Annotated in this window: 215 protein-coding genes, 5 tRNA genes and 3 pseudogenes; 114 read left to right on the top strand and 109 right to left on the bottom strand. The window is 70.2% G+C overall.

Annotated features, from left to right (window positions below; genetic code table 11):
- Window positions 1–482 precede the first annotated feature (482 nt).
- The 3 genes from QLQ12_RS25940 (at window position 483) to QLQ12_RS25930 (ending at window position 2,250) form a co-directional block, all read left to right on the top strand.
- A complete protein-coding gene (locus tag QLQ12_RS25940; RefSeq protein WP_282763059.1) occupies window positions 483–1,031 on the top strand; it encodes a VHL beta domain-containing protein in 549 nt (182 codons plus the stop codon).
- A 380-nt stretch (window positions 1,032–1,411) separates the two neighbouring features.
- Complete coding sequence (locus tag QLQ12_RS25935) at window positions 1,412–1,747, top strand: ArsR/SmtB family transcription factor (protein WP_282763058.1); 336 nt, start codon at window positions 1,412–1,414, stop codon at window positions 1,745–1,747.
- Complete coding sequence (locus tag QLQ12_RS25930) at window positions 1,744–2,250, top strand: SRPBCC domain-containing protein (RefSeq protein ID WP_282763057.1); 507 nt, start codon at window positions 1,744–1,746, stop codon at window positions 2,248–2,250. The genes QLQ12_RS25935 and QLQ12_RS25930 overlap by 4 nt, the downstream gene beginning before the upstream one ends.
- A gap of 45 nt (window positions 2,251–2,295) precedes the next feature.
- Here the strand turns inward: QLQ12_RS25930 and QLQ12_RS25925 are convergent, their stop codons facing one another.
- Window positions 2,296–3,177, bottom strand: coding sequence for a glycosyltransferase family 2 protein (locus QLQ12_RS25925; RefSeq protein WP_282763056.1), 882 nt, complete (start codon window positions 3,175–3,177; stop codon window positions 2,296–2,298).
- Between the two features lie 97 nt (window positions 3,178–3,274).
- Between QLQ12_RS25925 and QLQ12_RS25920 the strand changes: the two genes are divergently transcribed.
- Entirely contained in the window at window positions 3,275–4,147 is an 873-nt protein-coding gene (locus QLQ12_RS25920; RefSeq protein ID WP_407651569.1) for an SDR family oxidoreductase, read from the top strand.
- 71 nt (window positions 4,148–4,218) lie between these two features.
- Here QLQ12_RS25920 and QLQ12_RS25915 read toward each other — a convergent pair whose 3' ends face one another.
- Window positions 4,219–4,833 carry a DNA-directed RNA polymerase II gene (locus QLQ12_RS25915; protein ID WP_282763055.1) on the bottom strand — a complete coding sequence of 205 codons (615 nt, stop codon included), beginning with the start codon at window positions 4,831–4,833 and terminating at the stop codon, window positions 4,219–4,221.
- Between the two features lie 102 nt (window positions 4,834–4,935).
- Here QLQ12_RS25915 and QLQ12_RS25910 point away from each other — a divergent pair, with 102 nt between their 5' ends.
- Both QLQ12_RS25910 and QLQ12_RS46910 read left to right on the top strand, forming a co-directional pair.
- Window positions 4,936–6,159 carry a GNAT family N-acetyltransferase gene (locus QLQ12_RS25910; protein ID WP_282763054.1) on the top strand — a complete coding sequence of 408 codons (1,224 nt, stop codon included), beginning with the start codon at window positions 4,936–4,938 and terminating at the stop codon, window positions 6,157–6,159.
- Window positions 6,160–6,459: 300 nt separating this feature from the next.
- Window positions 6,460–6,786: a hypothetical protein gene (locus QLQ12_RS46910; RefSeq protein WP_407651573.1), complete on the top strand. Its 327-nt coding sequence runs from the start codon at window positions 6,460–6,462 to the stop codon at window positions 6,784–6,786.
- Window positions 6,787–6,855: 69 nt separating this feature from the next.
- Here the strand turns inward: QLQ12_RS46910 and QLQ12_RS25900 are convergent, their stop codons facing one another.
- The 4 genes from QLQ12_RS25900 to QLQ12_RS25885 all read right to left on the bottom strand — a co-directional run bounded on the left by QLQ12_RS25900 (window position 6,856) and on the right by QLQ12_RS25885 (window position 10,495).
- On the bottom strand, window positions 6,856–7,341 hold the full coding sequence (locus QLQ12_RS25900; RefSeq protein ID WP_282763053.1) for a ribose-5-phosphate isomerase: 486 nt from the start codon (window positions 7,339–7,341) through the stop codon (window positions 6,856–6,858).
- Between the two features lie 12 nt (window positions 7,342–7,353).
- On the bottom strand, window positions 7,354–8,271 hold the full coding sequence (locus QLQ12_RS25895) for an alpha/beta hydrolase (RefSeq protein WP_282763052.1): 918 nt from the start codon (window positions 8,269–8,271) through the stop codon (window positions 7,354–7,356).
- Complete coding sequence (locus QLQ12_RS25890; RefSeq protein ID WP_282763051.1) at window positions 8,271–9,467, bottom strand: DUF1015 family protein; 1,197 nt, start codon at window positions 9,465–9,467, stop codon at window positions 8,271–8,273. Before QLQ12_RS25890 ends, QLQ12_RS25895 begins: the two co-directional genes overlap by 1 nt.
- A gap of 356 nt (window positions 9,468–9,823) precedes the next feature.
- The gene (locus QLQ12_RS25885) at window positions 9,824–10,495 is read right to left on the bottom strand and encodes a mycothiol-dependent nitroreductase Rv2466c family protein (protein ID WP_407651568.1); all 672 of its coding nucleotides are present in this window, start codon (window positions 10,493–10,495) and stop codon (window positions 9,824–9,826) included.
- Window positions 10,496–10,596: 101 nt separating this feature from the next.
- On the opposite strand from QLQ12_RS25885, the gene pepN reads away from it, so the two are divergent.
- Complete coding sequence (gene pepN / locus QLQ12_RS25880; protein WP_282763050.1) at window positions 10,597–13,152, top strand: aminopeptidase N; 2,556 nt, start codon at window positions 10,597–10,599, stop codon at window positions 13,150–13,152.
- 137 nt (window positions 13,153–13,289) lie between these two features.
- Entirely contained in the window at window positions 13,290–13,841 is a 552-nt protein-coding gene (locus tag QLQ12_RS25875) for a Uma2 family endonuclease (RefSeq protein ID WP_282763072.1), read from the top strand.
- A gap of 9 nt (window positions 13,842–13,850) precedes the next feature.
- Here the strand turns inward: QLQ12_RS25875 and QLQ12_RS25870 are convergent, their stop codons facing one another.
- Together QLQ12_RS25870 and ctaJ are read right to left on the bottom strand one after the other, a co-directional pair.
- Window positions 13,851–14,249: a DUF5130 family protein gene (locus QLQ12_RS25870; protein WP_282763049.1), complete on the bottom strand. Its 399-nt coding sequence runs from the start codon at window positions 14,247–14,249 to the stop codon at window positions 13,851–13,853.
- Entirely contained in the window at window positions 14,236–14,508 is a 273-nt protein-coding gene (ctaJ, locus tag QLQ12_RS25865) for an aa3-type cytochrome oxidase subunit CtaJ (RefSeq protein WP_282763048.1), read from the bottom strand. The genes QLQ12_RS25870 and ctaJ overlap by 14 nt, the downstream gene beginning before the upstream one ends.
- A 201-nt stretch (window positions 14,509–14,709) precedes the next feature.
- On the opposite strand from ctaJ, the gene QLQ12_RS25860 reads away from it, so the two are divergent.
- Window positions 14,710–15,186 (top strand): hypothetical protein, encoded by a 477-nt coding sequence (locus QLQ12_RS25860; RefSeq protein ID WP_282763047.1) that lies wholly within the window; start codon window positions 14,710–14,712, stop codon window positions 15,184–15,186.
- A gap of 7 nt (window positions 15,187–15,193) precedes the next feature.
- Window positions 15,194–16,009, top strand: coding sequence for a class F sortase (locus QLQ12_RS25855; RefSeq protein WP_282763046.1), 816 nt, complete (start codon window positions 15,194–15,196; stop codon window positions 16,007–16,009).
- Window positions 16,010–16,034: 25 nt separating this feature from the next.
- Here the strand turns inward: QLQ12_RS25855 and QLQ12_RS25850 are convergent, their stop codons facing one another.
- Window positions 16,035–16,583, bottom strand: coding sequence for an HNH endonuclease (locus QLQ12_RS25850; RefSeq protein ID WP_282763045.1), 549 nt, complete (start codon window positions 16,581–16,583; stop codon window positions 16,035–16,037).
- 190 nt (window positions 16,584–16,773) lie between these two features.
- Between QLQ12_RS25850 and QLQ12_RS25845 the strand changes: the two genes are divergently transcribed.
- The 3 genes from QLQ12_RS25845 to QLQ12_RS25835 all read left to right on the top strand — a co-directional run bounded on the left by QLQ12_RS25845 (window position 16,774) and on the right by QLQ12_RS25835 (window position 19,648).
- Window positions 16,774–17,847, top strand: coding sequence for a mechanosensitive ion channel family protein (locus tag QLQ12_RS25845; RefSeq protein ID WP_407651566.1), 1,074 nt, complete (start codon window positions 16,774–16,776; stop codon window positions 17,845–17,847).
- Between the two features lie 67 nt (window positions 17,848–17,914).
- Window positions 17,915–18,313: a globin gene (locus QLQ12_RS25840; protein ID WP_282763044.1), complete on the top strand. Its 399-nt coding sequence runs from the start codon at window positions 17,915–17,917 to the stop codon at window positions 18,311–18,313.
- Between the two features lie 66 nt (window positions 18,314–18,379).
- Window positions 18,380–19,648 carry a PKD domain containing protein gene (locus QLQ12_RS25835; RefSeq protein WP_282763043.1) on the top strand — a complete coding sequence of 423 codons (1,269 nt, stop codon included), beginning with the start codon at window positions 18,380–18,382 and terminating at the stop codon, window positions 19,646–19,648.
- A gap of 47 nt (window positions 19,649–19,695) precedes the next feature.
- On the opposite strand, the gene QLQ12_RS25830 is transcribed toward QLQ12_RS25835, so the two are convergent.
- The 5 genes from QLQ12_RS25830 to QLQ12_RS25810 form a co-directional block, all read right to left on the bottom strand.
- Entirely contained in the window at window positions 19,696–20,280 is a 585-nt protein-coding gene (locus QLQ12_RS25830; protein WP_282763042.1) for a type III secretion system chaperone family protein, read from the bottom strand.
- 128 nt (window positions 20,281–20,408) lie between these two features.
- A complete protein-coding gene (locus QLQ12_RS25825; RefSeq protein WP_282763041.1) occupies window positions 20,409–21,068 on the bottom strand; it encodes a hypothetical protein in 660 nt (219 codons plus the stop codon).
- Window positions 21,069–21,114: 46 nt separating this feature from the next.
- Window positions 21,115–21,519: an acyl-CoA thioesterase gene (locus tag QLQ12_RS25820; protein ID WP_282763040.1), complete on the bottom strand. Its 405-nt coding sequence runs from the start codon at window positions 21,517–21,519 to the stop codon at window positions 21,115–21,117.
- A 12-nt stretch (window positions 21,520–21,531) separates the two neighbouring features.
- Entirely contained in the window at window positions 21,532–23,208 is a 1,677-nt protein-coding gene (ettA, locus tag QLQ12_RS25815; protein WP_282763039.1) for an energy-dependent translational throttle protein EttA, read from the bottom strand.
- A gap of 96 nt (window positions 23,209–23,304) precedes the next feature.
- On the bottom strand, window positions 23,305–23,814 hold the full coding sequence (locus QLQ12_RS25810; RefSeq protein WP_282763038.1) for a hypothetical protein: 510 nt from the start codon (window positions 23,812–23,814) through the stop codon (window positions 23,305–23,307).
- A 138-nt stretch (window positions 23,815–23,952) separates the two neighbouring features.
- Here QLQ12_RS25810 and QLQ12_RS25805 point away from each other — a divergent pair, with 138 nt between their 5' ends.
- Complete coding sequence (locus tag QLQ12_RS25805; protein WP_282763037.1) at window positions 23,953–25,377, top strand: alpha,alpha-trehalose-phosphate synthase (UDP-forming); 1,425 nt, start codon at window positions 23,953–23,955, stop codon at window positions 25,375–25,377.
- A gap of 60 nt (window positions 25,378–25,437) precedes the next feature.
- Here the strand turns inward: QLQ12_RS25805 and cobA are convergent, their stop codons facing one another.
- Genes cobA through cobC form a run of 3 tightly spaced genes read right to left on the bottom strand, consistent with a single transcriptional unit; the run spans window position 25,438 to window position 28,801 of the window.
- Entirely contained in the window at window positions 25,438–26,646 is a 1,209-nt protein-coding gene (gene cobA / locus QLQ12_RS25800) for a uroporphyrinogen-III C-methyltransferase (protein WP_282763036.1), read from the bottom strand.
- Entirely contained in the window at window positions 26,643–27,695 is a 1,053-nt protein-coding gene (gene cobT, locus QLQ12_RS25795; RefSeq protein ID WP_282763035.1) for a nicotinate-nucleotide--dimethylbenzimidazole phosphoribosyltransferase, read from the bottom strand. The genes cobA and cobT overlap by 4 nt, the downstream gene beginning before the upstream one ends.
- Entirely contained in the window at window positions 27,692–28,801 is a 1,110-nt protein-coding gene (cobC, locus tag QLQ12_RS25790; RefSeq protein WP_282763070.1) for an Rv2231c family pyridoxal phosphate-dependent protein CobC, read from the bottom strand. The genes cobT and cobC overlap by 4 nt, the downstream gene beginning before the upstream one ends.
- Window positions 28,802–28,827: 26 nt before the next feature.
- Between cobC and QLQ12_RS25785 the strand changes: the two genes are divergently transcribed.
- Window positions 28,828–30,972, top strand: coding sequence for a transglycosylase domain-containing protein (locus tag QLQ12_RS25785; RefSeq protein WP_282763034.1), 2,145 nt, complete (start codon window positions 28,828–28,830; stop codon window positions 30,970–30,972).
- A gap of 134 nt (window positions 30,973–31,106) precedes the next feature.
- On the opposite strand, the gene QLQ12_RS25780 is transcribed toward QLQ12_RS25785, so the two are convergent.
- Window positions 31,107–31,751 (bottom strand): TIGR03086 family metal-binding protein, encoded by a 645-nt coding sequence (locus QLQ12_RS25780; protein WP_282763033.1) that lies wholly within the window; start codon window positions 31,749–31,751, stop codon window positions 31,107–31,109.
- Between the two features lie 111 nt (window positions 31,752–31,862).
- Entirely contained in the window at window positions 31,863–34,403 is a 2,541-nt protein-coding gene (locus QLQ12_RS25775; RefSeq protein WP_282763032.1) for a cobyrinate a,c-diamide synthase, read from the bottom strand.
- Window positions 34,404–34,541: 138 nt separating this feature from the next.
- On the opposite strand from QLQ12_RS25775, the pseudogene QLQ12_RS25770 reads away from it, so the two are divergent.
- Together QLQ12_RS25770 and QLQ12_RS25765 are read left to right on the top strand one after the other, a co-directional pair.
- Window positions 34,542–35,324 (top strand): annotated as a pseudogene (locus tag QLQ12_RS25770) (SURF1 family cytochrome oxidase biogenesis protein); the annotation flags it as partial.
- 375 nt (window positions 35,325–35,699) lie between these two features.
- Window positions 35,700–36,137 (top strand): hypothetical protein, encoded by a 438-nt coding sequence (locus QLQ12_RS25765; RefSeq protein WP_282763031.1) that lies wholly within the window; start codon window positions 35,700–35,702, stop codon window positions 36,135–36,137.
- A 395-nt stretch (window positions 36,138–36,532) separates the two neighbouring features.
- On the opposite strand, the gene QLQ12_RS25760 is transcribed toward QLQ12_RS25765, so the two are convergent.
- The 9 genes from QLQ12_RS25760 to QLQ12_RS25720 form a co-directional block, all read right to left on the bottom strand.
- On the bottom strand, window positions 36,533–38,071 hold the full coding sequence (locus tag QLQ12_RS25760; protein ID WP_282763030.1) for an ATP-dependent DNA ligase: 1,539 nt from the start codon (window positions 38,069–38,071) through the stop codon (window positions 36,533–36,535).
- Between the two features lie 96 nt (window positions 38,072–38,167).
- Window positions 38,168–38,419 (bottom strand): hypothetical protein, encoded by a 252-nt coding sequence (locus QLQ12_RS25755; RefSeq protein ID WP_282763029.1) that lies wholly within the window; start codon window positions 38,417–38,419, stop codon window positions 38,168–38,170.
- A gap of 217 nt (window positions 38,420–38,636) precedes the next feature.
- The gene (locus QLQ12_RS25750; protein ID WP_282763027.1) at window positions 38,637–40,115 is read right to left on the bottom strand and encodes an FAD-dependent monooxygenase; all 1,479 of its coding nucleotides are present in this window, start codon (window positions 40,113–40,115) and stop codon (window positions 38,637–38,639) included.
- A gap of 16 nt (window positions 40,116–40,131) precedes the next feature.
- Window positions 40,132–41,484, bottom strand: a complete 1,353-nt coding sequence (locus QLQ12_RS25745; protein ID WP_282763026.1) for a dipeptidase — start codon at window positions 41,482–41,484, stop codon at window positions 40,132–40,134.
- Between the two features lie 51 nt (window positions 41,485–41,535).
- Window positions 41,536–42,615, bottom strand: coding sequence for a M48 family metallopeptidase (locus QLQ12_RS25740; RefSeq protein WP_282763025.1), 1,080 nt, complete (start codon window positions 42,613–42,615; stop codon window positions 41,536–41,538).
- 121 nt (window positions 42,616–42,736) lie between these two features.
- Window positions 42,737–44,269, bottom strand: a complete 1,533-nt coding sequence (locus tag QLQ12_RS25735; RefSeq protein ID WP_282763023.1) for a cobyric acid synthase — start codon at window positions 44,267–44,269, stop codon at window positions 42,737–42,739.
- Entirely contained in the window at window positions 44,266–45,303 is a 1,038-nt protein-coding gene (locus QLQ12_RS25730) for a cobalamin biosynthesis protein (protein ID WP_282763022.1), read from the bottom strand. Before QLQ12_RS25730 ends, QLQ12_RS25735 begins: the two co-directional genes overlap by 4 nt.
- Window positions 45,304–45,322: 19 nt before the next feature.
- Window positions 45,323–45,787 (bottom strand): hypothetical protein, encoded by a 465-nt coding sequence (locus tag QLQ12_RS25725; protein WP_282763021.1) that lies wholly within the window; start codon window positions 45,785–45,787, stop codon window positions 45,323–45,325.
- 320 nt (window positions 45,788–46,107) lie between these two features.
- Complete coding sequence (locus tag QLQ12_RS25720; RefSeq protein WP_282763020.1) at window positions 46,108–46,758, bottom strand: single-stranded DNA-binding protein; 651 nt, start codon at window positions 46,756–46,758, stop codon at window positions 46,108–46,110.
- A gap of 171 nt (window positions 46,759–46,929) precedes the next feature.
- On the opposite strand from QLQ12_RS25720, the gene QLQ12_RS25715 reads away from it, so the two are divergent.
- The gene (locus QLQ12_RS25715; protein ID WP_282763019.1) at window positions 46,930–48,012 is read left to right on the top strand and encodes an alpha/beta hydrolase; all 1,083 of its coding nucleotides are present in this window, start codon (window positions 46,930–46,932) and stop codon (window positions 48,010–48,012) included.
- Window positions 48,013–48,025: 13 nt separating this feature from the next.
- Window positions 48,026–48,101: transfer RNA gene (locus tag QLQ12_RS25710), tRNA-Arg, on the top strand.
- Between the two features lie 90 nt (window positions 48,102–48,191).
- Here QLQ12_RS25710 and QLQ12_RS25705 read toward each other — a convergent pair.
- Window positions 48,192–48,797, bottom strand: a complete 606-nt coding sequence (locus QLQ12_RS25705) for a tyrosine-type recombinase/integrase (protein ID WP_282763018.1) — start codon at window positions 48,795–48,797, stop codon at window positions 48,192–48,194.
- Between the two features lie 188 nt (window positions 48,798–48,985).
- Between QLQ12_RS25705 and QLQ12_RS25700 the strand changes: the two genes are divergently transcribed.
- Both QLQ12_RS25700 and QLQ12_RS25695 read left to right on the top strand, forming a co-directional pair.
- Entirely contained in the window at window positions 48,986–49,813 is an 828-nt protein-coding gene (locus QLQ12_RS25700; protein WP_282763017.1) for an AAA family ATPase, read from the top strand.
- Window positions 49,814–49,852: 39 nt separating this feature from the next.
- Window positions 49,853–50,542, top strand: coding sequence for an ATP-binding domain-containing protein (locus tag QLQ12_RS25695; protein ID WP_282763016.1), 690 nt, complete (start codon window positions 49,853–49,855; stop codon window positions 50,540–50,542).
- A gap of 278 nt (window positions 50,543–50,820) precedes the next feature.
- Here the strand turns inward: QLQ12_RS25695 and QLQ12_RS25690 are convergent, their stop codons facing one another.
- The 4 genes from QLQ12_RS25690 to QLQ12_RS25675 form a co-directional block, all read right to left on the bottom strand.
- The gene (locus QLQ12_RS25690) at window positions 50,821–51,654 is read right to left on the bottom strand and encodes a hypothetical protein (protein ID WP_282763014.1); all 834 of its coding nucleotides are present in this window, start codon (window positions 51,652–51,654) and stop codon (window positions 50,821–50,823) included.
- Between the two features lie 76 nt (window positions 51,655–51,730).
- Complete coding sequence (locus QLQ12_RS25685) at window positions 51,731–51,895, bottom strand: hypothetical protein (protein WP_282763013.1); 165 nt, start codon at window positions 51,893–51,895, stop codon at window positions 51,731–51,733.
- Window positions 51,892–53,016 carry a radical SAM protein gene (locus tag QLQ12_RS25680; RefSeq protein ID WP_282763012.1) on the bottom strand — a complete coding sequence of 375 codons (1,125 nt, stop codon included), beginning with the start codon at window positions 53,014–53,016 and terminating at the stop codon, window positions 51,892–51,894. Before QLQ12_RS25680 ends, QLQ12_RS25685 begins: the two co-directional genes overlap by 4 nt.
- 67 nt (window positions 53,017–53,083) lie before the next feature.
- Window positions 53,084–53,317 carry a hypothetical protein gene (locus tag QLQ12_RS25675; RefSeq protein WP_282763011.1) on the bottom strand — a complete coding sequence of 78 codons (234 nt, stop codon included), beginning with the start codon at window positions 53,315–53,317 and terminating at the stop codon, window positions 53,084–53,086.
- A gap of 415 nt (window positions 53,318–53,732) precedes the next feature.
- Here QLQ12_RS25675 and QLQ12_RS25670 point away from each other — a divergent pair, with 415 nt between their 5' ends.
- Window positions 53,733–54,863, top strand: coding sequence for a hypothetical protein (locus QLQ12_RS25670; protein ID WP_282763009.1), 1,131 nt, complete (start codon window positions 53,733–53,735; stop codon window positions 54,861–54,863).
- Between the two features lie 19 nt (window positions 54,864–54,882).
- A complete protein-coding gene (locus QLQ12_RS25665; protein ID WP_282763008.1) occupies window positions 54,883–55,809 on the top strand; it encodes an inositol monophosphatase family protein in 927 nt (308 codons plus the stop codon).
- A gap of 487 nt (window positions 55,810–56,296) precedes the next feature.
- On the opposite strand, the gene QLQ12_RS25660 is transcribed toward QLQ12_RS25665, so the two are convergent.
- The 4 genes from QLQ12_RS25660 to QLQ12_RS25645 all read right to left on the bottom strand — a co-directional run bounded on the left by QLQ12_RS25660 (window position 56,297) and on the right by QLQ12_RS25645 (window position 58,438).
- Window positions 56,297–56,485: a hypothetical protein gene (locus QLQ12_RS25660; protein ID WP_282763007.1), complete on the bottom strand. Its 189-nt coding sequence runs from the start codon at window positions 56,483–56,485 to the stop codon at window positions 56,297–56,299.
- A 33-nt stretch (window positions 56,486–56,518) separates the two neighbouring features.
- Window positions 56,519–57,154, bottom strand: coding sequence for a hypothetical protein (locus QLQ12_RS25655; RefSeq protein WP_282763006.1), 636 nt, complete (start codon window positions 57,152–57,154; stop codon window positions 56,519–56,521).
- A gap of 132 nt (window positions 57,155–57,286) precedes the next feature.
- Window positions 57,287–58,198: a homocysteine S-methyltransferase gene (mmuM, locus tag QLQ12_RS25650; protein WP_282763005.1), complete on the bottom strand. Its 912-nt coding sequence runs from the start codon at window positions 58,196–58,198 to the stop codon at window positions 57,287–57,289.
- Between the two features lie 93 nt (window positions 58,199–58,291).
- Complete coding sequence (locus QLQ12_RS25645) at window positions 58,292–58,438, bottom strand: hypothetical protein (protein WP_282763004.1); 147 nt, start codon at window positions 58,436–58,438, stop codon at window positions 58,292–58,294.
- Window positions 58,439–58,501: 63 nt separating this feature from the next.
- Here QLQ12_RS25645 and QLQ12_RS25640 point away from each other — a divergent pair, with 63 nt between their 5' ends.
- The gene (locus QLQ12_RS25640; RefSeq protein WP_282763003.1) at window positions 58,502–59,356 is read left to right on the top strand and encodes an SPFH domain-containing protein; all 855 of its coding nucleotides are present in this window, start codon (window positions 58,502–58,504) and stop codon (window positions 59,354–59,356) included.
- 33 nt (window positions 59,357–59,389) lie between these two features.
- Here the strand turns inward: QLQ12_RS25640 and QLQ12_RS25635 are convergent, their stop codons facing one another.
- From QLQ12_RS25635 to QLQ12_RS25615, 5 genes are all read right to left on the bottom strand, one after another.
- Window positions 59,390–60,361 (bottom strand): hypothetical protein, encoded by a 972-nt coding sequence (locus QLQ12_RS25635; RefSeq protein WP_282763002.1) that lies wholly within the window; start codon window positions 60,359–60,361, stop codon window positions 59,390–59,392.
- A 123-nt stretch (window positions 60,362–60,484) separates the two neighbouring features.
- The gene (locus QLQ12_RS25630) at window positions 60,485–61,666 is read right to left on the bottom strand and encodes an ABC transporter permease (protein ID WP_282763001.1); all 1,182 of its coding nucleotides are present in this window, start codon (window positions 61,664–61,666) and stop codon (window positions 60,485–60,487) included.
- A gap of 1 nt (window position 61,667) precedes the next feature.
- Window positions 61,668–62,330 (bottom strand): ABC transporter ATP-binding protein, encoded by a 663-nt coding sequence (locus QLQ12_RS25625; RefSeq protein ID WP_282763000.1) that lies wholly within the window; start codon window positions 62,328–62,330, stop codon window positions 61,668–61,670.
- Window positions 62,327–63,379 (bottom strand): efflux RND transporter periplasmic adaptor subunit, encoded by a 1,053-nt coding sequence (locus tag QLQ12_RS25620; RefSeq protein WP_282762999.1) that lies wholly within the window; start codon window positions 63,377–63,379, stop codon window positions 62,327–62,329. Before QLQ12_RS25620 ends, QLQ12_RS25625 begins: the two co-directional genes overlap by 4 nt.
- A complete protein-coding gene (locus tag QLQ12_RS25615; RefSeq protein WP_282762998.1) occupies window positions 63,376–63,942 on the bottom strand; it encodes a hypothetical protein in 567 nt (188 codons plus the stop codon). The genes QLQ12_RS25620 and QLQ12_RS25615 overlap by 4 nt, the downstream gene beginning before the upstream one ends.
- Window positions 63,943–64,066: 124 nt before the next feature.
- On the opposite strand from QLQ12_RS25615, the gene QLQ12_RS25610 reads away from it, so the two are divergent.
- Both QLQ12_RS25610 and QLQ12_RS25605 read left to right on the top strand, forming a co-directional pair.
- On the top strand, window positions 64,067–64,723 hold the full coding sequence (locus tag QLQ12_RS25610) for a response regulator transcription factor (protein ID WP_282762997.1): 657 nt from the start codon (window positions 64,067–64,069) through the stop codon (window positions 64,721–64,723).
- On the top strand, window positions 64,720–65,835 hold the full coding sequence (locus QLQ12_RS25605) for a sensor histidine kinase (RefSeq protein WP_282762996.1): 1,116 nt from the start codon (window positions 64,720–64,722) through the stop codon (window positions 65,833–65,835). Before QLQ12_RS25610 ends, QLQ12_RS25605 begins: the two co-directional genes overlap by 4 nt.
- 105 nt (window positions 65,836–65,940) lie before the next feature.
- Here the strand turns inward: QLQ12_RS25605 and QLQ12_RS25600 are convergent, their stop codons facing one another.
- Entirely contained in the window at window positions 65,941–66,192 is a 252-nt protein-coding gene (locus QLQ12_RS25600) for a hypothetical protein (protein ID WP_282762995.1), read from the bottom strand.
- Window positions 66,193–66,303: 111 nt separating this feature from the next.
- On the opposite strand from QLQ12_RS25600, the gene QLQ12_RS25595 reads away from it, so the two are divergent.
- Both QLQ12_RS25595 and serA read left to right on the top strand, forming a co-directional pair.
- The gene (locus QLQ12_RS25595; RefSeq protein ID WP_282762994.1) at window positions 66,304–67,227 is read left to right on the top strand and encodes a phosphotransferase; all 924 of its coding nucleotides are present in this window, start codon (window positions 66,304–66,306) and stop codon (window positions 67,225–67,227) included.
- A gap of 190 nt (window positions 67,228–67,417) precedes the next feature.
- Window positions 67,418–68,635: a phosphoglycerate dehydrogenase gene (gene serA / locus QLQ12_RS25590; protein ID WP_282762993.1), complete on the top strand. Its 1,218-nt coding sequence runs from the start codon at window positions 67,418–67,420 to the stop codon at window positions 68,633–68,635.
- Here serA and QLQ12_RS25585 read toward each other — a convergent pair.
- Together QLQ12_RS25585 and QLQ12_RS25580 are read right to left on the bottom strand one after the other, a co-directional pair.
- On the bottom strand, window positions 68,547–70,061 hold the full coding sequence (locus QLQ12_RS25585) for a hypothetical protein (protein ID WP_282762992.1): 1,515 nt from the start codon (window positions 70,059–70,061) through the stop codon (window positions 68,547–68,549). The two genes, serA and QLQ12_RS25585, sit on opposite strands and share 89 nt — an antisense overlap.
- A gap of 234 nt (window positions 70,062–70,295) precedes the next feature.
- Entirely contained in the window at window positions 70,296–70,970 is a 675-nt protein-coding gene (locus QLQ12_RS25580) for a response regulator (protein WP_282762991.1), read from the bottom strand.
- Between the two features lie 209 nt (window positions 70,971–71,179).
- Here QLQ12_RS25580 and QLQ12_RS25575 point away from each other — a divergent pair, with 209 nt between their 5' ends.
- The 5 genes from QLQ12_RS25575 (at window position 71,180) to QLQ12_RS25555 (ending at window position 74,897) form a co-directional block, all read left to right on the top strand.
- Window positions 71,180–71,665, top strand: a complete 486-nt coding sequence (locus QLQ12_RS25575) for an HTH domain-containing protein (RefSeq protein ID WP_282762990.1) — start codon at window positions 71,180–71,182, stop codon at window positions 71,663–71,665.
- Window positions 71,666–71,686: 21 nt separating this feature from the next.
- A complete protein-coding gene (locus QLQ12_RS25570) occupies window positions 71,687–72,295 on the top strand; it encodes a class I SAM-dependent methyltransferase (protein ID WP_407651572.1) in 609 nt (202 codons plus the stop codon).
- A gap of 31 nt (window positions 72,296–72,326) precedes the next feature.
- Window positions 72,327–72,800 (top strand): MarR family winged helix-turn-helix transcriptional regulator, encoded by a 474-nt coding sequence (locus QLQ12_RS25565; RefSeq protein ID WP_282762988.1) that lies wholly within the window; start codon window positions 72,327–72,329, stop codon window positions 72,798–72,800.
- On the top strand, window positions 72,797–74,503 hold the full coding sequence (locus QLQ12_RS25560; RefSeq protein WP_282762987.1) for an MDR family MFS transporter: 1,707 nt from the start codon (window positions 72,797–72,799) through the stop codon (window positions 74,501–74,503). Before QLQ12_RS25565 ends, QLQ12_RS25560 begins: the two co-directional genes overlap by 4 nt.
- A gap of 88 nt (window positions 74,504–74,591) precedes the next feature.
- On the top strand, window positions 74,592–74,897 hold the full coding sequence (locus QLQ12_RS25555; RefSeq protein WP_282762985.1) for an antibiotic biosynthesis monooxygenase family protein: 306 nt from the start codon (window positions 74,592–74,594) through the stop codon (window positions 74,895–74,897).
- A gap of 337 nt (window positions 74,898–75,234) precedes the next feature.
- Here QLQ12_RS25555 and QLQ12_RS25550 read toward each other — a convergent pair whose 3' ends face one another.
- Together QLQ12_RS25550 and QLQ12_RS25545 are read right to left on the bottom strand one after the other, a co-directional pair.
- On the bottom strand, window positions 75,235–76,107 hold the full coding sequence (locus tag QLQ12_RS25550) for a GAF and ANTAR domain-containing protein (RefSeq protein ID WP_282762984.1): 873 nt from the start codon (window positions 76,105–76,107) through the stop codon (window positions 75,235–75,237).
- A 70-nt stretch (window positions 76,108–76,177) separates the two neighbouring features.
- The gene (locus QLQ12_RS25545) at window positions 76,178–76,360 is read right to left on the bottom strand and encodes a hypothetical protein (protein ID WP_282762983.1); all 183 of its coding nucleotides are present in this window, start codon (window positions 76,358–76,360) and stop codon (window positions 76,178–76,180) included.
- Between the two features lie 443 nt (window positions 76,361–76,803).
- Between QLQ12_RS25545 and QLQ12_RS25540 the strand changes: the two genes are divergently transcribed.
- Window positions 76,804–77,004 carry a hypothetical protein gene (locus QLQ12_RS25540; protein WP_282762982.1) on the top strand — a complete coding sequence of 67 codons (201 nt, stop codon included), beginning with the start codon at window positions 76,804–76,806 and terminating at the stop codon, window positions 77,002–77,004.
- Between the two features lie 91 nt (window positions 77,005–77,095).
- Here QLQ12_RS25540 and QLQ12_RS25535 read toward each other — a convergent pair whose 3' ends face one another.
- Window positions 77,096–77,617, bottom strand: a complete 522-nt coding sequence (locus tag QLQ12_RS25535) for a DUF1360 domain-containing protein (RefSeq protein ID WP_282762981.1) — start codon at window positions 77,615–77,617, stop codon at window positions 77,096–77,098.
- On the bottom strand, window positions 77,617–77,865 hold the full coding sequence (locus QLQ12_RS25530) for a DUF6158 family protein (protein WP_282762980.1): 249 nt from the start codon (window positions 77,863–77,865) through the stop codon (window positions 77,617–77,619). The genes QLQ12_RS25535 and QLQ12_RS25530 overlap by 1 nt, the downstream gene beginning before the upstream one ends.
- A gap of 88 nt (window positions 77,866–77,953) precedes the next feature.
- On the opposite strand from QLQ12_RS25530, the gene QLQ12_RS25525 reads away from it, so the two are divergent.
- From QLQ12_RS25525 to QLQ12_RS25515, 3 genes are all read left to right on the top strand, one after another.
- A complete protein-coding gene (locus QLQ12_RS25525) occupies window positions 77,954–78,388 on the top strand; it encodes a hypothetical protein (RefSeq protein WP_282762979.1) in 435 nt (144 codons plus the stop codon).
- A gap of 37 nt (window positions 78,389–78,425) precedes the next feature.
- Window positions 78,426–78,737 (top strand): DUF3817 domain-containing protein, encoded by a 312-nt coding sequence (locus tag QLQ12_RS25520; RefSeq protein WP_282762978.1) that lies wholly within the window; start codon window positions 78,426–78,428, stop codon window positions 78,735–78,737.
- A 348-nt stretch (window positions 78,738–79,085) separates the two neighbouring features.
- Window positions 79,086–80,048 (top strand): C40 family peptidase, encoded by a 963-nt coding sequence (locus tag QLQ12_RS25515; protein WP_282762977.1) that lies wholly within the window; start codon window positions 79,086–79,088, stop codon window positions 80,046–80,048.
- A 146-nt stretch (window positions 80,049–80,194) separates the two neighbouring features.
- On the opposite strand, the gene QLQ12_RS25510 is transcribed toward QLQ12_RS25515, so the two are convergent.
- Window positions 80,195–81,196 (bottom strand): sigma-70 family RNA polymerase sigma factor, encoded by a 1,002-nt coding sequence (locus QLQ12_RS25510; protein ID WP_282762976.1) that lies wholly within the window; start codon window positions 81,194–81,196, stop codon window positions 80,195–80,197.
- Between the two features lie 526 nt (window positions 81,197–81,722).
- On the opposite strand from QLQ12_RS25510, the gene QLQ12_RS25505 reads away from it, so the two are divergent.
- Window positions 81,723–82,412 carry an SDR family NAD(P)-dependent oxidoreductase gene (locus tag QLQ12_RS25505; protein WP_407651564.1) on the top strand — a complete coding sequence of 230 codons (690 nt, stop codon included), beginning with the start codon at window positions 81,723–81,725 and terminating at the stop codon, window positions 82,410–82,412.
- Here QLQ12_RS25505 and QLQ12_RS25500 read toward each other — a convergent pair.
- Window positions 82,403–83,059: a dTMP kinase gene (locus QLQ12_RS25500; RefSeq protein WP_282762975.1), complete on the bottom strand. Its 657-nt coding sequence runs from the start codon at window positions 83,057–83,059 to the stop codon at window positions 82,403–82,405. The genes QLQ12_RS25505 and QLQ12_RS25500 overlap by 10 nt on opposite strands.
- Window positions 83,060–83,199: 140 nt before the next feature.
- Between QLQ12_RS25500 and QLQ12_RS25495 the strand changes: the two genes are divergently transcribed.
- From QLQ12_RS25495 to QLQ12_RS25465, 7 genes are all read left to right on the top strand, one after another.
- Complete coding sequence (locus QLQ12_RS25495) at window positions 83,200–83,787, top strand: nucleotidyltransferase domain-containing protein (protein WP_282762974.1); 588 nt, start codon at window positions 83,200–83,202, stop codon at window positions 83,785–83,787.
- A 1-nt stretch (window position 83,788) separates the two neighbouring features.
- Window positions 83,789–84,037, top strand: a complete 249-nt coding sequence (locus tag QLQ12_RS25490) for a hypothetical protein (RefSeq protein WP_282762973.1) — start codon at window positions 83,789–83,791, stop codon at window positions 84,035–84,037.
- A complete protein-coding gene (locus QLQ12_RS25485; RefSeq protein WP_282762972.1) occupies window positions 84,034–84,777 on the top strand; it encodes a metallophosphoesterase family protein in 744 nt (247 codons plus the stop codon). The genes QLQ12_RS25490 and QLQ12_RS25485 overlap by 4 nt, the downstream gene beginning before the upstream one ends.
- Before the next feature lie 41 nt (window positions 84,778–84,818).
- Window positions 84,819–84,962, top strand: a complete 144-nt coding sequence (locus QLQ12_RS25480) for a GPGG-motif small membrane protein (protein ID WP_170167261.1) — start codon at window positions 84,819–84,821, stop codon at window positions 84,960–84,962.
- Between the two features lie 186 nt (window positions 84,963–85,148).
- The gene (locus QLQ12_RS25475; RefSeq protein ID WP_282762971.1) at window positions 85,149–86,105 is read left to right on the top strand and encodes an MHYT domain-containing protein; all 957 of its coding nucleotides are present in this window, start codon (window positions 85,149–85,151) and stop codon (window positions 86,103–86,105) included.
- A gap of 41 nt (window positions 86,106–86,146) precedes the next feature.
- On the top strand, window positions 86,147–86,866 hold the full coding sequence (locus QLQ12_RS25470) for an HD domain-containing protein (protein WP_282762970.1): 720 nt from the start codon (window positions 86,147–86,149) through the stop codon (window positions 86,864–86,866).
- A gap of 28 nt (window positions 86,867–86,894) precedes the next feature.
- Entirely contained in the window at window positions 86,895–88,502 is a 1,608-nt protein-coding gene (locus tag QLQ12_RS25465; protein WP_282762969.1) for a glycoside hydrolase family 13 protein, read from the top strand.
- Here QLQ12_RS25465 and QLQ12_RS25460 read toward each other — a convergent pair.
- From QLQ12_RS25460 to xylA, 4 genes are all read right to left on the bottom strand, one after another.
- Window positions 88,410–89,915 carry an MFS transporter gene (locus tag QLQ12_RS25460; RefSeq protein WP_282762968.1) on the bottom strand — a complete coding sequence of 502 codons (1,506 nt, stop codon included), beginning with the start codon at window positions 89,913–89,915 and terminating at the stop codon, window positions 88,410–88,412. The two genes, QLQ12_RS25465 and QLQ12_RS25460, sit on opposite strands and share 93 nt — an antisense overlap.
- Before the next feature lie 166 nt (window positions 89,916–90,081).
- A complete protein-coding gene (locus QLQ12_RS25455; protein WP_282762967.1) occupies window positions 90,082–92,538 on the bottom strand; it encodes a pectinesterase family protein in 2,457 nt (818 codons plus the stop codon).
- A gap of 182 nt (window positions 92,539–92,720) precedes the next feature.
- Window positions 92,721–94,121 (bottom strand): xylulokinase, encoded by a 1,401-nt coding sequence (gene xylB, locus QLQ12_RS25450; RefSeq protein ID WP_282762966.1) that lies wholly within the window; start codon window positions 94,119–94,121, stop codon window positions 92,721–92,723.
- A gap of 2 nt (window positions 94,122–94,123) precedes the next feature.
- Window positions 94,124–95,311: a xylose isomerase gene (gene xylA / locus QLQ12_RS25445; protein WP_282762965.1), complete on the bottom strand. Its 1,188-nt coding sequence runs from the start codon at window positions 95,309–95,311 to the stop codon at window positions 94,124–94,126.
- Between the two features lie 88 nt (window positions 95,312–95,399).
- On the opposite strand from xylA, the gene QLQ12_RS25440 reads away from it, so the two are divergent.
- On the top strand, window positions 95,400–96,575 hold the full coding sequence (locus QLQ12_RS25440) for an ROK family transcriptional regulator (protein ID WP_407651571.1): 1,176 nt from the start codon (window positions 95,400–95,402) through the stop codon (window positions 96,573–96,575).
- A gap of 157 nt (window positions 96,576–96,732) precedes the next feature.
- Here QLQ12_RS25440 and QLQ12_RS25435 read toward each other — a convergent pair whose 3' ends face one another.
- The 3 genes from QLQ12_RS25435 to QLQ12_RS25425 all read right to left on the bottom strand — a co-directional run bounded on the left by QLQ12_RS25435 (window position 96,733) and on the right by QLQ12_RS25425 (window position 100,692).
- Entirely contained in the window at window positions 96,733–98,370 is a 1,638-nt protein-coding gene (locus tag QLQ12_RS25435) for a substrate-binding domain-containing protein (protein WP_282762963.1), read from the bottom strand.
- A 323-nt stretch (window positions 98,371–98,693) separates the two neighbouring features.
- Window positions 98,694–99,752 (bottom strand): lactonase family protein, encoded by a 1,059-nt coding sequence (locus tag QLQ12_RS25430; protein WP_282762962.1) that lies wholly within the window; start codon window positions 99,750–99,752, stop codon window positions 98,694–98,696.
- A gap of 112 nt (window positions 99,753–99,864) precedes the next feature.
- The gene (locus QLQ12_RS25425; protein WP_282762961.1) at window positions 99,865–100,692 is read right to left on the bottom strand and encodes a hypothetical protein; all 828 of its coding nucleotides are present in this window, start codon (window positions 100,690–100,692) and stop codon (window positions 99,865–99,867) included.
- A 130-nt stretch (window positions 100,693–100,822) separates the two neighbouring features.
- On the opposite strand from QLQ12_RS25425, the gene QLQ12_RS25420 reads away from it, so the two are divergent.
- Complete coding sequence (locus tag QLQ12_RS25420; protein ID WP_282762960.1) at window positions 100,823–102,505, top strand: BTAD domain-containing putative transcriptional regulator; 1,683 nt, start codon at window positions 100,823–100,825, stop codon at window positions 102,503–102,505.
- Window positions 102,506–102,536: 31 nt separating this feature from the next.
- Here QLQ12_RS25420 and QLQ12_RS25415 read toward each other — a convergent pair whose 3' ends face one another.
- The 4 genes from QLQ12_RS25415 to QLQ12_RS25400 all read right to left on the bottom strand — a co-directional run bounded on the left by QLQ12_RS25415 (window position 102,537) and on the right by QLQ12_RS25400 (window position 106,684).
- Window positions 102,537–103,136: a GTP-binding protein gene (locus QLQ12_RS25415; protein ID WP_282762959.1), complete on the bottom strand. Its 600-nt coding sequence runs from the start codon at window positions 103,134–103,136 to the stop codon at window positions 102,537–102,539.
- Window positions 103,117–103,428 (bottom strand): DUF742 domain-containing protein, encoded by a 312-nt coding sequence (locus QLQ12_RS25410; protein ID WP_282763068.1) that lies wholly within the window; start codon window positions 103,426–103,428, stop codon window positions 103,117–103,119. Before QLQ12_RS25410 ends, QLQ12_RS25415 begins: the two co-directional genes overlap by 20 nt.
- Before the next feature lie 64 nt (window positions 103,429–103,492).
- Entirely contained in the window at window positions 103,493–103,912 is a 420-nt protein-coding gene (locus tag QLQ12_RS25405; protein ID WP_282762958.1) for a roadblock/LC7 domain-containing protein, read from the bottom strand.
- On the bottom strand, window positions 103,913–106,684 hold the full coding sequence (locus QLQ12_RS25400) for a nitrate- and nitrite sensing domain-containing protein (protein WP_282762957.1): 2,772 nt from the start codon (window positions 106,682–106,684) through the stop codon (window positions 103,913–103,915).
- A gap of 332 nt (window positions 106,685–107,016) precedes the next feature.
- On the opposite strand from QLQ12_RS25400, the gene QLQ12_RS25395 reads away from it, so the two are divergent.
- Window positions 107,017–107,673, top strand: coding sequence for a hypothetical protein (locus QLQ12_RS25395; protein ID WP_282762956.1), 657 nt, complete (start codon window positions 107,017–107,019; stop codon window positions 107,671–107,673).
- A gap of 10 nt (window positions 107,674–107,683) precedes the next feature.
- The gene (locus QLQ12_RS25390; RefSeq protein ID WP_282762955.1) at window positions 107,684–108,619 is read left to right on the top strand and encodes a hypothetical protein; all 936 of its coding nucleotides are present in this window, start codon (window positions 107,684–107,686) and stop codon (window positions 108,617–108,619) included.
- 56 nt (window positions 108,620–108,675) lie between these two features.
- On the opposite strand, the gene QLQ12_RS25385 is transcribed toward QLQ12_RS25390, so the two are convergent.
- Both QLQ12_RS25385 and QLQ12_RS25380 read right to left on the bottom strand, forming a co-directional pair.
- A complete protein-coding gene (locus tag QLQ12_RS25385; protein WP_282762954.1) occupies window positions 108,676–109,146 on the bottom strand; it encodes a hypothetical protein in 471 nt (156 codons plus the stop codon).
- A gap of 187 nt (window positions 109,147–109,333) precedes the next feature.
- Window positions 109,334–111,358: a M48 family metallopeptidase gene (locus QLQ12_RS25380; RefSeq protein ID WP_282762953.1), complete on the bottom strand. Its 2,025-nt coding sequence runs from the start codon at window positions 111,356–111,358 to the stop codon at window positions 109,334–109,336.
- Window positions 111,359–111,447: 89 nt separating this feature from the next.
- Here QLQ12_RS25380 and QLQ12_RS25375 point away from each other — a divergent pair, with 89 nt between their 5' ends.
- Window positions 111,448–112,725, top strand: coding sequence for a cytochrome P450 (locus QLQ12_RS25375; protein WP_282762952.1), 1,278 nt, complete (start codon window positions 111,448–111,450; stop codon window positions 112,723–112,725).
- Here the strand turns inward: QLQ12_RS25375 and QLQ12_RS25370 are convergent.
- Complete coding sequence (locus tag QLQ12_RS25370; protein ID WP_282762951.1) at window positions 112,688–114,091, bottom strand: family 20 glycosylhydrolase; 1,404 nt, start codon at window positions 114,089–114,091, stop codon at window positions 112,688–112,690. The two genes, QLQ12_RS25375 and QLQ12_RS25370, sit on opposite strands and share 38 nt — an antisense overlap.
- A 26-nt stretch (window positions 114,092–114,117) precedes the next feature.
- Here QLQ12_RS25370 and QLQ12_RS25365 point away from each other — a divergent pair, with 26 nt between their 5' ends.
- Both QLQ12_RS25365 and QLQ12_RS25360 read left to right on the top strand, forming a co-directional pair.
- A complete protein-coding gene (locus QLQ12_RS25365; protein WP_282762950.1) occupies window positions 114,118–114,681 on the top strand; it encodes a GNAT family N-acetyltransferase in 564 nt (187 codons plus the stop codon).
- Complete coding sequence (locus QLQ12_RS25360) at window positions 114,656–115,162, top strand: GNAT family N-acetyltransferase (protein WP_282762949.1); 507 nt, start codon at window positions 114,656–114,658, stop codon at window positions 115,160–115,162. Before QLQ12_RS25365 ends, QLQ12_RS25360 begins: the two co-directional genes overlap by 26 nt.
- A gap of 172 nt (window positions 115,163–115,334) precedes the next feature.
- Here QLQ12_RS25360 and QLQ12_RS25355 read toward each other — a convergent pair whose 3' ends face one another.
- Window positions 115,335–116,288, bottom strand: a complete 954-nt coding sequence (locus tag QLQ12_RS25355) for a helix-turn-helix transcriptional regulator (protein ID WP_282762948.1) — start codon at window positions 116,286–116,288, stop codon at window positions 115,335–115,337.
- A 62-nt stretch (window positions 116,289–116,350) separates the two neighbouring features.
- Between QLQ12_RS25355 and QLQ12_RS25350 the strand changes: the two genes are divergently transcribed.
- From QLQ12_RS25350 to QLQ12_RS25335, 4 genes are all read left to right on the top strand, one after another.
- Window positions 116,351–117,286, top strand: coding sequence for an ABC transporter ATP-binding protein (locus tag QLQ12_RS25350; protein ID WP_282762947.1), 936 nt, complete (start codon window positions 116,351–116,353; stop codon window positions 117,284–117,286).
- Window position 117,287: 1 nt separating this feature from the next.
- A complete protein-coding gene (locus QLQ12_RS25345) occupies window positions 117,288–118,025 on the top strand; it encodes an ABC transporter permease (RefSeq protein WP_282762946.1) in 738 nt (245 codons plus the stop codon).
- 69 nt (window positions 118,026–118,094) lie between these two features.
- A complete protein-coding gene (locus tag QLQ12_RS25340; protein ID WP_282762945.1) occupies window positions 118,095–119,213 on the top strand; it encodes a magnesium and cobalt transport protein CorA in 1,119 nt (372 codons plus the stop codon).
- 165 nt (window positions 119,214–119,378) lie between these two features.
- Window positions 119,379–121,964 (top strand): lipopolysaccharide biosynthesis protein, encoded by a 2,586-nt coding sequence (locus QLQ12_RS25335; RefSeq protein ID WP_282762944.1) that lies wholly within the window; start codon window positions 119,379–119,381, stop codon window positions 121,962–121,964.
- Between the two features lie 147 nt (window positions 121,965–122,111).
- Here the strand turns inward: QLQ12_RS25335 and QLQ12_RS25330 are convergent, their stop codons facing one another.
- Window positions 122,112–123,020, bottom strand: coding sequence for a hypothetical protein (locus QLQ12_RS25330; protein ID WP_282762943.1), 909 nt, complete (start codon window positions 123,018–123,020; stop codon window positions 122,112–122,114).
- A gap of 208 nt (window positions 123,021–123,228) precedes the next feature.
- Between QLQ12_RS25330 and QLQ12_RS25325 the strand changes: the two genes are divergently transcribed.
- The gene (locus tag QLQ12_RS25325) at window positions 123,229–123,573 is read left to right on the top strand and encodes a PRC-barrel domain-containing protein (RefSeq protein WP_282762942.1); all 345 of its coding nucleotides are present in this window, start codon (window positions 123,229–123,231) and stop codon (window positions 123,571–123,573) included.
- A 50-nt stretch (window positions 123,574–123,623) separates the two neighbouring features.
- Here QLQ12_RS25325 and QLQ12_RS25320 read toward each other — a convergent pair whose 3' ends face one another.
- On the bottom strand, window positions 123,624–124,610 hold the full coding sequence (locus tag QLQ12_RS25320; protein WP_282762941.1) for a 3-oxoacyl-ACP synthase III family protein: 987 nt from the start codon (window positions 124,608–124,610) through the stop codon (window positions 123,624–123,626).
- 141 nt (window positions 124,611–124,751) lie between these two features.
- Window positions 124,752–125,660, bottom strand: a complete 909-nt coding sequence (locus tag QLQ12_RS25315; RefSeq protein WP_282762940.1) for an MHYT domain-containing protein — start codon at window positions 125,658–125,660, stop codon at window positions 124,752–124,754.
- Window positions 125,661–126,029: 369 nt separating this feature from the next.
- On the opposite strand from QLQ12_RS25315, the gene QLQ12_RS25310 reads away from it, so the two are divergent.
- Complete coding sequence (locus tag QLQ12_RS25310; RefSeq protein WP_282762939.1) at window positions 126,030–127,271, top strand: D-arabinono-1,4-lactone oxidase; 1,242 nt, start codon at window positions 126,030–126,032, stop codon at window positions 127,269–127,271.
- A gap of 4 nt (window positions 127,272–127,275) precedes the next feature.
- Here QLQ12_RS25310 and QLQ12_RS25305 read toward each other — a convergent pair whose 3' ends face one another.
- The gene (locus QLQ12_RS25305; RefSeq protein ID WP_282762938.1) at window positions 127,276–127,698 is read right to left on the bottom strand and encodes a rhodanese-like domain-containing protein; all 423 of its coding nucleotides are present in this window, start codon (window positions 127,696–127,698) and stop codon (window positions 127,276–127,278) included.
- A gap of 71 nt (window positions 127,699–127,769) precedes the next feature.
- On the opposite strand from QLQ12_RS25305, the gene ftrA reads away from it, so the two are divergent.
- Window positions 127,770–128,762, top strand: a complete 993-nt coding sequence (gene ftrA, locus QLQ12_RS25300) for a transcriptional regulator FtrA (protein ID WP_282762937.1) — start codon at window positions 127,770–127,772, stop codon at window positions 128,760–128,762.
- A 31-nt stretch (window positions 128,763–128,793) separates the two neighbouring features.
- Here ftrA and QLQ12_RS25295 read toward each other — a convergent pair whose 3' ends face one another.
- Window positions 128,794–130,707 (bottom strand): beta-galactosidase, encoded by a 1,914-nt coding sequence (locus tag QLQ12_RS25295; RefSeq protein WP_282762936.1) that lies wholly within the window; start codon window positions 130,705–130,707, stop codon window positions 128,794–128,796.
- A gap of 64 nt (window positions 130,708–130,771) precedes the next feature.
- Here QLQ12_RS25295 and QLQ12_RS25290 point away from each other — a divergent pair, with 64 nt between their 5' ends.
- Window positions 130,772–132,916, top strand: a complete 2,145-nt coding sequence (locus tag QLQ12_RS25290; RefSeq protein WP_282762935.1) for a glycosyl hydrolase family 95 catalytic domain-containing protein — start codon at window positions 130,772–130,774, stop codon at window positions 132,914–132,916.
- Here QLQ12_RS25290 and QLQ12_RS25285 read toward each other — a convergent pair.
- Genes QLQ12_RS25285 through QLQ12_RS25275 form a run of 3 tightly spaced genes read right to left on the bottom strand, consistent with a single transcriptional unit; the run spans window position 132,913 to window position 136,601 of the window.
- Window positions 132,913–133,848, bottom strand: a complete 936-nt coding sequence (locus tag QLQ12_RS25285) for a carbohydrate ABC transporter permease (RefSeq protein ID WP_282762934.1) — start codon at window positions 133,846–133,848, stop codon at window positions 132,913–132,915. The two genes, QLQ12_RS25290 and QLQ12_RS25285, sit on opposite strands and share 4 nt — an antisense overlap.
- A complete protein-coding gene (locus QLQ12_RS25280) occupies window positions 133,845–134,888 on the bottom strand; it encodes an ABC transporter permease (protein ID WP_282762933.1) in 1,044 nt (347 codons plus the stop codon). The genes QLQ12_RS25285 and QLQ12_RS25280 overlap by 4 nt, the downstream gene beginning before the upstream one ends.
- 39 nt (window positions 134,889–134,927) lie before the next feature.
- On the bottom strand, window positions 134,928–136,601 hold the full coding sequence (locus QLQ12_RS25275; protein WP_282762932.1) for an extracellular solute-binding protein: 1,674 nt from the start codon (window positions 136,599–136,601) through the stop codon (window positions 134,928–134,930).
- A gap of 208 nt (window positions 136,602–136,809) precedes the next feature.
- On the opposite strand from QLQ12_RS25275, the gene QLQ12_RS25270 reads away from it, so the two are divergent.
- The 3 genes from QLQ12_RS25270 (at window position 136,810) to QLQ12_RS25260 (ending at window position 142,890) form a co-directional block, all read left to right on the top strand.
- Window positions 136,810–138,012: an ROK family protein gene (locus tag QLQ12_RS25270; protein ID WP_282762931.1), complete on the top strand. Its 1,203-nt coding sequence runs from the start codon at window positions 136,810–136,812 to the stop codon at window positions 138,010–138,012.
- 328 nt (window positions 138,013–138,340) lie between these two features.
- Window positions 138,341–141,466, top strand: coding sequence for a glycoside hydrolase family 3 protein (locus QLQ12_RS25265; protein ID WP_282762930.1), 3,126 nt, complete (start codon window positions 138,341–138,343; stop codon window positions 141,464–141,466).
- A 788-nt stretch (window positions 141,467–142,254) separates the two neighbouring features.
- Complete coding sequence (locus tag QLQ12_RS25260; RefSeq protein WP_282762929.1) at window positions 142,255–142,890, top strand: LysE family translocator; 636 nt, start codon at window positions 142,255–142,257, stop codon at window positions 142,888–142,890.
- An 861-nt stretch (window positions 142,891–143,751) separates the two neighbouring features.
- Here QLQ12_RS25260 and QLQ12_RS25255 read toward each other — a convergent pair.
- Together QLQ12_RS25255 and QLQ12_RS25250 are read right to left on the bottom strand one after the other, a co-directional pair.
- Window positions 143,752–144,048, bottom strand: coding sequence for a hypothetical protein (locus QLQ12_RS25255; protein WP_282762928.1), 297 nt, complete (start codon window positions 144,046–144,048; stop codon window positions 143,752–143,754).
- A 266-nt stretch (window positions 144,049–144,314) separates the two neighbouring features.
- Window positions 144,315–145,997 carry a cellulase family glycosylhydrolase gene (locus QLQ12_RS25250; protein WP_282762927.1) on the bottom strand — a complete coding sequence of 561 codons (1,683 nt, stop codon included), beginning with the start codon at window positions 145,995–145,997 and terminating at the stop codon, window positions 144,315–144,317.
- 550 nt (window positions 145,998–146,547) lie between these two features.
- On the opposite strand from QLQ12_RS25250, the gene QLQ12_RS25245 reads away from it, so the two are divergent.
- On the top strand, window positions 146,548–147,102 hold the full coding sequence (locus QLQ12_RS25245; RefSeq protein ID WP_282762926.1) for a fibroblast growth factor: 555 nt from the start codon (window positions 146,548–146,550) through the stop codon (window positions 147,100–147,102).
- Between the two features lie 7 nt (window positions 147,103–147,109).
- Here the strand turns inward: QLQ12_RS25245 and QLQ12_RS25240 are convergent, their stop codons facing one another.
- From QLQ12_RS25240 to QLQ12_RS25230, 3 genes are read right to left on the bottom strand one after another with little or no spacing between them, the layout of a single operon-like run.
- Window positions 147,110–147,724, bottom strand: coding sequence for a GNAT family N-acetyltransferase (locus tag QLQ12_RS25240; RefSeq protein ID WP_282762925.1), 615 nt, complete (start codon window positions 147,722–147,724; stop codon window positions 147,110–147,112).
- Entirely contained in the window at window positions 147,721–149,292 is a 1,572-nt protein-coding gene (locus QLQ12_RS25235; RefSeq protein ID WP_282762924.1) for an APC family permease, read from the bottom strand. The genes QLQ12_RS25240 and QLQ12_RS25235 overlap by 4 nt, the downstream gene beginning before the upstream one ends.
- Window positions 149,293–149,348: 56 nt before the next feature.
- Window positions 149,349–149,990, bottom strand: a complete 642-nt coding sequence (locus QLQ12_RS25230) for a GOLPH3/VPS74 family protein (RefSeq protein ID WP_282762923.1) — start codon at window positions 149,988–149,990, stop codon at window positions 149,349–149,351.
- A gap of 249 nt (window positions 149,991–150,239) precedes the next feature.
- Here QLQ12_RS25230 and QLQ12_RS25225 point away from each other — a divergent pair, with 249 nt between their 5' ends.
- On the top strand, window positions 150,240–151,088 hold the full coding sequence (locus tag QLQ12_RS25225; RefSeq protein WP_282762922.1) for a helix-turn-helix domain-containing protein: 849 nt from the start codon (window positions 150,240–150,242) through the stop codon (window positions 151,086–151,088).
- A gap of 41 nt (window positions 151,089–151,129) precedes the next feature.
- Window positions 151,130–151,345: a DUF397 domain-containing protein gene (locus tag QLQ12_RS25220; protein ID WP_282763067.1), complete on the top strand. Its 216-nt coding sequence runs from the start codon at window positions 151,130–151,132 to the stop codon at window positions 151,343–151,345.
- A gap of 297 nt (window positions 151,346–151,642) precedes the next feature.
- Here the strand turns inward: QLQ12_RS25220 and QLQ12_RS25215 are convergent, their stop codons facing one another.
- Both QLQ12_RS25215 and QLQ12_RS25210 read right to left on the bottom strand, forming a co-directional pair.
- The gene (locus tag QLQ12_RS25215; protein ID WP_282762921.1) at window positions 151,643–152,407 is read right to left on the bottom strand and encodes a hypothetical protein; all 765 of its coding nucleotides are present in this window, start codon (window positions 152,405–152,407) and stop codon (window positions 151,643–151,645) included.
- Between the two features lie 104 nt (window positions 152,408–152,511).
- Window positions 152,512–152,841: a hypothetical protein gene (locus tag QLQ12_RS25210; RefSeq protein ID WP_282762920.1), complete on the bottom strand. Its 330-nt coding sequence runs from the start codon at window positions 152,839–152,841 to the stop codon at window positions 152,512–152,514.
- A 182-nt stretch (window positions 152,842–153,023) separates the two neighbouring features.
- Between QLQ12_RS25210 and QLQ12_RS25205 the strand changes: the two genes are divergently transcribed.
- Window positions 153,024–154,871 (top strand): diguanylate cyclase domain-containing protein, encoded by a 1,848-nt coding sequence (locus QLQ12_RS25205; RefSeq protein ID WP_282762919.1) that lies wholly within the window; start codon window positions 153,024–153,026, stop codon window positions 154,869–154,871.
- On the opposite strand, the gene QLQ12_RS25200 is transcribed toward QLQ12_RS25205, so the two are convergent.
- On the bottom strand, window positions 154,841–156,079 hold the full coding sequence (locus tag QLQ12_RS25200; protein WP_282762918.1) for a YncE family protein: 1,239 nt from the start codon (window positions 156,077–156,079) through the stop codon (window positions 154,841–154,843). The two genes, QLQ12_RS25205 and QLQ12_RS25200, sit on opposite strands and share 31 nt — an antisense overlap.
- A gap of 88 nt (window positions 156,080–156,167) precedes the next feature.
- Between QLQ12_RS25200 and QLQ12_RS25195 the strand changes: the two genes are divergently transcribed.
- Window positions 156,168–157,325, top strand: a complete 1,158-nt coding sequence (locus QLQ12_RS25195) for a helix-turn-helix domain-containing protein (protein WP_282762917.1) — start codon at window positions 156,168–156,170, stop codon at window positions 157,323–157,325.
- Between the two features lie 49 nt (window positions 157,326–157,374).
- On the opposite strand, the gene QLQ12_RS25190 is transcribed toward QLQ12_RS25195, so the two are convergent.
- On the bottom strand, window positions 157,375–158,805 hold the full coding sequence (locus QLQ12_RS25190; protein WP_407651560.1) for an LVIVD repeat-containing protein: 1,431 nt from the start codon (window positions 158,803–158,805) through the stop codon (window positions 157,375–157,377).
- 147 nt (window positions 158,806–158,952) lie between these two features.
- Between QLQ12_RS25190 and QLQ12_RS25185 the strand changes: the two genes are divergently transcribed.
- On the top strand, window positions 158,953–159,633 hold the full coding sequence (locus tag QLQ12_RS25185) for a DUF305 domain-containing protein (protein ID WP_282762915.1): 681 nt from the start codon (window positions 158,953–158,955) through the stop codon (window positions 159,631–159,633).
- Between the two features lie 21 nt (window positions 159,634–159,654).
- Here QLQ12_RS25185 and QLQ12_RS25180 read toward each other — a convergent pair whose 3' ends face one another.
- The 4 genes from QLQ12_RS25180 to QLQ12_RS25165 form a co-directional block, all read right to left on the bottom strand.
- Window positions 159,655–160,380, bottom strand: a complete 726-nt coding sequence (locus QLQ12_RS25180) for an SDR family NAD(P)-dependent oxidoreductase (protein WP_282762914.1) — start codon at window positions 160,378–160,380, stop codon at window positions 159,655–159,657.
- Window positions 160,381–160,435: 55 nt separating this feature from the next.
- Window positions 160,436–161,257 carry a helix-turn-helix transcriptional regulator gene (locus tag QLQ12_RS25175; protein ID WP_282762913.1) on the bottom strand — a complete coding sequence of 274 codons (822 nt, stop codon included), beginning with the start codon at window positions 161,255–161,257 and terminating at the stop codon, window positions 160,436–160,438.
- Window positions 161,258–161,371: 114 nt separating this feature from the next.
- The gene (locus tag QLQ12_RS25170; protein WP_282762912.1) at window positions 161,372–162,022 is read right to left on the bottom strand and encodes an FIMAH domain-containing protein; all 651 of its coding nucleotides are present in this window, start codon (window positions 162,020–162,022) and stop codon (window positions 161,372–161,374) included.
- Between the two features lie 119 nt (window positions 162,023–162,141).
- Window positions 162,142–163,332, bottom strand: a complete 1,191-nt coding sequence (locus QLQ12_RS25165; protein ID WP_282762911.1) for a cytochrome P450 family protein — start codon at window positions 163,330–163,332, stop codon at window positions 162,142–162,144.
- Window positions 163,333–163,763: 431 nt separating this feature from the next.
- Here QLQ12_RS25165 and QLQ12_RS25160 point away from each other — a divergent pair, with 431 nt between their 5' ends.
- Window positions 163,764–165,308 carry a sulfatase family protein gene (locus QLQ12_RS25160; protein WP_282762910.1) on the top strand — a complete coding sequence of 515 codons (1,545 nt, stop codon included), beginning with the start codon at window positions 163,764–163,766 and terminating at the stop codon, window positions 165,306–165,308.
- Window positions 165,309–165,311: 3 nt separating this feature from the next.
- Here the strand turns inward: QLQ12_RS25160 and QLQ12_RS25155 are convergent, their stop codons facing one another.
- The 3 genes from QLQ12_RS25155 to QLQ12_RS25145 form a co-directional block, all read right to left on the bottom strand.
- On the bottom strand, window positions 165,312–165,962 hold the full coding sequence (locus QLQ12_RS25155; protein WP_282762909.1) for an NADPH-dependent FMN reductase: 651 nt from the start codon (window positions 165,960–165,962) through the stop codon (window positions 165,312–165,314).
- Window positions 165,963–166,108: 146 nt separating this feature from the next.
- Window positions 166,109–166,181, bottom strand: a tRNA-Lys gene (locus QLQ12_RS25150).
- 174 nt (window positions 166,182–166,355) lie between these two features.
- Window positions 166,356–166,428, bottom strand: a tRNA-Lys gene (locus QLQ12_RS25145).
- Between the two features lie 138 nt (window positions 166,429–166,566).
- Between QLQ12_RS25145 and QLQ12_RS25140 the strand changes: the two genes are divergently transcribed.
- Both QLQ12_RS25140 and QLQ12_RS25135 read left to right on the top strand, forming a co-directional pair.
- On the top strand, window positions 166,567–167,811 hold the full coding sequence (locus QLQ12_RS25140) for a L,D-transpeptidase (RefSeq protein ID WP_282762908.1): 1,245 nt from the start codon (window positions 166,567–166,569) through the stop codon (window positions 167,809–167,811).
- A gap of 220 nt (window positions 167,812–168,031) precedes the next feature.
- Window positions 168,032–169,216: a L,D-transpeptidase gene (locus QLQ12_RS25135; RefSeq protein ID WP_407651570.1), complete on the top strand. Its 1,185-nt coding sequence runs from the start codon at window positions 168,032–168,034 to the stop codon at window positions 169,214–169,216.
- A 95-nt stretch (window positions 169,217–169,311) separates the two neighbouring features.
- Here QLQ12_RS25135 and QLQ12_RS25130 read toward each other — a convergent pair whose 3' ends face one another.
- Genes QLQ12_RS25130 through QLQ12_RS25120 form a run of 3 tightly spaced genes read right to left on the bottom strand, consistent with a single transcriptional unit; the run spans window position 169,312 to window position 171,630 of the window.
- Window positions 169,312–170,100 (bottom strand): hypothetical protein, encoded by a 789-nt coding sequence (locus tag QLQ12_RS25130; protein ID WP_282762906.1) that lies wholly within the window; start codon window positions 170,098–170,100, stop codon window positions 169,312–169,314.
- Complete coding sequence (locus tag QLQ12_RS25125) at window positions 170,093–170,650, bottom strand: SigE family RNA polymerase sigma factor (protein WP_282762905.1); 558 nt, start codon at window positions 170,648–170,650, stop codon at window positions 170,093–170,095. Before QLQ12_RS25125 ends, QLQ12_RS25130 begins: the two co-directional genes overlap by 8 nt.
- A 41-nt stretch (window positions 170,651–170,691) precedes the next feature.
- A complete protein-coding gene (locus QLQ12_RS25120) occupies window positions 170,692–171,630 on the bottom strand; it encodes a GH12 family glycosyl hydrolase domain-containing protein (RefSeq protein ID WP_282762904.1) in 939 nt (312 codons plus the stop codon).
- Between the two features lie 367 nt (window positions 171,631–171,997).
- Here QLQ12_RS25120 and QLQ12_RS25115 point away from each other — a divergent pair, with 367 nt between their 5' ends.
- Window positions 171,998–172,741 (top strand): DUF3152 domain-containing protein, encoded by a 744-nt coding sequence (locus QLQ12_RS25115; RefSeq protein WP_282762903.1) that lies wholly within the window; start codon window positions 171,998–172,000, stop codon window positions 172,739–172,741.
- Window positions 172,742–173,012: 271 nt separating this feature from the next.
- Here the strand turns inward: QLQ12_RS25115 and QLQ12_RS25110 are convergent, their stop codons facing one another.
- A complete protein-coding gene (locus QLQ12_RS25110; protein WP_282762902.1) occupies window positions 173,013–174,296 on the bottom strand; it encodes an acyltransferase family protein in 1,284 nt (427 codons plus the stop codon).
- Between the two features lie 502 nt (window positions 174,297–174,798).
- Window positions 174,799–175,017, bottom strand: coding sequence for a DNA-binding protein (locus QLQ12_RS25105; protein ID WP_328518305.1), 219 nt, complete (start codon window positions 175,015–175,017; stop codon window positions 174,799–174,801).
- A gap of 163 nt (window positions 175,018–175,180) precedes the next feature.
- Between QLQ12_RS25105 and QLQ12_RS25100 the strand changes: the two genes are divergently transcribed.
- From QLQ12_RS25100 to QLQ12_RS25090, 3 genes are all read left to right on the top strand, one after another.
- Window positions 175,181–175,393, top strand: a complete 213-nt coding sequence (locus QLQ12_RS25100) for a hypothetical protein (RefSeq protein ID WP_282762900.1) — start codon at window positions 175,181–175,183, stop codon at window positions 175,391–175,393.
- A 136-nt stretch (window positions 175,394–175,529) separates the two neighbouring features.
- The gene (locus QLQ12_RS25095) at window positions 175,530–176,198 is read left to right on the top strand and encodes a GntR family transcriptional regulator (RefSeq protein ID WP_282762899.1); all 669 of its coding nucleotides are present in this window, start codon (window positions 175,530–175,532) and stop codon (window positions 176,196–176,198) included.
- A 2-nt stretch (window positions 176,199–176,200) separates the two neighbouring features.
- Window positions 176,201–177,124 (top strand): phosphotransferase enzyme family protein, encoded by a 924-nt coding sequence (locus QLQ12_RS25090; RefSeq protein ID WP_282762898.1) that lies wholly within the window; start codon window positions 176,201–176,203, stop codon window positions 177,122–177,124.
- Here QLQ12_RS25090 and QLQ12_RS25085 read toward each other — a convergent pair.
- On the bottom strand, window positions 177,121–178,473 hold the full coding sequence (locus QLQ12_RS25085) for a hypothetical protein (protein WP_282762897.1): 1,353 nt from the start codon (window positions 178,471–178,473) through the stop codon (window positions 177,121–177,123). The genes QLQ12_RS25090 and QLQ12_RS25085 overlap by 4 nt on opposite strands.
- A gap of 887 nt (window positions 178,474–179,360) precedes the next feature.
- Between QLQ12_RS25085 and QLQ12_RS25080 the strand changes: the two genes are divergently transcribed.
- The 22 genes from QLQ12_RS25080 to QLQ12_RS24975 all read left to right on the top strand — a co-directional run bounded on the left by QLQ12_RS25080 (window position 179,361) and on the right by QLQ12_RS24975 (window position 197,867).
- Window positions 179,361–179,612 (top strand): DUF6284 family protein, encoded by a 252-nt coding sequence (locus QLQ12_RS25080; RefSeq protein ID WP_282762896.1) that lies wholly within the window; start codon window positions 179,361–179,363, stop codon window positions 179,610–179,612.
- 76 nt (window positions 179,613–179,688) lie between these two features.
- The gene (locus QLQ12_RS25075) at window positions 179,689–179,880 is read left to right on the top strand and encodes a hypothetical protein (RefSeq protein ID WP_282762895.1); all 192 of its coding nucleotides are present in this window, start codon (window positions 179,689–179,691) and stop codon (window positions 179,878–179,880) included.
- Between the two features lies 1 nt (window position 179,881).
- Window positions 179,882–181,120: a DUF2637 domain-containing protein gene (locus QLQ12_RS25070; protein ID WP_282762894.1), complete on the top strand. Its 1,239-nt coding sequence runs from the start codon at window positions 179,882–179,884 to the stop codon at window positions 181,118–181,120.
- Between the two features lie 91 nt (window positions 181,121–181,211).
- A complete protein-coding gene (locus tag QLQ12_RS25065) occupies window positions 181,212–181,367 on the top strand; it encodes a hypothetical protein (RefSeq protein ID WP_282762893.1) in 156 nt (51 codons plus the stop codon).
- Window positions 181,368–181,380: 13 nt separating this feature from the next.
- The gene (locus tag QLQ12_RS25060) at window positions 181,381–181,830 is read left to right on the top strand and encodes a DUF3307 domain-containing protein (protein ID WP_282763065.1); all 450 of its coding nucleotides are present in this window, start codon (window positions 181,381–181,383) and stop codon (window positions 181,828–181,830) included.
- A gap of 23 nt (window positions 181,831–181,853) precedes the next feature.
- Window positions 181,854–182,066, top strand: a complete 213-nt coding sequence (locus tag QLQ12_RS25055; protein WP_282762892.1) for a hypothetical protein — start codon at window positions 181,854–181,856, stop codon at window positions 182,064–182,066.
- Between the two features lie 14 nt (window positions 182,067–182,080).
- Window positions 182,081–182,785, top strand: a complete 705-nt coding sequence (locus tag QLQ12_RS25050; protein WP_282762891.1) for a DUF4097 family beta strand repeat-containing protein — start codon at window positions 182,081–182,083, stop codon at window positions 182,783–182,785.
- A gap of 5 nt (window positions 182,786–182,790) precedes the next feature.
- Entirely contained in the window at window positions 182,791–184,515 is a 1,725-nt protein-coding gene (locus QLQ12_RS25045; protein ID WP_282762890.1) for a type IV secretory system conjugative DNA transfer family protein, read from the top strand.
- A 37-nt stretch (window positions 184,516–184,552) separates the two neighbouring features.
- Window positions 184,553–184,792 (top strand): hypothetical protein, encoded by a 240-nt coding sequence (locus QLQ12_RS25040; RefSeq protein WP_282762888.1) that lies wholly within the window; start codon window positions 184,553–184,555, stop codon window positions 184,790–184,792.
- A gap of 15 nt (window positions 184,793–184,807) precedes the next feature.
- On the top strand, window positions 184,808–185,365 hold the full coding sequence (locus QLQ12_RS25035; RefSeq protein ID WP_282762887.1) for a hypothetical protein: 558 nt from the start codon (window positions 184,808–184,810) through the stop codon (window positions 185,363–185,365).
- Between the two features lie 96 nt (window positions 185,366–185,461).
- Window positions 185,462–186,265 carry an NUDIX domain-containing protein gene (locus QLQ12_RS25030; protein ID WP_282762886.1) on the top strand — a complete coding sequence of 268 codons (804 nt, stop codon included), beginning with the start codon at window positions 185,462–185,464 and terminating at the stop codon, window positions 186,263–186,265.
- Window positions 186,262–188,484, top strand: a complete 2,223-nt coding sequence (locus QLQ12_RS25025) for a cell division protein FtsK (protein ID WP_282762885.1) — start codon at window positions 186,262–186,264, stop codon at window positions 188,482–188,484. Before QLQ12_RS25030 ends, QLQ12_RS25025 begins: the two co-directional genes overlap by 4 nt.
- Window positions 188,485–188,626: 142 nt before the next feature.
- Complete coding sequence (locus QLQ12_RS25020) at window positions 188,627–188,875, top strand: hypothetical protein (protein ID WP_282762884.1); 249 nt, start codon at window positions 188,627–188,629, stop codon at window positions 188,873–188,875.
- A complete protein-coding gene (locus tag QLQ12_RS25015) occupies window positions 188,872–189,222 on the top strand; it encodes a hypothetical protein (protein ID WP_282762883.1) in 351 nt (116 codons plus the stop codon). The genes QLQ12_RS25020 and QLQ12_RS25015 overlap by 4 nt, the downstream gene beginning before the upstream one ends.
- Window positions 189,219–189,638, top strand: a complete 420-nt coding sequence (locus QLQ12_RS25010) for a hypothetical protein (protein WP_282762882.1) — start codon at window positions 189,219–189,221, stop codon at window positions 189,636–189,638. Before QLQ12_RS25015 ends, QLQ12_RS25010 begins: the two co-directional genes overlap by 4 nt.
- Window positions 189,639–189,732: 94 nt before the next feature.
- The gene (locus tag QLQ12_RS25005; protein WP_282762881.1) at window positions 189,733–190,452 is read left to right on the top strand and encodes a MazG-like family protein; all 720 of its coding nucleotides are present in this window, start codon (window positions 189,733–189,735) and stop codon (window positions 190,450–190,452) included.
- Window positions 190,449–191,336, top strand: coding sequence for a hypothetical protein (locus tag QLQ12_RS25000; RefSeq protein ID WP_282762880.1), 888 nt, complete (start codon window positions 190,449–190,451; stop codon window positions 191,334–191,336). Before QLQ12_RS25005 ends, QLQ12_RS25000 begins: the two co-directional genes overlap by 4 nt.
- Window positions 191,336–192,613 carry a DNA cytosine methyltransferase gene (locus QLQ12_RS24995; protein ID WP_282762879.1) on the top strand — a complete coding sequence of 426 codons (1,278 nt, stop codon included), beginning with the start codon at window positions 191,336–191,338 and terminating at the stop codon, window positions 192,611–192,613. Before QLQ12_RS25000 ends, QLQ12_RS24995 begins: the two co-directional genes overlap by 1 nt.
- A 355-nt stretch (window positions 192,614–192,968) precedes the next feature.
- Complete coding sequence (locus QLQ12_RS24990; protein WP_282762878.1) at window positions 192,969–193,925, top strand: bifunctional DNA primase/polymerase; 957 nt, start codon at window positions 192,969–192,971, stop codon at window positions 193,923–193,925.
- A complete protein-coding gene (locus QLQ12_RS24985; protein ID WP_282762877.1) occupies window positions 193,922–195,514 on the top strand; it encodes a hypothetical protein in 1,593 nt (530 codons plus the stop codon). The genes QLQ12_RS24990 and QLQ12_RS24985 overlap by 4 nt, the downstream gene beginning before the upstream one ends.
- A gap of 456 nt (window positions 195,515–195,970) precedes the next feature.
- Window positions 195,971–196,321 (top strand): helix-turn-helix domain-containing protein, encoded by a 351-nt coding sequence (locus QLQ12_RS24980; protein WP_282762876.1) that lies wholly within the window; start codon window positions 195,971–195,973, stop codon window positions 196,319–196,321.
- Window positions 196,322–196,523: 202 nt separating this feature from the next.
- The gene (locus QLQ12_RS24975; protein ID WP_282762875.1) at window positions 196,524–197,867 is read left to right on the top strand and encodes a tyrosine-type recombinase/integrase; all 1,344 of its coding nucleotides are present in this window, start codon (window positions 196,524–196,526) and stop codon (window positions 197,865–197,867) included.
- A gap of 54 nt (window positions 197,868–197,921) precedes the next feature.
- Here the strand turns inward: QLQ12_RS24975 and QLQ12_RS24970 are convergent.
- The 5 genes from QLQ12_RS24970 to QLQ12_RS24950 all read right to left on the bottom strand — a co-directional run bounded on the left by QLQ12_RS24970 (window position 197,922) and on the right by QLQ12_RS24950 (window position 205,851).
- A tRNA-His gene (locus QLQ12_RS24970) sits at window positions 197,922–197,997 on the bottom strand.
- A 76-nt stretch (window positions 197,998–198,073) separates the two neighbouring features.
- A complete protein-coding gene (gene orn / locus QLQ12_RS24965) occupies window positions 198,074–198,664 on the bottom strand; it encodes an oligoribonuclease (RefSeq protein ID WP_282762874.1) in 591 nt (196 codons plus the stop codon).
- A 248-nt stretch (window positions 198,665–198,912) separates the two neighbouring features.
- Complete coding sequence (locus tag QLQ12_RS24960; protein ID WP_282762873.1) at window positions 198,913–199,980, bottom strand: winged helix DNA-binding domain-containing protein; 1,068 nt, start codon at window positions 199,978–199,980, stop codon at window positions 198,913–198,915.
- Window positions 199,981–200,088: 108 nt separating this feature from the next.
- Window positions 200,089–204,042 (bottom strand): hypothetical protein, encoded by a 3,954-nt coding sequence (locus tag QLQ12_RS24955; RefSeq protein WP_282762872.1) that lies wholly within the window; start codon window positions 204,040–204,042, stop codon window positions 200,089–200,091.
- Window positions 204,043–204,186: 144 nt separating this feature from the next.
- Window positions 204,187–205,851 carry a copper resistance CopC/CopD family protein gene (locus QLQ12_RS24950; RefSeq protein ID WP_282762871.1) on the bottom strand — a complete coding sequence of 555 codons (1,665 nt, stop codon included), beginning with the start codon at window positions 205,849–205,851 and terminating at the stop codon, window positions 204,187–204,189.
- A gap of 56 nt (window positions 205,852–205,907) precedes the next feature.
- On the opposite strand from QLQ12_RS24950, the gene QLQ12_RS24945 reads away from it, so the two are divergent.
- The 7 genes from QLQ12_RS24945 (at window position 205,908) to QLQ12_RS24915 (ending at window position 210,427) form a co-directional block, all read left to right on the top strand.
- The gene (locus QLQ12_RS24945) at window positions 205,908–206,456 is read left to right on the top strand and encodes a sigma-70 family RNA polymerase sigma factor (protein WP_282762870.1); all 549 of its coding nucleotides are present in this window, start codon (window positions 205,908–205,910) and stop codon (window positions 206,454–206,456) included.
- A gap of 88 nt (window positions 206,457–206,544) precedes the next feature.
- A complete protein-coding gene (locus tag QLQ12_RS24940) occupies window positions 206,545–207,036 on the top strand; it encodes a MauE/DoxX family redox-associated membrane protein (RefSeq protein WP_407651559.1) in 492 nt (163 codons plus the stop codon).
- Window positions 207,033–207,770, top strand: a complete 738-nt coding sequence (locus tag QLQ12_RS24935; RefSeq protein WP_282762869.1) for a DsbA family protein — start codon at window positions 207,033–207,035, stop codon at window positions 207,768–207,770. Before QLQ12_RS24940 ends, QLQ12_RS24935 begins: the two co-directional genes overlap by 4 nt.
- A complete protein-coding gene (locus tag QLQ12_RS24930; RefSeq protein ID WP_282762868.1) occupies window positions 207,767–208,741 on the top strand; it encodes a hypothetical protein in 975 nt (324 codons plus the stop codon). Before QLQ12_RS24935 ends, QLQ12_RS24930 begins: the two co-directional genes overlap by 4 nt.
- Window positions 208,742–209,096: 355 nt before the next feature.
- Window positions 209,097–209,531 (top strand): S-adenosylmethionine decarboxylase family protein, encoded by a 435-nt coding sequence (locus tag QLQ12_RS24925; protein ID WP_282762867.1) that lies wholly within the window; start codon window positions 209,097–209,099, stop codon window positions 209,529–209,531.
- A gap of 20 nt (window positions 209,532–209,551) precedes the next feature.
- A complete protein-coding gene (gene bcp, locus QLQ12_RS24920; RefSeq protein WP_282762866.1) occupies window positions 209,552–210,028 on the top strand; it encodes a thioredoxin-dependent thiol peroxidase in 477 nt (158 codons plus the stop codon).
- A gap of 313 nt (window positions 210,029–210,341) precedes the next feature.
- Window positions 210,342–210,427, top strand: a tRNA-Leu gene (locus QLQ12_RS24915).
- A 192-nt stretch (window positions 210,428–210,619) separates the two neighbouring features.
- Here QLQ12_RS24915 and QLQ12_RS24910 read toward each other — a convergent pair.
- The 3 genes and pseudogenes from QLQ12_RS24910 to QLQ12_RS24900 form a co-directional block, all read right to left on the bottom strand.
- Window positions 210,620–210,816: pseudogene (locus QLQ12_RS24910) on the bottom strand (NF041680 family putative transposase); the annotation flags it as partial.
- A 120-nt stretch (window positions 210,817–210,936) separates the two neighbouring features.
- The gene (locus QLQ12_RS24905) at window positions 210,937–211,845 is read right to left on the bottom strand and encodes an alpha/beta hydrolase (RefSeq protein WP_282762865.1); all 909 of its coding nucleotides are present in this window, start codon (window positions 211,843–211,845) and stop codon (window positions 210,937–210,939) included.
- Window positions 211,842–212,207, bottom strand: coding sequence for a hypothetical protein (locus QLQ12_RS24900; RefSeq protein ID WP_282762864.1), 366 nt, complete (start codon window positions 212,205–212,207; stop codon window positions 211,842–211,844). Before QLQ12_RS24900 ends, QLQ12_RS24905 begins: the two co-directional genes overlap by 4 nt.
- A 76-nt stretch (window positions 212,208–212,283) precedes the next feature.
- Here QLQ12_RS24900 and QLQ12_RS24895 point away from each other — a divergent pair, with 76 nt between their 5' ends.
- A complete protein-coding gene (locus QLQ12_RS24895; RefSeq protein ID WP_282762863.1) occupies window positions 212,284–212,838 on the top strand; it encodes a helix-turn-helix domain-containing protein in 555 nt (184 codons plus the stop codon).
- Window positions 212,839–212,856: 18 nt separating this feature from the next.
- Entirely contained in the window at window positions 212,857–213,108 is a 252-nt protein-coding gene (locus QLQ12_RS24890; protein WP_282762862.1) for a hypothetical protein, read from the top strand.
- A 218-nt stretch (window positions 213,109–213,326) separates the two neighbouring features.
- Here the strand turns inward: QLQ12_RS24890 and QLQ12_RS24885 are convergent, their stop codons facing one another.
- Window positions 213,327–214,283, bottom strand: coding sequence for an expansin EXLX1 family cellulose-binding protein (locus tag QLQ12_RS24885; protein WP_282762861.1), 957 nt, complete (start codon window positions 214,281–214,283; stop codon window positions 213,327–213,329).
- A gap of 170 nt (window positions 214,284–214,453) precedes the next feature.
- Window positions 214,454–215,265: pseudogene (locus tag QLQ12_RS24880) on the bottom strand (MOSC domain-containing protein).
- A 54-nt stretch (window positions 215,266–215,319) separates the two neighbouring features.
- Here QLQ12_RS24880 and QLQ12_RS24875 point away from each other — a divergent pair.
- The 7 genes from QLQ12_RS24875 to hutH all read left to right on the top strand — a co-directional run bounded on the left by QLQ12_RS24875 (window position 215,320) and on the right by hutH (window position 223,576).
- Window positions 215,320–215,637 carry an antibiotic biosynthesis monooxygenase family protein gene (locus QLQ12_RS24875; protein ID WP_282762860.1) on the top strand — a complete coding sequence of 106 codons (318 nt, stop codon included), beginning with the start codon at window positions 215,320–215,322 and terminating at the stop codon, window positions 215,635–215,637.
- 129 nt (window positions 215,638–215,766) lie between these two features.
- Window positions 215,767–216,612 (top strand): MurR/RpiR family transcriptional regulator, encoded by an 846-nt coding sequence (locus QLQ12_RS24870; RefSeq protein WP_282762859.1) that lies wholly within the window; start codon window positions 215,767–215,769, stop codon window positions 216,610–216,612.
- A 60-nt stretch (window positions 216,613–216,672) separates the two neighbouring features.
- On the top strand, window positions 216,673–218,304 hold the full coding sequence (gene hutU / locus QLQ12_RS24865) for a urocanate hydratase (protein ID WP_282762857.1): 1,632 nt from the start codon (window positions 216,673–216,675) through the stop codon (window positions 218,302–218,304).
- Complete coding sequence (locus QLQ12_RS24860; RefSeq protein WP_282762856.1) at window positions 218,301–219,455, top strand: allantoate amidohydrolase; 1,155 nt, start codon at window positions 218,301–218,303, stop codon at window positions 219,453–219,455. Before hutU ends, QLQ12_RS24860 begins: the two co-directional genes overlap by 4 nt.
- A complete protein-coding gene (locus QLQ12_RS24855; RefSeq protein ID WP_282762855.1) occupies window positions 219,452–220,726 on the top strand; it encodes a formimidoylglutamate deiminase in 1,275 nt (424 codons plus the stop codon). The genes QLQ12_RS24860 and QLQ12_RS24855 overlap by 4 nt, the downstream gene beginning before the upstream one ends.
- Window positions 220,727–220,799: 73 nt before the next feature.
- Entirely contained in the window at window positions 220,800–222,044 is a 1,245-nt protein-coding gene (gene hutI, locus QLQ12_RS24850) for an imidazolonepropionase (protein WP_282762854.1), read from the top strand.
- Entirely contained in the window at window positions 222,041–223,576 is a 1,536-nt protein-coding gene (gene hutH, locus QLQ12_RS24845) for a histidine ammonia-lyase (protein ID WP_407651556.1), read from the top strand. The genes hutI and hutH overlap by 4 nt, the downstream gene beginning before the upstream one ends.
- A 50-nt stretch (window positions 223,577–223,626) precedes the next feature.
- On the opposite strand, the gene QLQ12_RS24840 is transcribed toward hutH, so the two are convergent.
- The 3 genes from QLQ12_RS24840 to QLQ12_RS47105 all read right to left on the bottom strand — a co-directional run bounded on the left by QLQ12_RS24840 (window position 223,627) and on the right by QLQ12_RS47105 (window position 226,319).
- The gene (locus tag QLQ12_RS24840; protein WP_282762853.1) at window positions 223,627–224,736 is read right to left on the bottom strand and encodes a MerR family transcriptional regulator; all 1,110 of its coding nucleotides are present in this window, start codon (window positions 224,734–224,736) and stop codon (window positions 223,627–223,629) included.
- 67 nt (window positions 224,737–224,803) lie between these two features.
- Window positions 224,804–226,051, bottom strand: a complete 1,248-nt coding sequence (locus tag QLQ12_RS24835; RefSeq protein ID WP_282762851.1) for an ATP-binding protein — start codon at window positions 226,049–226,051, stop codon at window positions 224,804–224,806.
- A 10-nt stretch (window positions 226,052–226,061) separates the two neighbouring features.
- The gene (locus tag QLQ12_RS47105) at window positions 226,062–226,319 is read right to left on the bottom strand and encodes a hypothetical protein (RefSeq protein WP_407651554.1); all 258 of its coding nucleotides are present in this window, start codon (window positions 226,317–226,319) and stop codon (window positions 226,062–226,064) included.
- Between the last annotated feature and the right edge of the window lie 795 nt (window positions 226,320–227,114).

The raw sequence follows: 227,114 nt of genomic DNA, 5'->3' as shown, positions 1-227,114 counted from the left end.
GAAAATGGGAGGGCTCCCACACCAGGAAGTCAGAAAGGTTATTAACAGTGGCGGCGATCGCCGATCTGGCGAACTACGCAGTAATGACTGAACCACGCTCTGAAGGACGGTTTTCCGACTGCGTGACAAACACGCCAAGTCGTCGCCATTTCATGAGGCATCGACGTTGACGATGCATTCCGCCATGTGCAGAATCAAGGCACATCGTTGCCGCGACGCCATCGAGGTCGAAATTGTTCGAGGACGCCCCCGTGACATCCAACGACGATCCGCTGCCGAACACCGGACTGCGCATCGGCCGATGGGTGCCCGAAATGGCGGACACCACGTCTCGCCACGGCGCCCATCACCACACCGGTCGCCTCGCGCCGGCACGCCATGATCCGGCAGTTCAGCCGTCAATGCCGCAACGGGCGCCGTCGAGGCCCTCCCGTCGGCCGGCTCGCCTGTCGCGGCGTCAGCGCCGGATACTCGCCCTGAGCTTGGCCGGCGTCGTGTCCGCCGGATCGGCCGCGGCCCTGCTGCCGCCCACCACTGAGCCGGCGGAGTTCCACGCCGGCTCGATAGCCGTCGGCGTCGCGGATCCGGGCCGCCCGTCACCGGAGCCGAGCGAGTCGGTCAGTTCCTCGCCTGAGACCGAGTCGAGCAGCTCCGCACTTCCTTCCCGCTCGCCGTCATGGAAGTCGCCGGCCGCACTCGGCCAGAGGTCCCCGTCACCGGCGGCGAGCGCCAAACCGACTCCCGCTCCGGCCGAGGTCACCGTCCTTTCGGCGCACCGGGAGAGAGATCTCCGCTCGATCGTGACCGAGCAGCAGACCGAGATCGATTTCGTCAACCACCGGGACGAGCCCGTCGTCATCCACTGGCTGGACTATCAGGGGACCCGGGAGCGTTACGTGGTCCTCGACAGCGGAGACACCCGCCAGCAGCCGACCTACGTCGGCCACCCGTGGGTGGTCACCGACGTGAAGGGCCAGAGCCTGGTGGTCTTCCTGCCTGCCACCCGGCCGGCTCAGGCGACGATCACCTGATCAGAGCGCCATCCGCCCCGCGAGTCACTCGTCTCGCGGGGCGCTCGCATGTGCCGGGTTCGTGATGGCGGGACGGGACATGCCCGCACTGCGCCGGGCGACTATGGCCGGTCGGTCTCTTCCCGTGCTGCGCCGGGACGGCCAGCGCCGCGTCTTGTCGTACTCCGCTGCGGTGTGTCGCCTGCGGCCGGGCATGGAGCCGCCGCGCCGACCGTCCTGACCCCGCTGGAACCGGACGATCTGCTGCCGCCTGCACGAAACCGCCGCCGCAGGGCGGACCGTGATGCGCTGAGCCTCGTGTTCGGACCTCGCCTTGGACGCTGCTGGAGTGCGTCCCGCCGCGCTTGACAGGTGACCATCTGGTCACATAACTTAGCGTCATGACGGACGACGAGGGGTTCGACGACGCTCTGGTCTTCAGAGCGCTGGCCGACCCGAGCCGCCGGTTCCTGCTCGACCTGCTCTATGCGCGTGACGGCCGCACGCTCACCGAGCTGGAGTCCGAGTTGGAGATGACCCGGTTCGGCGTCGCCAAGCATCTACGGGTGCTCGAGGAGGCGGGTCTCGTCGTCGTGCGCCGATCCGGCCGGGAGAAGCTGCACTACCTCAATCCGGTGCCCATCCGGCAGATCCATGACCGGTGGATCGACAAGTTCACCGAGCAGCACGTCACCGCACTGATCGATCTCAAACGAGCGCTGGAGGAAGAGTCATGAGCGACACCCAGGTCTTCCGCATCTGGATCAAGGCACCGGCCGAAAAGATCTGGACGGCCATCACCGATCCGGAGTGGACCGTGAAGTACGCGTATGCCGCACCCCAGTTCTTCGAGCTCAAGAAGGGCGGCCGGTTCTACTCCACGGCCACCGACGAGATGAAGGCGTATTCGGAGGCGAACGGGTGGCCGCTGCCGGAGGTGATCATCGATGGTGAGGTGCTGGAGGCCGAGCCGCCCCGGCGCCTGGTGCAGACCTGGCGGATGCTGATGGACCCGACCACCGCGGCCGAGCCGTTCACCACGCTCACCTACGAGATCGAGGACTCCGCTCCCGGTGTCTGCCGGCTCACCATCACGCACCACACCCCGGGCGCTCCGGCCACCGCCGCGATGATCGCCGGGAACACCGAGGCCAACGCCGATGGTGGCGGGGGCTGGGCCTGGGTGCTCAGCGACCTCAAGTCCCTGCTGGAGACCGGCAAGGTCCCCACCGAGGCGTGACCCGTGCGGGTGGCCGGCACCCGCACGGGTGCCGGCCACCGCCGGTCAGCCGACGTATCGCCGGGCCGTCGACCGCCGCTGCGCCTCGTCGAGCCGCCCCAGCCTGGCCTCCACTCGGGCCGGGCGGGGGCGGCGGTCGGCCAGCAGCCACCCGAGGCCACGGACCGCGTCGACCGCGCCGAGCAGCGAGGTCCGGTCCCGAGGGACGGTCCGGGCCAGGAAGACCGTGCGGCGTACGGCCGGGACGAGCGGCCGCCGCAGCCAGGTGAACCAGAGCGTGTTCCGCAGCCCGACCCGTCGCCGGTGGGTGCTGTCGCGAAGTCTCGACGCCTGGTGGTGCACGGTCAGGCCCTCCAGGTAACACAGCTCCCAGCCGGCCACGATCAGATCCGTGGCCAGCAGCTCCTCCTCGCCGCCGAGCCAGAGCCGCTCGCTGAACCCGCCGGCCGCCTCGAACGCTTCGCGCCGCACCACCGAGGCCCCGGCCAGGAAGCTGCCCAGCGCCGGGCCGGGCATCCAGACCGGCGCGGGCACCGGTGAGTCCCGCAGCTCGGCCACGATCGGGTCCTCGACACCGCCGGGCTCGACCACGATACGGGCGTTGACCAGCGCCAGCCGTGGGTGGGCGTCGAGCACGTCGGCGGCGCGGGCCAGGGAGCCGGGACTCCACCAGGTGTCGTCGTCGCAGAAGGCGACATACGGGGTACGCGTACGGCGTACCCCGATGTTGCGGCCGACCGCGCCGAGGTTCTCGCGGAGGGCGACCACCTCGATGTCCGGATGTCGTTCGCGGACCGCGTCGGCGGTCCCGTCCGTGGAGCCGTTGTCGACCAGCACGACGTGCGGCCGTTCCGGCAGCCGGCGCAGCCGCCGCACGCAGGCCAGCGCCTCCTCGCGCCGCTGCCAGGTGATGACGACGACACTCACTCGTGGATCCGTCATGGGCGGCGGCGTACCCCGAATCTGGTTATTCGCACGTCAGGTGGGAAAGCGGACGACAACCGTTCCCTACCAGGAGGCAGACGTGGACCCGCGTGACCTGTACCCGAAACCCGAACTGGACGGCGGCGACCAGCAGCCGCCCGGACTGACCACGGCCATGCCGGACCGGCCCGACCACGGCGAACAGACCTACCGGGGCAGTGGCCGCCTGACCGGGCGCAAGGCGGTCATCACCGGCGGCGACTCGGGCATCGGCAGAGCGGTCGCCATCGCGTTCGCCCGGGAGGGCGCCGACGTGCTGATCTCCTACCTTCCGGAGGAGCAGTCCGACGCCGCCGACACCGCGCAGTGGATCGAGAAGGCCGGCCGCAAAGCGGTGCTGGCGCCCGGCGACATCCGTGACGAGGCGCACTGCCGGGCGATCATCGACAAGGCCCGGACCGAACTCGGCGGCGTGGACATCCTGGTCAACAACGCCGCCTACCAGATGGCCCAGCCCGGCGGGATCACCGAGATCACCGATGAGCAGTTCGACCGGGTCATGAAGACCAACCTGTACGCGATGTTCTGGCTCTGCCGGGCCGCGGTGCCGCACATGCCGGCCGGCGCGACCATCATCAACACGGCGTCGGTGCAGGCGTACCTGTCGTCGAGCGCGCTGCTCGATTACGCCACCACCAAGGGCGGGATCGTCGCCTTCACCAAGGCGCTCGCCCAGGACATGGCCGAGAAGGGCATCCGGGTCAACGCGGTCGCGCCCGGCCCGATCTGGACGCCGCTCATCCCGGCCACCATGACCGAGGAGAAGGTGAAGTCCTTCGGTGGGGACACGCCGCTCGGCCGCGCGGGCCAGCCGGCCGAACTGGCCTCCGCCTACGTCTACTTCGCGTGCCAGGACTCCAGTTACACCACCGGTGAGGTGCTCGGGATCACCGGTGGAAAACCCGTCAGCTAACGCATCGCGCCGGGGGCCCGGCAACGGCGAGGCGACGTCGTTGCCGGTGCCGCCGAGCGGGGTGGGGCCGGCTAGAACGTGCCGGTGACCCAGTTGACGGCGCCCATCACCCATCCGGTCTGGCGCAGGAAGGCGAACCCGGCGACGGTGAGGAAGAGCCCGGCCACCACGTGCGCGCCGCGGGCGGTGTGCCGCACCCGGCCCATCCGCTGCTCCAGGACGAGACGGCCGACCAGGCGGGCCAGCGCGAACACACCCGCGGCCACGGCCAGCGTCACCATGAAGATGATCAGCGGGCCGATCAGGTTGCCGCCTTCCGAGAGCGCCCAGATGCCCCAGCAGACGAAGGCGAACAACACCGCGGCGCTGCTCCACTCGCCGCCGCGACGCAGCTGCCGGACGTGCCAGCCCAGACTGCGCTGCGGGCGCGGCTCGGCGTGGCCCTCGGGCCAGCCGGTGCCGGTGGGCTCGTGTTCGGCACGGAACTGCTCGGTGCGCTGGGTGACCCGGGCCCGGCCCTGACTGAACGGCGACGAGTCGGGAGCCGGGGGCACCGGCCCCGGAGAGGTGGGGACCTTCGACGTGGGCTCCTCGGCAGGAGCCGTCCGCGAGGTCGGTTCCTCGGCCCACGGGTCCTGCGGCGGCATGTCGAGCGTCCGCTCGGACCACTGCGGTTGCTCCGGCATTTTTCCCCTCTCGTCCTGCGGTCGGTGACCGGCGACATGTTCGAGCGTAGCGAGCCAACAAATAGGTCGCCGCAGCACACAGCAGTCCGTTACACACAGGCTATGAAGGAAGCGATAGAACTTCGCCCCAGCACCCCCGATGACTTCCCGGCGATCTGCCGTCTGCTCGGCACGGTGTTCCACGAGGACATCGCCGGAGAGCTGAAGGAACTCGAGGCGGGCGTCTTCGAGGTGGACCGCTCTCTGGTCACCGATGACGCCGGGCTGGTGGTGGGTCATATCCAGGCCTTCACCCGCGAGCTGACCGTGCCGGGGGCGGTGATCCCGGCCGCGCACGTCTCCGGGGTCGGTGTGCTTCCCACCCATCGGCGGCGCGGCCTGCTCAACCGGATGATGCACCGCCAACTTCGGGAGATCGCCGCGGCCGGCCGGGAACCGGTGGCGGTCCTCTGGGCCAGCGAAACCTCGATCTACCCCCGATATGGGTACGGCGCGGCCGCGTCCCGCCTGTTCTTCAACATCATGAACCGTGAGGTCCGTCTCCCCGCCCCACCGCAAGAGCCGTCCGGGAGGCTGCGGATGGCCGAACCGGACAGCCTGCTCGCCGACATGACGAAGGTCTACGAACAGATGCGGCCGGACAGGATCGGCTGGTCCAGCCGGGACGACCGGTGGTGGCGGTTCGTCCTGGGCGATCCGGAATCCCATCGGGACGGCGCGACCAAGCGTTACGCCGTGGTTCACGAGGGCCCGGGCGGCCCCACCGGCTACGCGCTCTGGCGGATCAAGGACGGCTGGAACAACCACGGGCCGAATGCCGAGGTGCAGGTCCGTGAGGTGGCCGCCACCGACCCGGAGACCTATCTGACGCTCTGGCGTTTCCTTCTCGGCATCGATCTGTCCCGCAGCGTGACCATGCGGCTGGGTTCCGTGGAGGAGCCCCTCCTTCACCTGGTCGACGAGCCCCGGCGGCTCGGCCCGTCGTTCGTCGACGGGCTGTGGGTCCGCCTGATCGACGTGCCCGCCGCGCTGGCCGCCCGCCGGTACGCGACCGCGGTCGACGTGGTGATCGAGGTCACCGATCCGATCCTCACCCAGAACTCCGGGCGCTGGCGGCTCACCGGCGGACCGGAGGGCGCGACCTGCACGGCCACCACCGACCCGGCCGACCTGGCCTGCTCGGTGACCGACCTGGGCGCGGCCTATCTCGGCGGCACCTCCCTGGCGGCGCTCGCCGCCGCGGGCCGGGTCCGGCAGCTGACCGCCAACGACCCTTCGATCGCGTTCCGGTGGCATCGGCTGCCGAGTCCGACCGAGGTGTACTGAGCCGGCCGCCGCGGCGGTACCGTCGGCATCATGGGCCAGCCCGAACGCCGACGCCGCCGCGTGCGTCCCTCCTCGGCATCCACCGAGGCGGTCACCGACGCGCCCGCCACACCGGCTGCGGCCGGTCCCGCCGCGACTCCCGCGCTCGCCCCGCCGCCCGCGCCGGTGCCACAGCCGCCGACTCCACAGCCACCGGTGCCACAGCCGCCGACTCCGCAGCCGCCACAGCACCCCGTGCCACACCCTCCGGTGCCGCAGCCGCCGGCGTCGTCGCCTGCTCCCGCTCCGCAGCAGGCCCCGGTGCCGACGCCGCCGCCCGTTCCCGGGCCACCGGCCGTGGCGCCCTCCGAGGCCGACAGCCCGCCCACCGGCAACGAGCGGCCGTCCGGGCGGCCGACCCGCGGCGGTCTGCCCAAGCGCTCCGGCGGTCCGGGCTCCGACGACCGTGAGGCCGAGCGAGGGCTGCGCGGCCTGGTCGGCTCGGGTTCGTCACAGGTCAGTGTGGGTGCGGCGCTGCGGGCCCGGGACGCCTCCCGGCCGTCCGACGCCGACCTGGCCGAGGCCGAGCGGGACCTGCCGATCGTCCGGCGGAACTGGCTGCCCCGCGAGGAGCTGCCGCGTCGCTGAAGCCCAGCCGGTCCCGATGCTCTCCCAGCCCGCCCGGACCGGCGCCGACGCCGAGAGCGGTGAGGCGGGTCAGGCGGTGGCCGCGGACTCCGGCAGCTCGGGCAGCGCGCGGGCGACCTCGTACTCGGCGAGCTGGTTGATCCGCCGGGCGTGCCGGGCGTCGCCGGAGAACGACGTCGAGATGAACGCCTCGACGAACGCGGTGGCCTCGTCGAGGGTGTGCTGGCGGGCGCCGATCGCGATCACGTTGCTGTCGTTGTGCTGCCGGGCCAGCTCGGCGATCTCGGCTTTCCACACCAGCGCGGAGCGGACGCCGGGCACCTTGTTGGCGGCGATCTGCTCGCCGTTGCCGGAGCCACCGATCACGATGCCGAGCGAGCCCGGGTCGGCGACCACCTTGACACCGGTGTGGAAGCAAAACGCCGGGTAGTCGTCCTCGGCGTCGTAGACGTGCGGCCCGACGTCCACCACATCGTGCCCCTGCTTGACCAGGTGGTTCACGAGGTGGTTCTTCAGCTCGAAGCCGGCGTGGTCGGAACCCAGGTAGAGACGCATGTCAGAAGTCTTTCAGAAGGTGAGGGCCGAACGCAGGGCGGACGCCACCTGATCAGCCGCGGCCCGTGCGGCGTCGATCGTGGCGAGTTTGCGGGCGAAACCGTGGTTCACACCCATGTAGCGGGTGTGCACCACCGGGACGCCCGCGGCGATCAGCGCGTCGGCGTAATCGGCGCCCTCGTCGCGCAGGGCGTCGTACTCCGCGGTGATCAGCAGGGTGGGTGGCATGCCGGACAGGTCGGCCACCGCGAGCGGTGACACGTCCGGGGTGAGCCGCAGCAGCGGATCGGGGACGAACGTCTCCCAGGCCAGCTTCATCGAGGCCCGGTCCAGGCCGTACGAACCGACCTCGTCGTAGGACTCGGCCGAGGTGAGCGGGTCGAGGGCCGGGTAGATCAGCGCCTGGAAGTCGAGCGGGGTGGCCGCGTCACGCTGGCGGCGGGCGGTCACCGTGGCGAGCTGGCCGCCCGCGCTGTCCCCGCCGATCGCCAGCCGGGACACGTCCAGCCCCAGGTCGGCGCCGGACCGGCGCAGGTGGCGCAGAACGGTCTCAGCGTCGTCCAGAGCGGCCGGGAAGACGTGCTCCGGGGCCAGCCGGTAACCGGCGGACACCACGGCGCACCCGGAACGGTCGGCCACCCGGCGGCAGAACCGGTCCACCGTCTCGATGCTGCCGTAACACCAGCCGCCGCCGTGCAGGTAGACCAGCACCGGGGCGTTGGTCTTGGTGGCGTAGAGACGGCAGGGCACACCGTCGGCGTCGAAGTCGGCGACCACCGGCAGCGGCAGTGCCGGGCCGGTCTCGGCCTCGTTCGCGTCCTCCATCGCCGCCCGGACGCCGAGCAGGCGCTGGTAGGGGTCCGCGGCCAGTTCCTCCGAGGACGGCCGCCGCCTCAACCCGGCAGCGGCCGTCACCTGCGGGTGCAACATCAGCGAATGTCGGCCACGACCAGGCCGCCACGGGCCTTCGGGGTGAACCAGGTGCTCTTGCGTGGCAGCTTGAGCCGTTCCAGGTTCACCTCGACGAAGTCGTCGACGGTGACCGGGGCGATCAGGATCGCGAGCTCGGCACGGCCCGCGTCGACCTCGCCGCGCAGCCACTCGACCGGGTAGTCGCCGCCGATGTAGGAGATCCGCTTGTCGCCCGCGTCCAGACCCAGCGAGTCACGCAGCAGGACGCGCTCGACGAGGGCGTGGTCCAGGTTCTCGACAGAGGTTCCGGAAGGGTCGGACGGCAGTCCGACCGCGAACGAGCGGCCGGAGCCGTACAACTCGATGGTGCCCTTGCCGGGGAGACGCGCGTCGCGCGGCAGCTCGGTGAGCGTCGCACCGGTCGCGCGGAGGCGCTCCAGGAGCTCGTCGAGCGACGTCGGCAGCTCGCTGACCAGGCGGTTGTAAGGCTGGATGAAGACCGAGGCCGGGGTGGTGACCACGGCCAGGAAGCGCGGCAGACCGCCGGTCTGCGCGGCGAGGCTGCGGTGGTTGCCGTCGGCGACCACCAGTTCGCCGCCGCCGGCCAGCGCGAGCAGCCGGTCCTGGAGCTCGCCGGGGCCGACCGGCCAGATGGCGTGCGTGCGGCCGGCGGGGTCGACGTCGGTGGAGGCCGGCTCGCCGGCGGCGTCGGTGGCCTCGGCCAGCGCGGCGTGCAGTTCCTCACCGCGGCCGGTCTGCAGCAGCAGGACCGGCGAGAGCAGCGCGCCCACCGCCTCGGCGAGCGCCACGCGCTCGCGCACCTTGCTGATGAAGACGTCCTCGTTGCGGATGACCAGGCCGGGCTCGTCGGCGTTGGTGGAGATCTGGTCGGTCTCGACCATGCTCCACAGGCCGTAGGCGGGCGCCTCGCCCGGCGCGGTGATGCGGTAGAGCACCACGACGTGCTCAGCCCGCCGGTATTTCTCCTCGGCCTGATCGCGCTGCAGGCGGACGACGGCGTCCGGCAGTGACTCGAGGAAGGACTTGCCGAGGGACTCGGGCGCGAGATGCGGCATCTCGACGGCCAGCGCGCTGTGCGGGTTGGCCGTGATGATGTCGGTGATTTCGGCGTCGTCGGCGAACTCGTCGTAGTTCTGGGCCCCGGTACCCCCGTTGGTGATCCAGGCCAGTTTGATCGGGTGCACGACCGTCATGGCAGGCAACTTACCCGGAGCGCCGGCGGTGCCTACCCACCGGCGTCGCCCCTGGTGACCTGCTCAACTGTGCCGTGGCCGACTGCTTCACCGCTCGTTCGGCCACGTTTGCCGTCACGGTCACCGGAGGAGCGAGCATAGAGGCCACATCGGGGGCTAAATCGACCCATACCCCGCGCTGCACACTGATACTCGAGCCAGCCGATTCGGTTTCCGGCATGAGCCGCCTCCGCGTTGGATGAGGTGTACGTCACCTCATCCAACGACGGATCTTGAGACGGGCATCGCCTTTCCGGACGACCGCCACTCAATAGCAACCCAGTCGCCTTTCCCGGCGCCCGTCACCGGACGGCGGCTCAGTCGAAGATCGGGCCCAGGTCGCGACTGCGCTTGAGCTCGTAGAAGCCCGGGGTGCCGGCGACGAGGACCACGCCGTCCCAGAGCCTGCCGGCCGCCTCGCCCTTCGGCGCCGGCGTGATCACCGGCCCGAAGAAGGCGACGGTCTCCCCCGGGTTCGGGCCCGGGGCGTGGATGACCGGGGTGCCGACGTCGGTGCCGACCGGCTTCATGCCGGCGTTGTGGCTGGCCCGCAGCGCCTCGTCGCGGGCATCGGTGTTCGCGGCCTCGGCCAGGTCGGGATCGAGGCCGACCTCGGTCAGCGCCTCCCGGAACAGCTTCTCGCCGAGTTCGTACTTCTGCAGATGGATACGGGTGCCGAGAGCGGTGTAGAGGTCGCGCAGGACAGCCGGCCCGGCAGCTTCCGCGGCCGCGATGCAGACCCGGACCGGGCCCCAGCCCTTGGCCATCAGGTCCTGGTATTGCTCCGGCAGCTCTCGGCCCTCGTTGAGGACGGACAGGCTCATCACGTTGAACCGGACGGTCAGCGGACGGACCTTCTCGACCTCCAGCAGCCAGCGGGAGGTGATCCAGGCCCACGGGCAAAGCGGGTCGAACCACATGTCGACGGTCGACGATTCTGTCTTCAGTCCGCCCTCGGGTGACGGTTGGGGCGGTCGGATCGCAGTCATCCTTCGATCTTCCTCCTTCCGCAGCACCCGGTCGGGGTGAGTTACGTCGCCGTCGCCGCATAGGCTTCGGGGAAAAGCAGTCAGCTCGAAGGAGAGTGCACGTGGCCGGTGTTCACAACCTGACCCAGGTCGAGGCTGCCGAGCGTGGTCGATTGCTCGAGGTGACCGGGTACGACATCACCCTTGACCTGACCGACGGGCACGGCAACCCCGGCTCTGAAACGTTCCGGTCCACCACAGTGATCAACTTCAGTTGCGCCGAACCGGGCGCGACGACGTTCATCGAAGCGGCCGCCGCGAAGATCCACTCCGCCACCCTGAACGGCGCCACGCTGGATCTCAGCGCCTGGACGCCCGAGAACGGCCTGCCGCTGCCCGGGCTCGCCGCGGAGAACACCCTGATCGTCTCCGGCGACTTCGGTTACTCGGCGAGCGGCCAGGGGCTCCAGCGCAGTCTCGACCCGGTGGACAAGGAGGTCTACCTCTACAGCCAGTTCGAGACGGCGGACGCGCAGCGTGCGTACGCGTGCTTCGACCAACCCGACCTCAAGAGCGTCTTCACCTGGCACGTCACCGCGCCGGGGCACTGGAAGGTCGTCTCCAACATGCCGGTGGAGACCGAGGAGGAGGCCGGGTCCGGCGCCAAGACGGTCCACTTCACCACCTCGCCGCGGATGAGCACCTACATCACGGCGATCTGCGCGGGGCCGTACCACGAGGTCCGCGACTCGCACGACGGCATCGAACTGGGCGTCTTCTGCCGCGCCTCGATGGCCCGCTACCTCGACGCCGACGACCTGTTCCTGATCACGAAGCAGGGCTTCGACTTCTTCCACGAGCACTTCGGGATCCGCTACCCGCTGCCGAAGTACGACCAGCTGTGGGTGCCGGACTTCAACGCCGGCGCGATGGAGAACTTCGGCTGCGTGACGCACGCCGAGTCGCACTACATCTTCCGCTCGCAGGTCACCGACTACGAGTACGAGCAGCGCGCCAACACGATCCTGCACGAGCTGGCGCACATGTGGTTCGGCGACCTGGTCACCATGCGCTGGTGGAACGACCTGTGGCTGAACGAGTCGTTCGCCGAGTGGGCGAGCCACTGGTGCAACACCGAGGCCACCCGGTTCGCCGACGCCTGGTCGACGTTCCTGTCGATCCGCAAGGCCTGGGGCTACCGGCAGGACCAGCTCTCCTCCACCCACCCGGTGTACTGCGAGATGCCGGACCTGGAGGCGGTCGAGGTCAACTTCGACGGCATCACGTACGCCAAGGGCGCCAGCGTGATCAAGCAGCTGGTCGCGTACGTCGGCCTGGACCCGTTCCTGACCGGTCTGCGGGCGTACTTCGCCAAGCACGCGTGGGGCAACGCCACCTTCGACGACCTGCTCACCGAGTTGGAGACGGCCTCCGGCCGAGAACTGCGCAAGTTCGCCGCGCAGTGGCTGGAGACCTCGCAGGTGAACACGCTGCGCCCGGTCGTCGAGGTGGACGCGGACGGCCGCTACACGAGCGTCGTCGTGCAGCAGGAGGCGCCGGCGGACTACCCGACGCTGCGCACTCACCGGGTCGGCGTCGGCCTGTACGACCTGGACGGTGACCGCCTGGTGCGGCGGGACCTGATCGAGGCCGACGTGGCCGGTGAGCGCACCGAGATCGCCTCCCTGGCCGGGGTGAAGGCTCCCGACCTGCTGCTGGTCAACGACAACGACCTGACCTACGCGAAACTGCGGCTGGACGAGCGGTCGATGGCCACCCTGGTGCGGCACATCGCGGGCTTCGACGCGTCACTGCCGCGGGCGCTGTGCTGGGCGGCCGCGTGGGACATGCTGCGCGACGCCGAACTGGCGGCCCGGGACTATGTGGCCCTGGTGGTGGCGGGTCTGCCGGCCGAGACCGACATCAACCTGACCACGGCCACCCTGCGGCAGGCCACCATGGCGCTGACCAGCTTCGCCGACCCGGAGTGGGCGCCGGCCGGCTGGGCGATGCTGGGCGGCATGGCGCGGGAGCAACTGGCCGCGGCCGAGCCGGGCAGCGGCTGGCAGCTCACCTGGGCGCGGGCGTTCATCACCGCCGCGCGCACGCCCGAGCAGGCGGCCGAGCTGCGCGGCTGGCTGGGCGACGGCCCGAAGCCGGAGGGCCTGGTGGTCGACACCGAGCTGCGCTGGTCGCTGCTGCAGACGCTGTCCGCACTCGGCGCCGCCGCGGAGTCCGAGATCGACGATGAGCTGGCCGGGGACAAGACGGCCAGCGGCGAGCGGGAGGCCGCGGTCGCCCGGGCGCTGCTGCCGACAGCGGAGAACAAGGCCCGCGTCTGGGCCGAGCTGACCGGCCCGCAGGCGCCGCCGAACTGGCTCAACCGGTCGCTGCTGCAGGGCTTCCAGAGCACCCGGCAGGTGGCGCTGACCGCGCCGTACGCGGCGAAGTTCTTCGAGGCGGCCGCGGACGTGTGGGCCCGCTCGGACAGCGAGCCGGCGCAGGAGTTCGCGACCATGGCGTACCCGGCGTTCCAGATCAGTGAGGAGACGGTGGCTCTCACCGACGCCTGGCTGGCCGAGGACGGTCACCCGGCCTCGCTGCGGCGGCTGATCGCCGAGGGCCGCGACGGGGTGCTGCGGGCGCTGAAGGCCCGCGCCAAGGACAGCGCGAGCTGACCGTAAGTGATTACCGGCCCGTTCCACGAAAGTGGGACGGGCCTTTCACATGCCACAACTTACCTGTGTATAACGCGCTGGAAACAACTCTGTGTGAGTAGTCTGGCACTCCGCGGTGATGGAGGTGGCCTGTGACGATGCTGAGCCAGGGTTCCCCGGTGCGGTGGACCGCACCGGAGGGCCGGTGGACACAACCCGACCTGCACCTGTTCCCGCAGGACGGCCATCGGTACGAGATCCTCGACGGCAGCCTGCACGTCACCCCGCCGGCGGACGCCCGGCACGACTCCCTGGTCGAGTCGATCGTCGCCACACTCCGCTCGGCCGCCCCGCCGGGCTGGTGGGTGTGTGCCCGGCTGGGCATCGCGATGGAGTCGAGCAACCTGGTGCCGGACGTGACCGTGCTCCGCCCGCACTCCTCCGGCGCGATCTGGGTCGACCCGGCCGACGTCGCGCTGGTGGTGGAGATCGAGGCGGCCGAGACACGGCGGTACGACCGCCTGCTCAAGCCGGCCGTCTACGCGGCGGCGGGGATCCCGGCTTACTGGCGGGTGGAGGCCGGGCCGGTCCTGCGGTCCTTCACGCTGGACGGGGTGGCCTATCGCCCGGCGGGTGACGTCGAGCCGGACGAGCAGGCCAAGCTCGACCACCCGTACCCGATCCGGGTGAACACCGCGCTCTGGCGCTGACGGCCGCTCTCAGGAGCGGCCGGCGTGGGTGGCCAGCTGGTCGATCCCGATGAGCAGGCCACCGGCCAGGTCACCACCGGCGAACGACGCGGCCATCGAGAGGCCGGCGAGTTTCGCGTCCCGGTCGGAGATGCGCTTGCGCGCGTCGGAACCGGTGACGATCTCCAGCTTGCGCTGGTTCGGGGAGACCGCGATCAGCACCGAGCGCGCCGGGGTGCGCGTCTGGCGGTGCAGCGCCTCGGCCGCCTCGCGCAGCGGCTCGTCGAGCGGGCCCAGGTAGATGCTGAAGTTCAGGCCGGTCACCTGGTCGGCGACGCGGAGCGCCTCGTCGAGGCGGAGCAACTGCCGGGTCGTGAAAGGACCCTCGTCGACGGCCTGCTCCAGCGGGGTGACCTCACCAACTGTCACTTGCGCCTCCTGTTGGACCGGGGCGGACGGGTGCGCCGGAGCTGTCCTCGATGATCAGCCCGGAGTGGACGTCCCCCGCCGGGACGACCTGCTGTGGCGTCGCGGTGAACCACATCGCCGGAAAGTCGTAGGGCCGGCCCGGACGGTAACGACGGGACGGCTTGGATCGGTCGGAACCGGCGAGCACGAGAGTCGCGACCCCGCCGATGACCGCGGCCGGAATGATCACGAAGACCAGAACGGTGATGATTACTGACAACGGAACGCCCCCAGGCGCACGGTGATCCCACTTATTCCGAACATCAATCACCGTAGCGGAGCGCGTGTCGTCCCGGACCGTCGGGTCTCGAACCGGGGTCTCACGCCGTCGGGATCTACGCGGAATGTGTGTCGGGGTGCGAAAATCACCCTCACGCGCCGTCCGCGTACTTTCCGTCGCGAACGGCAGGAAGGGGATCCCATGCGCACGTTCGTCCCCGCCGTCCTCGCGGGTCTGGCAGTCGCCCTCACGGGCGCGTCTCCGGCCGCGGGTGCGGCCGTCTTCGTGGAAATCAATCCCAGCACGGCGCGGGCGGGAGAAGAGATCGCGCTGCGCGCGTCGTGCGACGACAACCTCAAGGCCGCCACCGTCCGGGGCGAGCCGATCGGCTCGGTCACCGTCCAGCCCGAGTTCGGCTTCCTGACCGCGACGGTACGGGTCCCGGCCGGCACCAAGGCGGGCGACTATCCCGTCGCCCTCACGTGCCCGGAGGGCGCCGCGGCCACGGCGGTGCTGCACGTGGTCGCGAAGGTCGAGCCGTCCCGCGGCCCGGCCACCGGAGGCGGCGGCACCGCGCCGGGCGCGACCGGGCCGCTGCTGATGGCCGGCGGGCTCACGATCGTGCTGGCCGGGCTGGTGCTCGGCGGCGTCTCGCTGCGCCGCCGCCGAGTCGGCTGAGGCCGGCGTGGCCAGCGGAAAACAGCCACCGGCCGGGTCGCGCGTGCCGGACGCGGTCGCGCGCAAACGCCCGGCCCAGGTCATCACGGCGCCACCGCCGGGGATGATCACCGGCCCGTTGCCGCCGACTCCGGAGATCCGCGGGCGTTCACCCTTCCGGATCCCGCTGCCCCGGCGGGTCCCGAAACCGCAGCCGGTGCGGGGCCGCAAAGGCGGGATGGTCGGGATCGCCGCCCTGGTGCTGCTCTTCCTCGGGCTTTTCGTGTTCGGCCTGGGAATGGGCTTCGCGACCGGTTTCGACCTCGGCGGCCTGTTCCGCGGGCCGGACGAGCCGCCGCCGCGCGCCTTCCCGGTGCTGGACCCGAGCCGGCCGGAGCGGCTGGAGATCCCGTCGATCAAGGTGTCCGCGCCGGTCCTGGAGGTGGGACTGGCCGGGGACGGCTCGGTGGACGTGCCGCCGCTGAAACGGCACAACGAGGCCGGCTGGTTCGAGGGCGGGCCGACGCCGGGACAGTTCGGGCCGGCACTGATCGTGGGGCACGCGGACACCCGGACCGGGCCGTCGATCTTCCATGATTTGGACACGATGAAGCCGGGACAGGAGATCCGGGTGCGGCGCGCCGACGGGACGGTCGCGGTCTTCGAGGTCAACTCGGTGGAGACATTCGACAAGAACGAGTTGCCGGCGCAACGCGTCTACGGCGATTACAGCCGGCCGTCGCTGCGCCTGATGACGTGCGGCGGGCGCTGGCTGGGTGGCGAGGAGGGCTACGAGGACAACATCGTCGTCTTCGCCTCGCTGGTCTCGTCTCGGGAGAGCTAGCGGGAAAGCCCGGCGGGGCCGCCGGTCAGGCGGCCTCGGCCTCCAGCGCCGGGTGCGTGGGGAGGTCGAGCCAGTCGCGCCACCGAGGGTCGGGGGTCCGGTGCCCGAGCACCCGCCAGGCGACACCGCGCGGCGCGGCCGGCAGCGCGTGCAGGCGCCACCCGAGCTCGGCCGGGGTCTTGTCGCCCTTGCTGTGGTTGCACTTGGCGCAGGCGGCCACGACGTTGTCCCAGGCGTGCAGGCCGCCACGGCTGCGCGGGAAGACGTGGTCGATGGTCTCGGCGGAGCCGCGGCAGTAGGCGCAGCGGCCGCCGTCACGGGCGAAGATGGCCCGGCGGGAGAGACCGACGTGCGTGCGGTACGGGACCTTCACATACCGCGTGAGACGGACCACCGAGGGGACCGGGAGGTTCTGACGGGCACTGTGCAGGATGCCGTCGCCGTCGGAGACGCACTCTGCCTTGTCGGTCAGGACGAGGATGGTGGCTCGACGCACTGATACGACGCACAGCGGCTCGTACGTTGCGTTCAGCACTAACGCGGAAGAGCCGCCTGTGGGTCGTATGTCAGGCATCGCAGTCACCCTTCGGTGTCAGTTGCTGTTGACCGCTCCCATAGCCCATGCGTGTGTGATGTGGGCCTCGCCTCAGCGACACCCGTGCGCCAATAGTCCCTGATGAATAGTCAAATTGCGAGCAGAATCTGTGGCCGGGCGGTAAACGTCTGAGGTCTTCACCCGCCCGGACCCGGTAGCTTGAGTTCCCGTGTTCCCCTTCGCTGCTCCGGTTCCTACCCCTTCCTCGCCCGACATCTTCACGAGCACCGACGTGAAGACCGCCTGCGGTGCGGATGTGCTCTGCAAGCAGGTCTTCGACTGGACCGGCCTTCAGTGGCTGGCCAACGGCAGCTACGTGATCATCATCAAGCCGGTCCGGGTCATCGGCATCATCCTGGTCGCGATGCTGATCCGCTGGCTGCTGCACCGGGCGATCACCCGGCTGGCGTCGACCAGCTCGCGGGCCTCCATGCCGGCGCTGCTGAAGCCGCTCAAGGAGAAGGTCACGGTCACCGCCGAGGAGGGGACGTTCATCCCCGAACGGCGGCGGCAGCGGGCCGAGGCCATCGGCTCGGTGCTGCGCAGCTTCGTCAGCGCGCTGATCTTCACGATGGCCGCCCTCCTGGTGATGGGCGAGCTCGGCTTCAACCTGGCGCCGCTGCTGGCCAGCGCGGGCATCGTCGGCGTGGCCCTCGGTTTCGGCGCGCAGAGCCTGGTCAAGGACTTGATCGCCGGCCTGTTCATGCTGCTGGAGGACCAGTACGGGGTGGGCGACACCGTCGACCTCGGCGAGGCCACCGGCGTGGTGGAGAGCGTCGGCCTGCGGATCACCACGGTCCGCGACGCGCGGGGTGTCCTCTGGTACATCCGTAACGGCGAGATCGTCCGGGTCGGCAACAAGAGCCAGGGCTGGGCGATGGTCGTGATCGACATCCCGATCGGCTTCGTGAACTCGGAGGAGGCGGCCGCCGTGCTGAAGGCCGCGGCCGAGACGGTCGCGCACGATCCGGAGCACGAGACCGGGTTCCTGGAGCCGCCGGACGTGGTCGGCGTCGAGCAGCTCACCGTCGACGGCGCGGTGATCCGGACCATCGCCAAGACGACCGCCGACGGCCAGGTCTCGATCCAGCGGGACCTCCGCCGGGCGCTGACCGAGTCGCTCGAGTCGAGCGGCCTGTCCGAGCGGATCGCGGCGTCCCGGCTGCCGCGCAGTGCCGTCCCGCCGGCCTGGCTGGGCGGCACGGACAACACCACCCCGCCCTCGGCCGGGGGCACGGTCTGACGAGCGTCACACCGGTACGGGCCCGGGCGCACCGGCCGACGGCGGCGAAGGCTGGCAGGATGGAACGGTGACCGAACCGACCTTCTTCGACGCCGTCGGCGGCGAGCCGACCTTCCGGCGCCTCGTGGACAAGTTCTACGAGGGTGTCGCGGGGGACCCGCTGCTCCGGCCGATGTACCCCGAGGAGGATCTGGGGCCGGCCGCCGACCGGTTCGCGCTCTTCCTCATGCAGTACTGGGGCGGCCCGAACACGTACTCGGAGGGCCGCGGCCACCCCCGGCTGCGGATGCGGCACGCGCCGTTCCGGGTCGACGCGGCGGCACGGGACGCCTGGCTGCACCACATGCGCGTGGCGGTCGACTCGCTCGGCCTGCCGGAGCCGCACCGGGCCGCGCTCTGGGATTACCTGGAGCGCGCGGCCTACTTCATGGTGAACACCATGGATCCCGCGGAGCCCGCGCACTGAGACAGTGTCGCCCCAGGCGGGTTGCTCGTTGATCGGATTGTCTATCACGATCCGGGGAGCCGTCTCATGCGCCGTCGCCTGCTCGCTGCCGCCGCTGTGGCGGCCGTTGCCGTTCCGGCGCTGGCCGGCGTACCGCCGGCGGCGGCGGACACGTACCACCCGACGGTGGTCTCGGCCGATCCGGCCGACCACACGCCGCACGTGCTGGACGGGACCGTGTGGTCACTGGCCGTCGTCGGCGACACCGTGGTGGTCGGCGGGGCGTTCACCAAGGTCGCCGACAGCACCCGCCGGCTGACCTTCGCCCGTAAGAACGTCTTCGCGTTCGGCCTGCACGACGGCTTGATCCGGACGTTCGCCCCGGAGGTCGACGGCGCCGTCTACTCGCTGGCCGCCGGCCCGGATCACTCGGTCTACATGGGCGGGGCCTTCAAGACCGTCAACGGGGCGGCCCAGCGGGGCCTGGCCCGGATATCACTGCACGACAGCAGCCGGTACGTCTCGTTCAACGCCCGGGTCAACTGGGGCGACGTCCGCTCCCTGGTGAGCCGGGGTGAGCGGCTCTACGCGGGCGGCACGTTCCAGGCGGTCAACGGAGTGCGGCGCGTCGGCCTGATCCGGCTCAACGCCTTCACCGGCACGGTGGACCAGGCCTTCGACGCGCGCCTGACCGGGCCGGGACTCAAGCGGACCCGTGTCGAGCACTTCGACGTCTCCCCCGACGGCCGGAAACTGATCGCCGTCGGCGCCTTCCTGAAATCGGGAACCGCGGACCGCACACAGATCGCCCTCTTCGACACCAGCGGCGCCGGGGCGGCCCTGACCGGCTGGTACACCGACGCGTTCAAGCCGACCTGCATGAAGGGTTTCGACACCTACCTGCGGCAGGTGAAGTTCTCGCCGGACGGGTCCTACATCGTGGTGGCGGCGACCGGGCGGGCGTCGTCGGCGCAGAAGCTCTGCGACTCGGCGGCCCGGTTCGAGACGCGCACCAGCGGGCTGCACAATCCGACGTGGGTGCAGCGGACCGGCGGGGACTCCCTCTACGCGGTGGCGATCACGGGGCCGGCCGTCTACCTGGGCGGGCATCAGCGGTGGTTCGACAACCCGTACGGCACCGACGGCAACGGGCCCGGCCCGGGCGCGGTGTCCCGACCCGGGATCGGCGCCGTCAACCCGAACACCGGCAAGGCCCTGGAGTGGAATCCCACCCGCTCGCGCGGGGTCGGGGTGCGGGCCTTCCTGGTGATCCCCGACGGCCTGCTGGTCGGCTCGGACACCGATCAGCTGGGCCGGGAGTACCACGGGCGGGTCGGCTTGTTCCCGCTGCGCTAGAGCCCGCGATTCGCCGGTAGCCGGGCGAATCGCGGCGTAGCGAAGCCCTAGAGGAGAGCGCCCTCGTCGTGCAGCCAGTCGACGAAGGACGTCGCCACCGCGGCTCCACAATCGAGCAGCTCGACCAGGAGGGTGTCGTGGACGCCGGCGGCCAGGGGCACCTGCAGCTCCGCGTAGATCGGGAGCTGGCCGCGCTCGGTGGGGTCGCCGACATAGGCCTTACAGAAACGTCGTGTGTGGTTCCACTCGTTCACCACGCGATAAGCACGGTCCGCCCAGTCCGGCGGGACCGTCGCGTGTGGCCGGGCCCGCATCACCAGGATCTCGTCTTCCGGACCCTCCAGGGTGAACAGGACGGCGTGCCGCTCCCACATGGCGAGCAGGCTGCCGCCCCCGTCGGCCAGGAACCGGATGTCGAGCCTGTCGAGCGCCTTGCCGACGCGGGCGAGTTGCACCGGCAGGACCGACTCGGACGGGCCGGTCGTGGACGGTTCGGACGGAACCCCGGAGCGGCTCGGCTCTCGCTGGGCCGGGACACCGACGCGGACGGTGCTTTGAACCGCCACCTCGCCACCGGCATCCGGCTGCTCGTTACCCGCAGCCGTTCCCGGACGCCATGACCACCACGGCATCGTGTGCACCTCACTCCCCAACAGACCCACGCCGGACGTTGCGATGGATCCGAGGGCCGACGGTACCCGTCCCCTTCGTGAAGGTCATCCCCCCAACCGGAGGGCGGGACCAGAAGAACGATCCGCCTTCACCCTTTCGGGTGACTAACCATCGGCATAACGGTCAATTTGTGGACGCTCTGTCGCCACGCTACTCCATATGGTGCAGAAATTCCTACCCAACCCCCGGCCACCCGGACCCGCGCACCGGCCGGCTCGGCGTCACGCGGGCCGAGGAATCCCATCCGCGCGACCGCCTGAACGAGCCGCTGCGAGACCCGCACCGGGTCGCCGTCCTCGGGGGTGACGACCAGAGCCACATGGTCGAGCAGGGCGTCGCGCACGGCCCGCTGACCGACCGCACGCCCGGACACCCCGCCGGAGGCGACCTCCCGGAGCGTGCCGGCCGCCGCGGAGGCGAGCCGGGCCAGCTCGGCGCCGGAGATCGACTCGACGGCCTGGCTGGCGGGCGGCGGCAGCGGCCAGCGCCACTGGGTGTCCCGCCGTTCCGGCAGCGTCATGCCACCGGCGGCGAGGACGGCGAGCAGTTCGGCCGCGGAGACCGTGGCGTCACCCGGACCGGGGCCGGCCACCTCGCGGGTGACCAGCACGTCCCACGGGAGCCGGGCCCACAGGGCGGTCCGCCCGCCGGAGGAGCGCAGCCGCACCGGTGCGGTCGGATCGAGCCGGGTGAGTCGCGCCAGGAACGCGCCCGCGTCGGGAACCCCGAGCAGGCCGTGGTCACTCATGACCGGTCGACGTTCATCAGGACATCTCGCATCAGGACATCTCGCATCAAGACACCTCGGTGTACGGCTTGAGGAAGGCACGTTCGGCCTCGGACAGCCTGCGCGGATGGCCTTGAACCAGGTTGTACGGCACGCAGACGGACTTCGCCCGGCTGGCGAGCACCCCGTCGTCGAACAACTCGTAGGAGACGGTGAACGCCGCCGCCCGCAGCTCGGACACCCACATCTCGATGCGCACGGGGTCGCCGAAGTCGACCGGCCGCAGATAGTCGATCTCGTGCCGGGCGATCACGATGCCCTCCTCGAAGGTGCCGAGGCCGTGCGCCTTGGCACCGACGAAGAACATCGCCACCCGCGCCTCCTCGTAGAGAGTGAGGAACCGGGCGTTGTTGACGTGCCCGTACGCGTCCATGTCGGACCAGCGCACGGACACGTCATAGGTGAAACGCATCAGTCACACGGATCAGTCGCGGGTGAGCTTGCGGTACGTGACCCGGTGCGGCCGGGCCGCGTCCGCGCCGAGACGATCGATCTTGTTCTTCTCGTACGCGTCGAAGTTGCCCTCGAACCAGAACCACTTGTCCGGGTCCTCGTCGGTGCCCTCCCACGCCAGCATGTGCGTGGTCACGCGGTCGAGGAACATCCGGTCGTGGGAGATGACCACGGCGCAGCCGGGGAACTCCAGAAGCGCGTTCTCCAGGCTGGACAGCGTCTCCACGTCCAGGTCGTTGGTCGGCTCGTCGAGCAGGATCACGTTGCCGCCGATCTTCAGCGTCATCGCGAGGTTGAGCCGGTTGCGCTCGCCGCCGGAGAGGACCTTGACCGGCTTCTGCTGGTCGGGGCCCTTGAAGCCGAACGCGGCGACATAGGCCCGGGACGGCATCTCGACCTTGCCGACCATCATGTGGTCGAGCCCGTCGGAGACGACCTCCCACACGGTCTTGCTGCCGTCCAGGCCGGACCGGTTCTGGTCCACGTAGGACAGCTTGACCGTCTCGCCGACCCGCACCGAACCCGAGTCCGGCTGCTCCAGCCCGACGATGGTCTTGAACAGGGTGGTCTTGCCGACGCCGTTCGGGCCGATGATGCCGACGATGCCGTTACGCGGCAGCGAGAACGACAGGTGATCGATGAGCACCCGCCCGTCGAAGCCCTTGACCAGGTCCTTCGACTCGATGACGGTGTTGCCGAGACGGGGGCCCGGCGGAATCTGGATCTCCTCGAAGTCCAGTTTCCGGGTCTTCTCCGCCTCGGTGGCCATCTCCTCGTACCGCTCGAGACGGGCCTTGCTCTTGGTCTGCCGGGCCTTGGCGTTGGACCGCACCCACTCGAGCTCCTCGGTGAGGCGCTTCTGCAGTTTCTGGTCCTTGCGGCCCTGCACCGCGAGACGGGCGGCCTTCTTGTCCAGGTACGTCGAGTAGTTGCCCTCGTACGGGTACGCCCGGCCGCGGTCCAGCTCGAGGATCCAGGTCGCCACGTTGTCCAGGAAGTACCGGTCGTGGGTGATGGCGATGACGGTGCCGGCGTACTTGGACAGGTGCTGCTCCAGCCACGAGACGCTCTCCGCGTCCAGGTGGTTGGTGGGCTCGTCGAGCAGCAGCAGGTCGGGCGCCTGGAGCAGGAGCTTGCACAGCGCGACCCGGCGGCGCTCACCACCGGAGAGCTGGGTGACGTCGGCGTCCGGCGGCGGGCAGCGCAGCGCGTCCATCGCGAGTTCGAGCTGGGCGTCGACGTCCCACGCGTTGGCGTGGTCGAGCTCCTCCTGGAGCTTGCCCATCTCTTCCATCAGCTCGTCGGTGTAGTCGGTCGCCATCTGCTCGGCGATCGCGTTGAACCGCGCCAGTTTCGCCTTGGTCTCGGCGACCGCTTCCTCGATGTTGCCGAGGACGGTCTTCTCCTCGTTCAGCGGCGGCTCCTGGGCCAGCATGCCGACGGTGAAGCCGGGCATGAGCCGGGCCTCGCCGTTGCTGACCTGGTCGATCCCCGCCATGATCTTGAGCAGGCTGGACTTACCGGCGCCGTTCGGGCCGACCACACCGATCTTGACGCCTGGCAGGAAGTTCAGCGTCACATTGTCGAGCACGACCTTGTCGCCGTGCGCCTTGCGCGCCTTTTCCAGAACGTAGATGTATTGGGCCACGGGGTGCCCTACCTCCGAGATCGTGGGTTGTCGGTGCCGATGTCAAAGGACAATCTTTCCACCTGCCGTGCCCCGGGCGAACGGCAACCCCGCCCGTCACTCCGGGACGGCGCTCTGTTCCTCGATCCGGCCGTCGGTGTACTCGACGGCCAGCCGGGTGTTGCTGACCCGGAACACGTTGCCGTCGGCAGCGGTGGCCCAGAACTCGTAGTCGCCCTCATGGTTCACGTCGGCGAGGAACAGGGCGGTCTTGTTCTCCACCCACGGGGCGTCGGCGCCGCCCTTGTTCGCGTGATAGAAGAGCCGCCCGACCTCGTCCTGGCAGATCCAGGCGACCGACCGGCTCTCGGTGCGCACCCGCAGCACCTGGCGCAGCGTGCCGACGGCGTTGAACTTGGCGCCCATCTCCTGGGTCTGCTGGAGGCACTCCTGCCCGGCCGGAAGCAGGTCGCGTCCCGATGACTCGTTTCGACCGGACTCGCCGGAGCGCCGCTCGGAGAGCAGGTAACCGCCGACCATGCCGATGATCGTGAGCAGCACCGTGGCGATCACCACAGGAAAGAACAACGGCTGCCGCTGCTGGGAATGATCATCGTGCGGGGTCACCGGCACAGGATGGCACCCCGTCCCCACCGGGTCCATCACGGTCCAATACGCCGCTGGACCGGAGGGGGTTGAGAGAGCGAGAGCTTACACACAGTAGGCTCACGCTGGGAACAGAAACCACTCGGAGGTGTACTCAGCGTGGCCCAACGAAGTTCCTTCGTCGTCGTCGCCAACCGTCTGCCCGTGGACGAGGTCACTACGCCGGACGGTGAGAAGCAGTGGCGGCCCAGCCCGGGCGGCCTGGTCACAGCCCTGCATCCGGTCCTGATGCAGCATCAGGGCACCTGGATCGGGTGGGCGGGCGGCACCGGCGAGGCGCCGGAGCCGTTCGACCTCGAGGGCATTCACATCCACCCGGTGCCGCTCAGCGGCGAGGAGCTGGAGCGCTACTACGAGGGTCAGTCCAACGCGACCATCTGGCCGCTCTACCACGACGCGGTGGAGACGCCCGTCTACAAGCGGCGCTGGCGAGAGACGTACCGCGTGGTCAACCACCGGTTCGCCCAGGCCGCGGCGGAGGTCGCCGAGAAAGGCGCCACCGTCTGGGTGCAGGACTACCAGTTGCAGCTGGTCCCGTCCATGCTCCGGGAGATGCGCCCGGACCTGAAGATCGGGTTCTTCCTGCACATCCCCTTCCCGCCGATCGAACTGTTCATGCAGATGCCGTTCCGCGCCGAGATCCTGCGCGGCCTGCTCGGCGCCGACCTGGTCGGCTTCCAGCAGCGGCTGGCCGCGCAGAACTTCGTCCGCCTGGCCCGGCACCTGCTCGGACTGCGCTATGAGGGCCAGTCGATCCAGGTCGACGGGCGCAAGGTGAAAGCCGGCGCGTTCCCGATCAGCATCGACACGCGCGAGATGGAGCGGCTCGCCGCCGATCCGTCGGTGCAGGCCCGGGCCAAGCAGATCCGGGCCGAGCTGGGTGATCCGAAGACGGTGATCCTCGGCGTCGACCGGCTCGACTACACCAAGGGCATCGAGCTGCGCCTCAAGGCGTTCCGGGAACTGCTGGCCGACGGGAAACTGAACGTCGGCGACGCGGTGATGGTGCAGGTCGCCACGCCCAGCCGGGAGCGGGTCGAGCACTACCAGACGCTGCGGGTCAAGGTCGAGCGCGAGGTCGGCCGGATCAACGGCGAGTTCGGCAACATCGGCACGCCGGCCGTGCACTACCTGCACCAGTCAGTCGGCAAGCCGGAACTCGCCGCGATGTACGCGGCCGCCGACGTGATGATGGTGACCCCGCTGCGTGACGGCATGAACCTGGTCGCCAAGGAGTACATCGCCTGCCGGGGCGACACCGGTGGCGCGCTGATCCTCAGCGAGTTCGCCGGCGCCGCCACCGAGCTGCGCCAGGCGTTCCTCTGCAACCCGCACGACCCGGACGGCGTGAAGGACGCGCTGCTGCGCGCGGTCGGCGCCGAACTTCCGGAGCTCAAACGCCGGATGCGGGTCATGCAACGGCACCTGCGGACCCACGACGTGGCCCGCTGGGCCAAGACGTTCCTGGACGAGCTGGGCGTCGACCAGAACGACGACACCCCCTCGGACGACACCGAGGGCTGAGCTCCGCTCGAAGGCGCCGGGCCGTTTCCGCCCGGCGCCTTCTCCTTCGCGGGGGTACGGTCAGCCGGCCGCGGGCGTGAAGGTGTCGGCGACGGCCACCACGTCGCCGATCACGACCACCGCGGGCGGGCGGATGCCGGCCGCCGCCACCTCGCCGGTGACCGCGCCCAGCGTGCTGCGCAGCGACCGCTGATGGGCGGTGGAGCCCTCCTGCACCACCGCTACCGGGGTCTCCGGCGAACGGCCCTCGGCGATCAGCCGCTCGGTGATCCGCGGCAGGTTCTTCAGGCCCATCAGCACCACGACGGTGCCGCGCAGCCGGGCCACCGCCGACCAGTCGACCAGCGAGTCGGGGTGGTCCGGCGGGATGTGGCCGGAGATCACCGTGAACTCGTGCGCCACCCCACGGTGGGTGACCGGGATGCCGGCCAGCGCGGGGGCCGCGATCGAGCTGGTCACGCCGGGCACGACCATCACCGGCACGCCCGCCTCGGCACAGGCCAGTGCCTCCTCGCCGCCACGGCCGAAGACGAAGTTGTCGCCGCCCTTGAACCGGACCACGAACTTGCCCTGGGTCGCCCGGTCCACCAGGATCCGGTTGATCTCCTCCTGGGCGGCCTGCGGCCCGTACGGGATCTTGGCGGCGTCGATCAGCTCGACCTCGGGACGCAATTCGCCGAGCAGCATGCCGGGGACCAGCCGGTCGGCGACCACCACGTCGGCGGCGGCCAGCAGACGCCGGCCCTTCACCGTGATCAGTTCGGGGTCGCCGGGGCCGGCGCCGACCAGGGCCACGCCCTTGAGTTCCGGAGCGGCCGGCGGGGTCGCCTCCAGCACGTGCGCCACCATGTCGCGCACCGCCATCGCACGGCGGCGGTCGCCACCGTCGGTCACCGCCACGGTCACCTGGCCGTGCCGGGTGACGGCCGGGGTCCACGCGGTGGCCGCTTCCCGGTCGTCCGCCCGTACACAGAAGATCCGGTGTTGCTCTGCCGCGACGCTGACCTGGGCCGCCGCCTCCGGATCGTCGATCGCGACATGGACCAGCCATGCGCCCTCGACGTCGGTGGGCGCGAAGCGCCGCGGCGTCCAGACCGCCCGCCCGGCGTCGACGTGCCCCTGGAGCGTGGGGGTGAGCTCGGGCGACACGATCTCGACCCGGGCGCCCGCCGTGATCAGCGCCGGCACCCGGCGGGTGGCGACCGAGCCGCCGCCCACCACCAGCACGCGACGGCCTTCCAGGCGCAGCCCCAGCGGATAGATGCTCATTTCTCCGAAACCCCCGCCGAGTCGAACGTCGCCACCTCGTGCAGCACCCGCACCGCGGCCTGCACGACGGGCAGGGCCAGCACCGCGCCGCTACCCTCGCCGAGGCGCATGCCCAGGTCGAGCAGCGGCTCCAGGCCGAGGTGGGCGAGCGCGACACTCGCGCCCGGCTCGGCGGACCGGTGCCCGGCGACCATCGCGGCCACCGCGTCGGAGGCGAACGCCGCGGCGGCGACGGCGGCCGACGTGGCGATCACGCCGTCGACGATCACCGGCACCCGGCGCGCGGCGGCGCCGAGGATGAAACCGGTCAGCGCGGCGTGTTCGAGGCCGCCGACCGCGGCGAGCACACCCAGCGGGTCGGCCGGGTCGGGCCGGTGCCGCTCCAGGGCGGACGCCACCACCGAGATCTTGTGAGTCAGGGTCGCGTCGTCGATGCCGGTGCCTCGACCGGTCGCGACATCGGCGGACACGCCGGTGAAAGCAGCGATCAGCGCGGCCGCCGGAGTCGTGTTGGCGATGCCCATGTCACCGGTGAGCAGCGCTTTCGCGCCCTGGTCGACCAGCGCGCCGGCGACCCGGATGCCGACCTCGACCGCGGCCCGCGCCTCCTCGCGGGTCAGCGCCGGGCCGATCGTCATGTCCCGGGTGCCGCGGCGCACGTTCGCGTCCAGCAGGTTCGGCCCGCCGTGCAGCGGGATCGCCACCCCGACGTCCACCACCATCACATCGGCGCCGGTCTGGCGGGCGAACGCGTTCACCACGGCGCCGCCGGCCACGAAGTTCGCCACCATCTGGGCGGTGACCTCCTGCGGCCACGGGCTCACCCCCTGGGCGTGCACGCCGTGGTCGCCGGCGAAGACCGCGACCGTGGCCGGCTCGGGCAGCGGCGGCGGGCACACTCCGGCCAGGCCGGCCAGGCGCACCGACAACTCCTCCAGCGCGCCCAGCGAACCGGCCGGCTTGGTGAGCCGGGCCTGCAGTTCACGGGCGGCGGTCATCGCCTCGTCGTCGGCTGGCCGGATGGCCGCCAGGGTGGTCTCCAGCGTCACGGTCGCTCCTCGATCACTTCGCTCAGAGTCTGCACGAATCGTTCTGTGGTGGCAGTGTCGCGCACCGCAATCCGCAGCCAATCCGGCCCCAGCCCGGGGAAGGTGTCCCCACGGCGCACCGCATAGCCACGTCTGCGCAGCTCAGCGCGTATCTGATCGGCTTTGGGGAGCCGTATCGCCACGAAAGCAGACGCCGGGTCGCCGGGAACCGTGACGCTCGGCACTCGCCGCAGCCGTTCCACCAGGTGGGCGCGCTCGGCCGCGAGTTGCTCGGCGATCTCCCGCTCGGCGGCGATCGCGACCGGCGACGCGCAGGCCGTCGCCGCCGCGAGCGCCGGCGTGGAGACCGCCCAGAGCGGCCGCGCGGCCGCCAGCCGCGGCAGCAGCTCGGCCGGGCCCAGCACGTAACCGATGCGCAGGCCGGCCAGCCCCCAGGTCTTGGTGAGGCTGCGCAGCACCACCAGACCGGGCAGGTCGCGGCGCTCGGCCAGCGACTCCGGCTCGCCCGGCGCGCCGGGCCGCCAGGTGGTGTCGGCGAACGCCTCGTCCACCACCAGCACCCGCCCGGGACGTGCCAGTTTCGCCACGTCGGCGGCCGGGTGCAGCACCGAGGTCGGGTTGGTCGGGTTGCCGACGAACACCAGGTCGGCGTCGTCGGGCACGAGATCGGGGTCGAGCCGGAAGCCGTCCGCCTCCCGCAGGATCACCCGGTCCACCTCGTGACCGGCGTTACGCAGCGCGGCCTCCGGCTCGGTGAACTGCGGATGCACCACGACCGGCCGGCGGGCGCCGCGCAACGCCTGCGCGAGCAGCACGAACGCCTGGGCGGCGCCGGCGGTCAACAGCACCTCGGCCGGGTCCCGGCGGTGCCGGGCCGCGACGGCCGCGGTCGCCTTTCGCTCATCCGGGTATGCCGAGAGCTCGCCCAACGACTCCGCGATCGGGTCCGCCAGCCACGCGGGCATGGCATGGTGCCGCACGTTGACCGCGAGATCGATCAGGCCGGCTCCCACTTCGGCGTCGCCATGATGATCAAGGTCGTATGACATGGCCCCAGCATGCCGGACGACCAAGAGCGCCAGACTTCGGCTGTTCCATCCGAACATGAGGGCCTTTGTCATACCTTCAGAAGGTGACGAGCCGACGCCTCACCGTAGCCGGAAGAGTCGCCCTCCTGATCCGAGCCGGGCTCATCTCGGGCCTGATCATCGCCGGCCTCTCCTACCCCCTCGCCGCGCTGGCCGGGATGGGGGTCAAGGCCGGTACCGAAGCCCTGGAGAACATGCCGGAACAACTCACCGAGACACCGCCCGCGCAGACCACCTACGTCTACGCCGGCGACGGCAAGACCCTGCTCACGATGTTCTACGAGGAACACCGCAAACACGTCGACCTCCAGGACATGTCGCCGTACATGACCAAGGCGATCGTGGCGTCCGAGGACTCCCGCTTCTACGAGCACAACGGCGTCGACGCCAAAGGCGTGGCCCGCGCCTTCGTCGCCAACCAGAAGGCCGGCGGCGTCTCCCAGGGCGCGTCCACGCTGACCATGCAGTACGTCCGGATGGCGCTGCGCGACAGCGCCCGCACCCCCCGGGAAGCGCTCGAAGCCACCGAACAGACCGCCACCCGCAAACTGCGGGAGATGCGGCTCGCCATCGAGGTGGAGCAGCGGCTCAGCAAGGAGGAGATCCTCGAGCGCTACCTGAACGCCGCCTATTACGGGCATCGCGCCTACGGCATCTTCGCGGCCTCCCAGGTCTTCTTCTCCAAGGCGCCCCGCGACCTCACCCTCACCGAGGCGGCGCTGCTCGCCGGGCTGGTCAAGGCGCCGTCCGCGTACGACCCGGCGACCAAGAACCAGACCGCCGCCCTGGATCGCCGCAACTACGTGATCGACCAGATGCTCAAGATCGACGCGATCACCGAGGAACAGGCCGCCACCGCCCGGAAATCCAAGATCAAGCTGAAGCTGAGCACCCCGCCGAACGACTGCGTCTCCGTCGCCGACCAGCACAACGACTGGGGCTTCTTCTGCGACTACTTCAAGAGCTGGTGGCGCGAACAGCCGGCCTTCGGCCGGACCCCGCAGGAACGCGAGGAGAATCTGCGCCGCGGCGGATACCGGGTGGTCACCTCCATCGACCCCAAGATCCAGCGGTACGCGATGGGCCACGTCCTGGAGAAGGAGAAACGCGGCAGCACCATCGCCCACGGACAGGTGGTCGTGCAACCCGGCACCGGGCGGATCCTCAGCATGGCGGTCAACCGGCGGTACTCGCTCGACCAGGAACGCAACGGCCGGCACAGCGACTGGCGGCAGGACGACGACGTGAAAGGCAACTACCCGAACACGGTCAACCCCCTGCTCGGCGGCGGAGACATGGCCGGTTACCAGGCCGGATCCACCTTCAAGATCTTCACTCTGCTCGCCGCGCTGGAAGCCGGGCTGCCGCTGTCGACCACGTTCTACTCGCCGCAACGGTTCGTCTCCCGCTACATCACCGCGCCCGGGCCCGCCACGTGCGGCATCCACTGGTGCCCGAAGAATTCCAACGGATCGATGACCGGTAACCAGAACATGTGGAGCGGCTTCGGCAAATCGGTCAACACCTACTTCGTGCAACTCGAACAGCGGGTCGGCGCGGAGAAGGCGGTCGAGATGGCGGAACGGCTCGGCCTGCGATGGCGCACCGAAGTCGACCGGACGCTCGCCACCAAGGAACACGCCTCCGGGTGGGGCGCCTTCACCCTCGGCGTCAGCGACGCCACCCCCGTCGAGATGGCCAACGTCTTCGCCACCCTCGCCGCGGAAGGCCGTTACTGCGAACCGACGCCGGTCGAGTCCATCCGCAACCCCGACGGGACACACGCCCTCCACCAGGACGAGCTGGTCACCGCACCCCGCTGCCGCCAAGCCGTCAAGGTCAACGTGGCCCGCGCGGCCACCGACGCGGCCCGCTGCGTCACCGGTTACGGCTCCGCCCGCGGCAGCTGCGGCGGCTGGGGGACCTCCGAGATGGTGTACGGCACGCTGGGCCGCCCGGTCGCCGGTAAGAGCGGCACCACCGACGGCAACAAGACCGCGTGGTTCAGTGGGTACACCCCACAGCTGGCGGCGGCGGCCTTCGTCGCCGACCCGGACAACCCCGAACATCTGGTGGGTGAGGGGCGGTCGACGATGTCGAAGTACACGGTCGCTCAGACGCTGCGGGACGCCCTCAAGGGCGAACCGGAGGAGGACTTCAAACCCCCTTCCGACAAGTACGTCTGGTAGCCGCGGCTGCTCGCTGTAGCCGTCGCGGCCGTGGGCCGTCACGGCCGGGGGCCGTCGCGGCCGTGGGCCGTCACGGCCGGGGGCCGTCACGGCCGGGGGCCGTCACGGCCGTTCTCGGCGAGACCGGCGGGGAGTCAGCCGCCGGTGGGGCGACTGCGCGATGTGGACGAGACAGGGCGCCGGCGGGGTGGTCGCCAGGCCGGATCACGGCCGGCCAGGCCGAGGGCGCGAGTCAGGAGATCCTCGGAAGCCGGATCGGTCAGCACTCGGGGGCCGAACAGGCCGGGCGTGCCCTCGGAGGGGCCCTGACCGAGGAACTCGACCAGCACCTCCAGAGCCCGGGGATCGGCCGCATAGTCCTGACCGGTCGCACGGGCCAGATCCCACCCGTGCATGACCAGCTCGTTCATCGCGACGGCACCCATCGCGGCGGCCGGCATGGTGACGCCGCCGGCCTGTGCCGTGCCGGTCCAGGCGGCCGGGTCTTTCCAGGCGATGCTGAGGTCGGCCAGGAGCACCGGGAGCCGGCTGCGCCAATGCGGCGACAGGTGCGCGGCGGAGGGCTCGGGTGGCGGGCCGCCGGTGCCGGGTGCGCCGGCGCGTTTGCGGGCGGTCATGGCGAAGGCGAGGGACAGGCCCATCAGATGATCGAGCAGGGCCGCGACCGGCCACCCCGGACAGGGGGTCGACGCGGGGAGGTCACGGTCGTCGACTCCCAGCAGCAGCGCTCTGATCTGACGAACCGGCGGGTCGAAATCAAGCGGCACACGGTCGGCCACGATCCTCCTCCTTCGGTTGTCGTACGCCTCACGGTACGAGGGGGGTACGACAACTTCGCAGGCGGCGAGTCGACCTTTGCACGCTGGGCCGTTTCGGGCGGCCGGAGCCGGTCAGGAGTGGACGGGAAGGTCCGTCGTGTGGCTGTCCGGAGGCACCGGCGAGCCGGGGCCGGGCAGCGGCCCATGGCCGGCCTGCGCTCCCTGCGCGGGCGGCGGAATCTGACCCGAACCGGTCACCGGCTGACCGTGGCCGCCCTGCGCCCCATGGCTGTGGCTACCTGGCATCCCCTGGCCGTTACCTTGGCCCTGGCCCTGGCCCTGGCCCTGGCCGTGGCCTTGGTCGTAGCTCCGGCCCAGGCTCTGGCCCTGGTCCTGACCGTGGTCGTAACCGCCTGAAACGCCCTGGTCATAGCTGCCGGGCCCGCCTTGGCCGGGACCGTGGTCGTAGTCGCCGGAGGCACCCTGGGCGGAACCCCGCTCGTAACCGCCGGACGCACCATGGTTGAGGCCCCGCTCGTAGCGGCCGGACCCACCCTGCTCGTAACCGCCGGAAGCGTCCTGGCCGAGGCTGTGCTCGTAACCACCCGAAGCACCCTGGCCCGGCCCCTGCTCGTAACTGTTCGAAGTGCCCTGGCCGAGGCTCTGCTCATAACCGTTCGGAGCACCCTGGCCGAGGCTCTGCTCATAACCGTTCGGAGCACCCTGGCCGAGGCTCTGCTCATAACCGTTCGAAACGCCCTGGCCGGAATCCTGGTCGTAGCCGCCGGGGAGGTCTTGGGCGGGTGGCATGCCCGAACCGTGCTGCGAGACACCGTGCTGCGAGATCTGGCCGTGGCCGGTGGAGATCACATGACCGGGCATGCCAGGACTCGGGCTGGTGGGCGTGCCCTGGCCCGGCAGTCCGCGCCCGGCCGTGCCGGAGTCCGGGGGGCCATATCCGGCAATACCGGACCCTGAAATGTCCTGGCCCGGAAAGTGGGAGTCCGGCGGCCCATAACCCGGGCCCGCAACGCCCTGCCCCGGCATCCCGGAGCCGGGCCGTGGCTGGCCCGGCGGCATGCCGGGAGGCGGGCCGGCCGGCATCGGGCCCTGGCCGGGAAGCAGTCCCATGGGCGTGCCGGCCGGCACGCCCTGGGGCGGCATCGACGGCACGGCCGGCGAACCCTGCATCGGCGGCATGGGCGGACCGACGGGAACCGGCTGCGGAGGCATCCCCGGGTGGCCGGACGGCGGCATTCCGGGCGGGCCGGACGGCATGCCCATCGGCGGGCCGGACGGCATGCCCATCGGCATGGCGCCCGGAGCGCCGGGCGCGCCCTGCGGGCCCGCGTGGGCGGCGGCGACCAGACGGCGGGCTATCTCCGGGGCGGCGGCCCAGTGCAGGCCGAGCTGTGAGGCGTGCACCTGACGCCAGACGAAACCCTCGGGGTTCCCCCCGGACCAGGTCCACGCGGGGTTGGCGCCGGCACGGGGCGTGACGACGGCCCGGTGCTGCTTGTAACCGGTGATCCGGGCACCGGCGGGGGCCAGCACGGACGTGCCCGGTGCGGTCGCCTCGCGATAGCCGGCGACGGTCTGTTCGGCGGTGGTGGCGGTGGCGTCCAGCACCCCGCACATCGGGCGCCCGTCCAGTTCGCGACCGAGCCACGGCAGGGCGACGCCCTCGGCGACCACCGGCCAGCCGTCCCGGGCGAACTGGGCGACGGCCGCACAGAGCCGGCGGTTGGCGGAGAGCTCTTCCGCGTACCCCTCGGGAAGTCCCGCACCGACCACCAGGGCGCGCGTGCCGGGCGGAAGGGCCTCGTCGCGTAGCGGATCGACGACCGCGACGTCCGCGCCGGCGGCGGTGAGCAGCTCGGCGGTCTCCACATAGGTGTACGGGGCGCCTTGGCCTCCGGCCAGGGCGATCACCGGTCGTTGGTCGAACGGGCCGTCCCCGGCCGCCTCGGCCGGGGACCAGAGCGGGCCGGGAATCGGCGGCGCGGACGAAGCCAGCGCCATCAGGCGGTCCATGTCCAGGCTTCCGGCGACCGCCTCGCCCAGGCGGCGCACCGCGCGGCCGGCCTCGACGGTCCGGTGCGCCACCGGGACGAGCCCGTGCGTGCGGGCCGGCAGCACGTTGGGAAGGTCACCGCGGTGCAGGGCGCCGAGCACCGGCATGCCGATGTCGTCCATGGCGCTGCGCAGCATCTGCTCGTGCCGCTCGGAGGCGACCCGGTTCAGGATCACGCCGCCGAGGTGCACCATCTCGTCGAACATCCGGAAGCCGTGCACCAGGGCCGCCAGCGAGTGACCCATCGCCGCGACATCGACCACGAGCACCACCGGGGCGCGCAGCGAGGCGGCGACCGAGGCGGTGCCGTCGATCTCCGGCTGGCCGGTGAGGCTGTCGAACAGGCCCATCGCACCCTCGATGATGGCGACCTGGGCCCCGGAGGCGCCGTGCGCGAAGAGCGGCGCGACACGCTGCGCGCCGACGAGGCGTGGGTCCAGGTTGCGGCCGGGGCGGCCGGCAGCGAGACCGAGGTACGCCGCGTCGGTGTGATCCGGACCGACCTTGAAGCCCGCCGTCGGGATGCCCCGGCCGCTGAGCGCGGCGAGCAGTCCCACGGCGATCGCCGTCTTGCCGTGACCGGACGACGGCGCGCTCACGACCAGACGAGGCTGGGCGGTGATCAATGTCTCCCCCGAGGTTTCCGCAGGCGGCCGCCACATGTTCTATCGACTGCCGGATGTCGCAGACTACCTGGCTGCGGCGGGAGCCACCGTCTCGCCAGGTAGCCTCAGGGCGTGTACCGGTTCCTGCTGACCCCTCGCTGGCTGGGCGCGGCCGCGCTCACTGTCGTCGCCTCGGTGGTCATGGTGATGCTCGGCAACTGGCAACTGGACCGTTACCGCGAACGCACAGCCATCAATGAACGGGTCGAGGCGGCGAATGCCGCCGCGCCCGTCCCACTGACCTCGATCCTGACCGCGCCGACCGCCGCCGGAACCCCCGGCCCTCTCCCCGGGGAGGCGCTGGCCTGGACAAAGGTGACCCTCAGCGGCCGTTACGACCCGGCAAACGAGATTCAGGCCCGAGGGCGCACGGTCGGGAGCAAGGTCGGGTTCGAGATCCTCACCCCACTGATCCTCGACGATGGGACGGCCGTCCTGGTGGATCGTGGCTGGGTGCCCGCGCCGCCCGGCGGGGCACACGCCCCGCCGGAGGTCCCGGCGGCCCCGACGGGCCAGGTTACGGTCGTCGGGCAGATTCACCTGTCGGAAAGTAGACCCGCTCCGGTGGAACGGCGAGACGGCCGGCTGGACACGCGGCGGATCAGCCTGCCGCACCTCGCGACCGAGTTGCCGTTCCCGGTGTACGGGGCCTACGTCCTCCTCACCGAGCAGAGCCCGGCCTCCGATCCGGCGTTCGTCACGATCCCGATCCCGCACGAGGACTCCTGGCAGAACGGCGGCTATGCCGTCCAGTGGTGGGTCTTCGCCGGCATGGTCTTCGTCCTGTACGGCTGGCAGGCCCGTCGCGAGGTCCTGGAGTCGCCCGGCGCCGCCGGGCGCCCCGCGAAGCCGGCTCGCCGCGACCGGGTCGAGGACGCCGATCAGCGTCGGGTCCCCCGCGATCGCGTCGAGGACGCCGACCAGCGCAAGGCCTCCCGCGACCGTCTCGACGACGCCGACCAGCGTCTGGCCGCCCAGGGCCGGGTGGCCGAGCCGGGCGTTCACGACCGCACGGTCCCGGCCGGCTCCCGCGACCGGGTGGCCGAGGCCGGCGCCAGGGACCGGGTGGTTGAGGCCGACACCAGGGACCGGGTAGCGGAAGCCGACCGGCGTGCCGCTGAGGCGGCTGCCTCCCGGCAGGCGGCGACCTCGGCCACCGTCACCGCCGGAGGCACTAAGGAGACCGAGCGCCGTCTCGCGACGGGCCGCGACGCCGGTTAATGTCGCGGCATGACCTTCCCGTCGGGTGATCCGTGGGGCGCGCCCACTCCCCCGCCCGAGCCCGAAACCCCGGGCTCGGTGGCACCGGCCGCGACCGGGCCGGTGATCGTGGAGATCTCCGAGATCCAGGTCACCTCCACGCTGGTGCTCACCCCGGTGGGCGACCTTCCGCTCGCCGGCTCGCGATGGCAGGTCACCGATCACTGGATCACCCAGCGGCGCACCCCGACCTGGGCAAAGGTCGCGGCTTTCGTCGGCATCTGCCTGACCGGCGGTCTGAGCCTGCTGATCCTTCTCTACAAGGAGCCGGTCCCACAGGGGACGGTCAACGTCACCGTCACCAGCGGCCAGCATCAGTATGTGGCTCGCATCCCGGTCCACCATGACGGTGACGTGACCGCGATCAATCAGCAGGTCAACTACGTCCGCAGCCTGGCCGCCCTCTGACCACGCGGCTATCGGCGATGGTCGGTGCGGGGCCCGGCTTCCGGCTCGCGGGCGGGCAGGCCGGTGGTGGCCGCCAGTCGCCCGCTTCCGATCGCTGGGCGGTGAGCGTGGGTGGCCAGCGCCAGGCGCCCGGCTCCCGCTTGCGGGTCGCGAAAGCGCGAGTGACCAGCGCCCGCCAGCCACCCCGGCTTCCGCTTGAGCCACGAAGAGGCGAGTGACAGCGCCAGACACCCGATTGCCCTCCTCCAGGCCGTGAAAAGCCAAGTGACCAGCCCTCCAGACACCCGACTCCCGCTTGCGGCCCGGTGAGGGCGAGTGGCCGACGCCCGACACCCGGCATCCGCTCGCGGCCCGACCAGGACGGGTAGCCGACGCCAGACGCCTGGGTTCCGCTGTCAGGCCGGCGAGGGCGGGTGGCCGGCGCCGATGGCGCGGACCGTGTCGATGGTGTCGGCCTCAGCGGCGGGCTTGTCGTCGCGGTAGCGGAGAACGCGGGCGAACCGCAGCGCGACCCCGCCCGGGTAGCGCGGTGACGTCTGCACGCCGTCGAACGCGATCTCGACGACCTGCTCCGGCCGCACCCGCACCACCCAGCCGTCGTCGGAGACGGCCAACTGTTTGAACCGCTCGGTCTGCCAGCGGAGCAGCTCGTCGGTGAGGCCTTTGAAGGTTTTGCCGAGCATGACGAACTCGCCCGTCTGCGGGTCGCGGGCGCCGAGATGCAGGTTGGAGAGCCAGCCCTGGCGGCGGCCGTTGCCCCACTCGACGGCGAGGACGACCAGATCGAGGGTGTGCCGGGGTTTCACCTTGACCCAGGCGGCGCCCCGGCGGCCCACGTCGTAGGGCGCGTCCGGCGCTTTGAGGACGACGCCTTCCTGCCCGGCCGCGAGGGCCGCGGCGAACGCGGTGGCCGCCTGCTCCTCGGTCTCGACCGTGGTGCGGCTGACGGTCGAGGTCGCCGGGACCGTGTCGGCGAGGGCCGCCCAGCGCACCCGGCCGGGTTCGTCGAGGAGGTCGGCGCCGTCGAGGTGCAGCAGATCGAAGAAGTAGGGCCGGAGGCCGCCGGCCGGTGCGCCGCGCGTGGCCGCCCGGCTGGACGTCTCCTGGAACGGGCGAGGCCGGCCGGCGTCGTCCAGCAGCATCGCCTCGCCGTCGAGGATCGCCTCACGCAGCGGGAGCGCCCGGACCTCGGCGACCACCTCGGGAAGGCGGGCGGTGATGTCGTCGAGGCTGCGGGTGAAGACGGCCACGTCGTCGCCGGAGCGGTGCACCTGGATGCGGATGCCGTCGAGCTTGGCGTCGACGACCGCGGGCGCGCCAGTGGCGAGCAGGGCCGCCGCGACGTCGGGGGCGCTGCTCGCGAGCATCGGGCTCAGCGGGGTACCGACCCGCAGGTGGATCTGGGCGAGCGCGGGCGCGCCGCCGGTGAGGGCGGTGGAGGCGACGAGTTTGAGGTCACCGGCGAGCAACAGGGCACGGCGGACGGTGGCGGCTGGCACCTCGGCGGCCACCGCGATCGCCTCGGCCAGCAGCCCGGCCTGGGCGCCTTGGCGCAGCTCACCGCTGAACAGGCCGACGAGCAGCTGCTGCTCGGCCTCGGTCGCCGCCCCGAACAGGGCGCCGAGAAGTTGTTTGCGGCGGGTTTGCGAGCCCGCGCCGGCGACCGTCGAGATCTCCGCGACGGCCGCGTCGACCGCCGCGACGGTCAGGGTGGCCTCGGCGGCGGGCGCCGGCCGGTCGCGCAATGCGGCGTAGCCGACGCCGGTCTGTCGTTGTCGCAGCTCACCGGCCAGGTAGGCGGCCCCGGCGACGATCTCGCCGGGGTCGAGGCGCCGCAGCGTCCCGGCCAACAGCTCGATCTTGGCCTTGCGGCCCGGGATCGCGGCAACGGCGGCCGAGGTGGCTGCTATGTCGAGGAACCGCACGATCTCCATCCTGGCAGTCGATCACGCGCTTCGGGGCCCCGTGGCGCGTGAGGTGCACGGGAGTGCCACGGGGGTGGTCGTTTCCCCCGTACTAGAAAAGAAGGGTCATGCGGCTTTTGGCTCCTCTATGCGGAAGCCGCGGGCTCGGACCGCGTCGGCCACGCGGGCCAACTCGGCGTCGAGTGTGCAGAGCACGGTGGAGAGGTCGTCGAGGTGATCGGTGAGGGTCGCGTCGTCCCACCCGGAGACATCGACGTCTCCCAGGGCGCGGGCCGCGGCACGGAGCCGGGCGATCGACTCGATCCGGTCGCGGGTGCGGAGGCGATCGAGCGAGTTGCGTGAGCCGCCGGGGGTCACCCGGGCGGCACGGCCGGCCAGCGCAGCCGAAAGACTCGGTGTGGCTGTGGCGCCGGGCGCAGCCGAGATGCCGGGCCCGACTGAAGTGCCGGGCCCAACTGGAGTGCGGGGCCCGGCAGGAGTGCCGAGTGCAGACGATGCAGTCGAACGCATGTTCGAATCCTAACAGGATCGATCGACGGCGCCACCCGTTCATCCACTTGGTGGACACCCGGATTCACCGGGCCATGGCATGCCGGAACCGTGTTTCCGCCTCGCCCGGTTCGGCTCGCGCGACCACGAAACCGTCCGGGCGGACCAGGTAGAACAAGCCGGGACGCAGCGCGGTGGCAGGCGCCGGCGGGAAGACGTGCACGGGCAGACCGAGGTCGGGCGCGTCGGCGGCGGCGACACCGCCGTACCCATGGATCTGCCAGCAGGCGGCGCGCAGGACCGCGTGGTTTCCGTCGGCCCAGGGCAGGCGGCGGCCGATGACCGGGTCGCGCCGCTGGTCCACCGCCCGCACGTCCGGGTCGAGGCGGTAGTGGATACGGATCTGGGAGACGTACTGGAAGAGCCGGGAGCCGCCGGACGAACCGGGGAGCGCCCGCACCGCGAGCGGAGCCAGCAGTGGAACGGCGACGCGCCGCAGCACGCGAACGGGCAGCCGGGCGGAGGTGATCAGTCCGAAGATCCGGTCGGTGGTGGCGACCAGTTTGCGGGCCACCGGGCGGCGCTCGGCCTCGTAGCGATCGAGCCAGCCGTCCCGCCGGGTGCCGCGCAGCACGTCGGCGAGTTTGAACGCGAGGTTGTGCGCGTCTTGCAGGCCGGTGTTCATGCCCTGCCCACCGACCGGCGAGTGCACGTGCGCGGCGTCGCCGGCGAGGAGGAACGGGCCGTCCCGGAAGGCCGCGGCGACCCGGTGGTGCACCCGGTAGGTGGCGAACCAGCGGGAACGGTCACAGGTGACCCCGTACGTCCGTCGCATCCGGTCGCGGGCGTCCTCCTCGTCGAGGGCGCCGTCACCGTCCACATCACGGACCAGCCCGATCAGCCGCCAGTTGCCGGCGCCACGCATCGGGAACGCGAGCAGGAAGTCCTGACGGTAGGGGCGGACATTGACCGCACCCGGCACCAGGCCACCGACGCCGGCCGCGTCCAGCACGAAGAAGCGGTGCGGGTTGGTGACCCCCTCGAAGGCGATGCGGCGGGCCTTGCGAACCACCGAGTTTGCGCCGTCACAGCCGACGCAGAAGCGGGCCCGCACGGTGTCGTGACCGACTTTCGCCTCGACCCCGTCCTCGGTCTGCACGACCGCGGTGACCGGCGACTCCCAGAACACGTCGCCGCCGAGTTTCCGCAGATGGTCGTAGAGAATCTCCTCGTTGCGGCTCTGCTCCAGGATCTCGATGAACGGGTACGGCGTGACGCCGGCGCCGAGCGGGCCGAGCGGGATGCGGCCGAAGGAGCGCGCACCGAACCCGGGCGCGAGCGCCTCGGCCCGGTGCGCCGCCTCCAGAATCTGGTCGCCGATGCCGAGCTGGTCGTAGATCTCCAGGCTGCGTGCCTGGACGACGAGCGCGCGGGACTCCACCGTCGGGCCGTCCTTGCCGTCCGCGACGATCACCCGAACCCCGAGCCTGGTCAGCCAGTTGGCGAGCATCAGCCCGGTCGGGCCGGCGCCCACCACGAGGACCTCACATGACAGCTCGGCCATCAGCCACTCCGTTCCCCTACGTCGTCAGAGTCTCCGCAACGTTCTTGAGCAGCAGGGCCTCGGCCACGCAGACCCGCTCGAACTCGCCGAGGTGCAGGCTCTCGTCCGGCCCGTGGGCCGCCGAGTACGGGTCCTCGACACCGGTCACCAGGATCGCCGCACCGGGGAACAGCTCCTGGAAGGTGGCGATGAACGGGATCGACCCGCCGACACCCATGTCCACCGGCTCAGTGCCGTCCCAGGCCGAACGGAACGCGGCCCGGGCGGCGTCATAGACCGGACCGGTCGCGTCGATCACACACGGCGACCCGTCACTCTCCAAGGCGAGCTCCAGGTGAGCGCCCCACGGGACGTTCTTCTCCAGGTGGGCGCGGACCGCCTCGAACGCCGCCTTGGGGTCTTCCCCCGGCGCCAGGCGGACACTGATCTTGGCTTTGGCGCTGGGCTGCAACGCGTTCGCCGCCTCCAGCGTGCGCGGCGCGTCGATGCCGAGCACCGAGATCGACGGTTTGGTCCAGATGCGGTCGGTGATCGTGCCGCGGCCGATCAGCTCGACACCGTCGAGGACCCCGGCCTCATGCCGGAATCGGTCGGCCGGATAGTCGACGCTGGCGCCCTCGCGGCCGACCAGGCCGGTCACCGCCACCTCGCCGTCGTCGTCGTGCAGCGTCGCCAGCAGCCGCACGAGGGTGATCAGCGCGTCGGGCACCGGGCCGCCGAACATGCCGCTGTGCACGGCGTTCTTCAACACCTTGACCTCGGCGAACAGGTTGACCAGGCCGCGCAGCGAGGTGGTCAGGGCGGGGCGGCCGATGTCCCAGTTGCCGGAGTCGGCAATCACGATCACGTCGGAGCGCAGCTCCTCCAGGTGCTCGTGGATGATCGTGTCGAGGGACTCCGATCCGTATTCCTCCTCGCCCTCGACGAACACGACGACCCCGACCGGGAGCCGGTCGCCGAACGCGCGCAACGCGGCGACGTGCGCCATGACGCCCGCCTTGTCGTCAGCCGCGCCGCGCCCGTAGAGACGGCCGTCGCGCTCCACCGGCTCGAACGGGTCGCTCGTCCACAACGCTGGGTCGCCCGCCGGCTGCACGTCATGATGCGCGTAGAGCAGCACGGTCGGCGCTCCGGGCGGCGCCGCCTTACGGCCGATCACGGCGGGCTGGCCGCCGTGCCGGACGATCTCGGTGTCGAGCCCGCACCCGCGCAACAACTCGGCGACCGCCTCGGCGGACCGCTCGACGTGCGAGTGGTCGAAACCTTCAAAAGCGACGCCCGGGATCCGCACCAGCCGTTCCAGGTCGGCGCGGACACCGGGCATCTCGCGCCGGATCGCGGCACGCAGATCGGATTCACTCAGGCTCATGCCGCCGATCGTAAGCCGGGAAGCCGACAACTTCCCGGCCCGGCCGGTGGATCATGCGTCCGGCGTACCGTCTCCGCCGTTGTCGCGGCGCCCGCGCCGGGCCGCGTCACTGGCCCAGTTGTAGGCCTTGCCGGCGGCTGATCCGGCCAGGTCGGCGGCTCCGCCACCGAGACGCCGCACCAGGCCGACCAGCGGATCCTGCGAGTTGGCGAAGTCGTCCTGGTACGCCTTCGCCGCCGCCTTCACGTCCTCGGAGACCGACGTGTCGCCATCGGAGTCACGACGCGGGTATTCGCCGCCGACGATCCGCGCATACTCCCCAGAGTCGATCCACTTGCGCAGCTCGGCGGCCCGGGCGACCGGAACCGGGTGACTGCTCCACGCGGTCAGGCCGATCTTATGAAGGCTGTCGCGCAGGTCGCCGCCGCCCTCGTATTCCGCGGCCTGCTCCAGGAACGCCGCGGTGTCGATCTGCGACAGATCGCCGCCGCCCGCGACCTTCATCAGCAGGCGCAACGAGGCCGCCGGGTCCTGGCCGGCGAGGAGACCGGCCCGGTCAGCGGAGAGCTCGGCCTTGCGCCACCACTCCAGCATCGCCGCGATGATCGCCCGCAGAGCCATCACACCCACCGGCAGCCAGCTGATCGTGGCCAGCCAGCCGGTCAGGATCTTCATGATGGTCTTGTAGACGGCATGGCCGCTGCGCACGTGACCGATCTCGTGACCGAGCAGGGCACGCAACTCGTCATCGTCGAGTTTGTCCACCGCGCCCGTGCTGATCACGATGAACGGCCGGTCCAGGCCGATCGCCTGCCCGTGGATAAGCGGGTTCTGCGTGACGTAGAGCTCGGGAAGCTCGGCCACGTCGAGCGTGCTCGCCGCCTCGGCGAACCGCTGGTAGACCCGCGGGTACTGCCGGTGGTCGACGCGGATCGCCCCGGCCAGGAACATCAGCCGGAAACCCCGCTCGTTCCACATGCCGAAGAACGTCTTCACCACGTCGTCGAACCCACGCAGCTCACGCAGCGCGGACAGCGCGCCCCGATCGGCGGGGTGTTCCCAGGCCCGCGAGCTGATGCCGGTCAGGACCACACGGCGGCGCGCCGGCCGGTTGTCATCTTCGGTCGTCATCTGACTCACCCCGTTCTCGCCGCTACCGCGGCGCACGGCCGCGCTTCCGGGCCCCAACGTACGCCGGTGACGCAACGCGTGTCCCTCACCCGGACCCCGGAGAAGACCCTGAGAACGGTCCCTAGGTGGCCGGCGCGCCCGGCGGCAGGAACGGCATTCCCGGTACGGGACCGTTCTCGATCAGCCGCCACAGGGCCGCCGTGTCCAGGTGCTCCTCGACCAGGTCACCGAGCACGTCCAGGGCACGTTCGCGCACCGACGCGAACCGGGTGTCCGGGGCGGTCGTGAAACCGTGCCGGCCGGCCTGGCGGGCGGCCTCGGTCAGGAATCGGCGGCGGAACTCGTCCGACTCGAAAGCCCCGTGCCAGTGCGTGCCGTAGACGTTTCCGGCGACGGCGCCCTCCGGCCGGCCGTCGCTGTAGCGCAGGAGCGGTTCCGGGGCGCCTGTGGACACGTACCCGTGATGAATCTCGTAACCGCGCACCGGGACACCGAGACCCGCGCCGACCGACCTGGCCAGCGTCTTGCGGGGCGCGAAGGTGATCTCCACCGGCAGCAGGCCGAGTCCGGGCGCCGTACCCCGGCCGCTCTCCACCTCGTCGTGGATCTTCTCGCCGAGCATCTGGAAGCCGCCGCAGATGCCCAGCAGCGGCTTGCCCGCGGCGGCGTGCGCGCTGATCGCGTCGGCCAGGCCGGTCTCCCGCAGCCAGGCGAGATCACTCACGGTCGCCTTGGAGCCGGGGATCACCACCAGGTCGGCGTCGGCGATCTCCGCCGGCTCGATGGTCAGCTGAACCCGCACGCCGGGCTCGGCGGCGAGCGCCTCGGCGTCGGTGGCGTTCGAGATCCGCGGAACGCGGATCACCGCGACCCGCAGCCACTCGGTCCCGCGCGGCGGTCCGGGGCGTCCCAGCGCCCGGCCGTACGCGAGGGAGTCCTCCGCGTCGAGCCAGATGTCCAGGTGGAACGGTAGGACGCCGTGGACCGGCCGCCCGGTCACCGCGGTGATCATGTCCAGTCCGGGCCGCAGCAGGCCCATGTCACCACGGAATTTGTTGATCACGAAGCCGGAGACCAGTTCCTGATCCGCCCGAGACAGCAGGGCCAGCGTGCCGAAGAAGGCGGCGAACACCCCACCCCGGTCGATGTCTCCGACCACGATCGTGGGCAGCCCGAACCGCCGGGCCAGGCCCATGTTGACGAAGTCGCCGTCGCGGAGGTTGATCTCGGTGGGGCTGCCGGCGCCCTCGCAGATCACCACGTCGTAGTCGGTTCGCAGGTCGTCCAGGGCGGCGTGGGCGGTCTCGGCGAGCCGCGGGCGCAGAGTGCGGTAGTTGCCGGCGGTCACCGTGTCGACGGCCTCGCCGAGGAGGACCACCTGACTGGAACGGTCGCTGCCGGGCTTGAGCAGAACCGGGTTGAACCGCAGGTCGGGGGCGATGCCGCAGGCGGCCGCCTGCATGGCTTGGGCTCGGCCGATCTCGCCGCCCCGGCCGTCGGGGGTGACCACGACGACCGAGTTGTTGGACATGTTCTGGGCTTTGAACGGTGCCACGCGGACGCCCTGGCGGTGCAGCCAGCGGCAGATTCCGGCGGTCAGGATGCTCTTGCCGGCGTCCGAGGTGGTGCCGGCGATCAAGAGGCCTGCGGTCATCGGCGGCTGCACCACGATCCAGGTGTACGCGGTTCCGGTCGCCCTGGCCCTTCGGGCCCCGCCCCGCCCCCGCCGCCTCCACCGGCTGTCATCGCACTTCGTGCCGCGGCCACGGCGGCCGCCAGCACGACAGCCACCGCGCCCACCGTTCCCGAGACCCGGGCCGCCCGGCGCAGATGCACCGCCGACGGCCGCGGGCCGTCCCCGAGGAACGGCCGCGTCTCGCTACGTCCGAAATAGACGTTGCGTCCGCCGAGCCGCACCCCGAGCGCCCCCGCCATGGCCGACTCGCACTGCCCGGCGTTGGGCGACGGATGGTCGCCCCGGTCGCGCCGCCACACCCGCAGCGTCTCCCGTGGCGTTCCGCCGGCGACCGGCGACACGGCCACGGTGATCAGGCCGGTGAGTCGCGACGGCGCCAGGTTGAGCAGGTCGTCGAGCCGCGCCGATGGTGTGCCGAACCGCGCGTACCGCGGCGAGCGGTGTCCCACCATGGCGTCGAGCGTGTTGGCCGCCCGGTATCCGAGCAGGCCGGCGGGGCCGAGCAGGGCGCCCCAGACGAGCGGGGCGACAACGGCGTCGGAGGTGTTCTCGGCGACTGATTCGACGGTGGCCCGGGCGAGTTCCGGTTCGTCGAGTGCGGACGGGTCGCGGCCGCACAGGTGGTTGAGCCGCCCCCGGGCGGCCGGCAGGTCGCCGGCGTCCAGGTGACGGGCCATGGTGCGGGCTTCGCGGCGGAGGGTGCGTCCGCCGAGCACGGTCCAGGTGGCCGCGGCGGTGACGGCGATCCGGGCGGCCGGATGGTTGCGGGTGGCCCTGGCCGCGGCGAGTCCGGCGAGGACGGGTAGTCCGACGGCGATCGCGGTGAAGGCCGTCCCGGCCCGGCGGTGGGGCCGGTGGATGCGGCGTTCCAGGGCGCCGGCGGCGGTGCCGAAGCCGGCTACCGGATGCAGCCGTCGTGGATCGCCGAGCGCCGCGTCGAGCAGGTATCCGGCGAGGAGTCCGGCCGCGTCCGCGGTCCACCGTGGTGGCACTGTGTGTCTCCTGGTCCGGTCAGCGGCCGAACGGGGTGAGGTCGAACGCCCAGACCGCGATGGCCGGGGGCTCGGTGGCGGGGTCGAAGGGCACGGGTTCGAGTTGTCCCCAGACGATCGCGCCTGGCGCCCGGTCTTCGAGGAACTCGACGACGATGGCACGGAGGTCGTGGGTGACCTGGTATTCGTCGTTGAACGGCAGGTCGCTCGGTTTGCGGGTGCGGGTCGAGCAACGGAGCTGCCCGGCGACGGCGTCGTGCCAGACGTAGAAGGTGGCGGTGCCCCGGTGGCCGCGGTTGGCCACCAGTTCCCGGAGCTTGGCCGCGGTCTCTTCGAACGCGGCCACGACCTCGTCCGCGGACAGGCCCATCCGCTCATGCGGCGGGGCGCCGAGCCAGTTGGTGTTGGCGTCCTCGGCTGACGGGTCCTCCGGCGATAGCACCATCGCCTCGGTCGTGATGGCGCGAATGTCCTTCAGCAGCACGCGTTCAGTCTGCCGGTAGGCGATGTGCGGGGCCTACCCGGGCCGCTCCGACGGGTGGGCGGTTCCAGCGGCACGATCGGCCCATCCCGATAGAAGGAATCCACGGGTTTCGACAAATAGGTGGTTATACCCCTTCTGGCGCAGCTTCATTCGTCGCTCTTTCGAGTGATGGGTGAGGGCCTCAGCGGCCCGGCCGGACGTCACGCCACCTGGGCGGAGGTGGATGACGTGACCCCTTGACCGGCCGGGCCGCCGGGCTCCGCCGCGAGCGGAGATCGGCAGGGGGCTTGATCTGCGCGCGCGGCGGTTTCGGGAAGGTCTCAGGCCGCGACCGGCTCCCGGCGGGAGGCGCGCCGGACGCGGCGGGTCTCGACCGGCGGCGCCGAGACGGGTACGACCGGGTCGGGGTCGTCTCCGGCTTCCGCGGTTTCGTCGGCGAACCGGGCGACGACCTCGAGGAAGCCCGGTTCCTCCTCCTCGGGGACGCGCTCGGGGAGCCCGTCGCCGAAGCCGACGGGGATCTCCTCCTCGGCGAGGGCCACGGAGGTCTCGCCGCCGACGATGGCGTCGCTGTCGGGCCCCTCGATCATGCTGTTGCCGGCGGCCGGCTTGCTGCGATAGAAACGGGCCCGTCCACGGGCCAGGTCGTGGCCGATGGCGAAGGCCTCCATCTCGTAGGAGACGCGGTTGTTGTTGTCGTCGTCGATCCAGTCGCGGGTGTAGATGCGGCCGTAGACGACGACCGGGTCACCGACGGTTATCGAGGAGGCGACGCCTTCGGCGAGTTTGCGCCAGGCGCTCACCCGGACGCGCAGGCTGTTGCCGTCGACCCAGCGGCCGGTCTCGCGGTCGTATCGGCGGGCGGTGGAGGCGATCCGGAAGTTGGCGACCAGCGCGTTGTTGTTGCTGGTGCGCCGCCACTCGGGGGCGGTGAGAACGTTGCCGACGACGACGATGTTGGTCTCGAACAAGACTTTCTTCCTCTCTGAGGCGTCGGGTGCTTCGGTCGGGTTCGAGCTTTGGTCACCGGCGAGGATCTTGCGGTCACGGATTGTGGATGACGGCGGATTGTGGACGGGCGGGGCGTTCAGTGGTCGATCTGATATGGCGCGCCGGGCCATACCCATGGGTAACCTGGGGGCGTGGAGACCGACGTCCTCGGATGGCCGTACGAGCGGCACACCATTGATCTGGGCAGCGACGACGAGGGCCCGGTCGTGGCGACCCTGGTCCGCCGCCGGGCGGAGACGCCGACGCGGCGGGCCGTGCTGCACGTCCACGGGTTCGTGGACTATTTCTTCCAGACCCATCTGGCGGATTTCTTCGTCGAACGGGGCTGGGACTTTTACGCGCTCGACCTGCGGAAGTACGGGCGGAGCCTGCTGGCGCACCAGACGCCGAACTTCGCCCGCAGCCTGACCGACTACTTTCCCGAACTGGACGAGGCGGTCCGGATCATCCGTGAGGAGGACGGCCACGACCAGCTACTGGTGGCCGGCCACTCGACGGGCGGTCTGATCACCTCGCTGTGGGCGCACACCCGCCGCGGGCAGGGCCTGGTCGACGGCCTCTTCCTGAACAGCCCGTTCTTCGACTTCAATCTGCCGTGGCTGATGCGCCGCCCGCTGATGGCGGCGGTGCTCGCGGTGAGCGGCCGTGCCCCGTACCGGAAGATGCCTGTCGCCTCGCTCGGCCTCTATGGCCAGAGCCTGCACAGTGAGCACAACGGTGAGTGGAGCTATGACCTGACGTGGAAACCGATTTCCGGTTTCCCGGTCCGGATGGGCTGGCTCGACGCCGTCCGCCGGGGACAGCGCAAGCTGCGCGAGGGCCTGGCGATCGACGTGCCGGTGCTGGTGGCGTGTTCGACCCGGACCTTCCGGGGACGGGAATGGCACGACGACGTGCGGGTGACGGATTCGGTGCTGGACGTGGAACACATCGCGCGCTGGGCTCCCGGCCTGGGGCCGCAGGTGACGATCGCACGGTTCGACGGGGGCATGCACGACCTGACGCTCTCCGGTAAGGACGTGCGGGCTGAGGTATTCCGGGAAGTGGGACGCTGGGTGGATGCTTTCGTGCCGGCTCCGGGTACTCCGATGGAGGTCATTCCGCCCGCACCGGAGGATCAAGCGGGCATAGCCACCGTTCTTGAAGCGGCCGAGGCGGCGGTCGGACGCGGCGCCGCCGAGGAGGCGGACGACAAGTCCGGCACGACCGCCTAGTATGTGCAGGCCAGCGCTCGTAGCTCAGCGGATAGAGCAACGGACTTCTAATCCGTCGGTCGCAGGTTCGAATCCTGCCGGGCGCGCCACAACTTCGATCTACCAGGGCGTACGCATCTGACGATGCTCCAGCTCAAGCCCTGGTTACCTGGATTGTTACCTACTTTGACGTTCCGGCGTCAGAGGTACGCGGCGACCGCCGACTTGTCGCCCATGAGGTCGCGCCCCAGGTAAACACGTGCGGTCATGGCCGGATCGGTGTGACCGAGCTGGTCCGCGATCTTCGCGAGCGGTACGCCGGACTGGTCCAGGATCGTCGCCACCGTACGGCGGAGGGTGTGCGGGGTGGCCCAGGGGAACCCGCTGCCGATGAAGATGCGAGCGAGCGCCTTGGCCGAGTTGCTCTGGTCCCACACGCGCTCCGGCTCGTTCAGGTGGTGCGGGGAGCTGAAGACCAGCCCGTCAGTTCCCAGTCGTTCCGCCCTCGCCTTCAGCCGCTCGGTGAGCCACGACGGAAGGCTCAGCCGCCGATCCGATCCACGCGTCTTGGTGCCGCGCACGTGAACTGTTCCGGCCTTCAGGTCGAAGTCGTCCCAGCGAACGGCCCTCGCCTCGTTGATCCGTACGCCGGTGCCGGCCATGAACGCCATGAGGTCGGCGACCGCCTCGCGCTTCCGCCGGGTACGCGGGTTGATGGTCTCGGACAAGGTGAGTTTGTCCGCGTAGGCGATGACGTGATCGCGCTCATCATTGGTCAGCGCGCGGGTGGTGTCCCGCTCGCGCACTGGTGTTTTGACGACCTGAGCCTTGACCGCCCGGATCTGACGAAGCGCATTGGTCGTCAGCGTGCCGTTGTCGATCGCGCAGCATGGAGGCTGGCCCCGTCTACCTGAAGTTGGGCGGGCGCGTCCGCTACCGGGCTCGTCGACGTCGAGGCTTTCGAACGGCAGACGCTCGTTCTGGGAGCGAGTGCGTGACCCTGCCGGAAGCCATCGAGCCCGCCACCTGGCTTGCTGCGGTCCGCCTGCACGCGGAGACGTGCCGCAGCAAGGCGCTCGTACCGGTAGCCGAGACCCGAGCCGGTGAGGCCGTGCTCGAAGAGGGCGACCTGGTCTCCCGGATCTCACTCAGCGAGCTGGCGGCTGCAAGCCGGGTAACGCGGGATCAGGTGCGGACCACCAACGCTGCACTGGCCGAGGCCGGACTGACCGTCGAGCTGACTGCGCCCACGGGGGAGACGCCGGCTGCCGCGGCACTCCGCATCCCGTCAGATCTGTCGGCACAGGTCAACCTGGCTGCTCGGAAACCCACGGCACCTCCGCTCGCGAGCGAGATTGTTCTGACCGAGGAACAGCGGAGGGTGGTGGCCGGCATCGTCGACTTCGTCATCCGGCGTCCCACAATCACCAGCCTCACGCGGGTTCTCCGGGTCCACGGGTATGCGGGCACCGGCAAGACCACTGTTATCGCGGCGGCTCTGCGGGACCTGGAGTCGGCAGGAAAGACCAGCGCGGTCGTCGCTCCCACCGGCAAAGCCGCCCACGTCTTGCGGCAGAAGGGCCTCCCGGCAACCACGGCCCACTCTGCTCTCTACCGGCCTCGGGGCGAGTCGGAAGACGGCTCCCCCGAGTTCTCCGTGAACCTGGATGCGCCCGTCACCGCGGTTGATGTCGTGGTGATCGACGAGTGCTCGATGGTCTCCAAACAGATGGCGGAACACTTCGCCTACAACGCCCGCGCCGTGGTCGCCGTCGGCGATCCGACGCAGCTTCCGCCCGTCGACAGCGACGTGGCGCCCTAGGCCATTCAGGGCGATTGCGACTACGAACTGACCGAGGTCTTGCGCACTGACGCCACGCAGGTTCTCGACCTTGCCCACCGGCTTCGCAGCGGTACGTGGGATCGGGCAGCCGTGAACGGTCATTCGACCCGTGCCCGAGGTCCGGTCAACCCGCACGACTATGACGCGATCATCGTCCACAAGAATGCCGATCGATGGAGGCTGATCCAGCAGATGCGCGGCGGGTCGCTTCCTCCGACGGCGGGTGACGAGATCATGTCGCTCACCAACGACAGCAAGGCGAAAGTCATCAACGGGCAGCCGTTCAAGGTGCTGGCCCAAGTCGGCACGGCCACCGTGCCGGAACGGCTGTTTCATACCAAGGCAGGCCCACGGCTGCGCGAGGCGTACACGTATTACGTCCTCGACGTCGAAAGCGACGGTGAGGCGCGTCGGCTCTACGCCCATACGCTCGGCTTCGGCGGCAGGGAGAACGAGAAGCTGGTCGCGGCGATGGAGCCTCGAAGGCACAACAAACGCTTGGTAATCCCGGCGACCTTCGGCCGCGTTCTGACCGCGCACAAGGCTCAGGGAAGCGAGTGGGATCGGGTACTCGTCGTCGTAGACCTCGACGACCTGGAGCGAGTCACCGGCGCGTCCAAGGCTTCTCAGTGGCTTTACACCGCCGTCACTCGTGCCCGGCGGCAGGTGACCATCGCCGATCTCGGCCAAGTCAGCGGACTCGGCTGAGTCGATCCTGCCCTCTCGCGATGGGTGGGATTTTCAGTCGCTTATAGCGTTAACCCATAAAGACTGAAAGTCCCACCCTGGTAACCGTTCGCCTGGAAAGGCCCTTCGGGCCTCTTCGGCATCGCCGGTGACCAGCAGATGGTCCCTGCGGGACCGACACTTCAACGGGGTTCGCCTTCGCTTTCCAATGCGGGTACCGGCGATTTCAAGATCCTCCTCCTACTTTCTTTGCCGTCGCGAACAGCGCACCCGGTCCAGCGCGACTGGCGTTGCCAGCTTCATGCCCTGTCGAGCGGGGTCGCCGCCAACCGGCGCATCAGCGCGTATTGCCGCCACGCCTCCGAAGCGTCGACAAGGCGGCGAGTCCAGGCGTCCGGACTCGCTCCACCGATCTCTGCCCACAGCCGAGCGTTCGCTTCCGCGAAGGCCCTGACGCCAGTCGACGGAGCGGCTCGCCACGCGGGTACCCGCGCCGCCCACTGGTCGGCGACTTCGGGTGCATGCCCGGCGGCGATCAGCCAGGCAACCCAGTAGGCCGCGTCGAGCCATGCAGCACCTCGGGTAGCCCATCCCCAGTCGACGATGCGAGCACGCTCCTTGCCGACAATGACGTTGGCGTTGTTCAGGTCGGTGTGCAGCAAGGCATCTCCGACGAAGTAGTGCAGGTCGCCGGCATCCGCGTAGGCACTCAGCCGCTGCTCCGCCCGTCGCAAAGTGATCTCCGGGCACCGGATCTCACCGAGCCGCACGAGAAGGTCGGCTACCACCGGCACGTCTGACGAACCGGGCGTGTAGTCGGCCTGGTGCCCTTCCACGGCTTGGAAGACGTTCACGTCCCAGCCTTGGTCGACGACTCGCCCGACGAGCGCTGGCGCGACGGCCTGAACGTGCGGTGCTATCTGAGCCTCCCGCGCTTGTGTCCACGCCCACCGATGCCGAGTCGGCAGCGCCTTGACGAAGTAGGCGCCGTTGACGCTGCTCAGCCTGACCGCAACCGCACTGTTCAAGCCGTCGCTCACCGGTTCCAGAGCGGCCGGAGAGCCGGTGATCTCTTCGATGGCGTGCCGTACCGGCTCTGGCAGGTCGGCGTAGGCGATGCGGGTGACAGGCACGTTCTCTCCTGGATCGGGACGACCCCGGCGGTCGCCGCCATGGCACGACGGCCGTCCGGGGCGATCCCTTCTCGAACTAGTTGTACGGGTTGTCGTCGCCGCAGCCGCGCTCGTTGGCCGTGGTCAGGGCGTCGATCTGGGTGATGACGATCCCGGTCGGCTCGGTCTTGCGAGTCAGCTTCTTGGCGGAGTTGCCCGCGTGCGGCGGGCGGCTGAGGATCTGCACGGGGGTTGCGCTCATGACTTCTCCTTCATGCCGTGCTGGCAATAGTGACTGAGCGGGGCCTTCGCTTCCTGGTAGACGCGCGCCATGGGTCGGCATACCCGGCAGGTGGACGAGAGCTTGCAACCGCTGCATCCGCCTGTGCGAAGCATCTGGGCGTCTGCAATCGCGGGCAGACGCAACAGCCCTTCCGGGCCTTCGGTGATCAGATTGATGGGGTTGTCCCGGCCGACCTTGCACATGGTCGTGAACCCGAGCGGGTCGACATGGAACGACGTATGCCCAGCCGGGCAGCCCTGGAAGACGTCGCTCTTGCCGATCAGGCTCGGCACCTGCGTCTCCAGGGTCGTGCCCTTGCCGGTGTAGGTCGGCGAGATCGAGGCGTACTCCTTGAACGGCAGGCCCAGCTCACGAACCATCGCGCGCATCTCGTCGAGTTCGGCGACGTTGTGCTTGGTCACGATCAGCGTGACCTCAAGCGGAAGACCGACGCCGGCCGCCGCGACGAGGCCACGGTAGGCGTTCTTGAACGCGCCGCGCGTCTGGGTGAGGGCGTCGGCCGTCTCGGGGCTCGCGCCGTACATCGACACCGTGATCTTGTGCGGTCGCCGAGCGATGAAAGCGTCCAGCAGCTCGTCCCGGTAGAGCCGGGAGCCATTGGTCAGGACCTCCATCATCATTCCGGCAGCGTGTGCATGCTCGTAGGCCGGAACGAAGTCTTGATCGATGAGCGGTTCACCGCCGGTGATCTCGAACCAGATGACGCCCATGTCGCGGAGCATGTCGAGCAGGCGCAGCTTCTCGGACAGAGGCAGGCCAGCGAATGGCCGTTGCTCCAGGTAGCAGTGCTCGCACGAGAAGTTGCATCCCTTATTGATCTCCCAGGACGCCCGGCTGTAGGTGACAGGTGAGACCGATGGCGGCCGCACGACCAGAACGTCATTGACGGGCCGCCCGTCCAGCTCGATGCCCCACGCCTGATGCGCCGCGTCCGCGAACCAGTCGGGAACAGACTCATCGCGGTCGGCACCGTCCGCGAGTTCGGCGTAGTAGGCGGACGGAAGCTGCATGGCCGCCGTATGACCGGGCCGTACGGCGATGAACATGTCCTCCTGCGTGCTGACGATCGCCTGGTACATCGCCTCTCCTATCCGGGGAACTGACGTCAGGGGTGCGCTGAGCGGGCATGACCAGCACGGGAACCTGTCACGCCCGCCCGGCTCCCATCACGCGGCACGTACTCGTGACGGGCGTCTCGCCGTCCTGCGCTACTTCATGGACGGGTTGCTGGCCCGTCGATCCGGTGGGTGGGGGACGCATGCTCACCGGAACCCATCCCATGAACCGCGACCAGAAGTCGATGTCGACGTCCATCGGATGGCGAACGGCATCGTCGATCGCCTGCTGCATGTGCGCGGCCAGGTACATCCGCAGCGTCAAGCGCGCATGCCTGAACGTTCGCAGCAAATCCGCTCGCTCCGTCGAGCAAGGCCACGGCTGGCCGCATCCCGATGCCGCACAGTTCCAATACGGTCGTGAGGGGACGTGCAGCGTCGCCGGCTCCGACATGCCTCCCCCTTCGGTTGATGACCGCTCGCCGCCTTCGCTTCTTCCGCTGGGACGGCGAGCGGGGCTCCTGGTGCGCCAACCCGAAGGTCAACGTGGAGAAACAGTCGCACTGAGCGGCGCTCCGGCACACCTTCGTGACAGTCCGAACGCCATCGGATCTATGGGTGGCACTGACCTGCGAGTTCACGGCCGGTCGACGCGGATTGCCCATTGAGGTGGGCAACAGTAGCGTGGCGGTCACGACCGGTGAACTTCCAGACGCGCATTCGGCGATGGAGAGGCCAGCATGGGCGCCACCGCACAGAACCTGTCCCCGCAAGCGCGCGGACGAGAGCTTGCCCGGCAGGGCAAGGCTCTGTTTTTCGAGTACGGCTCGGTCAATGCGGCGGCTCGCCAGTTGATGAACCGCCACCAAGACCTGCCGAGCATCCAGGCGTACCGCTACGCGGCCGGGCTGTCGCAGGACCAGGCAGCCGCCCGTTACAACGAGGTGGCGGGGAATCAGACCACCCTGGGCGGAACCACGATCAACGCCTGGGAGAGCTGGGCAAGGGCACGCGGCACCGCCGGCGCGGGCTCTCCACCCTCGTTCGCCAGCCTGCTCATTCTGGCCACCGCGTACGGACGCGGTCCACACAGCACAGCCGACGAGGTCATCTCGCCCGGCGACCTAGTGCAAGAGGCTTACGAAAAGCTGCCTGTAGAAGACCAACTCGCCCTGAAAACAGCCTTTGAGCGTTCACCGATCCCCGCTACCAGCGACTCGCTCCGGGTGCGGAACGGCGTCGTCGACGGCTCGCCGGATGCCGACAACATCATCGGCCCGGATTTCAACCTGCACGTCCCCACGATCGACAACGGGAATCCGGCCATCTGCGCCTTCTCGCTGCCCAACCCCAACCCGGCGCAACTACTCGACCTGACCTGGAACACCTTGGGCTTCGGCATCCAGCGCCTGATGAGGCAGATCAAGAGCCTGGGACGCCGGCTGGACGCGGACATCTGCTTCGGTGTGAACGAGGCTGGCTTGGTCATGGCTACGTTCCTGGCGTCCGCGCAGTTCAACCGGTGCTCGATCGGCTACCTCAAGTGCAACCGCGCCAAGAACGAGATCACCTTCGGCACGGACTCCTACTTCCCCGAGTCGGTCGAATCGCCCGTCATCGTGATCTGCGACTTCGAGGTGAAGCATGCCGACGTCGTCGGCCTCGTTGCTCGCGAGCTGCGCCAGCGTTATCCGGGCGCGGAGTTGTACTTCGCCGTTTTCGGAGCCATGACCAAGGGCAGTTCCTTGGAAGTCGACAGCTTCGAAGACCTGACCGGGGCGAAGATCATGCAGGCGGCGAACTTCGAGGCGGTGTTCATCGCCGCGACCATGAGCCCGCCCGGCATCGAGCCACCGTTAGAGCTGCGCTGACCAGACTGGAGATGCACTGATGGAGCAGACCAAGGACATCCCACCGCTCGCTCAGAAGATCGCCGAGACGGTTCGCGGCGTGATGCTAGAGCTGCGCCCACGCCTCATCGAGGCGGCGCTGACTGGCCAGCGAGGCGAGAGCGAAAACCTCCGCCACGAGGACAACTTCCTCTCCGAGCACGACTTGTGGATGCACGGGCGGTATCGCGAACTCCTGACGCCCATTCTCGGCTCATTCGTCTACGCCTCCGAGGAAGCCGAACCCGAGGTGATTGGCGACAACCCCGATCCCGATCTCTGCGTGCTCGTCGACCCGCTCGACACCAGCGAGTTGGCCGTGCGCGGCCTACTCGGCTACACCCACGTCATGGTCTACAGCCGGGAGGCGGCTCAACCCGTCATCGCGGTGGTTGGTGACATCTTCCATCACCTTCAGCTCTACGTCGGGGCACGTGACGACCAGGGTGTCGACCGGGCCTTCGTCATCACCGCGGACGCAGAGACCTTTGAGCTGAAGCAACGCTCGAAGAAGAAGCTCTCGGAGTCGCTGGTCACCAACTTCCTGATGCGGCCGGGTGAGCGCTTCCTCCCGCTGTCCCAGCAAACCCACCTCATGGAGGCGCTGGACACGCCGGGCGAAGACGGCAAAAGCCGAGGCCGGATCGGCGTGGATTTCGGCTCTGTCAGCCTCTGCCACGTCGCCGCCGGCATGACCGAAGCCGTCATCGAGTTCGCCAAGGGCTTCGCCGTCTGGGACCTCGCACCAGGGCATTACATCCTGCACGCCTCTGGCGGCACGGTGCTCGGCCTGGATGGCAACCCTGTGCCGCTCGACTATGGCTTCGACTCCTTCACCGACGTGGCAAAGGCGATGGACCGGAGGCAACGGTTCGTCGCCGCCGGGAGTCTCGACCTCGCCACGGAGATCGCCTCAAAGATCCAATGAACTCTGCGGGGATGAACACATCGCCGCAAATAACCTGGCATGACGCCTCGGGGTGATCTTGCGATGTGAGTTGATCGACTCGTAGTTCAAATACGGGAATCGCTCAGCCCCGAGGAGCCGGAGACCGCGCGACTCCTCGATCACTTGGATGAGCAGACGTCAGCAAGGCTCAACCTCAACCGCCGATGAGCCGGTATTGGCTGCGTCAGCGATGATCGATGATGTAGTCCATGGGCCACCAGCACCGCACCTTCTACAACCCGCCGGCGCTCAAAGACCTCAGAACCGAGACAGGCCAGCGAATCGCCGAGGCGGCGGTAACCCTATCTCCGCTGTCATGGCGTGACAGATAGGGAAACGACCGGCCGAGTCGAGGTAGGGAGGCCTGATCTGTGACAGTCAACGAGGACGTCATTCTGCACGGAATCGCACGCGACGTTTCGTACGCGTCTCGAATAGTTTCCGACTCTCAAGCGCGGGCGGCGCGCTAGCGCCTCTGTGCGCGGTAGCGGCGGAGCAGGCTGGTGATTCTCGCCTGGTCGCCGGGCCCGTTCAGTTCCTCCAGCAACTCATCGGGGCACAGTTCGTAGAGGTCGCCCCACCAGCGGCGCGACCTGTTGTCCCAGATGCGGTAGCCACCTGGAACTCCTCTCGCTACGTATCGCCTCCTGGCCATCGGTGCAAGGTAACAAGGTCGCCGCCGACGCGGTCAGCCAGCGAAGGCGAGCTGCACCACGAGGACGATGTACGCCACGGTGGCGAGCGAGCCCATCGCGATGACGGGCCCGGGGTGCACATGCAGCCAGGGCATCCGGACGCCGGGGAACAGCTTGCGCAGCTCCGCGTAGTCCGGGCGGGTCGGCCGGCTGCACGGGACCTTCAGGCGCCGCCACAGCAGCCGGATCTCGTCCTGCTGCCAGATCCGGGTGTCGATGACGTAGGGGCGCTGCCCGTTCCGGGTGATCACCATGCGATCCGGTCGGGACTGGTCGCTGCTGACCACGACGTCGACGGGGTGCAGGCCGGTGAGGTCGTCGACATCGGCGATCCGGACCCAGCGGCGCAGCGCGTTGCACGCGTACAGAGTGCCGTTCTCCAAGACGAGACAGGCGTTGAGTCTGCGCAGGATCAGCAGCGCGGCGATGAACAGCAGCGGCAGCAGGAGTCCGATCAGGGTCGCCGGCGCCGCCCACCAGCCGGCCCCCTCACTGGTGGGCCGCCCGATCGCCAGCCGGACGCCGAACAGCAGCGCGCCGACCACCATGAACGGGGCCAGCACCAGCAGCCTGCGGTGGTAGATGCTGTTGTCGGCGTGGACCCACACGGATCTGTCCGCTTCTGTCACTGCGTCACCCCACATGCTTCTCGTGATCGTTTCCGATCCGGATGCGGGAGAGCATCGCCGGTGCCGGGGGCCGAGTACCGGAAATCTCGTACGGCCTTGGACACGGTTGGACACTGTGCCGGCCGGCGAGGGCTACGTCGCCCGTAGTTGTGTGGCCAGGTCCGCGATCTGTGCCGGGGTGACACGGCAGCATCCTCCGACCAGCCGTGCTCCGGCGCCGATCCAGGAATCCGTCGGCTGCCGGCCCCAGCCCGGCTCGCCGGTCCACGTGCGAGCGGCGGCGTCCCAGGTCTCGCCGCTGTTCGGATAGACGACCACCGGCTTTCCGCCGGCCTCGGCCGCGACGGCGACCGCCGGCGCCACGTCGCCCGGCGCGCTGCAGTTGACCCCGACCGCGATCACCTCGTTCACGCCCGCGGCGAGCCGGAACGCTTCGCCGAGCGACTGGCCGGCCCGGGTGCGGTCGCCGTCGATCGTGTACGACAGCCACGCGGGCATTCCCAGCTCCTGGACCACCTGGATCATCGCCTCGGCCTCGGCCACGTCCGGAACGGTCTCCAGCGCCAGCACGTCGGCGCCGGCGTCGGCCAGCACCCGCATCCGCCGGCGGTGGAACCGGACCAGTTCGGCGACGGTGAGTCCGTAGTTCCCGCGGTACTCGGAGCCGTCGGCGAGCATGGCGCCGTACGGCCCGATCGACGCGGCGATCCACCGCGGGCCGCCGACGCCGGCATCCGCTGCCCGCTGCCGCGCCTGCCGGGCCAGTGTGACGCTGCGGCTCATCAGCGTGGTGGCGGCCTCGTCGTCGAATCCGGCCTGGGCCAGCCCTTCGAAGGTGGCCTGGTAGCTCGCGGTGATCACGACCTGTGCCCCGGCGCGCAGGAAGGCCAGGTGCGCGTCGACGATCGCGTCCGGCCGATCATGCAGCAACCGTGCCGACCACAGGTGGTCGGACAGGTCATGGCCGGTCGCGGCGAGTTCGGTGGCCAGGCCGCCGTCCAGCACGACCGGGCCCGCGGACATCGCGGCGGACAGAGAACTCATCTGGTGCACCCTTCGCGGTCCGGATCGTACGCCGCCGGCCGTGCCGGAGGGATCTGCCGTCGATGCCGTGGGATTCGCCTCGCTGGCATATCGTCACACCATGATCGCCGATCCGGTGTTCGGTGTGCTGTTCTCGCCGCTGGTCGCTATCGCGAGGCGCTCGCGCCGCCCGGCGATCTCGTCAACACTCCCGGCCCGCTCGATCCGCGCGATCAGACGGACCGGGTCCTGGCCGCGCACCCGTGCGGCTCATCGTGAGCGGGAGTTCTGATTCCTTTGTTCGTCTTCGGCATTCTTCTCGCCGTGGTAGCGCTGTTCGCGCTCCTCACCGGGCTCATCAGCAAGACCGACAAGGTCCGCCGACCGGCCTGGGCCACGTTCGGCATCGGGCTGTTCCTGTCGCTGGCGTTCATCGTGACGTCGTCCATCTCGGTGGTGCCGACCCGGAACGTGGGCATCGTGACGAGCTGGAACAAGCCGACCGGGCGTACCACCGGCGCCGGCCTGCAGTGGACCGCGCCGTGGCAGGGCATCGACGAGTGGGACGCGTCCGGTCAGACGTATGCGCACCTCGGTGACCAGTGCGTGTGGGTGACCATCGCGGCGCAGCGGCGGGCGTGTATCCCGGTGCAGATCGAGTGGTCGGCGAAAGCGGAGAAGGCGCCGGAGAACTGGGCGGCCTACCGGGAGGTCGGTGACAAGACGCGGTTCGAGGTGTTCGTGGAGCGGCGGGTCAACCCGCAGATCAACGGTTCCATGACGTCGATCTTCGCGTCTTTCGACCCGCTCGGCTCGGTCGATGTGACCAGCGGGGACGCGCCGGCGCCGGACCTCAACAAGACGTACAAGGACACGTTGATCAACGCGCTCAACACAGAGCTGGCCGACGAGATCGTGGTGAAGTCGGTGGCGTTCGAATCGCCGCGCTACGACGAGCCGACGACGCAGGCGATCTCCGCGTACGGCCAGAAGATTCTCGAAGCGCGCAACCTGGAGATCGACAAGGCGAACGCGAAGACGCGTGCGGAGATCACCCGGACTGACGCGAGTGTCGACCAGGTGGCCCGCTGCCTGCAGATCGCGGAGAAGCTCGGCAAGGAGCCGGGGCTGTGCATGGGTGGAGCGGTGTCGGTGACCCGCCCGGTCGAGACCAAATAGGCCGCGACCACGTGAGCGGGTCACCGACGAGCGTTAGCGCACGGTGATCCGTACCGAGTCGAGGGCGGGCGTCTGGTTGGCGCGCTCCATCATCGGGATGCGGTGGGAGCCGTCGCCCGCCCAGGCCGAGCACTGGAAGGTGCCGGACTGCGCGAGTCCCGCCACCTGGATGGCGACCGTGTCGGGGGTGGCGCCGCCCTTGCTGTCCTCGGTGGCGACGAAGAACGCCGGCACCGGGTCGGGGGCCGGGGCCTGGTTCTGGTTGTCCAGGATCCGGCACGCGGTGTGGAAGTGACCGCGGACCAGGCCGCCCTGGAGGACGCTGCTCTCCACGTAGTAACCGCCCTGGCCGGCCGCGAGGAAGCGGTCACGGATCAGGTTGCGGGTGCTGACCTGCAGCGTGAAGGGCTGGTTACGGTTCACCTGCTGCGGGGCGTTGGTGATCAGCAGAGCCGGGTTCTGAGCGGCCGCGCCGACCTCACCGAACTCGGTCGAGACACACCGGTTGCCCTTCTGGAAACCGTCGTGCGCCGGGAGCTGGCTGGTGTCGCAGCTGTCGGTGAGGATGCCGAGGTTGTTGCCGGGCTGAGCGGCCGCCGGTGTGGTGACCGCGGGCGCGCCGCCGTTGGCGTTGAGGGTGCATCCCGCCAGGCCCGCGGCATTGAGGTTGGGCCGGGGCGCGTTGCGGGAGATCGCGATCTCGATCCGGTCGATGGTGGCGAACCGTTTGTCCTTCAGCGGGCCGAGGATCGCGTTCTGGATGAAGTTGGCCCCACCTTGGCCGACGCTCGAGGCGATCCGGTTGTTGGCCTCGTTGATCTGCTGGTCGAGTTGCTTCAGATTGTTGTCCACCTCGGCCTGGGCCTGGGCGGGAACGGCCACGGTTACCGCGACCTGCGGACAGTTGACGGTGGGCACGGCCGCCTGGGCAGCGGAGGCGAACGTGATCCCGGCACCCATCATGGTGACGGCGAGCCCGGCGACGACGACAGTTTTACGGTGCATTGGACCTGCGCTCTCCCACATGGCGATCGAAACCCTGCGGAGACAAGTACGGGAACGCTCCCACTTCGGATCAACGCGCGGGGCGATGATTTGCGGTCACCGCCCCGCGCTGCATGACCGGACTCAGACGGCGAGCGCCTCCGTCGGCGCCAGCCTCGCCGCCCGAATCGCCGGATAGAGGCCGGCGACCGCCCCGATGACCAGGGTCGCCCCGAGCCCGCCGGCGACCGCCCAGGGCGGCACCACCGTCGGCCACTGCTGGGTGGTGGCGTAGAGCAGGGTGACGGCGAACCCGCCGAGCACCCCGCCGGCGCCACCGAGCAGGGACAGCAGCAGCGACTCGGCGACGAACTGGGTGCGGATCTGGCCCCGGGTGGCGCCGAGAGAACGGCGCAGCCCGATCTCGGCTCGCCGTTCCAGCACCGAGATGACCATGGTGTTGGCGACGCCGATGCCGCCGACCAGCAGGGCGACGCCGCCGAGGCCGAGCAGCAGCGCGGTGAAGGTCTCGTCGGTGGCGCGCTGGGCGGCGAGGGCGTCGGACGGTTTGGAGACCTGGACCTCGTCTGGGCTCTCCGGGTTCGCGGTCGGCGCCAGCACGGTACGGACGTTGTCGACCTGCGATTCCACCGACCGGGTGTAGACGGTGGTGGCGTGCCCGTCGAAGTCGAGATATTCCTCGGCCGCGTCCCAGCCGACGAGCACGGCGTTGTCGAGTTCCGGGGCCAGGGGCACGGGCGCCAGGACGCCCGCCACGGTGAACCAGCGCCCGCCGACATAGACCGACGGGACGTCGCCGAGCCGCCGCGCCGCCGCCGCCCCGAGCACCACGACCGGATATCGGGCGGTGGCCGCGTTCAGCCAGGAGCCGTCGGCCATCCGCGCGCCGACCGTCGGCAGCAGGTCGAGGTGGGCGGCGAGCAGGGCCAGGCCGCCCGTCTCGCCGGCGGGGATCCGGTCGGTGCGGTAGACCGGGGTGTCCTCCACGGCGCCGGTCGCGGTGGCCGCGGTGACCGGCCCGATCCGTTTGATCATGGAGAGGGCCTCGTCGGGCAGGGTGGCGGTCTCCCCGAACATGGTGTCTCCCGGAGACACCGTGAGCATGTTGGTGCCGAGCGCGGCCAGCGCCCGGTCCAGGTCGGCGCGGCTGGACGTGGAGATGCCGACCACGGCCACCATCGCGGCGATGCCGATCGCGATGCCGAGGGCGGACAGCACCGCCCGCAGCGGCCGGGCCCGCAGGCCGGAGCCACCGAGCCGGAGCAGGTCGGGCAGGCGCAGCCGGGCCGGTCGCAGGACGGTCATCTCACACCACCCGCCCGTCGAGCATCGGCACCTGCCGGGGCAGTGACCCGGCGATCTCCCGATCGTGGGTGATCACCAGCACGGTGGTGCCGGCCGCGTTCAGCTCGCGCAGCAGGTTCACCACGCCGGCTCCGGCGACCGAGTCGAGGTTGCCGGTCGGTTCGTCGGCGAGCAGCACCGCCGGGTCGCCGGCGACCGCGCGGGCGACCGCGACACGCTGCCGTTCACCGCCGGAGAGTTGGTGCGGGCGGTGCCCGAGCCGGTCACCGAGGCCCACCCTGACGAGGGCGGCCTCCGCCCGCCGCTCCCGTTCTCTGCGGGGTACGCCCGCGTAGAGCAGCCCGTCCGCGACGTTGGCCACGGCGTCCCGCCCGGGAGCGAGGTGGAACTGCTGGAACACGAATCCGATCCGCTCGGCCCGCAGGGCGGAGAGCTGGCGGTCGGACAGGGTGGCGACGTCGTGGCCGTCGATGCGGACGGTTCCGGCCGACGGCCGGTCGAGCGTGCCGATCAGATGCAGCATGGTCGACTTCCCGGATCCGGACGGTCCGACGATGGCGATCAGCTCGCCGTACTCGACGGTGAGATCGACCGCGCGGACCGCGTCCACCCCGCCCGGGTAGCTCTTGGTGACTCCGGCCAGCTCGATCACCGGGCCGGTCATGACGGGACCCCGACCTTCGTGCCCTCGGTGAGGCCGCCCCCGGAGACCTCGACCCGGCCGTTCGCGAACAGGCCGGTCTCGACCGCGACGATCCGGGTGGCCGAGCCGTCGACGATCTCGACGCCGTAGCCGCCCTCGGCGAGCGCGAGCAGCGCGTGCACCGGCACGGTGAGGACGTTCTCCCGCCGGGTGGCGGTGAACGCGACGGTGACGGAGGCCTCGTTCATGCCGTTCGGCGGCTCGTCGAAGGTGATGGTGACACGCAGCCCGGTGACGTCCTCCTCGTTCGGGTTCTCGGCCTCCTCGACGTACGTCTCGACCTCGCTGATCTTCCCGGCGGCGGTCCTTCCGTCGGGCAGGGTCACCGTGACGGGCGAGCCCTCCTCGGCGAGCCGCTGGTCGCCGATGTCCAGTTCGACGATCGCCATCCGGCTGGTGCCGGTGGTCCGCAGCATCTCCTCGCCGGGCTGGACAGCGGCGCCGGCCGTGGTCGTGTGCGAGTCGACACGGACCTGGCCGGGCCGGTAGACGACCCGGCCGAGCTCGACCCGGCCGGTCTCGGGCAGGCCGAGGTCGTCCTGCCAGTCCTCGACCGCGGCGGCGGTGGCCGACGTGTACTCGTCGTCGACGGTGAAGCCGCGGTAGCCGAGCGCCCACAGGTTCTTCTCGAACTGCAGCACGTCGGCGCCCTCGGTGCCGGAGGTGAGATCCCGGTAGGCGGGCAGCGACCCGTACAGCAGCACCACCGGGTCGTTGTCGACGTGACAGAGCGCCCCGCCCCTCTTGACCGTGGCGTCGGTGGCGGGCAGCCGGGTGACCGTGCCGCTCATCCTGGTGACCAGGGTGCTGGTCTGGCCGTACCCCAGAGATCCGTCGTGGTCCTCGGAGTCGACTAGGGTCTCCTTGCGCACGTCGGCGGTCGCCGCGGGCGGAGTGCTGCCGGCGGCCTCGCTGCTCTCCGGCGCCGGAAGCCCGGCGGCCGTCACCGCCGCGGCCGCCGCCCCCGCGGTCAGCGCCGCCGCCACCGCGATCTTCGTACGCCGTCTCATGCTCCGCCTCCGGCCGTGCCGGGGCCTCCGACGTGACGTTGCACGGCGCCGGACGGCCGGTACTGGGAGCATTTCTCCTCGGCCTTGTCGAACGTGGGGTCGCCGGGGCCGGTGCCGATCTTCTCGCCGTCGAGGTGGAGGCTGCCGTCCGGGTTCGGATCGGGGAAGCCGGGAACCCCGTTCTCCCGCATGCACCTGGCCATCTGCCGGGCCATCTCGATGCGCGCCGGGTCGGCCTCGGGCTTCTCGCCGCCGTCCGGCGCCCACTGCCGGCACGCCTGCATGGCTTTCTGAAAGTCCTCCGGTGCCACGTTCGACGGGATCCGGATGGTCGAATTCGGGCCTTGGGGGTCGGGGAACCAGCTCATGCCGTTCTCCCGCATGCACTTCGCGTGCTTGAGAGGCGCGTCCGGGTCGATGCCGGCCGATGCCGTGGGGCCGGCCGTGCTCCGCGGATTCCCGCTGGCCGCGGTCGCCACGCCGGGGCTCTCGGAGTTCTTCGCGCAGCCCGTCACCGTAGCCGCGAGCAGTACGCCGAGTACGAGCACCGTTCTGGTCCTCATCGTCGTCTCCTTCGCCGGCGGCCGTCCGGCCGCCACGTGTCGAAGTGAAGCGACGGTCGTGTCTCTCGGGCGTCACGGAAAACGATGACGTCGAGTTGACGCCGGATCGGGCCACTATGGAGGCATGCGGATCCTGGTGGTGGAGGACGAGCCGCTGCTGGCCGACACGGTCGCGCAGGGGTTGCGGCACGAGGCCCACGCCGTCGACGTCGTCTACGACGGCGGGTCGGCGCTGGAGCGGATCGACGTCAACGACTACGACGTGGTGGTCCTGGACCGGGACGTGCCGGTGGTGCACGGCGACAAGGTGTGCCGGGTGCTGGCCGAACGCAAGGCCGATGTCCGGGTGCTGATGCTGACCGCCGCCGCCGGGATCGACGACCGGGTCACCGGGCTGGCCCTCGGCGCCGACGACTATCTGCCCAAGCCGTTCGCCTTCCGGGAGCTGTCGGCGCGGGTGGCCGCCCTCGGCCGGCGGGCCCGGCCGGCCGCGCCGCCGATCCTGCGCCGGGCCGGGATCAGCCTCGACCCGTACCGGCGGGAGGTGCACCGCGACGGCCGTTACGTGCCGCTGTCGCGTAAGGAGTTCGCCGTCCTGGCGGAGCTGCTGCGGGCCGACGGCACCGCGGTCTCCGCCGAGACGCTGCTGGAGAAGGCGTGGGACGAGAACGCCGACCCGTTCACCCACACGGTCCGGATGACGATCCTCAAACTGCGCCGCAAACTCGGCGATCCGCCGGTGGTGCTGACCGAACCCGGAGTGGGGTACCGGATCCGATGAGACTCTCGGTGCGCGGCCGGCTCACCGCCGTTTACGGGGGCCTGTTCGTCCTGGCCGGCCTGGTCCTGCTGGGCGTCATCTACGTGCTGGTCGAACGGGACGCGCCGGGGAAGGGCGCCATGATGCTGAGGTCCGCCGGGTCGGTGCCGCCGCCCGGCGAGGAGATCTACCTTCAGGACGTGGTGGAGGGCACCCGGGCGGGCGCCCTGCACACCCTGCTCACCCAGGGCGCGATCGCGCTGGTCGTGGTGAGCGCGGCGACGATCGCGCTGGGCTGGCTGATCGCCGGGCGCATCCTGCAGCCGCTGCACCAGATCACCGCGACGGCCCGGCGCATCGCCGAGTCGCCGGCCGCCGACCGCGGCCTGCACGAGCGGATCGCCCTGGACGGCCCCGACGACGAGCTCAAACGGCTCGCCGACACGTTCGACCTGATGCTGTCCCAGCTGGACCGGTCGCTCGACGGCCAGCGCCGCTTCATCGCGAACGCGTCGCACGAGCTGCGGACTCCGCTCACCCTGAACCGCACCCTGCTCGAGGTGGCGCTCGAACCGGAGACCACCTCGCCCGAGGTGCGCCAGCTCGGCACCACCCTGCTGGCGATCAACGAGCGGCACGGCCGGCTCATCGACGGGCTGCTCCTGCTGGCCCGCTCGGACCGGGAGGTGGCCGAGGGCTCCTACGTCGACCTGGCCGACATCGTCGACCACGTCGCCGTCTCGGACACCGTCAAGGTCGTCACCGAACCGGAGGAGGCCGCCGTGCTCGGCGACCCGGTGCTGCTGGAACGCCTGGTGCAGAACCTGATCGAGAACGGCGTCCGGCACAACGTCCCGGCCGGCGGCTGGGTCCGGGTGACGACCCGCACCCGCGCCGACGGCTGGGTGGAGCTGCGGGTCAGCAACTCCGGGCCGGTGGTCCCCCGTTACGAGGTCCCCGGCCTGTTCGAGCCCTTCCGCCGTTACGGCCGCGAACGCCTCACCTCACCGGGCGCCGGTCTCGGCCTCTCCATCGTCCGGGCCGTCGTCGGCGCCCACCGCGGCACCCTGCACGCCGACGCCCGCGACGACGGCGGCCTGACGGTCACCGTGCTCCTCCCCCGGGCCCCATGAGGATCCCACCCCCGATTCTCGGTACGGCCACGAACAGAACCGTGGCTCCCGCGCGAGGCGGGCACCATCCCGGCCGCGGCGCGACCGCCGGGACGAAGCGGCTGGTCACCGGCTAGGAGTAGCGGGGATCGCCTGGAACCGGCCGCATCCGGCCGGTGTCGCCGGAGTGGTCCGCGGGGCGGCGCGGGCCCGGGCCAGCCGGGCCGCGTGCCGGTCGATCAGGCCGTGGGCGCGGCGGCGCGCCGCCTCCTGCCGCATGCCGGCCCGCCGGGTGCGGCGTCGCGTCGCCCGCTCGGTCCGCTCGCGGAGGGTGGCCTGCCAGTCCTGTCCGGCGCCGCCGGTGAGTCCTTCGGTCATGCCCCGCATCATCACCAACGGGTATGACAGTTCCCGGCCGCCCGGCCCGCCGTCCACAGGCCGCCGGAATTACGGTCGACGCGGCTGCCGGTGTTTGCCACGATCGCCGGCATGGTGGTGGCGAGCGGCGTACGCATCGGCTGGGAGGACCTGCCCGGCCCGGTCCGGCACGAGATCGAGGAGATCATCGGTGGCGGCCGGGTGGTGACGGCGCAGTCCCAGGCCGGTGGCTTCTCTCCGGGCACCGCCGACCGGGTCCGCACCGTCTCCGGCGCGCGGGCGTTCGTCAAGGCGGTCACCCCGGCTCTCAACGAGGACTCGGCCGTCCTCGCCAGGCAGGAGCTGCGGATCACCGCAGCGCTGCCCGCTCACGCGCCGGCGCCCCGCATGCTGGGCGGCTTCGACGACGGCGAGTGGGTGGTGCTGGTCCTGGAGGATGTGGCCGGCGCGCATCCGCGTACCCCATGGGTGGAAAGCGAGATCGCAGCGGCCGCGACCGCGCTGCGCGACCTCGCCGCCACGCTCACGCCGGCGCCGGTCGAGGGCCTGTCCACCGCCGCCGACCGGCTCGCGCCCAGCTTCGCCCGATGGGACGACCTCGCCGCCGGGCCACCGGACGACCTAGATCCCTGGGCCGTGCGGCGTCTCGGCGTGCTGCGTGCCGCCGCCGGCCGGGGCAACGTGGCGATCTCCACCGGGACGACGCTGGTCCACACCGACCTGCGTGCCGACAACATCCTGGTCCGCCCGGACGGCCGCCTGGTGTTCGTCGACTGGCCCTGGGGTTGCGTCGGCCCGGCCTGGCTCGACTCCGTGCTGCTGGCGATCAACGTGATCGTGCACGGCGGCGATCCCGGCCCGCTGCTCGCCGGCATCGACCCGGACGTCGTGGTGGGCGTCATCGCCGGTGCCGCCGCCTACTTCCACCACAGCTGCCGGCAGCCGCCGCCCCCGGGCCTGCCGACGGTTCGCGCGTTCCAGCGGTTCCAGGGCGACGCCCTGCTGCCGTGGCTGCGCGACGCACTCGGTGACTGAACGGACGAGGTCCCCGAAACGGGGCTGAACCACACCCGGAGCCGGCCCGTAACAGTTACGGGGTTGACCGGTAGATGGGACCTCCAGCACACCGCACCGGGCCCGGTATGCCGGGGGACTAGGCTTGACGCCCGTGAACTGGGCTTCGGCGTGGCGGCCCGGGCGGCCCAACCGAATCATGGAACGGAAGATGATGATCGACCAGCCCAAGGTGCGTGTCCTGCTTCTGGAGAGCATCCATCCTGATGCGGTGTCCCGGCTCGAGGAAGATGGTTTCCAGGTCGAGTCTCTGCGTAACGCGCTCGACGAGGTCGAGCTGACCGAGCGCATCTCCGGGGTCCACCTGCTCGGCATCCGGTCCAAGACCCAGGTCACGGCGAAGGTGCTGGAGGCCGCCGACAAGCTCGTCGGTATCGGCGCGTTCTGCATCGGCACCGACCAGATCGACCTGGCGGCCGCGTCGGCCGGTGGCGTGGCGGTGTTCAACGCCCCGTTCTCCAACACCCGTTCGGTGGTGGAGCTGGCGATCGCCGAGATCATCGCGTTGACCCGGCGGCTCACCGAGAAGAACACGCTGATGCACGCCGGCGTGTGGGACAAGTCGGCCGACGGCGCGCACGAGATCCGCGGCCGCCGTCTCGGCATCATCGGTTACGGCAACATCGGCACCCAGCTCTCCGTCCTCGCGGAGAACCTCGGCATGTCGGTGTCGTTCTACGACACCGCCGACAAGCTGGCGCTGAGCAACGCGCACCGCTGCGCGAGCATGGACGAGCTGCTGGAGTCCAGCGACATCGTCACCATGCACGTCGACGGGCGCCCCGGCAACGCCGGCTTCTTCGGCGCCGACCAGTTCGCCAAGATGCGCCCGGGCAGTCTGTTCCTCAACCTGTCCCGCGGCATCGTCGTCGACCACCTGGCGTTGCGTGACGCGCTGAAGAGCGGCCACCTGGCCGGCGCCGCCGTCGACGTGTTCCCGCAGGAGCCGAAAGGCCGCGGCGACGAGTTCCTCTCCGAGCTGCGCGGTCTGCCGAACGTGATTCTGACCCCGCACATCGGCGGTTCGACCGAGGAGGCCCAGTCCGACATCGGCGGCTTCGTGGCGAACAAGCTGGCCAAGTTCGTGACCGAGGGCAACACCACGCTCAGCGTCAACCTGCCCGGCGTGACCCTGCCCGACCTGCCCGGCATGCACCGCATCGTGCACATGCACAAGAACACCCCGGGCGTGCTGGCGCAGGTCAACCGGATCCTCGCCGAGAACGGCGTCAACGTCGAGGGCCAGATGCTCAGCACCCGTGGTGAGTATGGCTACCTGATCACCGACATCGCCCGTGGTTACAGCGACGAGGTGCTCGACCAGCTTCGTGCGATGGAGCAGACGATTCGCCTGCGCGTCCTGTCCTGACCGTCAGCAGAGTGACCGGCGCAACCGCGTCGATGTCGTAACGGTTGCCGGTGGTCCAGTCCTTCGGGGTGAGCGTCGATCCGGGCGCCACGTCCCGCAGGGTCCGCGCACCGGCTGTCACCGTTCCCGCGCCACCACCCACTTTGATCCGCACCGGGCTTCCGGTGGGCGCCCGCAGGGTCAGTTCCTCGATCCCGCCGGTGATCTTCATGGGGACGGTGCCGGCGGCCTGGGCCAGGGTCATCTCGGCCCGCCGGGTGCCGCCGACCAGTTCGATCCCCTTGATACGGCCGGCGCTGAGGTCGACGATCCGCTCGGCGGAGTACCCCGAGAACCGGATGGTCCACCGCACCTTCGCGGCCAGCAGCACTTCCACCTCACCGCCGGTGCCGGCGTTGTCGCGGGTCACGTCCACCCGCAGCCGATCGTCGCGGACGTCGGCGCTGGGACGGATGCCCGTGCCCTCGGGTGAGCTGATCCGGTAGAGGTCCTCGCCGAGGTCCGCGATCCGCACCTGGACCCGGTCCGTGGCGGCCAGCAGCTCGAAGGTGGCGAGGGTCCGGTCGTTCAGGGGGCCCGTGACGATCCGCGGGTCATCGTCGTCGCCGCCCAGAATGTTGCTGATCTGGTTGTCGCCGCCGGAGTAGTAGACGACGCCGGTGAGCGCGACGGCCGCCAGCGCCACCACGCCGAGCAACGCCATCCCGACGGTGACCAGCCGGGACTGCCGGGGCCGTGGCCGGTCGGCCGGGACGGTGGGCGCCGTGGAGCCGGTGGGCGCCGTGGCCGGGGTGTCGGCCCACACGACCGGCTCGTCCAGGCGTTCCCATTCGTTGCCGGAGACACGGGGTGTGGCGGCATCGCCGGTCTCCGGCCACGGCGGGGTGGCGAGACCGGGCAGCGGCCCACTGTCCGACATCGACGGACCGGTCTTGAAGGGCTCCGGCCATGCGGCGTTTCCCGGCGCCGCGCTGTTTCCGGCGTCGAACGGATCGGGCCGCGACGGGAAGGCCGCCGGCTCCTCGGTGCCGTTTCCCGCCTTGCGCACTGTCGGGAGCTCATTGGAGGGGCCACCGTGACGGCGCCCGGAAGGGTCGCCGCCGGCCGCCGGCTCGCTGTCGGCGCGCTGACGCCGCGGCAGCTCACCCGTCTCCGAGGGCCCGGTCTCGGCGCGCTGACGCCGCGGCAGCTCACCCGTCTCGGACGGCCCCGCCTCGGCGCGCTGACGCTGCGGCAGGTCGTCCGGTTCGTCGCCACGGGTGCGGCTGGGGCGCGCACCACCGATCGGCCCGTCGCTGAAGCCGAACGAGACCCGTCCCGGCCCAGCCGGCGACGCGGGCCCGAACTCGGGCGGCGCGGAGATCGGCTCGCTGGAAGCCCGCGGTGCGGAGACGGCGGGCGAGGAGAGTCCGGGCGAGGAGATCAATCCGCTGTCCGACGGTTTCGGATCTCCGAACCACGCGGGCGGTCTGTCTCCCCCGGCCTCTGAGTCCCGGGCCGACGGCCGCCGAAGCGGCAGCTCGGAAGGGATCTCCTCCCCCTGCCCGGCTCCGGACGAAGCGGTACGGTCCACGCGATTCCTCCCTGCAGCGCACCCCATGGTGTGTCCCCCGGTGGAGGTACGTATGGAACCGGTCTTCCGGATGAGTGACCGGCGGCTTTACCGCGGGTCAGGGCGAACCAGTCCGCGCCGGGTGGCGATCGCCACCGCCTCGAGTTGACTGTGCGCGCCCAGTTTGGCGAGAACCGCCTTCTGGTAGCCCCGGCAGGTGTGCACGCTGATGCCGAGCCGCCGCGCCACCGCCCGGGCGTCCAGCCCGGCCGCCATCAGCTGCAGCACCTCGTCCTCGCGCTGGGTCAGCCCGCCCGCGGTGAGCGCGTTGCCGCGCTGGCCGGCGACCGGCGGGGTGGTGCTGCGCAGCAGCCGGGCGAGGATGTCGGTGGAGACCGTCATGCTGCCGCGGTGTGCGGTGCGCAGCGCGTTCAGGACGTCACCGAGCGCGCCGTTCTTGGAGAGGAAGCCGGCCGCTCCGGCGGTCGTCGCCCGCCGCACCAGTGTCTGATCTTCGCTGGCAGTGAGGATCACCACACGTGAGTCGGGCTGGCGGACCCGGATCAGTTCGGCGATGGCGATGCCGTCGGCATCGGACAGTTCCGGGTCCATCACGATCACATTGGGCAGCAGGTCGGCCGCGAGCTGTAGTGCTTCCGCGCCGGTCCGCGCGTGGCCGACCCATTGCAGGTCGGGCTGACCTGCGAGAGCATGCCCGAGCAGTTCGGCGAAGGTCTGGTGACCGTCGACGACGAGCACTGTGATCGTCTCGCCGCTGTCCATACGTCACCCTTCCTCGATGCGCCCCCGGCGGGCTCCGGGCAGTCTAAGGATTACCCGACGGGCTGCCTTCCCTACCAACAGCCTTCCCACCGGTACGCCTGACGACGGGTTGTCGACAAGCGGACGTGATGACCAGTCGTTCGGACACTCTGACCCCCCTCGCTTTGGGGCTTGCCGCTGGCACCACCCGGGCAGCAGAGTTTTGGATCATGCACGACATCCAGCTCTTCGGCCGTCTCGAAGTTCGCACCCGTGGCCTCCGCCTGAGCGGGGACGACCTCGGTGGCGCCCGGCCACGTCGCCTCCTCGCCCTGCTGGCGTTGCGGGGTGAGCGGTCGCTTGTGGAACTGGCCGACACGCTGGGTGTCTCCACCACCACGGTGAAGGACGACCTGGCGGTCCTGCGTGACCACCTGGACCCGGACGCTCGCCGGCACGACTCGGTGATCACCACGCATCGGGGCCGGGTCCGCCTGGTGGCGGAGCGGGTGCACGTCGACACGGATACCTTCGACGGTCTGCTGGCCGCCGCCGCCGGCCGTCCGCCGGCCCGGGCCGCCCGTCCGCTGGCCGCCGCCGCGGTTCTGGCCTCCCGCCCGCTGCTGGAGGACGAGGACGCTCCCTGGGCCGCTGAGGCGCGCGCCGAGTACCGCGCCAAACTGATCATGGCGAGCGACCCGCAGCCGGTCTGGTAGACCACCGACAATCACTGGGTGCTGCCTACCACCCTCTCGCCGGTGCCACTGGTTCCGGAGATCTCGCTGTACCTGGTGACCCAGCCGGTCGGGTTGTTCGACCTGACCGGCGGCGAGTTCCACAGCGATCAGCCGCCGCCGTTCTGGGCGTTCGCCTGGGCCGGCGGTCAGTCCCTGGCCCGCTATCTGCTGGACCACCCGGCCGAGGTGGCCGGCCGCCGTGTGCTCGACGTCGCCACCGGTTCGGGGGTGGCCGCGATCGCCGCCGCCCATTGCGGCGCCGCCGCCGTGGCCTGCACCGACATCGATCCGGCGGCGGTGGAGGCCGCGCACCGCAACGCGTCCGCGAACGGCCTGTCCCTGGCCGTCCATCTGGACGATCCGCAGGTGGTGCTGGCCGGCGACGTCTTCTACAGCCCCACGGTGGCCCCGCGGATGACCACCGAGTTGCGGGGCTTCCAGCGGGCCGGCGCCACCGTGCTGGTCGGCGACCCCGGCCGGGGTTTCTTCCCGGAGCGCCTCTTCGAGCTGGTGGCGGAATATGTCGTGCCGGTGCCGGCGGCCCTGGAGGACACCGAGACGCTCACCACCGGCGTATGGCGAATGCGTTCACCACGCAACAAGTTGTAGGCTACATGCATATCCTGATCCGGAGGACTGCGTGCACGAACAGGAATCCACCCGGCTCGCCGATGAGATCGCGCGTTTGGTCCGCATGGGCGCGCGATTCCGGGGCATGCTCAAGACCGGAGATCTCGGCGCCGAGTTCTCCGCGCTGATGCTGCTGCCACCATTGCGTGCGATGGGCCCGATGCGAGTCACCGACCTCGCCGAGCACAAGCAGGCCGACCCGTCGACGGTCAGCCGCCAGGCCGCCCAGTTGGTCAAGGCCGGCCTGGCCCGCCGCGAGGCGGATCCGGCGGACGGCCGCGCCTCACGCCTGGCCGTGACCGAGTCCGGCGTGGCCGCCTGCGAGCGGATTCGCGAGGCCCGCGCGGCGATGCTGACGCGGGCCCTGGCCGATTGGCCCGCCGATCAGATCGCCGCCTTCACGGATCTTTTCGAAGAGTTCAACGACGCGGTCGAGGCGTTGCTGCGCACCGACCCGGGAGCACCCCCACGGGAGACTGCGTGAGCCATCCAGCCCCGCCGGCACCGGCGCCGGTGGAATTCACCCATCGCCAGATTCTGACGATCCTCGGCGGCCTGATGATGGGCATGTTCCTCGCCGCGCTCGATCAAACGATCATGGCCACCGCGACCCGGACCATCGCCGACGACCTTCAGGGCTTCGATCTTCAGGCCTGGGCCACCACGGCGTTCCTGATCACCTCGACGATCTCCACCCCGCTGTACGGCAAACTCTCCGACATCTACGGCCGCCGCCCGTTCTTCCTGCTCGCCATCGGCGTCTTCATCATCGGCTCGTTCCTCTGCGGCCTCTCCGACAACATGTGGCAGCTGGCCGCGTTCCGGGCCGTCCAGGGTCTCGGCGCCGGCGGCCTGATGTCGCTCGCGCTGGCGATCATCGGCGACATCGTGCCGCCCCGTGAGCGCGCCAAGTACCAGGGCTTCTTCCTCGCCGTCTTCGGCACGGCGAGCGTGCTCGGCCCGATCATGGGCGGCTTCTTCGCCGGCGCCGACGAGTTGCTCGGCACCGCCGGCTGGCGCTGGGTGTTCTTCATCAACGTGCCGATCGGCCTGGCCGCGATGGCCGTCGTCGCCCGGGTGCTGCACCTGCCGCACCAACGCGTCGACCACCGGATCGACTGGCCCGGCGCGCTCACTCTGGTGCTCGGCCTGGTGCCACTGCTCACCGTCGCCGAGCAGGGCCGCGACTGGGGCTGGAGTTCTGGCCGTTCGATCGCCTGTTACGTGATCGGCGTGGTCGGCCTGATCGGTTTCGTCCTCGCCGAGCGGGCGTACAAGGACGAGGCGCTGCTGCCGCTGGCCCTGCTCGGCAAGCGCACGGTCGCCGTCGGTGTCACCGCCAGCACGATCCTGGGCATGGCGATGTTCGGCGGCCTGATGACCGTCCCGCTGTACCTGCAGATCGTCAAGGGCTCCTCGGCCACCCTCGCCGGCCTGCAGATGATCCCGTTCGTGGTCGGCATCATGACCGGCTCGATCATCTCCGGCCAGCTGATCTCCAGGACCGGCCGGTACCGCATCTTCCCGATCGTCGGCAGCGTCTGCATGGTCGTCTCGCTGTTCCTCTTCTCGCTGGTCGGCGCGGACACCCCGCTCTGGCGGACCATGCTGGTCATGGTGCTGATGGGCCTCGGCCTGGGCAGCAACATGCAGCCGATGATCACCGCCGTGCAGAACGCGGTCTCGCCCCGGCAGATCGGCACCGCCACCGGCGCGGTCACCTTCTTCCGCTCGATGGGCGGCACCCTCGGCACCGCGGTCTTCCTGTCGGTGCTGTTCAACGTGCTGCCCGGCAACATCGAGAAGGCGTACACGGCGGCGCGGTCGACGCCGGAGTACCAGCAGGCGATCGCCTCCGACCCCGCGCAGGGCGAGGTCGTGAAGGCGGCCATGAGCGGCGCCGGTCTCAGCGACACGTCGTTCCTGGGCAGGCTCACCGACGTGGTCGCCCACCCGTTCAAGGTCGGCTTCGCCGACAGCGTGCACGTGGTCTACCTGATCGGGTTCTTCGTCATGATCATCGGGCTGATCGTGGTCTTCTTCCTGCCCGAGATCCCGCTGTCGCAGCGCTCCGCGCAGCAGGCCCGCGCCGAGGACGCCCTGCAGGCCGGGAAGGGCACGGCCGAGCCGGTCGCGGGCGACGACCCCGCCGCGGTCAAGGCCGGGCGGGGCACTCCCGCTCAATGATTCACCCGGGGGTACGGGGGGCAGAGCACGCCGCCCGCACCCCCGTGCCGTTCCCAGGGTCCCCAGGAACGAGCAGTAGCGTGACCGTATGGCTGTTGTGAAGATCAACGCGATTGAGGTCCCCGAGGGCGCCGGCCCCGAACTGGAGAAGCGGTTCGCGGCCCGGCACGGCGCGGTGGAGAACTCCCCCGGTTTCCTCGGCTTCGAACTGCTGCGCCCGGTGGCCGGCGAGACCCGCTACTTCGTCTACACCCGTTGGGAGAGCGAGGAGGCGTTCCAGGCCTGGTCGAACGGCAGCGCCAAGGAGGCACACGCCGGCGAGCGCGCCAAGCCGGTGGCGTCCGGCGCGAGCCTCCTCGAGTTCGAGGTGGTCCAGCAGGTCCAGAAGAACTAGCTCCCCCCAAGCCCAGGCACAGAGCAACCCGACAAACCAAGCCATAGGCACGGAACGACCCGCAAAACGCCGCCGGTGAGGAGGCAAGTGATTTTTCGACGCCCGTGGTTTTTGCGGGCGGCGGAAAATCACCTGCCTCCTCACCGGTTACCAGGCGTTTTGCCGCGGAGCGAAGCGGAGCCAGCAAGCTCAGCGTTTGCCGCGGAGCGAAGCGGAGCCAGCAAGCTCAGCGTTTGCCGCGGAGCGAAGCGGAGCCAGCAAGCTCAGCGTTTGCCGCGGAGCGAAGCGGAGCCAGCAAGCTCAGCGTTTGCCGCGGAGCGAAGCGGAGCCAGCAAGCTCAGCGTTTGCCGCGGAGCGAAGCGGAGCCAGCAAGCTCAGCGTTGCGGGCTGCCGCGGCGACCAGGCGACCCGCGACGGCGCCGCGGGGCAGTCCGAGGCGCTGGGCGCTCTCCTGAAGGATGGCGTAGGCCTCCTGCACGCCGCAGCCGCGCTGAGCGATGATCACGCCGACCGCCCGGTCCACCTCGGCGCCCTCGGTGAGCGCCTCCCGCCGGTGCAGTTCCCCGAGCAGGACCGCGGACTGCCCGGCCAGCGCCATCGCCGTCACCAGCACCGCCGGCTCCACCTCGGCGCCGCGTTCCGGGTAGACGCTGACCGCGCCGACGGCGGTGCGCCGCACGTCGAGCGGGATCGCGGCGACCGCTCGCAGCCCGTCGGCGCGGGCAGCGTCCCGCAGGTCCGGCCACCGGTCGTCGGCTCCCAGGTCGGCGGAGGTGACCACGAGCCGGGTTCGGGCCGCTTCGAGTCCCGGGCCGGCGCTTCCGGCGTACTGCAGACGGTCGAAGGTCTCACCCGCCGGCCCGGCGGCCGCCTCGGTGAGTGGCCCGCCCTCGCCGATCAGGACGACCGAGCAGCGCCGCACACCCGGCAGGGCGGCCACCGCGAGGGCGGCGAGCCGGTCCAGGGCCTGTTCCAGCGAGTCGGCCGAGAGCAGGCGGACGGTGAGTTCGTGCAGGAGACCGGCGAGTTCCACCGGGTGTGGGCCGTCCGTGGGAGAGCCGCCGGGCGTCCCGCCCAGGAGGGCGGAGTGCCGGGCTGGGCCGGCGGCGAGGCGGCGCGACGGGGAGGGGGAGGCGCCGTCAGCGGGGGTGCGCCTGGTCAGCCGGGCGCCACGCTGCGCGGCCGGGACACGACGTTTCGGGGCAGACACCCGACGGATATTGCCACGTCTATCCGCAATCGTGCGCGACGAGGTGCCCCTATAGGGGGGTGTTGCCGGTTTAAACCGTCTCGTCGGATGTGCGGTTCTCGCGAAATGAGCCGGGGGCCGCGCCGGGGTGTTCCTCACGCTCGTCCGAGTCGGCGAGGATGGCTTCGGCCTGGGTCTGCGGGTCGTCGCTGCCGGCCGTGGTCTCCTCTGGCAAGAGGTCCGCGGCACGCCGCGCGGTGCGCTCGTCGGTCATGGGGTGCCGGGTACCCGGGCCGCGCGGCCGGAAACGGAACCTCGGCAACGCGGCGACGGCCCCACCCACCCGGCACAGGCGGACGGAGCCTCCGCAATGTGGCGAGGGCCCCCGCCCGGGGGCAGGCGGACGGATTCGGCGACAGGGGGACATCGGCCCGCTGCCGGGTGAAGGGTTCACCGGTGGGGCGGAAAGTATTGCGCCGCCCCTCGCCGAAGCGAGAGGCGGCGCGAATGCCGGTGTGCAGGTCGCCTCGCGGCGAGTGGCTCAACACGGCTCCAGCCGAACGGTATTCCGTGCAGGCGTTGGGTGAGGCCCGGGGACACATGACACACCGGCATCCGTTCACAACCGTCGGCACCGGACCGTGATTCCATGAGAGCATGTGACCTGGATTACAGGCCGGGTGTTTGGCCGAGGGGTCCTCGGGTAGACCTCCCGCCGTGACCGACGACATCCGTGAGCTGGACGCCTTCCTCGACGCCGCCTACGACGCCCAGGAACGGCTGACCAGCGGAGACCTGCAACGCCGGGCGATCGCGGCGGACCTCCCGGCGCCCGTTCTGACGCGCATCGACGCCCTGCCGGAGGGCGAGTACGCCCAGGACGAGGCCGCCGAGGCGCTGCGCGCCCTCAATCTCTGACCCGCGCTCTCCCTCTGATCAGAGCTCTCTGATCAGAGGCCTTCCAGCGCCGGCCAGAGCCCCGAAGCCGGTTAGGGCCCCCCGAAGCCACTCAGTCGCCCTCGGCCTTCTCCTTGGCGATCGAGTACCCCATCTGGAGGAAGTCGGAGACCGCCGTGGCGGTCAGCGCGGTGGCGACCAGCCGGGTCAGCCGTGGCGCGAGCACCAGCCCGCCGGTCAGCGCGGTGGACACCCAGACGGCCAGACAGAACGGGCAGGTGATGAGTTCGCCGACACCGTGCCGGATGCTGCTGCCCCCGTCCCGGACCTCCTCGTTGAGCTCGGCCGCCCCGGCCGGTTCCGAGTACCGGGTGAACGGGGCGCGCAGCGGGCTGGTCACCGCGTCCTTGGCGACCAGTCGGCTGAGCTTGTGCGTGGCGATGGACAGCAGCGCCACGTCGGCCATGGCGGGACGCTCGGGCACCGGCCGCCCGCTGATCTTCGCGGCCGCCGCCAGTGCGCCGGCCATGGCCCCGAAGGCGCCCATCGCGACCATGTAGCCGTCGAGCGGCCGGTGCTCGTGCGGCGCGTACTCCCCGGCCACCCGGGACAGCCGGCGTCGCAGCAACGCCATTAGAACGCCTGGGTGAGACGGCCGGGATCGACCTCTCGCCCCGGGTAACGCGCCATGTACTCGGTCTCCAGTTCCGCGGTGCGCTTGAAGTGGTTCTCCAGCGCCGCGTCCGGGCCGTGCCGCAGGGTCTGCAGCCGGGTCCGGTAGAGGCTGGCGAGTTCCCGGAAGAGATCGTCGTCGGCCAGGCCCGCGGGGTCGATGCCGGTGTCGAAGTTCACCGCTGCCCCTTCTTCCAACCGCGCTTCCATCGTCGTGCGCCTCCGTTTCGATCGGCTTCGCTCGCCAGCACGGTTGCCCGAGCGGAAGTGGGCCAAACCCGCCGGTACTCTCGGGAGCATGAAAGGGCTGTGGACTCCGGCGTGGATGGCCCGTCATCTGCTGGCGCTCGTGCTCACCGCCGGCTGCCTGCTGCTCGGCTGGTGGCAGTACAGCCGCGCCGCCGACGGCAACTCGATCAGCTGGGGCTACATGTTCCAGTGGCCGGTCTTCGGGGGCTTCGTCGTCTTCATCTGGGTGCGCGAGGTCCAGTTGGCCCGCCGCAAGGCCGCCGGCGAGCCGGTGACCACACCGGAGGAGACGGCCCCGCCGCGCGTCCCCACCGCTCCCGGCGCGCCGGTCGCCTTGGGCCGCCCGGTCCGGGTCGCGGTCCGGCCGGCCGGCGACGGTGACGTGTCCGATCCGGAACTCGACGCCTACAACGACTACCTGACGTGGCTCGCCGCTCATCCCGGCGCACGCCCGGCCGACTATCCCGGCCGCATCACCAGATAGAGCCGCATCACCACAGAGAAACTAGGAGTCACCCGCCGTGCAGGGAGCCCTCACCCGTTACCGGATCATCGCCTGGATCGTCGGCGTGGTCCTGATCGCCCTCGTCGTCGTCGGCATGCCGCTGAAGTACGGCCCGGCCGACAACCCGATCGTGGTCGAGACGGTGGGCCCGTTCCACGGCTTCCTGTACATGGTCTACCTGGTCCTCACCTTCGACCTGGCACGCCGGGCGAAGTGGGCGTTCGGCCGGATGGTGCTCGTCATGCTGGCCGGCACGATCCCGTTCTTCTCGTTCTGGGCCGAGCGTCAGGTGACCCGTCACTGGGTGCCCGCCCCCGCCTCCGCGTGAGCGAATAGTCCGGATGGCAACGCCGAATTCACGCTCAGCGGCGATCAGATAACAGCCCGTTATCGGGACTATTACCTCAATTCCGGCCATTAGTAGATTTCGCTCGGCCGGCTCTTGATTTCTTTTCTTCCGTCGATAAGTTAATGCGGTTGGTCCGGTCCGCAGCCACAACCCCTCGGGTGGCGCCGGTCCACGCCGCCGATTGACGCGCGGCGATCAGGCGCCTTCCCCAGGGCGCCGGTCGACGCGAACCGGCCCGGGAAGCAAAACGTGGACAGGGCCTCTCTTCCAGCCCGACGGTCCCACCCACCCGGTAGGCGGCCAAGCGGAAGAAAGGCCCCCTGACCAGTGCCACACCCCCGAACCCGGTTCCGGGCGCTCGTGGTCGCGCTGACGGCATTCGCGATCACCGCGTCAGGAGCGACGGCCGCGAATGCGGCTCCGTCCGCCGACGAGCTCAAGAAGAAGATCGACGCGGCATCGGAGAAGCTCGAGGACGTCACCGAGTCGTACAACAAGATGCGACTCGATCTGAAGAACACCAAGGCCGAAGCCGTCAAGCTGGAAGCCTCCCTGAAGCCGGCTCAGGAGGCGCTCGCCGCCGCCACGGCCCAGGTGGGCACCATCGCCACCACCACGTACATGCAGGGCCGGACCGGCCCGATGACCGTGCTGGTGAGCGGCAACTCCGACACCCTGGTGGAACGCCTGGCGATCCTGGAACAGCTCTCCCGGACGAACCAGCAGGACATCGACGCCTACACCGAGACCACGCAGTCCTTCGCTGACCGGAAGGCCGCGCTCCAGCAGACCCAGGACAAGCAGACCGCCCAGGTCAAGGAGCTGGAAGCGCGCAAGAAGAAGATCGAGGGCGACCTCAAGGATCTGTACGACATGCGCGAGACCGCCTTCGGCAGCAAGACCGAGGACACCGGTTCCTACGCGGGCACGATCCCGAGCATCCCCGGATCGGCCGGCAAGGCGGTCACCTTCGCGTTCAACCAGATCGGCAAGCCGTACGGCTTCGGCGACGCGGGACCGAACTCCTACGACTGCTCGGGTCTCACCTCGGCAGCCTGGGCGGCGGCGGGCAAGTCACTGCCTCACAATGCCGCCGCGCAGTACAGCGCCACCGTCCGGATCAGCAAGGCCGACCTCCAGCCGGGCGACCTGATCTTCTATCGATCGAATCAGCACGTCGCCATCTATGTCGGCGGCGGCAAGATAATCGACGCGCCGTCAGCCGGCCGGGACGTGCTGCATCGGACGATGAACATCATGACGCCGAACGGCTACGGCCGGATCAAGTAGGCGATCGGTCCGGCCGGCTCTCAGGGCCGTCTCAACGTCGTTGGGACGGCGCCTCAGGGCCTGCCGGACCCCCGCACCACCAAAGACACGGAAAAGGCCGGCGCCCCCTCGCGAGGGTGCCGGCCTTGATCGTTTCAGTGGGCCTGTCAGGCGGCCTGCAGGCCCTCGGCCCGAGCCAGCTCGCGCAGCCGACCGAGGGCCTGGATCTCCAGCTGACGGATCCGCTCGCGGCTCAGTGAGAAACGGGAGGCCACCTCGGTCAGCGAGTGCTCGCGGCCGTCCTCCAGGCCGTACCGCGCCCGCATGATGCCGGCCGACCGGTCGTCCAGGTGGTTGAGCAGGCCCTCGATGCGCTGACGCTCCAGCGCGTTGAGGACGATCTCCTCAGGGCTCGGGGCGTCGCTGTCGGCCACCAGGTCACCGAGGTTGGTGTCGCCGTCGTCGCCGACCGGGGTGTCCAGCGAGACGGTGTCCTGCGCCCAGCGGGTGAGCTCGTTGACCCGCTCGACGGTCACGCCCAGCGCGGCCGCGATCTGGTCGGGCTCCGGGTCGGCGCCCAGCTCGCGCACCAGCTGCCGGGTGACGTTGCGCATCCGGTTGACGTCCTCGACGAGGTGCACGGGGAGCCGAACGGTGCGCTCCTGCTGAGCGATGGCGCGGCTGATCGCCTGACGCACCCACCAGGTGGCGTAGGTGGAGAATTTGTAACCGCGCTCGTAGTCGAATTTCTCGACGGCGCGGACCAGGCCGGTGTTGCCCTCCTGGATCAGGTCCAGCATCGGCATGCCCGACCGCACGTAGCGGCGTGCGATGGAGACGACCAGGCGGAGGTTGGCTCGGATGAACAGGTCTTTCGCGCGCTGGCCCTCGGCGACGAGGCGCTCCAGCTCCTCCCGGCTGACACCGCGCCGGACCTCGCCCGTTTCGAGCAGGTGCTCGGCGTAGAGGCCGCCCTCGATCGCCTTGGAGAGCTCGACCTCCCGCGCGGCGTCCAACAACGGCGTCCGGGAGATCTCGTGCAGGTAGACTCCGACGAGGTCGCGCTCTTCGGCAACCTGATCGGTACGCATCACGGTGTTCTTCTCCACGTTGCCCACGGTCCCCTCATTGCCGTCACTAACCCTGTTACGGGCATTACCTGCGTCCATCAGCCCTCTCCCGTAACGTCCGCAGCTCGTGCATTGCGGTTGCTGACATCTACACAACAAATTGCTGGCCGCACTGATTCCGGCTGGTGGATCGAAAGTGTCACGAATGCCTGGGTGGTACCTGTGAGCCCAGTGCGCGGAAGCTGAATCCGGCATCGTCGCGATCGTCGTGCAGACGATCGGATACCCTCTACTCGCTTCATGACACCATCGGCCTCTCATCGTCACAGCGACGGGCATCACCCCGGGCCCCGCGATACTCGTCACCCTGGAGTACGGGCTTTGTGCTCCTGGGGTTCATGTGCAGCATCGGCCGGGCAACGACGAGCCTGAAACAAACGCCCCGCGAAACATCCCGGGTCCGCCGGGCCGAACAGGACCATCGGTCACAATGCGCCTCACCACGCCACTTCTCCGATCGCCCGCACGGGTGACGCCGGATCCGCCCGGAACATTCCCAGGTGGCGCCCATGTCCGAGGGTGAGTGAGGAAAAGCACACTCACGAGGGTGTGACAGGCTAGTCGCATGATTTCCACGCGTACGGCTCTGGTGACCGGCGGTACCGGCGGACTCGGCGCCGCCACGATCAGCGCGTTCCTGGCCGCCGGCTGGCGGGTGGTGGCCCCGGTGCGGCCGGGAACGGCCGGCCGGCTCCCCGAGGGAGCGATCGCGGTGGACGCCGATCTGACGGTTCGGGCCGACGTCCAGGCCGCGGCCGACGTGGCGGCCGGCGACCCGGAGGCCCCGCTGCGGGCGGTCGTCAACCTGGTCGGTGGGTACGCCGGAAGCGGCCTGGTCGCCGACACCCCGGTCGAGGACTTCGAGGCGATGCTGACGGTCAACCTGCGGCCCACGTACCTCATCACCGCGGCGACCCTGCCGCACCTGGTCACGGCCGGTGGCGGCTCGGTGGTCTGCGTCTCGTCGCGCGCCGCGGTCTCCCCGTTCCCCGGCGCGGCCGGTTACGTGACCGCCAAGGCCGCCGTGCTGGCCTTCGCCGGAGCGGTCGCCGTCGAGTACCGCAAGCAGCGGGTGCGCTGCAACACCGTACTGCCCAGCGTGATCGACACCCCGGCGAACCGGGCCGCCATGCCGGACGCCGACCCCAGCGGCTGGGTGAGCCCGGCCGAGATCGCCGACGTGGTGCTCTTCCTCGCCTCGGACGCCTCGGGCCCGACCACCGGCGCTCAGATTCCTGTTTACGGTCAGGCCTGATCCAGCCCGATCTCGGCCTTGAGCGCCTTGGTGACCTGCTCGAGAGTGCCGTTGGCGTCGATCACGACGAAAGTCGGGTACTCCGGCAGGGAGCGGTAGGCGTCGGCCGCGGCCCGCAGGTAGTCCATCGTCTCGGTGTCGTAACCGCGCCGCTCGATCCGCTCCTGGGCGACCTCCGGGTCGACCGAGAGGAGGAACGTCACGTCCGGCCGGGGGAAGAGCCGGTAGGCCAGGCGGGCGCTCCACTCCGCCCAGGGCCGGGCGCCGTGGGCGCGGAGGCTGGCGAACTGGCAGACCGCGTACCGGTCCATCACCGCGACCTCCCGGCGGACGGCCCGGCGCAGCAGGGTCCGGGCGATGGCGAGCCAGCGGAGCACCGACTCGAGCGCGAGCGTGCCACGGCGGCCGAACAGGTCCTCGGCGTCACTGCGGCCGACGAGGACCGCGAGCCGGCCGAACCAGTGCCGCCCGCCGGCGTTCTGGCGATAGGCCGCGGGGTGCCCCGCGGCGAGCATCTCGGCAGCGAGGAGACGTGCCTGCGTGGTCTTGCCGGAGCCGTCGATGCCGACCAGCGCGATGGTGCGCGGCACACGACGGGGACCTCGGGCGGCGGTGGGAGACGGTCCGGACTGCGCGACGAGGGCCATACCAACTGACGGTAGCCCGGTCCTGCACGTTCTGTTTCGCACCGCGAGCGTGGTTCGGTCCTCCAGAATGATCGCGAGGGTTCAAGGTGCCGCGACTCCGGGTAGTCGTTCACCCACCGGAACGGGACAGGAGGGTCGTCATGCCGCACCGTGTGGATGAGGGACTGGCCATCACCTTGAAGCGCGTCGCCTCGACGCTGAAGAGCGCGGACATTCCCTTCGCGCTGGGTGGGAGCTTCGCGGTGTACGCCCGCGGCGGCTACTCCAGCGATCACGACGTGGACTTCCTGATCCGCGAGCAGGACAAGGACCGGGCCCTGCAGGAATTGGCCGCGGTCGGATTCGAGACCGAACAGCCCCCTGAGGACTGGCTGGTCAAGGTCTACGACGAGGGCCGTATGGCGGACCTGATCTACCGGCCGGTGGAGTCCCCGGTGGACGAGGAGACGCTGCGTGACACCGAGCAGATCTCCGTCGAGGCGATCTACATGCCGGTGCTCTCCGCGACCCGGCTCATGGTGCACAAGCTGCTCAGCTACAGCCAGCACTACTGCGACTTCGCGACCGGGCTGCCGGTCGCCCGCTCACTGCGGGAGCAGATCGACTGGGACCGGGTCCGCCGGGAGACCACCAGTTCGCCGTACGCCGAGGCGTTCCTGGTGTTGCTGGACCGGCTGGACGTCGTGTCGTTCCCCGGCGGCGAGCGGGAACTCAAGGTTGGGGGATGAGATGACGAAGCAGATCGATCTCGAAGCTGAGATCCAGCGCCTGCTCACCGAGCACGACAGCGTCGCTGAGCAGGGCATCACCGTGCACCGCCGGGAGAACCAGGTGGTGCTGAGCGGGGAGGTGGAGAGTGGCCAGCGGCGTGACGAGATCTGCCGGCAGGTCACCTCGCACTTCCCCGAGATCGAGATCACCTGTGACATCGGCATCACCCGGGCGCAGGCGCCGAGCGAGGTGGAGGAGATTTCATGATCCGGATCGCCGCCGTGGGCGACGTCCACGTGGACAAGGACGTGGTGGGCCGTTACCGGCCCGCCCTGGAACAACTGCCCGACCGGGCCGACGCGCTGCTGATCGCCGGCGACCTGACCCGGCACGGGACGCCCGAGGAGGCGAAGTGCTTCGCGACGGAGTTCGGCGGGCTGGCCGTACCGGTGGTGGTGGTCCTCGGCAACCATGACCATCAGACCGACCAGCAGCAGCGGGTCACCGAGGTGCTCACCGACGCCGGGATCACCGTGCTGGAGTGCTCCACGACGGTTTTGGAGATTCGCGGGCACCGGCTCGGCATCGCCGGCGCCAAGGGTTTCGGCGGCGGGTTCGCCGGGGCCTGCGCGAGCAACTTCGGTGAGCGCGAGATGAAGAACTTCGTCGGCACCACCGAGGACATCGCGGCCCGGCTGGGCGAGGCGCTGCGCTCGGTGACGTGTGACGCGCTGGTGGCCCTCACCCACTACGCGCCGGTGCCGGAGACCCTGGTCGGCGAGCCGCTGGAGATCTACCCGTTCCTCGGCTGCTACCAGCTCGGGAACGCGATCGACTCGGCGCCGACCGCGCTGGCCCTGCACGGGCACGCGCACCACGGGTCGGAGCGTGGCCGTACGCCCGGTGGGGTGCCGGTGCGCAACGTCGCCCACCCGGTCATCAAGCAGGCGTACAACGTGTACCAGTTGCTCTCCGAATCGGTGGATGCGGAACTCGTGCCCGCCTGAGGCGAGGTTTCCGAATTCGAGGGTCCGGGTATTTACAGGACATGGACCTACTGCTTTGGATTCTCGCCGTAATCCTCGTGGTCGCCGGTGTACTCGCCCTGTTCCGGCGGCAGATCCTCTGGGGTGTTGTGCTGATCATCGTCGGCCTGCTGGTCGGTCCCGGCGGCGTCAGCATCTTCACCTGATCCCCCTAGTCAGCCCATTCAGCCGAGCCTGAACCGGGGTTGCCGCGGCCTGGTCCGTTCCGGACATAGCCGCGGTGACCCCGGTCCTCTTTCGGGGCACTGACGCACACAAGGTGCGTTGGACAGGCGCTGATATCTGACTCAATCCCCGCGAACGATCGCCGATTCTTTCGCGGAGCGAGCCCAGTGGCTGACGTCCATCACTTCACCTACGGCGCCTACAACCCGATCGCCGCCTACCTGCTCGCCTTCCTCGGTTCGTTCCTCGGTCTGCTCTGCACCGCCCGGGCCCGCGACGCGCACAACCGCAGCCGGCGCAACCGGTGGCTGGCGATCGCCGCGTTCGCCATCGGGGGCGGCGGCATCTGGCTGATGCACTTCTCCGCGATGCTGGGCTTCGACGTGCCGGCCAGCCCGGTCCGGTACGACATCATCCACACCCTGCTGAGCCTGGTATTCGCGGTGATGACCGTGGGAATCGGCCTGATGCTGGTCGGGCACGGCAACCGCAGTGTCGGCAGGACCATGGGGGCCGGCCTGCTCACCGGCACCGGCGTGATCGCGATGCACTACACCGGCATGGAGGGCATCCGCCTCTCCGCCACCATCCACTACTCCCCCGTCCTGGTGGTCGCCTCGGCCCTGATCGCCATCGCGGCATGCACGGTGGCGCTCTGGTTCGCCATCTCGGTCCGCGGCTGGGCCAAGGTCACCGGCGCCGCCGCGGTGATGGCCTTCGCGGTCTGCGGCATGCACTACACCGGGATGGCCGCCATGTCGATCGAGCTGCATCCGGAGGCCACCAGCAGGGGCGGCATCCGGCCGCTCACCATGCTGGTCCCGATCATCCTGATCACCACGGCCACCATCGTCGGCGTGGCGCTGAGCGCCCTGCAGGCGATGACCGAGGAGGAGTTCACCGACGGGGCCGGCACCCCCAAACGCGGCGTGCACGCCGAGACTCCGCCGCCCTGGTCGCTGAAGCAGGCGTCGATGGGCGCCATCCGGCTCACCCCGGCCGCCCGCGCGGTCGCCAGCAGTCGTGCCGCCGCCGGCAGCCGTCCCTCTCCCGGGCCACGGTCGTCGCCCCGGCCGTCCCCCTCGCCCGCGCCGGTCGTGCCACCCGCCACGTCGGGGAGCTGACCGGAACCCATCAGAGCCGTGATCCGGTATACCTTCTCGACATGGCGCCAAGGATGCTGCTCTCGATGCCACTGCACGCCATCACCGAGGTGTACGGGGAGGCCGGCCTGCGTGACCGGTTCGCCCTCGAACTGGAGTCGTTCCCCGCCGGCGAGCGCAAGCAGCTGACCGAGGCCCTCACTCTCGCCTCCGATCTGCACGCCGCGGACCGCCGGGTCCGTGAGCCCTACCTGAACCACCTGCTCCGGGTCACCTTGCGGATCATCCGCTACTACGGGGTGCGCGACATCGACGTGCTGGTGGCGGCGCTGCTGCACGACGCCGTCGAGGACCACCCGGCCGAACTGGGCGGGATGGAGCCGGACGCCTCGCACACCGAGCTGACCGAGGCGGCGCTCGCCGAGCTGGCCCGCCGGTTCAACCCGCGGGTCGCCGAACTGGTCCGCTCGGTCACCAACCCGGAGTACGACCCGGACCGCGACAAGCACGAGCAGTACCGCATCCACGTCGCGGAGAAGCTGGAGCACGACCCGTGGGCCCGGGTCATCAAGATCTCCGACTTCACCGACAACGGGGTGGGGGTCATCCACACCACGCCGGACAAGGCGTACCGATCGGCGCAGAAGTACCGTCCGCTCGTTCCCAAGCTGCGGGAGCTGGTCGGGCGCCCGGACACCCCGCTCTCCACCCAGGCGAAGGAGCACATCCTGGACCAGCTCGACCTGGCCGAGGAACGATTCGCGGCCATCCTCGACGACTGAGCACGAGCCCCGACCTATCGTGGGGGCCATGCCTACTGACACCTGGTGGCGCGACGCGGTCATCTACCAGATCTATCCACGGTCCTTCGCCGACTCCGACGGCGACGGCATGGGCGACCTGCCCGGCATCACCGCGCGCCTGCCCCAGCTGCGGCGGCTCGGTGTCGACGCCGTCTGGCTGTCCCCGTTCTATCCCAGCCCGCAACACGACGCCGGTTACGACGTGGCCGACTACCGCGGCGTCGACCAGCGGTTCGGCTCCCTCGGCGACGCCGACAAGCTGATCACCACGGCACACGACCTGGGCCTCAAGGTCATCGTGGATCTGGTGCCGAACCACACGTCCAGCGAACACGAGTGGTTCCGGGCCGCGCTGGCGGCCGGGCCGGGCAGCCCGGAGCGGGAGCGCTACATCTTCCGCGACGGCGAGGAACCGCCCAACTCGTGGCAGAGCGTCTTCGGCGGGTCCGCCTGGGAACGGCTGCCGGACGGCCAGTGGTACCTGCACCTGTTCGACGTCTCCCAGCCCGACCTGAACTGGGATCACCCGGAGGTCCGGGCCGAGTTCCTCGACGTGCTGCGGTTCTGGCTGGACCGGGGAGTGGACGGATTCCGGGTGGACGTGGCGCACGGCCTGATCAAGGACGCCGCCCTGACCGACTGGACCGCGCCGTCGGTGATCCTGGGCGGCCTGGACTCGGTCGGCCCGCCGCCGCCGATGTGGGACCAGGAGGGCGTGCACGACATCTACCGGCAGTGGCGGACCGTCCTCGACGGCTACCCCGGCGGCCGGATCCTCGTCGCCGAGGCCTGGGTACAGCCCGAGGAGCGGCTCGCCCGGTACGTCCGCCCGGACGAGATGCACCAGGCGTTCAACTTCCCCTACCTGGAGGCGCCCTGGACGCCGGCCGACCTGCGTGAGGTGATCGACACCTCGCTGGCCGCCACCGGCGCGGTCGGGGCGACCACCACCTGGGTGCTTTCCAACCACGATGTCGTGCGGCACGCGTCCCGGCTCGGCTTCCCGGCCGGCACCGGGCGACGTCCCGGCATCGGGATCGGCGACCCGCAGCCGGACACCGGCCTCGGCCTGCGACGGGCCCGGGCGGCCACCCTGCTGATGCTGGCACTGCCCGGTTCGGCATACCTCTACCAGGGCGAGGAATTGGGCCTGCCGGAACACACCACGCTGCCGGACGAGGCCCGGCAGGACCCGGCCTGGGAGCGGTCCGGGCACGCCGAACGGGGCCGGGACGGCTGCCGGGTGCCGATCCCGTGGGAGGCGGACGCCCCGTCCTACGGTTTCGGGCCGACCGACGCCAGCTGGCTGCCGCAGCCGGCGGTCTGGGCCGAGTACGCGCTGGACCGCCAGGTGGACGTGCCGGGCTCGACCTACGAGCTGTACCGGTCGGCGCTGGCCACCCGGCGCGAGCACGAACTGGGTTCGGGTGAGCTGGCCTGGCTGGCCGGCGACGTGGAGGCGCTCGCCTTCCGCAACGGCGACGTGACCGTGGTGACGAACTTCGGCGCCGAGCCGGTGTCCCTACCGCACGGGGCCCGGATCCTGTTGAGCAGCGAGCCCCTGGACGCCGACGGCCGCGTCCCCACCGACGTCACCGTCTGGGCCACCGTCTGAGGCGTCCCGGCCGCGTTCTGAGGCGTCCGGGTGATGTTCTGAGGCGACAGCCAGCAGGGCGGCGTGCGTTCCGGCCATGTCCGCCGCCACCGTTCTGCTGGCCAGCCAGTACATGATCCCGGTCGGGATGAAGAACACCTGGAACGCGGCCAGCCCGACCGCGTAGTTCAGCGGCGGCGGGAACGCCCCGGCGAGCCCGCGGAACGCGACCGCCACCAGCACGTTGCCGCCGGCCCGGCCCACGCCGTTGACCAGGTTGCCGAGGCTGTAGACCGTGCCGCGATGCTGCGGCGGGTTCACATCGGCGATCATGGCGAACCAGTTCGGCGAGTTCGCCGAGGTCAGCATCAGGGCGAACACCGCGACGCCGAGGCAGATCGCGACGGTCGGCTCGGTCACCACGTTGGTGAGGACACCGCGGATCACCGCTCCGGTCCCGGCGCCGTCCGGCACCGTGATCTTCATCGGGATGAAGAACAACACCACATAGAAGGGTACGGCCGAGAGCACGCCGATCGAGGCGACCAGTGCCCGGCCGCGGGGCGTACGCCGTTGCAGCCGATCCCCGGCCAGGCCGCCGAGGATCGACAGGGCCGCGCCGAGCTGGAAGACCGTGGCGAAGACGCTGCCGATCAGCACCGCCGTGTCGGCGGTGTAGCCTTGGTCCACGGCCCGGGCCCGGAACAGCGCCGGCAGCCACACCAGGGAACCGAAGGCGATCTGCGCGGTGCCGCCCTGCAGGATGAGCCAGATGTTGGTGCGCCGTTTCAGGATGACCGGCAGATCCTCGTGCCGGATCCGCTCGTCGTACTCGATCCCGGCGAGTTCCGGCTGGCTGTCGCCGCGCGGCACGTTGAAGGTGAACAGGTATGCCGCGGTGGCGACCAGCCCGGCCGCCGCGGTCACCAGGAACGGCCGCCGCCAGTCGTCGTGGCCCAGGATGCCGCCGGCCAGCGTGCCGGAGAGCGTGCCGACGCCCTGCGACAGCCCCCAGAAGCTCATCACCAGGCCGCGCCGCTTCGGCGAGATCAGGTCGCTGACCACCGCGAAGCTGACCGAGGCGACCCCGCCGAGCCCGAACGCCGCCAGCATCTGCGCGAGGAGGAACTGCACGTAGTCGCCGGCCAGCCCGGACCAGGCGGTGCCGATCACCCAGATCACCGTGCCGCCGACCAGGACCGGCTTGCGATCGGTGCGGTCGCCCAGATAGGCGAATCCGATGGCGGCGACCGCGCTGATCAGGAACATGATCGTGGTGGCCAGCGCGATGTGCGCCTCGCTGACCCCGAGTTCGGTGCCGATGCTGTCGTACAGCGGCGGGACGATGCCGATCGCGATGTTGTCGAGGGCGGCCAGGACGACGAAGACCACCACGCTGTAGACGCGGTGTGCCGTGCCGCCTTTGCCCGTCATCCGGTGAACGTTAGCCCTGACATCCTCCTGCCGAGCGCCACACCCCGACCCTCACCCGATACAGCGCCGGCGGCCGGCTGGGGCTTGACGCCGCGCACGCGGAGCGGATGCGGAAGAGCGGCGCCACCCCACGCGGCGCCGCTCTCCCCCATCGCTCGGGGGATGATCAGTTGCCGATGTTCGCCTGCGGGCCGGCGTACTTGCCGAGCAGCGCGGGGACGTCGGCGGCGGCGTCCAGGGTGTACGGGTAGAAGCTGCTCGGGGTGAACGCCGGGCCGTTCGTCACCTGCTTGCCGGTGGAGTTCATGACGATGCTGCCGCTCTGCTTGAGCTGGCCCTTCGTCAGGTCGTCCACGTTGTACGGGTTGGCGACCTTGTCGAAGTAGCTGTTCTCCAGAACCATCTTCGTGCCGCCGCGCGACAGGTTGCCGTACGACGTGATGTTCTGCAGGTAGTTGTTGTAGAGGTGCGCGTAGGCGACGTTGTCGGTGCTGGGGTTGCGCTGGCTGGTGTTCTTGATCCAGTTGTGGTGGATCGTCATCCGCGCGGTCACGTTGTCGGTCCAGCCGATGCCGAACGCCTTGTTGCCGTCGTCCAGGATGTTCCAGGACACCGTCAGGTACGTGGTGTCCTTACGGCTGTCGATCATGCCGTCGTTCATCCGGGTGATCTTGTTGTGGTCGATCCAGATGTGATCCGCGGTGTCCATCTGGATGGCGTCGTAGTCGTAGGTCTTGTCGCCCGGGTCGTCCTCGGTCATCTCGGTGTCCCGGATGGTCAGGTTCCGGATGATGACGTTCCTGACGCCGGCGCCGAGGAAGAAGCCGCCGCCGACGATCTCGCCGCTGGTGCCGGCGCCGACGATGGTCTTGTTCGACGTGACCTTGAGTTCGGTGCCCTTCGGGGTGATCGTGATGGCGCCGGCCACCTTGATCACGTAAGGCTCGGTCGCGGTGACGTACTTCGTCAGATCCGCCAGCGACGAGACGGTGACCGTGGCGCCGGCCGCGCCGCCGGTGGTGCCGCCGCCGGTGGAGGCGAAGCCGTCCGGGGCCGAGGCCCAGGCACGGCCGGCCGACGCTGCCGGGGCGGTGGTCGACGTCGCCGTGGGGGCTGCCGCCGGAGCCGGCGTGGCCGGGTTCCAGCCGTCCGAACCCGCGAGGAACTTCTGCGGGGTGAAGGCGGCGGCCGTGACCGCGCTCTTCCGCGAGGTGACGCCGGCGGTCGTGGTCGCGCTCATCTGCGGACGGTTGCTGTTGGTGGTGGCGCCGGGGCCCCTGTTCGCGTACTCGAAGAACCGGGCGTTCTTCCAGGAGTTGGACGACATGTCGGTCCACGGCTGGGCGGTCCTGATCGTGGCGCTCAGGTCGCACTCGCGGAACACGACCTGCGCGTTCGGGCCCCACGGGCGGCCCAGCTGGGTGACGTTGTTCGCGACGCCCGTCACGGTGCTCTTGTAGAACAGGAAGCCGTAGGCGTTGCCCGCATCGGTCTTGGCCGCGGTGATCGGGCCGCCGCTGATCCGCTTCTGGTAGATCTTCGTGCCCTCGAAGACCGCGGTGCCGCCGCCGAAGATGAAGTCGACGGTGCCCTCGACATAACCGCCCTTGACGTAGGCGCGACCACTGTTGACCAGCAGGGTGTCCTGGGCGCCGAGGAACCGGACGTTGTCGAAGACGAGCCGGTCGGCGTTGAGGTTCGCGGCGACCGCCTGGGAACCTTCGCCGTAGTCGTTCGAGATCGTCAGGTTGGTGGCGTTGAACTCCTTGCCGTTGGCGAAGAGCGTGGCGCTGCCCGAGGTGCCGTAACCGCCCGCGTTGCTGCGGTTGTTGACGATCACCACGTCGTCGGAGGAGTCACCGCCGCCCTGGAGCGTGATGAACGGCTTGTTCGCCGGGATGGTCACGATCTCCCGGTAGGTGCCGGGCTTGATGGTGATCGTCTTACGGGCGGCGTTGCCGGCGCCGACCGCGTCGATCGCCGCCTGCACCGTCCTGTACGTCCCGGAACCGTCCGACGCCACCGTGAAGGCGCCGGTGGTGGCCGTCGCGGTCGGGGCGGGCGTGGCGCCGCTGCCGGTGACCGGCGTGAACGCCCACTGCTTGTTGCTGTTCGCGGTGCAGGTCTCCTGGATGATCGACGCGCCGCTCGCGGTCGAGGCACCCTGGTCGGAGACGCACAGGCCGCTGTTCACGTTGATGATCTGGAACGTGTCGGCGCCCGACGCCGCGACCCTCCACTGCTGGTTGGTCTGCGAGCCGGCACAACCCCACTGCTGCAACCGCTGACCCGACGACTTCGAGCCGGCCGGCACGTCGAGGCACATACCGCTGTTCACGTTCTGGAGCAGAACATTGCCGCCCGCCGCGACCAGCTTGAACTGCTGCCAGGCCGCACCCGGCGAACAACCCCACTGCTGCAGCAACGCGCCGCTCGCCGTCGACGCGGCCGGCACATCGAGGCACTTGCCACTCTTCTTCACGACCAGTTGATAGGTGCTGCCCGCGGTCGGGGCGGCCGCCGCGTTCGACGGCAACATCGAAACGCCGACGAGCCCGGCCGGTACGACCAGTGCGGCCGCGACACCGAGCAGTGCCCGATTGCGGGACTTTCTCTCTGCCATTGCGGTCCTTCCTACGTACAGGGGATGACGGCCGAGGGGGACGTCGACCGGTGTTCCTGTGCACGTAGATGCCGCGACGGCCACGCGACAACGAAAATCCTCGAACAGAATCCGAGGCGGTGGCCGGCTGTCGGTGCTGTCTCAGCTCGCGGGAGACAGCGCCGGCAGCCGGCCGCGGTGGGTTACCGGGGACGGTCCAGGACCGCGTGCTGGGCGGACGCGTACTGGGCGCGGATCAACGGGACGCTCGTGTCCTCGTACACCGCGGGGGTCTCCGCCGACCAGGCGGGCGGAACGTCCCCGCCCACGGTGATCCACGCTGCCTGGCGGGCCGCGCCGTCGGCGACGTACTCGCCGGGCGGCGGTACCACGACCGGCCTGCCGAAGAGCGCGGGCGCGATGCGGCGGACCGCCTCGCTGCGCGCCCCGCCGCCGACCAGCACGATCCGCCTCGCCTGGGCGCCGGTAGCGATCAGGGCGTCCAGCCCGTCGGCGAGGGCGCAGAGCATGCCCTCGACAGCGGCCCGGGCCAGGTGCGCCGGCGTCGACGTCCGCAGGGTGAGCCCGTGGATCGCACCGGTCGCGTCCGGCCGGTTCGGGGTGCGTTCGCCCTCCAGGTAGGGCACGAGAACCAGGCCGTCCGCGCCCGCTTCCGCGGTGAGCGCCAGCCGGGACAGCTCGTCGTGGTCGACCTTCAGCAGTCTGGCGGCCGCGTCGAGGACCCGGGCCGCGTTGAGCGTGACCACGATCGGCAGGAACCGGCCGGTGGTGTCGGCGAAGCCGGCGACCGTGCCGGTCGGGTCGTTCGGCGCGACCTCCGACGAGGCGAAGACGGTGCCGGACGTGCCGATCGAGACGATCACGTCGCCGGGCAGCGCACCGGTGCCCAGAGCCGCCGCCGCGTTGTCACCGGCGCCCGGCCCCAGCGGCGCGCCGTTGGGCAGGCGACCGGCGATCCCGGTCGGGCCGAGCACCTCCGGCACGATCAGCGAACGCCCGAAGCCGAGTTCCAGCAGGTCGTGCCGGTACTCGTTGGTCTTCGCCGACCAGTAGAGCGTGCCGCTGGCGTCACTGCGGTCGGTGCGCAAGTCGCTCAAGGACGTCGAACCGGACAGCTTCCAGGTCAGCCAGTCGTGCGGCAGGCAGACCGCGGCCACCCGGGCCGCGTTCGACGGCTCGTTGCGGGCCAGCCAGCGCAGCTTCGTCAGAGTGAAGCTGGCGACCGGCACGATGCCGACCGCGTCCGCCCACTTGTCGCCGCCACCCAGCTCGGCGATCAGGTCGGCGGCCGCACCGGCGCTGCGGGTGTCGTTCCACAGCAGAGCCGGGCGGACCACCTCACCGAACTCGTCGAGCGCGACCATGCCGTGCTGCTGCCCGGCGACCGAGGCGGCGGCCACGTCGTCCAGACCGCCGGCCTGGACGATCGCCTGCTGGAGCGCGGACCACCAGGCGTCCGGGTGCACCTCGGTGCCGTCCGGATGCGCCGCCCGGCCTTGCCGGACCAGCTTGCCGGTCTCGGCGTCACGGATCACGACCTTGCAGGACTGGGTGGAGCTGTCGATCCCGGCCACCAGAGCCATGATCAGCGGGCCCCGAGAACGTGCTCGATCGCGAGCTGGTTGAGCTTGACGAAGCCGTAGCCCTGGGCGCCGGCGGCGTCGGCGTCGTAGTCCTCGAACGCGGACCGGTCGGCGAGCAGGTCGGTGTAGGTCTCGCCGGCGTTGAGGGTCGGCGTGCCGAGCTCGGCCACCTTGGCCGCGGCCAGCGCCTCCTGGACCTCCGGGTCGGCGCGGAACGCCTTGGCCCGCTCCTTGAGCAGCAGGTACATCCGGATGTTGGCCTTGGCCGACTCCCAGACGCCGGTGAAGTCCTCGGTGCGCGACGGCTTGTAGTCGAAGTGGCGCGGGCCGTCGTAGGCCGGGGCGCCGTCGACGCCACCGTTCTCCAGCAGATCGACCAGGGAGAACGCGCTGAGCAGGTCGCCGTGGCCGAAGACCAGGTCCTGGTCGTACTTCGGGCCGTGCTGGCCGTTCAGGTCGATGTGGAAGAGCTTGCCGTGCCACAGCGCCTGGGCGATGCCCTGGGTGAAGTTGAGGCCGGCCATCTGCTCGTGGCCCACCTCGGGGTTGATGCCGAACAGCTCGGGACGGTCCAGCTCCTGCGTGAACGCGATGGCGTGACCGGCGGTCGGGAGCAGGATGTCGCCGCGGGGCTCGTTCGGCTTCGGCTCGATGGCGAAACGGAAGCCGTAGCCGCGGTCCTCCGAGTACTGTGCGAGCAGGTTGAGCGCCTCGCGGTAGCGGTCGAGGGCGGCCTGAACGTCCTTGGCCGAGTCGTACTCCGCGCCCTCGCGGCCGCCCCACAGCACCAGGGTCTTCGCGCCCAGCTCGGCGCCGAGGTCCATCTGGCGCAGCACCTTGCGCAGCGCGTAGCGCCGGACCGAGCGGTCGTTGCTGGTGAAGCCGCCGTCCTTGAACACCGGGTGGGTGAACAGGTTGGTGGTGATCATCGGGACGATCAGGCCGGTCTCGTCGAGCGCCTTCTTGAAGCCGGCGACGATGCCGTCGCGGGTCTGCGCGTCGGCGCCGAACGGCACCAGGTCGTCATCGTGGAACGTGATGCCGTAGGCGCCGACCTCGGCGAGCTTGTGCACCGCCTCGACCGGGTCGAGGGCCGGGCGGGTGGCGTCACCGAACGGGTCACGGGCCTGCCAGCCGACGGTCCAGAGACCGAAGGAGAACTTGTCATCGCGTGTGGCCTGGACGGACACGGGTTACCTCCACGAAACAGTGCGTAACGACGGGGATTTGTTTATTGGTTGAATTATTTGACCGCGGTGTGGCACTGTCAAGGGCGTGTTGAGCGCCTCCACGACACCGGTGCGCCAGTCCAGCGTGCGCGCCCATAATCTCGCGCTGGTGCTGCACACTGTGGCAAACAGTGCGAATCCGCCATCTCGGGCAGCAGTCTCAGCGGCCACCGGACTCACCCGCGCGACCGTTTCCGCCCTTGTCGACGACCTCCTGGCCGGTGGGCTGCTGGTCGAGGTCGACCCGCCACCGCGCACCGGCGCCGGCCGTCCCGCGGCCGGGCTCGCACTCACCTCCACCGGGCCGGCCGGCCTCGGCCTGGAGATCAACGTCGACTACCTGGCGGCCTGCGTCGTCGACCTGACCGGCGCCGTCCGCCACCGGCACGTCGAGCACGCCGACCAGCGGCCCGCCGACCCGGCGCAGGCCCTCGCCGCGCTCGGCTCGCTCGCCGCCCGGGCCCGGCACGCCGCCGAGACCGACGGCCTGATCGTCGCGGGAGCCGCGCTCGCCGTCCCCGGCCTGGTCGCCGGCGGGCTGGTCCGGGTGGCGCCCAACCTCGGCTGGCAGGACGTCGACGCCGTCCAGGCGCTGCTCGGCATCCCCGAACTGGCCGACCTGCCCATCACCGTGGACAACGAGGCCAACCTCGCCGCGCTCGGCGAGCTGCGGGTGGCCGGCGGCGACCCGGCAGGGCACCACTCTCCCCCTGGCGCCGGCTCCGGCCACTCGCGCCCCGGGGAGGAGAACTCGTTCCTCTACGTCTCCGGCGAGATCGGCATCGGCGCCGGGCTGGTCCTCGACGGCGAGCTTTACCGCGGAGTGCGCGGCTGGAGCGGGGAGATCGGGCACGTCACGGTCTATCCCGACGGGCGGCCCTGCCGCTGCGGCGCGCGCGGCTGCCTCGAACAGTACGCCGGGCAGGAAGCCCTCGACGCCGGGGAGCCGCTCGCCGCGGCCGCCCTCGGCATCGCGCTGTCCGCGGTGGTCAACCTGCTCGACGTGCCGGTGATCGTGCTTGGCGGGGCCTATGCGCCGATCTTCGCCTCGCTGCGCGACGGCATCGAGGCCGAGCTGCGGGCGCGGGTGCTGACCTCGGCGCTCGCGCCGGTCGTGCTGCGGCCGGCGTCGCTCGGGGCCGACGCGGCGATGCGGGGAGCGGCGGACACGATCATCCGGGGGGTACGGGAGGATCCCGCCACCTGGCTCCGCCGTCTCACCTGACGGCTCCTGTGGGGGCCTCTTGCGTGCGATGGGGGCGCGGGGGGGCGTACGCCGAAGAAGAACGGACGGACCGGTTGCCCGGCAGGGACGCTGAACCGGGAAAGACCGCGGCCGCCGTCCGGTCGGACGGCGGCCGCGGCGTGCCTGGCTCGAGGGGTTACTTCACGCCGGTACGCGAACCGATCGCCTGCGCGAAGATCGTGGTGATCTTGGTCGGGTCATCGGCGATGAAGACGCCGAAGTTCTTCTCGTCCACCGACTGGATGGTCTTGAGCTCCTGCTCGCTGACCTCGTTGCCGATGCCGATGAGGATCACCCGGATCGGCTTGGTGGGGTCGAGCTGCTTCTTGAGCTCGCTGAGGAACACGTCCTGCTTGAGGCCCGCGGCGTAGTCGTTCTTGCCGTCGGTGAAGAGGATGACCGAGTTGATCTTGCCCTTGGTCCAGTCCTTCTTCACGTGGCTGTACGCGGCCAGGAGCGTGTCGTAGAGGCCGGTGCCACCGGTCTCCGTCGGGTTCAGCTTGTCGATCGACGACTGCAGCGCCGGGCGGCCCGTGCTCAGCGCGCTGATCGGCACCAACTGCTTGTAGGGCTTCTCGCCGTCCTCGTTCGTCGAGAACTTCCACACGCCGACCGACCACTTGTCACTGAACAGGCCCAGACCCGTCCGCGCGGCCGCCTGCGTGACCTGAGCCCGGCTCGCGCCGTTCGCGGTCGGCACCTTGATCGCCATCGAGCCCGAGGTGTCGAACACCGTCAGCGCCCGGCCCGGCGTGGTGATGGCGATCCAGCTGCCGACCACCGCACTGAGGGCCGCACCGCTGCCGGCCGCGGCGGCGGTGCCACCGCTCGCCGACTTGCTGGCGGTGGCGGCGACCGCCGGCGAGGCCTGCGGGGCGCCCATCGGAGCCGCGAAGCTCGCGCCGTAGGTACCGTCGGGGGCGCGGAGGCCCGCCGCGGCGAGCGTGTCCTTGGCCGCGGCCGCGGTGAGCTGCTCCAGCAGGCCCTTGGCGGCGGCCGACTTCTGCTGGTCGACCAGCTGCGGCATGATCGTGTACGGGTAGTCGAGCGGCGCCGGGCTCGGCTCCAGGTACATCGCGCTGAGCTGGATGGCCGGACGCTGGGCGTTGTAGGCCACCACGTCCTCCTCGGACACCGGCGCCAGGAGCACCGAGTCGGAGTTGGCCAGGTCGGCCTGCGACTTGGGGAACTTCGCCATCAACTCTTCGCGAAGCTGGAACTTGTTCGTCGACAGGGCGGTCATCGCCCGCGTCTTGGCCTCGGCCCCCTCCGGCGTGTTCGCGCCGACCGCCTGGCTGATCGCCAGCAGGCTGGTGAGCCCGGAGGCGTCCACGGTGGGGTTCATGATGCCGACGGCCAGCGGCTCGTCGGAGGTGAAGTTGCCCATCAGATCGGTCCAGCCGATCTTCTTGCTCGGCCAGCCCAGTTGCTGTGCGACCGGCTCGGGCGCGGCCAGGACCAGCGGGCTCTGCGCGACCGAGGTGACCTCGCTGGGCAGGAAGCCGGCGGCCTCGGTCTGCAGGCGCTGCAGCCAGGTCGTCGAGTCGGGCACCCAGACGTCGGGCGCCTGGACCGCGTCGGGCGCGGGGTCGAGGCCGACGAGCGAGACCGAGTGGTCACGCGAGACGGCGCCGGCGACCGTCGACGCGTTCTGCGCGTCCACGGTCACCGTGACGCAGGTGCCACCGACCTCGGCGCCTCCTTGGCGCCACTGCTCGGCGACCTGCTTGATGGCAGGGGCGATCTCGGGGGTCGCGGCGACAGTCAGGTTCACTGAGCCGGTGCAAGAGGAGTCGGCAACGTGTTGATAGCCCACGTACGTCCCCGCAATTACGACGACTATCGCCATCGCACCTCCGACGACGCCCGCTCCCTTGGAATTGAAGTTTCTACGATGGCGGCCAGACACGCGTCCCATAGTGCGCATGTCCGAAGCTGAATGCCATATACGTTCGGACGAAAATTACTCAGATTGATGTTTTCCGATCTAGCAAACACCGAGAGTGATGACGCCATACCGCTGGGTATCGACTTTCACCTGCGGCGCGCCGGGTTTGCCCGCTTGAATCACCGACACGCCGGACTGTCCGATCTTCCCTATGGTCTGATCATCGGCGAAATCCAGCGGAGCAGGCAGGTCGGGGTCGGCTCACCCGTCGGCTCACCTTGCACGGCCGGGATTCCGGTCTCCGGGTCGATGCGGAAAACGGTCACGTTGTGTGAACGCTGATTGGTTACGTAGAGGTGATCCCCGAGGAGAACCATGTGCCTCGGCCACACCCCGTCAACGGGCACCTCGGCGATCATCGTGACGGTGTCGCCGTCCCAGGAGAAGGCGGAGACGGTGTCCGGTCCCCGGTTCGCCACATAGACGAACCGGCCGTCGCGGCCCATCGTGATCTCCGAGGGATGGACCGGGCCCGCGGATGTGCTGGCGCCCGCCTCACCGCGCAGTTCGAGCGTGGGGCCACCGGCCGGGCGGTACCAGTTGAGCGTCCCGGTCAGCTCGCCGACAAGCAGCAACGCGCCGTCGGCCGAGCGCACCATATGACGGGGGCCGGTGCCCGGCTTCACCTCGACGGCCGCCTCCGGGACACCGAGCCGGCCCGAGATCGGGTCCAGCCGGCAGCGCCACACCCGGTCCGACCCGAGGTCGGAGATCAGAACGTCGGCGCCGTTGCCGTCCGGCACCACCTGGTGAGCGTGCGGTCCGGACTGACGCTCCGGGTCCGGCCCGGAGCCGGCCAGCGTCAGCAGGTCACTGCGCTCCCCGGGGGAGCCTTCGGAATCGAGGGGGTGCACGGACACCGACCCGCTCGAATAGTTCGCCACGACGAGATGCCGGCCGTCGGCGGTCACCGCCAGATGGCACGGATCCGAACCGCCGGTCGGGCGCACCGCCAGCGGGATCAGCGAGCAGTCCGGCGCGACCGAGAAGGCCGAGACGGTGCCCTGGTCCAGCTCGTTCACCGCGTACAGGACCGGGAGGGTGGGGTGCTGCGCCAGGAAGGAGGGTGACGGGGTGCGCGCGGCCAGGCCGAGCCGGGTCAGATCCCCGGTCGCCGGATCACGCCGCAGCAGCGTGATGCCGTCGCCGTCGCCTCCCTTGTCCCCGGTGTAGCAGCCGACGAAGACGTATTCATGGCTTGAACCCATGTCTCGATCCCACCACAGAACGGCGGGAACGCACGGCAGGACACCACCGGCGGCGGCACGGGCCCCCGTAATCACCCGCGCTGACGCCGGTGGTGTCCACCGGTCCGGCGGATCAGCCGTTCAGCATCTCGTAGACGTCCGCCGTGGCCTTGACCACGTCGGTCGGCGCCTTGATCGCGGCGGCGGCGCCGTACTGGTCGTAGGTGACCTCGTAGGTGGCGGCCTTGGTCTTGCCGGCCGCCGGGATCTCGACGACGGCCTTGGCGATGCGGCCCTCGGCGTCCACGGTCAGCTTCAGCGGGACGCTCTTGGCCTTCTCGCCGAGCGCGGTCAGGGTCGCCTTGTCGACGATCTCCGCCTCCTCCGACTTGGTCAGGTCGGTGGTGCCGGCGTAGGTGCCGCTGCCGATCTCCTTGAGGTCGGCGGCGGCCTCCAACAGGGTGCTGACGTAACCGGGATCGGTCTCGCCCTGGTAGGTCAGGTCCTCGGACGAGTCGGAGGCGAGCTTCGACTGGTCCAGGAGCATCCACTTCTTCGGGATCGCGGGCAGGCCGTCACCGGCCTTCGCGCCGTCGAAGGCGATCTTGGCCCACGCCTTGTCGTCGACGATCAGGAACTTCATGTTCAAAGTGATCTTGCTGTCCGGGATCTTCTCCGACACGTCGGTGGTGAGCGCCTTGTTCGGGGCGTCCAGCACGCCGGAGAGCGACTGCAGCCCACCCTTGATCGCGTAGCGGAACGCGGGGGTCTTGGCGGTCGGCACACCCTTCGCCAGAGTGGTCGCCGCGGAGACCGGCTTGGCCGTCTCCTTGGCGGCGGCGCCCGTCTCCTTGGCGGTCTCACCGCCGCCACAGGCGGCCAGGGCGGTACCGGTGAACAGCAGAGCGCCGGCCAAAGCCATGCGCTTGGTGAAAACCTTCATCACTTCGTCTTTCCTCACGGGGGTACGCGATGCGTTGATGAGACGAAAGGCTCCTCACGACGGCTGCCGCCGCGCTGCGGCTATGCTGCTGCCGGCTGCGGTTCCGCTGCCGTCGGAAGGAACGCCCAGGTCAAGCAGGGGGTGCTAGGTGACCGACGAGTCGGCGGCCAGCCCGCTGCGGTTCGAGATCCTAGGCGTCGTCCGCGCCTTCCGGGACAGCCGTCAGCTCGACCTGGGCCCGGCCAAGCAGCGCGCCGTCCTCGCCGTCCTGCTATTGAATCCCGGCCGTCCGGTGCCGACCCATCGCATCGTCGACGCCGTCTGGGGCGACGAACCGCCGGAGAACGGCACCAACGTCGTCCAGAAGTACGTGGCCGGTCTGCGGCGGGTGCTCGACCCGGACCGCTCGCCGCGCACCCCCGGCGAGCTGCTCGCGCTCACCGACGGCGGGTACGTGCTGCACGTCGGCTCCCTCGACGTCGACGACTTCCGGGCCGCCCTGGCCCGCGCCGACACCGAACGCCGGGCCGGCCGCCACGAGGACGCCGCCGGCACCGTGCGGCGCGCCCTCGACCTCTGGCACGGCGAACCACTCGGCGGCCTCACCGGCCCGCTCTTCGACGCCGCCCGCGACGGGCTCGCCGACGAACAGGCCGCGGCCTGGGAGATGTGGGCCGAGATCGGGCTGGCCCGCGGCGGCGAGACCGGCCTGGTGTCCGAGTTGTCCCGCCTGATCCGTGAGTACCCGTTGCGTGAAGGCCTGCGGGCACAGCTGATGATCGCGCTGCACCAGAGCGGGCGGCAGGCGGAGGCGCTGGCCGTGTTCCGCGACGCCCGCGCGTATTTCCTGGAGGAGCTCGGCGCCGAACCGGGCGATCGGCTCCAGGAGACGCACCGGCGGATCCTGCGCAACGAGCCGTTCTACACCGAGCCGGTCGACCCGTGGGCCGGCCGTCAGGAACCCACCCCGCCACCGGCCGATCCGGTGAGCGTGCAGCCGTACTCGCCGCCGCCCTCCTCCCCCGCGCCCTACTCGCCGGCGCCGTACTCACCGGCCACGCACTCGCCGATCCCACACCAGGCCGCTGCGCACCAGCAAGCTCCGTACGCCGCCGCGCCGCCGCACCCGCCGGCATGGTCGGGCGCCGGACCCCTGCCCGGACATCTGTTCGCGCCTCGCCGCCAGGGCGTTCCCTGGGCCGAGGTGGTCCTCGCCGCGATGCTGCCGTTGGTCACCTGCTCGCTCGGCAGCTGGCTCTACTTCGCCTACGCGGCGGTCCAGCGGCGGACCCGGCGCGATGTCATCGTCGCGGCCGGCTACTTCGCCATGTTCGTCACGATGATGTTCCTGATGCTGATCGACCCGAGCAACGTCGAGATCGAACCGCTCAACCCCACCGAGGAAGCCGGCATCATGATCGGGTTCCTCCTCATCCCGGTCGCCGCGGTGCACGGGGCGGTTCTCGCCGCCCACCCCGGCGACAACCACCGCGCCCGGGCCCGGCGGGAACTGGCCCGCCAGTTCGCCGCGATCAACCCCGGCGGAGCCCGGCAGGCCGGGATCGGGCGGCCCGACCTGCTGCGGTCCTTCGACGACGGCGGGCTCGTCGACCTCAACCACGCGCCGGTCCAGGAAGTGGCCCGGCTGCAGGGGATCAGCCCGATCGAGGCACACCGGATCGTCCTCGACCGATACGAGCGGGGCCCGTACAGCAGCCCGGCGGAACTGCCGATGCGCGGCCTGCTGCCGCAGCGGACCGTCCGGCGGCTCAGCCCCTGGCTGATCTGCGTTCCGCCGGAGCAGATGACACTGCAGCCGCCGGCGCTCTAGCGGCCGGCGGCCACGACGATCCGGCGGCGCCTCACCGGCTGGCCGCCGCGGCGAGCTGGCGCCGGGCCACGTACTCCACCAGCTCGATCAGCACGTTGCGGGCGGCCACCTGGTTCCGGGCGTCGAAGAGGACGACCGGCACATCCGGGTCCAGGTCGAGAGCCCGGGCAACCGCCTCCGGCGCGAACTGGTGCTCGGTGTCGAAGCAGTTCACCGCCACCACGAACGGCGTGCCACGCTGCTCGAAGTAGTCGATCGACGGGAAGCAGTCGGCCAGCCTGCGGGTGTCCGCCAGCACCACGGCACCGAGCGCACCCTGGGACAACTCGTCCCAGAGGAACCAGAAACGGTCCTGGCCCGGCGTGCCGAACAGGTAGAGCTGGAGGTCCTCGGTGATCGTGATCCGGCCGAAGTCCATGGTGACCGTCGTGGTCGTCTTGGTTTCGACGCCGGAGACGTCATCGGCCCCCTCCGCGCCGGTGAGGACCTCTTCGGTCTGGAGGGGCCGGATCTCACTCACCGATCCGACCATCGTGGTCTTACCCGCCCCGAACCCACCCGCGATGAGGATCTTGAGAGCGACGGGAATGCGCGACGATCCGCCGTTGCGGTCAGAGCGCACGGAGTCCATTGACAACCGCCTTGAGTACGTCGACGTCATGCGGCTGCGTGGCAGCCGGGGGTTCGTACAGCGAGATGAGACCCGCTGAGCGTAGATCACCGAGGAACACGCGGACCACGCCGACCGACAGGTCGAGCTGGGACGAGAGCTCCACCACCGAGATCGGCTCCCAGGCGGCGGCCACGATGGCGTGGTGCTCCGGCTGCAGATGCGTCCCCGAGGTCAGATCCGGGACGGTCGCCACGACGAAGGCGACCAGGTCGAAGTCGCAGTCCGCCGGGGCGACACGCCCCTGAGTCATCGCATAGGGACGCACCACCGGGCCCGCATCGTTGTCCAGCCAGTCGTGAGTCACACGCGGCTGCTCAGAAGAGGTCGGACGGTGACAGCACCGACCGTTCGGGGGCGGCCATCGTCTGGCCGACCCGGGTGACCAGCATCGCCATCTCGTAGGCGATCAGGCCCAGATCGGCGTCGGCCGAGGCCAGCACGGCCAGGCACGCGCCCTGCCCGGCCGCGGTGACGAAGAGGAAGGCCTCCTCCATCTCCACCACCGTCTGGCGGACCGCACCGGCGTCGAAGTGCCGGCTCGCCCCCTTGGCCAGGCTCTGAAAACCGGCCGCCATCGCCGAGAGATGCTCCGCGTCCTCACGGTCCATCGCGGCCGAGGAGCCGAGCATCAGGCCGTCGGCCGAGAGAACCACCGCCTGCTGCGCGGTTGGCACGCGTTCGACGAGGTCGTCGAGGAGCCAGGTGAGATTCGCGCTCTGCTTCGTCGTTGCCACTTATGCGTCCTTCTCCAGCATGAGGTTCTCCCCGGGACCATCGGCGTGTTCGCCGTTCACGCCGGCCTCCGGCCCGGATGGTGCTTTCTGCCCGGTTGCCGCGGCGTGCACGGCAGACGGGAAACTGACGGTATCCGCATCGGAGGACGTCACACCGTCAGGCTCCACGGCGTGTCCGACGACGGAAGATCCGGAATCGGTGGACCCCTCGCGGGCCGCATCGGCGCGACCACGCCTGGTGCCCAGTTGCAGGGCGCTCATCAGGGAGCGCACCTTCTCCGGGCTGCGGACCGGTGCGGTGGACTCCACATCCACGACGGGCTGGCGCAGTTGCGGCGCCAGGTTGGCCTGCCGGACCCGGCGCGGCAGCCCGTCCTCGCCGACCTCCGGCTTCGGCGTCTCCACCAGCGGGGTCTCCACCAGTGGCGTCTCGGCGACCGGCTCAGCGACGGGCATGGGGGCGGCCGGGCCCGAGCCCCGCGGCACCGCCCGGGGCGCGACCGGCAACCCGGCGGCCAACTCGTCGAGCGTCGACAGGTCGACGGTCTTGTCCGCCTCGGCGGTGGCGCTGCCGTTCACGGCGGGCGGCGGCACGGCGGGCTTACGGACGCGCCGCCGCTGCACCAGGCCCTCCGCGCTCAACTCGGCCGCCACCACGCTCGGCGCCGGGCCGGTGAGTTCCGGAGCGGCCCGATGGTGGCCGTTGACCGGCGGGGTCCCGGCACCCGCGGGCGCCGGGGCGTCGTCCAGGACGGAACGCCGGCCGGTCGCGGTGACCTGCCGCAGCTCACCGCTGCCCGGCCACTGGAGGGCGGCGAGCGAGTTGCGGGCCGGGTCGTCGGCGCCGGAGCCGACCAACGGGCCGGTGAGGGCGCCGGACGGTCCCCTGCCCCCGGCGCCGGAGCTCATCAAGTCACCGGGGATCAGCACGACCGCGGTCACGCCGCCGTACGCGGACGCCCGCAGCGAGACCCGGATGTTGTGCCGGTTCGCGAGCTGGGCCACCACGAACAGGCCGAGCCGGGCACTGTCCGCCGGGTCGAAGTCGGGCGGCTCGACCAGGCGCCGGTTCGTCTCCTCGAGCGCCTCGGCCGTCATGCCCAGACCGCGGTCCTCGATCTCCACGGCGTAGCCGTTCGGCAGGACCTGACCGATCACCTGGACCCGGGTGTGCGGCGGGGAGAACGACGCGGCGTTCTCGATCAGCTCAGCGAGCAGGTGGATCACGTCACCGACGGAGCGGCCGACGAGGGCGGCGGTGGCGATCGTACGGATGTCGACCCGCTTGTAGTCCTCCACCTCGCTGATCGCGCCACGGACCACGTCGATCACCGGGACCGGGTTGCGCCAGCCACGGCCGGGCGCCGCACCGGCGAGGATGACCAGGTCCTCGGCATGCCGCCGCATCCGGGTGGCCAGGTGGTCGACCCGGTACAGGTCTTCCAGCTCCCGCGGGTCGGTCTCCCGGCGCTCCATCTTGTCCAACAGGGACAGTTGGCGGTGCAGCAGTGTCTGGCTGCGCCGGGCGATGTTGAGGAACACCTCGTTGATGCCGCGCCGGACGTTCGCCTCCTCGACCGCGGACCGCACGGCCGTACGCTGCACGTCGTTGAAGGCGTGCCCGAGCTGGCCGATCTCGTCCTTGCCGTACTCCAGCGGCGGCGTCTCCACGTCGACGTCGACCATCTCGCCGCGCTGGAGTCGCCGGACCACCGAGGGCAGCCGCTCGGACGCCAGTTCCAGCGCGTCGCGCCGCAGCCGGATCAGCCGGCCGACGATCGAGCGGCCGAGACGGATCGAGACGTAGACCGAGAGGCCCAGGGCGAGCATGCCCAGTACGGCGGCGAGGATCAGCCTGGCGATGATCTCGATGGCCAGCGGGGTGGCGTCCTCGGCCACCTCCTCCACCGTCCGTTCGGTGAACTTCCGCAGTTCCTGCGACACGTCGTTGTAGGCGGGCTGCCAGTCGATCCCGCTGACCGGCGGCGGCCCGCCCGCGTAGCTCTGCGCGAACAGCTTGTTCATGTGGATGTCGAGCTGCACGAAGTCCGGGTGGGTGATCAGCGCCGCGTAGTCGCCCTGCGACTCTTGCGGCATGTCCGCCACACCGGAGGCGAGCAGGTACCGCTGGATGCTGACGTACTCGATCAGGGTCCGGCGGGTCTCGGCGTCGATGCGGCCGTTGGCGTTCGCGCCGGCCAGCAGCGCGTCGATCCGGCTGAGGTATTCCAGGCCCTCGAAGGCGCTGATCAGGCCGCGGGTCTCCCGGTCCACCCGCTCGTGGAAGAAGACCGCCGCGGTCCGTGAGACCTCGAACGCGGCATCGATGATGCCGTCGTACTTCTGCACGATGTAGAAGTAGCTGATCTTGCGGTCGTCGACTTCCTGACGAATGGCGCCGAGCTTGTCCACCTCGGTGAACAGGTCGCCGACCCGCCTCATGACGTCGGCGTTGGCGTCCGCGTCGCCGGCGGCCCGGCTCAGCTCGGCGACCAGTTCGTCGGTCACGTCCCGTTCCCGGCTCAGCTCGGTCTTCGCCGGGCGGGTGGTGGCCTGGTAGATGGCCGAGTAGTGACGCTCCCGCTGAAGCTGGGAGATGAGCCGCATGCCGGGGTCGCCGAGCTTCGCCACCGCGTCCCGCGCGGAGAGCAGGTTGAGGGCCGGACCGGCGGTGACCGACGTCGCGAAGATCCAGAGCGCGAGCAGCGCGGTGAGAGGCACCGCCACCATCGCGATGATCTTCGAACGGATCGACCAGTTGCGGCTTCTCATCAAGCTCCGCCCGAGGGGTTCGGCAGGAAACGATCAGCGTGTCGCCTGTGACACCGGCCGAGACGAGGAGGACGACCGGCACGCCCGTGGCGTGCGCTCCGGAAGAATACGTAATGACGTCCGTCTCAGCTAGTTCCCGGAGCCGCCGGATCGCGGCCCTCTCTCCTGTTTGTCCAGTTAGATCGCTACGAGATCTTTTTGCGAGATCGTCGGGCTCACGACGGACCCGGCCGGGCGGCGCCGATGGCGACCTCGCCGAGTCTTGTCGGCCCGAGGGGGATTGGCGCCGGGTGCCGGATGGGCATACAGACGGTGGAAGAAGGAGGAACCTGATGTCCGCCACCCTCACCATCGTCCTGATCGTCGTCGTCCTTCTGTTAGTGGCCGCGGTCGTGTTCGGTGTCCAGGCCGCGCGCCGGCGCCGGCTGCGGCAGACCTTCGGCCCCGAGTACGACCGCGTCGTCGCCGACACCGGCAGCCGCGCCGAGGCGGAGAAGGAACTGCACGAGCGCACCAAGCGGCACTCGCAGCTCGAACTCAAGCCGCTCTCCGCGGAGTCCCGGGCCCGGTACTCCGCCGCCTGGGAAGAGGTCCAGATCCGCTTCGTGGACAACCCCGGTGAGGCGGTCTCGACCGCTGACGAGTTGGTCACCCGGCTGATCGCCGAACGGGGATATCCGACCGGTGGCTATGACGAGCAGCTGGCCGATCTGTCCGTCGAGCACGCCGCCACCCTGGAGCACTACCGCTCCGCCCACGACATCAGCCGGCGCAGCCGGGAGGGCCAGGCCGAGACCGAGGACCTGCGGCAGGCCCTGGTCCACTACCGCGCCCTCTTCGCCGACCTGCTCGGCGAGAACCCGGTCGCGCACCTCACCCCGGAGCCGCGGCGGGCCTCCGAGGACGCCGAGACCAGCACCGAGAGCAGCACCGAAACCTCCACCGACCCCGGCGTCGCCCGCTCCCGGCCCGACGCCACCAGCCGCTGAGGAGCCTGAGATGCGCTTCTTCTCCAACGAGGCCAAGGACACCGACGACCAGACCGGCGACCGCGGGCACACCCCGGCGGAGCCCACGGTGCCGCAGCAGCGGGCCGGATCGCCGTGGCAGCACGACACCGAGCCGGTGCCGCAGCCCACCGCGGTGGGGACATCCTCCGTGGACGACGCGGCCGCGGCCCGCGCGTCCGACGACCCGGAGCGGACCGACCGGCTGCCGGACACCGCGGATCGCACCGTGGCGTTCGACGACGGCGCGGCCCGCGACCGTGACCTGGACCGCGACCGTGACCCGGACGGCGTCCGTGATCGTGACAAGACCGACGAGGTGGCCTGGCCGATCACGGCCGACACCACCCCCGACGGTCCGACGGTCCCCGCCCAGGGCCGCACCGACGTGTACCGGGAGGACCGGACGGACAACGACGACGCGGTCGACACGGCGCTCGAGGACCGCGGCACCTTCGACGACCCGCACCTGACCCAGCCGATCCCCCCGCGTGCCGACGCGACCGACGTCCCCGCCGAGAAGACCGCGGCGGACAAGGCCGACGACGCGAAGGACCGCGCGGAGGCCGCCGAGGTGGAGGCCGCCGAGGCGAAGGAGCAGGCCGAGAAGGCGAAGGCCGAGCCGGAGCCCCTGATCGCCACGGCCGGCACGTCCACCGGCGCCGTCTCCGGCGCGTCGTCGTTCTTCCCGGCGGCCGACACCCAGCCGCTGCGGGACCGGTGGCGTGACGTTCAGCTGCGTTTCGTCGACGACCCGAAGGGCGCCACCACCGACGCCGCCGGGCTGGTGGACGAGGCCGTGGACAAGCTGGTCCAGGGTCTCCGGGAGCAGCGCGGCGCGCTGGCCAAGGGCACCGACGACACCGAGTCGCTGCGGGTCGAACTGCGCAGTTACCGCGACATCCTGGACCGGCTGCTCGGTCTCTGACCCGCCCCGGACGGGAAGACGACGAGGGGGAGCCGCGGCTCCCCCTCGATCGCGCCTTACGGGGTGAGCGCGGCCGACGGCGCGGGACTGCCCGAGAGCGACCCGGACGGGCTGGGATCGGCACTGGCCGAGGTGCTGGACTCCGTGGTCGGCGCCGGCGAGTAGCTTGTGGACGGTGCCGCGGACGGTGGCGCCGACGGCATCGCGGACGGCCTCGCCGACGGCGGCGGGCTCGGCGGCTCGGGCCGCACGGGCTTCGGGCGGGCGGTGCCCACGACATCCGGTTCCGCCGAGGTCGCCGAGCTCAGCGGGGAGTACGTGTACGTGGTCAGCGGCCGGTCGTCCGGCAGATCGCCCGCTCCGGCGCCACCGAAGTCCATGTCCACACCGGGGAACTGCTCATCGACCGGCGCGGGCCGCTGGCCGGGCGCGAGATTGACCGCGCCGAGCTGGGCGCCGAGCCACAGCGCCGGGCCGAGGCCGACCGCGAGAATGGCTCCGAAGAGCGCCAACGGCCCTCGTTCCATGACGGCCCCTTCCCCCGCTTCGCCCGACGATCGTCGCGCCTCACCCGGACCCCCTGCTACCCATTCCCGGTAGCGGTGAAGCTAACAATCGCTGTGGCTATTGTGACCCAAAGTGACGTGCCGGTTGCACATTCGTCGCACAGGCGACTGTGGTCACTTTCGGGTACGGAGACGATCACCAACGAGTTCATCGGGTGCCGGCCAGAAACGTCACCGCCTCGTCCCAAGCGGCCCAGCCGCCGGGCAGCTCATCGGTGTCGAGCGCCGGTTTCAGCGTGAGTTCCGCACCGCCGCGCATGCCGATCACCCAGCCTTTACGCCGACCGGGCAATGTGGTCAATCCCGCGACGTCGACGAACGGCACGAACCGCCCACCATCGGGAGACACCCCGTCAGCGGGGGCGTCCGCCGGATCCCGCGCGGGATCCGGCGGGACGTCCGGTGAGGGAGCCGGCGCCGGATCCGGAGAGGCCGCGGCGCCGCCGGCCGGCACCCCGTCCGCCGCGATCCTGGTCAGCCGTCGCTTCGACTCCGCCCCTCGACCACGCGGCAGTCCCGGCACGAGCAGCAGTCCCAGGTCGGTGATCAGCAGGTCGGTGCGCGCCCCGTCCGCGGACAGGTTCACCAGGCCGCCGAGCACCTGAGCCCGAGCCGAACCCGGCCGGGACGCCGCCGCCGCGAGATCCACCCCGGCCTCGGTCAGATAGGCCCGGACCGCCTCGGTGGTCTCCGGGTCGGCCGCCGCGGCGGCCAGTTCGGCGAGGTTGAGATAGGTCCCGTCGACGGCGACCACCTCGGCGGCGCCGGTCCAGCTGTGCCGCCAGCGAGCCACCCCGCTGCGCAGCGCGGCGAGGGCCAGCATCAGGCCGAGCAGTTCGACGATCCGGGCGGTGGCCTCCTCCGGCGGCGCGTCGGGGAAGACGCTTTCGGCGGCCGCCCGCAGCCGGCCGTCGGCGACCAGCGAGAGCAGCCGCCCGGCGTTCGGCACGGCGCTGCCGGCGGCCCGGGAGATCGCCGCCAACGCGGCTTCGGCCTCCCGCTCCATCTCCGACGTGCGTGCGACGCTGAGGCACTCGTCCCAGCTCACCACGGCCCGGCCGCGCGGCGGGAACGCCACGGCCTGCAACGCCTGCCCGAGCGCCGGCAGATCGGGAACCAACTCCGGTGGCGGGTCCGACGCGGTTCCCTCCGCCGGGCCGGTGTCCTCCTTCGCCGGGCCGGTGTCCTCCTTCGCCGGGCTGGTGTCCTCCTTCGCCGGGCCGGTGTCCTCGGCGGAAGCGGGCAGCGCCTGCACCGCGGCCACCCGCTCGGCCAGCGACGGATGCGTGTCCCAGGGCCCGGGCGGCTCCGGTTCCCGAGCCCGCAGCATGGTCATCTCGGTGGTCCGCGCCGCCAGCACCCGCAGCAGGCCACCGAACACGTCGTCCGGCATGTAGCCCGCCTGCCAGCCCGGCCCGACGTACTCGGCGTGGAACAGCCGCTGCATCCCGGCCAGCGCCGGAAGATCCCGCAGCGCCGCGGCGGTGGCCTCAGCGCCCGCGTGCGAGGCCGCGATTCGGTCCGCGGCGAGCTCCTGGGCACGGCTGAACGGCGCGTCCAGCCGCCGGTAGAACCTCGCGTACGCCCGTAGGACCGCCCCGGCCGGATTGCGCGGCGAGATCCGCGGCACCGTCCGCCCCACCGCGACCCGCCCGCGGTAGGCCAGTGGCGCCCACCGCCCCAGGCCGGTCGAGGAGTGTGCCAGCTCGTGTGCGACGACCGCTTTCAGTCTGTCCGGCTCCATCACCTGGAGTAGCGGAAGGCCCAGGTAGAGGTCGCGGCGGCCGCCGATCAGCCCGAGCAGGCGGGTACGTTCGCCGAGCGCCGCCGTCGCGTCGGCGACCACGGTCACCCCGTCCGGCACGGCCACGCCGGCGGCCGAGGCGGCCCCGTCGACCAGTTCCCAGAGCTTCGGCGCCTGGGCCCGGCCGACCGCCACCCCGGCGGGGATCCGGTGCCGGGTGTGCAGGGCGCGCCAGGTGGCGTACCCGAGGGTGCCGAAGGTGGCCAGGCTCAGCGGCGCCCCGGCCCGCAGCGCGAACCCACTGGGCAGCAGCCACAGCACCGCCCAGAGCGCGAGCAGCACCGCCGCGAGCTGCAGTCCGGCCACGACCAGGAATCCGGCCAGCCCGGCGGCCGACCGTGCCGCCGACGCTGGTGCACCCTTGCTCAAGCCGTACTCCTCCCCTGACCGGCCACCCACACTAGGCCCAAAACCGTGGGTAACCGTTTCGCACACGTACAGCGGGATATACGAACGGTATGGCTGACCACGATCAGACACTGGCCGTCGCCCTCAAGGGTTACGCCTGGCTGCCGGACTTGCGCCGCCGCGCGGGCGGCGGCGCGGTGCGCACCCGGGTGATGGGACAGCCGGCCGTCGGCATCTGCGGCCCGGCCGCGGCCCGGCTCTTCTACGGGACCGGCAATCTGGAGCGGCACACCGCCCTGCCCGCGCTGGTGGTGCACACCCTCTTCGGCCGCGGCGCGGTGCACACCCTGGACGGCGAGGCGCACCGGCACCGCAAGGCGCTCTTCACGTCGCTGCTCATGGGCGACGGCGTCGACCGGCTCGCCGAGCTGACGCGGCAGGAGTTCGACGAGGCGTCCGAGCAGTGGCGCGGGGGCCCGCCGGTGCGGCTGTTCGACGAGTCGGCGCGGATCATCGCGCGAGCGGTGGCGCGCTGGGTGGGCGTACCCCTGGAAAATCGTGAAATCAATGCCCTGGCCAGGGATTGCGTCGCCATGGTGGACGGGTTCGCGACGGTGGGCCCGCGCGCCGCGCGGGCGCTGGTGGCGCGGCGCGTTCAGGAGCGCCGGCTCTCCCGGATCATCGCGGGGGCACGGGCCAAGCCGCCGTCCCCGGCCCCCCTGTCGGTGATCGCGCACCACACCGACGAGGGTCGTCTGCTCGATCCGCGTGTCGCCGCCGTCGAGCTGCTGAACATCATCCGCCCGACGATCGCCGTGTCCTGGTTCGTCGCGTTCGCCGCCCACGCCATGGACATGTGGCCGCGCCATCAGGCCCGGCTGCGGGCCGGCGACGACGAGTACACCCTCGCGTTCACGCACGAGGTACGACGGTTCTACCCGTTCGCGCCGTTCCTCGGCGGGCGGGCGGTCCGTGACATGTTCTTCCAGGGTGAGCCGATCCCGGCCGGCACGCTGGTGCTGCTCGACGTCTACGGCCAGAACCACGATCCGGAGTTGTGGCCTGATCCGTACACGTTCGATCCGGAGCGGTTCCTCCGGGCGGAGATCGGCGAGTTCGACCTGATCCCGCAAGGTGGCGGCGATCCGCGCACCGGGCATCGCTGCCCCGGCGAGAAGATCACCGTCGCGCTGCTCGGCGCCCTGTCCCGGCGGCTCGCCGAACTGGACCACTACCTGCCGCCGCAGAACACCGGCATCGCCCTGTCCCGGATCCCGGCGCTGCCCCGGGACCGGATCCGCCTGGTCGTGCCGGAGTCCTCGGCGGTCTTGGCCGGGGTGGGCGCGGCGGTCAGTGCCAGTCGATCTCCGGTGAGCGGTGGAACCTGACGCCGGCCGCCTCCCAGCGCGGCCCGAACGCGGCCAGCCGCTCGCGGAACGACTGCCAGTCCCGGCTGCCCCGCGGCGACCAGGCCACCTCGGCGACGGCCGGGAGCCGGGGGAACGTCAGGTAGCGCACGTCGTCGACGCTGCGCAGGGTCTCCGACCAGAGCGGCGCCTCGACACCGATGATCGACTCCTCGCCGACGCCGGGCAGCCGCTCCGCCGGGTCCCAGTCGTAGGCCCGTTCGACGCTGAGGTGCCCGGCCCAGTCCAGGCCGAGCCGGGTCGCGGCGTCGTACTTCATGTCGAGGTAGGTGCGGTCGGCCGGAGAGACGATCACCCGACGGCCGGCCGCGGCGGCGCGGGCCACGGCGTCGTCGGCGGCTTCGATCCGCCAGTACTGCACGATCGCGTCGTCCGGCAGGTCGGCGGCGGCGATCTCGTGCCAGCCGATCACGCGCTTGCCGAACCGGCCCGGGATCGGCAGGACCCGTTCCAGGAAGGCGCGGTAGTCCTCCGGCGGCGTGGAGTGGCACTCGTCGCCGCCGATGTGCAGGTAGGGGCCGGGAGTCAGGTCGGCGACCGTCTTGAGGACGGCTTCGACGAAGGCGTACGTCTCCTCCTTGCCCGCGACCAGGGAGCTGTACCCGACCTCCGCGTCGGTGCGCGGCGCCACCGGCTGCCCGTCGGCGGTGAGTTCGGGGTAGGCGACGTGCACGGCGTTCACGTGGCCCGGCATGTCGATCTCCGGGACGATCGTGACGAACCGCTCGGCGGCGTAGGCGACGACGTCCGCGTACTCGGCGAGGGTCAGGAAGCCCGGTCCGGCCCCGTCCACCCCGGTGCCCGGTCCGGCGCCGATCTCGGTGAGCCGGGGCCAGCCGGGGATCTCCAGCCGCCAGCCCTGGTCGTCGGTGAGGTGCAGATGCAGGTGATTGATCTTGAAAGGCGCCAGCAGGTCGATGTGCGCCTTGATCTGGTCGGCGGTGAAGAAGTGCCGGGCCAGGTCGAGCATGGTGCTGCGGTAGGGGTAGCGCGGCTCGTCCTCGATGACCCCGCCGGGCAGCTCCGGGCCGAGTTGGAGCAGGGTCTGCACCCCCCAGAAGACACCCTGCGGCGACCCGCCCCGCAAGGTCACGGCCTCGGCGGTGATCTCCAGGCGGTAGGCCTCGGGGCCGAGGGAATCGTCCAGCGCCAGGCGGATCGCGCCGTCCGGGCCGGCCGGCAGGCCCAGGTGCGCGGCGACCGCGGCCAGCGTCGCCGGGGCGCTCACCGCCGTACCCGCATCGATCGTGAACGACGCGCCGGTGACCGGCCGCACCGACGCCGGTCGCGGGATAACATCGCCGAGTGTTCTCGTCCGCAAGCTCACTCTGAAGATTCTAAACAGTTTCCGCCATGACGATCACCACCCGTTACGCCACCTCCGGTGACGAGCCGGTCCTTCATGACCTGGCGAGGCGGACCTTCGGGCTCGCCTGCCCGCCCGGCACCGCGCAGGCCGACATCGACGCCTTCATCGGCACGCACCTGTCCGCGGACAGTTTCCGCCGATATCTGGCTGATTCCGGCCGGATCATCGTGATCGTGTCCGATGAGGATCAGCCCGTCGGTTACTCGATGCTGGTCCGCGGCCCGATCACCGACCCGGACGTGGCCGCCGTGGTGGACGCCGCGACCAGCGTCGAGTTGAGCAAGTTCTATCTGGCGGCCGACCGGCACGGCTCCGGCGCGGCGCCCGCCCTGATGACCGAGACCCTGAGAGCGGCCACCGGGACCGGCGCCGCGACCTGCTGGCTCGGCGTCAACCAGCGCAACGCGCGGGCCGCGAAGTTCTACGCCCGCCACGGTTTCGCGATCGTCGGGGTGAAACGGTTCCTGGTCGGCTCAGAGTGGCACGACGACCACATCCGGCAGCGCACCCTATCCTCGGCTGATGGCGTTGGCGCGGGCGGCTCGTGACGAGGACGTGGCGGCGATCGTCGACATCTGCACGCGAGGCTACCGGCGGACCTATCCGGCCCTGCTGAGCAGCGAGTTCATCGAGCGGATGCTCGCCGAGTTCTACACCGCCGAGCGGGTGGCCAAGGAGATCGCCGCGGCCCCGCCGAACTGGCTCGGCTATCAGGTCGTCGAGGAGGACGGCCGGGTGCTGGGCGCGGCCGGCGGCGGCCTCACCGCACCCGGAGTCGGCGAGTTGTTCGTGCTCTACCTGGACCCGGACGAACGCGGCCGAGGACTCGGCACCCTGCTGCTGGACCACATCACCGGGCAGCTCCGCGAGCTGGGCGCGACCGAGATGTGGGTGGCCGCGCTGGACGGCAACGAGCTGGGCATCCCGTTCTACGAGGCGCGCGGGTTCGGCAGGCGGGAACGCCGCCGGACGTACGGCTCCACCGAAGCCGACAACGCCTGGTCGTGGCGTTTCTCCCGGCCCATCTGACGGCACGCCGGGATCCCCGCGATCCCGGACGTCCGGACTCGGCACGGCGATCCACACAGGTCAGTGGAGATTTATATAAGCACTGGCTAAAACGTGACAGAGATTTGTCGGACCCAATGGCTAACTTCTCTTCTGCGGACCGGCGCCACGGGGGCGCCGGTCCGTCCAGAGCCTAGGCCGCATGGCGCACCAGGTTCTCCCCCGCGCGGCGGGCGCTCTCGCGCAGCTCAGTCGGGGATTCCACAGTGAAGGGCACCGCCAACACCCCGAGGATCATGACCGGCCAGCTCAGGTCGTCGACGCCCATCCGCAACCGGCACCGATCATCGGCCAACTCCTCCACCGAGCCCCAGTGGCCGACAACGGCGCGGACGGTCGCGGCGTCGGCTTCGAGCACGACCGAGACGTCGTACCGGTTCGGGATGGTCGCCAGGCGCGAGCGCAGCCACTCCACCGGGTCGCCGCCGGGCAGGTCGCGCGGGCGGAAACGGGCTCCGGTGGCCGCCGGGGCGGTCAGCCGGTCCACCCGGAAGTTGCGCCAGTCACCCCGGTCCAGGTCCCAGGCCACCAGGTACCACCGCCGGCCCAGCGAGACCAGCCGGTGCGGCTCGACGTGACGGCGCATCGACTCGCCGTCGCGCGGCGTGTAGTCGAACCGCAGCCGCTCCTCGCCCCGGCAGGCCATCGCCACCGTGGTCAGGGTCAGCGCGTCGAGCACCGGCCCACCGCCGAACACGCCCGGGGCGGTGACCGCCTGCAGCGCGTCGATGCGGCGCCGGAGCCGGGGCGGCAGCAACTGGATCACCTTCGCGAGGGCACGCACCGACGTCTCCTCGAAACCGGCGACCGCGCCGGCCGCGGCGCTGCGCAGGCCGACCGCGATGGCGACCGCCTCCTCGTCGTCGAGCAGCAGGGGCGGCATCGCCGCGCCGGCCCGCAGTTGATAGCCGCCCGCGACGCCGCGGGACGCGTCCACCGGATAGCCCAGTTCCCGCAACCGGTCGACGTCGCGGCGCAGGGTGCGGGGGCTGACCTCGAGACGGTCGGACAGCTCGGAGCCGGGCCAGTAGCGATGGGTCTGCAGCAGTGACAGGAGCCGCAGCATCCGTGCACTCGTATTCGCCATGACACCAGACTCCATCGGATTGCGGTCAGAAAGTGGCCGCTACCGACTTTAGCGTGGGGGACATGATTGAGACGCGAGAGCTGACGAAGCACTTCAAGGAGGTCCGCGCGGTCGACGGGGTCGATCTGTCGGTCGCCCGCGGAGAACTGGTCGCACTGCTCGGGCCGAACGGCGCCGGTAAATCGACCACGCTGCGCATGCTCACCACGCTCATCCCGCCGACCAGCGGCCACGCCGAGGTCGCCGGGTTCGACGTGGTTCGGCAGCAGCGCGAGGTGCGGCTGCGGATCGGATACATCGGGCAGGGCAACGGCGCCGGGCACAGCCAGCGCGGCCGCGACGAGCTGATCAGCCAGGGCCGGGCGTACGGGATGAGGGTCCCCGCCGCCCGGGCCCGCGCCGACGAGCTGATCGCATCGCTCGGCCTCGGTGAGGTCGCGAACCGCGCCGTCTCCACCCTCTCCGGCGGCCAGCGCCGGCGGCTGGACATCGCGATGGGCCTGATCCACGCGCCCGAGCTGCTCTTCCTCGACGAGCCGTCCACCGGGCTGGACCCGCAGAACCGGGCCAACCTGCAGGAGCACATCGTGCGGCTGCGCGCCGAGCACGGCACCACGATCGTGCTGACCACGCACTATCTGGAAGAGGCCGACTCGATGGCCGAGCGGGTGGTGGTCATCGACCACGGGCGGATCATCGCCGACGACACCCCGCAGCGGCTGAAGGCCACCCATGTCGGTGATCGCGTGATCCTCGGCTTCGCCTCCGCGCACGAGGCGGGCGAGGCCGCCCGCACCGCCGGCGGCGAGCAGCGCGGCGCCGAGGTGCGGATCACCAGCGACGACGGGCCCCGGCTCGCCGCCCGGCTGGCGGGGAGCCTCGCCCCGGTCTCGATCGAGGTCATCCGCCCCACCCTGGACGACGTCTTCCTCACCCTCACCGGCCGCAGCCTGCGTGAGGACGCGACCACCCTCGAACCCGCCCTCGTGGAGGCCTGACATGACTTCGCTCGTCGCCGACACCCGGGTCGTCTTCAGCCGCGAACTGCGGCCGGTCATCCGCGACCCGTTCTCCGTGATCTTCTCGATGGTCCAGCCGCTGTTCTTCCTGGGTCTCTTCGCGCCACTGCTGCCCGGAGACTCCTCCCTCCAGTGGTTCGTGCCCGGCATCATCGTGATGTCCTGCCTCTTCGGCTCCTCGATGACCGGGTCCAATCTGCTCTTCGAGATGCAGACCGGCTCGCACGAACGGATGCTGGTCACCCCGTTGCGGCGGCCCGCGCTGCTGATCGGGCGGGCGCTCAAGGAGATCGTCCCGATGCTCGCGCAGGCCGCGCTGATCGTGGCCGTCTGCGTCCCGTTCGGCTTCGAGCTGCACCTGGGCGGGGCTCTGCTCGGGCTGGTGATCCTCGCGGGGTTCTGCATCGGGCTGGGCGCGCTGTCGTACACCCTCGCCCTCTCCTCCAAGAACCGGGACTGGATGTTCTGGACCGTGCAGCAGACCCTGCTCTTCCCGCTGCTGTTGCTGGCCGGCGTGCTGCTGCCGATCGAGAACGGGCCGGGCTGGCTGCAGGCGCTCTCCAAGGCCAATCCGATGACGTACGTGGTGAACGCGGAACGCGCCCTGTTCAACGGCGACGTATGGGCCCGCAGCACAGCCGAGGGACTGGTCGCCGCCGCCGCGGTCGGACTGCTCGGCCTGGTGGTCGGCGTCCGCGCCATGAAGCGCTCCGATTGAGCACGGGCGGCACACGCCCGCTACCTTTTCCCTCGCAGGTCATTGGCGTGGTGGAAGGGTGGCGGGTTCATGCTCGGTCGGAACAGCGAACGGCGCCGCCTGTTACCCGACCTGCCCGGCGGTTTGAAGCAGCTGTTGGGCGCCCTCGCCCATCCGGAGCGGCTGAGCGAGGCTCCGCGACGCGGGAATCCGGACGCGGTGGTGGACTGCGCCGTCTACGCCGGTGGCCTGCGGCACGGCGGCTCCGCGCAGGTCCCCTATCCGGAGGCGGCCCGGCTGGCCCGCCGCCGCCGCGGCGCCTTCGTCTGGCTGGGCCTGCACGAACCCGACCTGGCCACCATGCGCCCGGTGGCCGAGGTGTTCGACCTGCACGAACTCCTCGTCGACCAGGCTGTCACGGGCGGGCACCGGCCCGGCGTCCAGACCCTGGGCGAGGTGACCCGGCTGGTGCTGCGCACCGCCCGGTACGTCGAGCACAACGGGCTGACCGCCACCTCCGAGGTGGTGGAGACCGGCGACGTCACCCTGCTGATCGGCCCCTGGTTCGCGATCACCGTGCGGCACGGCCCGGTCGGCCCGCTCCGGGAGGTGCGCACCGAGCTGCAGAGCCGGCCCGAGGTGCTCCGGCAGGGCCCGTGGTCGGTGGCGTACGCGGTCGGCAGCCGGATGGTCGACAGTTACCTGGACGTGGCCGATCACGTCGAACGTGACCTGGACCGCATCGAGGAAGAGACCTTCGCCTCGGTCCGCACCGGCGAGTTCGCCCACATCTATCAGCTCAAACGGGAGATGGTGGAGTTCAAGCGGGCGGTGCTGCCGCTCGCCGACCCGCTGTCGCGGTTGCTGGAGTCACCCGGTCCGCCGGCCGGGTTGCGGCCCTACCTCGAGGACGTGCGCGGCCGGCTGGCCCGGGCCGTGGACCGGGTGGGCGGCTTCGACGACCTGGTGAACTCGATCCTGCAGGCCCGTCTGACCCAGGTGTCGGTCGACCAGAACCACGACATGCGCAAGATCGCCTCGTGGGCCGCGATCGCCGCGGTGCCGACCGTCATCGCCGGCGTCTTCGGGATGAACTTCGAGCACATGCCGGGACTGGACTCTCCGTACGGCTTCTACGGAGCGATCGGGGCGATGCTCCTGATCAGCGGCGGCGCGTACCACCGCCTCAAGAAGTCCGGGTGGCTTTAGTCACGCAGCGTTAAATTCTGCGAGTCCCCCGTTTAGGGTAGGGCCATCACCGATACGGCCGTTTTCCAGGACAGATAGTCGAGGAAGGCCGGGCGTCCTGCTCTAGCCCGCAAACACGGCGAGTTACTAGTTTTTGACTGCGTCGATCTTTGGGGGAATGTCAGAATGACGGCAACCGACGTCGCACCGCAGCCGACCGGGCATCGGCCGCCCGGTCTCCTCGCCGCGTTGAAGGGTCACGTCGACCTCTTCCTCAACGCGGGCTCGCTGATGGCGACCACGCTCATCACATCCGTGTTCGGCTTCGCCTTCTGGTGGGTGGCCGCCCACCTGGCGCCGACCGCGGCCGTCGGTCAGGCCTCCGCCGCTGTCTCGGCGATGACCCTGATCGGCACCATCGGCATGTTCGGCATGGGCACCATGCTCATCTCGGAACTGCCCACCATCGCCCGCGGCAAGTGGGATCTGATCTCCACCTGCCTGCTCACCGCCGGTGGCGCCGCGACCGTCGGCGGCCTGGGTTACGTGACGCTGGCCCACCTCTGGGTTCCGAGCCTGCGGGACGCGCTCGGCGGAACCCCCGGCACCGTCCTGCTGGTCATCGGCATCGCGTTGAGCGCGATGACCCTGGTCCTGGACGAGGCCATGGTCGGCCTGCTGCAGGGGCCGCTCCAGCTGATGCGCAACGCCTGGTTCTCGCTGATCAAGCTGGTGCTGCTCGGCCTGGTGGCGGTGCTGCCGGGCGTCGTGCTGACCGGCACCGTGCTGCTGCTCACCTGGGTGGCCGGCATCGTCACGTCGACGGCGATCCTGTTCCGGGTGCTGCGCCGGCGCGGCATGATCGACTCGCTGCGGCCCAGCCCCGGGCTGATGCGCGGCCGGGGCCGGGCCACTTTCGACCACAACCTGCTCAACCTGGCGACGTACCTGCCCCGGGCGGCGCTGCCGCTGATCGTCACCGCGGCCATCTCGAAGGAGGCCAACGCGGCGTTCTACACCGCGTTCATGGTGCTGTCCTTCATGGCGATGGTGCCCGGCAACGTGGCGCTCACCCTGTTCGCGGTGACCGCCGGCGACCGGGCCGCGCTGCGCGGCAAGGTCCGGGTCGGCCTGCTGATCTGCCTGGGCGGCGGGTTCCCGGCCTCACTCGTGGTGCTGTTCCTGGCCGAGCCGATCATGGGGCTGTTCGGTGCGGCGTACCGGGAGACCGCCGGTGAGACGCTCGCCATCCTGTCCCTGACCTACGTGCCCTTCGTCTTCCACCATTTCTTCCTGGCCATCTCCAGGGTGCAGAACAAGTTGCGCGGCGCGGGAATCTTCTCGATCTTCGCGGGCGTGGCCGAGTTGCTGGCCGCATGGTGGGCCGGCGCCAACGGCGGCCTGAACGATCTGGTCACGGCGGTAGCCGTGGTGATGGCGATCGAGATGGTCCTGGTCGCCCCCATCGTTTTGAAGGTCGTCTTCGCCCCGGTCGTCGACATGTCCGCGGTAACAGAGGGAGTGAACGTCATGTCCACCACCAGCCTGACTCTGCGCGAGCGCGCATGGCTGCCGCTGGAGTACATCCGCACGGTCGGCCCCCTCACCGGGGTCACCGCCGAGCGGGTCCGCAACGCGCTGATCGGCCTGCACACCGCCGACCCGACCCACCGGGCGGTTTCCCGGCTGGACCGCTCCGGGGCCAAGTGGCAGCACATGGACACCGCGTCGTTCGCCGCTTTCGTCCAGGACGCGGTCACCGACCTCGGCCACGGGCCGGTGGACTTCGACGCGATGACCCGGAGACTTCAGGCCGAGCCCCGGGCCCACCACCCGGTGCGGATCCTGGTCGGCGGCGGCTACTTCGCCCTCAAGGTGTCGCACGCCTACGGCGACGCCGGACCGGTGAACACCCTGGTCCACGAACTGGTCCAAGCCGCGTACGAGGGACGCGCCGCCCGGATCGCCCCGTCGAAACGGCACCGGACCGCGCTGCTCAAGGCCTGGTGGAAGCAGTTCGGCATGCACCCCGGCCGGTGGAAGGAAGGGTTGAGCTTCGCCCGCCCGCCGCACACCGAACAGGGCCCGTCCCGGCAGTGGCAGGCCGGCCTGACCGTCGTCACGGGCCGTTCCAGCCAGGTGCTCGGCCGCATGCGGGCCTGGCGGGACCAGTACTCGCCCGGCGTCACCACCTCGGCGATCACCTTCGCGGCGTTCACCGCGGCGCTCGCCGAACTGGGTCTCCGGCCGGACCTGCGGGGCGGCACCTTCCTCGCCGACGCGCGCCGCTACGTCGACAAGGACGTCAGCATCGACAGCAACTTCTGCATGGGGCCGTACCTCGCGCCGGCGAGCCTCACCGACCCGGCCGCCATCCACCGGACCCTCAAGGCGGAACTCGGCACCGGCCGCATCCTGACCATGATGCTGCTGCGGGAGGGGAAGATCCTGCTCACCGGGGCGCCCGGCCTGCCGGACCCGTACCCGGCGGAGATCGCGGTCCAGCCGCGGCCCCGGCTCACCTTCAGCAACCAGGGCCGGCACGACATGCTCGGTGACCTGCCGTGGGCCGTCGACCCGGCGGGCCGGGTCAACCAGAGCGTGCCGACGCTGAACGGCCCGGAGGGCATCACGCTGACGACCAGCGAGATGAACGGCGTCCTGCACCTGGAGGCGACGTTCCACGCCACCACGTACGACCCGGCGGTCATCGCCCGGGCCCTGGATCTGGTCTGCAGCGACCCGGCCGGGCTGATCATGGCAAACCGCTGAGCCGCATTCTGTCCGGCGGCCGGTCGCGGATTCCGGAATCGCCCGGCGTCCGCCCGGGACGGCAATGATTCGGTACGACTTCGTAATGTGATCGCCCGGTCGTGGAATTCCACGACCGGGCGATCCTCATTCACCGAACAATCGTGATCAACTGCGCGGAATGTCCTGGTTATCGCGCTGACCACCCTGGTTGTTGCCGTCCCGATCACGGCCGTCCCGGTCGCGACCATCCCGATCACGGCCATCCCGATCACGGCCGTCCCGGTCGTTACCGTTCTGGCCGTTGCCGCCCGGCGTCGCATTGCCCGGGGCGGTGGTGGCCGGAGCAGTGGCGGCCGGCGTGGTGGCGGCCGGGGCCGGAGTGGTGGCGGCCGGAGCCGCGGCGGGCGGGGTGGTGGCGGCCGGGGTGGTGGCGCCCTGGCTCACCGCGCCGTTGGCGATACCGTTCGGGCTGAGCCCAGGGCCGCCCTGGCCACCACCCGGGGTGTACTGACCAGGGCCGCCCTGGCCCGGACCGCCGTACCCCGGGGTGCCGGAGCCGTTGTGGTGACCGGGACCGCCCGGCTGGCCGTGCCCGGGACCGCCCGGACCGTCGTAGCCACCCGGGCCGGTGTTCCGCAGCACGGGCAGTGAGAGCACCGCCGTGCGCGTCTGGGTGCGCGCCTTGAAACCGCACTCGTCGTACGAGATGGTCGCCCACAACTTCGCCACGCCCGGGCGCTGAGCGAACGGGGTGACGCGGACCCTGGTGAAGTCGCTGCGTCCCGGGCGCAGCGAGTCGCCGCGGGAGAACGACGCCGACCGGCGGAACCCGACGTAGTCGACGCGGACCCGCTCACCGCGGACGCGGACCTCGGCGTCACAGATCCGCCGGTCGGTACGCCAGTGGATGGTCACCCAGCTACCGGTGTTCGCTCGCACCGACTGGAGCCAGTTGGAGACCGGCTGCGGGCCCTGGGGGGCCGCGGTGGCCGGCGCCGCCGCGACTGTCGTCGCCATCCCGAAAGCGGCCGTGGCCAGGGCGACAACCGCACCGATCCGCCGTGTCTTCTGCATCAGAATTCCTCCAGTACCTGAGTCCGCCGCCAGCGTCGGCCGGCCTGACGAAACGGACAATATGCGGATTCCGTGCGAATCTTGGTGCTTTTAACGGCGTTTCGGCACGAAAAGAATAATCAGGACAAAGTGTTTAGATCGCTTTGACCGAAAAGATGATGTTGCCGACGTCGGCTGAATCTCCGGGCAGCCGGGTAAAGCGACCGTCATGACCCAGAACACTGCACCCGAAGACCTCGGCGCACCGGTGTCGTACCTCGTCCTCAAGGACGGCACAGCCGTCTACGACCGGTCCGGCGCCCAGGTCGGCACGGTCGACCACGTGCTCGCCGACGAGCCCGCGAACCTCTTCCACGGCCTGCTGATCAAGACGGGGGACGGACACCGGTTCGCCGCCGGCGATCAGGTGGACGGCCTGTACGAACACGGTGTGATCGTCGCCGAACCGGCCGCGCGTCTCGCCACCCCGAGCGCCGACACACCCGCCGGGCTGGCCGAGAACCGGGCCACCGGACTCAAGCGGGCCTGGGACTGGCTGATCCAGCCCAAATGACCGAAGGCCGGCCCACCGGGCCGGCCTTCGAGAGAGTCGAGGGAGGAGAGTCAGCGCCCCCAGCGCACCAGACAGGCGCCCATCGACATGCCGCCGCCGAACCCCGCCAGCAGGACCAGTTCGCCGGCGCGCAGCGACCCGTTCCGGTTCGCCTCGTCCAGAGTGACCGGCAGGGAGGCGCTGCCCACGTTGCCGTACCAGGGCAGGGTGAGGTGGGTGTGCGCGTTCTGGAGGCCGGCCGCGTCCACCAGCTCCTGCAGCATGATGCCGTTGGCCTGGTGCGGGACGAAGTGGTCGACATCGTCGGCCTTGAACTCGTTGCGGCGCAGCAGCGCGTCGAGGGCGGGCGGCACCGCGGTGGACACGAAGTCGCGGACGCCGCGGCCGTTCATCCGGAAGTAGTGGTCGCCGTTGGCGACCGTCTCCGCCGACGCCGGCAGCCGGCTGCCACCACCCTTGATGTGGATCAGGTCGTTCGCGTCGCCACGGGAGGAGAGGTCGACATCGATGATGCCGTAGCCCTCGGGCACCCGGCCGACGACCGCGGCGCCCGCACCGTCGCCGAAGAGCACGGCGGTGCGCCGGTCACCGAAGTCGAGGATCCGCGAGTAGATGTCCGACGCGATGACCAGGACGAGTGCGTCCGGGTTCGCCTGGACCAGGCCGTTCGCCAATTCGAGGGCGAAGACGAACCCGGCGCAGACCGCGTTCACGTCGAAGCAGGCGGCCTGCGTGGCCCCGATCGAGTACTGCACCAGGTTCGAGGTCGGCGGCTGCGGAGAGTCACCGGTCGAGGTGGAGACGATGATGTAGTCGATCTCGGCCGCGGCGACCCCGGCCTGCTCCAGTGCCGCCAGTGCCGCCCGGGTCCCCAGATCGGACGCCGCCTCGTCCGGGGCCGCGAACCGCCGGGCCTCGATCAGGGTCTTCCGAGACACCCATTCCGGGTCCGCGTCGGGCACCAGAGAGAGCAGGTCCACGTTCGTCACGACCCGCGCCGGCAGATACGAGCCAGTCCCGAGAATCCCTACCGCCACGCCTGTTCTCCCAGCTCTCCGCAGGTTTCACGTTTCACTTTCCGCCCTGCGAACCTAGCTGTGCAGGGCGGAAACGTGCGGATCGAAGAGCTGACGATTCGGCTGATAAAGACCAGACGGTTTGGCAGCCGGCCAGGCTTTTTACTGCGACCGGTCGCGGTACGTCCAAGAGGCGTCGCCGAGCGTGGTGCGGCCGGCGCGGCCCTGCGGCTGCTGCTGGCTGCTCGGCTGCCCACCGAACGGCACCTGGGCCGGAGCGGCCGGCGCGGCTTGCCGGTTGTCGATGCGCTGCTGGAGGTAGAGAGCCGCCGCGCGGTCCTCCTCGGTGGGGGCGGAGACCAGGGCGTACCCCATGCCGATGATCGCGAAGATGACCGCGCCGCCGACCGGCACGAGGAGGTTGGCCGCGGTGGCGCCCTCCACCGAACCGAAGGTGCCGTCGTCCGGCGTCACCGACATGGCGAGCATGCCGGTGAAGTGCATGCCGTTGACCGCGATACCCATGACCAGCGCCGACGCGAAGATCGCGATCGGCTTGTTGACCACCAGGGTGAGCCAGAGCGCGACCGTGGCCGCGACCACGGCGATCGCCACGGAGGCGGCCACCTCGCGGCCCGCGTAGTGGATCTCGCCGCGCAGCTCCATCGCGGCCATGCCGGTGTAGTGCATCGCGGCGACGCCGAGACCTGCCAGAACGCCACCGATCAGGATTCGGATCTTGGATGCCGTCTCCCCGAGCAGCGCGATGGACAGCCCGACGCCGACCGAGACCAGCGCGATGATCGCACTCGCCGCGGTCAGGCCGATGTCGTACCGGATCGGTGTGCCGTCGACGTCGAAGCCGAGCATGGCTACGAAGTGCATGCTCCAGATGCCGGTGACGCCGATGGCCACCGTCGCCAGGGTGAGCCACCAGAACCGCTCTCCGCTGGTCTTCGCCGACCGGAGACGCACAGCGCCGGTGAGTCCGAGCAGTGACCCGAGCACAGAGAGGATGTAACTGACCGTGGGGGTCAGCGCCCCGTATTCGAAGTGATGGATCTGCGCCATCTCGCGCCGTTTCCTCTCGTTCGCGATTCCGCCGGGCTGCATCCTGCCCTCACCCCCGCCAAGGGCGTGACTGATTGTGACGCAGGTTTCGTTACGAGAGAACGTGCACAGCATCTCGATTTGGATCACGCCAAACGTGAGACACGTTGAAAGAGAGCAGTTTTGACAACATATCAGCACACAACCGCCACACAGTGATGGCGTGGCATTTGTTGGTACTAATGTCACTGCAAGTTAATAAAAAGTGAACCCTGCCGGTACGGCTCGGCAGGCGGAGCCCGAGTCGCCTCCACCGGCGCCCCTCCGGACTGCGGTCATGGCCGTGAACAGGCAATATGCCGATGCTCCGAGGCCACGTAGGGTGGAGCGATGCGGGAACGTCTGACCAATTGGGCCGGGAACATCGAATTCGGCACGGAGCGGTTGCACCGCCCGCGAACCCTCGACGAGCTGCGCAAGGCGGTCGCCGGTGCCGGCCGGCTGCGGGTCCTCGGCAGCGGTCACTCGTTCAACCGGCTCGCCGACACCGACGGCGACCTGGTGTCACTGGCCGACCTCCCGCGGACCGCCGAGATCGCGGCCGACCGCGCCTCGGTGCGGATCGACGGTGGCATGCGATACGGCGATCTGGCCGCCCGGCTCGGCGCCGAGGGCCTGGCCGTGCACAACATGGCCTCACTGCCGCACATCTCGGTGGCCGGGGCGGTGGCCACGGCCACGCACGGCTCCGGCGTCCGCAACGGCAACCTGGCCACCGCCGTCTCCGGGTGCGAGATCCTCCGCGCCGACGGCGACATCGTCACCCTGGACAGGTCGTCGCCCGATCTGCCGGGCGCGGTGGTGGGCCTGGGCGCCCTGGGCGTCGTCACCGCCCTCACCCTCGATGTGGTGCCCGCCTTCGACCTGCGCCAGTACGTCTACGACGACCTGCCCGAAGCCGCCGTGCACGAGCATCTGGACGAGATCCTGTCAGCCGGCTACAGCGTCAGCCTCTTCACCCGCTGGACGGGCACCGGCATCGACCAGGTGTGGCTGAAGCGGTCCGAGCCGAGGAAGGGTGACCTCTTCGGCGCCCGCCCGGCCGACGGCCCCCGTCATCCGGTGCCCGGCATGCCCACGGCCAGTTGCACCGAGCAGGGCGGGGTGACCGGTCCGTGGCATGCCCGGCTGCCGCACTTCCGGATGGAGTTCACCCCCAGCAGCGGGGAGGAACTGCAGTCCGAGTGGCACGTGCCGCGGGCCGCGGCACTCGCCGCGATCGAGGCGGTGGCCGGTCTGCGCGAGCGGGTCGCGGCGGTGCTCCAGGTCTGCGAGATCCGCACGATCGCCGCCGACGGTCTCTGGTTGAGCCCCAACTACGAGCGGGACAGTCTCGCCCTGCACTTCACCTGGATCGCCGACACCGAGGCCGTGCTGCCGGTCGTCGCCGACCTGGAGGAGGCGCTCGCCCCGTTCGGCGCCCGCCCGCACTGGGGCAAGATCTTCACCACCACCCCGTCGGATCTGCGTGCCGCGTACCCCCGGTTCGCCGACTTCGCCGCCCTGGCCGGCCGCTTCGACCCGAACGGCGCGTTCCGCAACCCCTGGCTGGAGTCTCTGCTGGGGGTGTGAGAACTCAGCAGCCGCAGGCGGCGGTGACCGGCGAGGTCAGGTGGTCGGCCGGGTGGCTGGTGGCGCCGTTCGGGCCCTCGGTGGTGAAGCCCTCACGGACCCAGTACTCGTACCCGCCGATCATCTCCCTGACCTGGTAACCCAGCTTGGCGAACTCGAGGGCGGCCTTGGTCGCCCCGTTGCAGCCCGGGCCCCAGCAGTAGGTGACCACCGCGCGGCCGACCGGGACCAGCTCGGCGGCCCGGGCCGCGATCTCACGGGTCGGCAGGTGGATCGCGCCCGGAATCCGGCCCTGGTCCCAGGACTCGGTGTTACGCGTGTCGATCAGGACGAAGCCGGGCGCGCCGGCCGACAGGCTCTGCTGGACGTCGCTGACGTCGGTCTCGAATCGAAGCTGGTTGCTGTAGTACTCGATGGCGCTGGTCATGCCACTGATCGTGCCGTCGGTCGACCGTCCGGCCCAGTGGCGCGAACGACACCCACCGCTAAGATCGCGCCATGCTGACTGTCGGAAGCCGGGGACACACGGTGGCGGTGCTCGCCTTCGACGGGATGTCGGTCTTCGAGGTGGGCATCGTCACCGAGGTGTTCGGCCTGCCCCGTCCCGAGTTCGAGGTCCCTTGGTACGACCTCACCGTCTGTGCCGCGAGCCCCGGTCCGCTCCGGGTGGTCGGCGGCGCCACCCTGCACACCGGCCACGGCCTGGACACGTTCACCGCGGCCGAGACGCTGATCGTCCCCGGCGTGCCGGACGTCCACGCCGACCCCTCCCCGGCTCTGGTCGCCGCCCTCCGCGCGGCCCACGCCCGCGGCGCCCGCATCATGTCCATCTGCTCCGGCGCGTTCGCCCTGGCCGGCGCCGGGCTGCTGGACGGCCGCCGGGCCACCACCCACTGGCGGTACGCGGAAACCCTGCGCACCCGCTACCCGTCCGTCCAGGTCGACGCGGACGTGCTCTACCTCGACGACGGTGACGTGCTGACCAGCGCGGGCAGCGCCGCCGGCCTCGACCTGTGCCTGCACGTGGTGCGCCGCGACCACGGCCCGGCGATCGCCAACGCGGTGGCCCGCCGCCTGGTCGTCCAGCCACACCGCGACGGCGGGCAGGCGCAGTTCGTGGAGGCGCCGGTGGCTGACGACCCGGAGGACACCCGGGTGGCGCGCAGCATGGAGTGGGCGCTGTCCCATCTCGCCGAGCCGATCACCGTGGCGGTGCTGGCCGGCCGCGCCCACATGTCGACCCGCACCTATCTGCGGCACTTCGCCCGGGCCACCGGCACCACGCCGATCCGCTGGCTGATCGACCGGCGGGTGCAGGCCAGCCTGGCCTTGCTGGAGACCACCCGCACCCCCGTCGAGACGGTCGCGACCACGGTCGGCTTCGAGACCGCCGTCACCTACCGCCACCACTTCGCGCAGGTCATGCGCACGTCTCCGTCCGCCTACCGGCGCGCCTTCCACACCGGCCGGCCGGAGACCGCCGCGCCGTGAGCGCCCACCCGGCAGCGCTAGCCGAGAGCCCTCAGCCGGCGGCGGTCACGCGGAAACCGCCGCCGGGGATGGCCAGTTCGCCGACCACCGCGGGAGCCGCCCCGTGGTTGAACAGGAAGACCAGGTCACCGCGACGGACGGCCTCCACCTGCGGCGGCAGCCCGGGCAGCACGGGCGCCACTCCGGCCGACTCCGCGACCCGGCGCAGCAGCGCCTCCAGGGAGTCGTCGGTCAGGCCGGTCGACACATACCAGGCGCTGCCCGCTCCGAACCGGTTACGGGTGATCGCCGGCGACCCGGCCATCGGGCCGTCGCCGTACCGGCTCACCGTCTCGGCCCCGGCGGTTTCGACCCGTTCGATCCAGCGGTTCGCGGTCGCGCCGTCGTCCAGCGTGATCGGGGCGCCGGGGGCTTGCGGGTGCCATTCGACCACCCGTACCCCGAGGATCTCGCGGAAGGCGCCGGGGTAGCCGCCGAGCCGGATCCGGGTGTCGGGCGCGGCGATTCCACTGAGGTAGCTGACGACCAGGTGCCCGCCGGCGGCGACGTAGTCGCGGAAGGCGGACGCGGTGGCATCCGACACCAGGTAGAGCTGCGGCACCACGATCATCTTGTAGGAGCCGAGATCGGCCGGGACATCGGGGAAGACGAAGTCGGTCGCGAGTTTCGCGCGGTACAGAGCCCGGTGCGCCTGCCGGACCGCGCCGAGGTAGTCGATGTCCTCGGCCGGGAACGCCGGGGCTTGCAGCGCCCACCAGGAGGGCGCGTCCCAGGTCAGCGCGATCTCGGCGGTGGGCGGCGGCGCGTCGGCGACCCGCGGTGCGAGATCTCTGAGGGTACGCCCGAGTCCCACCGCCTCCCGGAAGACGGGAGTGTCCGGTCCCGCGTGCGGCACCAGTGCCGAGTGGAACAGTTCCGCCCCGCCACGCGGCTGCCGCCACTGGAAGTACATCGCCCCCCGCGAGCCCCGTGCCACGTAGTTCAGGCTGTGCCGGGTGAGCCGCCCCGGCTCCTTGGCGTGCATCCGCCCGCGCGTGTAGATCAGGTTGGGCGCCGTCTCCATCAGCAGCCACGACCCGCCGCCCCAGCCCCGGGCCAGGTCGCCGGCGAACGCGGTCTCCTCCTCCGCGCCGGGGCCGGCGTCGTCCGGGTAGTGGTCGACGGCGACGAGGTCGACCTCGGCGGCCCAGCGCGCGTGGTCGACGCTGACCCAGCCGCCCTGCACGAAGTTGGTGGTGACCGGCACGCCGGGGTTGGCGGCGCGCAGCAGGTCGCGCTGTTCGATGTAGCCGCCGAGCAGTTCGTCGGAGAGGAACCGCCGGAAGTCGAGGGCCTGCGCGGGGTTCGGCAGGTACTGCGTGGCGCGCGGCGGGGTGATCTGCGCCCAGTCGGAGTAGCGCTGGCTCCAGAACGAGGTGGTCCACGCCTCGTTGAGCACGTCCAGGTCCCCGTGCCTCTTCTGCAGCCAGGTCCGGAACGCCGCGGCGGTGACGTCGCAGCGGCAGTCGGTCCCGTACTCGTTGTGCACGTGCCACATCGCCAGCGCCGGGTGGTGGGCGTACCGTTCCGCCATTCTGGACGCGATGTCGCGGGCGGCGGCGCGGTAGGCGGGCGACGAGACGCAGTATGTGTCCCGGCTGCCGTGGGTGAGCCGGACCCCGTCGGCGTTGACCGGCAGGGCCTCCGGGTGGGCGAGGGTGAACCAGGGCGGCGGCGAGGCGGTCGGGGTGGCGAGCGCGACCCGGATGCCACCAGTGTGCAGCCGGTCCAGCACCCGGTCGAGCCATCCGAACTCGTAGCGGCCCTGTTCGGGTTCCAGGTCGGACCAGGCGAACACGCCGACCGTGGCGATGTTCACCCCGGCCTGCCGCATCAGCGTGACGTCTTCGTCCCAGACTTCCTCCGGCCACTGCTCCGGGTTGTAGTCACCGCCGTAGAAGAGCATTCCTACCCCGTCCCCCCCGAAGAGCCACTTGCCATTAGTTTGAACACTAAACAAAATATGAGCCGTGCAGAGCAACGTCAATCCGTCGTTCCATGACGCCGAGGCCACCGACGACTGGGAGCGCGCGCTGATCAGCGGCAACGGCCGGCAGGGCGCCCTCTGCTACGGCTCGCCCAGCGCGCTGCGCTTCACCCTCGCCCACGAGGACCTCTTCCAGCCGGTCACCGAGCCGCTTCCGGCGCCACACACCGCCCCCGCCCTGCCGCGCCTGCGCGAGTTCCTCGACACCGACCGGTTCCACGACGCGGCTCGGGCGGTCTGCGACCTCGCCGCCGAAGAGCATCCGGGGTACGCGGAAACCCGCTGGATCGATCCGCTGATCGGAGCCGGCACACTGACTTTCACGCCCGATCCTCCCGGCGACCCGGGGAGTTATCGCCGGGGCACCGACTTCACCACGGGCGTGGTCCGGCAGGAGTGGGCCGGCGTGACAGCCGACGCGTTCGTCTCGCGGCCGGCGGACGTGCTGGTCGTGCGGATCACCGGCACCGGCGGGACGGTCCGGATCGGCGGGATCGACGGCGACCCGGAACAGCCGATCGCCTACGACGTGGACCGGATCGGGGACGACCTGGTCCTCACCGGCCGGTTCGGCGGGGCACGCTGGGCGGGAGCGCCGGACGGATGGACCGTGGCGGTACGCGTACGCCGTACCGGCGCATCGGTTTTGATCGTGGCCCGAACCGTGACCGGCCTGCGACCGCCCGCCGAAGCCCTCGCCGCGTTGCCGGAAGCCGGCTTCGACGCGCTGTTGGAGGAGCACACCGCCGTCCACCGCGACCTGTACCAGCGGGTCGGCCTGGACCTCGGCGGGCATCCCGCGCAGCGGCTCTTCGACGCCGGCCGTTACGCGATCATCAGCAGTTCCGGCGCCCGGCCGCCGACGCTGCAGGGGGTGTGGAGCGGCACCTACGCGCCGCCGTGGCGCAGCGGCTGGACCATCGACGGCAACCTGCAGGCCGCGCTGCTCGCGGTGCACGCGACCGGCACGCCGGAGCTGATGCCGCCGCTGTTCGACCTGCTCGACACGATGCGCGACGACTTCCGCGAGAACGCCCTGCGGCTCTACGGGGTGCCCGGCCTGTACGCTCCCGCGCACCTCGGCACGCACGGGCGGCAGAACCATTTCGGGCCGGTCTGGTGCCTGACCTTCTGGACCGCCGGCGCCGCCTGGCTCGCCCGCCTCTACCTGGAGCACTGGCAGCACACCGGCGACCGCTCCTTCCTCGCCTCCCGGGCGCTGCCGTTCCTGCGGGAGGCCGCCGAGTTCCATCTGGCCTTCACCGAGATCCACGACGGCCGGGCGCGGTTCAGCCCGTCCTACTCCCCCGAGAACGATCCGGGCGGAGCGGGCGAGCAGGCCGCGGTCGACTCCACCCTGGACGTGCAGGCCGTCGCCGCCCTGTTACGCGGGCTCCTGACGATCACGGAGGTCCTCGGGCTCGACGACCCGGACGCGCTCCGCTGGCGCGGCCTGCTCGCGGCCCTGCCCTCCTACCGGGTCAACGACGCCGGCGAGCTGGCCGAGTGGATCGATCCACGCTTCGGAGACAACCACGAGCATCGGCACAGCAGCCACCTCTACCCGTTCCTCTACGGCGGCGACCCGGCGTTCGAGGAGAATCCGGCGCTGCGCGCCGCGGCGGTGCGTGCGGTGCGCTCCCGCCTGCGGTGGTGGCTGAGCGAGGCCTCCGACGAGATGGGGTACGGTCTCGCGCTGCTCGGTGTCGCCGCGGCGAATCTCGGGCTGGCCGAGGAGGCGTACGCGGCGCTGACCCGGCTGACCGAGGCGTACTGGCGGCCCAACCTGGTGCCGACCCACAACCGCGACCACATGTTCAACGTGGACGTGGCCGGCGGTTTCCCGGCTCTGGTTGTCGCGATGCTGCTGCGCAGCCGGGACACCGGCCCGGACGGGGTGGCCCACCTCGACCTGCTGCCCGCCCTGCCCTCGGCCTGGCCCTCCGGCAGCGTCCGCGGCCTGGTCGCCCGCGGCCCGGTCACCGTCGACCTGACCTGGACCCCGGACCGCCTGGAGGCCACCCTGCTCTCCCCCGTCGACCGGACCGTCCACGTCGGACTGCCCGCCGGTGGCGCCGAGACGATCGCCCTCCGCGCTGGCCACCCACTGAAGATCAAGACCGGCTAGCCCTTGACGGCGCCGACGATGACGCCCTTGGTGAAGTGGCGCTGGACGAACGGATAGATGACCAGCGCCGGGACGATCGTGACGACCACGACGGCCATCTTGATCGCCAGACTGGGCGGAACGGACGAGCCCAGGCCGGGGATCGCGATCGCGGCCCCCGACGTGGACGGGGACTGACCGGCCAGGATGAACTGCTGGAGCACCCGCTGCACCGGCTGGAGGTCGTTACGGTCGATGTAGAGGATCGCGTTGAAGAACGCGTTCCAGTAACCGACCGCGTAGAACAGGCCGATCACCGCGGTCACCGCCTTGGAGAGCGGCAGCACGATCCGGGTGAGGATGCGCAGTTCACCGGCGCCGTCCATGCGGGCGCTGTCGTACAGCTCGCCGGGGATGCTCATGAAGAACGCCCGCAGCACCACCAGGTTGAACGCGCTGATCGCGGTCGGCAGGATCAGCGCGAGCAGGTTGTCCTTCATGCCCAGGCCGGTGACCACCAGGTAACTCGGGATCATGCCGGGGTAGATCAGGAACGTGAGCAGGAAGTAGAACAGGATCGGCTTGTGCCCGAGGGTGCCGGGCCGGGACAGGCCATAGGCGGCGAGCACGGTGACGAACAGGCTGAGCGCCGTGCCGGCGATCGTGACCACTGTGCTGACCAGGATCGCGTCGGTGATCTGCCCACCCGAGAAGATCACCACGTAGGCGGTGGGATCGAACTCGCGCGGAAGGAAGACGTAGCCACCGGCGGCGTTGATGGTCTTCTCGGACGAGAGGCTGGTGATCACCACCACCCAGAGCGGCACGAGCACGGCCGCCACCACCACGGTGAGGATCGTGCCCTTGCCGAACTGGCCGAGCAGCGTGGGTTTCTCCTCCCACGCCGGGCGCAGCGAGTTGCGGCGGGGCCGGACTGCGGTGTCTGCGCTCATGATTTCGAGTAGATCCCTTGCTCGCCGAACCGGTGTGCCAGCTTGTTGGCGCCCACGATCAGGAGGATCCCGATCACGGCCTTGAACAGGCCGGCGGCCGCACCGACGCCCCACTGCTGGACCGCGATGCCCTGGTAGTAGACGTAGGTGTCGAGTACCTCGGCCGCTTCCCGGCCGACCATCTCCCGCTGGAGCACGAACTGCTCGAACCCGACGTTGAGCGCGTCGCCCAGGCGGAGGATCAGCAGCAGCACGATGACCGACCGCAGGCCGGGAAGGGTGATGTGCCACATCCGCCGCCACCGGCCGGCGCCGTCGGCCGCGGCCGCCTCGTACAACGACGTGTCGATGGCCGCCAGCGCCGCCAGAAAGACGATCATGCCCCAGCCGGCGTCCTTCCAGAGCGCCTGCGAGGTGACCAGGAACATGAACGTGTCCGGGTTGGTCATGATCTCCGGCGGGGTGTACCCGGCCTGCCGCACCGTCTGGGCGAGCAGGCCGGCGCCGCCGAGCATCATCTGGAACAGCGAGACCACCAGCACCCAGCTGAAGAAGTGCGGCAGGTAGACGACGCTCTGCACCAGCGACCGGATGCGCGGCGACATGATGCTATTCAACAGAATCGCCAGCAGGATCGGGATCGGGAAGTAGAACACCAGCTGGAAAGCCGTGATCGACAGCGTGGTGACCACCGAGTCCCAGAACGCCGGGTTCTTGAACAGGTACTCGAAGTTGCCGAACCCGATCCATTCGCTGTAGAGGAACGCCTCCAGCGGGTCGTCCCCGACGAACGGGTTGTAGTCCTGGAAGGCGATGACGTTGCCGAGCGCCGGGACGTAGTGGAACACCAGCAGCAACAACATCGCCGGCAGGCACATCAGCAGCAGCGGCCAGTCCCGCCGCAGCCGCTGCCCGAAGGACAGTTGCCGCCGCGGGACCGCCTTGACCTTCTTCTTCGCCTTCTTCGCCGCGGCCCGCGGCTCAGCGGCGATCGGTGGCGCGCTCACCACGTCACCTCCGCTGCGCTCCGGCGCGGCCATGAGTGCGAACTGTGCTGAATGATTCGCTCACAAGCTCGCTCATCGCCCGTTGTCAGCCAGAACCTTGGCGTAGAAGTCGCGAGCCGCGTCGCCGCCGCCGGCCTTCCAGTCCGAGATCACCTTGTCGAAGTCGCCCAGTGGAGTCCGGCCGCGCTGGATGTCGGTGATCTTGTCCTGGGTGGGCTGCTCGATGGCGGCCTGCTGGCTCGGCGTCTCCACCTTGATGCCGTCCCACGGGTTCTTCTCCAGGTACTGCGTGGCGTCGTTGCCCCAGTTCACGAAGTCGGCGGCGTAGGTCGGGATGGTCGGGCCACCCACCACGACCGGAGGACGGCCGCCGAGGAAGACGTACTGGTTCGCGAACTCTTTGGTCCACAGATCGTTGGTGACCGGCGTGCCGCTGCCGTCCCGCTGGAAGTGGGTGCCCTCGGCTCCGTAGTTCTGCAGCTCCCACTCCTTGGTGCCGAACGGCGCCGCGGTGTAGTTCAGGACACGCAGCAGTTCCTGGGTGCGCTCCTGGCCGAGACCCTTCTTGATGAAGGTCCAGATGATCGCCGAACGTGCCTGCCAGCGGACCGGCGGCTTCCCCTTGTCGGCGCCGAAGACCTTCACGGCCTGCATGTTGAACTTGGGATTGGCCTGCACGGCCGAGGGCCACGTCTCCTTCCATGAGCCGCCACCGGTGGCGTACATGAAAATCTTGCTGCCCTTGAACAGGGTGGTCTGGTCACCACCCTTGCTGGCGGCCACGTCGGGGTGGATCAGCTTCTCGGCGTAGAGCCTGGCCATGAACTCGACGGCCCGCTTGTACTCCGGCGTCTCGTGCCGGTGGACGACCTTGCCGTCGGCGGTCTTCATCCAGCCGTTCTCCGAGCCGCCGGCGCCGCAGATCTGCTGCACCTCCAGCCAGATGTCGCCGAAGGCCCACTCGCCCTTGTCGGCGTTGGTGAACTTCTTGCCGAAATCGTAGAGCTCGTCCAGCGTGGTGGGCGCCGCGATGCCACGCTCGTCGGCGGCGTCCTTGCGGTAGTACAGCACCGACGGGTACGGCGAGTCGGTGGGGAACGGGACAGCCATCAGCTTGCCGCCCCACACCGAGTCCTGCCAGGCCTTGGTGTCCAGACCGGCGAGCAGCGGGTAGGCGTTCACCTTGTCCCCGGCCAGGTAGGGCGTCAGGTCCTCGAAGAGGGCGTGCACGCCCTCGCTGAACCGGGCCAGCTTGTTGATCTCCCAGCCCGGGATGCAGGTCAGCTCGGGCACGTCCCGGGCGCCGAGCATGGTGTTGAGCTTGTCGCCGTAGGTGTTGCCGTCCTGGATGCTGAAGTTGATCACGCCGCCCATGTCGGCGTTGACCGCCTCGACCAGCTTGTTGGCGGCCGGCGGCGCCGGCCCCCACCACGGGGTGCTGGCGGTGACCGGCTTGCCGCTGGTGATCGCCTTCTCGGTGACGGCGTCGGCGAGCGACGCCGGGTACTTCACGTAGCCGTCCGCCATCGGCCGCACGCCCTTGACGTCCGGCTGCACCAGGGTGGAGTCCTTGAAGTTGGGGACCACCCCGGCGGCCTGCTCGGCGGTGGTGGCCGAACCCTTGGAGGTCGGCTCCTTGCTGCAACCGGCGAGCGCTCCGCCGCTCGCGAGCGAGGCCGTGCCGAGGCCGACCAGCCCGAGGAAGTTCCGCCTGTTCGTCGACGCGCCCGAAAGCGTTCTCCGCACGGCGCACCACCCTTCCGTTATGGGTTTAGTTTGGCTAGCGTCTAAACTAAATACATCGAAGACAAGCTAACCGACGTGGTGCCGACCCGACAAGCACGAATGGGAGCGCACCCACGCCAGCGGGCACCGATCAGGGGAGACGACGAACCGCGGTGATGCGGCAAGATGATCAGGCGGACAGCACGCGCCACTTCGAGCGGAGCTTGATGTGAAGACCACCCGGGCCGACCCACAGCCGGCCGACTTCACCGACGTGCGCGCCACCAACCTGGCCGTGGTGCTGCGGCACCTGCGCGCCAACGGGCCCAGCTCGCGCGCCTCCATCGCCGCGTCGACCGGGCTCAACAAGGCCACCGTCTCCAGCCTGGCCGGCGCTCTGATCGAGCAGCGGCTGCTCCGCGAGACCGGCCTGAGCGGCAACCGGATCGGACGGCCCGGCACCGCGCTGACACTGGACGGCTCGGCCTACGCCGCGATCGGCCTCCAGATCGCCGCCGACCGCCTCACCGCGCTCGCCGTCGACTTCGCCGGCGACCAGTTGCTGCTCTGGCACCGGGCGTTCGACGGCGGCCCCGCCACCACCGGACCCGGCCGTGCGGTCAGCGCGGTCGCGGCCCTGGCACAGCGTGCCGCCACCCGGGTCCGCCAGCAGGGCCGGCAGGTCCTCGGCCTCACCGTGGCGGTGCCCGGCCTGGTCGACGGCGGCGGCACGGTCCGGCTCTCGCCGCCGCTCGGGTGGGCCGACGTCGACCTGCGCGCCCTGCTCTCCGGGTCGCTGCGCCAGCCCGGGCTCGACGTGTCGGTGGCCAACCACGCCGGCCTCGCCGCGGTCGCCGAGTTGCGGCACGGCGGTCATCCCACACTCGATCTCACCTACGTCACCGGCGCCGCCGGCATCGAGGCCGGCATCGTGGTCGACGGCCGGCCGCTGCACGGGTCGCGCGGCTTCACCGGCCAGATCGGACGGTTCTCCCTCGGCCCGGCCGGCGCACTCACCCTGGCCGACCTGGCCGGCATCGAGCCGCTGGTCCGCCGGGCTCTGCCCGGCTTCGGCCCCGAGCCGGTCACCGACCTGACGCCCGCGGTCGACCACCTGGCCGCCCTGGCCCGCGCCGGTGACGCGGGCGCACTGTCGGCGCTGCACGACACCGGCTGCCATCTCGGGCAGGGGCTGGCCCTGCTGGCGAACCTGGTGAACCCCGAGGTGATCGTGCTCGGCGACCACTACGCCGCCCTGGCCGAGTGGCTGGTCCCGGCCGCCGCGGCCGAGCTGGCCCGCAACACTCTGGCGCCCTCGGGCGGCGGCGCCCGCCTCGTCGCCTCGACGCTGGGGCTGCACGCCGCGGCCCTCGGCGGCGCCGTGTCCCATCTGGACCGCGTCGACACCGGAGTGCTGCCCACCAACACGTGACCCACCCGCCGGCCGTAGCCCACGCCCGTCAACCACCGCGGATGACCTGCCTGGCCTACGGCTCACCGCCTTCACGGGCCGAACCGTAGGCCACACGCCTCACCCGACACGGATGACCTGCCTCAACGACGGCTCGCTCGCAGCGGGGCACCGGATCGGCGGTAACAATCGATGACCAAACATGCCCTCCGCGCCTTGACCCAGGCGTAACTGTGGTGCGAGCCTCAGGGAACTCCGTCCGAAACATTCGCGAAACCACTCGCGGAGGCTTCTTCCGCCGCGTTGTCGAAGCGCTTCGACGAAGCGGCTCGGCCCGAAGGAACACGTTGTGACCGAATCCCCCTCTCGCATCGTCTTTCGCGACCCGCAGCAGAAGCTCGCCGCGCGGGTGTCCGACCTTCTGGGCCGGCTCGACCTGGCGGAGAAGATCGCCCTCCTGCACCAGCACCAGGCCCCCGTCCCCCGGCTCGGCATCGGGCCGTTCCGGACCGGCACCGAGGCGCTGCACGGCGTTGCCTGGCTCGGCGCAGCAAGCGCTTTCCCGCAGGCTGTCGGCCTCGCTTCCAGCTGGGACACCGACCTGCTGCGCCGGGTCGGCACGGCGGTCGGCACCGAGGTTCGCGCGATGCACCACCGCGACCCCGCGAACGTGGGACTCAACGTGTGGGCACCCGTGGTCAACCTGCTCCGCGACCCTCGGTGGGGCCGCAACGAGGAGGGCTACGCCGAGGACCCGTGGCTCACCGGCGTGCTGAGCACCGCCTACTCCGGCGGGCTGCGCGGCGACGACCCTCGCTGGCTGCGCACCGCGCCGACCCTCAAGCACTTCCTCGGCTACAACAACGAGACCGACCGCTGCATCACCTCCAGCAACATGCCGCCCCGAGTGCTGCACGAATATGAACTGCCCGCCTTCCGCCCGGCCCTGGCCGACGGGGCCGCGGTCGCCGTGATGGCCTCCTACAACCTGATCAACGGACGGCCCACCCACCTCAGCCCGCTGATCAACGAGGTGCTGCGCGGCTGGTCCGAGGACGACGTCATGGTCGTCGGCGACGCCTACGCGGTGCAGAACCTCGCCGGTGACCAGCAGTGGTGCGAGGACCATCCAGCCGGGTTCGCGGCCGCGCTGCGGGCCGGCATCGACTGCGTCACCGAGCCCGGACCGCTCTCCGAGGAGTCGTTCACCACGGCCCTGGACCGAGGGCTGATCACCGAGTCCGACGTGGACGCCGCGGTCCGGCACATCCTGTCGGTACGGGTCCGGCTCGGCGAGTTCAACCCGGACGAGGACCCGTACCGGACGATCGGCCCCGAGGTGATCGACTGCCCGGAGCACCGCGTCCTGGCCCGCGAGGCGGCCCGCGCCTCGGTGGTGCTGCTCGCCAACGACGGCATCCTCCCCCTCGACCCGGCCGGTGCCGGACGGATCGCGGTGATCGGCCCGCTCGCCGACACCACCGTCGACGACTGGTACAGCGGCACCCCGCCGTACCGCCGGACCCTGCGAGCCGCGATCGCCGAACGGATCGGCGCCGGCGAGGTGCTCCACCACGAGGGCGCCGACCGGCTGGCGCTGCGCTGCGCCGCGGGCCTGCTGGTCGCGAGCGCGGACGAGACCGGCGGCCCGCTACGGATCGCCGCCACCGAAGACGTTCCGGCCGAGGCGCTCTTCGACGTGCTGGACTGGGGCGAGGAGACGTTCTCGCTGCGCGCCGTGGCGAACGGCCGGTTCGCCGGCGCGGACGGCCTCGGCGCCGGAAACCATCTCCTGGTCAACGACCGGCCCGGCCCGAACGGCTGGGAGGTCCGCGAGACGTTCCGCTTCGAGCCGGCCTGCGACGGGCTGGCGCTGCGGCACGTGCAGAGCCGCCGCTACCTGGTGGCCGACGCGGACGGGACGGTCCGCACAGCCGCCGAATCCGCCGCGGACGCCACCGTCTTCACCGTGGACCTGCTCATCGACGGGGTGGCCGCGGCCGCCGCGGTGGCCGCGGAAGCCGACGTGGTGGTGCTGGCACTCGGCAACCACCCGCTGGTCGCCGGACGGGAGACCGAGGACCGGCGTGACCTGGCCCTGCCCGGAACCCAGGACGAACTGCTCCGCGCCGTGCACGCCGCCAACCCGCGGACCGTGCTCGCGCTGGCCAGCAGCTACCCGTACGCGATCGGCTGGGCCCGGGAGAACCTGCCGGCGCTGCTCTGGTCCGCGCACGGCGGCCAGGAGCACGGCGCCGCGCTCGCCGACGTCCTCTTCGGCAGCGACCCGGCCGGTCTGCCCGTCGACCCGTCGGCCCGGCTCACCCAGACCTGGTACTCCGACGCCGGCGACCTGCCCGACCTGCTCGACTACGACATCATCGCGACCGACGCCACCTATCTCTACTACCGCGGCACGCCGCTCTTCCCGTTCGGGCACGGCCTGTCGTACACCCGTTTCCACTACGAGAACCTGCGGATCAGCGCCGGCACGATCGACGCCGCCGGCGAGGTGACGGTCACCGTGGACGTGGTCAACACCGGCGACCGCCCCGGCGTCGAGGTGGTGCAGCTCTACACCCGGCAGCAGCGGTCCCGCGTCAAGCAGCCGCTACGCCGGCTGCGCGGCCACCGGCGCGTCCGTCTCGCACCCGGCGAGCGGTCCACCGTGGAACTGTCGGTGCCCGTCGCGGAGCTGGCATTCTGGGACGTGACCCGCTCCCGCTGGGTCATCGAGGACGCCACGCACACCATCGCGGTGGGCCGCTCCAGCACCGACTGGCGCCTGACCACGACGCTGCGCGTCCGCGGAGAACACATTCCCCCTCGCTCACCGCGGTCCGTGCTCAAGCTGATCGACAACGATGGGTACGCGGAAACGACTCCGGTGGCCACGAAAGAGGCTCCCGGGGAAGCTCTGCGCAGCGAACGGCACAGCGCCTGGGCCGTCTTCGACGAGGTCGACTTCGGCGGCGGGCTCTCCGCCGTCCGCGCCCTGGTCGCAGCCACCGCCCTCCCCGCCGCCCTCGCGACCTCCGCCGCCACCGCTTCCACTGCCCCCGCCATCGACACTGTTCCCGCCTCCGCAGCCTCCGCCTCCGCTGCCGCTGTTCTTGCCGCCACCGCGTCCACCGCCGCTATCCCCGCAACCGTCGCCTCCGTCGTTCCGGCAGCCACCGCACTCGCTGCCTCGGCCGCCGCTGCCGCTCCGGCTGTCGGCGGAATGAACACCACAGATGGGAGCCGCGCCGGCGGCTCCGTATTGCTGCGCCTGGACGACCCGATCTCCGGCCCGATCCTGGCCACCATCGCCGTCCCGGTGGCGCCTACCGACGGTGAACTGTTCGAGGTGACCGCCCCTCTCCCGCCGGTGACCGGGGTGCACGCCCTCTTCGTGCTCTTCGAGCAGCCCGGCATCACCGTGGCCACTCTGTCCTTCGAGGACTCGAACGACCCAGCGGCCTGTCTGCGCTGACTCGAAAGTCAGCCATCCCGACAGCTCAAGCGTTGATCAACGCGGTATGACAATCGCTCCGACCGGGCGCCTTCCACGCACGACACGGGCGCCACAGGAGACACGGACGCTACAAGAACACGGACGGGAGTGTCCGCCCACGGTCCCACGGTGACCAAGGAAATAGCCCGTCCCGGGCGCACGGTGGCAGCCAGTCCGAACTCCGCTGGCTGGTCGTGAGCGCAATCCCGAGCAGATCGAGGCAGCACTCACGGCCAGCCGGCAGACCAGTCAAGATCCACGGCGGACCCAGTCAAGATCCACCCAGTTCGCGCGCTTCCCGTGATAGCGGCCGCTCACGCCAGTTGTTGATCAGCTGACCGGACGATTCCGAGGTCAAAACGGACGTGAAACAGCACTTCCGCACGGCCAGCAGATCACCCCACCCGAGAAGCCCACCGGCACGAGGCTGCCGGCGCGTTCACATCGTTGCCGAGACATCCCCTGCCCAAGCCGACCCTTGGGCTGCGGCAAGACCGGACCAGGCAGGACCGATGCGGGACCAGACCGAACCGGTGCAACGCCAGGCAGAGCAGGGGCGAGACCAAGCTCCCCCGGCGGGACCGGCGCGGGACCGAGTCGGGGAACAGCGCGGAACCGGCGGCAGAACCGGCGCAGGACCAAGGCGGGACCGGCGCGGGACCGAGGCGAGAGCAGCGCGGGGCCAGCGCGGGACCGGCAGAACGCGCTACCGGGAGAGGGTGCCTACCGGGGCGGTGAGAATGAGAGGGAGCGGGGAGGATGGGCGCATGGGTTCGTTGGGACAGGCTCTGGCGTTCGCGGGAGTGATCGGGCTGGCGGCAGCGTCACCCGGGCCGGACTTCGCGGTGGTGGTGCGACGTTCGGTGGTGGCGGGACGGCTGCACGGCATGGCCGCCGCCGCCGGGGTCGCCGCCGGAGTGTTCGGCTGGTCGGTAGCGGCGGCCATGGGAGTGGCCGCGCTGATCGCCGCGTCGGCTGTCGCCTTCACGGTGGTCAAGCTGGCCGGAGCGGCCTACCTCCTCTGGCTGGGAGTGAGCGCGCTGCTCGCGGCCCGGCGCGGCGGTGCGGGCCTGGAGCAACCGGGACCCGGGTGCGCAGAGACCCGCCTGTGGGTGTCGTTCCGCGACGGTTTGCTGACCAATGCGCTCAACCCGAAGTGCGGCGTGTTCTTCGTGGCCGTGCTGCCCCAGTTCGCGCCGGTGGACGGCTCCGCCGCCGACGTCCTGCTGCTCTCCGTGGTCGCGGTCCTCATCACGGTCGCCTGGTTCACCGTGGTGGCCAACCTGGTGGCGGCGCTGCGACGAGCCCTGTCCCGCCCACCCGTTCGCCGAGCCTTGGACGCGATCACCGGCACCGTCCTGATCGTCCTCGGCCTCCGCCTAGCGGCATCCACCACCCCCTGACCCCACACTCCCGCCCACCGGCATCTGCAAGCTCCCCACCTCCCCACCTCCCCACCTCCCCACCTCCCCACCTCCCCATTGCTTGTCTCTAGCCGCCCAGTTCCCCACTGCGTACCCCTGCGCCGATTGACCTCAACTGCCCAGCTCCCACTGCCCACGCCGCGCAGCCCCACTGCCCATCTCTGGCCGCCGACCTCGCACTGACCGACGCCCGCCGCTTGTCCATCGCCGCCGCCCGCGCGGCTCGGCATTCAAGGGCTCGGAAGACTGCTCGGATGACCACCGTGTTGTGGCGTCGTCACCCCAGCCCTCCGATTGGGGAACGGACTGTTCGAGAAAGCCGACACCCGTTGCGGGTGTCGGCTACATCCACAACGGGTGTCGAGTTTTCAAAGGAGATGTCTTCCCTGATTGCAGGGGACCGCCAACTCGGGCCACAAGACGTGGTGCCGTTACATCCGTGTCAGGCGGCCGAGTGGCCGACATGGGCCCGGACGCAGAACGGCACGTGCCGTAGCAGGGCGTGGCCGCGTTCCCGCCGATGCCGTGCGGCGGAGAGACCCATGCGAGTGAGCGGAGATCCGCCGAGCGGAGAGCTCCCATCAGGCGAACACAAACGCGCCACCCGAACACATGAGCGCCGCCCGCACACATGAGCGCCGCCCGCACACAGACGCGCCGCCCGAAGGCTGAATAGGCGGTATGTGGCGGTGTGCAAGCCGCCTCATCTCCACCACTGCGTGGACGCTCATCCTGGGCCTCCGGCGGCGCCCTTCTGGCAGCGGCTCATCAACCAGTCGGCGTCGGATTCATTGGGAGTGTCCGTCCACGAGCACGCAGGGCCAAGCTCACCTTGGCTGGCTAGGGCGCGGCCAACAGATCACTCGCCCGAGAAACCAGCGGGCCCGGTTGCTGTCGCGTCCACACCGTTGCCGAGGCGCTCCCGGAGCACTGTTCAGTTGGCAGGTTGGATGTCGCAGCTGAGCGACGGCCGGGACGGCTGGCGACGGGCTCGCGCATCACGAGCTCGCACGTCACCAGCTCGCGCATCACGAGCTCGCACGTCACCAGCTCGCGCATCACGAGCTCGCACGTCACCAGCTCGCGCATCACGAACTCGCGCGTCACGAACTCGCGCGTCACGAACTCGCGCGTCACGAACTCGTAAGTAGCGGGTTCGTAGTGGGCGGGTGGCTGTGGTGATCGTGGAAGTTGCGCCGGGCGGCGGAGCGGTGGCCCAACCACTCCGCCGCCCGGACGTTTTCCAGAACCGGTTCTCTAGAACCGTTTGCCAAGACCGGTTCGTTGGGACCGGTTTGTTGAGACCCAGTCGTTGGAACCGGGTGGTGGACCGGGTCGGTGGGACCGGGTCGGTGGGACCGGGTCGGTGGGACCGGGTCGGTGGGACCGGGTCGGTGGGAAGGTCAGGCGGGGGTGCCGCTGACCGCGGTGCCGGTGCGGGTCACGTGGTAGGTGACGATCTCGCCGCTCCAGAAGTGGAACTTCAGCGTGACCGAGGCCCCGTCGGTGACCTCGGCGAAGAACTCCGGGGTCAGTTTGATCGTGCCGGCGGGGTAGTCGGGGGTGAAGGCACGGTCGAACTCCTTGTACGGGGTCCAGCTGTGCGGGCCCGCGTTGGTGCCGTCGGCGTAGGTGGCCGTCATGGTGGCGAGCCGGTCACCGTTGAAGGCTGCCGGGAGCGCGAATCCGGCGGTGGCGCCGGTCGCGGCCGACAGTTGTGGGGTGTCGAAGGTGACGACGTCGAGCCGCCACGGGACACCACGGGAGAACCGCAGTGACAGGGAGGCTTTCACCCCGTACCCCTGGGTCTTGGTCAGTCGCTTCAGCAACCCGGAGGTGAGGGTGAGCTTGTCGCCGGCGACCTGGTAGTCGGGGCCGCGCCGCAGCGTGGCGCCGCCGAGGCGGACGTGGGTGAAACCGGTGCCGTTGAGGTTGAGGGTGATCGTGCGCGCGGTGACCGGTGCGGAGCGCCGGACGAACAGCAGGTCGCTCTCGGCCGTGCCGGAACGGGTCCGCCAACTGGAGGCGATCTGGACGAACAACTCGGTGTCGCGCCAGATTCCGGCGGCACGGTCAAAGTGCTGGCCGTTGTCCCAGAGCATCGTGGTGACGCCCGCGGCGCGGGCCTGCTGGCCGAACAGTTCGAAGAACTTGAGCTTCTCGCCCTGTTCGATGGTGCCGGTGTGCCGGTCGAAGCCGAGCAGGCCGTACTCGCCGAGGATGACCGGGATGCCCCTGCCGATCAAGCTGTCGCGGAGCCGCTGGAAGGTGCCAAGCATCTCCTGTTGCGCGGTCGCGTCGAATCGGTAGCCGCCGGCCACGTTGACGCTGAACGGCCAGTACCCGTAGTAGTGCACGGTCGCGATCAGGTTCGGGTCGTTCAGGGCGGTGAACTCGGCGGTCAGGGCGTCGAGCCGGCCCTGGTCGGCGTTGGTGTGCAGGGTGGGCAGGACCAGCAGCCGCGTGGCGTTGCCGCCGCCGGTGCCGCGCACGATCCGGTGGAAGGCCGCGTTGAGCTCGGCCAGCAGGGCGTAGTTCTCGGCGTCGCCGGAGCTGCCCGAGAACTGCGGCTCGTTGACGCTCTCCAGGACCAGCCGCGGCGAGGCGTCCCGGAAGGCGGCCGCCACCTGGGTCCAGACGGCGTTGTAGCGGGTCAGCACGTTGTCATGGTCGGTGGGCATGGTGTTGATCCACTGCCACGAGTCGTGGTGAATGTTGATCATCACGTAGAAGCCCTCGTCGAGCGCCCAGCCCACCACCTCCCGCACACGGGCGAGGTAGGCGGGGTCGATCGTGTGGTCCGGCGCCGGGCCTTGGTGCTGACCCCACGTAACGGGGATGCGGATGCTCTTGAAGCCCTGGGCCCGGATGCCGGCCAGCAGTTCGCGGGTGACGCGCGGGTTGCCCCACGAGGTCTCGTCGGCGCCGGTGGCGTCGAAGGTGTTGCCGAGGTTCCAGCCCGGCTGCATGGCGGCGACGGCCCGCGCGGGCGTGTGGGCCGGTTCCCGGGCCTGGGCCGGGCCGCCCGCGGCCAGGCCGGTGGCGAGCAGGGCGAGGACGAGCAACCTGCCGAGTAGTCGCGACATGACGCTCCTAGCGAGACGCGCGGGAGGAAGCGAGGTGGGAGCGCTCCCGCTCTGATCTCGGCAGACTATGTTTAGTCGTCAAACTATGTCAATCGATGGACATGACGGCGGGCCACCCGGGCGAGAGGGGGATGCGCTCCTCGCCAGGATGGCCCGTCGGCTCAGCCGCACCGCTCACCCGTCGCGTCGTCGAAGGGTGAACCCCCATCCGCATCCGCCGGCAATTCCTAAAAAGGCGAACGCACGACGCCGACTGCACGAAGGCTAGTACTCGGTGCATTCCACTAAAAGGATGACTCACGGAATCATGCGCTTCAAGTTAACCGATTCATAACGCTTCGTGAGATAGCTGCGCAAGGGTTCGAGCGGGTGAGATACGGCCGTCTACCTGCAACTTCGCAAGTTGCATGCAAGAAGGTTCGATAGGCAGCCTCCAATCAGGATTGGCACATTTTTTCCGCGACTTAATATTGTCGCGGCGTCAAGAATCTTCGTACTCTAATGGCCAACATCATCGATCGCCTTGAGTACGATGAAGCGGGGAGCAGCCATGCTTGTCAAGATCATCGACCAGATCACCGACGATGAGATGCACAAGGCAGCTTGGGAACTGTATGAAGGCGCGTTCCGCGACCTGCGCTCCCTCGCCGTGCAACGTCACCTGATGTATCGGTCAGAGTTCGAGGAGGTCATGCGCGACCCGAGGGTCGACAAATACCTCTGCGTCAATGACGACGGCAAGCTCTGTGGCCTGTCCACCTTCACCAACGATCTCTACGCGGTTCCGCTGATCGCGCCGGAGTACTTCGAGCGCCGATGGCCGGAGATGTATCACCAGAAGCGCATCTGGTACGTCGGCTTCGCCGCTGTCGGGACCGAGGCACGGGACACTCGGGCCTTCGCGGAGCTCGTCGAGGCCATGCAGCGCACCGCCGCGGACCGGAACGGGATGATCGGGATCGACTACTGCCGCTACAACGACGACGAGCGCAATTTCGGCCGGGTGGTCCGGCTGATGCTGCACCGGTTGTCCGGAGGTGCGATGCGGTCCGAGCTGATGGACCAGCAGTCGTTCTGGATCTACGAGTTCCCCGCTGCCGCCTGACCGCCGGTCAGCCCATAGGCGCCCTCCACATGGCCCACAGCGGCGGCCCGTCGGGTAGTTCGATCACGGACCGGACCCGGTATCCGTGCCGGAGGTAGAGATCGCGGTTGCGGGGGTCGTTCGCCTCCAGATAGGCCGGAAGCCCGGCCCGGTCCAACCGGGAGTGATGGCGGTCGAGCAGCGCGCTGCCGATGCCCTCGTTCTGCCGGCCCGGCCGGACCGCCAGGAAGGCCAGGTAGTGGTGGGGTTCCAGAGGGTGCTCCGCCTCGAGCGCCGCGTCGAGTTGCTGAACCCGATCGAAAGCGGTGTCGGTGACCTCCTTGACGCGGCGCTCGTAGTCGGCCGGCGGCGGGATCATCGAGGTGAGCGGGAACCAGAGCGCGACACCGCACATCCGGCCGTCGTCGGCGTCGGCGGTGCTGTACACCTCCCCGTACTGGAGGGCGTACTCCACGAAGATCTCGAAGTAGCCGGGTGACAGCCGCCGGCGCTGTGTCGCATCCGGGTGCAGCCAGCGGGCGACCGGCCCGTCTCGCATCGCGTCGGCCACGAGGTCGGTGATCTCCTCGGTGTCGAACGGCGACACGTGCCGGATCACGAGTTCCTGGATGGCGTACGTCATCTCAGATCCCTACTGTCTGACGGATAGTGGCTCTGGAACGCCATCGCGTGTGAGTGCGGCCGGGGCTCCTCCGGGATTTCGAAGACCGTCCGGCGCTCCACACCACGCCCGATCACCGCGTACACGTCCGGGCGGGTGTAGCGGATGATGGCCGCCCAGCCCGCGCCGAGCAGCGCGAGTACGGCGTACCCGGCCGCGAACGCCCAGTTGAAGATCGAGTCGGGAGACAGCCCCAGGACGTCGCCCAGGCCCACCACGGTGGCGAACAGAATGATGCTGAGCAGGAAGAACGCGATGATCGGCGCGATCCGGCCGCGCCATATGTTCTCCAGGCGCGGATGCTGCACGAAGAACGCGATGACCGACGCCGACGTGCCCCACATCAGGATGAGCACGCCGAGCCCGCCCACCACGGTGAGGTATCCGAAGAGCTGGACCAGCGGATCGGCCCCGGTGAACCAGTAGGCCAGGATCGCGACCAGGGACAGCACGCTCTGCGTGATCGAGCCGACGATCGGCGCGCCGGTCCGCGGGTGGGTGTAACCCCACCGGCTGGGCAGCATCCGCTCGCGGCCGAGGGCGAACTGGTACCGCGAGACCGCGGCGTGGAAGGCCAGCAGGGCCGCGAAGATGCTGGTCATGAAGAGCAGATAGCCGATAGTGATCATGATGTTCGGCACGTGTGGGCCGACCAGGCTGAAGACCAGGTTCGTCTCCTCGCGTTGCGCCTCGGCCACGATCTGGCCGGGGCCGGCGGCGACCGACATCGCCCAGGCGGACAGCGCGCACATCAGCCCGGCCAGCAGAACCGCGAGGTGGGTGGCCCGCGAGATAGTTCGTTTCGGGTCTTTCGCCTCCTCGGAGAGCACGACCGTCGCCTCGAACCCGGCGAAGCCGCCGATCGCCAGCACCATCATCGCGACGACCTCGGGCGTGAGCAGCTGCGCCGGGTTGAGGGTCGCGAGGCTGACCACTCCCTCGCGCGGGTTGGCGACCATCACCAGGTCGTAGACCACCACCACGGCGATCTCGGCGACCAGCAGAACACCGAGGACCTTGCCGCTCAGGTCCACCCAGAGCATGCCGAGGACCGCGATCAGCGCCCACGCCACCAGCGCACAGGCGACCCAGGGGACGCTGAGCCCGAGAGCGGCGAAGATGCTCGACGACACCACGCCGAAGAGACCGAACAAACCGATCTGCATGAGCGCGTACGCCGGCAGGGCCACGAACGCGGCAGCGACGCCCAGTTCACGGCCCAGCCCGTGGCTGATGTAGGAGTAGAAGGCTCCGGAGTTGACGATGTGCCGGCTCATCGCCACGAACCCGACCGTGAAGATCGTCAGGATGGCGGCCACGACGACGTAGACGAGTGGCAGGGCGGTGTTGCCGACCACCGCGTAGACCGTCGAGATGGCACCGATGATCACGGTGAGCGGGGCCGCCCCCGCCACCGCGAAGAACACCACCGACGAGACACCGAGGCGGTTGCTGGCCAGGGCCTGGCTGACGATGTCCGCGCCGGGGCGGCGGTTGGCCGCGGACTCCCGGCTGAGTTCGGTCAGCATCGTCCCCGCCCACCGGTCGACATTGTCGCGGCGACGTTGGTGGCGTCCGGCCGGGCTCACCGGCGACCGACCGCCAGCGCGGACCCGACGAGAGCCTCGGTGCTCTCGACGATTTCGCGGAGATCACTGGGAAGGGAAGCGATCATGCCCGGCAGCGAGTGGTAGATGTGCGGGTAGTTCTCGAACCCGTACATGACGTGCCGGGTGAGCCCGGTCGACACCACGAGACCGACGAGCATCCGGTCGACGACGTTGAGTTCCATTCCCCGGACCAGCATGTTCGCGACTCGGGTGGAGGCCCACGCGGCGGCGTTGCGCTGCCGGGCGGTGTTGGGCATGTAGAGCGTCTGTGTGCTGCCGAGCATGCGCCGCCTGGTCACCAGCTCGACCGCGCCGACTCGCATCAACCGCTCGGCCACCCGGAGCGCCGAGTCCTGCGCGAGGAAGGCGAGCCAGGTGCGGATGTCGCGGTGCTGTGGCTGGGCGGTCAGCAGGTCGAGGATGTCGTGATCGAGAGCGTCTCGGGTGGGACGTCGGTCGAGGACGTGTAGGTCTCCGTCATTGACGCCGATACGGCCTTCGAGAACCAACTCCGCGAGTAATGCGGCAGCCAGCCCCAGGCCGGTCGCACGAGGATGCAGCCGGGACCGCCCGGTACGGTCCTCGTGTGCGATCAGGTAATACTGGTCAGCCAACACTCCGTCCACGCCCCTTAGACGCAAGTTCCAATGATCTTTAACCTATGTAGGAAACAAGACAGAACTCGATGTCCGCAGCATCATGTACCCAACACCAAGGTCAATACAAGAAGTACTAGACTTCTCATTCAGGCCTCGCCGCTAAACGACGGCAATAATTGATCTTCGAGTAATAGCGATCATGGATGGATTTCAGCTCACGCGGCAGCGGTCGTAATATCGACTTCATCAGGACCGTTAGGAGTCCAGGTGTCCGATATCGAGGGTCCGACGCTACGTCGCCGCCGACTGGGGGCGGAGCTCAAACGATGCCGGGAAGCCGCCGGCCTGACGCAACAGGACGTGTCCCGTCATTTCGAGTGGCACTCCGCCAAGGTGACCCGCATCGAGACCGCCCGGGTCGCGGTCACCCCGCGGGACGTCCGTGACCTGCTCACGCTCTACAACGTGCGCGACCAGGGCTATCGCGAGGCGATGGTGGAACTCGCCCGGATGTCCCGGGAGCGCACCTGGTGGACGGACTACCGCGACATCATGCGGCCGGGCAATTTCGTCGGCCTGGAGGCCGCGGCCTCGGCGGTGCGCGCCTGGGAGCCGGTGATCCTGCCCGGCCTGCTGCAGACGCCCGCCTACATGCGGTCACTGATGAGAAGCGGACGGCCTCTCGACCCCGAGGAGCACATCGACCGGCGGATCGCGCTGCGCCTGATGCGTCAGGGGCGGCTGACCGGTGAGCGCCCATTAGAGATGTCGGCCTTCATAGATGAGGCTGTGGTGCGTCGTGTGATCGGTGGAGAAGAGGTCATGGCGGAACAACTTCGGCACCTTATAGATATAGCTAAATTGCCGAATGTTTTCCTTCAGATCCTGCCCTTCAACGCTGGTGAACACATGTTCCTGAGCGGTCCGGCGACACTTCTGGAGTTCCGAGAGACCACCCATATGGATGTTGTTTACATGGAAGGCCTTGCGGGAGACTTGTATGAGGAACAGCCAGACATGGTTGACTGGTATCGGCAGGAGTTCGAGCGATTGAGCGCCAAGGCGCTTGACCATCGCGAGACCATAAAGATGATCGAGAGTCTGCTCGTCGCTTAGCACTCCCGAAGAAATCTCAGATCCAAAGGGAGGTGCTTGAGTTGCTCGCGCACCAGCTCGACGGTGCCGTTTGGAAGAAGGGCAGCCGTAGCAACGGCAGCGGTGGTAACAACTGCGTCGAGGTCGCAATGCTCGGCGAGGGAATTGCCGTCCGTGACAGCAAGGACCGAACTGGTCCGGCCCTCATGTTCACGTCGGCGGAGTGGACCGCCTTCGTGGACTCCGCCAAGGACGGCGAATTCGACATCGTTTCGTGAAGCCTACCCATAGGTGCGCACCACTGGAAGGCCTAGCCTTTTCACTATGTGCATCCTGAGGGAAGTCGCAGCTCCCGGGCTCCGGGTGCTGTGACAGGGGCGCTGCCCGGTCGCTCTGCGCGACCGGGCAATCACGCCTGCCTCGATGCGGGCGCGCCATTTCGCCTCACGTTCCGCACTTTTCCGGTGACGATCCGAAACGGCGGCCGGTCATGATGAAGACCAGCCAGTGTCACTGACGCTGCGCTCGGCGCAGGCGACGTGGAGTGACGATTCCGGCGAACTGTGGGTGATGATTCAAGCGACCGGCGCGAGGGCCGACCGGCTCATTCCGTCCGGCGCGACGGCCGGCCGCACCGCCCAGGACTCCGCGGCCGCCGCTTCCCGCCGCAGGCTGTCCCGGCTCCGGCGGGCCAGTTGTGTGTCGTGCCAGGCGGCCCGCTCGGCGTCGGCCGCGGCCAGGTACAACCGCTCCAGATGGGCCGCGCAGGCTCGCCGCACGGCCAGCTCCTGCTCCACCGGGTGCAGGCGCGCGTCCCACCCGGCTCGGCCGGCCAGGGCGTCCGCCACGGCGGTGAGCGGAAGATCGCCACGGGCCGCCGCGGCACGTACCTGCTCGTGCAGGTAGCGCTCGCGGGCGGCGTACTCCGAAGGGCTCTGCGGGGTCCACGGGGCGCCGAAGGCCGCCGCCGCCCGGCTGCGCGCCCAGCGCGCGTCGGCCTCGCGCCACGCCGCCAACGTCGCGTCCACCCGATCGGCGGACTCCCGCCAGCGCGCCTGCCAGCGGTCCACCGCCTCACCGGCCTGGGTCGCCGCGACCCGCACCTCCTGCGCGTAACGCACCACCCGCACCGCCTCCGCCGCCCGGACGGCCCGCCGCTGTTCGCGGCGCTCCCCGGTGCGGCGCACGAAGATCGCCGCCTCGGTCAGGGCCAGGCGCGGGTTGCGCACCCCGTCGGGATTGGCGAGGACCACCAGGGCCGGCAACGTGAGCAGCATCAAGGTGGCCCAGATGGCCATCGGAGCGGGTTCGTTGAGCAGCATCTCGGCGAGGATGTTCATGGTGGTTCCGTTCGCTCGGCGGGTTCGCGGGGCGGCGCACCGCGTGCGGTGCCACCGGGAGGGCGCGTGTCACCCCGGGCGGCCGGACGGCCGTCCGCGGGGTTTCAGGCGGCGAACGGAGGAGCTCGGGAACCCGCGACGCCCGCGGTGCGCTGGGCGGTCAGAGCGCGGGCACGGCCCGCGGTGGGAGTGGTCGCGGCAGCCGGTCGCGCGACCGGCTCGGCGGTGGTCTCGGCAGGCGACGCCTCGGCGGTACGCGCCACGCGCTCCGCCCGCACGCACGAGGCGGCCACGGAGCCCGCGGCGGCCGGAACAGCGGAGGCGCCCGGGTGCGCGCCGGCGCCCGCACCGGCCGGAGCGGTGAACAGCGCCAGAAACAGGGCGAACAGAACGGGCAACGACCGGAGCAGCGCGCTGCGTCGGGTCGTCGTCATGCCGTAAAAGTACCGTAATAGTATCTTTAGTCCTTTTCGACGCGCCGATTAAACAGCAGGTCAGGCCGGGTCGGCAGGCCGAACTCCGCCTGACCGGAACGGATCACTCACGTCCGTCCGGCGACGGCCGATGGGCTGTATCGCTCCGGAGGCCATCCGGAGCTTTGCCGACGGGAGCCACCATGCCGAAGCGACCCGGGATTTTCGACCCGGTCCTGCTGGCCCTCCTGGCTCTCACGGTGCTGATGGTGCCGTGGTTCCTGTACCGAGGCGACGAGCGGGCCCACTCCTGGGTGGTGCAGACCGGCCTCGACGTCGTCAACACGTACTTCGCCTTCCGGATGGCCGCCCATCCCGAGATGACAGCGGCCGGCCGGCGGTTCTGGCGGGCGGTGGTGATCGCCTTCGGCGCCTGCGCGCTCGGTGACGGATATCAGACCGCCCTTCATTTCGCTGATCCCGCGATGACGACCATCAGCACGGTCCAGACCGTGCTGGTCCTGACCGGCATGACGATCGTGGTCGGCGCGATGCTGCGGCACCCGCTCGGCGGCGCCGGCCGGCAGCGCCTGCGGCTCTGGTTCGACGCGACCACGGTGCTCACCGGCGTCGCGGTGTTCCTCTGGTACTACGTGCTGGCCGTCGACCTGAGCGGGCGGCAGGCCGCCGACCGGTGGGGCGCGGCGGCCACCACGATCGTGATGTTGTTGATCACCTTCGGGCTGCTCAAGCTGATCCTGAGCGGCACCGCCCCGTTCACCCGCTCAGCGGGCGTCACGGCGGGCCTGGGCGTGGTCGGTACGGCGCTCGCCGCCCCGGTGACCACCGGCCTGCTCGGCGACCCCGGCCCGGGCGGGACGATCATCGTCCAGCTGGTGCCGTGCGCCCTGGTCGCGATCGGCCTGCGCCTGCAGCAACTGCGGCTGGGACGGCTGGCCGCGGAGGCGCGGACCACCGCCGGGACCCGGTCGAGCCGGCTGCCCTACCTCGCGGTGATCGCCACCCAGATCCTGCTCGTCCACTCACTCCACGAGGGCCGCGTCGATCCGCGGGTGTGGGGCGTGGCGATCGGCGCCGTGGTGATCACCGCCCTGGTGCTGGGCCGGCAGGTCGCGGCGCTGCGGGACAACGAACGGCTGCTCACCGAACTGGACGGGCAGGCGGAACGGTTCCGGGCGCTGGTGCAGAACACCTCCGACCTGACTCTCGTCGTCGACTACGGGGGAAACATCAGTTACGCGAGCCCGGCCGCCTTCCGGGTGCTCGGGCTGCCGGACGAGCAGTTGGTGGGGACCTCGCTCTACGACCGCACCCACCCCGCCGACCACGCGACGGTGGCCGACCTGGCGCAGCGGCTGTCCGCCGGCCCCGGCACGGGGATCAACACCCAGGTGCGGTGGGCGCACGCGGACGGCACGTACCGGTGGCTCGACGTGATCTGCACCGACCTGGGGCACAACCCGAACGTCGCCGGCGTGGTGCTGAACGCTCGAGACGCCACCGAGGCCCGGGCCCTGCACGACGAGTTGCAGCGCCAGGCCACCCACGACGCGCTGACCGGGCTCGCCAACCGGGTGCTGCTGCAGCGGCGGCTGGAGGCGGCGCACGAGCCGGTGAGCATGCTGCTGCTCGACCTGGACGGCTTCAAGGAGATCAACGACCGGCACGGGCACCACACCGGCGACCTGGTGCTGCAGGAGGTGGCGCGGCGGCTCACCGGGCTGCTCGGCACCGGGGAACTGGCCGCCCGGCTGGGTGGGGACGAGTTCGCCGTCCTGCTGCCGGGAACCGGGGCCACGGCCGCCGGCCGGCTGGCCGAACGCATCGTCTCCGCGGTGGCCGAGCCGATGCCGATCGGGGGCGGGGTGCTCACCGTCGGCGCCAGCGTGGGCGTCGCGGCCGGCGCGCCCGGCGACGGCGACGGCCTGATGCGTCAGGCCGACGCCGCCATGTACCGGCGCAAACGAGAGCGGAAGCAGCGGCACGCCCGGCCGGTGGCTCAGGGCGCGGTCCAGCCCGCCGGAACCTGACCGATGCGGACCCGCTGCGGGTGATCGCCGACCGGCACCGAGGCGACGGCCCGCCCGGTGGCGAAGCTGATCGCGGTGACCCGGTCGGCGCCCGCCTCGGAGATGACGCAGTCCCGGCCGTCGGCGCTCACCGTCGCCCAGTACGGCTTGATCGCCGTGACCAGCGGTCCCGGACTGAGCGTGGCCCGGTCGACCACGGTGGCGTAGTCGTCCATGGTCCCGGCGACGCAGAGTTTCGCCCCGTCCCGGCTGATCGACAGGCCGTGGTGGCGTGAGTCGTTGACCCAGGTGGTGCGGTTCGGGTCGGTGGCCGGGTTCTGCGGCAGGTCCCGGACCCTGGTGATCTTGTCGGTGGCGACGTCGTACTCGATGAGGCCGGGAAAGAACGAGACCTGGAAGTAGAGCTTCGACTCGTCGGGCGTGAAGATGGCGGGGCGGACCGCGTCGGACAGGTCCTTGCGGCCGAAGGCGTCGAGCCGCGAGCGCATGTCGACGGTCCGGACCACCTTGAAGGTCGTCGTGTCGGCGATCGTGATCTTCCGGTCGCCCTTGGTGAAGTCGAGCCAGGGCTCGTCCAGGGCGGTGTTGACCTCGCCGATCGAGCTGTTCCAGAGGTACCGGCCACTGCCGGTGTAGATGTTCTCGTGCGGTTTGTCGCCGGTCGCGAACGAGCCGAGCTGACGGCCGGTGACGATGTCCAGGACGTGCACGGTGTTGCCGGTGGAGGCGGAGACCGCGACCGAGCGCCCGTCCGGGGAGACCGACATGTGGTCGGAGCGGAAACCGCTGACCGGGAACCGCCAGCGCAGCGCCCCGGTGGCCAGGTCGATCGAGACCACGTCGGCGAAGCTGGGCCGGGAGACGACCAGGGCGTCGCCGGTGGGTGTGGTGTACATGTCGTCGACGAGTTGGTCGTGCCCCTCCCCCGGACCCTGCTGGATGCCGAGATAGAAGGCCAGCTTGATCGGGTTCAGGTAGATCTCGGAGAGCCGCTGTGACTTGTCCGGGACGACGGAGAGCCGCCCGACGCGGGAGTAGCCGCCGCTCGCCTCGATGACGTCGACGGTGCCGTCCCAATTGTTACCGACGAACATGACCTGGCGCAGTGCCGGCGCGGCGGCGGCCGGCACCGCGGCGATCCCGAACGTGAGCAGAGCGGCCAGAACGATCCCGGCCAGGCGTCTGAGGGGTACGAGCTGAACTCTCATGTGATTCCCATCGATCTCGGATCCTGTTACTTTTCGGTAACACCATGGGAACAAGAGAAATACTCACATCGATAGGCTGTGAGGCCCAATGCGCAGACCCCCGGTTGTCGGCCGGCCACAATCCGATCCGCTCACCGCTCTGGTGCACGGGCTCGCCGACGACGCCCGGCTGGTCGACGACGTGGTGGCGGCGGCCCGGGCCCAGTCGCCCGAAGCCGCCCGGCTCCCCCGCGAGGAGAGCCGCCGCTACGTCGCCGCCCTGATCCGGTCCGGCTGTGCCACCTTCCTGCGGCCCGGCGAGCCGGCCGACGGCGACTTCACCGACGCCGGCCGCTTCGGCGCCGAGGGCGCCGCGCTGGGAGTGCCGATGGCCGCGCTGCTCTCCGGGGTGCACGCCGGGCGCAGCCGGGTCTTGGAGATCGCGATCACCCGTGGGCGGGCCGCCGGGCTGCCCGACGACGTGCTGCTGCAGGGACTGCTCCGGCTCGACCGGTACGGCAACTCGCTGGAACGCCACGTGCTGGACGGCTACCGCATGGCCGAACGACAGCTCGACGGTGATCGCCGGGGCGACCGGATCCGGCTGTTGCGTCACCTGCTGCTCGGGGAGGAGAACGACGGCGTGGATCCGGCGCGATTCGGGCTCGCGGCCGGCGGGCTCTACCACTGTGTCGTCACGGACGCGGCCGAACCGGGACCAGTCCGGGAACTGGAGCAGGCGTTCGCCCGGTGCGGTGGGGTCCTCGCCCCGGTCCGCGGCCGGCTCAGCGGGCTCACCCCGCGGCTGCCCGGGACGGCCGGGATCGCTCCGGCCGTCGTGGTGACCACTCCGCTCGTACCGCTGGAGAAGGCGGCGGAGGCGCACCGTCTCGCCCGGACCGCGCTGAACGCGGCTCGCGCTCGTGGGGTGACCGGGCCGCACGGGGTGAGCGAGCTGGCCGCGGAGACCGCGCTGGCGGCGCAGCCGATGCTGGCCGGGTTCCTGCGGGACGGCCTCCTCGCGCCCCTGGACCCGGCCGACGGCTTTCACCGCGAGCTGGCCGGGACGGCCCTCGCCTATCTGGACCACGGGCAGCGGCTGGACCTGACCGCCGAGGCGCTGCACCTGCACCCGAACACGGTGCGTTACCGGTTGCGTCGCCTGCGGGAGCTGACCGAGTTCCGTGACCATCTGCCGGTGCTGGGGACCGTGCGCTGGTGGTGGGCGCTGAGTGTGTGGACGGCGGAAACGGCGAACCCGGTGTGACCACCTCACGGCGGTCACACCGGGTTCTTCACGCCCTTACGTCAGAACCTCACCAGCGGTTGTAGCTGGTCTGGGTCTGCGCGTTGAACTGCCAGGTGCGCTTCTTCTCCGCCTTGTCGATCCGGCGGTCGCTGACCTCCAGGGTGTCGAAACCCTTCTGGATGTCGTTGGAGTAGATGAAGCCGTTGTACCAGTACGCCGACCAGGAACCGCCGAGGATCAGGCGCTCCGTGCTCAGCGGGCCCCGCTCCCAGAAAGCGATCTCCACCGGCTTGCGCGAGTTGGTGAAGTCCCAGATCGAGATGCCACCCTGGTACCACGCCTGGACCATGATGTCGCGGCCCTTGACCGGGATCAGCGAGCCGTTGTGGGCCACGCAGTTCTCGGTCGGAGCGTTGTCGCGCGGGATCTTGAAGTAGCTGCGGAACTCGAGCTTGCGCTTGTTGCCCTTGCCCGTGATGTCGTAGATCGCGTCGGCGCCCTTGTTGGCCCCGATGGACGGGAGGCACTCCGCGCCGCCGCCACCGCCGAGCTCGTCGGTGAAGACCACCTTGGTGGCGTCGTTGTTGAACGTCGCCGAGTGCCAGAACGCGAAGTTCTCCGCGTCACGCACCGTGGTGATCACCCGCGGAGCCGCCGGCTTCGAGATGTCGAGCAGCACACCGTCGCCCATGCAGGCGCCGGCCGCGATGTCCTTCTCCGGGTACGCCGTGATGTCGTGGCAGCCGGACGTCGTGCGGCTGTCGGCGTCACCGGGGAAGCCGCCGTCCGGGAAGAGCACCGGCGCGGAGACCAACTGGGCCTCGGTCGGCTTCTTCAGCGGCACCTTGACGATCGAGATCTTGTCGTGCGGCTGCGCGCAGTTCGGCAGGTCCACCACGTCGAGGTTGTACGACGAGACGTAGGCGTAGACCGAACGGTCCCGGCCCTTGCCCGGCACCAGCGTCAGCGTGTGCGAACCACAGTCGGTCTTGACCGCCTTGAGGTACTTCGGGTTGCGCGGGTCGCTGATGTCGAAGATCTTGATGCCTTCCCACCGCGGCGTCTCAGGCGGCGCGGAGTTCGGCACGGAGACGCTGTTGCAGGAGTCGTCGCTGCGGATCGAGTCGGTACCCAGGAAGAGCAGGTTGCCGTAGATCGACACGTCGTTCTGCGCACCGGGGCAGAGGAGCTGCGTGATCTCCACCGGGTTGCGCGGGTTGCTCAGATCGTAAACGGTGAAACCGTTGTAGTTGCCCGCATAAGCGTACTTGCCCTGGAACGCCAGGTCGGTGTTGAACGCGCCCTCGGGCGCGAACGCCCCCTTCTTCGGATCGTTGTCGATCAGCTTCAGGTTGGGGCTGCTGACGATCTCATCCACGCCCGGGATGGGCGCCGGGTCCGCTTGGGCCGGCGCGGAGACCAGGAAGCTGGTCATCACCGCCGCCGCCCCCATACATGCCAGGCGCTTGAACCGCCCTCGTGGGGCAGGATGCCTCATGAAGATCCTTCCGGCTGCTTCCGGCTTCTTGCGACACCGGTAACGCACGGCGAGTCGTGTCGTCCGCACACCCGGTGACAGCGATGTCGATCGTTACGATAACTGTCGCGGGCCTCTCGTGGGGACCGCCTGCCGGAAAGGAAATACATGCAACACCAACGCGCATGGGCCCTGACCGCCGCAAGCCTGGTCCTTCTCGGAACCATCGGGCTCACCGTCCTTACCCGGACTTCCGGCGAGAAGACCGCACCGTCCGCCGCGTCGTCCGCCGCGCCGTCCGTCTCCTCCTCGCCGGCCCGGGTGGTCGTGCCCGGCAAGCCCGGGGAGTCCGCGATCGTCACCGACACCGACCAGGTGCGGGCTCCCGACGGCACGCCTTTCAACAAGGCCGACGTCACCTACGCCCAAATGATGATCGCTCACCACGCGCAGGCGCTCCAGATGGCCGATCTTGTACCCGACCGGGCGGCTGATCAGGGCGTGAAGAACATCGCCAGCCGCATCACCGCGGCGCAGGGGCCCGAGATCTCGGTGCTCCGCACCTGGCTGAGCGATCGTGGGCAGCCCGGATCGGACCCCGCCCACGACCACTCCACCATGCCGGGCATGCAGCCCGCCGCCGCCCTCGCGGAACTGACCGCGGCTCGCGGCGCCGACTTCGACCGGCGGTTCGTCGCGATGATGACCGCGCATCACCGGGGCGCCCTGACGATGGTCAACGACCTCTTCAAGAGCGGCTCCGACGAGCGTCTCTCCAAAATGGCCAAGGAGACCGCCATCGAGCAGGACATCGAGATCCGCCGGATGGCCGACCTCGGCGTCAGCTGACCCGCCGCGCCGGCCCGGCGCTCAGAGGAGCATGCCGCCGGAGGCCTCGATCCGCTGGCCGGTGACCCAGCCCGTGCCGGGGCCGACCAGCGCGGCGATCACACCGGACACGTCGGCCGGCTCGCCGACCCGGCCCATCGCGGTCAGGCCGCCGATCTGCGCCCGGACCCCCTCGTCGTCGCGCAGGTAGCCACCGCCGAACTCGGTTGCGACCGGGCCGGGCGCCACCACGTTCGCCGTGATGCCGCGCGGGCCCACCTCCTTGGCGAGGTACCGGGTGAAGACCTCGACGGCGCCCTTCATCGAGGCGTAGGCGGCGTACATCCCCTCGCCGGTGAAGCGGGTCAGCCCAGTGGAGAGGTTCACGATCCGGCCGCCGTCGGCGATCAGCGGCAGCAACCGCTGGGTCAGGAAGAAGACACCGCGGAAATGGACGTCGAGCAACTCGTCGAAGGCCTCGACCGGGGTACCGGCGATGGTTCCGGCCCGGCCGACCCCGGCGTTGTTGATCAGGAAGTCGAAGTCGGCACGGCCGTGCCGGTCGGCGAGGACCTGCCGCAACGACGCCTCGAAGTCGCCGTACGAGTCCAGGTCGCCGACGACGAGCGGCAGCGCCACCGCGTCGATCTTCTCGCCGGGATCACCGCGATGCGTGTAGATCACCTCGATGCCGGCGTCGATGAGGGCGAGGGCGGTGGCCCGGCCGAGTCCGCGGTTGCCACCGGTGATCAGGGCGATTCTGGACATGGTGGTGCCTTTCCATGAGTTCGGGTTCGCTACGGGCCGCGCCGAGACCGGCGCTTCAGGCGCCGACGGCCGCGAGGAGCTGCAGCTTCTCGTAGCTCGGTGATCCCGGCATCGCGGTGAAGACGAGCAGCGTCTGCAACTGGTCCGGGTCGTGCAGCGTCTGGCAGTACAGGTCGAGCGGGCCGAGCTCGGGATGCAGCAGGGTCTTCTGGCCGGTGTGGGCCAGACCGATCTCGTGCTCGGCCCAGATCGCCGCGAACTCGGCGCTCGCCCGCAACAGCGCGGCGACGATCTCGGCGGCCCGGCCGTCCGGCACCGCCGCGTAGACCCCGCGGAGCTGGGCCGCGAAGATCCGCGCCTGCCGCTCGTGGTGCTCGGCCGGATAGAGACGACGGGCCGCCGGGTCGGTGAACCACCGGTACCAGGTGCTACGGGCCAGGCCGGTGAACCGGGTCTCGTCACCGACAAGGGCGATCGCCGGCGCGGTCTGCAGCAACGTCTCGCCGTACCGGGAGACGACCATGGCGGCGGTGTCGCCGAGCCGGTCGACGATCCGCATCATGCCGGGGCTGATGTGATCGTCCCGGGACACCCGCTGCGGCGTGGGGTGGCCGCCGAGTCGGAACAGGTGATCACGTTCGGCCAGACTCAGATGCAGGGCGCGGGCGATCGCGGCGAGCATCTGCTCGGACGGCGCCGGGCCACGCCGCTGCTCGATCCGGCCGTAGTAGTCGGCCGACATCCCGGCGAGCGCCGCCACCTCCTCGCGGCGCAGCCCACCGGTTCGCCGCCGGGAGCCGCGGGGCAGGCCCACGTCCTCCGGCCGCAGCGCCTCCCGGCGGGTGCGGAGGAAGTCCGCCAGTTGTGCCCGGTCCATGTTCCCGCTCCCGTCCCGCCCGGTCTGCCCGGCGCCGCTCGACGGATCAAGCTTCGCCCGCCCCGGCGGCCGGAGGAAGGCCACAGGTATCCCCGGACAAGCAGTCCCCGGATGTCAGCGGCGCGGCAGGAGCGCGCCGAGCTGGCCGGCACCACCGTTGAGCAGGTTGAAGGCCTCGTCGCTCAGGTCGTCGTCCTCCCGCAGGTCACGCAGCTTCCTGGTGAAGTCGTCGATCTTGCGGGAGGCGCCCTTGGCATCCCCGCGGGCGAGGCGGTTCGCGGCCTGTTCCAGACGACGGTTCAGCGCGTCGGCATCGTCGTCGTCCAGTTGCTCCCGGTCCTCCAGGCTGTCGACCACAGCCGCCAGGGCGGCGATCAGCTCGGCCGGCTGGGCCGGGCGCCGCGTCGGGGCGGTGGTCGGCGACGGCGCCTCGGACTCCGCGGTCTCGCTGGGAGACGGCGTCGCCTCGGTAGGCGCCGCGGCGGGCGCGGAGTTGAGCCGGGGCGCGGCGTCGACCGTGGGCGCGAAGTCCACCGTGGGCGCGGCGGTGGTCGTGGAATCGACCGTGGGCGCGGCGGCGGGCGCACGCGGGGCCGGCTCGTCGTCGCCGGAGAACAGCCACACGGCCAGCACCACCAGCGCCACCGCCGCGCAGGCCGCGGCGATCAGCGCCGTCCGGCGGTGGTGGACCGCCCGGTACACGCCGCGTGGCTCCACCACCGGCATCTCAGCGGTGGGCTGGTGAGGGTCGTGAGGCTCCGGCACGGCCGTCATCATGCCAGGACGCGAAGCCCGGACGGGCAGGTCCGAGGGTTATCGGCAGCGCGGATCCGCGGCCACGACCGGGCGGCCGGATCCGGCGGCCGCGCGACGGAAATCCGGGGTCACCACCGGACGGGCAGCTCCCGGAGGCCACGCAGCAGAATGCCGGGGCGCCAGGCCAGTTCGTCCGAGCTGGTGGCGAGCCGCAGGCCGGGGAATCTGTCCAACAGGGCGGTGAACGCGATCTGCGCCTCCAGCCGGGCCAGCGGGGCGCCGAGGCAGTAGTGGATGCCGTGCCCGAAGGCCAGGTGCGTGTTGTGCGGGCGGTCCAGGTGCACCTCCCCCGCGGCCGGGAAGCGGTCCTCGTCGCGATTGGCGGAGAGCAGGACCACCACGACCGGGTCGCCGGCGGCGATGGTCACGCCGTCGATTTCCAGACTCTCGGTGGCGATCCGGAACGTCGAGGTCTCGACCGGTCCCTCGTACCGCAGGAACTCCTCGATCGCGCTGGGCAGCAGGGCGCGGTCGGCGCGCAACCGCTCCCATCGCTCGCGGTCGGCGAGCAACAGCCAGGTGCCGTTGCCGATCAGGTTGACCGTGGTCTCGTGGCCGGCGATGAGCAGCAGGAAGACCATCGAGGAGAGCTCCTCGCCGGACAGCCGGTCGCCTTCGTCGCGAACCTGGACTAGGCCGCTGAGCAGGTCGTCGCCGCCGTGCTCGGCGCGGTCGGCGATCAGCGAGCCGATGTAGCCGACCATCGCCTGGATCGAGGACGCCAGCCGCTCACCGGCCAGCGAGCCGGCGACGATGTCGTTGGACCACTCCCGGAAGGCGTCCCGGTCGGCGGCCGGAACCCCGAGCAGCTCGCAGATCACCTGGATCGGCAGCGGGAAGGCGAAGGTGTCGATCAGATCCACCTCGTCCCGGCCGTCGAGCGCGTCCAGCAACTCGGTGGTGATCTCCTCGATCCGCGGGCGCAGCGCCTCGATCCGGCGGGCGGTGAAGGCCGCCGAGACCAGACGGCGCAGGCGGGTGTGGTCCGGCGGGTCGACGGCGAGCATGTGCCGGGAGATCGGCGCGATGAGGTTCAGCTGCCCGCCCGAGGCCCCGCCGACCGCGAGCAGGGACTTGGACAGCCGCGGGTCGGCCAGGGCACGGCGGGCGTCGTCGTAGCGGGTGACGAGCCAGGCGTGCATGCCGTTGGGGAGCCGGACCCGGCGGACCGGCCCGGTCCGGCGCATCTGGGCGTACACCGGATGGGGATCGTTCTGAAATGCCGGGTCGGTGAAGTCGATCTGGAGATCCTGCGTCATCACGCCCTCCGGGCCGCCGGGGAAACCGGTTTCCGACGATACCCGTCGATACGTCGCCCGGGGGGCGTTCCCCGGCAGGGGGAGACGCGAGGGCTCAGACGGGGCGCCGCAGCGGCGCCCGCGGGGACCGGGGCGGACGCAGCGGCAGGCGGGGACGGCGCGCGGTGCGCCGCCACGGACGGCACGGTCGCGGTTCCGCCGCCGCGACGACGATCACGACGTAGGCCCGCGGCTGTTCGGTATCGGCCACTGGTACGAGATCACCTCCAGGGAAGGTGTCCACTATCCGCCGGGCGGCAGGCCGGCGCGGGCTCGTTCGAACATTCTTAATGATCATCTGCGGGGAGGAAAAACGTCTCTCCGATCCGGCGGACACCTCTGCCGTTTACGCTGGCGAGGGAATCACTTCCCGAGGGAGCCGCCGCGCCGCCATGTCCTTCCGCACCCTCGGCTACACCGCCGCCGTCGCGGCGCTGCTCGTCACCACCGCGTACGGCGCGGACTCCGGCCCCTCCGGTTCGGCCGCGCCGGCGAAGCCGTCGCCGGGCGGATCGCACGCGCCTCCGGCCCCCGCTGCCGCCCCGCGGGAGGCCGCGAGCCGGCCGAACATCGTGTTCGTGCTGGCGGACGACCTGTCGATGAACCTCGTGGCGTACATGCCGAACGTGCGGAAGCTCCAGCGGGACGGCACGACATTCACCAACTACACGGTGACCGACTCGCTCTGCTGCCCGTCGCGCGCCTCACTGTTCAAGGGCCAGTTCCCGCACAACACCGGGATCGTCAAGAACCACGGGTCGGACGGCGGGTTCCGGCTATTCCACCGCCGCGGACAGGAGAAGTCGACCTTCGCGACCGATCTGCGGGCCGCCGGGTACCGCACGGCCTTCCTCGGCAAGTACCTGAACGAGTACCACCCCGGGCTGACCATGGGCACCGGGAGGTCGTACGTGCCACCGGGCTGGGACCAGTGGTTCGCGGGCGGCAACGCCTACCGCAACTTCGACTATCCGCTGAACGAGAACGGCCGGGTCGTCCAGTACGGCCACCGGCCGCGGGACTACCTGACCGACGTGCTCTCGGCCAAGGCGTCGCACTTCATCAGCGCCACGGCGGCGACCGGGAGACCGTTCATGATGGAGGTCTCCACCTATGCGCCGCACCATCCGTACACCCCGGCGCCGCGCGACGCCGACCTGTTCCGCGGGCGAACGGCACCACGCTCGCCCGCCTGGGACAGGGTTCCGGAGAACTCGGCGTGGCTCTCCACCAAGCCGAAACTCACCACCCAGCAGAAGCGGAACCTGGACCGGGAGTTCCGCCTGCGGGTGCAGTCGGTGCAGTCGGTCGACCGCATGATCGGCTCGCTGCGGACCACTCTGGACAAGGCCGGTGTCGCCGACCGAACGGTGGTGATCTTCAGCTCGGACAACGGTTACCACATGGGCGAGTACTCGCTGCCCTCCGGCAAGCAGACCGCGTTCGACACCGATGTCAACGTGCCGCTGGTCGTCGCCGGTCAAGGGGTCGCGGCCGGGCGCACCGTCGCCCAGCTGGTGGCGAACATCGACCTGCGGCCCACCTTCGCCGACCTGGCCGGCGCCCCGGCGCCGGCCGAGACCGACGGGCGCAGCATCCGGCCGCTGCTGGCCGGTCCGGCGCCGGCCGAGTGGCGGAGCGCGGCACTGATCGAGCACCACGATCCGGCCACCGACCCGAAGGACCCGGACTACCAGCGGGACAGCGTCAACATCCCGCCGTCGTACGACGCGCTGCGCACCGCCACGTTCACCTACATCGAGTACGTCGACGGCTCCGTGGAGTACTTCGACCGCAAGGCCGACCCGCACATGGTGCGGAACGTGGCCGGCACCCTGAGCCGGCAGCGGCTCGCCGAACTGCGAACCGCCCTGCGAGCGCTGGTCACCTGCGCCGGCCCGGACGCCTGCTGGACGGCGGCCCGCGCCGCTGTCTAGCCCTTACCGGGGCGGCCAGATCTGCGGTGTGCCGAACGGCGGGCCGCCGCGAAATCCGGGCGAACTCTGGCGCTGCACCACCGGATAGACGCTGGAGTGCACCTGCCAGGACGGCTGCGGCCGGGGCCGGGCATCGGCCAGCGCCCGGACCAGCGCCTGGAGCATGTCCTGCAGGGCCACGTGCAGGCGGCCGTCGGTGACGACGCCCGCCTCGTCGACGGCGGCCATCTCCAGGGGGATCCGGATGCAGGCGGGGCGCAGCAGACGGGCGCCGCCGTGGGTCAGCACCGATTCCAGGGCCGCCCGGGCGCCGTCGTCACCGCCCGGGCCGACCACGGACAGCCAGGCGGCCGGTTTGCCGTGCAGGTCACCGCCGTCGGCCAGCCAGTCGAGCAGGTTCTTCAGGCTGCCGGGCAGAGATCCGGCGTACTCCGGGGTGCAGAACAGCACGGCGTCGGCGTCGACGACCTGTGACCGCAGCTCCACGACCGGGCCGGGCGGCCGCTCGCCGGGGACGAAGGCGGGCAGGGTGCGCAGGTCGCCGTACAGGGTCGCGGTGATCTCCGGTGGCGCGAACCGGGCGGCCGTGCGCAGGGCCGCGGTGTGCAGGGCGCCTTCCCGGGTGCTTCCCGAGATCAGCATGACGCGGGTCATGCCGCCGACGATACGTCCCGCGGTGGCCGATTCCGGACGCCCGGAGGGCTTACATGCCGACAGGTTTCCGACGCGGCACGCTCGGGCGACCCCGGGCGGAAAACACCGAGGCCCCACCTGGTTTCAGGTGGGGCCTCGGTCGGTCGTGCGCCGCGTAGGACTTGAACCTACAACCCGCGGATTAAGAGTCCGCTGCTCTGCCAGTTGAGCTAGCAGCGCCTTTCGACGGGCAGAACATTAACACACCCGGTCAGCGGCCCTGCGGCTCGGGGGCAGGACGTCCCCGAAGGGCCGTCTCGGAAGGGCTGCCCCGGAAGCTGTCCCCCGAGGGCCGAGCGAGGACACGAAAAGGCGGTCACGACTAATCGTGACCGCCCGGTGAAGCGAGGAGAGTGCGTCGCGTAGGACTTGAACCTACAACCCGCGGATTAAGAGTCCGCTGCTCTGCCAGTTGAGCTAGCGACGCTCGCCGTGCAACGAGGAAAACGTTAGCACGTGCCGGGAAGATCCTTGAAATCGGCCACTTACCCCCGCAAGAGGGACCCCCGGCTTGCGTCCATGCGTCAGTATGTCAGCGCTGAGAACTCAAGAACGGGGCCTGACGATGGTTCACCTCCGCCGCTCACTGGCGGCGATCCTGGCGCTTGGCCTGATCGCCCCCCTCGCCGCGTGTGGCGACGATCCCAAACCGGCCTTCTCCGACCCCGCCGCGGCCGTCGGCAACCCCTCCACCGGAGCGTCGGCCGCTCCGGTGACCGAGGGCACCACCACGGGTGGGCCGGTGACCCTGGCCATCACGCCCGCCGCCGACAAGAAGGACGTGCCGATCAGCGCCGAGATCGGGCTGCAGGTGACCGGTGGCGAGGTGTCCTCGGTCACCCTCACCGACGCCAAGGGCAAGGCGGTCACCGGCACGCTGCGCGCGGACGGTTCGGCGTGGGTGCCGGATAAACCCCTCAAGACCAAGCAGGCGTACGCCGCCACGGTCGTCGCCACCGGCAAGGACGGCAAGACCACCACCGCGACGACGTCGTTCACCACCATGGGCGCGCCCGCGAAGGAGACCGGCACCGGTCTCTACCTGTTCGACGGCAACACCTACGGCGTGGCCATGCCGGTGGTCGTCGAGTTCAACCCCGGCGTCCAGAAAGCCGACCGCGCCGAGGTCCAGAAGCGGATGTTCGTCGAGACCTCGCCGGCGCAGCCGGGCACCTGGTCGTGGACGTCGAACGGGACGCAGGCCTACTACCGGGCGCCGCAGTACTGGCAGACCGGCACGACGATGAAGGTGCGGATCGCGGTCGGTGGGCTGCCCACCGGCGCCGGCCGCTACGGCGACCAGGACCGCTCCGCGACCGTCAAGATCGGCCGGAAGCTCGAGATGAAGGTCGACAACGCCTCGAAGAACATGACCGTGCTCCAGGACGGCCAGACGGTCCGGACCGTTCCGGTGAGCCTGGGCAAGAAGAGCACCCCGTCGTCCAGCGGTCACATGGTCGTGATGGAGAAGAAGGCGGCCACCGTCTTCGACACCACCGACACCGACGGCGCCGACGGTTACCGCACCAACATTCAGTACGCGCAGCGACTGACATGGAGCGGTCAGTACATCCACTCGGCCCCCTGGTCCACCGGCGCGCAGGGACGCACGAATGTGTCACACGGGTGTGTCAACGTGTCTCCGTCGCACGCCCAGTGGCTCTTCGAGAAAACCCTGATCGGCGACCCGGTCACCGTGAAGGGCACCGGGGACAAGCTGGACTACGGCAACGGCTGGACGCCGTGGGACGTGAGCTGGGCGAAGTTCGCCGAGGGCAGCGCGCTGCCGGTGCCCCCGGGTCTCGGCTGACCGGCCGCGTGACACCGCCTCCCCGGCGGGGTACATCGGGCGTAATGCCGGTCACGGCACGAAACCGGGATTGGTGCGACGCCGAATCTGGAGCACTATTGGGCGCCGGGGAGTACGACGCCGTGAGGGGACCATGGACATGGATGGAATTCGGTCGGTGAGGCGCTCCGCGCCGGCCGGTCGTCGCGGTGGCGGGCGTCTGCGCCTGGCCGTGACCGCGATGCTGGCGGGCACTCTGTTGCTGACCGCCGCGTGCAGCGGCGGCGGCGATGACGACAAGCCGTCCTGGCAGGGTGGCGGCAACGGCAGCGGCGCCGGCGCGTCGCAGGCACCCTCGGCCGGGCCGAAGCTGAGCACCGTCGCGGTGACGTCTCCCGCGACGGACGCGACGAGTGTCGAGCTTCGGTCCGAGGTGAAGTACAACAGCGAGGACCCGCAGAACACCGAGGTCACCGTCACCGACGCCAAGGGCAAGACGGTCGAGGGCACCCTCGACAAGGACGGCAACGCCTGGCGCCCGGCCGAGGCGCTGGCCTGGAACACGAAATACACCGTGACCGTCAAGACCCCGGCCGCGGAAGGCAAGAACAACACCACCACCAGCTCCTTCACGACGATGAAGGAGCCGTCGGACCTGGTGCGGGTGACCAGCTTCCTCGCCGACGGGCAGACCGTCGGCGTCGGCATGCCGCTGATCATGAAGTTCGGCAAGGCCATCCCGGAGAAGTACCGGGGCGAGGTCGAGCGCCGGATGCCGGTCACCGCCACCCCCGCGCAGGAGGGCACCTGGCGCTGGATCAGCCCCACCGAGGTCCAGTACCGGCCCAAGGAGTACTGGCAGGCCGGCACCAAGGTCTTCTACAAGGCGCAGCTCAAGGGCGTGAAGCTCGGTGACAACGCGTACGGGCGCTCCGACCTGACCGTCGACCTGAAGATCGGCCGGAAGATGGTCATGAACGTCTCCAACAAGACCAAGACGATGACGGTCGAGGAAGACGGCAAGGTCATCAAGACGATCAAGGTGAGCCTGGGCAAGAAGAGCACACCGTCCGCCAGCGGCACCATGGTCGTGATGGAGAAGGCGGCGCACACCATCTTCGACACCACCGACGAGGACCCGGTCAACGGCTACAAGACCCCGATCGACTGGGCGCAGCGGGTCACCTACAGTGGCCAGTTCATCCACGCCGCGCCGTGGTCCGAGGGTGTGCAGGGCCGCAGCAACGTCTCGCACGGGTGCGTCAACATCTCCGAGGCGCTGGGCAAGTGGCTCTTCGACCGGACCCTGATGGGCGACGTGGTCACGGTCTCCGGCACCGAGGAGAAGCTGAAGAACGGCGACGGCTGGACCAACTGGAACATGAGCTGGGAAGAGTACAAGAAGGGCAGCTACCTGAAGAACTGACGTCTCTTCCCCTGGCGTTCGCAACGGGGCCCGGTCGATTCCGACCGGGCCCCGTTCATGTCACCGCACCGTTCATGTCACCGCACCCGGCTCTGTCACTTCGGCGGGAACACCCCGGTGACCGGGACCTGCTTACCGCCGGCCGTCGCGAGCGCGCCGTAGGTGTCGGCGCCAGCAGCGCGGTCGCCCTCCGCGTGCAGGTACTGCACGGCGAAGATGTAGCTCCCCGCGGCCAGCGTGCCGTCCTTCAACCTGAAGCGGTAGACCAGCCGGTCCTTCTCCTCGGTCACCGTCGCCTCCATCATCGCCGGTGAGACCGTGGTCCATTTGCCGGCGTCCTTGACGCCCTCGGTCTTCACCACATTGACCACCACCTCCAGCGCGGTGATCGTCTCGGTGCTGGTGAGGGTCAGATTGCCCTGCGCCCACGTGCCGATCGAGTGCGAGTCGACGACAGCGCTGGAGCGGAGGAACCCGTTGACCGGCTGCCAGTTCGGCGACGCCCCGGTGGTGACGGCGGCGGGCGGCTCCGGCTCCCGGGTCTTGTCGTTTCGGGGCGTCTTGCTCGCTGCCGATGGGAAGTTCCCGGCGCTCGGCGAGGACGAGGGTGCGGGTGCCGGCGACGGCGAGCCCTCGGTGGCCGCCGGCGTCCGGTCCTGTTCCGGCTGGTCGCCGATCAGCCGGATGCCCGTGAAACCGGCGACCAGGGTCGCGACCACCGACGCCGCTGCCGCCACCGGCCGCAGCGACAGAGCCCACCGGCTGCGGGCCGGCCGGCTCCGGCTCTGGACGATCCGGGTCAGCATGGCGTCCCGGTCGGGCACGTGCTGCTCGGCCTCCTGGCGCAGCACCGCACCCAGATCGGGGTGGAGGTGCTCAGCCATGGTGGCCTCCCATCATCAGCGGCATCCCCCGCAGATGCTCGCTCAACTGGGCCGCTCCCCGTGAGGTGTGACTCTTCACGGCGCCCACCGAGATGCCGAGGATCGAGGCGACCTCCTTCTCCGGCACGTCGAACGCGTACCGGAGGACGACGCACTCACGCCGCCGCTGCGGAAGCCGCTGGAGCGCCGCGCGGACGTCGAGGACCGCGGGGGTGTCGCTCTCACTACGGTCGCGGCGTAACAGTCCGAGCCGCAGCAGGCCGGCCCGTTCCCGGGTCTGTTTCTTGATCCATTGACGGGCCAGGTTGGTCACGATGCCGCGAGCGTACGCGACCGGACTGTCCGCGGCCTGGACACGCTCCCAGTGCCGCCACACCTCCACGAACGCGTCGGACGCCAGGTCGTCGGCGGCCTGCGAGTCACCGGTCACCAGGTAGGCGAGCCGGGACAGGTCGGCGTGATGGTTGTCGAAGAAGAGCCGGAAGGCGTGTTCGGCGCCAAGGTCGGACAAGGGACCGTTCCTGACCGTCAGGGGATACGGGGACTGCATGCCGCCCCGGGCCGTGGGGGCCGTGCCCGGGGCAGCCGGGATCAGCCGATCTTCACGGAGTACGCCGTGGTGTCCAGCCGGCCCGAGCCGGTGAAGATCTCGGTGCCGGCCTGGACGCTGGACAGGTACTTGGTCTTGGCGAGCCATCCCCGTGCCACCAGATCGTTCGTGAAGTCGGTCAGGTCGAGGTCGGCGGCGGAGGTGTTGGAGGTACGCACGAACGAGTAGACCTCCCAGCCGATGTTGCCCTTGTAGAGGTCCCAGGTGGCGCCCGCGATCGTCACGGTCGCCTGCTTGGTGCCGACCGGGCCCGCCCCACCGGACCGGTACAGCCACACCATGACCTCGTCGGTCGGGTTGTTCTGCCGGTCCGGGCCGGCCATGTCGTGCAGCCACAGGTCGTACGCCACGTTCATGACGTTGCTCGTGGTCTGGGTGACCTTGAAGTTCCAGCGGGTGTCGACCGCCTTGCCCGCGCTCAGCTGGACCGGGAGACCGGTGCCGGCGGCCTTCCAGCCCCAGTGCCAGCCGAACACCGCGCTCGCGTACGACTTGACCTTGGTGTTGTCACCGGCCCAGGTCCACTCGGTGCCCCAGCTCAGGCTGTCGCCGCCGAGGCCGTTCTCCCAGACGCACTGCGAGCCGGTGCCGTCGGCCTTGCCCCAGAGGTTGTTGTTCACCCAGTACTTGCCGCGCGCCAGGGCCGCGAGATCGGTGCAGTTCTCGGCGTCCTGGCCGGCCGCGGCCGTCGGGGTGGCCGTCGGCTTCGGCGTCGTGGTCCTGGTCGCCGTCGGCATCGCGGTGGCCGTCTTCGAGGCGGCCGGCGAAGCGGTGACCGGCGAGGCGGTGGCCGTCGGCACCTTCGAGGTGGATGGGGAGGCCGGGGCCGTCGCGGCGCCGGCGTTCATGACGCCGACGATGGCGGCCGCACTGCCGAGAGTCAGCACCGAGAGCGGTACGACGATGCGCTTGGCGAGCATGGGGGAGAACTCCAGGGGGACGGCGATTGATCCACACCCCTGTGGTCCGGTGGCGCCAAAAGGTTGCGCGCTCCCACGAGAAATTTTCCGGTATCTCGCATCATGGGAGCGAACCCACGAAAAGAGCCCGCCGCACCCTAGCTCCCCGTTCCGTCCCATCGGCGGCGCACCCAGCGCCCGTACCGTTGATCACACTGCGCTACCCCGGAGGGGGTCCGCGACGTCTGCCTGATGAAACCGTGCGTCAGGAGGTCAGTTGCCGAACTCTTCCCAGCAGTCCGGTCGGCACCGCCGACGGTCGAGGCGCGGGGCCACCATTACCGCTGCCCTCGCCGTTGTCCTGGGCGCCAGTACCGCGGTGTGGGCCATGGCCCCCCGCGATGTACCGGTTGCGGAGCCTGGTCAGGGCGGCGGGAGCGGGAGCGTATCCGTCCCCGCCACCAGCCCGGCCCCCGCTGTCTCCCAGGCCGGGCCGCCCCGCGAGCCGGTGCCCATCAGCTATCCGGCCGAGGGTGAGGGCACGTGGCGCACCGCGGTCGGCCATCCGGTGACCGCTGGTGAACGTGGCACCCTCCGGCGCTATCGGGTATTGGTCGAGAAGGGCATCACCGGCCTGGAGGTGAACGAGTTCGCCGACACGGTTTCGGAGACTCTCAACGACCCACGGGGCTGGACGGCCGGCGGCCGGTGGCGAATGCGGCGGGTCGGACCGGGCCAGCCCTACGACTTCACGATTTACCTAGCCACACCGGAAACGCGTGACGTCCTCTGCGGCGTGGCACGAGACGGCTATACGTCGTGCCGCAACGGCGACGCGGTGGTCATCAACGTGGCGCGGTGGGTGAAGGGTGTCCCGGACTACGGAGCCAGCCTGTCGGTATACCGCCAGTACGTGGTCAATCATGAGGTGGGGCATCGACTGGGACACGGACACGAGCTGTGCCCGGGTAAAGGGCAGCCCGCGCCGGTGATGCAGCAGCAGTCCCTGGGCCTGCATCGATGCACGGCCAATTCGTGGCCGTACCGGGACGGGGAGCGCTACGCCGGGGCCTCCGGCCAGTACAACGACCCGACGCCGCCGCCAGACCGGGGCAGCGCGAAGCCGACCTGATCGGCCGCCACGGCGTCGGCGTTCATGACGCCGACGATGGCGGCCGCACTGCCGAGAGTCAGCACCGAGGGCGGTACGACGATGCGCTTGGCGAGCATGGGGGAAGACTCCAGGGGGACGGCGATTGATCCACACCCCTGTGGTCCGGTGGCGCCAAAAGGTTGGGCGCTCCCACGAAACATCTTCACGGATTTCGCATCATGGGAGCGAGCTCACAAGAAGGTTCCGCGCATGAGTCGCACGGTCAGGGAACAAAAGGGCTCAACGCATGTCAACGCGGACGATGCACGAACTTGATCTCCTGGGTGGGCACATGGGAAGAGTCGACACCGTTGGTGCGAGTGTCATCGGCCTGGGCGCCGCGACCGCTGACGTCGCCGTTCCACGGGTTCCACGCGTCACCGTGGCGAGGGCTCTCGACTCGTCGCGTGTCGTCGTCCGGTGAGTTGAGAGCCGGACGCGTGTCCGAGCCGCTGCGATCGGCCGCGAGGCGGTCCAGAGCCTTCGAGAGGGCCCGCTTCATCGGCTTGGCCAGAGGTTCTTCCACGAAGCGGTTGACCAGGTACGAGAGAACCAGCATGCACGCGATCAGTCCGAGCGTCAGCGGCCAGGCGGAGACGACGGCGTTGAGCTTCTTGATCACCGTCCACCCGATCACCTCGTGCAGGAGGTACAGGGGGTAGGTCAGAGCGCCGGCAGCGGTGAGCCACCTCCACTTGGCCCAGGAGAAATAGCCGAGGGCGACGCCGATGACGAGCAGATAGAACACAGCGAGCAGGATCGTGACCCCGTGCCAACTGCCGCCGGCATGCGTGTTTTTCTGCATCTCAGGCAAGGAACTCGTCAAGTACAGCTGCCCGCGCAGGAAGCAGATGCCGATGATGGACCAGAGAAGAATGTCCTGCCCGAAGCGGTGCATCAGATAGATCGCCACGCCGCCGATGAAGAAGCTGGACGATTCCGGCTGCACGAGGCTACGGAACATCGGCTCCTCGCTATAGCCGGCGAACAGCGAAGCCACTGTCCAGAGTACGCAGAAGGCGACGACCCGGCGGTAGGTCAGCCCGCGCCACACCACCAGGGCGAAAAGAAGGTAGAACCGCAATTCAGCCCAAAGGGTCCAGTACACCGCGTCGATATTTCCGACGCGGTGCGGATCCTGCAGCATTGTCAAGTTGATGAGCACTTGCTCGGGCTCGGCCGGCTTCTGGATGACCGGGTAGAACGTGGTGACGACGGTGACCGCGATGATCGCGAACCAGTAGGCGGGATAGAGCCGCACCACCCGTGAGATGAAGAACGCCCGCAATGGCCGGTTCCACCCGCTCATGCAGATCACGAAGCCACTGATGACGAAGAACAGGTAGACGCCGGTCCAGCCGTAGGAGGTGTAGTTGTGGACCTGAGGGAACAGGCGTCCGGTATCTTGACTCCAGGCCGTGCTTATCTGCCCGGTGTAGTGGTAAAGCACCACCATCAGGGCCGCGGCGAGCCGCAGGCCATCCAGCGCCGCCAGTCGCCCCCTGCGAGCGCTGGCATCGTTCGGCTCAGCCACGATGCCTCCGTTCATGAATACCGCTCACGCCGGGTCGAGCCGCGCAAGCATACGACCCCCGGAAGGACAACCGAAAAGTGGTCAGCCGCTGTGGGTAACCCCACATCCGCGGGGCAGTGGCCATCTGACTGCCCTCCTTGACGTTGCTGCCATGCCCCCGCGGGGAGCCCTTCGATGGACGCCGCCGGGGAGCGGCCCCTCCCGCATGCGGACACTTGAATAGCAAAGCGCCTGACCGCTTACGCGATCAGGCGCTTGACCTGCATTTCGTTGGGGTGATCGACGGGACTTGAACCCGCGACCCCCGGGACCACAACCAAGGTCAACTCAGCGATGGATCCCCGACACCGCCCTGTTTTGCCAGGTCAAGGCTAGTTGGTCGCCCACTCTTACGGAGCCTGAGCGAGCCTGACGGAAGCTTGCGGACCCCACTTTCGCCCCCACCCCCGACCCCAACATCAGCCACCTGATCACAGGGGCGGACTTTCGCTACCGCCTATGCCTAGTCCGTCTCGGCATCCTCGGCCAGCGCGGGCCGGTGCTCACGGATCCACATTTCGACGTCCGCAGCGAGCCACACCTGACCCATGCGCAGCCGGGCGAGCGGGCGCGGGAAGCCGAGCTTCACGCTGTCGGTGATCTGGTTGACCCGGGCTGGCGTGACTCCGAGCCGATCTGCGATCTCCGCTGTACCCATCAGCCGGATGTCTTCGCGCTTCACAAGACCAGACGCTAAGAGCATCCGTCCTTGCTGGTAGCTAATAGGCAGAACCCATTATGACCTGCTCTTTATGGTCGTATAGTCGCTCTGTGGAGGAGCCGGGTCGTCGGACCCCCCGAACCGCAGCCCGGCACCTCGCCTTCAGCGCGCGGGAGGGGCAGACATGGACCAGGACCCGAACGAGATCTACGACAAGCGCGTGGCCGCGGCCAAGGCGTGGCGAGACGAGGAACGGGCCAGATTCGCCGCGTCGAGCGGGGGAAACTGGCTACTGCACGCCCTTGCCGAAGAGTCAGGCGGCCGGCTGGTCGAGGTATCGCCGGGCCGCTTCGTCGAGTCGAAGTTGGACCCGCCGCCGGCCACACCGTGGGTCTGACCGCGCGGTCGAGCATTGGCCAAGGATCTGGAGTCATTTCCTGCGTCGCTGACTGCCCGCAATCTGGTGAATCGCACGCTCGCATGCCGCCGACTAGTCTTAGGCAACGCACGGCCACGTGAGAGGACGCCCCTCATTGACAGAGACAGTTGACAACGGGAAGTACGGGCAGGTGACTGCCGAACTCCGTCGGCGTATCCACGAGGGTAGCTACTCGGCGAGCGGCGAGCTGCCGCCTACGTCGGTGCTTGCCAAAGAGTTCGGCGTTGCTGCCAAGACCGTCCAGCGCGCTCTACAGCAGTTGGATCGCGATGGCCTGACGGCAAGTCGCCAGGGCAGGCCGAGAATGATCCTTGCCGCCTCACAAGGCGTTTCTGCAACACGATATGAGCAGGTTGCCGCTGACCTGCAGAGGGAAATAGAGTCAGGCGCTATTCCTCCGGGCGGAAGAGTTCCCGCCGAAAGTGATCTAGTCGGAAAATACGGCATGTCGAGGGCAACAATTCGCATCGCGCTCGACAGGTTGGAAGCTGCCGGGACGGTTGTAAAGCGAGCAGGTCGGCGATACGCCGCTGGGGATGGCGGAAGTGACCTCGCGTACGAAAGTGTAGCCATCCAGCTTGAGCGCGCAATCAAAACAGGTAAGTATGCCGCGGGGAGACTGCCGGGAGAGAACAAGCTAGCTACCGAATTTAGGGTCAGTAGACCAACAGTTCGGCAAGCATTAACCCAGCTACAGGCCACCGGCCTCATATACTCCGTTCCGAAACAGGGATGGTTTGTTGCCCAGGGAGAGGGATCTTAAGCGTGGCCCAAGAGGACGGAAGAGCTGAGTTCTCGCCAGCAAGCACGCAAAAAACTTTGCTAGCGATATGCGCACAGGTCGGCCTTGACTCAGCAGACGCGTCCTTAATGCGGCTCGGAGAGAATGCCGTCTACCTACTTCCGCGCGAATCGATCGTCGTTCGGATTGCTCGGTCGATGCACTCAATCGATGATGTGTGCAAAGAGATGCGCGTAGCACGATGGCTCGAAATGGAGGAATACCCTGCCGTGCGTGCGGCCGACGTCGCCGGAACCGCTGATTCTCCGCTGGTGGTCGATGAACATCCGGTGTCGTTCTGGAAGCAGATAAAAACGACTCCCGGGGTGCCCACCTCGGCAGATCTCGGTCAGCTACTTAGGCGGCTCCATGACCTTAAAATTCCGGATTGGTTGAGGCTTCCTCCTTTCGACCCGTTCGCCAAAGTGGAGCGCCGCCTACTCTCCGCTCCCCAAATAGTCGATGATGGAGAAATTCGCTTCCTATCGAGCCTATATGAACGTTTGAGGGCTGACTTTGTCGCGCTTGAGTTCCGGTTCCCGTTCGGGCCAGTCCACGGCGACGCCCACCATGGAAACCTGTTGTATGCCGAGACAGGTGAGGTTGTGATACTCGATTTTGAGGCGTTCTGCTTTGGGCCTCGCGAGTGGGATTTGAGCCTCTCGGCATCGTATCGCTACGGTTTCGACTGGATCGACGACGCCGAGTACGCAGGCTTCGTGGCCGCCTACGGCTTTGACGTGTCCCGCTGGGCAGGGTTCCCTGTACTGCGGCAAATCCGGGAGCTTGGCATGACCACGTGGCTCATGCAGCTCGTGGAGACAGATCGGCGCATCGAAGAGGAATTTTCACAGCGCATTAGCGACCTGACAACTGGCGACATTCCGCGCAGGTGGCGTCCGTTCTAGCAGGTGCCCGATACCAGCAACTCAGTACGTGCGATGAAATCCGCAACGGGCTTATGCTGCTGATGTGGCGTCAACCTTTGGACGAAGTCTCGGATGTAGGAATTGCATCGGCTAGATTTCAGCGTTGAAATCACCGCGACAGCCTCAGCGGCCAGCACAATTCCCTTGTCAACCTCCCCTGCGCCTACATGCCCGGCCGCAGCTACCGCTTTGCAAAACGAGACACTACGCACATACATCGGACCATGCAACGAGATGGCACGGTCCGCATACGTGATGGCCTTCTCCGACATGCCGAGGTCACGGTACGAGTGGGCAAACTCAGCCGCCAGCTCAGCTTCATCGAAGTACCCGAGCCAAATCGGGTCGTTCGCCGGAACGCGTTTTTCGAGCCACTGTTCCGCCTGTGACAGTGCAGCCTCGCAGTCCTTCCGGTCGCCGCGAGCGGCTAGGGCGCGAGCCTCCATCGCTTTGAAAAGCGCCATTGCTGTTGGGGTAGCGATCCCTGCGGCTCCGCGTTGAGCGGCACGCGCGAGGTTTACAGCATGGTCGTATTGACCGAGAAAGTTTGCCTGGTGGCTCATTCCTGCCAGAATGCGTCCGCCAAGCGCACGGTCGCCAGCCACTTCGGTTAGGTGCAATGCTTGAAGCATGTAGCTGTGGCAGAGGCCGTGCCGCCCCGTGTCGTAGGCGGTCCAACCGGCTAGTCGCAACAACGCTGCGGCAGCACTAAGCAGTTCGGGCGGCTGGCGATTTGGCTGGGTGGAGAGAAGTGGCGCAACCTCCGAGCTAATGTACTGCGTTAGTGATGAGCGCGCATACCCGCCACCGAATTTGTAATCCAGCTGAGAGAACATGGCGGTGGCGAGCTGGACGCCTTCGACTGAGACGTCAATTGATCCGAGTATTTCACGGTCAGATGCGACGTCGGGTGCGATCAACCAACGCACCATCGCGTCTGACCAGCTTTTCGTGTCTATGTTCGTCGTAACAGCAAAAGATCCCGTCAAATCAGCCCGAGCTAGTGCGGAAATCGCATCAACTCCGTGCTGTAGGTCGGCCGGGTAGCCGCTGCTCGAAATCGCCGTCGCCGAGTCAGTAGCCGACATTCCAATGTCGGCAAGGGATACGGGGTGACCGAGTTTTCGCGCCAACGCTTCCGCGATAAAGACAGGGGTCATTCCGCGCGGCTGGGCACCGTCCAGCCACCGTTTGACGTTGACGTGGCTGTACCCCACCTCTGCGCCATGCGAGGCAGCAACGTCGGCGACTCTGCGCGCGAGCCCTTTGTTGGTGCAGTCAGCTCGCCGCATGACCTGGGCAAGGCACTGGTTCGGCTCCCGCATCATGACTCCTCCATCCGGAGCGGCCCCCGTGCTCACTCGATCAAGGGTATCGATATCCGTGGCAGAGGTGAAGCGCCTGGTGGATGCGCTGAGAACCCCCTTGAGAACCCCCCAGCGCACATAAGCACTCCACTGAGCACTCTGCCGAGCACTCCCCACGAGGGGCTTTGCTTGGTGCAGCACCGACGCAGACGAGATCCCGGGACCGACAGGCCATGGCTGGCCTTGACGCCGCACTGAACTCTTGTCATGCTGAGGTACGTACCACGGCAGTACAAGACGGGCCGCACGATGCGGGCGTTGTTCATTGCTTAATTCCATAGAGGCAGTGTTGACCGAACTGTGTACCGCGAACCGGTCAGGTGCCCCACCCGGCGTTATCGGGCGGTGCCAGCAGTAAAGCGACAGGTCTAAGCCCCGCTCAGCGGCCAGAAAAGCACTGGCTGTCCCGTATCCGTCGGCATCGGCGGTGGACATGCGATGAGGCGACCGGCGAACACCCCGCGACGCACTGCGGGCGGTGGGCGACGGCGTGAGCGCGCGGTGGCGGACAAGTAGACCTAGCTCGACTCGAACGGCCTGCCCGAAGGCTGATTTTGACGCGTTCCAGGTGAGCCGGCCCGCGGTAGTGGGCCGGCTCGCCGGGCGCTCTTCGCACCACGTTCCCTATTTCTCCGATCGAGTGCAAGGAGATCCCTGTCATGGCTTCTCTCGCTTCGCTCGTCCGCGTTACCGCACGTCAGAGTGCCTGCTGGCGCGAGTGTGCGGGCTGTACCGATCTGGCGCCGTTGGCGCCGGACGAGACCCACTGCCAGGACTGCCGCGCCCCGCGCCGCCGGGTGAGTACCCGCCGGCTGCCGCGGGCCGCCTGATCTTCCGGAAAGGTCACCATGGACCCCTTCGAGTTCGTTGAGCCGACGGCCGCCGAGCTGGCGTTGATCGAGGTTGAGCAGCCCTTGATCGATGCCGAACTGGCGTGGTTGGAAGCCGAGGAGGCATGCGGCGCCGCGATCGAGGTCGGGACGTCCGGCCTGCTGGACTGGCAGCGGCTGCGTAACCGGGAGCGTGCGGTGATCCGCGAAACGCTCGGCTACGTGGCGACCCGGTTGCGCCGTTCACCCGTCTCGCTCCGCGCGGCCTGACGCTGCCGCATTTCTCCTCCTCTGTCTGTGTTCCGCGCTCGCACGGCGAGCGCGGGCCTATGGAAGGCGTTGATCCATGCTGAACCCCACCCACCTGCTCCTGATGCTCGACGACGGAGCACGCGCCGCCCGCCAAGCCGGTGAAGACGGCGCCGCGACGGTGCTGACCGCGATGGCCGACTCCCTCGTGGCCTCCCTCAAACACCGGGACGACATCCCCTCATGGCGGCAGGATGACCTCCGCGCGATCCGTGAGCGGGTGAGCTGACATGACCGCCGCGACGACCCGGAGTGCCTATCCGCGCACGGTCGCCGAGCTGATCCCGCATGCTCGTGACCTAGCCCAACAGCTCGGCACCTTGCCGAGCCGCAACCAACTGATGACGACGTTCAAGGTCGGCGGACCGAAAGCGAAAGCGCTGCTCGCAGCGCTCGCCCCCGCCCCGGCCGAGCCGGCCGGGGCCGAGCCCGAGCCGGCCGAGACGTCTCCCGCCGCCGAGCCTGCGGTCCCCGCGCCGCCGCTGCCGGCCATCAACCCCCACGACGAGATGACATGGGTCGGCATCGCCCGAACGCCTGCCGCCCCGATCGAGCACTCAGCACCCGCGCTGGTCACACCCGAACAGCCGGCCACGACGCAGGAGCCGAATCGCCCCCGGCGCCCGGTCCGCCCCGCCGCGGTGATGGCGCTGCTGACATCGACCGCGACGGCGATCACGGGCGGCATCCTCACGAGCAGGTTCGGATCTCTCGCCCTGGAAAGTTGGCCCGCCGCGGTCACTGCTGCGGTGGCGGCACTGGCCGTCCTCGCGGTGCTGGCGTGGTCGGCCGGGTCGGTACTCGGCGCGGTTTTCTCCGGCCGATCGAGCCGTGACGTCTCACTGGACGTCGCCTCATGGGTGGTCGCCGGTGTCGCCGGGTTCCTGGCCGCGTACGGGCAGGTCCGGTTCGCTGAGTGGGCCGGGGTCACCGGCGGCGAGCGGTTCCTGGTTCCGGGCATCCTGGAGCCGGCCGTGGTCGTGCTGCTGCTGCTGGCCAACCGACGAGTCAAACGCCGCCGCGACGGTCATCCCGCGAAGCCGATCGGCAAGCTGCTGGCGCTGGCCGCGGTGCTCGGCGGGTTCGCCGTCTACACCAACGTCGTGCACGCCGGTGGCCGCGCTGGCCTGGTGTTCGGCGCCGCCACCGTGGTCGGCCTGATCCTGTGGTGGGTCAAGCTCCAGGACGACGCCGCCCCGGACATGGTCGACGACGAACCCCGGTCGAAGCGCCTGTCTCGGCGCACGTCGCGGTACCGGCTACTGCGCTGGATCATCCTGTTCGGCCAGACCCGCCGAGCGTGGCTGATCAGCCTGGATCACTCGATCGCGGACGCCGAAGTCGGCCTCGATCTGGCCCGCCGCTGGCGGCGCGCCTACGACGAGGCCCGCGACGCCAAATCGTCCCGCCGCCGTGCTCGTCAGCACGCTGCGCAGCAGATCGACGCCTACCTGCTCGGTCAGAACTAGCTCCGCCCGGCGGCACGGCCCACAACCGCCAAGTCACACGCCGTGCCGCCGGTCTCCCCTCCAGTCACCAGACCTTCAGGAGGTCACCAGTATGTCCGATCGCCAACTGACCGAGCAGCGCGACTTGGTCCGCGCCCGCAACCGTGATGCCCGGTTGTCCACGATGGCCGAGGCGCAGCGGCTCGCCGACCAGCGGCGGGCCACGGCGCAACGCCGTGCGACGCGCGACGACGCCGACGAGATGTAACCGGGGCACGATGATGACTACCGACCCGGCTGTCTTCGCCGCCGTTTTCGTTGCTCTGTTCGTTGCGCACCAGGTCGCTGACCACTGGGTTCAGACCGACCACCAGGCCGCCCACAAGGGCCGCCCCGGCTGGGCGGGCCGACGGGCGTGCGCCGCGCACGTCTTCAGCTACACGGTCACCGCGTTCGCCGCCGCGACCGCCGTTCACTTCGCTCTCGGGCTTGAGATCGACGGGTGGCGCCTGTTCGCCGGGCTCACGGTCAGCGCGGTCACGCACTACATCGCCGACCGGCGCACCCCGCTCAAGCGGCTCGCCGAACTGATCGGTATCAGCCGGTTCTACGCCCTCGGGGCGCCGCGGCCCGGCCGTGACGACAACCCCTCGATCGGCACCGGCGCGTACGCGCTTGACCAGTCATTCCACCACGCGTGGCTGGCCGTTGCCGCGCTGATCATCGCGTGAACCTCATGGAGAGGACCCGATCGGTGACGACGTCCCGACGCTTCGACGGCAGCCCGGAAACCCCCATCGATAAGCGGTTTTTCGACCTGCGCGAGTCCGGCTACACCGGCCCGTTCGACTGGGACACCGGACTGCCGTGCACCGACCCCGATGCCTTGTCCACCCTCGCCGCGCTAGACCGGGCGACCGCGCGGCAGATGGCTGCTCGTGACGCCGATCCGGCCGACGAGTTCTGAGAAGGGACCCCCTCATGACCACGGTCGAACACACCTCCCAGCAGACCGGGCCGATCACGCTGCACATCGACACGCAGGCCGCCGACGTTCAGGTCGTCGCCGACCCGCGGGTGACCGGCACCTGGATCGAGTTGTCCACCCCCGATGAGAACGGCCCGGCCGTCACGGCGATCCAAAACGCGAGCTTCCGCGACCACGGCGGCGACGTCTACCTGTCGGTCAAGGAAGCCACCGGCGGCGGCACGATCCGCAATGTCCAGTTCGGCAACGGCAACGTCAGGGTCAACGGCAATTTCAGCGGCGGTGTGACCGTGGTCAACGGCGTCGTCATCACCAACGGTCAGATGTCCAGTGGCATCACCGTCCGGGCGATCACCGAACCCGGGTCGGCGGTGGACGTCAAGACGATGTCCGGCGACGTGCTCGCCAAGAACGTCAAATCTCTGCGTGCTCAGACGCAGTCGGGTGACGTAACCGCGATCGACGTGGTCACCGTGACCGCCAGCACGATGTCCGGTGACATCACCGCCGAGGGCGTTACCGCCCGGTCGTCGCTGAAATCGATGTCCGGCGACATCGACGTGTCCGGCTCACCGGCCGCGAGCGTCAAGGCGTCGACCATGTCCGGTGACGTCACCGGCAGCGGCGTCGACCTGCACGGTTCGAGCATGTCGGGCCGGGTCCGTCAGCGCCGGGCGACCGCCGCGGACGAGTGGTGAGCCGGATGAAGCTCACCGGCAAGAACCTGGCCCGCGCCGTCGGCGCCGGCCTGCTGCTCACCGCCGCCGGCTGGATGCTGGCCGGCTACCCCGGGCATCGGCTGCACGGTGTCGCGCTGAGCCTGCTGGGTCTCGCCGCGGCTGGGGTGCCGGTGTGGCTGCGGCTCGGCCGGCCCGGTTCCACGGCGCTGATCGGCCGTTGGGACCGGCATGGCCGCCGTAACGCGGGCACCGCCTCCCTGCTGGACATCTGGCGTACCTCCTCGCCGTGGGCGATGCGCCGCAAGGCCGCCGTGATCCGCCCCTCCCTCGCATCGCTTTCCTGGTGGCGCCGCCTGCGGGTGCCGCTGAAGACCTTCGCCGTGCCGCTCGCCAAAGCCGGCCAGCAGACGGTGTGGACCTCCGGTGAGGAATCCACCCTGCGCATCGGCATCCCCGGCACCGGCAAGACCGCCGAACTCGCCAACCGGGTGATCGACGCACCCGGCGGAGTGGTGATCACCAGCACCGCGACCGACCTGTACGACCTGACCGCACCGCTACGGCGGCGCCGCGGGCCGGTGCAGATGTTCAACCCGGGCGGGCTCGGTGGCCTGGCCTCAACGCTGCGCTGGTCACCGCTGTCCGGATGCGCCGACCCGGCGACCGCCGCCCGCCGGGCCGCCGACCTGATCGGCCCGCTCGATCAGCAGGGCGCCGAGGGCGCCCGCTGGGCGGCACAGGCCCGCCGGGTGCTGGCGGTATGGCTGCACGCCGCCGCCCTCGGCGAGTACCGGATGGCCGACGTCCAAGCCTGGATGGCCGACCCGGACACCGCCCGCGAGGCCATCCTGACCGCGCTCAAGACGTCCCCCCGGGCGACGGAGATGCGGCAGGCCGCTGCGCAGTCGATCGACATGAGCTCGCGCACCCGGGACGGGGTCATGCTGGCGATGGCCCCGGCCTTGGCCTGGCTCACGCTGCCATCAGCCGCGGAGGTCGGCGACCCGGATCCGGACGCCGCGGGCTTCACCGTCGACGAGCTGACCGACCGGTGCGGGGCGCTGTACCTGCTCGGCGACGACGACGGCACCGTCGGCCCCCTGGTGGCCGCCCTGGTAGCAGAGATCGCTCACCAGGCCCGCCGCACCGCCGCCGCCCGCCCCGGTGGCCGGCTCGATCCCGGTCTGACCCTGGCCCTGGACGAGGTCGCGCTGGTCTGCCCGACCCCGCTGGACAAGTGGATGGCCGAGCTACGGAAACGCTCGATCGTCATCCACGCCGCATGCCAGGGACTCGGCCAGTTGCGCGCCCGATGGGGTGCCGACGGCGCCTCGATGATTCTCAACTCCGCCGCCGCGGTGCTGGTGTACGGCGGCTGTAAGGACGCCGCCGATCTGCGGGCGTTCGCCGACCTGGCCGGCGACCGCGACGAGGTCACCGAAACCCGCGACGCCGCCGGGAAGGTCACCTCCACCAGTACCCGGCCGGTGCCGGTGATCGCCCCGGCGATGCTGGCCGGCCTGCCCGCCTTCCACGCCATGCTGATCCGCCGCGGGATGCGCGTCGTGCTCGTGCGCACGCCGATCGTCTGGAAACGCCGCGATGTGCGCCGCGCCCTCAAGCAGGCCGCCGCCGCGTCGCGTCCGGCGAAGACGGCCCGGCCGAAGCCGGCACCGCAGGCCCGGCCGAAGCCGGCACCGCAGGCCCGGCCGGACACCGCCGCACGCCCGGTCCGTGCCGCCGCCTGATCACTCCTCAACCTCCATCGCGAAGGAGAACAGCCACGTGACCGCCTACGACAACCTCACCCCGGAGCAGCGCCGCCTCTACGACCAAGCGCAGCAGACGGCGTTCGCGACCGGCGACTACAGCACCGAAGCACTGCAGGACCTGCCCGGGAGCAGCCACGACAAGGCACGGGTGACCGAAGCCCTCGGCGGTGCTACCCCGACGCTCGCCCAGACATCCATGGCCGCCGTCAAGCGCCTCACCGACCGCGTCCGCGCTAACGACGACGAGTTCTGAGGAGACCCGAACCGCATGAGAGAGCACACCGACACGTACGAGGCTCTGGCCCGGCGCTGTGAGGCCGGAGCCCGCGACCTGGAGTATGAGGCCGACAACGCCGCCGAGGTGCTGGCCGGCCGTGCGGGCGGCGACCGGCTCGACCCGCAACAGTGGGCAGCCGGGCAGCGCAACGCCGCGCAAGCCGCCCGCGAGTACGCCGCAGAGCTGCGCGCCGAGGCCGGCGACCAGCCGACGGCCCGGCTCAACCCGGCCCAGTTCGCGCAGGCCGAGCGGGTGGCGTTGGCCGCCGAGCTGGGCGGCATTCTCATCGACGGCCGACCGTCAGCCGAGCGGATCGCCCAGTCGTCCGACTACACCGGCCACAACATCGACCGGGAACTGTGGCTGGCCGGCACGCACCCGGCGCAGCAGAAGGCCGCCGAGATCGAGGCCACCGGCAAGTTCACCCACGTCGCCGAGACCATCGACGGCGTGAAGCAGGTGCCGTTCTGGCGCCTCGGCGGACCGGTTAACGAGTCCACCAGCACCCGGGACACCGCCCGCGCCGACCGCGACGGCGACGAGTTCTAGATCCGCCCGGCGGCACGGCACGGTTTCTGAGGCCACGAGGCCGTGCCGCCGGTCCCTCACCCCTGTACCGCATTCAGCACCGGGAGAGAGACCCTGATGTTCGCAGACCCCACCCCGCCGCCGGGACGCTTCCCCCGGCCGTGGGACACCCCCGCACCCGGCTACCTGCCGGCCGACATCACCCCACCCGAACTGACCGGCGCCGGGCTCGCCGCCAGCGTCGCCGACGGCTGGGCCGAGCCGGGCGAGACCCCGTTCGACGTGACCGACTGGCCCGAGAGGCAGACCGCGGCGCTGGTGCCGTTCCCGCTCACCGCCGGCATGTTGCCGCTCAACCCGGCCGGTCGCACCGGCCGGGTTGGCCGCGCCCTCGGCCACTGGGGCGAGAACGCCGCCGCCGACGCGATCGTCATCGCCGACACCGGCACCGAGCGGTGGCTGCTGATGATCCGCCGCTCCGACTGCGGCCTGTGGGCGCTGCCCGGCGGCAAGGCCGACCCGGGCGAACGCCCCCGGCAGACCGCCGTACGCGAACTGGCCGAGGAAACCGGCCTGGATCTGGAAGGCCACGTCAGCACCGAGATCTGGCGCGGCGTCGTCGACGGCGACCCGCGCAACAGCGACTGGGCATGGATGGCCACGACCGCGCACCTGTTCCGGGTCCGAGTCAACCAGCTTCCCGAGGTGGCCGGCTGGGACGACGCGACCGAAGCGAAGTGGTGGCCGTGCGACGGCAAAGGCATGCTGCACCTGGTCGACCGGCTCGGCCGTGCCCGGGTGCTGTTCACCGCACACCTGCCGTTGCTGTGGACCGCGCACCGGCACCTGGCCGACGGATCGCCGCTGGCTGCCCCCGTCGTAGGCCCAGGCACGACCGGCGGAACGGAGGACCGCCCATGAGCACGACTCCGAACGACGACTTCGATTGGAACGCCGCCGAGTCGGAGTTGGCCGGCGCGGAAATCGTGGACCTGGAAGCCGTCCGTGCCCGCCGCACCGGCGAGGCGGACCCGGGCACGGTCCGCACCGAGACCGACGATGATGAGGACGACTCCGGTGCTGGTCCGGTGCTGGTGGACAGCGTCGCCGCTCAGCGCCGGCCGCGGTTCTCCCTCACGGCGTTCCGCGACGCCGAGCGGGTACCGATCATCCCGTCGTGGTTGAAGTCTCGTGCCGAGTTCGGCAAGAACGCGGCGTGGGCGGTCGGGTTCGGCGCGCATGCGCTCGCGTCGCATCTGCTCTGGTCGCCGGTGTACGCGGGCAAACTCATCTGGCGGGCGCCACGCGGGTTCGGCCGGATCTGTAAGGGCTACAACCGGTGGCTGTGGGACCTGGAAGGGGAGCCGGTACGTCAGTCGGTCGTGCGGGCCGCGATCGACAAGCCGGACGAGGCCAAGATGTACGACCGGCTGACCAACAAGCGCGACCGGCGGGTCCGGTGGCGCGGCATGGTCACCCTGTTCCTCCTGGCCCTGCTCGTACTGAACGTCGGCGCGTTGATCCTTGCGCCGCCCGCAGTCCGATACACGGTCCTGGGCGTGCTGATCGTGGTTCTCGGTTTTGTCGGGACTCCGGCGGACAGGCCACTGTTGCGAACCACGGTGGTACGCCACGATGCTCCGCCACTGAACTCGGCCGAAGTGTTCGCCGCCCTCGCCTCGTTGGGCATCCCCGGCATCAACGCCGCCATCCGCCGCGGTGACAACGGCAGTAAGTGGTTCCCGGACCCGATCAGCCGGGCAAACGGTGTCGGCTGGCAGGCCGAAGTCGAACTGCCGCGCGGCGTGGTCGCGTCGGCGGTGGTGGAAAAGCGCGAGGAACTGGCCGCCGCGTTGACCCGTCCGCTCGGGTGCGTGTGGCCTGAGGTCCGCACCGAGATACACCCCGGCCGGCTGTCGCTGTTCGTCGCCGACAAGGACATGTCACAGGCGAAGCAGAAACCGTTCCCGCTGCTCAAGGCCGGAACGGTGAACCTGTTCAAGCCGGTGCCGTTCGGCACCGACCCGCGCGGCACGCTCGTCACGATCACGCTCATGTTCGCGTCGATAATCATCGGCGCGTTGCCGCGGTTCGGGAAGACGTTCGCGCTGCGGTTGGCGTTGCTGCTGGTCGCGCTCGACCCGCGCTCCTGGGTGCTGGCGTTCGACCTCAAGGGCACCGGTGACCTGTCGCCGCTAGAGCCGATCTGTCACGCCTACCGCGCTGGTGACGACGAGGAGGACATCGAGTACCTGGTCACCGCATTGCGTGAGATCCACGCCGAGATGCGGCGGCGCACGAAGGTGATTAGGGACCTGCCGCGGGACTTGTGCCCGGAGAACAAGGTCACCGACGAGTTGGCGTCCAACCGCAAACTCGGCCTGCAGCCGATCGGCATCGGGATCGACGAGTGTCAGCGCGGGTTCGAGCACCCGAAGTACGGTGCGGAGATCGAGGAGATCTGCGAGGACCTGACCCGCCGCGGCCCGGCCCTCGGGATCATGCTGAAACTGGCCACGCAGCGACCGGACGCCAAGAGCCTGCCCACCGGCATCTCCGCGAACGCGGTGCTGCGGTTCTGTCTGAAGGTCATGGGCCAGACCGAGAACGACATGGTCCTCGGTACCTCGATGTACAAGAACGGCATCCGGGCGACCATGTTCGCCCGCCGGGACAAGGGCATCGGCTACCTTGCCGGCGAGGGCGATGAGCCGGTCATCGTCAAGACGTTCGAGATCGACGGCCCGGCCGCCGAGGTGATCGTGGTCCGTGCCCGTGCGGCACGGGAGCGGTACGGCAACATCACCGGCCACGCCGCAGGCGTTGTGCTCGACACCACCGCAATCCGCCGGGACACGATCCTCGAAGACGTCGCCGCGGTCATGGCCGAAGCAGAGCCGAAACTGTGGTCCACCGTGATCGTCAAACGGCTCGCCGCGCTGCGGCCGGACGTCTACGCCGGGTTCACCGCCGATCAGCTTCGTGAAGCGCTCAAGGTCCACGGCCTGTCCACGAAGCAGTGCTGGGGTGAGGACACCGACACCGGAGAGTCCGGCAACCGCAAGGGCTTCCACCGTGCTGACATCCTCACCGCCATCACCAAGCGTGACCGCGGCAACGGGTCCGGCAAGAGCAAATAGCCCAAGATTTGCCGCTAGGTCTAGCGGCTACCCCCGCTAGACCTAGCGGCACCGCTAGCGCCATAACGAACCCCTGATCAGCGCCCTAGCCCCTAGCGGCGTCACCCCTTTGCGCCCTGAAAACGGCTCAGGAGGCACCACCGTGACCACCTTCGCCCTGCTAGCTAGCCTCGCCATCCTCGGTTACGCAGCGTTCTACCTGCTCTGGTGTGCACAGTTCCCGTTCAGTCGTTGCCGACGCCGCCGCTGCGAGAACGGCCGGGTCTACTCCCGCCTGTCGCGCAAGGCGTTCCGCGACTGTCCGCGGTGCGAGGGCACCGGCAAACGCGTCCGCCTCGGCCGCCGCGTCTACGAGTACTTCCGCGGCGAACACAAGGCAGGCAACCAATGACCATCCGCACCATGGCCCGCATCCAGCGGGCACCGACCGATCACACCGACTGGTGCACCCGCGACCACACCTGCGGCCTCGCCGAGCACCGCGGCCGGCCGATCACCATCGCCCCGGACACCGGTGGCCGGGCCGTCGTCACCCGCGTTCGTGCCGGTGACCGCGACTACGCCGAGATCACCATGCGGGTGCCGCTACACCGCTCCGACCGCATCGCCGCCGCCCGGCTCACCGTCCTACTGCGACACATCCACGCCCTGTTCGCCGCCGTCGCCGCCGTCCGGCCCGGCACTCTGACCGGCCGCGGCGGCCAGCGCGCCATCGACACCCCGAGGAGGGTCGCATGAACCTGCGTGCACTCGCCGTCAAGCTCCACCCCACCGCGGCGACCGTCAGCCGGCACCAGGAGGCCATCCGCCTGATCGAAGACCGGATGGGCCACTACACCGACCGGCGAGACGTCGCCGCGTGCGCTGACCTGATCATCGACCACTACGACCGGATCGCCGACATCCTCGACAGATCCCCGACCGCCCGTCTGCTCACCGCCACGGACGCCGAAACCGCCCGCACGCTCGCCGACGCTTACCACGCCGAAACCTGGTACTGCGAGGACTGGGCGCAAGCCGAGGAGCGCAAGGCCCGGCTGCGTGCGGACTGGGCGGCATCGGCACGCGACATGGAACCGGACGAATGGATCTCCGGCGACCCCGCGCGGTGGACCCCCGCCCGGCTCGACGACGAGCGCAAGGACGCGCCGTGAACCCGATCCGCCTGCTCCGGGCGCCCGCTACCGGCCACGCCGAAGCCCTTACCGCCATCACCCGCCGTCCTGCCCTCGACTGGAGGCCTACCGCATGACCACGCACACGATCACCGACGCCGCCCGCCGTATCGCCGCCCAGCTCGACGCCCGCGGCAACAGCGACCTGACCGGCCTGCCCGAAACGCTGTGCCGCGCCCTGAAGGTTCAGGAAGAGGCCGGCGAGATGGCCCAGGCCGTCATCGGCGTGCTCGGCCAGAACCCGCGCAAAGGGGTTACCCACACCTGGGACGACGTCGTGCACGAGGCCATCGACACAGTCATGGCCGCGCTGGTGTTCGCCGAAACCGTCCAGCCCGGCATGCTCGAACTCACCCTCGACGGCCGCCTCGACTACCTTCGCCAGCGAGCCGCAGCATCCGGCGCCCCGGACACCGAGGCACCCGCAGACATCGCCACGCCGGGGTGCAATGCTCTCGGCCAGCGCCGGGCCGCCACGCTGCGGTGGCTACTCAACGCCCACACCGAACACGGTCTGCCGCTGCCCGAGAGCATCCACGCCTATGACCACGGCTCACTGTGCCTCGTGCTGGAGGAGGACCGGCCGGACACGGTCCGCGCGTGGGCCGCCCTGCTCGGCGTGACCGTCACTGAGCGCGAGGCACAACACGGCGGTAACCAGTGGCGGCATGTCTCCGCAACCACCGAGTACGGCACCGACCCGATCGGTGTGGGCTGGAAGTACGTCGACATCTACACCCTCTGCGACCGGCGGCCGATCACCGCTCCGGCGCCCCTGGCGGTGGCCGCATGACCGACCCCGTGCGTACCTATCAGGGCTGGTGGGAGGTTCCGGCGGGGATGCTCACCGCGACCGCCCTGCGGGATCTGGAGTTTCCCCGGCATCCCACCGACCGGCCACACGCCTGGGTCAAGGGCGAGAACTGGCGCGGCAAGAAGGACACCTTCGCCCTCTACCGGGCCGAGGACTGCCCGCCGACCGCGGCCAGCGCCGCCCACCTCGACGCCGCCGCCGCCCGCTCCGGCCGGCCGCGATCGTGCGCCGACTGCCCCGCTATCTGCCAGCGGTCGCTGCCGGCCGATGTCGGTGGCCGGCCGCTGTGTCCGGCCTGCCGCAACGTGGTCCTACTCCGCCAGGCACAAGAGAAGGCCCGCCAGGCACAGGCCGCGGCGGCGGCCGAGGTTGCCGAGGTCCTCGCCTGGCCCGGCGCCGTCGTCGTGCAGGTCGATCAGAGCGTGCCGCCGCCGACCCCGGCCGGCACCCGCCGCAAACCGATCGCCGCCCGGATCCGCGCCTGTGACGTGGCCACCGGAACACGGCTGACCGACGTGCTCGTGTCGCTGGCCGGCACCCGATCCCGCCTGCGGGACCCCGCCGCCCGCGAGTCCGACGACGTTGCCCCGGTCGTTCACGGGGCACTACTCGGCCGGCCCCTGCTGTGCTGGTCCGGCAGTGACACCGCGGCACTTCGGGCCGCGGTTCCGCACCCCGACTGGCCGACGGCCGGCCGGTACGGGTCCCACCCACGGGCCTGGCTCGCCGAGAGCACCTCACGGTGGTGGCGAGCCCAACTCGACGACCGCCGCCAGTACGTGCCATCCCTGCCGCCCGGCACACCGGCTCGGCTGTTGCTGCACCTGCGGCGCATCGCCGCGACCGCCGAGGAGGTGGCGTGATGACCGCACCGCTGCGGGCGGGGTCGTTGTGCTCCGGGTACGGCGGGCTGGAGTTGGGCGCCGCGTTGGCGCTCGGCCCGATCGAGCCGGTGTGGCACGGCGAGTTCGACCCGGCGCCGTCGGCCGTGCTCGCGGCCCGCTGGCCCGGGGTGCCGAACCTGGGCGACATCGCCGCCGTCACCGCCGGCGGCGGGTGGGCTGGGCTCGGCCCGATCGATCTGCTGTTGGCCGGTTACCCGTGTCAGCCGTTCAGCTACGCCGGCCCTAGGGGAGGACTCGATGACCCACGTAACCGCTGGCCCGACGTCTGGGCAGCCATTCGCGCACTTCGACCCCGACTCGTCATCCTGGAGAACGTCCGCGGGCATCTGGGCCTCGGCTTCGACGTCGTCACCGCTTCGCTGGCCGCCATCGGGTACGTGGGACGCTGGCGCTGCGTACGCGCTTCCGACGCCGGAGCGGCCCACCAACGCGAACGGCTCTTCGTCGTCGCGTGGCCGCAAGAGGAAGCCGCTCCAAGGCTGCGAGGAACCGACCCTGCTGGATCTGTGACCGGCCTGCCGCTGCTGCCCACCCCGAAGGCCAGCGACGCCCGGCGCAACGGCTCACCGGGCGAGCAGGCCCGCAAGTCGCCCGGCCTGACAGCTGTCGAGCACCTGCTCCCGACACCGGTCTCCACGCTCGGCCGGGACTCTGGGTTCCCGTCCCCGGCGACCGCCGCCGCCCGGCTCAACGACCCTGACCGCACGTTCGGCCTGGACGACGCGATCGCGCTGCTGCCCACGCCGAAAGCGACCGACACCAATACCGAGGGCCGCCGGGCAGGGGAGGGCTTCCGGCCGCCGCTGTCACAGGTCGTGTTCGGCCAGTTGGACCGACTGTTGCCCACACCCCGGGCGACCGACGGTGCCAAGGGCGGGCCGAACCAGCGCGGCAGCGCCGGGGATCTCGCGTTGCCGGCCGCCGTGCAGCCCGACCGGTGGGGCGCGTACGCGCCCGCCATCGCCCGGTGGGAACAGGTGATCGGCCGGGCCGCACCGGAACCGACCATCGCCGGGCGCAACCGCCGGCAGCTCTCGCCGCTGTTCGTCGAGTGGCTGATGGGCCTGCCCGCCGGGTGGGTCACCGACGTGCTCGACAAACGCACCGAGGCGCTACGGGTCCTCGGCAACGGTGTCGTCCCGCAAGCCGCCGTGCTCGCGGTGCGGCGGCTGCTGGCCGAACCGGTCGCCCCGGCACACGTGCAACCCGACCTCGCCGCGCTGCTGGCCGCCTGATGGACCGGCCCGCCGTGCTGCGGTGTGCGGCCGGGTGCGGGATCCCGCTGCACCCGGCCGCCGCCGTAGGCGGGCACACCACCCATCCCGGCTGCGACCCCGCCACCCGGCCACCTGCCGGGCGACGCGAGTTCCGGTGGGCGTGCCTTGCCTGCTGCGCCAACGGGCCGGCCGACTCCGGTCAGCACGCCGGACACCTGGCGTGGGTGCACGACGTGTTCGCCTGCCCCGCCGCCTCGGCGATCAGCGCCGAGGAACGCGCCCTGCGGATCGCCCGGCGCCGTGACCTTTCCGACCGCTACCCCGGCCAGGTACCGCCCTGGCCGCCCACCCGACCTGATCAAGGAGGGTCCCCATGTTCGACCCCGGCGCCTTGCGCGCCGCCGCGCTCGGCCACGGCGCCCGCGGCTGGCACGTCTTCCCGCTCCGCCCCGACGACCGTCCGCACGACCCCGACCATTCGAAGCGTCCGGCATTCCCCGACCACGGCGAGGACCGATGCCCCCGCATCGACCCGCGCTGCCGGGACGGGCACGCCGGGTGGGAAACCCGCGCCACCTGCGACCCGACGAGGATCGGCCGGGCGTGGCAGCGCACGCCGTACAACATCGGCATCGCCTGCGGACCATCCGGCCTTGTGGTGATCGACCTCGACGTCCGCAAACCCGACGCAGAACCTCCGCCCGGACATGAGCACTACCGGCACGGCTTGGAGGTCTTCACCGACTTGTGCCGTCGACACGGGCAACCGGTTCCCGACGACACGTACACGGTGGCGACCGGCAGGGGTGGCCGGCACCTGCTCTTTGAGCACCCGCCAGGGCCGCCGCTGCGCAACACTCAGGGCGACCGGGGCGGGCTGGGCTGGCTGATCGACACCCGCGCCCACGGCGGCTACATCGTCGCCCCCGGCTCGACCGCCGGCGGCCGGCCGTACCGAGTGCTGCACGACCGGCCGCGCCCGGTCCTGCCTGAGTGGCTCGCTGATCTGCTCCGGCCGGCCGAACCGGTCTCACCGCGCAAGGTACTGGGCGATTTCTCCGCATTTAAGCGGGGTGCGTACGTGCGGGGAGCGGTCCGCCGGACCCTCGACCACCTCGCTGCCGCCCGAACCGGGGAACGCAATAAAGCGCTTCTGGGGGGTGCGGTGTCTCTCGGCCAGTTCGTTGCCGGAGGCGCCCTGACTGAGGCCGAAGTGTTCGAGGCGCTGACCCCGACGGCCCAGGCGATCGGGCTGACCGAGCGGGAGACCGCCCGCACCATCCGCTCCGGGCTGCGCTACGGAGCCACCAACCCGAGGAGGGTGGCATGACCAGCAACGCCGCGCCGAAGCGGGTGGAGGTCGGGTCCGGGCCGGAGACGATCCGGAAGCTGCGGGCCGCGCTGATCGACGGCGTGGTGCCGAACATGTACGTCGCCGGCGGGGACCTGGTCCACACCGAGCAGGTGTCCGGCGACATCGCCGAGGTGGCCGCCGACGAGGACGCCCTGTTGCCGATCGCGGCGTCCCCATTGGCGCCACCGGTGCTGGCGTCGTTGTTGGCCGAACAGGCGTACGTGTTCCGCACCAAGTACCGCAAGACCGAGACCGGGCAACTGGAGGCCTACGAGGAGGAGTGCACCCCACCGCAACCCGCGATGACTGCCGCTTTGGCCCGCAAGACCTGGCCCGGGGTTCCGCCGTTGCGCGGGATCATCGGGGCGCCGGTACTGCGACGCGACGGCACCCTGTTGCAGCAGCCCGGCTATGACCCGGCGACCGGGCTGTATCTGGCGTCGAGGGTGGCGTTGCCGCCCGTGCCGGAGCAGCCCACCGCGGAGCAGGTGGCTGAGGCCCGGGACTTCCTGCTCGGCCGGTTCCTGCGCGACTTCCCGTGGTCCACCCCTGCGGACCGGGCCAACTACATCGCGTTGCTGGCGACACCGATCCTGCGGCACTTCACCCGGTCGTTGACGCCGTTCGCCCTGATCGACGCGACCATGCCTGCGTCCGGTAAGACGATCCTGACCGCCGGGCCGGGCATGCTCTACGGGCAGAAAGTCCTGCCGTGGCCGGTGGACTCCGAGGAGGAGATCCGCAAGCAGATCACCGCAGTGCTCACCGAACAGGTCGGGGTGGTGATCTGGGACAACCTGCCCGAGGGCACCGTCATCGACTCGGCGATCCTGGCGCTGTTGGTCACCGGTGGGGTGTGGTCCGATCGGCCGCTCGGCACCAGCCGTAGCGCGTCCACGGTCAACGACCGGTTGTGGATGGCCACCGGCAACAATCTGCAGGTCGGCGGGGACATGGCCTCCCGAACCGTGCGGGTGCACCTCGATCCGAACATGCCCCGGCCAGAGGAACGGGATCAGTCGAAGTTCGGCATCCCGAACCTGGATCAGTGGATCACCGAGCGGGCCAACCAGATGATCGTCATGCGGCACCTGCTGATCCTGGTCCTCGACTGGACCCGGGCCAAGGCGCCGCGGGCTACCGGAGTCGCCATGCGGCAGTTCACCCCGTGGGCGCAAGCCCTCGGCGGGCTCCTCGCCCATCACGGCATCGACGGGTTCCTCACCAACATGGCCGCCGTCCGCGGCATCGACGAAGACGAAAGCCGGTGGGGGGCATTCCTGGCGTGCTGGCACGACCGGCACGGCTCGAAATGGATGACCGCCGCCGAACTGCGGGCCGATGGCGAACACGACGGTTTCGGCGCCGATCCGTGGGATGGCCAGTTCATCACCACCCACACCGGGCGCCCGCCCAACCCGTTCCAGCTCGGCAAGCTACTCACCGGACAGGCCGGCCGCTGGCGCGGTGACCACGTCCTGCGAGCAGGCAAGCACGAGCGAGGCAACCGCAACGTCTTCCGCGTCGAGAGCCTGGCCGACCAGTCGACAACCGAAATCGGCTGAAACATCTCGGCATCTCGGCAAGGCAGTCCGGAAACTAGCGCTGACCAGCACTAACACTTTGCCGAGATGCTTCAAGCCCCATCTCGGCAATCTCGGCATCTCGGCAACCACCAGTGCCGAGTTGCCGAGATGACTACCAGAACCCAAACCATCTCGGCAGACATTTCCCCAGGCCAACGGCGACTTTGCCGAGATGCCGAGATGCCGAGATGTTTCAGCCTCTCTCACCGCAACCACCCGCGGGCCAGAACCCGGCCCGCTGAGAACGCCTGAGCCAGTCCGCCTCATGGCCTAACCCTCAGGCATCCGAGATCTTGGCTCCACTGCGCTCTCAGCGAGCCAGTAGGCGGGCCGTTGCCGCAATGCACCTGCCGCCGTCCCTTCAACAACCCTCATGCGTGGAACGGGCGCTGACGGGCCGTTCCACGCGGCCCGTGCCCGATTCAAGGAGGACGCATGACTCCGCCGCCCCGAGACACGACGGCCGGACTTGTCCCTGAGATCTTCACGATCGACGAAGCTGCCGTCATTCTTCGGGTCAAGAAGAGTTGGCTGGAGAAAAAGGCTGCCGCCCGCCGAATTCCATTTTCAATGCTGGGCGGAAGCTACCACTTCTCCCCGGCTCACCTGTGGCAGATATTCAACGAATTCGAACAGAAATCGGAGTCTTCCACCCCGTCGGCCCCGCAGCCCATTCTCGCGGTTCGACGCAAAAGGCGGGATCATATCGAGACCGCTGACCCGCGAGTCGTTCCACTCCGTCCGCGGCCTCCCCGTAATCGGCTGCAAAACCAGATCGCCGCCTAGACCGGACAACTACAGAGGGGAATCTGCGTCCATGGCACATGCAGAAAAACGAGGTAATTCGTATCGAGCCCGCTGGCAAGGGCCAGGCGGAAGCCGAGAATCTCAGTCAGGATTCCAGACAGAAAAGGACGCCCTGAAGTACGCGCAGGACCAAGAGGCAGCGATCCGCGCACACCGGTACGTTGATCCTCGCGGCGCCCGGATGACCCTAACGGAATGGGTCAACATCTGGTTTCCGGCGCTCGACCTCGAACCGAGCACGCTGGATAGTTACCGCTATCTGATCGAGGTGTGCATCCTTCCCCACCTCGGCGACCACACCCTGTCATCCCTGTCCAATGAGGGAATCGCCAGGTGGGAAAAGCGTCTGATCGCGTCCGGGTTTTCCAAGAAGACCGCATCAAACGCTCGCGGCGCCCTCTCCTCAGCTCTCGCCGACGCGACCCCTCGGTATATTCCGCTGAATCCGGCAGCCAAGACCAAGGGGAAAGGACGGAAGGGGGGTAGCCGAATCGAGCGCATCGAGAAGGAGTCCAAGGTGTGGGCCTCCCCCTTGGAAGTGCTGCTCATTGCGGAACGGGCCGCGATTATTTCTGGGTTGGATGCCACCTTCATTGCCGACATCACCATCGCCTACACCGGTTGCCGATGGAGCGAACTACTCGGACTGCCGCCGAACCTCATTTATCCCGACGCCATCGACCTGCATTGGAAGCTCTACGAACTCAACGGCCGGTTCTACCGGGGCCGCCCGAAAGACGGTTCCATGCGCACGGTGGCGACGCCGCCTTTCCTCAACAGGCTACTGACGCACCACCTGAGATCAGAGGTCCCACTGCAATGCACCTGCTCCGCCAGGTTCGAAGACACCGATGGCATTCCGTGGTGCACCGGCGGTAAGTACGCGTTCCTCACCGCAAACCCGGGTAAGCGCTCGGAGGAGGAGAAGAAGAAAGACAAGGTTGTGCGGGGAAGCCATTATCGGCGCTCGAATTTCAGCGAGCGGATTTTCCGGCCTGCCGCCGACGGCTGGTATCCGCAGCGTCTGCCCCGACGCCCGCGGATGCCGGTCCTGGTCGACCACCGGTACCCGTGGCCCGGCAAACCGCTGCCAGCATGGCCGGCGGCACAGGCAGATCAGCCGTACACGCCGCCGCAAGGACAGGGCCGACCCCGGATCAACGACGATCTGCGGCTCGCGTCCTGGCTGCCGATCCGGCCCGGCCTGACTCCCCACGGTCAGCGGCACGGCTATCACACCTGGCTGGACGAGGACGGCATTCCCTACGTCGCGCAGTCACAGCAGATCGGACATGAGGTGCCGGGCATGCGCGGGATCTACAGCCACGTCACGGAGCGGATGCTGGACGAGATCCGCGAAGCGCTTCAACGCCGCTGGCTCGCGTCGCTGGAGGCTCGTGCGTCGCTGTCGCCGACCTCTGCGGTACCGGTGCTGAACGCGGCTCTGCTGGCGCTTCCCGGCCCTCGTCAACAGCGTCCGCTGGGGGGCTTCACCCCCAGTTCGCCCCCAAATTCGGACATCTAACAGACAGAGGGCCTGACCGCTTTCGCGATCAGGCCCTCTGACCTGCATTTTCGTTGGGGTGATCGACGGGACTTGAACCCGCGACCCCCGGGACCACAACCCGGTGCTCTACCAGCTGAGCTACGACCACCATGACCGCTCGGGCAGAACCCCGCGGTGCTCAGCAATCATAGCCGCATGCCCCGGGATGCCGTCGAGCGGGTTACCTACAGCCCGGCGGCGACGGCTTTCGCGGCCTCGACGTCCGGACCGGGCTGCGGCACGAAGATCGTGCGGCGGTAGTACTCCAGCTCGCGGATGCTCTCGCGGATGTCGGCGAGGGCCCGGTGCGACAGGCCCTTGGCGGGCTGGCCGAAGTACACCCGGGGGTACCACCGGCGGCACAGCTCCTTGATCGAGGACACGTCGATCATCCGGTAGTGCAGGTGGGCGTCGAGCGCCGGCATGTCCCGGGCCAGGAAGCCGCGATCGGTGGCGATCGAGTTGCCGCAGAGCGGCGCGGTGCGCGGGTTGGGCACGAACTGCCTCACATAGGCCAGGACCGCCTCCTCCGCCTCGGCCATGGTGATCGCCGACCGGCGGACCTCCTCGGTCAGCCCGGACTTGGCGTGCATGTCACGCACCACCGGCGGCATCGCGTCGAGCGCCGCGTCGTCGGCATGGATCACCAGGTCGACGCCCTCACCCAGCACGTTCAGCTCGGGGTCGGTGACCAACGCCGCAACCTCGATGAGCTTGTCCTTGCCGAGGTCGAGCCCGGTCATCTCACAGTCGATCCACACCAGAAGATCCGCCACGCCGAACAGCCTACGCCCGGCCGTGCGCCGCCGTTCGGCACGTACGGTGGCCACACCCGCACAACGAGCCGTTTGTCCGGTTTATATCCCGGACTTCCCACTTGGCCGGTTGCCGGGTAAAGTGTTACTTAACGGACGAAGCCCCCCTTCGGTTACTCCGTTCCCCCGGTAAAGGGCCCTCCGTGTCGGCAGCACGGAGGGCCCTTTCATGCCCCTCGTGACCTCGGGCTTTCCCGCCGGGCCCCGCGTCAGACCCACTCGACCTCGGGCTTCCCGTCCGGGGCCACGAAGTCCAGCAGCCGGGCCGCCTCCTCCTCCACCGCCGACCGGTCCGCCGGGGCCAGCGGCCGGAACGGGGTGATGCTCACCGTCGCGCCCTTCCTCGACCAGGTCGCCGCCACGAACCCGTCCACCAGCACCGTCGGGCGCACGATCGACCAGCCGGGCATCACCAGCGGCCGGTCACCGGAATGGATGATCCGAGTCCGGTCGGAATGCCCCAGGACGGCGTTGTCGAACTCCGGCAGGAACACCACCGGCGCCGGTGAGTCCGCGTCCTCGATCGGGGCGTCCGGCAGGTCGTACAGATCAACGCCCGCCTCGTCCCGGAAGACCCGCAGCCGCGGCCGAAGCTCCTTCATCAGCGCCGCCAGGCGCGTCATGCCCGACCAGACCTGAAGGTCCTTGACCGACGCCGGCCCGAACGCCGCCAGATAGCGCCACACCAGCGTCTCCGCGCTCGCGGCGGCCAGAGGCCGCCCCAGCCAGTTCTCCGCGAGAACACACCCCACCCGGCCACGATGCCCCCACGTTCCGGACGGCGGCGGGTGCAGGAGAGCGAATCGCATGTGTACGACCAGAGTCAGCTCACCGCGATCCACCTCCGGAAACCGCGCCGCCAGCCGCCGGGCGATCTCCGGCCGGGTCAGCACCCCGTCCGCCAGGATCTCCCGCGCCGCCTCGGCGAACGCCACCGGATCACAGCCGTTCAGCCGCCCGCCACGGCCGGCGAACCGGTCCAGGGCGGGCTGAAGCGTCGGACGCAACCAGCGGTAGTCCTGCCCCGTGCACAGATGCTGGGTGCCGCGAAGCAGTGCGCTCCGCACCACCGTCCGGTCGTGCAGCAGGCCGGTCAGGTCGTCCAGCCGGAAATCCGAGGACCTGGCCCACAGCCCGAGATAGGGCGAGTCGGGCTCCTGCCCTTGCATCGCCACGAGGTGCTCGACGATGTCGGCGGCACGCCGGGGTGTCCGCTCGGCCAGGAGTTGGCGCCGCAGGAAGGTCCGGTTCAGCACACGCGTGGAGAGGACTGTCATACCGTCGACGCTAGATGGATTTGCGGCCACTTCCTGACCGCAAAGCGGAGCGGGCCCCCTTCCCGGGAGGCCCGCTCTCATCGACTCGCCGTTCTCGGCGCCGCTGGGTCAGTTCTTCGGGCGGTCGGGGCCCGCGCCCCGCGGATCACTCTTCGCACGGCCGCCATCGGTGCTCTGCGGCCCGTTCCCCGCACGTCCCGCGTCGGTCCCGCCCTGCGGCTCGCTTGTCGGGCGGTTCCGGCCGCCCACCGTCCGGCGCCGGCGGCGCTCGCCGTCACCGGCAGCGGTGGCGGCCAGCAACTCTGCGGCCTCCTCGCGGTAGCTGAGCGGCCGGTTCCCGGCGGTTTCCGGTTCCGGTCCAGCCGGGCCGGCCTCCGCCGCCGGCTTCGGGTTCGCGGCACTCCGGCCCTTTCGCGGTACGGCCGGAGCCGTCTCCCCGCCCGGCTCCCCCACTGTCCGCGCGGCCATCGACTCCGCGGCCTTGATCCAGGCGGCCGGGGCACGCCGTGCCGCCGGAGCCGGCCGAACCGGCGCGGCCTTGCCACCGGTGCGGCTCTGCGCCCGGGCCAGCGGGTGATCATTGCCGGCCTTCACTCCGGTCGCCTTCCGTGCTCGTCCGTTCCCATCGCCCTTGGTCTCGGCCTCGGTCTCCCGCGAAGCCGTGCCGGGCGCGGCGGCCGGCGACGCCGACTCGGCCGCCCGCGACCCCGGCCTCGGCTCCGGCTTCGGCTTCGGCTCGGCCGTCCGCAACGCTGACTCGGGCCCGGCGACCCGCGACGATTTCTCCGGCTCGACGGCCTGCGACGCCGACTCCGGACCGGCGGCCTGCGATTCCGCTGCGGGAAGAGCCGGCTCGCCGGCCGGCGGTGCGACGTGGGCCGGCTCGCCCTGGTCGCCTGGCGCGGGGGCCGCGCTGCCCTGCGTGGGGACCGGAGCCGGTTTGTTCGGCAGCACCTGCAAGCCCTGCGCTTCCACCGTGTGCATCGACCGACGAGACCGGCCCGAAGCCGGGGCGACACCGGACTGATCCGGAGTCGAGGCCGCGACTGCCCCGGGCTGGCCCGAGGCGGCGTTCGGGGTGACCTCAGGCTGGTCCAGAACGGGAATCGCCGCCTCCACGGCATGGATCGAGGCGCGCGACCCGCGGCTTTCGTCGGTTACGGCGGCCATGTCGCCATCGGCCGCCGTCACCGGTGCGCGGCCGCTCTCATCGTCCGCGGACCCGACTGAACGGGAAGGGAAGGGAACGATGGGCTGCTTCTCCGGCGAGGTTCCCTTCGGGGCTTGTGCTTCCTTCCCAGCGGACCGCCCACCCGCATCCCCGGCCGTGGCCGGAGAAGCCGGGCTGTCGACGGACGTTGCGGTCTTCTGCGAGGCCCGGTCGTCCTTGTCCGCCGGCTTCTCCGCCTCCGCCGCCTTCTCCCGAACCGGGACCGCGTTGTCGGCCGGTTCGCCGACCGGCGGCCACTCGGGCGGCGAAACGACAGCGGCCGAGCCACCTGTGCCGGTGACACCAGAGCCGTCTTGGCGGTGAGAGCCGCCCGCACCACCCGCGGCACGCTGCCTCAGCGGCGCCGGTGTGGCCGTCGGCTCGTCGGTGACGGCCGGCGCGGTGACGGCCCCCGGAGCGGGGGTCGCGATCCGGTTGCCCGCGGTCGGCGGTTTCGGGGAGGGACGGCCGCCTGCCCGGTTCGCAACCTCGGCCGGTGCCGCCGGTACGGCCTGTCCGGTCGATCCAGCCTGTGCCGGCGCTGCGGCCGGCGCGGTCTGCCCGGTTGGCGCGGGCTGGCGCGGTGCGTGGCTGAGGCCGACGCGGGTCGTTGCCGTCGCTGCCCAGTCGGTCACCGCGGGGCCGGTGTGCACGACGACTCGCGTCACGACGGGCTCCGCCACGGCCGGCTCGCCGGCCGCGGGTTCGGCCTGGGCCGGGTGCGGCCGGGCGTCGGTGGCGGGAGGCTTCGGGGCGTTCGCGCGTACCACGTCAGGGTTTGCCGGGGGTTGAGGCCGATCGGCCGTGACCTTTGCGGTGACCTTGCCCGGTTCGGGGATCTCCTCGCCCTGGGCGGACGACGAGTTCGCGGCGGCGGGCTTCGACGACCGCACCTTCGCCGGAGTCGCGGCCGCGACTCCGGCCCGGCCGGACACCGACGTGCCCGCGGACGCCTCGCTGACCGTGGAGGCCTCGCGCTCCGGGGAGCGGCTGGACACCGTCGTGGCGGCGGACGCCTCGTCGGGCGTGATGGGCTCGCGTTTCGCGGGCTGGGCGGTGGTGGTCACGTCGGAGGGGTTCGTCTCCGGCTGGGCATCGGCCGGGTTTTCACCGGTGTCGCGGCGCGGAGCGGCGATCGGGATGCGGCTCGTTCCCGGCATGTTGCGGCTTCCGGCCTGGGTGGGCGCGAACTTGCCGGCGTTGCGGCGGGCGGCCTCGGCGAGGCGGGCCGCGGCACGGGCCTCGGTCTGGCGGGCCCGTTCGGGTGCGGTCGCGGCCACCCAGGCGCCCACCGCGGTGGCCTGGAACTCCGGCAGGTCGGTGACCGCGGGCGCATGACGGCGCTCACCTCGACGGGCGGGAACCTGGCCCGGCGGGAGGCCGGCGAGAGCGGGGGTCTCGCCGAGCAGGCTCAGCGGGCGGCCCGGTGCCGGGGTGTGCGCTCCGGCGGGACCGCCCGCGGTGGCGAGCGTTCCCGGCGACGGCATTCCGGCGGTGGAGGTTCCCGCGGGCGCGGTCACCGAAGTCTGCGGCGCGGACATCTGCGACACCGACGTCTGCGCCGCGGACGACTGCGGCACGGACAGATCTGCCGCTGACACCTGTGCCGCTGACGCCTGTGCCGCTGACATCTGTGCCGCCGGCGTCGATGGTGCGGACGTCTGCGCTGTTCCCGTGCCGAGTCGTGTCAGGCCGCCGGGCGTGGTGCCGGGTGCGCCTGCCGGCGTACCCCCGGAGGTCTCCCCGCCCGGGATCGCGGCGCCGACGAGCGGACCGGTCGCCGGGGAGCCCGGAATCCCGCGGTCCCCGGCCGAGCCCGTCGACGGGAAACCGGGGATCACGCCGACCGGCGAACCGGTCGCCGGGGAGCCCGGGACAGCGCCGACGGGTGAGCCCGTCGCCAGGTAGGCGGGGTTCGCGTCGGCGGGCAGGGTCCCGGTGAGCGTGGCGGTGGAGAGGGAGGTGGCGGGTTCGGCGCCGGCCGGGAGTTCAGCGGCGCCCGCGTGCGGGGTCGGCGGCCAGGCGAACTGGGGCAGCGCCGGCGGGCGGGCCGGGCGGGAGTCGGCGAGCGTGCGCGGCCGGTGTGCGCCGCCCGGGCGCCCGCCCGCGAAGTAGGCGACGCCGCCGGGCAGGGGCAGAGGGGCGCCGATGGCGTGCATGAGCTCCGGGACCTGGCTGGGCTCGACCACATAGACGACTTCGCGGCGACGGCCCGGCCAGACCAGGATGATCACGCCGGCCATCGCCAGCAGGGTGCCGAGGGTGAGCAGGCCCCAGGTGCCGGTGTTGAGCCAGCCGGGACGGACCTCGGCGACGGCGGCGAGCCGGACCACCGGCGCGCCGCCGGGGTTCATCAAGACCAGGCTGTACGGGCGGTCGCCGAGTTCGCCGGGGTGGAGGCTGAGCTGCCCGGATCCGCTCGTCGTCCAGAAACTCTGCTGGGTGGGCGGGCCGGCGGGGGCTTGACGGCCCGCGGAGTTCGAGGTGGTGACCGGCAGTGCCCCGGTGCCGATGTCGACGGCGTCGACCCGGCTGTACGGGACACCGGCGAGGTAGCGGGCGACCTCGTCGGACGGGGCGAGGCCGACGAAGGCCCGGCCGTCGACGGTGATCGCGGAGAGCCGCAGTTCAGTGCCGTCGACGCGGGCGAACGGCGCGTCGTCGCGCAGCAGCCGGTCGACGTCGGGGATGACTACGGCGTACCCGGGCACGGTGAGTCGTTGCAGTTCGCCGCTGAACGCGCCGCCAGGATCGCGGTGCTGCATGACAGCCCACAGTCCGCCGCCGGCCAGCAGCGTGGGTAGTCCGGTGGTCAATGCCAGCATGCCGAGGATCGTGCGGAACACCCGCATCTGTCTCTCCCCCTTCCCGGGCCGTACTGCGGTGACCATACAGATGCAAATAACCCCAAAGTGTTCAAATCGGCACGTGTATCCCCGATAGATATGAAACAAGGCCCGAACCCCCCAGGGCCGGGCCTCGTTTCGCGCTGCGCGTCAGGAGATCTTGGCGGTCATGGTCAGGGTGTTCTGGTCGATCTCGCTGGTCCGGGCGGTGAACTTGAAGGTCCACTCGCCCGCCTGGGGCAGGCCGATGTCACCGATCGCGTGGAAGTCGGTGATCCGCAGCAGCGGGATCTCGATCGCCTCGATCCCCTTCGCCGGCAACGAGGCGGTGGCCTTCCACTCGACGACCGGCAGGGGCTTGCTGTCCGGCGTGTAGGCGTACAGGTGGATGGAGTTGTTGCCGACCGTGGCCGGGAAGACGTCCACCTGCAGCGACATGTTCTTCGTGGTCAGGGTCTGCGTCACGGTCGTGCTGACCGGGCCGGTCTCGGAGGCCAGCGCGGTCCTCGGCGGCGGCTCCTGCACCAGGAAGGAGGTCACCCCCAGGACCACCGCGGTGACCGCCAGCTCGGCGAGCACGATCCGGCGCAGCGGGCCGGGGTTCTCCTCGGCGGCCCGCGAGCCGACCAGCTTGCGCGAGTACGCCGCGATGCCGATCACCACCGCCGCGAGAGCGACCTTGGCCATGATCATTCGCCCGTAGGTGCTGTTGATCAGGCCGTCCAGGGTCGACACCTCGATCAGCGACTGCACCACACCGGCGAAGACCAGCGCGCCGACCGCGGCCATCGCCCAGCGTGACCAGATCGGCAGGATCGCGCCGAGTTCCCGGCCGTTCGCCCGGGGCAGCAGGAAGCCGAAGAGCATCACCAGGCCACCCACCCACACCGCCACGGCGGCCAGGTGCAGGGCGTCGATCACGACCGAGACCCCGGCCACCGGCGAAGCCGTCGGGTGACCGGTCAACGGCCAGGTGGCCAGGGCCGCCACCCCGAGCACGCCGAGCAGGGCGAGGTCCAGCTTCGACTCGCCGCCACCGGAGCCGGACAGCAACGGGCGCAGCAGGAAGGCGGCCGCCACGACCACGCCGAGGCGGACCAGCATGACCGCGCCGAAGGTGCTGCCGAGAACGTCACGAAGATCACTCACGGTGACGTCGAACAGGCCGGCGCCGAGGGTGTACGGCGCCTGCAGCCACACCCCGAGCAGGGTGCTGCCGGTGACCAGGCCGATGCCGGTCCAGACCAGCCGGCCGGGCCCGCGCCGGTTCAGCCGGTGCGGCCACAACAGCGCGAGGACCAGAACCGGGCCGATCAGGAGCACGAGCCCGGCGTACCCCAGGTATTTCCCGGCCGGGATGAGCGCCTTGACCACCGGGTCGACCGCGACGTCAGCGGCTTCGTCCGCCGCCGGCGGCGTCGAGGCGGCGCCCACGGAATAGGTGATCGTGCCCGCGACCGGATGACTGTCCGCCGATGTCACCCGGTAGCTGACCAGGTAGGTCCCGCGCCCGCCGCCAGCGCTCAGCGGGATCGTCACCTGCGTGCCGCTGACCGACGGCTCGCCCTGGTCGGCGCGGGAGCCGTCCGGCGCGAGCACCCGGATCTTGCCGGAGATCAGCTGCACCGACTCGCTGAACGTGAGCGTCACCCGGTTCGGGGCGTCCGGGACCACGGAGTTGCCGGCCGGGTCACTGCCGACCAGGGCCGCATGGGCACGGGCCGGAGCCGCGGCCAGCAACGAGCCGAAAACTCCGATCAGTAGCCCGGCCAACACGGCGAGTGCACGACGTCGGTCCACGGTCATGACTGGCATCCCTGCATGGTTCCAGATGACCGGCGGCGACACCTGAGCGCGTACCATGACGCCTCGTGACGGCAGGTGACGGAGAAACGGACGAGACCACCGCGCTGGCCCTGGCGGCCCGCGACGGCGATCGGGCGGCGCAGGCCGCGTTCGTGCGCGCCACCCAGCCCGAGGTCTGGCGATTCACCGCCGCCCTCGTCGACCCGGGCTCCGCCGACGATCTCACGCAGGAGACCTATCTGCGGGCCTTCCGGGCGCTCGACACCTTCGCCGGCCGGTCCAGCGTGCGCACCTGGCTGCTCGGCATCGCCCGCCGCACCTGCGCCGACCACCTGCGCTCGGTGGTGCGCCGCCGGCGTCTCGACGCCCGGCTCGCCGCGCAGGTCGTCACCGAACTGCCCGCACCCGACCCGGCACACCGGCTCAGCAGCGCCGACCTCCTCAGCCGGCTCAGCGAGGACCGCCGCACCGCGTTCCTGCTGACCCAGGTGCTCGGGTTGTCGTACGCGGAGGCCGCTGAGGTCGAGTCCGTCCCGGTCGGCACCATCCGCTCCCGCGTGGCCCGAGCCCGCGACGAACTCATCACCGCGGTGGCACAAGCCCGGGCGAGTTAGGACCTTCGGCCCGTCCGAGAAGAATCTCCGCGGGCGAAGAATGGCCGGGAACCGGAGGGCTCCGGACACCGACCAACAAGGCGTGACCATGGAAAGCGCACGGCAGATCCGCATGGCGGCCGCATGGCCCTGGATCTCCACGCTGCCCCGCCTGGCCCTGGCCGCGGTCTGGCTGGTCGCCGGCGGCCTCAAGGCCGGTGACCTGGCCGCCTCGGCCCGAGCCGTCAACGCCTACCAGCTGATGTCGTACGACGCCGCCGAGGTCGTCGGCGCGGTCCAGCCGTTCCTGGAGATCGCCCTCGGCCTGCTCCTGCTGATCGGCCTCGCGACCCGGCTGACCGCCGTCATCTCCGCCGCCCTCATGGTGATCTTCATCGCCGGCATCTCCTGGGCATGGTCCCAAGGGCTGCGGATCGACTGCGGCTGCTTCAGCTCCGGCGGCGAGCTGGGCGCCGGAGAAAGCACCGCGTACGGCGTCGACATCCTGCGTGACGTGGCTTTCGTGGCACTCTCCGGGCTTCTGGTGTGGCGACCCCGTTCCCGGTTCTCACTCGACGGCTTTCTCCTGGGGGAACGATGAGCAAGGGCAGAGAACGCGCGGCCAAGGCACGGCAGATCGTCGCCGACCAGAAGGCCGCCGAACGACGCCGCACCGTGACGCTCTGGACGTCCGTAGCAGTGGTGCTGATGCTCTTCGCCGCCGGCCTGATCGGCTGGACCACCCTGCGCGGGCAGGACGACGGCAAGGTCACCGTCCCGAGCGCCGCGGTCGACGACGGCACCGCCTTCGCCGTCGGCGCTGGGCCCGTCACCGTCGACGTCTACGAGGACTTCATGTGCCCGGCCTGCGGCAGCTTCGAGGAGACCACCGGCGGTGTCCTCAAGCAGCTCGCCACCGCCGGCAAGATCACCCTCCGGTTCCACCCGGTCGCGATCCTCGACAAGTTCTCCCACGGCACCGCGTACTCCACCCGCGCCGCCGCCGCCTCCGCGGCCGCCGGCCAGGAGGGTAAGTTCACCGAGTTCCACGACGTGCTCTACGCCAACCGGCCCGCCGAGAACACCGCCGGCCTCACCGACGCGAAGATGATCGAACTCGCCGCGTCGGTCGGCCTGACCAGCGAGACTTTCACCACCGCGGTGAACGGGGGAACCTACAAGACATGGGCGACCCAGGCCACCGAGAAGTTCTCCAAGAAGGGCTTCAACGGCACCCCGACGATCGCCGTCAACGGCGAGCAGCTGAACGGGCCCGACAACAGCGTCCCCAGCACCGCACTCGTCACCGAGACCATCGACAAGGCAGCCGGGTGAGAAGGTTCCTGCTCTCGATGCTGGCAGTGGCCGGTGCGATCCTCGCGCCGGCCACTCCCGCGTTCGCGCACGCCGGCGACACCTCCTCGGTCAGCGACTACCGCGTCACCGTCACCGGACTGAGCAGCCCCATGAACGGCCTCACCGTCCGGGTCGTCGAAGGCGGCGCACGCCTGGAACTGCGCAACGACAGCGGCCGCAACATCGAGATCCTCGGCTACTCCGGCGAGCCCTATCTCGACGTACGGCCGGACGGCACCTACGAGAACGTCAACTCGCCGGCCACCTACTACAACCAGACCCTCGGCGGCGAGACACCCATCCCCGCCGCCGCCGACCCCACCGCCGCGCCCTCCTGGCGCAAGATCTCCGGCGACACCACCGTGCGCTGGCACGACCAGCGCACCCAGTGGAACGAAACCACCCTCCCGCCCGAACTGACCGCCGCCCCCGGCGAGCCGCACCGCCTGCGCGAGTGGGTGGTGCCGCTCCGCGACCAGGCGCGGACCTTCGACCTTCAGGGCACCCTCGACTACGAACCGCCACCGCCGGCCTCGGCGTGGTGGGCCGGCTCGGCCCTGCTGGGCCTCGCCGTCGCCCTCACCACCAGGCGGTGGCCCAGGTCCGCCGGACCGGTCGCCCTCATCGGCGGGCTCACCACCTTGGCGTACGTGGTGACGGGCGCCCTCGACGGCGGAGGCTGGGCCGGCGTGCCGATCGTCGCGGGCCTGCTCGCCTGCGCGGCCGTCTACCGGCAGCCGCCGTTCTACCTGACGCTGGCCGGCTTCGTGCTGGCCGCCTTCGCCGGCTTCGGCAGCGCCGACGTCTTCTTCGCCTCGGTCGTCCCGTCCGCCGGCCCCGGCTGGTTCGCCCGGGCCGCCGTCGCCGTCGCCATCGGGGTGGGCGCCGGGCTCGCCCTCACCGGGGTCCTCCGCCTCCGCGCCGCGGCCCCCGAGCCCGCCAGCGCCTGACCAGACTGATCAGACGGATCGCCGCTTCGCGCTCAGACGCCGGCGATGTCATCGGCGTGGAGTGCCGTCCGTAGCCTCGCTCATGCCCTTGTCTCCACTATCGACGCCCTGTGCGGGGGAGCGTACTCAAACCCGGCGCGCCTCTGCTGTCGGCGAGGCTGATACTCGGTGCGCAGAACACCATGCATATTGCTGTTGTTTCCGTTCTGGAAAGGCTGCCCGGCCACCGCTTTCTGACGACGAGAATGGGGCGGGAAACGGAATCCACTGCCCGCAGGATTGGCACACGCCGATTTCACCACAGGGCGTGAGCAATTGCTAACGTACGGTCATGGCAATTGCTTGAGGAGGATCGATGCTTTCACCGGCCGACCATTACGGAGACGAGCTCACACTCCGGCTCTCCAGCATCACCGACATCCGGCTCCTCGGCGACGACGCGGCACTCACCCGCTTCATGCGCGAACTGGTCGACCGCATCGGCATGATGGTCATCGCGGGCCCGCTCGTCGCCACCGAGAACGGGCCGCCCGAGAAAGCCGGAAAATCGGCCGTGGTGATCCTCGCCGAATCGCACGCCGCCATCCACACCTACCCGCATCTGCGCGAGATCCTCGTCAACGTCTTCTCCTGCAAACCGTTCCGCGAAACAGACGTGCTCGACGAATTCCACCGCCTCGTCGGCGACTTCGAGATCACCGAACGCATCCTCACCCGCAGAGGCGAGGAATGGCCCCGCGACCTCACCGCCGCACGCCGGCTCTGGAGCACGCAACGGGTTCCCGGATGATCCGCACTATCGTCGGTCCCATGACTGACAACGTGCGTCTCAGCGCCGGCGACGCCGCGCCCGACTTCACCCTCACCACCGACACCGGCGACAGCCTCTCCCTCAAGGACCTTCGTGGGCGCAAGGTCGTGCTGTACGCGTACCCCGCCGCCATGACGCCCGGCTGCACCAAGCAGGCCTGCGACTTCCGCGACTCGCTCGCCTCGCTGCAGGCCGCCGGTTACCAGGTCGTCGGCATCTCCCCCGACAAACCGGCCAAGCTCGCCAAGTTCCGCGAGCACGACGCCATCACGTTCCCGCTGGTCAGCGATGAGGACAAGAGCACCCTCGTGGCGTACGGGGCATTCGGCGAGAAGCAGCTCTACGGCAAGACGGTCACCGGCGTCATCCGCTCCACCTTCGTCATCGACGAGAACGGGATGATCGAGCGGGCGCTCTACAACGTCAAGGCCACCGGGCACGTCGCCAAGCTCCGCCGCGACCTCGGCCTGGACTGACGACCGGCCGGCGATTCGACCGCACGGCATGAAGAAGTCCGGCAGAAATCTGCAAGTCCGGGCCCTGCTCGCCGATGGGGAGGGCAATCGCCACCGCCGTCGAGCACGGCGGAAGCGGCCCGGTCTCACGGCGGTCGTCATGCGGTAACCAACCCGCAAGGCGGCCGCCGTGCTCGCTGTCGGCTCTCGCCGCCCGGACGCATCAGCCATCGTCGCATGGAATACCGGTCGGTCGGATCGGCGACGGCCGAGACGCCACAAACCGATCGGACCGTCTAGACTTCTGCCAACGGATTGCCTGTGGGCAAATCGGGCGGAAGTGGCGAAATGGCATACGCGCGGGTTTTAGGTACCCGTGCCCGAGAGGGCGTGGGGGTTCAAGTCCCCTCTTCCGCACCATCGGATGACCTACTCCGACTCAGGTCAGGCCCGGTCTCACGACCGGGCCTGAAGCGTCTTAGGGGATAGGTAGGGGAATCGGTCCTCAGCTCTACGTCGGGGCGTGCGGCCGCCCACCGTCAGACAGTCCACGTACCCGTCGGGATAGCCGATTCGATAGGCCGCAATCTCTCCGGCACCTGAACTTGTGCTTCAAGCGGTGCGGCGAGGCTTGGCGCCCTTCTGGTGGTGGGCGGGTCGCTGGTGCGCCTGGCCGGTGACCGGCATGTGTCCCACGGCGTAACGGGTGGCGGGCCGAGCCGGTTTCGGTGCACGGGCTGGCGAGGCGCGCTGGTCGCGCGCAGGTTTCGAAACCCCCGCCGCACGCGGGCTGGGGTGAGCCGCTGGGGTCGGCGAAGATGACCTCTGCCCCGTTGTTGGGACGGCCGTCCGCCCTGCGGCTGGTGGACGCGTGGCGGGGTGGGGCGGCGCAGTACCCGGTCGGAGCGGTGTCCGCCGGTCGCTTGTGCTCAGTGCCGGTGGATCCAGTCGATGACGGCGGTGAGTACGCGCCGGTCCACCGGACGGGTGAGGTCGCGACGGTAGGTGCGCATGGTCGGGGTGGCGGGTTGGCTGCGCAGGATGTGGCTGAGGTCGTCGATGAGCAGCGTTTCGACCCGGTCGCCGAGCAGCGCCGCGATGGTATGGAGATCTTGCGGCGGCGCCTGCAGGTCCTTGCCGCCGGCGACGGCGAGCGTGGGGATGGTGAGGCGTGTCAGATCGCCGGTGGGGTCGTACGTCATGAACTCGCGGAACCAGCGGGCGTTCACCCGCACGCCGCCGAGTCGCGCCACGTCCTCGGTGGTGGCCATGAGGCGGGCGTGGTTACGGGCGATTTTGGCGGTGAGATCCACCCTGAACAGCCGCAACAAGGTCCTGACCGGCGTGGGCAGGTCGGCGGCGACCTTCTCGGCCTGCCAGCGCAATACGCCACTGCCCGGCCGGGCAGTGGGCGAGAGCAGGATCGCTCCGGCTGCGGAGCTGCCGCTGGCCAGCACGGCGGTGGCGAGAATGGCGCCCTCACTGTGGCCGAGGAGGAACACCCGGTCGAGGTCGGTACCCGGCTGTTCACGCAGGGCAGTGAGGGCGGCACGGACATCGTCGGCGTTGTCGTGCATGCCGGTGGCGAGGAATGAGCCGTCGCTGTCGCCGACTCCCCGCTTGTCATAGCGCAGGCTGGCGAGGCCGGCATCGCGCAGCGCGGTCGCGATCTGCCGCGAGATGTCCAGGCGCGCCCGCTTGTGGTTGCCGTCGCGGTCCAGCGGACCACTGCCGCCGACGATGAGCACCGCCGGTACGGCGCCGTCACGGAGAGGCCGGGTGACGGTGCCGACCAGGCGGTGCGGGCCAGAGGCGAACGTCAGGCTGCGATCGGTCACGGCGCCGTCGGCCTGGTTCCGGCGGGGCACAGGGCGGCGGCGAGCGCGGCGGCGTCCGGAGTGGACACCAGCACCGTGTCGTAGCGGTGCCCGTGCAGGGTCAGCCGCAGGGCGGGGCGGTCGCGGCGGACGGCCACGAAACGCCGCGCATTGCGGCCGCGCCACGTACCGACCTTGAAGCGACCTGGGATCGCCAGCCCCGGTGCGCGCAGGCCGGCCGTGGCCGACAGAGCGTGGGGCACCACGTCGGCCGCACGAACGGCCGCGCGGGGGATGTCGAAGTCTCCGCACAGTCCGCCGATCTTCTCAGCGAGACTCAGACGCACCTGCACGTGATCGGCAAGGAGATGGACGGCGGTCATGATGAGCACTCCCCCTCATTGTTATCAGATTCGATAACGTTATCACTCGTGATACTGTTTGTCATCGGAGGTGACGATGACCGCCAACAGCGCAGAACTCCTGCTGCACCCCGTGCGGCTGCGCATCGTTCAGGCATTCCTCGGCGATCGCCGCCTCACCACCGCAGACCTGCGTATCGAGCTCTCCGATGTGCCGCCGGCCACGCTGTATCGGCACGTCGGAGCACTCGTCGACGGCGGCGTCCTGACGGTGACGGCGCAGCGGAAGGTGCGCGGCACCGTGGAACGAACCTTCCGGCTCCACGTCGACCGCGCCACGGTGTCCGAGGCGGAACTGGTAGCGATGTCGCCGCAGGACCACCGGGCCGCTTTCACCGCCTTCGTCGCCGCCCTACTGGCCGACTTCGACCGTTACCTCGACGGCGGCGCCCCGGACCTCGCACGCGACCTCGTCGGATACCGCCAGGCAGGGTTCTACGCGACCGACGAGGAGTTGCTCGGCGTCATCGCCGCTGTTCAGGCCGCGGTCCGTCCGTACCTGGCGGCCGGGCCGGCCCCTGGGCGCACGCGGCGCCTGCTCTCCACGGTCCTGCTGCCCGCTCCGGAACGAACCACCGACCAGGGCGCTTGAACCGTCCGATGATCACCCGTGGGTCCTATCAAGGGGCCCAGCAGCGAACACCACGGCACCCGGCTTACGCGCCGGTGCGGCGCGCTGGTCGGCGATCCGCTGCTCCATCACGGCGAGCCATTCCCCGCCGACGCCGTCAGCTCCTTCGCGAGTGCGTGCGCCATCCGAGGGGCTGAGCGAGCCCGCCAGTCGCCGGCACCCCACCTGCGGCAGCTGGCCGACGCCGCCGCCGACTGGGCGCAGTTCCTCGCCGCCGGCCGCACCCCTTGACCAGCCTCGACAGGTTTCCCGGACTTGCGGCCGGCCCGCTCGTCAAGGTCGAGTGCCACGCCCGGCAGGCGCACGGCGGTGGGATCAGCGCAGGGCGCACGATCGCGGCTGCGGCGGCGGGTCTTCGGCGCTGTCGTGACGGTTCGGTGGCTGGCCGCCGCGCGGAACGCGGACGTCCGCCCGCCGGGCCGGCGGAGGGACGTCCGCGTTTCAGGTGGTCAGCAGGAGGCGGGCGCGGGGGCGGGTTGGGCGGCGGCCAGGTCGATCAGCGGCTGCTGTTCGGGGGTGGTCTCGGCCGGGGCGGCGCTGGGCGCCGTGGAGGCGGATTCCAGCGTGGGTGCGGCCGAGGTCGCCGACGCTGACGGCGTGGCGGGCTTCGACGTGATGGCGGGGGCCGAGGTGGTGGCCTTCGCCGTGGGGGCGGTGGTCTTCGAGGTGACGGCCGTGGATCCGCCGGTGATGCGGACGCCGGTCTTCTGGACGGTGCCGGGAGACATCTTCACGTCGGTGAGGGTGGCCGTGTTCCCGTACACATCGGTGATCTGCATCTTGTAGGGGCCGGGGCCGGCGCCGGCGTCGATGAGCCAGTAGTTGAAGTCGGTGCGGTGGGCGGTCTTGAAGCTGCCGTTGCCGCTGGCGACCTTGACCGAGGAGAGCAGGTTCGCGTGGTTGTCGATGCGGGCGGCGAACCAGTACTGGGAGGCGCCCTCCTTGATCCGCACGGTGATGGGTGCGGGGGTGGAGGGGTTCGTCACCAGCTTGTACTTGATGGGGATGATGCCGTCGATCTCGGTGCCGATCTTCTTGAACGCGGTGCGGCTCAGGTCGAGGTGGCCGGCGGGGCATTCGGGGCAGGAGTCGAAGACTTTGACGCGGACCTGGCCCTTGGGGCCGGTGACGTCGAGGTAGGCGCCGCAGGAGGCGCCCTTGGAGTACTGGGAGGGACCGAGGGCGACGTAGAGGTCGTCGGCGGGCACTTCCAGGGAGCAGTTGCCGGAGGTGCCGGCGAGGTCGTAGAAGGTGGCCTTGCCGTTGCTGAAAGTGGTGCCCGGCGGGGCGGCGCAGGCTGATCCGCCGTTCAGCAGGAGCATGGAGACGCCGATGATGCCGGCGAGGACGGCGGCGCCGCCCGCGGCGAGCCAGCGGACGTTGAACCGGGATCGTTGAGCGCTCACGACCTGGCATCCTGCTCGTCGCGGCAGGTGGGGGCAAATCTTCTAAGACTCTCCTAAGGGTCGGTCACCCGTGCCGGTGACGGCTGGGCCGTCGCGGGGGTGGCGACGGTCCACAATGTCGCGACGATCACGAACGGGACGATCGGCGGGACGGCACCGCATGTCCGGCATCAGTCGAGGACGGTGAGCGCGTCGCCGGCACGCACCACGCCGGTCCGGCCGGCGTCGAGGTCGGGGACCAGGTTGACCGCGAAGTGGAGGCCGTCGTCGAAGCGGCGGTGGCGGCCGAGCACGTGCAGTGGCTGCCGGCCGGCTTCTCCGGTCTCCTGGTCGATGGTGGTGACCCGGCAGCGGCCGCAGGGTTTGGCGACCCGGAAGATGACGTCGCCGATGCGCAGGCGGTGGCCGAGCCAGCCGTCCTCGGCCCAGGCGGGCGCGCCGTCGACGACGAGGTTGGGGCGGAATCGGTGGATCGGCACGGGGTCGTCGCCGGCTTCGGCCAGCCAGTCGTTGACGGCGTCGAGCGAGGCGGTGTTGGCGAGCAGGACCGGGTAGCCGTCGGCGAGGCTGACGCGGTCGCCGGGCAGGGCGGGTCCGGCGATGGCGCGGGTGGTGGGGTCGGCCTGCCAGACCAGGTGGGCGTCGCGGCCGAGGAACGCGGAGACCCAGGCGGTGTCGGCGATGCGGGCCGGGACGGGAGGCTTGGAGCGGAAGACCCGCACCTGGATCTTGGCGCCGTCGACCGGTTCCGGGAGATCTGTTTCGGACATGCCGGGCGCGACGAGCCGCAGTCCGCCGGCCGGGGGCGGGCGGTCAGCTGGGTGAGGCGGGCTTCCTCGCGCTGGGTGATGCCGACGCCGTCGGGATCGACGATCATCCAGCGCCGGTCGCCGGCCAGGCCCCACGGCTCGACTTGCGCCTCGTCGTGGTCAAGGCGGTGGCAACCCTTGACCGGGTACGTGTGGAGTGCCGCGATCCGCATGTCCGCAAGACTGCCACAGCCCTGTTCTGCTGTGGCCGGTCATAGGCTGGCGGCATGATCGCGCGGATGTGGCGAGGCTGGGTCGCGACGGACCGGGCCGCGGAGTACGTGGCGTACATCGAGCGGACCGGGCTGGCCGGTTACCGGGGGACGCCGGGCAATCGGGGCGCCCAGATGTGGACGCGGGACCTGGGTGACGGCCGCACCGAGGTGACCACGGTGAGCTGGTGGGAGTCGCTGGAGGTGATCCGCGGGTTCGCCGGTGACGACATCGGGCGTGCGGTGTTCTATCCCGAGGACGACGATTTCCTGATCGATCGCGAGACGACCGTGTCCCATCATGTCGTCGCCCGCGAGCTGCCCGGCCGGTAGCCGGTTCCCCTCACGTTCGGGCCGGCCGTCGCCGGTCCGGCTTTCGGCATGCCCCGGGCCGGGCGGGGTCGTTGGATGGAGTACGTCCATGTCTGGCTTTCTGAAAGATTTTATGCATAAGCTGCTGGAGTGAATGACGGAGCGGTCAAGACGGCCGGCCGCGTGCTGGATCTCTTCCAGGGCGCGCGCCTCACGCCGACCCAGCGGCGGATCGCGCACAGCCTGGTCGAGCACGCGGCGAAAGCGGCCTATCTGTCCGCCGCCGAGGTGGCCGAGCTGGCCGGGGTCAGCCAACCGTCGGTGACCCGGTTCGCGATGGCGCTGGGCTACTCCGGTTATCCGGCGCTGCGGCGCGAGCTGCGCGCGCTCACCTCCGGCGAGCCCGACGAGCCGGCCGAGCAGAACGCGATGCAGCGTGCGGTGCATGCGGAGACCGAGCACCTGCGCCGGCTCGGAGATCAACTGCACGACCTCGATGATGTACGCCGGGCGGCCGCCCTGCTGATCAAGAGCCGTCCCCTGCCGATCCTGGGCCTGCGGGCCGCGGCGCCGCTGGCGGCGTACTTCGGCTATTTCGCGGCGAAGGCGTTCCCGGGCGTGCGGGTGCTCGACGGCGGGGGCACCAGCCTGCTGGACCGGCTCGATCAGGCCCATGCGGACGGCGCCGGTGCGATGCTGGCCATCGTGCTCCCCCGCTATCCGCGCGAGTCGGTGGAGGCCGTCCGCGAGGCGAAGGCGGCCGGCCTGTCGGTGGTCGTGATCACTGACTCAGCGGTCAGCCCGGTGGCCGAGCACGCCGACGTGGTGCTGCCCGCCGCGGTGGGCACTCAACTCGTCTTCGACCTGCACACCGGCCCGATGCTGATGGCCATGGTGTTGCTGCAGGCGATGTGCGACGCGGCCCCCGAGCCGGTGCAGCGCCGCCTGGAGGAGTTCGAGGCGACGGCCGCCCGCAGGCACATTTTCCTGGCTTAGACGAACTGGTTCCTGGCTGAGACGCCACCGGTGTGAAGCCGGTGGGGAGGAGGAGACGAGATGCCGGAGATCCGGGCGCCGCGTGGTACGGCGTACACCGCGAAGGGGTGGCCGCAAGAGGCCGCCAAGCGCATGCTGATGAACAACCTCGACCCGGACGTGGCCGAGAGACCGCAGGATCTCGTGGTCTACGGCGGCACCGGCCGGGCCGCCCGGGACTGGCCCTCGTTCCACGCGATCGTGCGTGAGCTGGACGAGCTGAAGGACGACGAGACCCTGCTCGTGCAGTCCGGCAAGCCGGTCGGTGTGCTGCGCACCCACGAGTGGGCGCCGCGGGTGCTGATCGCGAACTCGAACCTCGTCGGCGACTGGGCGACCTGGCCGGAGTTCCGCCGGCTGGAGCAGCTGGGCCTGACCATGTACGGCCAGATGACCGCCGGCTCCTGGATCTACATCGGGACGCAGGGCATCCTGCAGGGCACCTACGAGACGTTCGCGGCCGTCGCGACCAAGAAGTTCGGCGCCGATCTGGCCGGGACGCTGACGCTGACCGGCGGCTGCGGCGGCATGGGCGGGGCGCAGCCGCTCGCGGTGACCATGAACGGCGGCGTCTGCCTGATCGTCGACGTGGACCGCACCCGGCTGCAGCGCCGCGTCGACACCCGCTACCTGGACGTGATCGCCGACAGCCTGGACGAGGCGGTCGAGGTCGCGCTGACGGCGAAGGCCGAGCGCCGCGCGCTGAGTGTCGGCGTCGTCGGCAACGCGGCGGAGGTCTTCCCCGCCCTGTTGAACAAGGGCGTCGCGATCGACATCGTCACCGACCAGACCAGCGCCCACGATCCGCTGAGCTACGTGCCGGCCGGTGTCGACCTGAACGACGCGGCGGAGTACGCGCGGACCAAGCCGGAGGAGTTCACCGACCGGTCCCGGGCGAGCATGGCGAAGCAGGTCGAGGCCATGGTCGGTTTCCTGGACGCGGGCGCCGAGGTGTTCGACTACGGCAACTCGATCCGCGGCGAGGCGAAACTGGCCGGCTACGAGCGGGCCTTCGACTTCCCCGGGTTCGTCCCGGCGTACATCCGGCCGTTGTTCGCCGAGGGCAAGGGGCCGTTCCGGTGGGCCGCGCTCTCCGGCGATCCGGCCGACATCGCCGCCACCGACCGCGCCGTCCTCGACCTGTTCCCGGACAACGAGCCGCTGGCCCGCTGGATGCGGATGGCCTCCGAGCGAGTCGCCTTCCAGGGGCTGCCGGCCCGGATCTGCTGGCTCGGCCACGGCGAGCGGGACGTCGCGGGCGTGCGGTTCAACGACATGGTGGCGCGCGGCGAGGTGTCCGCGCCGCTGGTGATCGGCCGGGACCACCTGGACTCCGGGTCGGTGGCGTCGCCGTACCGGGAGACCGAGGCGATGCTCGACGGCTCCGACGCGATCGCCGACTGGCCGCTGCTGAACGCGCTGGTCAACACGGCGTCCGGGGCGAGCTGGGTGTCGATCCACCACGGTGGCGGCGTCGGTATCGGCCGGAGCATTCACGCCGGGCAGGTGTGCGTGGCCGACGGGACGGCGCTGGCCGGGCAGAAGATCGAGCGGGTGCTGACCAACGACCCGGCGATGGGGGTGCTGCGGCACGTCGACGCGGGCTACGAGTCGCGGTCCGCGAACGACGTCAACATCCCGATGCGGCCATGAGCGAGTTCGCGAAGCTCTGGGCCGAGATCGCACCCATCGGGCGGGCCGGCAGCGGCGGCTATCTGCGGTTCGCGCTGACCGAGCCGGAGCTGACGCTGCGTGACTGGTTCCGGGCGCAGGCCGCGCTGCGGGACATGACGGTCACCGACGACGGCAACGGCAACCTTTTCGCGTGGCGGGGTGAGCCGTGGGCGCCGGGGACCGTGCTGACCGGGTCGCACTTCGACTCGGTCCCGCACGGCGGCGGCTATGACGGACCGCTGGGAATCGTGAGCGCGTTCCTCGCCGTGGACCGGGTGCCCCGGGACCGGAGGATCGGGATCGCGGCGTTCGTCGAGGAGGAGGGCGGGCGTTTCGGCGTACCGTGCTTGGGCTCTCGTCTTCTCACCGGCGTCATCGACCCGGACCGGGCCGCGGCGTTGACCGACCGCGACGGGATCTCCTTCGGTGCGGCGCTGGGCGCCCGCCCGGCGGGAGCCCGGAAAGAGATCGGGCAGATCGCCGCGGTGGTGGAGCTGCACATCGAGCAGGGCAGAGCCCTGGAGACGCCGGTCGGGGTGGCGAGCGCGATCTGGCCGCACGGCCGCTGGCGGATGGACTTCACGGGCATCGGCGACCACGCCGGGACCACCCGGATGACCGACCGTCACGACCCGATGCTGACGTTCGCCCACACCGTCCTCACCGCCGATCAGGAGGCGAGGCTGGCCGGCGCGCACGCCACGATGGGCCGGGTGCAGGTCGAGCCGAACGCCACCAACGCCATCCCGTCGCTGGTCCGCGGCTGGCTCGACGCCCGCGCCGCCGACACGGCCACCCTCGACCGGCTCGTCGGCTCGGTGGTGGAGAAGGCGACCGAGCGGGCCGCCCGCGACGGCACCACCCTGGCCATGACCGCCGAGTCGGTGAGCGGAGAGGTCGCCTTCGACACCGCGCTGGCCGAACGGCTCTCCGCTCTGCTGAAGGACGCGCCGATCCTGCCGACCGGGGCCGGGCACGACGCCGGGGTGCTCTCCGCGCACGTGCCGACCGCGATGCTGTTCGTCCGCAACCCGACGGGCGTGTCGCACTCCCCCGCCGAGCACGCCTCCGACGACGACTGCGAGGCCGGCATCGAAGCCCTGGCCACGGTCCTGGAGGAGCTGACGTGAGGTTCTTCGCGGAGCACGCCTGGGTGGACGGCCGGGTGCGGCGGAACGTGCGGATCGAGATCGCGGACGGCCGGTTCGCCTCGGTCACACCGGACGCGGAACCGGCCGGCGAATCCCTGCCCGGCCTGGTGCTGCCGGGGCTGGCGAACGCGCACTCGCACGCCTTCCACCGGGTGCTGCGCGGCCGGACCCACTCCGGCCGGGGCAGCTTCTGGACCTGGCGGGAGCAGATGTACGCGGCCGCCGCGACCCTCGACCCGGACGGATACCTGGCTCTGGCCCGGGCCGTCTACGCCGAGATGGCGCTGGCCGGCATCACTTGCGTCGGCGAGTTCCACTACCTGCATCACGCGCCCGGCGGGGTCCGGTACGCCGACCCGAACGCGATGGGCGCCGCCCTGATCCAGGCCGCCGACGAGGCCGGCATCCGGATCACCCTGCTGGACACCCTCTACCTGACCGCGCACGTCGACGGCACGCCGCTGCGGGGCGTGCAGGAACGTTTCGGCGACGGCGACGCGGAGAGCTGGGCGCAGCGGGTGGCCGCGCTCAGCGTCGGCCGGCACGCCCTGGTCGGCGCGGCGATCCACTCGGTACGCGCGGTGCCCGCCGCCCAGCTCGCCCTGCTGGCCGGCCGTGCCCCGCTGCACGTGCACCTCTCCGAGCAGCGGGCCGAGAACGAACAGTGCCGGGCGGTACACGGCTGCACACCCACCGAACTGCTGGACCGGCACGGCGTTCTGGGCCCCGGCACCACCGCGGTGCACGCCACCCACCTCACCGACGGTGACGTCAAGCTGCTCGGTGACAGCGGCACCGGAGTCTGCCTCTGCCCCACCACCGAACGCGACCTCGCCGACGGCCTCGGTCCGGCCCGGCGGCTCGCCGACGACTGTGTGCCGCTCAGCCTCGGCAGCGACAGCAACGCGGTGATCGACCCGTTCGAGGAGATCCGCGGCATGGAGATGGACGAGCGGCTGGCCACCGAGAGCCGCGGCCACTTCTCGGCCGGCGAGCTGATCACGGCGGCGGCCAACCACGCGGCTCTGGGCTGGGCCGACGCCGGCGTCATCGCGCCCGGCAAACGGGCCGACCTGGTGGCGGTCTCGCTGGAGAGCGTACGGACCGTGGGCTCCCGCCCTGACCAGGCGATCTTCGCGGCCACCGGCGCCGACGTCACGCACGTCATCTCCGGGGGCCGGCGGATCGTCGCCGACGGCCGACACACGCTGGTCGACGTCCCCCGCGAACTGGCGAAGGTCCTGTCATGAGTGAGCTCGCGAGCGGATCATCCAGCCCCGGTTCGAACTCCTGGCGACGCCGGAACGAAGCGGAGGCGGCGGCATGAGCATGGTGATCACCAACATCGGCGAGCTCGTCACCAATGACGCCGGCTTCGGCAAGGGCCGGCTCGGCATCGTCCAGGACGCCGCCGTGGTCGTCGACGGGGACCGGATCGCCTGGGTCGGCGCCGCGTCGGACGCCCCGGCCGCCGACGCGCGGATCGACGCCGACGGCGCCGCGGTGCTGCCCGGCTTCGTCGACAGTCACGCCCACCTCGTCTTCGCCGGGGACCGGGCGGCCGAGTTCGCGGCCCGGATGGCCGGCGAGCCCTACACCGGCGGCGGCATCCGCACCACGGTCGGTGCCACCCGCGCGGCGAGCGACGACGAGCTGCGACGCTCGGCGACCCGGCTGGTCACCGAGGCCCGCAGCCAGGGCACCACGACGATCGAGATCAAGAGTGGGTACGGGCTGAACGTCGCGGACGAGGCCCGGTCGCTGCGGATCGCCGCCGAACTGACCAGCGAGACCACCTTCCTCGGCGCGCACGTGGTGCCCGCCGAGTACTCCGACGACCCGTGGGCATACGTCTCCCTGGTGTGCGGGCCGATGCTGGCCGCCGCCCGCCCGCACGCCCGGTGGATCGACGTGTTCTGCGAACGCGGCGCCTTCGACGCCGACCAGGCCCGCACCATCCTGGCGGCGGGCCAGGCCGCCGGGCTCGGCCTGCGGGTGCACGGCAACCAGCTCGGCCCCGGCCCCGGCGTGCGGCTGGCCGTCGAGATGGGCGCGGCCAGCGTCGACCACTGCACCCATCTGGACGACGCCGACATCGACGCCCTCGCCTCCACCCGGCTCGACTGCATGTGCGCCGACGGCGGCCACTCCTCGACCGTGGCCACGCTGCTACCGGGCGCGGAGTTCTCCACACGATCGCCCTATCCGGACGCCCGGCGGCTGCTCGACGCGAACATCACCGTGGCGCTGGCGACCGACTGCAACCCCGGGTCTTCGTACACCTCGTCCATGCCGTTCTGCATCGCCCTCGCCGTCCGCGAGATGGGGATGACCCCGGCCGAGGCGCTGTGGGCGGCGACCGCCGGCGGCGCGCACGCGCTGCGGCGCGACGACATCGGCCGGATCGCGGTCGGCGCACGCGCCGATCTGATCGTCCTCGACGCGCCTTCCCACCTGCATCTGGCCTACCGGCCGGGTGTGCCCCTGATCCGCCGCGTGCTGCACGGCGGAGTCCCGTCCCACCACCTCGCCACCACCCCTGACCGGACCGAAGGCCTGCCATCATGATCGTCACCGTTCAGTCCACCGGGGTCTCCCCCGCCGATGTCCTCGCCGTGGCGCGCACCGACGCCCGCGTCGAGATCTCTCCCGAGGCCGTCGCCGCGATGGCCACCAGCCGGGCCATCGTCGACGGCATCGAGGCGTCCGGCCGTCCCGTCTACGGTGTCTCCACCGGCTTCGGGGCGCTCGCCAACACCTCGATCCAGCCGTCGCGCCGGGCCGAACTTCAACACGCACTGATCCGCTCGCACGCCGCCGGCATCGGCGCGCCGATGCCGCGGGAGGTGGTCCGGGCGATGATGCTGCTGCGGGTGCGCTCGCTGGCGCTGGGCCGCTCCGGGGTCCGGCCGGTCCTCGCCCAGGGCCTCGTCGACCTGCTCAACCACGACATCACGCCGTGGGTGCCGGAACACGGCTCGCTGGGCGCCTCCGGTGACCTCGCCCCGCTCGCGCACTGCGCGATCGTGCTGCTCGGCGAGGGCTGGGTGCTGGGCAAGGACGGCTCCCGGATCGCCGGGGCCGAGGCGCTGCGCGGCGCCGGGCTGCGACCTCTCGAACTGGCCGCCAAGGAGGGGCTGGCCCTGATCAACGGCACCGACGGCATGCTCGGCATGCTGCTGCTGGCGATCGCCGACGCCGCGCACCTGTTCGCCATGGCCGACGTGACCGCGGCGCTGGCGATCGAGGCGATGCTCGGCTCGGAGCGGCCGTTCCTGCCGGAACTGCACAGCATCCGGCCGCATCCGGGGCAGGCGGCCTCGGCGGCGAACATCCACCGGCTGCTGCAGAACTCGGCGATCATGGACTCGCACCGGGACGACCTGGCGCACGCGGTGCAGGACGCGTACTCGATGCGCTGCGCCCCCCAGGTCGCCGGCGCCGCCCGGGACACGCTCGACTTCGTCCGCCTGGTGTCGTCGCGCGAACTCGTGTCCGTGGTCGACAACCCGGTGGTGCTGCCGGACGGCCGGGTCGAGTCGACCGGCAACTTCCACGGGGCGCCGCTCGGGTTCGCCGCCGATTACCTGGCCATCGCCGCGTCCGAGGTCGGGGCCATCGCGGAACGCCGGGTGGACCGGCTGCTCGACGTGACCCGGTCGCGGGAGCTGCCGCCGTTCCTGTCACCGGACGCCGGCGTGAACTCGGGCCTGATGATCGCCCAGTACACGGCGGCCGGGATCGTGGCGGAGAACCGGCGGCTCGCGTCGCCGGCCTCGGTCGACTCGCTGCCGACCAGCGGCATGCAGGAGGACCACGTGTCGATGGGCTGGGCCGCGGCCAAGAAGCTGCGGACCGTCCTGGACAACCTGACCAGCCTGCTCGCGGTGGAGCTGCTGTCGGCGGTCCGCGGGATCCAGCTGCGGGCGCCGCTCACCCCGTCCCCGGCCGGGCAGGCCGCGGTGGCGGCGGTCGAACCGTTCGCCGGCACGCCGGGCCCGGACCTGTTCCTGGCGCCGGTGCTGGAACAGGCCCGGACGGTCGTCGCCGGCCCGGACCTGCGGGCCGCGATCGAGGCCCGCGTGGGGTCACTCGACTGACGGTGGATGGAGTTCGGGTGCGACGCGCGCACTCGAACTCCCCACGCTCGTCAGGCGGCCTGGTCCAGGCGGACCACGTCGGCGACCACTCCGGCGACGTTGTCGTCGGCGCCGGCGGCGTACGCCCGGGCGATCAGCTCGTCAAGCGCCTGCCGCGGGTCGCCCGGGCCGGCCAGCACCGTGACCAGCTCGTCCGCTCCGACCGCCGCGGCCAGGCCGTCGGAGCAGAGCAGGTAACGATCACCGGCCGCCGCCTCGTGCAGCGACAGGTCCGGGCTCGCGTCGCCCGTACCCGTCAAGGCTTTGACCAGCAGCGAACGCTGCGGGTGGGTGGCCGCCTCGTCCTCGGTGAGTTTGCCCTGCTCGATCAGCGACCGCACATAGGTGTGGTCGTGGGTGATCAGGCTCAACTCGCCGTCGCGCAGCCGGTAGGCGCGGGTGTCGCCGATGTGCGCGAGCGCCAGCCGGGAACCCGACCAGAACAGCGCGGTCAGCGTGGTGGCCGGCCCGTCCCCGGCCGCCCAGCCGCCCGGCTCGCCGCTGGTCTCCCCGGCGATCTCGCCGACCGCCCGTTCCGCGTCGCGCACCGCCTCGGCCAGTGCACCGAGCAGATCGCCGGCCGCCACCGTCACCGTCTCCAGCGGCTTGAGCGCGTCGACGGCCGCGGCACTCGCCCGGTCCCCGCCCGGCCCCCGGATCCCGTCGGCGACCGCGATCAGCCGCGGCCCCGCGTAGGCGATGTCCTCGTTGGTCTCCCGCACCGGCCCCGCCTCGGATCGTGCGGCGTACCGGATGCCCAGTGTGGTGGTCTCGCCCATCGCGCTTCCCCTTCCGGAGAGATGATCGACGAGGAAGGCGGCCAGCCGGCCGCGGTCGGCGGTCTCCGCCAGCACCCGCTCCCAGTAGGCGGCGATCTCCACGGCCTGCTCCGGCGCGGGCAGCTCGCACACCCGGCGGATCCGGGCCAGCGGCATGTCCAGCCGGCGCAGCCAGGCGATCAGCCGGGCCTGTTCGAGCTGTTCCGGATCGTAGAACCGGTAGCCCGAATCGCTGTCGACCGCGGCCGGGCGCAGCAGCCCCAACTCGTCGTAGAGCCGCAGAGCCTTCGGCGACAGCCGGACCGCCCGCGCGAAGGCCCCGATCGTCAGCAGGTGCCGCACCGTTCCTCCTCGTCCCCGGTCACCGTGACCGGTGACAGGAATGCTGGGCCTTCCCCCAACGGCAAGGTCAACCCATCTCCCAGAGGGCGCTGACCGGGACGGCGCGCATGCGGCCACCGAAAGCGAGGGTGCTCGTCCCGGTATAGAGGACGATGCCGGCGACCAGGTCGTCACCGAGCCGGGCGGCGACCTTGCGCAGGCCGGAGAAGTCCTCCGAGCGGACCGTGGACGCGGCCTTGACCTCGATAGCGACGACCTGCCGCTGCCGGTTCTCCAGGATGACGTCCACCTCGACCTTGTTCTGGTCGCGGTAGTGGTACAGATCGACCATCTGCTCCGACCAGCCGGCCTGCCGGGCCAGCTCGGAGACGACGAACCCTTCCAGCAGCGGGCCGAACGGCTGCCCCGGGCGTAGCAGCGCATGCGGGTCGACCGCGAGTTGCTGAGCGGCGATGCCCGAGTCGACGAAGATCAGTTTCGGAGCACGGGTGACCCGGCTGCCGAGGTTCCGCGACCAGCCCGGGATGCGTTTGACCAGGTAGACCTCTTCGAGCAACTGCATGTAGCGGGCGATCGTGGGACGGCTCAACCCGAGCTCGGACTCCAGCGCCCCGGCCACGATCGTGGACGCCGACCGGGCCGCCAACAGGCGAATCAGAGTGCGCAGCTGTGGCGCCTGCTCGATCCTCGACAACTCACGCACGTCCCGGTCGATCAGCGCCTGGACGTAGCTGTCCAGGAACCGGCCCCGGCGCCGGGCATCCTCACGGGCCACTGCCTCCGGAAGGCCTCCCCGGACAATCCGGGTCGCGTACTCCGCGCGGGTCACCGCGGATTCGTGGCGAATGCCTGGGCCCTCGGCGAAGACCGCATCGATGAACCCGTCCGGCGCACCGTCGATCTCTCCCTGCGAGAACGGCCACAGCTCCACCGTCTCCATCCGGCCGGGAAGCGCATCCGGTGCGCCGCGCAGGCCGAACAGACTGGAGGAGCCGGTCAGCAGGAACCGGCCCGGTCGCGGGTCCTCGTCGACCGAGACCTTCATCGCCGGCAACAGCTCCGGGACCCGTTGAATCTCGTCGATCACCATGAGGTCGTCGAAAGCGACGAAGCCGGTCGGATCGGCCTGGGCCGCTGCTCGATCCTGTTCCCGGTCCAGGTCACGGCGCTCCGCTGCCCGGTCCCCGGCGAGGAGCCGGACGAGCGTGCTCTTGCCGGACTGGCGGGCCCCGCTGATCAGCACGACGCGGGTGTCCTCCAACGCGGCCGCGATGAGGCGCTCCGCATGCCGTGGAAGCGGTTCGAAGGCGCTCACGCGGTCGACACTACGCGCCGTGGCCTTGCGGTCCGCGAGCAATCGCCATTCGTTTCGCGGCGGCGCCTGTTTCGATCTGCGGCGCACTGGCCTTTCGATTTGCGAGAAGCCTGGGCGCGGGGCCGCCTCGCACGGTGCCCCAGAAGTGGGTGTCCATCTCGCGGCGGATCAGGTCGAGGTCGCCGGTGACCAGTTCGGCGCCGGTCGAGATGCCGGCGTTGTTGATGAGCAGCGTGACGTCGCCGGCGGCCTGCGCCGCGGCGGCCACCGACTCCGGATCGGTGATGTCGAGCCGCAGCGCCTCGACGCCGGGGATGTCGATGAGCTCCGGGCGGCGGGCGGTCGCGTAGACCTTGGCGGCGCCGCGCGACCCCGCCCACGGCTGCGAGTACCGCCCCGCCGGGTAGTGGGCGGGCGTCGCTGCTTGCGGTCACACGCTGCCCGGGGCCGGGGCCCTAACGGCACCAATCCGTAGTCAGCATGGCCGGCCGGTATGACGTGGGCCACCTACATCGAGCGGTGTAGTTGCCCGCCCGGTTGGTTAACGTGGTTGCCATGGCGACGACCCGGCGGCTCAGCATGCTGGCCCGCTCGTTGCCGGCCATGCTGGCCCTGCTCCTGATCAGCGGTATCAACAGTCCCGCGGTCGCGCGTCCCGACCCGGGCCGTAAGGCCGAGATGTCCACGGCCGCTGTCCAGCAGCCGGCACCCCGCGATACCGCGCCCGTTGCCCCTACCCGCTCACGTCAACCCGCCACCGCGGTGACCGCGACGCGGGCTCCCGTGGCGGACCGGACCCGAATCCGGCCGGCGCAGCACGCCGCCGATGCCGCCAGCTCGAGAGCCCCGCCAGCTCACCACGCATGAGCCGCGCCCAGCCGGCGTGACACCGCCGCACGGCGCCGCAGCGTCAATCCGATGCCGAACGCCCCACATAACGGCGGACCGGCTTTCCGCCTCACCGCAGTCACCGCCGGTGAGGCGCCCTCGGTGGCAGACCCGACCCATGGACAGGACCCCTCCCGCATGGACGTGGCACAGATTCTTCTGCAGGAACCCGCCG

Source organism: Actinoplanes sandaracinus (assembly GCF_030009775.1).
In the GTDB taxonomy this organism is placed as follows: Bacteria; Actinomycetota; Actinomycetes; order Mycobacteriales; family Micromonosporaceae; genus Actinoplanes; species Actinoplanes sandaracinus.
Note: the sequence above shows the minus strand (reverse complement) of the source record. Positions and strands in the feature narration are given on the sequence as shown.

Coding starts and splice junctions, on each gene's coding strand:
- QLQ12_RS25935 (WP_282763058.1), top strand. CDS start 1,412: ATGACGGACGACGAGGGGTTCGACGACGCTCTGGTCTTCAGAGCGCTG.
- QLQ12_RS25930 (WP_282763057.1), top strand. CDS start 1,744: ATGAGCGACACCCAGGTCTTCCGCATCTGGATCAAGGCACCGGCCGAA.
- QLQ12_RS25915 (WP_282763055.1), bottom strand. CDS start 4,833: ATGCCGGAGCAACCGCAGTGGTCCGAGCGGACGCTCGACATGCCGCCG.
- QLQ12_RS25910 (WP_282763054.1), top strand. CDS start 4,936: ATGAAGGAAGCGATAGAACTTCGCCCCAGCACCCCCGATGACTTCCCG.
- QLQ12_RS25900 (WP_282763053.1), bottom strand. CDS start 7,341: ATGCGTCTCTACCTGGGTTCCGACCACGCCGGCTTCGAGCTGAAGAAC.
- QLQ12_RS25895 (WP_282763052.1), bottom strand. CDS start 8,271: ATGTTGCACCCGCAGGTGACGGCCGCTGCCGGGTTGAGGCGGCGGCCG.
- QLQ12_RS25890 (WP_282763051.1), bottom strand. CDS start 9,467: ATGACGGTCGTGCACCCGATCAAACTGGCCTGGATCACCAACGGGGGT.
- QLQ12_RS25885 (WP_407651568.1), bottom strand. CDS start 10,495: ATGACTGCGATCCGACCGCCCCAACCGTCACCCGAGGGCGGACTGAAG.
- QLQ12_RS25875 (WP_282763072.1), top strand. CDS start 13,290: ATGCTGAGCCAGGGTTCCCCGGTGCGGTGGACCGCACCGGAGGGCCGG.
- QLQ12_RS25860 (WP_282763047.1), top strand. CDS start 14,710: ATGCGCACGTTCGTCCCCGCCGTCCTCGCGGGTCTGGCAGTCGCCCTC.
- QLQ12_RS25850 (WP_282763045.1), bottom strand. CDS start 16,583: ATGCCTGACATACGACCCACAGGCGGCTCTTCCGCGTTAGTGCTGAAC.
- QLQ12_RS25835 (WP_282763043.1), top strand. CDS start 18,380: ATGCGCCGTCGCCTGCTCGCTGCCGCCGCTGTGGCGGCCGTTGCCGTT.
- QLQ12_RS25830 (WP_282763042.1), bottom strand. CDS start 20,280: ATGCCGTGGTGGTCATGGCGTCCGGGAACGGCTGCGGGTAACGAGCAG.
- QLQ12_RS25825 (WP_282763041.1), bottom strand. CDS start 21,068: ATGAGTGACCACGGCCTGCTCGGGGTTCCCGACGCGGGCGCGTTCCTG.
- QLQ12_RS25820 (WP_282763040.1), bottom strand. CDS start 21,519: ATGCGTTTCACCTATGACGTGTCCGTGCGCTGGTCCGACATGGACGCG.
- cobA (WP_282763036.1), bottom strand. CDS start 26,646: ATGAGCATCTATCCGCTGGGGCTGCGCCTGGAAGGCCGTCGCGTGCTG.
- cobC (WP_282763070.1), bottom strand. CDS start 28,801: ATGTTCGGATGGAACAGCCGAAGTCTGGCGCTCTTGGTCGTCCGGCAT.
- QLQ12_RS25765 (WP_282763031.1), top strand. CDS start 35,700: ATGACCTTCCCGTCGGGTGATCCGTGGGGCGCGCCCACTCCCCCGCCC.
- QLQ12_RS25760 (WP_282763030.1), bottom strand. CDS start 38,071: ATGGAGATCGTGCGGTTCCTCGACATAGCAGCCACCTCGGCCGCCGTT.
- QLQ12_RS25750 (WP_282763027.1), bottom strand. CDS start 40,115: ATGGCCGAGCTGTCATGTGAGGTCCTCGTGGTGGGCGCCGGCCCGACC.
- QLQ12_RS25745 (WP_282763026.1), bottom strand. CDS start 41,484: ATGAGCCTGAGTGAATCCGATCTGCGTGCCGCGATCCGGCGCGAGATG.
- QLQ12_RS25740 (WP_282763025.1), bottom strand. CDS start 42,615: ATGACGACCGAAGATGACAACCGGCCGGCGCGCCGCCGTGTGGTCCTG.
- QLQ12_RS25735 (WP_282763023.1), bottom strand. CDS start 44,269: ATGACCGCAGGCCTCTTGATCGCCGGCACCACCTCGGACGCCGGCAAG.
- QLQ12_RS25685 (WP_282763013.1), bottom strand. CDS start 51,895: ATGAGCGCAACCCCCGTGCAGATCCTCAGCCGCCCGCCGCACGCGGGC.
- QLQ12_RS25680 (WP_282763012.1), bottom strand. CDS start 53,016: ATGTACCAGGCGATCGTCAGCACGCAGGAGGACATGTTCATCGCCGTA.
- QLQ12_RS25670 (WP_282763009.1), top strand. CDS start 53,733: ATGGGCGCCACCGCACAGAACCTGTCCCCGCAAGCGCGCGGACGAGAG.
- QLQ12_RS25665 (WP_282763008.1), top strand. CDS start 54,883: ATGGAGCAGACCAAGGACATCCCACCGCTCGCTCAGAAGATCGCCGAG.
- QLQ12_RS25660 (WP_282763007.1), bottom strand. CDS start 56,485: ATGGCCAGGAGGCGATACGTAGCGAGAGGAGTTCCAGGTGGCTACCGC.
- mmuM (WP_282763005.1), bottom strand. CDS start 58,198: ATGAGTTCTCTGTCCGCCGCGATGTCCGCGGGCCCGGTCGTGCTGGAC.
- QLQ12_RS25635 (WP_282763002.1), bottom strand. CDS start 60,361: ATGCACCGTAAAACTGTCGTCGTCGCCGGGCTCGCCGTCACCATGATG.
- QLQ12_RS25630 (WP_282763001.1), bottom strand. CDS start 61,666: ATGACCGTCCTGCGACCGGCCCGGCTGCGCCTGCCCGACCTGCTCCGG.
- QLQ12_RS25625 (WP_282763000.1), bottom strand. CDS start 62,330: ATGACCGGCCCGGTGATCGAGCTGGCCGGAGTCACCAAGAGCTACCCG.
- QLQ12_RS25620 (WP_282762999.1), bottom strand. CDS start 63,379: ATGAGACGGCGTACGAAGATCGCGGTGGCGGCGGCGCTGACCGCGGGG.
- QLQ12_RS25615 (WP_282762998.1), bottom strand. CDS start 63,942: ATGAGGACCAGAACGGTGCTCGTACTCGGCGTACTGCTCGCGGCTACG.
- QLQ12_RS25610 (WP_282762997.1), top strand. CDS start 64,067: ATGCGGATCCTGGTGGTGGAGGACGAGCCGCTGCTGGCCGACACGGTC.
- QLQ12_RS25605 (WP_282762996.1), top strand. CDS start 64,720: ATGAGACTCTCGGTGCGCGGCCGGCTCACCGCCGTTTACGGGGGCCTG.
- QLQ12_RS25600 (WP_282762995.1), bottom strand. CDS start 66,192: ATGACCGAAGGACTCACCGGCGGCGCCGGACAGGACTGGCAGGCCACC.
- QLQ12_RS25595 (WP_282762994.1), top strand. CDS start 66,304: ATGGTGGTGGCGAGCGGCGTACGCATCGGCTGGGAGGACCTGCCCGGC.
- serA (WP_282762993.1), top strand. CDS start 67,418: ATGATGATCGACCAGCCCAAGGTGCGTGTCCTGCTTCTGGAGAGCATC.
- QLQ12_RS25580 (WP_282762991.1), bottom strand. CDS start 70,970: ATGGACAGCGGCGAGACGATCACAGTGCTCGTCGTCGACGGTCACCAG.
- QLQ12_RS25575 (WP_282762990.1), top strand. CDS start 71,180: ATGCACGACATCCAGCTCTTCGGCCGTCTCGAAGTTCGCACCCGTGGC.
- QLQ12_RS25555 (WP_282762985.1), top strand. CDS start 74,592: ATGGCTGTTGTGAAGATCAACGCGATTGAGGTCCCCGAGGGCGCCGGC.
- QLQ12_RS25545 (WP_282762983.1), bottom strand. CDS start 76,360: ATGACCGACGAGCGCACCGCGCGGCGTGCCGCGGACCTCTTGCCAGAG.
- QLQ12_RS25535 (WP_282762981.1), bottom strand. CDS start 77,617: ATGGCGTTGCTGCGACGCCGGCTGTCCCGGGTGGCCGGGGAGTACGCG.
- QLQ12_RS25530 (WP_282762980.1), bottom strand. CDS start 77,865: ATGGAAGCGCGGTTGGAAGAAGGGGCAGCGGTGAACTTCGACACCGGC.
- QLQ12_RS25525 (WP_282762979.1), top strand. CDS start 77,954: ATGAAAGGGCTGTGGACTCCGGCGTGGATGGCCCGTCATCTGCTGGCG.
- QLQ12_RS25510 (WP_282762976.1), bottom strand. CDS start 81,196: ATGGACGCAGGTAATGCCCGTAACAGGGTTAGTGACGGCAATGAGGGG.
- QLQ12_RS25505 (WP_407651564.1), top strand. CDS start 81,723: ATGATTTCCACGCGTACGGCTCTGGTGACCGGCGGTACCGGCGGACTC.
- QLQ12_RS25500 (WP_282762975.1), bottom strand. CDS start 83,059: ATGGCCCTCGTCGCGCAGTCCGGACCGTCTCCCACCGCCGCCCGAGGT.
- QLQ12_RS25495 (WP_282762974.1), top strand. CDS start 83,200: ATGCCGCACCGTGTGGATGAGGGACTGGCCATCACCTTGAAGCGCGTC.
- QLQ12_RS25490 (WP_282762973.1), top strand. CDS start 83,789: ATGACGAAGCAGATCGATCTCGAAGCTGAGATCCAGCGCCTGCTCACC.
- QLQ12_RS25485 (WP_282762972.1), top strand. CDS start 84,034: ATGATCCGGATCGCCGCCGTGGGCGACGTCCACGTGGACAAGGACGTG.
- QLQ12_RS25480 (WP_170167261.1), top strand. CDS start 84,819: ATGGACCTACTGCTTTGGATTCTCGCCGTAATCCTCGTGGTCGCCGGT.
- QLQ12_RS25470 (WP_282762970.1), top strand. CDS start 86,147: ATGGCGCCAAGGATGCTGCTCTCGATGCCACTGCACGCCATCACCGAG.
- QLQ12_RS25465 (WP_282762969.1), top strand. CDS start 86,895: ATGCCTACTGACACCTGGTGGCGCGACGCGGTCATCTACCAGATCTAT.
- QLQ12_RS25460 (WP_282762968.1), bottom strand. CDS start 89,915: ATGACGGGCAAAGGCGGCACGGCACACCGCGTCTACAGCGTGGTGGTC.
- QLQ12_RS25455 (WP_282762967.1), bottom strand. CDS start 92,538: ATGGCAGAGAGAAAGTCCCGCAATCGGGCACTGCTCGGTGTCGCGGCC.
- xylB (WP_282762966.1), bottom strand. CDS start 94,121: ATGGCTCTGGTGGCCGGGATCGACAGCTCCACCCAGTCCTGCAAGGTC.
- QLQ12_RS25430 (WP_282762962.1), bottom strand. CDS start 99,752: ATGGGTTCAAGCCATGAATACGTCTTCGTCGGCTGCTACACCGGGGAC.
- QLQ12_RS25415 (WP_282762959.1), bottom strand. CDS start 103,136: ATGGACTCCGTGCGCTCTGACCGCAACGGCGGATCGTCGCGCATTCCC.
- QLQ12_RS25410 (WP_282763068.1), bottom strand. CDS start 103,428: ATGACTCAGGGGCGTGTCGCCCCGGCGGACTGCGACTTCGACCTGGTC.
- QLQ12_RS25400 (WP_282762957.1), bottom strand. CDS start 106,684: ATGAGAAGCCGCAACTGGTCGATCCGTTCGAAGATCATCGCGATGGTG.
- QLQ12_RS25395 (WP_282762956.1), top strand. CDS start 107,017: ATGTCCGCCACCCTCACCATCGTCCTGATCGTCGTCGTCCTTCTGTTA.
- QLQ12_RS25390 (WP_282762955.1), top strand. CDS start 107,684: ATGCGCTTCTTCTCCAACGAGGCCAAGGACACCGACGACCAGACCGGC.
- QLQ12_RS25385 (WP_282762954.1), bottom strand. CDS start 109,146: ATGGAACGAGGGCCGTTGGCGCTCTTCGGAGCCATTCTCGCGGTCGGC.
- QLQ12_RS25375 (WP_282762952.1), top strand. CDS start 111,448: ATGGCTGACCACGATCAGACACTGGCCGTCGCCCTCAAGGGTTACGCC.
- QLQ12_RS25365 (WP_282762950.1), top strand. CDS start 114,118: ATGACGATCACCACCCGTTACGCCACCTCCGGTGACGAGCCGGTCCTT.
- QLQ12_RS25360 (WP_282762949.1), top strand. CDS start 114,656: ATGGCGTTGGCGCGGGCGGCTCGTGACGAGGACGTGGCGGCGATCGTC.
- QLQ12_RS25355 (WP_282762948.1), bottom strand. CDS start 116,288: ATGGCGAATACGAGTGCACGGATGCTGCGGCTCCTGTCACTGCTGCAG.
- QLQ12_RS25350 (WP_282762947.1), top strand. CDS start 116,351: ATGATTGAGACGCGAGAGCTGACGAAGCACTTCAAGGAGGTCCGCGCG.
- QLQ12_RS25345 (WP_282762946.1), top strand. CDS start 117,288: ATGACTTCGCTCGTCGCCGACACCCGGGTCGTCTTCAGCCGCGAACTG.
- QLQ12_RS25340 (WP_282762945.1), top strand. CDS start 118,095: ATGCTCGGTCGGAACAGCGAACGGCGCCGCCTGTTACCCGACCTGCCC.
- QLQ12_RS25335 (WP_282762944.1), top strand. CDS start 119,379: ATGACGGCAACCGACGTCGCACCGCAGCCGACCGGGCATCGGCCGCCC.
- QLQ12_RS25330 (WP_282762943.1), bottom strand. CDS start 123,020: ATGCAGAAGACACGGCGGATCGGTGCGGTTGTCGCCCTGGCCACGGCC.
- QLQ12_RS25325 (WP_282762942.1), top strand. CDS start 123,229: ATGACCCAGAACACTGCACCCGAAGACCTCGGCGCACCGGTGTCGTAC.
- QLQ12_RS25315 (WP_282762940.1), bottom strand. CDS start 125,660: ATGGCGCAGATCCATCACTTCGAATACGGGGCGCTGACCCCCACGGTC.
- QLQ12_RS25310 (WP_282762939.1), top strand. CDS start 126,030: ATGCGGGAACGTCTGACCAATTGGGCCGGGAACATCGAATTCGGCACG.
- QLQ12_RS25305 (WP_282762938.1), bottom strand. CDS start 127,698: ATGACCAGCGCCATCGAGTACTACAGCAACCAGCTTCGATTCGAGACC.
- ftrA (WP_282762937.1), top strand. CDS start 127,770: ATGCTGACTGTCGGAAGCCGGGGACACACGGTGGCGGTGCTCGCCTTC.
- QLQ12_RS25295 (WP_282762936.1), bottom strand. CDS start 130,707: ATGCTCTTCTACGGCGGTGACTACAACCCGGAGCAGTGGCCGGAGGAA.
- QLQ12_RS25285 (WP_282762934.1), bottom strand. CDS start 133,848: ATGAGCGCAGACACCGCAGTCCGGCCCCGCCGCAACTCGCTGCGCCCG.
- QLQ12_RS25280 (WP_282762933.1), bottom strand. CDS start 134,888: ATGGCCGCGCCGGAGCGCAGCGGAGGTGACGTGGTGAGCGCGCCACCG.
- QLQ12_RS25260 (WP_282762929.1), top strand. CDS start 142,255: ATGGGTTCGTTGGGACAGGCTCTGGCGTTCGCGGGAGTGATCGGGCTG.
- QLQ12_RS25250 (WP_282762927.1), bottom strand. CDS start 145,997: ATGTCGCGACTACTCGGCAGGTTGCTCGTCCTCGCCCTGCTCGCCACC.
- QLQ12_RS25245 (WP_282762926.1), top strand. CDS start 146,548: ATGCTTGTCAAGATCATCGACCAGATCACCGACGATGAGATGCACAAG.
- QLQ12_RS25240 (WP_282762925.1), bottom strand. CDS start 147,724: ATGACGTACGCCATCCAGGAACTCGTGATCCGGCACGTGTCGCCGTTC.
- QLQ12_RS25235 (WP_282762924.1), bottom strand. CDS start 149,292: ATGCTGACCGAACTCAGCCGGGAGTCCGCGGCCAACCGCCGCCCCGGC.
- QLQ12_RS25215 (WP_282762921.1), bottom strand. CDS start 152,407: ATGAACATCCTCGCCGAGATGCTGCTCAACGAACCCGCTCCGATGGCC.
- QLQ12_RS25210 (WP_282762920.1), bottom strand. CDS start 152,841: ATGACGACGACCCGACGCAGCGCGCTGCTCCGGTCGTTGCCCGTTCTG.
- QLQ12_RS25205 (WP_282762919.1), top strand. CDS start 153,024: ATGCCGAAGCGACCCGGGATTTTCGACCCGGTCCTGCTGGCCCTCCTG.
- QLQ12_RS25200 (WP_282762918.1), bottom strand. CDS start 156,079: ATGAGAGTTCAGCTCGTACCCCTCAGACGCCTGGCCGGGATCGTTCTG.
- QLQ12_RS25195 (WP_282762917.1), top strand. CDS start 156,168: ATGCGCAGACCCCCGGTTGTCGGCCGGCCACAATCCGATCCGCTCACC.
- QLQ12_RS25190 (WP_407651560.1), bottom strand. CDS start 158,805: ATGAGGCATCCTGCCCCACGAGGGCGGTTCAAGCGCCTGGCATGTATG.
- QLQ12_RS25185 (WP_282762915.1), top strand. CDS start 158,953: ATGCAACACCAACGCGCATGGGCCCTGACCGCCGCAAGCCTGGTCCTT.
- QLQ12_RS25180 (WP_282762914.1), bottom strand. CDS start 160,380: ATGTCCAGAATCGCCCTGATCACCGGTGGCAACCGCGGACTCGGCCGG.
- QLQ12_RS25175 (WP_282762913.1), bottom strand. CDS start 161,257: ATGGACCGGGCACAACTGGCGGACTTCCTCCGCACCCGCCGGGAGGCG.
- QLQ12_RS25165 (WP_282762911.1), bottom strand. CDS start 163,332: ATGACGCAGGATCTCCAGATCGACTTCACCGACCCGGCATTTCAGAAC.
- QLQ12_RS25160 (WP_282762910.1), top strand. CDS start 163,764: ATGTCCTTCCGCACCCTCGGCTACACCGCCGCCGTCGCGGCGCTGCTC.
- QLQ12_RS25155 (WP_282762909.1), bottom strand. CDS start 165,962: ATGACCCGCGTCATGCTGATCTCGGGAAGCACCCGGGAAGGCGCCCTG.
- QLQ12_RS25140 (WP_282762908.1), top strand. CDS start 166,567: ATGGTTCACCTCCGCCGCTCACTGGCGGCGATCCTGGCGCTTGGCCTG.
- QLQ12_RS25135 (WP_407651570.1), top strand. CDS start 168,032: ATGCTGGCGGGCACTCTGTTGCTGACCGCCGCGTGCAGCGGCGGCGGC.
- QLQ12_RS25130 (WP_282762906.1), bottom strand. CDS start 170,100: ATGGCTGAGCACCTCCACCCCGATCTGGGTGCGGTGCTGCGCCAGGAG.
- QLQ12_RS25125 (WP_282762905.1), bottom strand. CDS start 170,650: ATGCAGTCCCCGTATCCCCTGACGGTCAGGAACGGTCCCTTGTCCGAC.
- QLQ12_RS25120 (WP_282762904.1), bottom strand. CDS start 171,630: ATGCTCGCCAAGCGCATCGTCGTACCGCTCTCGGTGCTGACTCTCGGC.
- QLQ12_RS25115 (WP_282762903.1), top strand. CDS start 171,998: ATGGCCCCCCGCGATGTACCGGTTGCGGAGCCTGGTCAGGGCGGCGGG.
- QLQ12_RS25100 (WP_282762900.1), top strand. CDS start 175,181: ATGGACCAGGACCCGAACGAGATCTACGACAAGCGCGTGGCCGCGGCC.
- QLQ12_RS25085 (WP_282762897.1), bottom strand. CDS start 178,473: ATGATGCGGGAGCCGAACCAGTGCCTTGCCCAGGTCATGCGGCGAGCT.
- QLQ12_RS25080 (WP_282762896.1), top strand. CDS start 179,361: ATGGACCCCTTCGAGTTCGTTGAGCCGACGGCCGCCGAGCTGGCGTTG.
- QLQ12_RS25075 (WP_282762895.1), top strand. CDS start 179,689: ATGCTGAACCCCACCCACCTGCTCCTGATGCTCGACGACGGAGCACGC.
- QLQ12_RS25070 (WP_282762894.1), top strand. CDS start 179,882: ATGACCGCCGCGACGACCCGGAGTGCCTATCCGCGCACGGTCGCCGAG.
- QLQ12_RS25065 (WP_282762893.1), top strand. CDS start 181,212: ATGTCCGATCGCCAACTGACCGAGCAGCGCGACTTGGTCCGCGCCCGC.
- QLQ12_RS25060 (WP_282763065.1), top strand. CDS start 181,381: ATGACTACCGACCCGGCTGTCTTCGCCGCCGTTTTCGTTGCTCTGTTC.
- QLQ12_RS25050 (WP_282762891.1), top strand. CDS start 182,081: ATGACCACGGTCGAACACACCTCCCAGCAGACCGGGCCGATCACGCTG.
- QLQ12_RS25045 (WP_282762890.1), top strand. CDS start 182,791: ATGAAGCTCACCGGCAAGAACCTGGCCCGCGCCGTCGGCGCCGGCCTG.
- QLQ12_RS25035 (WP_282762887.1), top strand. CDS start 184,808: ATGAGAGAGCACACCGACACGTACGAGGCTCTGGCCCGGCGCTGTGAG.
- QLQ12_RS25030 (WP_282762886.1), top strand. CDS start 185,462: ATGTTCGCAGACCCCACCCCGCCGCCGGGACGCTTCCCCCGGCCGTGG.
- QLQ12_RS25025 (WP_282762885.1), top strand. CDS start 186,262: ATGAGCACGACTCCGAACGACGACTTCGATTGGAACGCCGCCGAGTCG.
- QLQ12_RS25015 (WP_282762883.1), top strand. CDS start 188,872: ATGACCATCCGCACCATGGCCCGCATCCAGCGGGCACCGACCGATCAC.
- QLQ12_RS25010 (WP_282762882.1), top strand. CDS start 189,219: ATGAACCTGCGTGCACTCGCCGTCAAGCTCCACCCCACCGCGGCGACC.
- QLQ12_RS25005 (WP_282762881.1), top strand. CDS start 189,733: ATGACCACGCACACGATCACCGACGCCGCCCGCCGTATCGCCGCCCAG.
- QLQ12_RS25000 (WP_282762880.1), top strand. CDS start 190,449: ATGACCGACCCCGTGCGTACCTATCAGGGCTGGTGGGAGGTTCCGGCG.
- QLQ12_RS24995 (WP_282762879.1), top strand. CDS start 191,336: ATGACCGCACCGCTGCGGGCGGGGTCGTTGTGCTCCGGGTACGGCGGG.
- QLQ12_RS24990 (WP_282762878.1), top strand. CDS start 192,969: ATGTTCGACCCCGGCGCCTTGCGCGCCGCCGCGCTCGGCCACGGCGCC.
- QLQ12_RS24985 (WP_282762877.1), top strand. CDS start 193,922: ATGACCAGCAACGCCGCGCCGAAGCGGGTGGAGGTCGGGTCCGGGCCG.
- QLQ12_RS24980 (WP_282762876.1), top strand. CDS start 195,971: ATGACTCCGCCGCCCCGAGACACGACGGCCGGACTTGTCCCTGAGATC.
- QLQ12_RS24975 (WP_282762875.1), top strand. CDS start 196,524: ATGACCCTAACGGAATGGGTCAACATCTGGTTTCCGGCGCTCGACCTC.
- QLQ12_RS24960 (WP_282762873.1), bottom strand. CDS start 199,980: ATGACAGTCCTCTCCACGCGTGTGCTGAACCGGACCTTCCTGCGGCGC.
- QLQ12_RS24955 (WP_282762872.1), bottom strand. CDS start 204,042: ATGCGGGTGTTCCGCACGATCCTCGGCATGCTGGCATTGACCACCGGA.
- QLQ12_RS24950 (WP_282762871.1), bottom strand. CDS start 205,851: ATGCCAGTCATGACCGTGGACCGACGTCGTGCACTCGCCGTGTTGGCC.
- QLQ12_RS24940 (WP_407651559.1), top strand. CDS start 206,545: ATGGAAAGCGCACGGCAGATCCGCATGGCGGCCGCATGGCCCTGGATC.
- QLQ12_RS24935 (WP_282762869.1), top strand. CDS start 207,033: ATGAGCAAGGGCAGAGAACGCGCGGCCAAGGCACGGCAGATCGTCGCC.
- QLQ12_RS24925 (WP_282762867.1), top strand. CDS start 209,097: ATGCTTTCACCGGCCGACCATTACGGAGACGAGCTCACACTCCGGCTC.
- bcp (WP_282762866.1), top strand. CDS start 209,552: ATGACTGACAACGTGCGTCTCAGCGCCGGCGACGCCGCGCCCGACTTC.
- QLQ12_RS24900 (WP_282762864.1), bottom strand. CDS start 212,207: ATGACCGCCGTCCATCTCCTTGCCGATCACGTGCAGGTGCGTCTGAGT.
- QLQ12_RS24895 (WP_282762863.1), top strand. CDS start 212,284: ATGACCGCCAACAGCGCAGAACTCCTGCTGCACCCCGTGCGGCTGCGC.
- QLQ12_RS24875 (WP_282762860.1), top strand. CDS start 215,320: ATGATCGCGCGGATGTGGCGAGGCTGGGTCGCGACGGACCGGGCCGCG.
- hutU (WP_282762857.1), top strand. CDS start 216,673: ATGCCGGAGATCCGGGCGCCGCGTGGTACGGCGTACACCGCGAAGGGG.
- QLQ12_RS24860 (WP_282762856.1), top strand. CDS start 218,301: ATGAGCGAGTTCGCGAAGCTCTGGGCCGAGATCGCACCCATCGGGCGG.
- hutI (WP_282762854.1), top strand. CDS start 220,800: ATGAGCATGGTGATCACCAACATCGGCGAGCTCGTCACCAATGACGCC.
- hutH (WP_407651556.1), top strand. CDS start 222,041: ATGATCGTCACCGTTCAGTCCACCGGGGTCTCCCCCGCCGATGTCCTC.